The organism is Kutzneria viridogrisea DSM 43870, assembly GCF_000525635.1.
GTDB classification, from domain to species: Bacteria; Actinomycetota; Actinomycetes; order Mycobacteriales; family Pseudonocardiaceae; genus Kutzneria; species Kutzneria viridogrisea.
The window spans coordinates 910,213-1,135,000 of sequence record NZ_CP007155.1 but is presented as its reverse complement, the minus strand read 5'-3'; the positions used below and the strand labels follow the sequence as shown (position 1 = coordinate 1,135,000).

201 protein-coding genes, 1 other RNA gene and 1 riboswitch are annotated in these 224,788 nt (G+C 71.2%); of the genes, 85 read left to right on the top strand and 117 right to left on the bottom strand.

Annotation, left to right across the window (positions count from 1 at the left end; genetic code table 11):
- Positions 1 to 298 precede the first annotated feature (298 nt).
- The 3 genes from KALB_RS05345 to glnA form a co-directional block, all read right to left on the bottom strand.
- Positions 299 to 4,150, bottom strand: coding sequence for an FkbM family methyltransferase (locus tag KALB_RS05345; protein ID WP_148309356.1), 3,852 nt, complete (start codon positions 4,148 to 4,150; stop codon positions 299 to 301).
- A 72-nt stretch (positions 4,151 to 4,222) separates the two neighbouring features.
- Entirely contained in the window at positions 4,223 to 5,791 is a 1,569-nt protein-coding gene (locus KALB_RS05340) for an amidase (protein WP_025354697.1), read from the bottom strand.
- Between the two features lie 46 nt (positions 5,792 to 5,837).
- Positions 5,838 to 7,181, bottom strand: a complete 1,344-nt coding sequence (glnA, locus tag KALB_RS05335) for a type I glutamate--ammonia ligase (protein ID WP_025354696.1) — start codon at positions 7,179 to 7,181, stop codon at positions 5,838 to 5,840.
- A 136-nt stretch (positions 7,182 to 7,317) separates the two neighbouring features.
- On the opposite strand from glnA, the gene KALB_RS05330 reads away from it, so the two are divergent.
- From KALB_RS05330 to KALB_RS05320, 4 genes are all read left to right on the top strand, one after another.
- Positions 7,318 to 8,592: an MFS transporter gene (locus KALB_RS05330; RefSeq protein ID WP_025354695.1), complete on the top strand. Its 1,275-nt coding sequence runs from the start codon at positions 7,318 to 7,320 to the stop codon at positions 8,590 to 8,592.
- A gap of 104 nt (positions 8,593 to 8,696) precedes the next feature.
- On the top strand, positions 8,697 to 9,695 hold the full coding sequence (locus KALB_RS46290) for a DUF222 domain-containing protein (protein ID WP_148309355.1): 999 nt from the start codon (positions 8,697 to 8,699) through the stop codon (positions 9,693 to 9,695).
- Positions 9,696 to 9,828: 133 nt separating this feature from the next.
- On the top strand, positions 9,829 to 10,509 hold the full coding sequence (locus KALB_RS05325; RefSeq protein WP_025354694.1) for an LppX_LprAFG lipoprotein: 681 nt from the start codon (positions 9,829 to 9,831) through the stop codon (positions 10,507 to 10,509).
- A gap of 5 nt (positions 10,510 to 10,514) precedes the next feature.
- The gene (locus KALB_RS05320) at positions 10,515 to 12,005 is read left to right on the top strand and encodes an MFS transporter (protein WP_338033849.1); all 1,491 of its coding nucleotides are present in this window, start codon (positions 10,515 to 10,517) and stop codon (positions 12,003 to 12,005) included.
- Here the strand turns inward: KALB_RS05320 and KALB_RS05315 are convergent.
- Complete coding sequence (locus tag KALB_RS05315) at positions 11,973 to 13,538, bottom strand: alpha/beta hydrolase (RefSeq protein WP_162483063.1); 1,566 nt, start codon at positions 13,536 to 13,538, stop codon at positions 11,973 to 11,975. The two genes, KALB_RS05320 and KALB_RS05315, sit on opposite strands and share 33 nt — an antisense overlap.
- 164 nt (positions 13,539 to 13,702) lie before the next feature.
- Here KALB_RS05315 and KALB_RS05310 point away from each other — a divergent pair, with 164 nt between their 5' ends.
- On the top strand, positions 13,703 to 15,433 hold the full coding sequence (locus KALB_RS05310) for an NAD+ synthase (RefSeq protein ID WP_025354691.1): 1,731 nt from the start codon (positions 13,703 to 13,705) through the stop codon (positions 15,431 to 15,433).
- 1 nt (position 15,434) lies between these two features.
- Here the strand turns inward: KALB_RS05310 and lysX are convergent, their stop codons facing one another.
- The gene (gene lysX / locus KALB_RS05305) at positions 15,435 to 18,776 is read right to left on the bottom strand and encodes a bifunctional lysylphosphatidylglycerol synthetase/lysine--tRNA ligase LysX (protein WP_030110808.1); all 3,342 of its coding nucleotides are present in this window, start codon (positions 18,774 to 18,776) and stop codon (positions 15,435 to 15,437) included.
- A gap of 257 nt (positions 18,777 to 19,033) precedes the next feature.
- On the opposite strand from lysX, the gene panB reads away from it, so the two are divergent.
- Complete coding sequence (gene panB / locus KALB_RS05300; protein ID WP_025354689.1) at positions 19,034 to 19,927, top strand: 3-methyl-2-oxobutanoate hydroxymethyltransferase; 894 nt, start codon at positions 19,034 to 19,036, stop codon at positions 19,925 to 19,927.
- Positions 19,928 to 19,975: 48 nt separating this feature from the next.
- Here the strand turns inward: panB and KALB_RS05295 are convergent, their stop codons facing one another.
- The 11 genes from KALB_RS05295 to KALB_RS05245 are packed head-to-tail and all read right to left on the bottom strand — an operon-like array spanning position 19,976 to position 31,167.
- Entirely contained in the window at positions 19,976 to 20,896 is a 921-nt protein-coding gene (locus KALB_RS05295; RefSeq protein ID WP_025354688.1) for a glutathione S-transferase family protein, read from the bottom strand.
- Between the two features lie 12 nt (positions 20,897 to 20,908).
- Positions 20,909 to 21,577 (bottom strand): NADPH-dependent F420 reductase, encoded by a 669-nt coding sequence (gene npdG, locus KALB_RS05290; protein WP_025354687.1) that lies wholly within the window; start codon positions 21,575 to 21,577, stop codon positions 20,909 to 20,911.
- A complete protein-coding gene (locus KALB_RS05285; RefSeq protein WP_042221687.1) occupies positions 21,574 to 23,001 on the bottom strand; it encodes an RNB domain-containing ribonuclease in 1,428 nt (475 codons plus the stop codon). The genes npdG and KALB_RS05285 overlap by 4 nt, the downstream gene beginning before the upstream one ends.
- Before the next feature lie 49 nt (positions 23,002 to 23,050).
- On the bottom strand, positions 23,051 to 23,239 hold the full coding sequence (locus KALB_RS05280; protein ID WP_025354685.1) for a hypothetical protein: 189 nt from the start codon (positions 23,237 to 23,239) through the stop codon (positions 23,051 to 23,053).
- 31 nt (positions 23,240 to 23,270) lie between these two features.
- A complete protein-coding gene (locus KALB_RS05275; RefSeq protein ID WP_025354684.1) occupies positions 23,271 to 23,888 on the bottom strand; it encodes a hypothetical protein in 618 nt (205 codons plus the stop codon).
- Between the two features lie 12 nt (positions 23,889 to 23,900).
- Positions 23,901 to 24,899 (bottom strand): C40 family peptidase, encoded by a 999-nt coding sequence (locus tag KALB_RS05270; RefSeq protein WP_025354683.1) that lies wholly within the window; start codon positions 24,897 to 24,899, stop codon positions 23,901 to 23,903.
- A 1-nt stretch (position 24,900) separates the two neighbouring features.
- Positions 24,901 to 25,503 (bottom strand): hypothetical protein, encoded by a 603-nt coding sequence (locus KALB_RS05265; RefSeq protein WP_025354682.1) that lies wholly within the window; start codon positions 25,501 to 25,503, stop codon positions 24,901 to 24,903.
- Between the two features lie 3 nt (positions 25,504 to 25,506).
- On the bottom strand, positions 25,507 to 27,420 hold the full coding sequence (locus KALB_RS05260) for a hypothetical protein (RefSeq protein ID WP_025354681.1): 1,914 nt from the start codon (positions 27,418 to 27,420) through the stop codon (positions 25,507 to 25,509).
- Positions 27,417 to 30,365: an ATP-binding protein gene (locus KALB_RS05255; RefSeq protein ID WP_148309353.1), complete on the bottom strand. Its 2,949-nt coding sequence runs from the start codon at positions 30,363 to 30,365 to the stop codon at positions 27,417 to 27,419. The genes KALB_RS05260 and KALB_RS05255 overlap by 4 nt, the downstream gene beginning before the upstream one ends.
- A 19-nt stretch (positions 30,366 to 30,384) precedes the next feature.
- Positions 30,385 to 30,894 (bottom strand): hypothetical protein, encoded by a 510-nt coding sequence (locus tag KALB_RS05250; protein WP_025354679.1) that lies wholly within the window; start codon positions 30,892 to 30,894, stop codon positions 30,385 to 30,387.
- Positions 30,895 to 30,900: 6 nt separating this feature from the next.
- Positions 30,901 to 31,167: a hypothetical protein gene (locus KALB_RS05245; protein ID WP_025354678.1), complete on the bottom strand. Its 267-nt coding sequence runs from the start codon at positions 31,165 to 31,167 to the stop codon at positions 30,901 to 30,903.
- A gap of 505 nt (positions 31,168 to 31,672) precedes the next feature.
- Here KALB_RS05245 and KALB_RS05240 point away from each other — a divergent pair.
- Positions 31,673 to 31,882, top strand: a complete 210-nt coding sequence (locus KALB_RS05240; RefSeq protein WP_236650177.1) for a ParB family protein — start codon at positions 31,673 to 31,675, stop codon at positions 31,880 to 31,882.
- 326 nt (positions 31,883 to 32,208) lie between these two features.
- Here the strand turns inward: KALB_RS05240 and rnpB are convergent.
- Positions 32,209 to 32,614: RNase P RNA component class A (gene rnpB, locus KALB_RS44750), an RNA gene on the bottom strand.
- A 287-nt stretch (positions 32,615 to 32,901) separates the two neighbouring features.
- Between rnpB and sfnG the strand changes: the two genes are divergently transcribed.
- The 3 genes from sfnG to ssuE all read left to right on the top strand — a co-directional run bounded on the left by sfnG (position 32,902) and on the right by ssuE (position 35,864).
- Positions 32,902 to 34,008, top strand: a complete 1,107-nt coding sequence (sfnG, locus tag KALB_RS05235) for a dimethylsulfone monooxygenase SfnG (protein WP_236650176.1) — start codon at positions 32,902 to 32,904, stop codon at positions 34,006 to 34,008.
- A gap of 11 nt (positions 34,009 to 34,019) precedes the next feature.
- Entirely contained in the window at positions 34,020 to 35,243 is a 1,224-nt protein-coding gene (locus KALB_RS05230; RefSeq protein WP_025354675.1) for an acyl-CoA dehydrogenase family protein, read from the top strand.
- A 78-nt stretch (positions 35,244 to 35,321) separates the two neighbouring features.
- Positions 35,322 to 35,864: an NADPH-dependent FMN reductase gene (ssuE, locus tag KALB_RS05225; RefSeq protein ID WP_236650321.1), complete on the top strand. Its 543-nt coding sequence runs from the start codon at positions 35,322 to 35,324 to the stop codon at positions 35,862 to 35,864.
- 135 nt (positions 35,865 to 35,999) lie between these two features.
- Here ssuE and KALB_RS05220 read toward each other — a convergent pair whose 3' ends face one another.
- Genes KALB_RS05220 through cobC form a run of 4 tightly spaced genes read right to left on the bottom strand, consistent with a single transcriptional unit; the run spans position 36,000 to position 39,698 of the window.
- A complete protein-coding gene (locus KALB_RS05220; RefSeq protein ID WP_025354673.1) occupies positions 36,000 to 37,085 on the bottom strand; it encodes a bifunctional RNase H/acid phosphatase in 1,086 nt (361 codons plus the stop codon).
- Entirely contained in the window at positions 37,082 to 37,819 is a 738-nt protein-coding gene (locus tag KALB_RS05215) for a zinc ribbon domain-containing protein (RefSeq protein ID WP_025354672.1), read from the bottom strand. The genes KALB_RS05220 and KALB_RS05215 overlap by 4 nt, the downstream gene beginning before the upstream one ends.
- Positions 37,816 to 38,655, bottom strand: a complete 840-nt coding sequence (locus tag KALB_RS05210) for a Nif3-like dinuclear metal center hexameric protein (protein WP_025354671.1) — start codon at positions 38,653 to 38,655, stop codon at positions 37,816 to 37,818. Before KALB_RS05210 ends, KALB_RS05215 begins: the two co-directional genes overlap by 4 nt.
- A complete protein-coding gene (gene cobC, locus KALB_RS05205; protein WP_025354670.1) occupies positions 38,652 to 39,698 on the bottom strand; it encodes an Rv2231c family histidinol phosphate aminotransferase CobC in 1,047 nt (348 codons plus the stop codon). Before cobC ends, KALB_RS05210 begins: the two co-directional genes overlap by 4 nt.
- A 19-nt stretch (positions 39,699 to 39,717) precedes the next feature.
- On the opposite strand from cobC, the gene KALB_RS05200 reads away from it, so the two are divergent.
- From KALB_RS05200 to KALB_RS05185, 4 genes are read left to right on the top strand one after another with little or no spacing between them, the layout of a single operon-like run.
- A complete protein-coding gene (locus KALB_RS05200; RefSeq protein ID WP_025354669.1) occupies positions 39,718 to 40,176 on the top strand; it encodes a low molecular weight protein-tyrosine-phosphatase in 459 nt (152 codons plus the stop codon).
- The gene (locus KALB_RS05195) at positions 40,173 to 41,030 is read left to right on the top strand and encodes a fructosamine kinase family protein (RefSeq protein ID WP_025354668.1); all 858 of its coding nucleotides are present in this window, start codon (positions 40,173 to 40,175) and stop codon (positions 41,028 to 41,030) included. Before KALB_RS05200 ends, KALB_RS05195 begins: the two co-directional genes overlap by 4 nt.
- Positions 41,031 to 41,040: 10 nt before the next feature.
- A complete protein-coding gene (locus tag KALB_RS05190; protein ID WP_025354667.1) occupies positions 41,041 to 41,601 on the top strand; it encodes a DUF1349 domain-containing protein in 561 nt (186 codons plus the stop codon).
- 16 nt (positions 41,602 to 41,617) lie between these two features.
- Complete coding sequence (locus KALB_RS05185; RefSeq protein ID WP_025354666.1) at positions 41,618 to 42,442, top strand: SURF1 family cytochrome oxidase biogenesis protein; 825 nt, start codon at positions 41,618 to 41,620, stop codon at positions 42,440 to 42,442.
- A 130-nt stretch (positions 42,443 to 42,572) separates the two neighbouring features.
- On the opposite strand, the gene KALB_RS05180 is transcribed toward KALB_RS05185, so the two are convergent.
- The gene (locus tag KALB_RS05180) at positions 42,573 to 43,517 is read right to left on the bottom strand and encodes a cobalamin biosynthesis protein (protein WP_025354665.1); all 945 of its coding nucleotides are present in this window, start codon (positions 43,515 to 43,517) and stop codon (positions 42,573 to 42,575) included.
- 115 nt (positions 43,518 to 43,632) lie between these two features.
- On the opposite strand from KALB_RS05180, the gene KALB_RS05175 reads away from it, so the two are divergent.
- The 5 genes from KALB_RS05175 (at position 43,633) to KALB_RS05155 (ending at position 52,467) form a co-directional block, all read left to right on the top strand.
- A complete protein-coding gene (locus KALB_RS05175) occupies positions 43,633 to 45,162 on the top strand; it encodes a DUF2397 domain-containing protein (RefSeq protein ID WP_236650175.1) in 1,530 nt (509 codons plus the stop codon).
- A complete protein-coding gene (locus KALB_RS05170) occupies positions 45,159 to 46,400 on the top strand; it encodes a TIGR02678 family protein (RefSeq protein WP_025354663.1) in 1,242 nt (413 codons plus the stop codon). Before KALB_RS05175 ends, KALB_RS05170 begins: the two co-directional genes overlap by 4 nt.
- A complete protein-coding gene (locus KALB_RS05165; RefSeq protein ID WP_025354662.1) occupies positions 46,397 to 50,476 on the top strand; it encodes a TIGR02680 family protein in 4,080 nt (1,359 codons plus the stop codon). Before KALB_RS05170 ends, KALB_RS05165 begins: the two co-directional genes overlap by 4 nt.
- Before the next feature lie 267 nt (positions 50,477 to 50,743).
- The gene (locus KALB_RS05160) at positions 50,744 to 51,703 is read left to right on the top strand and encodes a daunorubicin resistance protein DrrA family ABC transporter ATP-binding protein (RefSeq protein ID WP_025354661.1); all 960 of its coding nucleotides are present in this window, start codon (positions 50,744 to 50,746) and stop codon (positions 51,701 to 51,703) included.
- Complete coding sequence (locus tag KALB_RS05155) at positions 51,700 to 52,467, top strand: ABC transporter permease (protein ID WP_025354660.1); 768 nt, start codon at positions 51,700 to 51,702, stop codon at positions 52,465 to 52,467. The genes KALB_RS05160 and KALB_RS05155 overlap by 4 nt, the downstream gene beginning before the upstream one ends.
- Here KALB_RS05155 and KALB_RS05150 read toward each other — a convergent pair.
- The 3 genes from KALB_RS05150 to KALB_RS05140 all read right to left on the bottom strand — a co-directional run bounded on the left by KALB_RS05150 (position 52,445) and on the right by KALB_RS05140 (position 57,774).
- Complete coding sequence (locus KALB_RS05150) at positions 52,445 to 55,558, bottom strand: ATP-binding protein (protein WP_025354659.1); 3,114 nt, start codon at positions 55,556 to 55,558, stop codon at positions 52,445 to 52,447. The genes KALB_RS05155 and KALB_RS05150 overlap by 23 nt on opposite strands.
- A gap of 135 nt (positions 55,559 to 55,693) precedes the next feature.
- Positions 55,694 to 57,094, bottom strand: coding sequence for a sensor histidine kinase (locus KALB_RS05145; protein ID WP_025354658.1), 1,401 nt, complete (start codon positions 57,092 to 57,094; stop codon positions 55,694 to 55,696).
- Complete coding sequence (locus KALB_RS05140; RefSeq protein ID WP_025354657.1) at positions 57,091 to 57,774, bottom strand: response regulator transcription factor; 684 nt, start codon at positions 57,772 to 57,774, stop codon at positions 57,091 to 57,093. The genes KALB_RS05145 and KALB_RS05140 overlap by 4 nt, the downstream gene beginning before the upstream one ends.
- A 109-nt stretch (positions 57,775 to 57,883) precedes the next feature.
- On the opposite strand from KALB_RS05140, the gene KALB_RS05135 reads away from it, so the two are divergent.
- Both KALB_RS05135 and KALB_RS05130 read left to right on the top strand, forming a co-directional pair.
- Positions 57,884 to 58,267, top strand: coding sequence for a hypothetical protein (locus tag KALB_RS05135; RefSeq protein WP_148309352.1), 384 nt, complete (start codon positions 57,884 to 57,886; stop codon positions 58,265 to 58,267).
- Between the two features lie 41 nt (positions 58,268 to 58,308).
- Positions 58,309 to 58,851, top strand: coding sequence for a hypothetical protein (locus KALB_RS05130; RefSeq protein WP_148309351.1), 543 nt, complete (start codon positions 58,309 to 58,311; stop codon positions 58,849 to 58,851).
- Here the strand turns inward: KALB_RS05130 and KALB_RS47470 are convergent.
- Entirely contained in the window at positions 58,846 to 59,550 is a 705-nt protein-coding gene (locus KALB_RS47470) for a neutral zinc metallopeptidase (RefSeq protein WP_051913183.1), read from the bottom strand. The genes KALB_RS05130 and KALB_RS47470 overlap by 6 nt on opposite strands.
- On the opposite strand from KALB_RS47470, the gene KALB_RS49050 reads away from it, so the two are divergent.
- Positions 59,531 to 59,881 (top strand): hypothetical protein, encoded by a 351-nt coding sequence (locus tag KALB_RS49050; protein WP_051913184.1) that lies wholly within the window; start codon positions 59,531 to 59,533, stop codon positions 59,879 to 59,881. The two genes, KALB_RS47470 and KALB_RS49050, sit on opposite strands and share 20 nt — an antisense overlap.
- Before the next feature lie 153 nt (positions 59,882 to 60,034).
- Here the strand turns inward: KALB_RS49050 and KALB_RS05120 are convergent, their stop codons facing one another.
- Complete coding sequence (locus KALB_RS05120; RefSeq protein ID WP_025354653.1) at positions 60,035 to 61,195, bottom strand: neutral zinc metallopeptidase; 1,161 nt, start codon at positions 61,193 to 61,195, stop codon at positions 60,035 to 60,037.
- Between the two features lie 94 nt (positions 61,196 to 61,289).
- The gene (locus KALB_RS05115; protein ID WP_025354652.1) at positions 61,290 to 62,384 is read right to left on the bottom strand and encodes a neutral zinc metallopeptidase; all 1,095 of its coding nucleotides are present in this window, start codon (positions 62,382 to 62,384) and stop codon (positions 61,290 to 61,292) included.
- A gap of 110 nt (positions 62,385 to 62,494) precedes the next feature.
- Here KALB_RS05115 and KALB_RS05110 point away from each other — a divergent pair, with 110 nt between their 5' ends.
- A complete protein-coding gene (locus KALB_RS05110) occupies positions 62,495 to 64,156 on the top strand; it encodes a DUF2207 domain-containing protein (protein WP_025354651.1) in 1,662 nt (553 codons plus the stop codon).
- Here KALB_RS05110 and KALB_RS05105 read toward each other — a convergent pair.
- On the bottom strand, positions 64,142 to 65,518 hold the full coding sequence (locus KALB_RS05105; protein WP_025354650.1) for a M1 family metallopeptidase: 1,377 nt from the start codon (positions 65,516 to 65,518) through the stop codon (positions 64,142 to 64,144). The two genes, KALB_RS05110 and KALB_RS05105, sit on opposite strands and share 15 nt — an antisense overlap.
- A 101-nt stretch (positions 65,519 to 65,619) precedes the next feature.
- Here KALB_RS05105 and KALB_RS05100 point away from each other — a divergent pair, with 101 nt between their 5' ends.
- From KALB_RS05100 to nudC, 3 genes are read left to right on the top strand one after another with little or no spacing between them, the layout of a single operon-like run.
- Positions 65,620 to 66,906 (top strand): M16 family metallopeptidase, encoded by a 1,287-nt coding sequence (locus tag KALB_RS05100; RefSeq protein WP_025354649.1) that lies wholly within the window; start codon positions 65,620 to 65,622, stop codon positions 66,904 to 66,906.
- Complete coding sequence (locus tag KALB_RS05095) at positions 66,903 to 68,273, top strand: M16 family metallopeptidase (protein ID WP_025354648.1); 1,371 nt, start codon at positions 66,903 to 66,905, stop codon at positions 68,271 to 68,273. The genes KALB_RS05100 and KALB_RS05095 overlap by 4 nt, the downstream gene beginning before the upstream one ends.
- A complete protein-coding gene (gene nudC / locus KALB_RS05090) occupies positions 68,270 to 69,232 on the top strand; it encodes an NAD(+) diphosphatase (RefSeq protein WP_030109416.1) in 963 nt (320 codons plus the stop codon). Before KALB_RS05095 ends, nudC begins: the two co-directional genes overlap by 4 nt.
- Before the next feature lie 118 nt (positions 69,233 to 69,350).
- Here nudC and KALB_RS05085 read toward each other — a convergent pair whose 3' ends face one another.
- The 4 genes from KALB_RS05085 to KALB_RS05070 form a co-directional block, all read right to left on the bottom strand.
- The gene (locus KALB_RS05085; RefSeq protein WP_025354646.1) at positions 69,351 to 70,844 is read right to left on the bottom strand and encodes a trypsin-like serine protease; all 1,494 of its coding nucleotides are present in this window, start codon (positions 70,842 to 70,844) and stop codon (positions 69,351 to 69,353) included.
- An 89-nt stretch (positions 70,845 to 70,933) separates the two neighbouring features.
- Positions 70,934 to 73,528, bottom strand: coding sequence for a helix-turn-helix transcriptional regulator (locus KALB_RS05080; protein ID WP_025354645.1), 2,595 nt, complete (start codon positions 73,526 to 73,528; stop codon positions 70,934 to 70,936).
- A 54-nt stretch (positions 73,529 to 73,582) separates the two neighbouring features.
- Positions 73,583 to 74,989 (bottom strand): M14 family zinc carboxypeptidase, encoded by a 1,407-nt coding sequence (locus KALB_RS05075; RefSeq protein ID WP_025354644.1) that lies wholly within the window; start codon positions 74,987 to 74,989, stop codon positions 73,583 to 73,585.
- Between the two features lie 85 nt (positions 74,990 to 75,074).
- A complete protein-coding gene (locus tag KALB_RS05070; RefSeq protein WP_025354643.1) occupies positions 75,075 to 76,145 on the bottom strand; it encodes a potassium channel family protein in 1,071 nt (356 codons plus the stop codon).
- A gap of 175 nt (positions 76,146 to 76,320) precedes the next feature.
- Between KALB_RS05070 and KALB_RS05065 the strand changes: the two genes are divergently transcribed.
- Together KALB_RS05065 and KALB_RS05060 are read left to right on the top strand one after the other, a co-directional pair.
- Complete coding sequence (locus KALB_RS05065) at positions 76,321 to 76,731, top strand: DoxX family protein (protein ID WP_042220258.1); 411 nt, start codon at positions 76,321 to 76,323, stop codon at positions 76,729 to 76,731.
- A 72-nt stretch (positions 76,732 to 76,803) separates the two neighbouring features.
- Entirely contained in the window at positions 76,804 to 77,379 is a 576-nt protein-coding gene (locus KALB_RS05060) for a hypothetical protein (RefSeq protein WP_025354641.1), read from the top strand.
- Here the strand turns inward: KALB_RS05060 and KALB_RS05055 are convergent.
- A complete protein-coding gene (locus tag KALB_RS05055; protein WP_025354640.1) occupies positions 77,344 to 80,871 on the bottom strand; it encodes an ATP-dependent helicase in 3,528 nt (1,175 codons plus the stop codon). The genes KALB_RS05060 and KALB_RS05055 overlap by 36 nt on opposite strands.
- Before the next feature lie 64 nt (positions 80,872 to 80,935).
- Entirely contained in the window at positions 80,936 to 84,115 is a 3,180-nt protein-coding gene (locus KALB_RS05050; protein WP_025354639.1) for an ATP-dependent helicase, read from the bottom strand.
- 109 nt (positions 84,116 to 84,224) lie between these two features.
- Here KALB_RS05050 and KALB_RS05045 point away from each other — a divergent pair, with 109 nt between their 5' ends.
- On the top strand, positions 84,225 to 85,013 hold the full coding sequence (locus tag KALB_RS05045) for a VOC family protein (RefSeq protein ID WP_025354638.1): 789 nt from the start codon (positions 84,225 to 84,227) through the stop codon (positions 85,011 to 85,013).
- Positions 85,014 to 85,102: 89 nt separating this feature from the next.
- Here the strand turns inward: KALB_RS05045 and KALB_RS05040 are convergent, their stop codons facing one another.
- Together KALB_RS05040 and KALB_RS05035 are read right to left on the bottom strand one after the other, a co-directional pair.
- On the bottom strand, positions 85,103 to 86,113 hold the full coding sequence (locus KALB_RS05040; RefSeq protein ID WP_051913081.1) for a chitinase: 1,011 nt from the start codon (positions 86,111 to 86,113) through the stop codon (positions 85,103 to 85,105).
- Positions 86,114 to 86,229: 116 nt separating this feature from the next.
- Positions 86,230 to 87,192 carry a chitinase gene (locus tag KALB_RS05035; RefSeq protein WP_025354637.1) on the bottom strand — a complete coding sequence of 321 codons (963 nt, stop codon included), beginning with the start codon at positions 87,190 to 87,192 and terminating at the stop codon, positions 86,230 to 86,232.
- Positions 87,193 to 87,420: 228 nt separating this feature from the next.
- Here KALB_RS05035 and KALB_RS05030 point away from each other — a divergent pair, with 228 nt between their 5' ends.
- The 3 genes from KALB_RS05030 to KALB_RS05020 all read left to right on the top strand — a co-directional run bounded on the left by KALB_RS05030 (position 87,421) and on the right by KALB_RS05020 (position 89,581).
- Positions 87,421 to 88,398 (top strand): chitinase, encoded by a 978-nt coding sequence (locus KALB_RS05030; RefSeq protein ID WP_025354636.1) that lies wholly within the window; start codon positions 87,421 to 87,423, stop codon positions 88,396 to 88,398.
- A gap of 70 nt (positions 88,399 to 88,468) precedes the next feature.
- On the top strand, positions 88,469 to 89,236 hold the full coding sequence (locus KALB_RS05025; RefSeq protein WP_025354635.1) for an alpha/beta fold hydrolase: 768 nt from the start codon (positions 88,469 to 88,471) through the stop codon (positions 89,234 to 89,236).
- A 12-nt stretch (positions 89,237 to 89,248) separates the two neighbouring features.
- Complete coding sequence (locus tag KALB_RS05020; protein ID WP_025354634.1) at positions 89,249 to 89,581, top strand: MGMT family protein; 333 nt, start codon at positions 89,249 to 89,251, stop codon at positions 89,579 to 89,581.
- A gap of 213 nt (positions 89,582 to 89,794) precedes the next feature.
- On the opposite strand, the gene KALB_RS05015 is transcribed toward KALB_RS05020, so the two are convergent.
- From KALB_RS05015 to KALB_RS04970, 10 genes are all read right to left on the bottom strand, one after another.
- Complete coding sequence (locus KALB_RS05015; RefSeq protein ID WP_025354633.1) at positions 89,795 to 90,475, bottom strand: sirohydrochlorin chelatase; 681 nt, start codon at positions 90,473 to 90,475, stop codon at positions 89,795 to 89,797.
- Positions 90,472 to 91,596, bottom strand: a complete 1,125-nt coding sequence (locus KALB_RS05010) for a uroporphyrinogen-III synthase (RefSeq protein ID WP_025354632.1) — start codon at positions 91,594 to 91,596, stop codon at positions 90,472 to 90,474. Before KALB_RS05010 ends, KALB_RS05015 begins: the two co-directional genes overlap by 4 nt.
- Positions 91,593 to 91,937 carry a nitrite reductase small subunit NirD gene (gene nirD, locus KALB_RS05005; RefSeq protein ID WP_025354631.1) on the bottom strand — a complete coding sequence of 115 codons (345 nt, stop codon included), beginning with the start codon at positions 91,935 to 91,937 and terminating at the stop codon, positions 91,593 to 91,595. Before nirD ends, KALB_RS05010 begins: the two co-directional genes overlap by 4 nt.
- Positions 91,934 to 94,411, bottom strand: coding sequence for a nitrite reductase large subunit NirB (gene nirB / locus KALB_RS05000; RefSeq protein WP_025354630.1), 2,478 nt, complete (start codon positions 94,409 to 94,411; stop codon positions 91,934 to 91,936). The genes nirD and nirB overlap by 4 nt, the downstream gene beginning before the upstream one ends.
- A 95-nt stretch (positions 94,412 to 94,506) precedes the next feature.
- Positions 94,507 to 95,826 carry a nitrate/nitrite transporter gene (locus tag KALB_RS04995; protein ID WP_025354629.1) on the bottom strand — a complete coding sequence of 440 codons (1,320 nt, stop codon included), beginning with the start codon at positions 95,824 to 95,826 and terminating at the stop codon, positions 94,507 to 94,509.
- A 15-nt stretch (positions 95,827 to 95,841) separates the two neighbouring features.
- Positions 95,842 to 97,296, bottom strand: a complete 1,455-nt coding sequence (locus KALB_RS04990; protein WP_025354628.1) for an FAD-dependent oxidoreductase — start codon at positions 97,294 to 97,296, stop codon at positions 95,842 to 95,844.
- Positions 97,297 to 97,414: 118 nt separating this feature from the next.
- On the bottom strand, positions 97,415 to 98,212 hold the full coding sequence (locus tag KALB_RS04985) for a TIGR02569 family protein (protein WP_236650174.1): 798 nt from the start codon (positions 98,210 to 98,212) through the stop codon (positions 97,415 to 97,417).
- Between the two features lie 122 nt (positions 98,213 to 98,334).
- Positions 98,335 to 99,495 (bottom strand): adenylyltransferase/sulfurtransferase MoeZ, encoded by a 1,161-nt coding sequence (gene moeZ, locus KALB_RS04980; protein ID WP_025354626.1) that lies wholly within the window; start codon positions 99,493 to 99,495, stop codon positions 98,335 to 98,337.
- An 82-nt stretch (positions 99,496 to 99,577) separates the two neighbouring features.
- Positions 99,578 to 100,687 (bottom strand): DUF3152 domain-containing protein, encoded by a 1,110-nt coding sequence (locus tag KALB_RS04975; RefSeq protein WP_025354625.1) that lies wholly within the window; start codon positions 100,685 to 100,687, stop codon positions 99,578 to 99,580.
- A 58-nt stretch (positions 100,688 to 100,745) separates the two neighbouring features.
- Positions 100,746 to 101,768 (bottom strand): alpha/beta fold hydrolase, encoded by a 1,023-nt coding sequence (locus tag KALB_RS04970; RefSeq protein ID WP_025354624.1) that lies wholly within the window; start codon positions 101,766 to 101,768, stop codon positions 100,746 to 100,748.
- Positions 101,769 to 101,948: 180 nt separating this feature from the next.
- On the opposite strand from KALB_RS04970, the gene KALB_RS04965 reads away from it, so the two are divergent.
- Positions 101,949 to 102,581: a TetR/AcrR family transcriptional regulator gene (locus tag KALB_RS04965; RefSeq protein WP_025354623.1), complete on the top strand. Its 633-nt coding sequence runs from the start codon at positions 101,949 to 101,951 to the stop codon at positions 102,579 to 102,581.
- A gap of 242 nt (positions 102,582 to 102,823) precedes the next feature.
- On the opposite strand, the gene KALB_RS04960 is transcribed toward KALB_RS04965, so the two are convergent.
- Genes KALB_RS04960 through KALB_RS04950 form a run of 3 tightly spaced genes read right to left on the bottom strand, consistent with a single transcriptional unit; the run spans position 102,824 to position 105,503 of the window.
- Positions 102,824 to 103,711, bottom strand: a complete 888-nt coding sequence (locus tag KALB_RS04960; protein ID WP_025354622.1) for an AurF N-oxygenase family protein — start codon at positions 103,709 to 103,711, stop codon at positions 102,824 to 102,826.
- On the bottom strand, positions 103,708 to 104,607 hold the full coding sequence (locus KALB_RS04955; protein WP_042220253.1) for an alpha/beta fold hydrolase: 900 nt from the start codon (positions 104,605 to 104,607) through the stop codon (positions 103,708 to 103,710). Before KALB_RS04955 ends, KALB_RS04960 begins: the two co-directional genes overlap by 4 nt.
- Positions 104,604 to 105,503 carry an AurF N-oxygenase family protein gene (locus KALB_RS04950; RefSeq protein ID WP_025354620.1) on the bottom strand — a complete coding sequence of 300 codons (900 nt, stop codon included), beginning with the start codon at positions 105,501 to 105,503 and terminating at the stop codon, positions 104,604 to 104,606. Before KALB_RS04950 ends, KALB_RS04955 begins: the two co-directional genes overlap by 4 nt.
- Positions 105,504 to 105,563: 60 nt before the next feature.
- On the opposite strand from KALB_RS04950, the gene KALB_RS04945 reads away from it, so the two are divergent.
- Complete coding sequence (locus KALB_RS04945; protein ID WP_042220251.1) at positions 105,564 to 106,295, top strand: TetR/AcrR family transcriptional regulator; 732 nt, start codon at positions 105,564 to 105,566, stop codon at positions 106,293 to 106,295.
- 19 nt (positions 106,296 to 106,314) lie between these two features.
- Positions 106,315 to 106,638 carry a DUF4873 domain-containing protein gene (locus KALB_RS04940; protein ID WP_025354618.1) on the top strand — a complete coding sequence of 108 codons (324 nt, stop codon included), beginning with the start codon at positions 106,315 to 106,317 and terminating at the stop codon, positions 106,636 to 106,638.
- A 58-nt stretch (positions 106,639 to 106,696) separates the two neighbouring features.
- Here the strand turns inward: KALB_RS04940 and KALB_RS04935 are convergent, their stop codons facing one another.
- Positions 106,697 to 106,927, bottom strand: a complete 231-nt coding sequence (locus KALB_RS04935; RefSeq protein WP_025354617.1) for a DUF3107 domain-containing protein — start codon at positions 106,925 to 106,927, stop codon at positions 106,697 to 106,699.
- A gap of 197 nt (positions 106,928 to 107,124) precedes the next feature.
- Positions 107,125 to 107,808: a ferritin-like fold-containing protein gene (locus KALB_RS04930; RefSeq protein WP_025354616.1), complete on the bottom strand. Its 684-nt coding sequence runs from the start codon at positions 107,806 to 107,808 to the stop codon at positions 107,125 to 107,127.
- Between the two features lie 277 nt (positions 107,809 to 108,085).
- Here KALB_RS04930 and KALB_RS04925 point away from each other — a divergent pair, with 277 nt between their 5' ends.
- From KALB_RS04925 to KALB_RS04915, 3 genes are read left to right on the top strand one after another with little or no spacing between them, the layout of a single operon-like run.
- The gene (locus KALB_RS04925) at positions 108,086 to 109,783 is read left to right on the top strand and encodes a DEAD/DEAH box helicase (protein ID WP_081789193.1); all 1,698 of its coding nucleotides are present in this window, start codon (positions 108,086 to 108,088) and stop codon (positions 109,781 to 109,783) included.
- Positions 109,784 to 109,787: 4 nt separating this feature from the next.
- Complete coding sequence (locus KALB_RS04920; protein ID WP_025354614.1) at positions 109,788 to 111,173, top strand: Rv3212 family protein; 1,386 nt, start codon at positions 109,788 to 109,790, stop codon at positions 111,171 to 111,173.
- A 28-nt stretch (positions 111,174 to 111,201) separates the two neighbouring features.
- Complete coding sequence (locus KALB_RS04915) at positions 111,202 to 112,092, top strand: alpha/beta fold hydrolase (RefSeq protein WP_025354613.1); 891 nt, start codon at positions 111,202 to 111,204, stop codon at positions 112,090 to 112,092.
- 321 nt (positions 112,093 to 112,413) lie between these two features.
- On the opposite strand, the gene KALB_RS04910 is transcribed toward KALB_RS04915, so the two are convergent.
- The 8 genes from KALB_RS04910 to KALB_RS04880 form a co-directional block, all read right to left on the bottom strand.
- Positions 112,414 to 112,740, bottom strand: a complete 327-nt coding sequence (locus KALB_RS04910; protein WP_148309347.1) for a hypothetical protein — start codon at positions 112,738 to 112,740, stop codon at positions 112,414 to 112,416.
- Positions 112,741 to 112,761: 21 nt separating this feature from the next.
- On the bottom strand, positions 112,762 to 113,595 hold the full coding sequence (locus tag KALB_RS04905) for a RecB family exonuclease (RefSeq protein ID WP_025354611.1): 834 nt from the start codon (positions 113,593 to 113,595) through the stop codon (positions 112,762 to 112,764).
- Positions 113,596 to 113,626: 31 nt separating this feature from the next.
- A complete protein-coding gene (locus tag KALB_RS04900; protein ID WP_025354610.1) occupies positions 113,627 to 114,244 on the bottom strand; it encodes a MarC family protein in 618 nt (205 codons plus the stop codon).
- Positions 114,241 to 115,101, bottom strand: coding sequence for a PHP domain-containing protein (locus KALB_RS04895; RefSeq protein WP_025354609.1), 861 nt, complete (start codon positions 115,099 to 115,101; stop codon positions 114,241 to 114,243). Before KALB_RS04895 ends, KALB_RS04900 begins: the two co-directional genes overlap by 4 nt.
- A gap of 47 nt (positions 115,102 to 115,148) precedes the next feature.
- Positions 115,149 to 115,709, bottom strand: coding sequence for a PH domain-containing protein (locus KALB_RS04890; RefSeq protein ID WP_025354608.1), 561 nt, complete (start codon positions 115,707 to 115,709; stop codon positions 115,149 to 115,151).
- Positions 115,710 to 115,734: 25 nt separating this feature from the next.
- Positions 115,735 to 115,893: a hypothetical protein gene (locus KALB_RS47460; protein WP_162483054.1), complete on the bottom strand. Its 159-nt coding sequence runs from the start codon at positions 115,891 to 115,893 to the stop codon at positions 115,735 to 115,737.
- Between the two features lie 664 nt (positions 115,894 to 116,557).
- Positions 116,558 to 117,673, bottom strand: a complete 1,116-nt coding sequence (locus tag KALB_RS04885; RefSeq protein WP_025354607.1) for a DUF2332 domain-containing protein — start codon at positions 117,671 to 117,673, stop codon at positions 116,558 to 116,560.
- 3 nt (positions 117,674 to 117,676) lie between these two features.
- Complete coding sequence (locus tag KALB_RS04880) at positions 117,677 to 118,180, bottom strand: MaoC family dehydratase (RefSeq protein WP_025354606.1); 504 nt, start codon at positions 118,178 to 118,180, stop codon at positions 117,677 to 117,679.
- Between the two features lie 277 nt (positions 118,181 to 118,457).
- On the opposite strand from KALB_RS04880, the gene corA reads away from it, so the two are divergent.
- Positions 118,458 to 119,537, top strand: a complete 1,080-nt coding sequence (gene corA, locus KALB_RS04875) for a magnesium/cobalt transporter CorA (RefSeq protein ID WP_025354605.1) — start codon at positions 118,458 to 118,460, stop codon at positions 119,535 to 119,537.
- A 263-nt stretch (positions 119,538 to 119,800) separates the two neighbouring features.
- Entirely contained in the window at positions 119,801 to 121,198 is a 1,398-nt protein-coding gene (locus tag KALB_RS04870) for an alpha/beta hydrolase (RefSeq protein ID WP_025354604.1), read from the top strand.
- A gap of 3 nt (positions 121,199 to 121,201) precedes the next feature.
- Here the strand turns inward: KALB_RS04870 and KALB_RS04865 are convergent, their stop codons facing one another.
- On the bottom strand, positions 121,202 to 122,293 hold the full coding sequence (locus tag KALB_RS04865; protein WP_236650173.1) for a DUF2332 domain-containing protein: 1,092 nt from the start codon (positions 122,291 to 122,293) through the stop codon (positions 121,202 to 121,204).
- Positions 122,294 to 122,370: 77 nt separating this feature from the next.
- On the opposite strand from KALB_RS04865, the gene KALB_RS04860 reads away from it, so the two are divergent.
- The 6 genes from KALB_RS04860 to KALB_RS04835 all read left to right on the top strand — a co-directional run bounded on the left by KALB_RS04860 (position 122,371) and on the right by KALB_RS04835 (position 127,135).
- Complete coding sequence (locus KALB_RS04860; protein WP_025354602.1) at positions 122,371 to 123,108, top strand: aspartate/glutamate racemase family protein; 738 nt, start codon at positions 122,371 to 122,373, stop codon at positions 123,106 to 123,108.
- 237 nt (positions 123,109 to 123,345) lie between these two features.
- Positions 123,346 to 124,032 (top strand): metallophosphoesterase family protein, encoded by a 687-nt coding sequence (locus tag KALB_RS04855; RefSeq protein ID WP_025354601.1) that lies wholly within the window; start codon positions 123,346 to 123,348, stop codon positions 124,030 to 124,032.
- Positions 124,022 to 124,873 carry a hypothetical protein gene (locus KALB_RS04850; protein ID WP_025354600.1) on the top strand — a complete coding sequence of 284 codons (852 nt, stop codon included), beginning with the start codon at positions 124,022 to 124,024 and terminating at the stop codon, positions 124,871 to 124,873. The genes KALB_RS04855 and KALB_RS04850 overlap by 11 nt, the downstream gene beginning before the upstream one ends.
- A 90-nt stretch (positions 124,874 to 124,963) precedes the next feature.
- A complete protein-coding gene (locus KALB_RS43635; RefSeq protein WP_025354599.1) occupies positions 124,964 to 125,653 on the top strand; it encodes an MmpS family transport accessory protein in 690 nt (229 codons plus the stop codon).
- Between the two features lie 220 nt (positions 125,654 to 125,873).
- Positions 125,874 to 126,158 (top strand): STAS domain-containing protein, encoded by a 285-nt coding sequence (locus KALB_RS04840; RefSeq protein WP_158510711.1) that lies wholly within the window; start codon positions 125,874 to 125,876, stop codon positions 126,156 to 126,158.
- The gene (locus KALB_RS04835) at positions 126,155 to 127,135 is read left to right on the top strand and encodes a sensor histidine kinase (protein ID WP_025354597.1); all 981 of its coding nucleotides are present in this window, start codon (positions 126,155 to 126,157) and stop codon (positions 127,133 to 127,135) included. Before KALB_RS04840 ends, KALB_RS04835 begins: the two co-directional genes overlap by 4 nt.
- A 47-nt stretch (positions 127,136 to 127,182) precedes the next feature.
- Here the strand turns inward: KALB_RS04835 and KALB_RS04830 are convergent, their stop codons facing one another.
- From KALB_RS04830 to KALB_RS47455, 8 genes are all read right to left on the bottom strand, one after another.
- Positions 127,183 to 128,169 (bottom strand): hypothetical protein, encoded by a 987-nt coding sequence (locus KALB_RS04830; RefSeq protein WP_030108049.1) that lies wholly within the window; start codon positions 128,167 to 128,169, stop codon positions 127,183 to 127,185.
- A 111-nt stretch (positions 128,170 to 128,280) separates the two neighbouring features.
- The gene (locus tag KALB_RS04825) at positions 128,281 to 129,465 is read right to left on the bottom strand and encodes an ABC transporter ATP-binding protein (protein ID WP_025354595.1); all 1,185 of its coding nucleotides are present in this window, start codon (positions 129,463 to 129,465) and stop codon (positions 128,281 to 128,283) included.
- Between the two features lie 7 nt (positions 129,466 to 129,472).
- Positions 129,473 to 130,318, bottom strand: coding sequence for a carbohydrate ABC transporter permease (locus tag KALB_RS04820; RefSeq protein WP_025354594.1), 846 nt, complete (start codon positions 130,316 to 130,318; stop codon positions 129,473 to 129,475).
- The gene (locus KALB_RS04815; protein ID WP_025354593.1) at positions 130,318 to 131,211 is read right to left on the bottom strand and encodes a carbohydrate ABC transporter permease; all 894 of its coding nucleotides are present in this window, start codon (positions 131,209 to 131,211) and stop codon (positions 130,318 to 130,320) included. Before KALB_RS04815 ends, KALB_RS04820 begins: the two co-directional genes overlap by 1 nt.
- A 43-nt stretch (positions 131,212 to 131,254) precedes the next feature.
- A complete protein-coding gene (locus tag KALB_RS04810) occupies positions 131,255 to 132,532 on the bottom strand; it encodes an ABC transporter substrate-binding protein (protein WP_030108047.1) in 1,278 nt (425 codons plus the stop codon).
- Positions 132,533 to 132,739: 207 nt separating this feature from the next.
- Positions 132,740 to 133,264: a YflT domain-containing protein gene (locus KALB_RS04805; protein WP_025354591.1), complete on the bottom strand. Its 525-nt coding sequence runs from the start codon at positions 133,262 to 133,264 to the stop codon at positions 132,740 to 132,742.
- Between the two features lie 113 nt (positions 133,265 to 133,377).
- Positions 133,378 to 134,574, bottom strand: a complete 1,197-nt coding sequence (locus KALB_RS04800) for an acyl-CoA dehydrogenase family protein (protein WP_025354590.1) — start codon at positions 134,572 to 134,574, stop codon at positions 133,378 to 133,380.
- 109 nt (positions 134,575 to 134,683) lie between these two features.
- Positions 134,684 to 134,845 carry a hypothetical protein gene (locus tag KALB_RS47455; protein WP_158510710.1) on the bottom strand — a complete coding sequence of 54 codons (162 nt, stop codon included), beginning with the start codon at positions 134,843 to 134,845 and terminating at the stop codon, positions 134,684 to 134,686.
- A 341-nt stretch (positions 134,846 to 135,186) separates the two neighbouring features.
- On the opposite strand from KALB_RS47455, the gene KALB_RS04795 reads away from it, so the two are divergent.
- The 4 genes from KALB_RS04795 to KALB_RS04780 all read left to right on the top strand — a co-directional run bounded on the left by KALB_RS04795 (position 135,187) and on the right by KALB_RS04780 (position 138,379).
- A complete protein-coding gene (locus KALB_RS04795) occupies positions 135,187 to 135,525 on the top strand; it encodes a hypothetical protein (RefSeq protein WP_236650172.1) in 339 nt (112 codons plus the stop codon).
- Positions 135,522 to 136,382, top strand: coding sequence for an aminoglycoside phosphotransferase family protein (locus KALB_RS04790; RefSeq protein WP_025354588.1), 861 nt, complete (start codon positions 135,522 to 135,524; stop codon positions 136,380 to 136,382). Before KALB_RS04795 ends, KALB_RS04790 begins: the two co-directional genes overlap by 4 nt.
- A 142-nt stretch (positions 136,383 to 136,524) precedes the next feature.
- On the top strand, positions 136,525 to 137,802 hold the full coding sequence (locus KALB_RS04785) for a magnesium transporter MgtE N-terminal domain-containing protein (protein ID WP_025354587.1): 1,278 nt from the start codon (positions 136,525 to 136,527) through the stop codon (positions 137,800 to 137,802).
- Positions 137,795 to 138,379, top strand: coding sequence for a DUF1003 domain-containing protein (locus tag KALB_RS04780; protein WP_025354586.1), 585 nt, complete (start codon positions 137,795 to 137,797; stop codon positions 138,377 to 138,379). Before KALB_RS04785 ends, KALB_RS04780 begins: the two co-directional genes overlap by 8 nt.
- Positions 138,380 to 138,448: 69 nt before the next feature.
- Here KALB_RS04780 and KALB_RS04775 read toward each other — a convergent pair whose 3' ends face one another.
- Positions 138,449 to 139,594, bottom strand: a complete 1,146-nt coding sequence (locus KALB_RS04775; protein ID WP_025354585.1) for an Mrp/NBP35 family ATP-binding protein — start codon at positions 139,592 to 139,594, stop codon at positions 138,449 to 138,451.
- Between the two features lie 153 nt (positions 139,595 to 139,747).
- Here KALB_RS04775 and KALB_RS04770 point away from each other — a divergent pair, with 153 nt between their 5' ends.
- The gene (locus KALB_RS04770; protein WP_236650171.1) at positions 139,748 to 140,179 is read left to right on the top strand and encodes a MarR family winged helix-turn-helix transcriptional regulator; all 432 of its coding nucleotides are present in this window, start codon (positions 139,748 to 139,750) and stop codon (positions 140,177 to 140,179) included.
- Positions 140,180 to 140,182: 3 nt separating this feature from the next.
- Here the strand turns inward: KALB_RS04770 and tatB are convergent, their stop codons facing one another.
- Genes tatB through sigE form a run of 4 tightly spaced genes read right to left on the bottom strand, consistent with a single transcriptional unit; the run spans position 140,183 to position 143,456 of the window.
- Complete coding sequence (gene tatB / locus KALB_RS04765; RefSeq protein ID WP_025354583.1) at positions 140,183 to 140,599, bottom strand: Sec-independent protein translocase protein TatB; 417 nt, start codon at positions 140,597 to 140,599, stop codon at positions 140,183 to 140,185.
- 9 nt (positions 140,600 to 140,608) lie between these two features.
- Positions 140,609 to 142,171 (bottom strand): S1C family serine protease, encoded by a 1,563-nt coding sequence (locus KALB_RS04760; RefSeq protein ID WP_025354582.1) that lies wholly within the window; start codon positions 142,169 to 142,171, stop codon positions 140,609 to 140,611.
- A 44-nt stretch (positions 142,172 to 142,215) separates the two neighbouring features.
- Positions 142,216 to 142,872, bottom strand: a complete 657-nt coding sequence (locus tag KALB_RS04755; protein ID WP_025354581.1) for an anti-sigma factor family protein — start codon at positions 142,870 to 142,872, stop codon at positions 142,216 to 142,218.
- On the bottom strand, positions 142,869 to 143,456 hold the full coding sequence (sigE, locus tag KALB_RS04750) for an RNA polymerase sigma factor SigE (RefSeq protein ID WP_025354580.1): 588 nt from the start codon (positions 143,454 to 143,456) through the stop codon (positions 142,869 to 142,871). Before sigE ends, KALB_RS04755 begins: the two co-directional genes overlap by 4 nt.
- A 203-nt stretch (positions 143,457 to 143,659) precedes the next feature.
- On the opposite strand from sigE, the gene KALB_RS04745 reads away from it, so the two are divergent.
- Positions 143,660 to 144,298, top strand: a complete 639-nt coding sequence (locus tag KALB_RS04745) for an O-methyltransferase (RefSeq protein WP_025354579.1) — start codon at positions 143,660 to 143,662, stop codon at positions 144,296 to 144,298.
- 65 nt (positions 144,299 to 144,363) lie between these two features.
- On the opposite strand, the gene glgC is transcribed toward KALB_RS04745, so the two are convergent.
- Complete coding sequence (gene glgC, locus KALB_RS04740) at positions 144,364 to 145,581, bottom strand: glucose-1-phosphate adenylyltransferase (RefSeq protein WP_025354578.1); 1,218 nt, start codon at positions 145,579 to 145,581, stop codon at positions 144,364 to 144,366.
- A 39-nt stretch (positions 145,582 to 145,620) separates the two neighbouring features.
- Between glgC and glgA the strand changes: the two genes are divergently transcribed.
- From glgA to KALB_RS04725, 3 genes are all read left to right on the top strand, one after another.
- Positions 145,621 to 146,772 carry a glycogen synthase gene (gene glgA, locus KALB_RS04735; RefSeq protein WP_025354577.1) on the top strand — a complete coding sequence of 384 codons (1,152 nt, stop codon included), beginning with the start codon at positions 145,621 to 145,623 and terminating at the stop codon, positions 146,770 to 146,772.
- 83 nt (positions 146,773 to 146,855) lie between these two features.
- The gene (locus KALB_RS04730) at positions 146,856 to 148,319 is read left to right on the top strand and encodes a hypothetical protein (protein WP_148309346.1); all 1,464 of its coding nucleotides are present in this window, start codon (positions 146,856 to 146,858) and stop codon (positions 148,317 to 148,319) included.
- A 14-nt stretch (positions 148,320 to 148,333) separates the two neighbouring features.
- On the top strand, positions 148,334 to 149,239 hold the full coding sequence (locus KALB_RS04725) for a LysR family transcriptional regulator (protein WP_025354575.1): 906 nt from the start codon (positions 148,334 to 148,336) through the stop codon (positions 149,237 to 149,239).
- A 222-nt stretch (positions 149,240 to 149,461) separates the two neighbouring features.
- On the opposite strand, the gene KALB_RS04720 is transcribed toward KALB_RS04725, so the two are convergent.
- On the bottom strand, positions 149,462 to 150,949 hold the full coding sequence (locus KALB_RS04720) for a leucyl aminopeptidase family protein (protein WP_025354574.1): 1,488 nt from the start codon (positions 150,947 to 150,949) through the stop codon (positions 149,462 to 149,464).
- A gap of 80 nt (positions 150,950 to 151,029) precedes the next feature.
- Positions 151,030 to 151,197: a DUF3117 domain-containing protein gene (locus KALB_RS04715; protein WP_081789815.1), complete on the bottom strand. Its 168-nt coding sequence runs from the start codon at positions 151,195 to 151,197 to the stop codon at positions 151,030 to 151,032.
- A gap of 253 nt (positions 151,198 to 151,450) precedes the next feature.
- Here KALB_RS04715 and KALB_RS04710 point away from each other — a divergent pair, with 253 nt between their 5' ends.
- Entirely contained in the window at positions 151,451 to 152,224 is a 774-nt protein-coding gene (locus KALB_RS04710; RefSeq protein ID WP_042220239.1) for a PaaX family transcriptional regulator, read from the top strand.
- Between the two features lie 3 nt (positions 152,225 to 152,227).
- Here the strand turns inward: KALB_RS04710 and KALB_RS04705 are convergent, their stop codons facing one another.
- From KALB_RS04705 to folP, 4 genes are read right to left on the bottom strand one after another with little or no spacing between them, the layout of a single operon-like run.
- A complete protein-coding gene (locus KALB_RS04705) occupies positions 152,228 to 152,782 on the bottom strand; it encodes a DNA-3-methyladenine glycosylase I (RefSeq protein ID WP_025354573.1) in 555 nt (184 codons plus the stop codon).
- Positions 152,779 to 153,090 (bottom strand): DivIVA domain-containing protein, encoded by a 312-nt coding sequence (locus KALB_RS04700; RefSeq protein WP_025354572.1) that lies wholly within the window; start codon positions 153,088 to 153,090, stop codon positions 152,779 to 152,781. Before KALB_RS04700 ends, KALB_RS04705 begins: the two co-directional genes overlap by 4 nt.
- Positions 153,075 to 154,061, bottom strand: a complete 987-nt coding sequence (locus KALB_RS04695) for a glucosyl-3-phosphoglycerate synthase (protein WP_025354571.1) — start codon at positions 154,059 to 154,061, stop codon at positions 153,075 to 153,077. The genes KALB_RS04700 and KALB_RS04695 overlap by 16 nt, the downstream gene beginning before the upstream one ends.
- Positions 154,061 to 154,930: a dihydropteroate synthase gene (gene folP, locus KALB_RS04690; RefSeq protein ID WP_025354570.1), complete on the bottom strand. Its 870-nt coding sequence runs from the start codon at positions 154,928 to 154,930 to the stop codon at positions 154,061 to 154,063. The genes KALB_RS04695 and folP overlap by 1 nt, the downstream gene beginning before the upstream one ends.
- A 426-nt stretch (positions 154,931 to 155,356) precedes the next feature.
- Here folP and KALB_RS04685 point away from each other — a divergent pair, with 426 nt between their 5' ends.
- Together KALB_RS04685 and KALB_RS04680 are read left to right on the top strand one after the other, a co-directional pair.
- Positions 155,357 to 156,415, top strand: coding sequence for a hypothetical protein (locus tag KALB_RS04685; RefSeq protein WP_025354569.1), 1,059 nt, complete (start codon positions 155,357 to 155,359; stop codon positions 156,413 to 156,415).
- 192 nt (positions 156,416 to 156,607) lie between these two features.
- Positions 156,608 to 158,110 carry a CocE/NonD family hydrolase gene (locus tag KALB_RS04680; RefSeq protein WP_025354568.1) on the top strand — a complete coding sequence of 501 codons (1,503 nt, stop codon included), beginning with the start codon at positions 156,608 to 156,610 and terminating at the stop codon, positions 158,108 to 158,110.
- Between the two features lie 58 nt (positions 158,111 to 158,168).
- Here KALB_RS04680 and KALB_RS04675 read toward each other — a convergent pair whose 3' ends face one another.
- From KALB_RS04675 to dapE, 4 genes are all read right to left on the bottom strand, one after another.
- On the bottom strand, positions 158,169 to 159,440 hold the full coding sequence (locus tag KALB_RS04675) for a S53 family peptidase (RefSeq protein WP_025354567.1): 1,272 nt from the start codon (positions 159,438 to 159,440) through the stop codon (positions 158,169 to 158,171).
- Positions 159,441 to 159,516: 76 nt separating this feature from the next.
- Positions 159,517 to 160,758 carry a S53 family peptidase gene (locus KALB_RS04670; protein ID WP_042220237.1) on the bottom strand — a complete coding sequence of 414 codons (1,242 nt, stop codon included), beginning with the start codon at positions 160,756 to 160,758 and terminating at the stop codon, positions 159,517 to 159,519.
- A gap of 97 nt (positions 160,759 to 160,855) precedes the next feature.
- Positions 160,856 to 161,620 carry an LOG family protein gene (locus KALB_RS04665; RefSeq protein ID WP_025354565.1) on the bottom strand — a complete coding sequence of 255 codons (765 nt, stop codon included), beginning with the start codon at positions 161,618 to 161,620 and terminating at the stop codon, positions 160,856 to 160,858.
- A 60-nt stretch (positions 161,621 to 161,680) separates the two neighbouring features.
- Positions 161,681 to 162,760 carry a succinyl-diaminopimelate desuccinylase gene (gene dapE, locus KALB_RS04660; RefSeq protein WP_025354564.1) on the bottom strand — a complete coding sequence of 360 codons (1,080 nt, stop codon included), beginning with the start codon at positions 162,758 to 162,760 and terminating at the stop codon, positions 161,681 to 161,683.
- Between the two features lie 16 nt (positions 162,761 to 162,776).
- On the opposite strand from dapE, the gene dapD reads away from it, so the two are divergent.
- Entirely contained in the window at positions 162,777 to 163,742 is a 966-nt protein-coding gene (gene dapD, locus KALB_RS04655; protein WP_030111282.1) for a 2,3,4,5-tetrahydropyridine-2,6-dicarboxylate N-succinyltransferase, read from the top strand.
- Between the two features lie 110 nt (positions 163,743 to 163,852).
- On the opposite strand, the gene KALB_RS04650 is transcribed toward dapD, so the two are convergent.
- Entirely contained in the window at positions 163,853 to 164,812 is a 960-nt protein-coding gene (locus KALB_RS04650; protein WP_025354562.1) for an isopenicillin N synthase family dioxygenase, read from the bottom strand.
- A 13-nt stretch (positions 164,813 to 164,825) separates the two neighbouring features.
- On the bottom strand, positions 164,826 to 165,266 hold the full coding sequence (locus tag KALB_RS04645) for a nucleoside deaminase (RefSeq protein WP_030111281.1): 441 nt from the start codon (positions 165,264 to 165,266) through the stop codon (positions 164,826 to 164,828).
- 113 nt (positions 165,267 to 165,379) lie between these two features.
- Between KALB_RS04645 and KALB_RS04640 the strand changes: the two genes are divergently transcribed.
- The gene (locus tag KALB_RS04640) at positions 165,380 to 166,324 is read left to right on the top strand and encodes a CHAD domain-containing protein (RefSeq protein WP_236650170.1); all 945 of its coding nucleotides are present in this window, start codon (positions 165,380 to 165,382) and stop codon (positions 166,322 to 166,324) included.
- A 139-nt stretch (positions 166,325 to 166,463) separates the two neighbouring features.
- Here KALB_RS04640 and dapC read toward each other — a convergent pair whose 3' ends face one another.
- Positions 166,464 to 167,543, bottom strand: coding sequence for a succinyldiaminopimelate transaminase (gene dapC, locus KALB_RS04635; protein ID WP_025354559.1), 1,080 nt, complete (start codon positions 167,541 to 167,543; stop codon positions 166,464 to 166,466).
- Complete coding sequence (gene fdxA, locus KALB_RS04630; RefSeq protein WP_025354558.1) at positions 167,543 to 167,869, bottom strand: ferredoxin; 327 nt, start codon at positions 167,867 to 167,869, stop codon at positions 167,543 to 167,545. Before fdxA ends, dapC begins: the two co-directional genes overlap by 1 nt.
- Positions 167,870 to 168,051: 182 nt before the next feature.
- On the opposite strand from fdxA, the gene KALB_RS04625 reads away from it, so the two are divergent.
- On the top strand, positions 168,052 to 168,774 hold the full coding sequence (locus KALB_RS04625; protein ID WP_025354557.1) for a GNAT family N-acetyltransferase: 723 nt from the start codon (positions 168,052 to 168,054) through the stop codon (positions 168,772 to 168,774).
- 164 nt (positions 168,775 to 168,938) lie between these two features.
- On the opposite strand, the gene KALB_RS47450 is transcribed toward KALB_RS04625, so the two are convergent.
- The 12 genes from KALB_RS47450 to KALB_RS04570 all read right to left on the bottom strand — a co-directional run bounded on the left by KALB_RS47450 (position 168,939) and on the right by KALB_RS04570 (position 182,400).
- A complete protein-coding gene (locus KALB_RS47450; RefSeq protein WP_158510709.1) occupies positions 168,939 to 169,109 on the bottom strand; it encodes a hypothetical protein in 171 nt (56 codons plus the stop codon).
- Positions 169,106 to 169,732, bottom strand: coding sequence for a hypothetical protein (locus KALB_RS04620; RefSeq protein ID WP_025354556.1), 627 nt, complete (start codon positions 169,730 to 169,732; stop codon positions 169,106 to 169,108). The genes KALB_RS47450 and KALB_RS04620 overlap by 4 nt, the downstream gene beginning before the upstream one ends.
- Positions 169,725 to 170,129: a hypothetical protein gene (locus KALB_RS04615; protein ID WP_025354555.1), complete on the bottom strand. Its 405-nt coding sequence runs from the start codon at positions 170,127 to 170,129 to the stop codon at positions 169,725 to 169,727. Before KALB_RS04615 ends, KALB_RS04620 begins: the two co-directional genes overlap by 8 nt.
- Entirely contained in the window at positions 170,126 to 170,992 is an 867-nt protein-coding gene (gene mshB / locus KALB_RS04610) for an N-acetyl-1-D-myo-inositol-2-amino-2-deoxy-alpha-D-glucopyranoside deacetylase (protein WP_025354554.1), read from the bottom strand. The genes KALB_RS04615 and mshB overlap by 4 nt, the downstream gene beginning before the upstream one ends.
- Positions 170,993 to 171,396: 404 nt before the next feature.
- Positions 171,397 to 172,449: an ABC transporter ATP-binding protein gene (locus KALB_RS04605; RefSeq protein ID WP_025354553.1), complete on the bottom strand. Its 1,053-nt coding sequence runs from the start codon at positions 172,447 to 172,449 to the stop codon at positions 171,397 to 171,399.
- Complete coding sequence (locus KALB_RS04600; RefSeq protein ID WP_025354552.1) at positions 172,446 to 173,597, bottom strand: ABC transporter ATP-binding protein; 1,152 nt, start codon at positions 173,595 to 173,597, stop codon at positions 172,446 to 172,448. Before KALB_RS04600 ends, KALB_RS04605 begins: the two co-directional genes overlap by 4 nt.
- Before the next feature lie 73 nt (positions 173,598 to 173,670).
- Positions 173,671 to 174,630, bottom strand: a complete 960-nt coding sequence (locus KALB_RS04595; protein WP_025354551.1) for an ABC transporter permease — start codon at positions 174,628 to 174,630, stop codon at positions 173,671 to 173,673.
- Positions 174,623 to 175,621, bottom strand: coding sequence for an ABC transporter permease (locus KALB_RS04590; RefSeq protein ID WP_025354550.1), 999 nt, complete (start codon positions 175,619 to 175,621; stop codon positions 174,623 to 174,625). Before KALB_RS04590 ends, KALB_RS04595 begins: the two co-directional genes overlap by 8 nt.
- Positions 175,622 to 175,709: 88 nt before the next feature.
- Positions 175,710 to 177,536, bottom strand: a complete 1,827-nt coding sequence (locus tag KALB_RS04585; protein ID WP_025354549.1) for an ABC transporter family substrate-binding protein — start codon at positions 177,534 to 177,536, stop codon at positions 175,710 to 175,712.
- A gap of 322 nt (positions 177,537 to 177,858) precedes the next feature.
- Complete coding sequence (locus KALB_RS04580; RefSeq protein ID WP_420811816.1) at positions 177,859 to 179,598, bottom strand: ABC transporter family substrate-binding protein; 1,740 nt, start codon at positions 179,596 to 179,598, stop codon at positions 177,859 to 177,861.
- A gap of 214 nt (positions 179,599 to 179,812) precedes the next feature.
- Complete coding sequence (gene typA / locus KALB_RS04575; RefSeq protein ID WP_025354547.1) at positions 179,813 to 181,720, bottom strand: translational GTPase TypA; 1,908 nt, start codon at positions 181,718 to 181,720, stop codon at positions 179,813 to 179,815.
- 377 nt (positions 181,721 to 182,097) lie between these two features.
- Positions 182,098 to 182,400 carry a YciI family protein gene (locus KALB_RS04570; protein WP_025354546.1) on the bottom strand — a complete coding sequence of 101 codons (303 nt, stop codon included), beginning with the start codon at positions 182,398 to 182,400 and terminating at the stop codon, positions 182,098 to 182,100.
- Positions 182,401 to 182,593: 193 nt separating this feature from the next.
- On the opposite strand from KALB_RS04570, the gene trpS reads away from it, so the two are divergent.
- Positions 182,594 to 183,559 carry a tryptophan--tRNA ligase gene (gene trpS / locus KALB_RS04565; protein WP_025354545.1) on the top strand — a complete coding sequence of 322 codons (966 nt, stop codon included), beginning with the start codon at positions 182,594 to 182,596 and terminating at the stop codon, positions 183,557 to 183,559.
- A 51-nt stretch (positions 183,560 to 183,610) separates the two neighbouring features.
- Here the strand turns inward: trpS and KALB_RS04560 are convergent, their stop codons facing one another.
- From KALB_RS04560 to KALB_RS04550, 3 genes are read right to left on the bottom strand one after another with little or no spacing between them, the layout of a single operon-like run.
- Positions 183,611 to 184,000 (bottom strand): (deoxy)nucleoside triphosphate pyrophosphohydrolase, encoded by a 390-nt coding sequence (locus KALB_RS04560; RefSeq protein WP_025354544.1) that lies wholly within the window; start codon positions 183,998 to 184,000, stop codon positions 183,611 to 183,613.
- Between the two features lie 3 nt (positions 184,001 to 184,003).
- Entirely contained in the window at positions 184,004 to 185,350 is a 1,347-nt protein-coding gene (locus tag KALB_RS04555; protein ID WP_025354543.1) for a sensor histidine kinase, read from the bottom strand.
- Positions 185,347 to 186,063, bottom strand: a complete 717-nt coding sequence (locus KALB_RS04550) for a response regulator transcription factor (protein WP_025354542.1) — start codon at positions 186,061 to 186,063, stop codon at positions 185,347 to 185,349. The genes KALB_RS04555 and KALB_RS04550 overlap by 4 nt, the downstream gene beginning before the upstream one ends.
- Before the next feature lie 121 nt (positions 186,064 to 186,184).
- Between KALB_RS04550 and KALB_RS04545 the strand changes: the two genes are divergently transcribed.
- From KALB_RS04545 to KALB_RS04535, 3 genes are read left to right on the top strand one after another with little or no spacing between them, the layout of a single operon-like run.
- Positions 186,185 to 187,249 (top strand): LolA family protein, encoded by a 1,065-nt coding sequence (locus KALB_RS04545; RefSeq protein ID WP_025354541.1) that lies wholly within the window; start codon positions 186,185 to 186,187, stop codon positions 187,247 to 187,249.
- Positions 187,246 to 188,226: an ABC transporter ATP-binding protein gene (locus KALB_RS04540; protein ID WP_025354540.1), complete on the top strand. Its 981-nt coding sequence runs from the start codon at positions 187,246 to 187,248 to the stop codon at positions 188,224 to 188,226. The genes KALB_RS04545 and KALB_RS04540 overlap by 4 nt, the downstream gene beginning before the upstream one ends.
- Positions 188,223 to 189,065, top strand: a complete 843-nt coding sequence (locus KALB_RS04535) for a DUF2705 family protein (protein WP_025354539.1) — start codon at positions 188,223 to 188,225, stop codon at positions 189,063 to 189,065. The genes KALB_RS04540 and KALB_RS04535 overlap by 4 nt, the downstream gene beginning before the upstream one ends.
- Here the strand turns inward: KALB_RS04535 and KALB_RS04530 are convergent.
- From KALB_RS04530 to KALB_RS04520, 3 genes are all read right to left on the bottom strand, one after another.
- Positions 189,035 to 190,075 (bottom strand): ABC transporter ATP-binding protein, encoded by a 1,041-nt coding sequence (locus KALB_RS04530; RefSeq protein ID WP_025354538.1) that lies wholly within the window; start codon positions 190,073 to 190,075, stop codon positions 189,035 to 189,037. The two genes, KALB_RS04535 and KALB_RS04530, sit on opposite strands and share 31 nt — an antisense overlap.
- Positions 190,075 to 191,631, bottom strand: coding sequence for an ABC transporter permease (locus KALB_RS04525; protein WP_025354537.1), 1,557 nt, complete (start codon positions 191,629 to 191,631; stop codon positions 190,075 to 190,077). The genes KALB_RS04530 and KALB_RS04525 overlap by 1 nt, the downstream gene beginning before the upstream one ends.
- A gap of 133 nt (positions 191,632 to 191,764) precedes the next feature.
- Positions 191,765 to 192,829, bottom strand: a complete 1,065-nt coding sequence (locus KALB_RS04520; protein WP_081789190.1) for a thiamine ABC transporter substrate-binding protein — start codon at positions 192,827 to 192,829, stop codon at positions 191,765 to 191,767.
- A riboswitch (TPP riboswitch) is annotated at positions 192,824 to 192,936 on the bottom strand. Its footprint overlaps the gene before it by 6 nt.
- Before the next feature lie 44 nt (positions 192,937 to 192,980).
- Between KALB_RS04520 and KALB_RS04515 the strand changes: the two genes are divergently transcribed.
- On the top strand, positions 192,981 to 193,286 hold the full coding sequence (locus tag KALB_RS04515) for a 4a-hydroxytetrahydrobiopterin dehydratase (protein WP_025354535.1): 306 nt from the start codon (positions 192,981 to 192,983) through the stop codon (positions 193,284 to 193,286).
- On the opposite strand, the gene KALB_RS04510 is transcribed toward KALB_RS04515, so the two are convergent.
- Positions 193,271 to 193,756 (bottom strand): YflT domain-containing protein, encoded by a 486-nt coding sequence (locus tag KALB_RS04510; protein ID WP_030111553.1) that lies wholly within the window; start codon positions 193,754 to 193,756, stop codon positions 193,271 to 193,273. The two genes, KALB_RS04515 and KALB_RS04510, sit on opposite strands and share 16 nt — an antisense overlap.
- A 175-nt stretch (positions 193,757 to 193,931) precedes the next feature.
- On the opposite strand from KALB_RS04510, the gene KALB_RS04505 reads away from it, so the two are divergent.
- Genes KALB_RS04505 through KALB_RS43630 form a run of 3 tightly spaced genes read left to right on the top strand, consistent with a single transcriptional unit; the run spans position 193,932 to position 195,183 of the window.
- Positions 193,932 to 194,150, top strand: coding sequence for a hypothetical protein (locus tag KALB_RS04505; protein WP_148309345.1), 219 nt, complete (start codon positions 193,932 to 193,934; stop codon positions 194,148 to 194,150).
- 38 nt (positions 194,151 to 194,188) lie between these two features.
- Complete coding sequence (locus KALB_RS04500) at positions 194,189 to 194,758, top strand: Uma2 family endonuclease (protein ID WP_025354533.1); 570 nt, start codon at positions 194,189 to 194,191, stop codon at positions 194,756 to 194,758.
- 32 nt (positions 194,759 to 194,790) lie between these two features.
- Complete coding sequence (locus KALB_RS43630; protein ID WP_025354532.1) at positions 194,791 to 195,183, top strand: hypothetical protein; 393 nt, start codon at positions 194,791 to 194,793, stop codon at positions 195,181 to 195,183.
- Between the two features lie 441 nt (positions 195,184 to 195,624).
- Here the strand turns inward: KALB_RS43630 and KALB_RS45070 are convergent, their stop codons facing one another.
- Entirely contained in the window at positions 195,625 to 197,439 is a 1,815-nt protein-coding gene (locus KALB_RS45070) for a DUF262 domain-containing protein (RefSeq protein WP_081789189.1), read from the bottom strand.
- A 235-nt stretch (positions 197,440 to 197,674) separates the two neighbouring features.
- On the bottom strand, positions 197,675 to 198,754 hold the full coding sequence (gene ychF / locus KALB_RS04490; RefSeq protein WP_025354531.1) for a redox-regulated ATPase YchF: 1,080 nt from the start codon (positions 198,752 to 198,754) through the stop codon (positions 197,675 to 197,677).
- Positions 198,755 to 198,783: 29 nt separating this feature from the next.
- Here ychF and KALB_RS04485 point away from each other — a divergent pair, with 29 nt between their 5' ends.
- Together KALB_RS04485 and KALB_RS04480 are read left to right on the top strand one after the other, a co-directional pair.
- Positions 198,784 to 200,313, top strand: coding sequence for a DNA-3-methyladenine glycosylase 2 (locus tag KALB_RS04485; protein ID WP_025354530.1), 1,530 nt, complete (start codon positions 198,784 to 198,786; stop codon positions 200,311 to 200,313).
- Positions 200,310 to 200,813: a methylated-DNA--[protein]-cysteine S-methyltransferase gene (locus KALB_RS04480; protein WP_025354529.1), complete on the top strand. Its 504-nt coding sequence runs from the start codon at positions 200,310 to 200,312 to the stop codon at positions 200,811 to 200,813. The genes KALB_RS04485 and KALB_RS04480 overlap by 4 nt, the downstream gene beginning before the upstream one ends.
- Here the strand turns inward: KALB_RS04480 and KALB_RS04475 are convergent, their stop codons facing one another.
- Together KALB_RS04475 and KALB_RS04470 are read right to left on the bottom strand one after the other, a co-directional pair.
- The gene (locus tag KALB_RS04475) at positions 200,814 to 203,741 is read right to left on the bottom strand and encodes an AAA family ATPase (RefSeq protein WP_025354528.1); all 2,928 of its coding nucleotides are present in this window, start codon (positions 203,739 to 203,741) and stop codon (positions 200,814 to 200,816) included.
- A complete protein-coding gene (locus KALB_RS04470) occupies positions 203,738 to 204,865 on the bottom strand; it encodes an exonuclease SbcCD subunit D (protein WP_025354527.1) in 1,128 nt (375 codons plus the stop codon). Before KALB_RS04470 ends, KALB_RS04475 begins: the two co-directional genes overlap by 4 nt.
- Positions 204,866 to 204,926: 61 nt before the next feature.
- On the opposite strand from KALB_RS04470, the gene KALB_RS04465 reads away from it, so the two are divergent.
- Together KALB_RS04465 and KALB_RS04460 are read left to right on the top strand one after the other, a co-directional pair.
- Complete coding sequence (locus KALB_RS04465; protein WP_042220224.1) at positions 204,927 to 205,898, top strand: DNA recombination protein RmuC; 972 nt, start codon at positions 204,927 to 204,929, stop codon at positions 205,896 to 205,898.
- A 147-nt stretch (positions 205,899 to 206,045) separates the two neighbouring features.
- Positions 206,046 to 206,891: a DUF6542 domain-containing protein gene (locus KALB_RS04460; protein ID WP_025354525.1), complete on the top strand. Its 846-nt coding sequence runs from the start codon at positions 206,046 to 206,048 to the stop codon at positions 206,889 to 206,891.
- A 61-nt stretch (positions 206,892 to 206,952) separates the two neighbouring features.
- On the opposite strand, the gene KALB_RS04455 is transcribed toward KALB_RS04460, so the two are convergent.
- Positions 206,953 to 207,951, bottom strand: coding sequence for a 4-hydroxy-3-methylbut-2-enyl diphosphate reductase (locus tag KALB_RS04455; protein WP_025354524.1), 999 nt, complete (start codon positions 207,949 to 207,951; stop codon positions 206,953 to 206,955).
- 128 nt (positions 207,952 to 208,079) lie between these two features.
- On the opposite strand from KALB_RS04455, the gene KALB_RS04450 reads away from it, so the two are divergent.
- The 4 genes from KALB_RS04450 to KALB_RS04435 are packed head-to-tail and all read left to right on the top strand — an operon-like array spanning position 208,080 to position 210,569.
- Positions 208,080 to 208,628 carry a lipid droplet-associated protein gene (locus KALB_RS04450; RefSeq protein ID WP_025354523.1) on the top strand — a complete coding sequence of 183 codons (549 nt, stop codon included), beginning with the start codon at positions 208,080 to 208,082 and terminating at the stop codon, positions 208,626 to 208,628.
- A 26-nt stretch (positions 208,629 to 208,654) separates the two neighbouring features.
- Positions 208,655 to 209,905 (top strand): exodeoxyribonuclease VII large subunit, encoded by a 1,251-nt coding sequence (xseA, locus tag KALB_RS04445; protein WP_025354522.1) that lies wholly within the window; start codon positions 208,655 to 208,657, stop codon positions 209,903 to 209,905.
- Positions 209,906 to 209,907: 2 nt separating this feature from the next.
- Positions 209,908 to 210,342, top strand: a complete 435-nt coding sequence (locus KALB_RS04440; RefSeq protein WP_025354521.1) for a hypothetical protein — start codon at positions 209,908 to 209,910, stop codon at positions 210,340 to 210,342.
- Positions 210,339 to 210,569 (top strand): exodeoxyribonuclease VII small subunit, encoded by a 231-nt coding sequence (locus KALB_RS04435; protein WP_025354520.1) that lies wholly within the window; start codon positions 210,339 to 210,341, stop codon positions 210,567 to 210,569. Before KALB_RS04440 ends, KALB_RS04435 begins: the two co-directional genes overlap by 4 nt.
- A gap of 1 nt (position 210,570) precedes the next feature.
- On the opposite strand, the gene KALB_RS04430 is transcribed toward KALB_RS04435, so the two are convergent.
- On the bottom strand, positions 210,571 to 211,176 hold the full coding sequence (locus KALB_RS04430; protein ID WP_025354519.1) for a DUF4245 domain-containing protein: 606 nt from the start codon (positions 211,174 to 211,176) through the stop codon (positions 210,571 to 210,573).
- Between the two features lie 181 nt (positions 211,177 to 211,357).
- On the opposite strand from KALB_RS04430, the gene glpX reads away from it, so the two are divergent.
- Both glpX and KALB_RS04420 read left to right on the top strand, forming a co-directional pair.
- A complete protein-coding gene (glpX, locus tag KALB_RS04425; RefSeq protein WP_025354518.1) occupies positions 211,358 to 212,419 on the top strand; it encodes a class II fructose-bisphosphatase in 1,062 nt (353 codons plus the stop codon).
- A 112-nt stretch (positions 212,420 to 212,531) separates the two neighbouring features.
- Complete coding sequence (locus tag KALB_RS04420) at positions 212,532 to 213,143, top strand: L,D-transpeptidase (RefSeq protein WP_030107811.1); 612 nt, start codon at positions 212,532 to 212,534, stop codon at positions 213,141 to 213,143.
- Between the two features lie 40 nt (positions 213,144 to 213,183).
- Here the strand turns inward: KALB_RS04420 and KALB_RS04415 are convergent, their stop codons facing one another.
- The gene (locus KALB_RS04415) at positions 213,184 to 214,167 is read right to left on the bottom strand and encodes an NAD(P)/FAD-dependent oxidoreductase (RefSeq protein ID WP_025354516.1); all 984 of its coding nucleotides are present in this window, start codon (positions 214,165 to 214,167) and stop codon (positions 213,184 to 213,186) included.
- A gap of 110 nt (positions 214,168 to 214,277) precedes the next feature.
- Between KALB_RS04415 and KALB_RS04410 the strand changes: the two genes are divergently transcribed.
- Entirely contained in the window at positions 214,278 to 215,675 is a 1,398-nt protein-coding gene (locus KALB_RS04410) for a class II fumarate hydratase (RefSeq protein WP_025354515.1), read from the top strand.
- Here the strand turns inward: KALB_RS04410 and KALB_RS04405 are convergent.
- Positions 215,614 to 216,546 (bottom strand): DMT family transporter, encoded by a 933-nt coding sequence (locus KALB_RS04405; RefSeq protein ID WP_051912869.1) that lies wholly within the window; start codon positions 216,544 to 216,546, stop codon positions 215,614 to 215,616. The two genes, KALB_RS04410 and KALB_RS04405, sit on opposite strands and share 62 nt — an antisense overlap.
- A 46-nt stretch (positions 216,547 to 216,592) precedes the next feature.
- Here KALB_RS04405 and pdxR point away from each other — a divergent pair, with 46 nt between their 5' ends.
- From pdxR to KALB_RS04380, 5 genes are all read left to right on the top strand, one after another.
- Positions 216,593 to 217,993, top strand: a complete 1,401-nt coding sequence (gene pdxR, locus KALB_RS04400; RefSeq protein WP_025354513.1) for a MocR-like pyridoxine biosynthesis transcription factor PdxR — start codon at positions 216,593 to 216,595, stop codon at positions 217,991 to 217,993.
- A gap of 126 nt (positions 217,994 to 218,119) precedes the next feature.
- Positions 218,120 to 219,661, top strand: coding sequence for an ATP-dependent DNA ligase (locus tag KALB_RS04395; protein WP_025354512.1), 1,542 nt, complete (start codon positions 218,120 to 218,122; stop codon positions 219,659 to 219,661).
- A gap of 27 nt (positions 219,662 to 219,688) precedes the next feature.
- Positions 219,689 to 221,131 carry a GuaB1 family IMP dehydrogenase-related protein gene (locus KALB_RS04390; RefSeq protein WP_025354511.1) on the top strand — a complete coding sequence of 481 codons (1,443 nt, stop codon included), beginning with the start codon at positions 219,689 to 219,691 and terminating at the stop codon, positions 221,129 to 221,131.
- A gap of 64 nt (positions 221,132 to 221,195) precedes the next feature.
- Positions 221,196 to 222,176, top strand: coding sequence for an ABC transporter ATP-binding protein (locus tag KALB_RS04385; RefSeq protein WP_025354510.1), 981 nt, complete (start codon positions 221,196 to 221,198; stop codon positions 222,174 to 222,176).
- Positions 222,173 to 222,940: an ABC transporter permease gene (locus tag KALB_RS04380; protein ID WP_025354509.1), complete on the top strand. Its 768-nt coding sequence runs from the start codon at positions 222,173 to 222,175 to the stop codon at positions 222,938 to 222,940. The genes KALB_RS04385 and KALB_RS04380 overlap by 4 nt, the downstream gene beginning before the upstream one ends.
- A gap of 298 nt (positions 222,941 to 223,238) precedes the next feature.
- Here the strand turns inward: KALB_RS04380 and KALB_RS04375 are convergent, their stop codons facing one another.
- Positions 223,239 to 224,528, bottom strand: a complete 1,290-nt coding sequence (locus KALB_RS04375; protein ID WP_025354508.1) for an RNA 5'-3' helicase PhoH2 — start codon at positions 224,526 to 224,528, stop codon at positions 223,239 to 223,241.
- Positions 224,529 to 224,788: the final 260 nt, after the last annotated feature.

The window sequence follows — 224,788 nt, the reverse complement described above, 5'->3', positions numbered from 1 at the left end:
GGCTCCGGAGGAGCTTTTCCGACCTGGTCTTACCCGTTCTGGCATTTCCTACCGTAGTCGGTCCGGATTCTCCGAGTCAAATCGGCTCTCAGGAGCTTTTTCGACTTGGTCCAGCCCGTCGGCCGCTGGAGAACTCTACCCGGTCCGGTTCGCAGTGTCAACTGCCTCGACCCGAGGAGCGGCCCGCCCGCTAAGACTTTCGGTCTTAGGAGCGTTCCTCCTCCTTGCGACGAGGGAAAAGTTACTCAGATCGATCACCGAAGTCAAATCGGCTGGTCAGCGGGGTGAACGGCCGGGGTCAGGCCCCTTTGCCCCTGGGCCGGAGCCACAGCGTCATGCCCCGACCGTGCGCAGTCGACTCCAGCACCTGCTCCGGCGTGACCGCCTGCTGGTGGTCCACCGGCACGAGGTCGTACCCCCAGGTGCCGTACTCCCTGAGCACGATCATCGGATCGTCACCCAACTCGGTGATGGCATTCGGTGAGAACGAGCACAGCACGTGCGGCCGGTCCCTGCGCAGGAGGCGCACAAGTCCGCCGAGGGCACGGTGCTCACGTCCGGGGGCGTCCACCTTCACCACCGACAAGCGCAGTCCGGCAAGGCTGGGCATGGCCTCCAGCTCCTTGTCCAGTCGGACAGCGCGCACCAACTCCTGCGGGCTGCCAATCGGCACGCCCTCCTCGACCGGTTCCAGAACCGGAGCCCCGTTCAGCTGACCGGTCCTGGCCGGGAACTGGGCCTGCGCAGCGGACGGGGCGCCCGCGTGCACATGTGCGTCCGCACCAGGGCGGACGCTGACCCCACCGGTCATGGCGGGTTCGGCGACGACTTCGCCGGAGACGTCCCAGGCCGCCCCGTCCACGACGATCAGGCGGTCCCCCACCTGCGGCGGCAGGTTGACCTCGACGTTGTGGCGGAGCAACGACCCAGCCCGTGCGCACGGCTCGACGGCGACCACGGCCCCGCTGGTGCCGAGCATGCTGAGCACCCTGATCGTGTGGTAACCGACGTGGGCACCGATGTCGACGAATACGCCATCGGGCTCGACCAGCGAATCGATCAGCCTGGACAACTCCGGCTCCCACACGCCGTTACTCGACAGCAGCGGGAGCATGAGCGCGTCCTCAGCAGGCAGCCTGAGCAAGCCGACGTCGCACAGCACGAGCGAACTCGGCACGCCGTCGACCGGGTTTCCGTGCCGCTCGTGCTCCCGGACGACGACCCGGCGCAGGGCGTCGGAGGTGTGCTGCGCCTGATGCGCCGCACGCAGACCTGACTCCAGACGACTGTCCCGCTCGCGCAGGCTGTCCCCAACCTTGGCCTCGAGCGCGTCGATCCGGTCGAGAGTGCGGTCCAGCATCATGGTCAGCCGGTCGAGCCGGTCCGCGAGGTTGTCGAGCTTCTTCGTGCGCTTGCCCGCCTCAGCGACCAGGGCGTCCTCCAACTCCCTGATGCGTCGCCCCTGGCCGGCGAGGTCGGCGGTGACCCGGACCACGCTGTCGTCGACACCGGCGAGCTGGTCGTGCAGCTGCGACTGGCGGGCCCCGTGCCGGTCGAGTTCCTCGCGCATGTCGTGCAGCTCGGTGACGCCGCCTGCGTCGCGGATCTCCTCCTGCCTGCGCAGCAGTTCACCAGCAGTGCGCTCCATCCCGTCGAGGACGGTGCCGAGCACGTCCCGCAGGTGGTTGTCGTAGTGGTTGAGCACGCGCAGGACCGCCTTGCGCAGTGCTGGTGCCATGGGCATGCGGCTCGCGACGCCCACGTCCGGCTGCCGCAGCAGCGCGTGCTTGGCCGAGTGCAGCGGGCCCAGCGGATCACTGTCGTGCACGACGCGTGCGGCGCTCCGCCTGGCCCGCCACGCGCGGTACGAGTGCTCGACCCGCTCCTTGAGCTGCTCGGCGACCCTGGTCAGGGCGTAGGCGCGCAGCAGGTGCCACCGGCCGGCCCTGGCCATCCGGTCGGCGATCTCCGGCTCGTCGGCGACTGCGCGCATGAGCTTCGCCGCAGCGTCGACGTCGGGTTCGGAGCCCCCGTGGTGGCACGGCACGAGCACGGCGGTGTCGTTGTCGAACAGTTCGGCGACGGCGCCGTGAGCACTGGCGATGACCGGGACCCCGCGCACGGCTGCCTCGGCGAGCGACCACGCGATGAGGTCGCCGCCAGCCCCGTCGCCTCGGTGCAGCGAGACGAGCCAGTCGGCGCTGTCGAGCAGGAACGGCAGGCTGATGGGTCGTTCGATCAACCGGATCCGGGAGTCGGTCGCGGTGGCGAGCCTGAGCCTCTCGGCGGCCTCCGGGTGCTCGGCTGCTCCGGCGACGGCAAGCAGCAAAACCACGTCGTTACGGTCCGGGAACGCGGCGAGGAACGCCGACACCGCACCGAGGGTGTTGCCGACCCGCTCCGAGGCGTGGTCGACGACCACCGCGAAGACGATCTCGTCACCGAGCTCGTGCGCGGACCGGGAAGCCGCCTTTGCCTTGTCCTCCCTGGTGGGGCGCTCCAGCATCGGCAACGGAAGCGTCCGCACGGTGAGACCGTCCGAACGCTCCAGTGCCGACTTCGTGCTCTCCGAGGTGACCCACAGCTCGTTGACCCCGGTCAGGTCCTCGTCGCTGACCGGCCCAGTGCGCACGGCGACGACGTAGCGCTCGCCGGGGATCCGCATGTTCTGGTCGCAGAGCAACACGACCGGGTAGCCGGGTTCGGTGGCCGTCGGCAGTCCAGAGGCCCTCGCCGTGGTGGCGACCAGGTCGGAGATCCACCCCTTGCCCAGCACCGAAACGCCGAGTTGGTCGAGCAACGCGGCGTCGGCGCCACGCCGCGGTGGCACGACGGCGGCGTGCACGCGCCCACTCGTGACGCCTGGGCCCACGCACCACTCGCGGAACGAGGTCGCGTCGACGGAGAACGGCTCGGGGAACTGTGCCCGCAGCTCGGGGTCGCCCCGCCAGACCGCGGCGACCCACCTGGTGGAGTTCGGCACCCCGTCCGCAGGCGCCCCAGCCCACTGGAGGAACTCGGCCTGGCTCGTGCCGAACGCTGGTGCAGGCGGCTCCGCGCCGGAGCGCCCAGCTTCCAGGCAGGCACGGCGGAACTCACGACGAAGCCCGACCGGGATGACCGTGCCGTCGTCCAGGCGTTCGAACCCGTACGTCGAGTGGTCCTTGCTCAGCCCGTGCCGGACGAGTTCGCCGCGGTAGTTCGTGCACAGTTCGGCAAGCAGCGGGTACTCCGACAGCAGCACCCTGGGGCGCTCGGACACGGTGGCCGCGAGCAGCCAGGGACGCTGCGGATCGAACCCGCTGAAGTGGACGGTCCGCAGCGGAACGCCGCTGACCTGCAGCGATCCCCCGTCAGAGCCAGTGGCCAACTGCCGCTGGCCCGCGTTCCAGACGGACAGGCCGATGCCGGGGTCGCGCAGGACGTGGTGCTCGATCAGCGCGGGTGCACCGTCGAGGAAGCTCGCCGCCGTGTCCGGCGCGTGCCGGATGGCTTCTGCCCAAGACCGCAGGAAGGACTCGGCGCCCGGCGCGACGGCCACGAAGCCTGCGTCGTAGACACCGACGGAGAGCAGTTCCTCCGGTGTCGGCCGCAACCCGTCATCGGGCAGCGGGCGCAGCACCTTGGGCACCAGCACCAGGGGCTTCTGGCGGGTCGCATCGACAACCTGCTCGTACACCGAGCCGAGCACGTGCACCGAGCGGTCCAGGTACAGCACTGGACCGCCCTCAGCGAGCAGACGTTCGAGCAGCCTGGGGCGCAGGGCTGCACAGAGCTGTTCAGCAGTACAGCCGGTCGCCAGTTCCGCGAGCTCACGGTCGCCGACACCGATGTCGGTCGGGCTCAGCAGGCCAGGCCCCGTCGTCCCGGGCTCGGCGTCAACCAGCAGGGCCACGAAGCGGGCGCCAGCGTGATGAGAGAGGAACGAGCTGCCGAGCACGCGGACCGCGGGCAGTTGCGCCCTCGTCGCGACGGTGCACGCGCTGAACACGGCATCGGGGACGACGATCGAGGGCGGAACGCCCGGCCCGTTCGACGTTTCCGGACCGATCCCGACCTTGATCACAGAAGGCCGGGGCGCCGCCGGCTCCCCGGCAGCGGTGACGGTCGGCTCATCGGGCTGTGGGCCTGTGGCGGGGACGTCTGTCACGGGGCACAACCTAGCTCGGTTGGGCTTCGAGTCGAAGCAGCACGGTGATTCAGCCGGTGCATCCAGATGCTGTCATGGGGTCGCGAGGGGCAGGGTCGGCAGGTAGTGGGGAGCCCTGCGCGCCCCGCTGGCCTGCTCGAACGCCGCTGCGAAGGCGAGCACTCGCGCGTCCCGCCACTTGCTAGCCATGAACGACACGCCGATTGGCAGGGCGCCTGCGAACCCCGCCGGTACCGAAACGTTCGGATAGCCGGCAACAGCTGCGGGCGTGGACGAACCGAGGCTGTACGCATCCCCGGCGGCGTAGTCGGTCTTCCAAGCGGCGGAATTCGTCGGCGCGACGATCGCGTCGAGGTGGTTCGCGGCCAGGACCTCGTCGATGGACCTGCGGGCGAGCGAGGTCGCTGCCTCACGTTGCGCCTGGTAGCGCTCGTCGGTGATCGGGGGCGCGGACTGTGCCTGCTCGAACAGTTCCTGGCCGAACTTGCTCAGCTCGACTGGGTCCTTGCTGTTGAAGTCGATCAGCGCGGCGAGAGTCTGCGGGGCGCATCTCCGCGAGCGCAGGTACTGCTCCAGGTCGTGTCGGAACTCGGTCAGCAGAGCAGGTGATTCGGCTGCGGCGATCTGATCCTGGTAGGGCAGTTCGACGTCGACAACCGTCACGCCGGCAGCCGTCAACGCGTCCACAACGGAGCGCATCACCTTGTCCACGTCGGCATCCTGGCCAGCCATGCGCCAGATGCCCAAGCGCGCTCCCCTCAGGGCTCCGGGGTTGAGCAGCGCTGCGTAGTCACGCGGCTGACTCACCGGGTAGGCAGCAGTCGCCGGGTCACGCGGATCTCGTCCCTGTAGGACGGACAGTGCGATCGCCGCGTCAACGACGTGCCGCGCCATCGGACCTGCCGTGTCCTGTTCAGCGGAGATCGGCACAACCCCCGTCCTGCTGACCAGTCCGAGACTCGGCTTGAGGCCGACGACCCCGTTCTGGCCAGCCGGGCAGACGATTGACCCGTCCGTCTCGGTGCCGACCGCGACCTGCGCCAGTGAAGCAGCTACCGCCGCACCTGAACCTGAGGACGAACCGCAGGGGTTGCGGTCGAGGACGTACGGGTTGTTCGTCTGGCCACCCGTTCCCGACCACCCTGACGTCGACTTCGTCGAGCGGAAGTTCGCCCACTCCGACAAGTTGGTCTTGCCCAGGATGACCGCGCCGGCAGCACGGAGCCGCTTGATCAACACGGCATCGTCGATGGGGGGCACGTTGAGTGCTCGCGAGCCCGCGGTACTTGCCAAGCCCTTGGTGTCGACGTTGTCCTTGAGAAGAACCGGGATGCCGTCCAACTGGCCCTTCGTCTGGCCATGTCGTCGTCGAGCGTCGCTGGCATCGGCCTGTTCGAGTGCGTCGGGACTGACGGCGAGCACCGAATTGACCGCGTGGTCGACAGTGCCGATCCGGTGCAGGTACGCCTTCGTAAGCGCATGCGCGGTCAGCGATCCTTGGTCGAACCGGTGCTGCAGTTCGGGGATCGTTGCCAGATCCAGGTCGAAGCCAAGCCCAGCCTGACGAGGCTCGGCGGCAGCGCCTGGAGTCATAGCGGTTGAGCAGAGCGCAGCAGCCAGCAGTGTCCAGACCAGACGCATGGCGACATGCCACCGTGATCGCTGCAACGCGTCAACACTTCACCGATCACAGAACCGGCAGGTAGGTGCTGAGCTCGTACGGAGTGACCTTGCTCCGATAGGCGTCCCACTCGGAGCGCTTGTTCCGCAGGAAGAACTCGTAGACGTGCTCCCCCAATGTCTCGGCGAGCAGTTCAGAGTGCTCCATCTCCCGCAGGGCCTCGCCCAGGTTCTGTGGAAGGCTGGCGTACCCGGCGGCGCGACGTTCTGCCTCGGTCAACGACCAGACGTCATCCTCAGCTGCTGGCGGCAGCTCGTATCCCTCCTGCACCCCCTTCAATCCTGCGGCGATGATCACTGCGTACGCGAGGTACGGGTTGCACGCCGAGTCGAGGCTGCGCACCTCAACTCGCCTCGACGACGCCTTGCCCGGAGAGTACATAGGCACCCTGACAAGCGCGGATCGGTTCGCGTGCCCCCAGCACACCGCAGTCGGCGCCTCTCCGCCGACGATCAGCCTCTTGTACGAGTTCACGAACTGGTTGGTCACGCCGGTGATCTCGCGAGCGTGACGCAGCAGTCCTGCCACGAACGCCTTGCCCGTAGCGGACAACTCGTACGGGTCCTCGGCGTCGTAGAAAGCGTTGCGGTCGCCCTCGAACAGGCTGACGTGCGTGTGCATCCCCGAACCGGGTTGATGCGTGAACGGCTTCGGCATGAAGGAAGCCCGCACACCCTGAGTGATGGCCACCTCCTTCACGACATACCGGAAGGTCATGACGTTGTCGGCCATGGTCAGCGCGTCGGCGTAGCGCAGGTCGATCTCCTGTTGGCCGGGTGCGCCCTCGTGGTGGCTGAACTCGACCGAGATGCCCATCGCCTCGAGCGCCTCGATGGCGTGGCGCCGGAAGTGGGGTGCGGTGTCGTGGCTGGCTTGATCGAAGAAGCCCCCGTTGTCCGCGGGCACCGGTTCCCGGCCATCGTCGTTGAGCTCACGAAGCAGAAAGAACTCGATCTCGGGGTGGACATAGCAGGTGAACCCGGCCTCGCTTGCCCGGGAGAGCGTCCTGCGCAGCACGTGGCGAGGATCTGCCCAGGAGGGTGAGCCGTCAGGCATCGCGATATCGCAAAACATCCGCGCCGAGTAGTGGCCACCGTCCGCCGACTCCCAGGGAAGCACCTGGAAGGTCGACGGATCTGGCTTCGCGACCATGTCCGACTCGTACACCCTGGCGAAGCCCTCGATCGCCGAGCCGTCGAACCCGATCCCCTCGGAGAAGGCGCCCTCCAGCTCGGCGGGGGCAACAGCCACCGACTTGAGATAGCCGAGTACGTCGGTGAACCACAACCGGACAAACCGGATGTCGCGTTCCTCCAAAGTACGCAGCACGAACTCCTGCTGGCGGTCCATGAGCGCAGGGTATGCAGCTCGCGTTAACAACATGTTTCGCAGCCGGACTTACCACCCGCTGGGCTGGACAGCGGTTGCCAGCACGCAGGGCGACGTGTAGCAGGTAGCGACGCTGACCAGCGAGGGAGGAACCGGGATGGGCAGCAGCCCTGCACCGACTGTCACGAGGTTGACCGACGACCAACGCAACTCGTTCACCGCGGCGCTGCTCGGCTGGACGATGGACGCCTTCGACTACTTCCTGGTCGTGCTGGTGTACGCCGACATCGGCAACGACTTCGGTGTGTCGCTCACTGACATGGCCTTCCTCACCACGGTCACCCTGGTGATGCGCCCGGTGGGTGCGCTGATCTTCGGCCTGTGGGCAGATCGGATCGGCAGGCGAGTGCCACTAATGGTTGACGTCGTCTTCTACTCAGTGGTCGGCTTTCTCTGTGCCTTTGCGCCGAACTACACGGTGCTACTCGTTCTGCGGCTGCTGTACGGCATCGGAATGGGGGGCGAGTGGGGGCTCGGGGCAGCGCTTGCCATGGAGAAGATCCCCAGCAGTCGGCGAGGATTCTTCTCAGGAGTACTGCAACAGGGCTACTCAATGGGATATCTACTCGCATCAGTGGCCTATCTAGGTCTCCATGCAGGTCTCGGCCTGTCGTGGCGATGGTTGTTCGCCCTGAGCATCATTCCCGCCCTGATTACCCTACTCATCAGAGCACACGTTGGCGAATCCGAGGCCTGGCAGTCAACGCGCATCAAAATGCAAACCCAAAGGACCTCAATCACGTCTGTGATCTTCAACGGCAAGGTGTTGAAGCGATTCGCTTACCTGATCGTGCTCATGACAGCGTTCAACTGGATGAGCCACGGCACGCAGGACGTCTACCCGACCTTCCTCAAGGCGACTGAGCACGGCGGAGCAGGCTTGTCCGCCCCAACAGCGACGGTCATCGCCATCGTCTACAACATGGGCGCGATGGTCGGGGGCATGATCTTCGGCGCACTGTCGGAACGCTTTGGCCGTCGCAGAACCATCGTATTCTGCACAATCATTGGGCTGCCCATTATCCCGTTGTTCGCATACTCCACCACAGCGGGCTTGTTGTGCCTCGGAGCTTTCCTGATGCAGGTCGCGGTACAGGGCGCCTGGGGAGTGATCCCAGCACACCTCACAGAGATGTCTCCAGACGCCATCAGAGGCTTCTACCCAGGCGTCACTTATCAGCTCGGCAACTGCCTCGCCGCGTTCAACCTCCCAATCCAGGAAGCGCTAGCAGCCGACCATGGCTACCCCTTCGCGCTGACGGCCACGGTGGCACCCGCGCTTGCCTTGCTCGCGGTGCTGACCTGGTTCGGCAAGGAAGCGAAGGGGGTTCAGTTCGGTGACGCCTTCGAGACTGCAACACTGACCCGCTAGCCGTCAAACATGATATTCGCTCACTTCTTCCCGCGCGCTTCGCTGTCACGCTAGTTGTCAGACCCCTTGGCTAGCTTGGCGACACGAGGCAAGGAGAGGTGATCATGACCGCGATCGAACGGCTCGTCACGGCAGTCGACGACGTCCTGAGCATTGCAGTGCATGCTGCGTCATGCGACGAGGTTGAGAACAATCTGGCAGTCATCGCTCGGCAGGTAAACCGGCTGCAAGCGGCGATCTGCGAGCATGCGGCAGCCATGACCACAGCACGGGAGCGCGACAAGGCACAACGCACAAGGCCGGTCGACTTCCTGAAGAGCCAGTGCCACATGTCCGGAGCTCAGGCTCGAGACGTGATGAAGTGCAGCGAGATCTTGAATGAGAACGGCCTGAGCGGTACTGCTCTGGCGCTCAGGACAGGATCAATCACCTGGCCACATGCCACCACCGTGGTCCGTGGCGTCAACAAGCTAGGGCTGGCCGAGGTCAAGGCGCGGGAGCAGGTGTGGATCGACAATGTTGCGACCGCCACCGGCCCCGAGCGGCTGCAGCGAGTGGTCCAGGCGAGGGTCCACGAAGTCGCGGCAACGCCACCGCGTTCGATTTCTCGCCCTGCGGAACGTCGCCCGATTGCACTTCATCCCAGCTCCTCGAAGGCATACCAGGTGAGCGGCGTGGTGACCCGAGAGGAGGGTGCGAGAATTCTTCGGGCAATAGATCTTGCCCACGCAAGTGCAACTTCCAAACCACAGGATGATCCCGTCGTCTGGATCATCTCGGACTGGCTTGCAGGTCACGACGCAGCCGAAGCGTCCGCCGGGCCAGAATGGGGGACGACATCCGAACGGAAAGAGATGAGCGAGACGACCGTCGATCGTGCGGCAATCATGAAGGTGGCAACACGGCCAGTACAGGCCTCAGACGTTCAACGAGGTGATTCTGGACTGCGTTTCAGCGTTGCACTCACTGTAGGTACGGAGTTGCCGCAAGCGATACCCGGCTACAACGGGTGTGCGTCCCCTGGGTGCCTGTACGACCCGCAATGGTGTGATCAGCACAGCGCAAGCCGCCTGCCACACACCCGCGAGCCCCATGCGGCGTGACGTTCATCTGGGAGCAGCGAAGGCTGGCCTCGACTCACATGATCAAGTTCCGTCTCGGGTCGGCTGCTGTCACTGACCAGCTACTTCGATGCGACCATGCGTCGAAGACCGTTGCCCAAACTAGGATCTCGACATGGCACATCGCCGCGCCACATTGAGCGCTGTTCTGATCGCCGCCACGTTCACCGCTGGGTGCACGAGCGGAACCGGTTCCTCAGTCGGTCCCCTGCCTGACGGCAAGACCGAGTTGGCCAAAGCCGCGGAGTCCATGCGGTCCGTGCAGAGCACGCACTTCACCATCACTGTCGACGGAGAGCTCCCTGGCGTGCCGGTTCGCAACGCGGATGGGGATCTGACCAGTTCCGGAACAGCGAAGGGCAATGCGAAGGTGAGCGAGTTCGGACAGCTTGTCCAGCTCGACTTCGTCTTGGTGGACGGGACGGCATTCATCAAAGGCCCGACGGGCGGGTACCAGAAGATGTCCGCCACGCTGGCAACCGCCATCTACGATCCAGCCACAATCCTGAACGCAGACAAGGGGGTCTCAAAGGTACTGAGCAGCGTAGAGAGCCCGGAGGCCGAGGCGCAGGAGGACGACGCGTACCGCATCTCAGGAAAAGTTTCGAAGGCTGTGGTCTCGTCCCTCGTCCCGGGAATCGCCTCTGATGTGACCGGCAAGTTCTGGATCTCCTCGTCTGGGCAGCCCTACCTGAAGCAGGCGAAGTTCGACGTACCGAACGGCCAGGGCAAGGCGATGGTGACCGTGGTGCTGTCGAACATCAACGCGCCCGTGACGATCACGGCACCGGCGTAGCAGTGGTGGCACGACGTCTTGCTGTCAGTGCCGGGGCAGCGGCGGTTCTGCTGGCTGCGCTCGACGCCTACGTGGTTGTCGGCGTGCTGGTCGACATCGTCCGCAGTATCGGTATCCCGGTCAATCACCTCGAGCTCGCTACCCCGGTCGTCACTGGCTACCTGCTCGGCTACGTCGCCGCTATGCCGTTGCTGGGTCAGCTGTCTGATCGTCTGGGACGGCGGGTACTGCTGCATGCCTGCTTGGCTGGCTTCGCCGTGAGCTCCGCATTGACCGCGCTTGCGAACGACCTTTCCATTCTCGTGGCGGGCCGCGCGCTACAAGGCATTGCCGGTGGTGCGCTGCTGCCAGTGACGATGGCGATGGCGGCCGACTTCTGGGCTGAGCGCCGGAGGGTGTCGGTTCTCGGCGCGGTGGGTGCTGCACAGGAGTTGGGTTCGGTGCTCGGCCCGCTCTACGGCGTCGGGCTTGCTGCACTCGTCGGTTGGCGTGGGATGTTCTGGGTCAACGTCCCGCTTGCACTGTTGGCGATGTTGGTGGTCCAACTGACCGTTCCGAGCGGTAGGCAGAGCAGTAAGAACCCAGCAAAGGTGGACCTGGTCGGCGGCGGGCTGCTGGCGATCGTGCTCGGGCTGTTGGCCGTCGGACTGTACAACCCAGATCCCGAAGCAGCGGTGCTTCCGCCCTGGGGACTCGCAGTCCTGGCTGCGGCGGGCATTGTTCTCCTGCTCTTTGTGGCTTGGGAGATCAAAGCAAAAACGAAACTGCTGGACACGTCGCATCTACGCAAACGACAGTTCTTCGCTGCCTTGTTCGCAAGCCTGGCAGCCGGCTCAGCGCTCATGGTGACACTGGTAGACGTCGAACTGTTCGCTCAAACGCTCCTTGGCAAGGACACAGCGGACAGTGCGGTCCTGCTCACCAGGTTCCTGCTCGCGCTACCAGTGGGCGCAGTGGTGGGTGGTCTCCTCGCCAGGAGGATCGGCGACCGGTGGACAGCGTCGATCGGCCTCGCGGTCGCGGCGACGGGCTACTTGCTCGTTTCGCAATGGCCAACAGACATCGCGACAGCGACAACGGTGCTCGGCCTACCGCGGCTGGACTTCGACCTGGCGGTCGCTGGCGTTGGACTGGGACTGACGATCGCACCGCTGTCGTCAAGCGCCCTGCGAGCAGCTGCCAGCACGCAGCACGGCGTTGCTTCCGCAGCGGTCGTGGTTGCCCGCATGACCGGCATGTTGATCGGCGTCGCGGCGCTGTCAGCTTGGGGTTTGCACCGTTTCCGCTCGCTCACGGCAACACTGGACACGCCGCTGCCGCTAGGCAATCCACAGGAGTTCCAGCGGCAGATGGTGGCTTACAAGCAGGCGCTCGGCAACGCGCTACTCACCGAATACCGCGAGATCTTCCTGTTCACCTCGGGGATCTGCGTTGCCGGAGCGCTCGTCGCGCTGCTCCTGTCGTCAAGGCGAGCAACGGGGGTCGGCGCTGGGTAGCTGGAGGCCGACCAGGTACTGCACCCCGACCTGGTCGATGCAGTCGTTGCCCTGCAGGAAGGCGGTGTGTTGGGTGCTCTGGTAGGTCAGCAGGAAGCCACCGAGCGCTTTTGCGAGGTTGACTCCGGCTTGGTAAGGCGTTGCGGGATCGTTGGTCGTGGACACAACGAGAGTCCTGGGCAATCCGTCTGCCTTGGGCAGGTGCGGCTGACTGGTGTTCGGCACTGGCCAGTACGTGCACGCATCACCCGGCGCCTCGCTCGGCACGGGCTGGCCGTTGTCCAGGAAAGGCGCGGCAGCGGTGGACCTGCGGGTTGCTTCGAGCAGCGCGGCCTGGTCGGTCTGACGGGGGTTGTCGACACACTGGATGGCGGTGAAGGCGTCCTGCACGTTGGTGTACTTGCCATCCTGGCCGCGGCCGTCGTACAGGTCGGCCATGGTCATCAGCGTGAGCCCAATCTGCCGCTTGAGCTGCACCAAGCCGCTGTTCAGCATCTCCCACAGGTCCTCGGTGTACAGCGCCTGGATGGTGGCGGTTGTCGCGTCCCCATAGCTGAGCTTGCGGCCGTCACCGGTGTCCACCGGGTTCTTGATCAGCGGCAGGACGAGGTCGCGATACGCCTGGACAGCCTTGCTCGGATCAGAACCCAGCGCGCAGTCCTGCCGCTTCGCGCACCAGGCAGCGAACTGGTCGAATGCCTTCTGGAACCCGGCTGCCTGGGCCACGCTGGCGTCGACCGAGTTCTGGCTGGGGTCGACGGCACCGTCGAGAATCATGGCGCGCACGTTCGCCGGGAATTGTTCCGCGTAGACGCTGCCGATGAAGGTCCCGTAGGAGAACCCCAGGTAGGTGAGCTTCTTGTCGCCCAGTGCGGACCGCATCACGTCAAGGTCCTTGACGACATCACGCGTGCCGACGTTCGCCAGCATCTCGGTGCTGGTCCGTTGCGCGCACTTGTTCGCGTAGTCCTTCAGCCGTTCCTCGTCCTTTGCCACACCGGACGGCGAACTGTCCTCGATATCGTCGATGCGCTGGGCGTCCCGCTCCTGATCAGTCAGGCACCGCACAGCCGGCTCGCTCGCGCCGATACCCCGCGGGTCGAAGCCGACGAGGTCGAACTGCTTACCGAGGTCGTTGTTCGCAACAGCGCTGGCGAGTGATGCGGCGGCCTCCATACCCGATGCGCCTGGTCCGCCGGGATTGACCAGCAGTGAGCCGATTCGCCGCCCCGCGTCGGTGGCCTTGCGGCGCAGCAGGCCGAGCGTGATCGTCTTGCCCTCCGGCTTGGCGTAGTCGAGCGGGACCACCAGTCGCGCGCAGTCCAGCCTGGTCGACTTGTCGGTGTACAGCTTCCGGTCGGTGTCGCTCGTGGCGTAGGCCTCGCAACTGCCCCAGCCGAGTTGCTGTCCGTAGAAGCGTTCGAGCCCGGCAGGCACCACGCCAGCCGGTCCGGGCTTCTCCAGAGTCACTCCGGCCGCCGGTTCGCCACCGAGGACCGAGGTGCACCCTGCGGCCAAGGCGGTGACGCTCAGTAGGAGCGGGAGAAGCACTGCGTGAAAGCGACGTGGGGCCACACTGCGATCGTGCCATCAGATGACTCCGATTGAGGGATGGCCGACCCACGAACACTGCTCAGGGGTGATCCTTGCGCCACAGAAACCGCTCCGTTGTCGGTGCGGTGGGAGAGGATAGGACCATGCCGCAACTGCGCATCGCACTCGCCCAGGTCAATCCCTGCGTCGGGGATCTCACCGGCAACGCCGACGTGGTCGTGGAATGGACCCGCAAGGCGGTGCAGGCGGGCGCGCACGTCGTCGCCCTGCCCGAGATGGTGCTGACCGGTTACCCGGTCGAGGACCTCTCACTGCGGGAGTCTTTCGCGAAGGCGTCCCGGGCAGCGCTGGACGAGTTGGCCGAACGGCTCGCCGACGTGGGGTGCGGCGACGCACTGGTCGCGCTGGGCTACCTCGACCGTGACGAGGCCGGTCCCCGCAACGCGGCGGCACTGATCCACAAGGGTCAGGTGGTGGCCCGCTACGCCAAGCACCACCTGCCCAACTACGGGGTCTTCGACGAGTTCCGCTACTTCGTCCCCGGGGACAAACTGCCCATCGTGCGCTGGCACGGCGTCGACCTCGGCCTGGTGATCTGCGAGGACATCTGGCAGGACGGCGGACCGATCGCGGGGCTCGGACAGGCAGGTGTGGACCTGGTGCTGTGCCTGAACGGATCCCCCTACGAGCGCAACAAGGACGACACCCGGGCCCAACTCGTAGCCCGCCGCGCGGCAGAGGCCGGGGCGCCCATCGCGTACGTCAACCTGGTCGGCGGCCAGGACGAGTTGGTCTTCGACGGTGACTCCCTGGTCATGAACCCCGACGGCACCCTGCTGGCCAGGGCTCCGCAGTTCGTCGAGCACCTGCTCGTACTCGATCTCGATCTGAACGCGGGCGGCCACACCTCGGTGGAGCCTGTGGAAGGCTTCGAGGTGACGAGGACGGTGATCAGCGCCGAGCCAGTTCCCGCGTATGAGCCGCAGCCGGCGCCAGAGGCCCCCGACGCCCTGTCCGACTGCGCCGAGGTGTGGTCCGCGCTGGTCACGGGCTTGCGGGACTACGTACACAAGAACGGTTTCCGCTCGGTGGTGCTGGGCCTGTCGGGTGGCATCGACTCAGCGGTCGTGGCGGCGCTGGCGGTCGACGCGCTCGGCGCGGACGCCGTCTACGGCGTGTCCATGCCCTCGTCCTACTCCTCCGACCACTCTCGATCGGACGCAGCGGGCATGGCCGAGCGCACAGGGCTGCACTTCCAGACCCAGCCGATCGCCGCGATGGTGGAGGCCTTCGTCGGCCAGCTCGGGCTGACCGGCCTCGCAGAGGAGAACGTGCAGGCCAGGTGTCGTGGCGTGACCTTGATGGGGCTGTCCAACCAACACGGCCACCTGGTGCTGGCCACGGGCAACAAGACGGAGCTGGCTGTCGGCTACTCGACGATCTACGGCGATGCCGTCGGCGGGTTCGCACCGATCAAGGACGTGCCGAAGACGTTGGTGTGGGAGTTGGCCCGGTGGCGCAACGACCAGGCCGAACTCAACGGTGAGGTGCCGCCGATCCCGGAGAACTCGATCACGAAGCCGCCCTCGGCCGAGTTGCGCCCTGGCCAGTTGGACACCGACTCGCTCCCCGACTACGAGCTGCTGGACAAGGTGCTCGACCAGTACGTCGAGGGCGACCTGGGGTACACGGCCCTGCTGGCCGCCGGCTTCGCCCCCGAACTGGTTGAGCGGGTTCTGGTGATGGTGGACCGTGCCGAGTACAAGCGCAGGCAGTACCCACCGGGCACCAAGATCACGTTGAAGGCGTTCGGCAGGGACCGCAGGCTGCCCATCACCAGCAGCTGGCGGGAGCAGTCCGCGGCCCTGGTCTGAGTCAGGTGGTCGGGCGCACGAAGGGGAACAGCACCGTCTGCCGGATCGAGGCGCCGGTCAGCATCATGAGCAACCGGTCGACGCCCATGCCGAGGCCGCCGGTGGGCGGCATGCCGTGCTCCAGCGCGCGCAGGAAGTCCTCGTCGAGTTCCATGGCCTCGACGTCACCGCTGGCCGCCCGCAAGGACTGGGCTTCCAACCTGCGGCGCTGTTCGACGGGATCGGTCAGCTCGGAGTAGGCCGTGCCGATCTCGGCACCGAAGGCGACGAGGTCCCAGCGTTCGGCGAGCCTCGGATCGACGCGGTGCTGGCGGGTCAGCGGGGAGACATCGGTCGGGAAGTCGGTGTAGAAGGTCGGTGCCGTGGTGAAGGGCTCGACCAGGTGCTCGTACGCCTCCAGCACCATGTCGCCGACCCCCGCCTCCTCGCGGACCGGCACCCCGGCTCGCTGGCACTGCTTGCGCAGCACCTCGGCGGAAGTGTCGGCGGTGACCTCCTCGCCGAAGGCGGCGGACACGGCCTCGTGCACACGTACGATCGGCCACTCACCGGAGATGTCGTGCTCGACGGGTTTTCCATCGGGCGCAATTCCCTTGGCCACGATTTCACCGTGCGCTGCCATCGCGGCGTGCTGGATGAGGCCGCGGGCCAGGTGCAGCATCGTGGTGTAGTCGGCGTACGCCTGGTACGCCTCCAGCATGGTGAATTCGGGGTTGTGGGTGGCGTCGGCGCCCTCGTTGCGGAAGTTCCGGTTGAGTTCGAAGACCTTGTCCACCCCGGCCACGCACAGCCGCTTCAGGTAGAGCTCGGGCGCGATCCGCAGGTACATGCGCATGTCGTAGGCGTTGATGTGGGTCACGAACGGCCGGGCGGTCGCGCCACCGTGCACGGACTGCAGCATCGGCGTCTCGACTTCGAGGTAGCCGTGGTCGTGCAGGTAGTCCCTGGCCGAGCGGACGACATCGCTGCGGACGCGCAGCATGCGAGCCGCGTCGGGGTTGACGACGAGGTCGAGGTAGCGCTGGCGGACGCGCGCCTCAGGGTCGGCAAGTCCCTTGCGCTTGTCGGGCAAGGGGTGCAGGCACTTGGCGGTGATGGTCCACGACTCGGCCTGGACGGACAGTTCACCGGTTCGCGAGGTCATGACCTCGCCGTGCACTCCCACGTGGTCGCCGAGGTCGACAGCGGACTTCCAGGATGCGAGCCGTTCGGGGCCGAGTTCGTCCACGCGGAGCAGCACCTGCAGCTCCCCGGTGAAGTCACGCAACTGCGCGAAGCAGAGCCTCCCGACCTCGCGGAGGGCGATGACGCGGCCCGCGACGGTCACGCGATGGCCGGTGAACGAGTCAGCGGGCAACTCGGCGAACCGCTCGCGGATCTCGCCGAGCACGCAGTCGCGGTGGAAACCGGCGGGGTAGGCCTCGACGCCCTCCTCGCGCAGGCGTTCCAACTTCGCCATGCGCACACGGACCTGTTCAGGCAGACGTGCCCGGTGCACACCGGCAGTACGGGCGGATTCCTCGATCTGGTGAATCCGGGCGACGAACTCGCTGTCGACCACCGCAGTGGACAACACACCGCGACCGCCGCGGCGGCGCAGCGTGCCGACGAAGCCCTCGGCGACTCCCGCGACCAGGCTGATCCGGGGTAGCTGGCGAGACCGCTGGTAGCAGATGAACCGCGGCAACCAGTTCGGGCCGTACTTGGCGTTGGACCGATAGAGCGATTCCAGCTGGAAGAAGCGGGACGCGATGCCGAGGATTCCTCGCCACAGACGCAGCACCGGCCCGGCGCCGATGCGCGAGCCCTCCTCGAAGACAGCACGGAACATCGCGAAGTTCAGCGAGACCCGGTGAATGCCGAGTTGGCCGCTCGCGGCGACCAGCTCGGACACCATGTACTCGTTGAGCCCGTTCTCCGCGTCGCGGTCACGACGCATCAGGTCGAGGGACAGACCAGCACGCCCCCACGGCACGAATGAGAGGAGTCCTCGCAATTGCCCCTCGGCGTCGTAGGCCTCGACCATCACGCAGCGCCCGTCGGTCGGGTCACCGAGCCTGCCCAGCGCCATGGAAAAACCGCGTTCGGTCTGCGCACCGCGCCACTGCTCGGCGCGTCGCAGCATCTCGCCCATCTCGTCGGGCGGGATGTCGCGGTGCCTCCGGACCACTGTGCTGTAACCGGCTCGGGCCACGCGGCTCACAGCCTGCCGAACACCACGTCGTTCCGGGCCGGCGAGGCTGAACTCGCGGACGTCGAGCACGGCCTCGTCACCGATCTCCAGCGCGCGCAGCCCGGCCTTGTCGTACCACTGCGCGCCGGTCTCGCTCGCGCCGAGCACCGCGGGCACCCAACCGTGGCGCCCGGCCTCGGCCAGCCACGCCTGGATGGCAGCCGACCATCCCTCGCGGTCGCCGATGGGGTCCCCGCTGGCAAGGCTGGTACCGCCCAGCACTCGGTAGGTGACGGCGGCTCGCCGCTCCGGGTCGAACACGACGCTCTTGTCGCGTCGGGTGGCGAAGTAGCCGAGTGAGTCATCCTCACCGAATTCGGCGAGCAGCTCGCGCAGCCGGATCTCCTCGTCGGCGCTGAGCAGTTGACGGCTGCGCACGGCGCGGAAGAACTCGACGAGGGCGTAGGCGCCGACAAGCGCGCCGAGCAGGCCGAGCAGCACGCTGAGCCAGTTCGGGCCGTCGGCGACCCCGGTCCTGGGCAGGTCGACGATCTGACCGGTCACCTGGTTGGCAGCCCAGGCCAGGCGGGCGGCGGTGTCGCGCAGGTTGCCGGGGAACAGCTCGGTCAGGCCCCAACCGAGCAGCCAGGTGACGAGCAGGCCGCCGACGAGACTGCCGAGTGCACGCCAGGCCGACCCGGAGGCGAGCCGGGCGGGAAACGCGGGCCGCAGCACCAGCAGCAAGCCGATCAGGCACAGGTTGACCAGCACGTGCCAGCCCAGGTCCCAGGCGAGACTGGCGGGCAGCGGCGGGTCGTCGGGGTCGACCAGCGCCTCCTGGCCGAGCAGCACGAGCGCGGCCAGCAGCAACCCGCTCAGCAGGGCGTACAGGCCCTGGATCGCGATCAGCGTGTTCACGGCGGCCCGCTTGCGGCGGCGCAGCGCGGCACCGAGCACGAACAGCATCAGCGCGGCGAAGATGTTCGCGTCGACCGGGACGCCGATCTCGTCGAACAGCCAGGTCACGGCCACGTAGAACCCGGGGTGGCCGTCCACGACCGGTATCAGCAGCAGCGACATGAGCGCGCCGAGCTGCACGACTGTGGCGACCAGGCCGCCAGCTCGCCTCTTCCAGTGTGCGACCGGGCTAGGGGCGCCGTTCGCCGTCATCGAGCTGCTCCCGGGGTGTCGTTCGATCGTCGAGCCCGACCCGGCGCGGCAACGGTGCGTACTCCCCCGGTGACGACGCGGTCGCAGCGGGTCGGCGTGACCAATCTAGCGAGGGGACCTCACAGCACCTGTCAGCGGGTGTGAAGCTGCTCGCAGCCACTGCCACCCGGCGCGCGACGGTGTCACCCTGGTCGGCGTACACCCTCCACATGACCCAGGGACCCGCACCGCGGGCCTTGAGGGAAGGACGGTCGACAATGACGTCTGCCACCGAGCCGGTGCACGGCTCAGCGAGCGGCGGCCCCGAGTCCGCCCCGTACGGCAACGGCGCGAACCCCGGCGGCCGGGCTCCGGCACGCCGCGTGCGCATCCACCACCTGCAGGAGCTCAAGGACCGCGGCGAGCCGTGGCCGATGCTCACCACCTACGACATGTACACCGCGGAACTGTTCGACGAGGCGGGCATCCCGGTGCTGCTGGTCGGCGACTCGGCGGCCAACAACGTGTACGGCTACGACACCTCGCTGCCGGTGACGGTGGACGAGCTGTTGTTCCTGACCAGGGCCGTGACCAGGGCGGTGCGGCGCTCGCTGGTCGTGGCCGACCTACCGTTCGGCTCGTACCAGGTCTCGCCCGAGCAGGCGGTGGCCACCGCGGTCCGGTTCATGAAGGAGGGCCGGGCCCACGCGGTGAAGCTGGAGGGCGGCAGGCGGTTCGCTCAGCACGTGGAGGCGATCGTGGCCGCGGGCATCCCGGTGATGGGCCACATCGGTTTCACCCCACAGAGTGAACACCAGCTGGGCGGCTACCGGGTGCAGGGCCGCGAGGACGCGGCCGACGGGGTGCTCGCCGACGCCGTGGCGCTGGAGCAGGCGGGGGCGTTCGCCGTGGTGCTGGAGATGGTCACCGCCGAGGTCGCCAAGCGGGTGACGCACGAGCTGCGCATCCCGACCGTGGGCATCGGCGCGGGACCGGACACCGACGCCCAGGTACTGGTCTGGCAGGACATGATGGGGCTGCGCCGGGGCAAGGCGCCGCGCTTCGTCAAGCGCTACGCGGACGTGGCCTCGGTGATGTCCGACGCGGCGAGCAGGTTCGCCGCGGAGGTGCGGGGCAAGGCGTTCCCCGCCCCGGAGCACTCGTTCCACTGAGCACCGACCACACCCGTGGGCGGCTCCCAGGAGCCGCCCACGGGCGGGTCAGGACAGCACTTCCCGGTCGTGCGGCGTGAGCCAGGCCCGGGGGTCCGGTCCGAGCGGCACGATGCCGGTCGGGTTGATGGACCTGTGCACCTGGTAGTAGTGCCGCTTGATGTGGTCGAAGTCGACCGTCTCGCCGAAGCCCTCGGTCTGGTAGAGGTCCCTGGCGTACGCCCAGAGCACCGGCATCTCGCTGAGCTTGTGCCGGTTGCACTTGAAGTGCCCGTGGTAGACCGCGTCGAACCGGACCAGGGTGGTGAACAGCCTGATGTCGGCCTCGGTGATCGAGTCACCGACCAGGTAGCGCTGCCCGGCCAGCCGCTCGGACAGCCGGTCCAACTCGGCGAACAGCCCCTCGTACGCCTGCTCGTAGCGCTGCTGCGAGGTGGCGAACCCACACCGGTACACCCCGTTGTTGACGTACCGGAAGATCGGCTCCACCACGGCGTCGATCTCCGCGCGCAGCGGCTCCGGGTACAGGTCGGGCGCACCGGGCCGGTGATACTCGCGCCACTGGGTGGACAGGTCCAGGGTGATCTGCGGGTAGTCGTTGCTGACCAGCTTGCCGCTGGGCACGTCGACGACCGCGGGCACCGAGACCCCGCCGGTGTAGCCGGGGTCGGCCTTGAGGTAGGCCTCGGACAGGAAGCCGATGCCCAGCACCGGGTCCCGGCCGTCCTCGTCCAAAGTGAACCGCCAGCTACGCTCGTCCTGGATCGGGTCGACCACCGCGAGCGAGATCGCCTGCTCCAGTCCGAGCAGCCCGCGCACGATGACCGCGCGGTGCGCCCAGGGGCAGGCGAGGCTGACCACCAGCCGGTAGCGGCCCGGCTCGACGGGCCAGCGCGAGGAGCCGTCCGAGGTGATCCGGTCCGCGAAGTGGTTGGGCGAGCGCACGAACTCGCCGCTGCTGTCAGCCATGTCGAGCCCGCCTCAGATGTCGGTGACCCGCAGGCCGGCGTGCGCCTTGTAGCGCCGGTTGATCGCGATCAGGTTGGCGGTCAGCGCCTCCACCTGCCCGGCGTTGCGCAGCCTGCCGCCGAACACGCCGCGCACGCCCGGGATGGCGTCGGCCAGCGCGCGGACCAGGTCGGTGGCCTCGCGGTCGTCACCGAGCACGAGCACGTCGGTCTGCACCTCGGCCACCTCGGGGTCGACCAGGTGCACGGCGGAGACGTGGTGGAAGGCAGCGGTCACCCGGGACTCCGGCAGCAGCGCCTCGGCCTGCTGGGCGGCGCTGCCCTCCTCGACCGGCAGCGCGAACGGGCCCTGCTTGTCGAAGCCGAGCGGGTTCACGCAGTCGATCACGATCTTGCCCGCCAGCGCCTCGCGCAGGGACTCCAGCAGGGCACCGTGCCCGTCCCACGGCACGGCGACCAGCACCACGTCGGCCTGCCGGGCGCACTCCAGGTTGTCCGCGCCCGCGATGTGGCCGACCCCGGCCAGCTCGCGCAGCTCACCCGCGGTGGCCTCCGCGCGCTCGGCGGCCCGCGAGCCGATCACGACCTTGAGCCCCGCCTTGGCCCAGCGGTACGCCAGCCCCTTGCCCTGCGGGCCGGTGCCACCGAGCACGCCGACGGTCAGCTCACCGATCTCAGTCACTTCTGTTCCTTCCCACCAACACGGTCGAAGGACACCTTGCGGCGCCCCACGTCTGCCTCGACGAGCCGGACCCTGATCCGCTCGCCCTCGGGCAGCCCTTCCCCAGCGCACCGGGCCATCACCGGCGGCTGGGCGACGAACACCTCACCGCCGGTGGCCTCGGCCCGCAGCACCACGGCGTCGAACTCCTCGCCGACCCGGTCCGCCAGCACCCACGCCTCCGCCTGGTCCAGGCAGGCACGCTCCACCTTGCCCGCGAGCAGGTCGGAGGCGGACATCAGGCCGGGCAGTTCGGGCAGGGCCGCGCGCACCCACTCGGGTACCTCGGCGCCCCCGGTCACGGCGAGGCAGCACTCGGTGCCGAACCGGTCCACCAGTCGCCGCAGCGGGGCCGTGACGTGCGCGTAGGGCGCGCCGACCCCGGCGTGCGAGGTGACCGCCGGCTCGGTGCCGTCGAATGCGGTGTACCCGGCGCCGCGCAGCAACCTGGTCGCGGCCACGTACAGCGCGAGCGACTCGGGCCGGTCCGGGTCCAGGCCGGCCAGCACGTGCGCGGGGCTCGCGTCCCGCGGCCAGTCCACCCCGGTCGCGCTGGCGACCCGGTGCAGGTTCGCCACGGCCTCGGGGTCGGCCGTGGGCAGGGTCCGCAGCACGCCGACCCGCGCGGAGATCATGATCTGCGCCGCGCACATGCCGGTGAGCAGGGACACCTCGGCGTTCCACGCCTCCACGTCGGCCCGCAGCCGCACGGTGAGCGTCCACTCCCCGTCCCCGAACGGGGTGATCTGCTGTTCGGGCAGTTGCAGCTCGACGGCGCCGCGCTCGGCAGCCATGGCCCTGCGCAACCGGCCCAGCTCGGGCAGTTGCTCGATCGACGGGTGCGGGGTGCCCGCGAGCAGGCTGGCCTGCACGGACTCGTAGTCCAGGCGCGCGGTGGAGCGGACCAGTGCCCGGCCCAGCTCGTACCGCTCGACCTCACCCTGGGCATCGCAGTCCACGGTCCACAGCACGGCGGGCCGCACCTGCTCGGGCAGCAGGCTCGCGGCTCCCTCGGACAGCACGGTCGGGTGCAGCGGCACGGTGCCGTCGGGCAGGTACATCGTCTGCCCTCGGCGGCGGACCTCCTGGTCCAGCGCGCCGCCGGGCAGCACGAAGGCGCCGAGGTCGGCGATCGCGTAGTGCACGCGGAAGCCGGTGCCGCGGCGCTGGACCAGCACAGCCTGGTCGAGGTCCTTGGAGCCGGGCGGGTCGATCGTGACCAGTGGCAGGTCGGTGGCGTCCCGGCGGGGTCCGCCGCGCACCTGCTCCAGTGCCTGCTCGGCCTCCACCAGTGCGGCGGACGGGAAGTCCTCGGGCAGCCCGAACTCGGTCCGGATCGGCGCGAAGTCCCGCCCCGGACCACCGGTCGTGCAGCCCGCAGACACCACAACCGAACCTTAGTTGTCGCGGCCGCCCGGCGCCGTGACCCGGCTCTCAGTCCTCGTCACCACTCCAGCGGCGATCGGCCTCGTCGGCGGACTTCGTGCGCTCCGCGGCGATCTCCAGCGCGCGGGCCGCGGTCTCCCGGTCCGGGTAGGGCCCGAGCCGGTCCACCGCACGGCACCCGGCCGCAGGTTCGACCTCGTTGTGCTTGGTGCAGAAGTACCAACCGTCCTCAGCCATGGTCAAAGCCTGACATGCGCCCGCACGCATGTCACCACGACTGGCGCTCCGGGGTGGGCGGATAACCCTGATAGCCCTGCGGTCCGAAGCCCCCCGGCGGGGTGCTCGGGCCCGGCGGGAAGCCGCCCGGCGGGGTGGGCGGCAGCGGCAGGCCGCTGGGCGGGGTCGGCGCCTGGTCGCCCAGTGCCCTGCCCGCCGGGTCGTGCATGGGCGAGGCCGAGGGCTCCACCCTGCCCTGGTCCCCGCGCGGGATCGGGTCCAGGCAGGACACCAGCACGGTGGTCTCCTCCGGGTTGTCGATCCGCTTGCCGTCGCGGTGCCGGTAGACGATCTCCCCGTCGGCGTCGATCTCCATCAGGCAGCCGACCTCGGCGAGCTGGTCCTCGTCCAGGTCGACCAGCCGCTCGTAGCGGGAGGGCACGACCCGGTAGACCGGCCAGGACAGGTGGTCGAAGGCGGAGTGGAACTCGGCGAGCAGGTGCGCCATCTGCTGCTGCCAGGGCAGCGGCATGGACTCGACCAGCGACCGGGGCAGCACGGCGTACCCGGAGTCGACCCCGTGACTGGCCGCCTCCAAGTAGTCCCGCAGCGGGGTGCTGGAGGCCGGTCGGCCGGCAGGCCGGGGGATCGGTTCGGGGGTGTACTTCAAGTTCGCCTCCTGCTACACGCCTGGCCGGACAGCCTGCGGGACGACCTCTGCCTCGGTGAAGCTGAACGGCCTGATGTGGATCGGGATCCCGAAGTCCTGTGCCTCGATGATCTTGTTCTCGCCCAGGTACATCGCCACGTGGTGAATGGTGGCGGGGTTGCTCGGGTCGTTGGCCAGGAACACCAGGTCACCGGGCTGCGCCTGGCGGATCGGCAGCAGGGCCCCCGCCTTGTACTGCTGGTCGGCCACCCGCGGCAGCGAGATGCCCGCGGACAGGTAGGCCTGCTGGACCAGCCCGGAGCAGTCGTAGCCCACCGGCCCGTTGCCGCCCCAGATGTAGGGCTTGCCCAGCTGCTGCATGGCGTAGGCGATGGCCTTGGCCGAGGCGGCGTTGCCGGGCAGGCTCAGGCCCGCGCTCTGCCCGCAGCCGGTCGGGTCGGCCACGTCCCCGACGTTCTTGATCAGCTCGGCGGCCATCGGCGCCCACTTGTCGTAGGCGTCGGGGAAGGCCGAGCGCTCCACGGCCTGCGCGGCCTGGCCGGGGGGCATCTTGTCCCAGCCCCCGACCTTGAGCAGCACGTCGTAGAACTTGTTGATCTCGTAGTCCAGGTTGAGGATCTGCTCGGGGGTGCCCCAGTTCATCGAGGGGCGCATCTGGAACAGGCCCAGCGAGTCCCGGTCGCCGTAGTTGATGTTGCGCAGCCCGGACTCCTGGGAGGCCGCCTGGAGGGCCACCTGCCAGGCCTGCGGGGACAGGTTGCGCTGCTTGCCCACCGAGATGATCTTGGCGGCGTTGGACTTCTGCTCCTCGGTCAGGCGAGCGACCATGCCCGCACCGCCGGAGGCCGAGACCGAGCCGTCCCAGGGCCCGATCGCGGCGTTGCAGTTGACCATCCGGTACCGGGTGATGGCCTGCTCCTGGGTGGACACCACGGACGCCACCACGGTGGTGACCACCACGAGGGTGACCACCACGGCGGCGGTGATGCCGAAGACGATCCACAGGCGCACGTCAGCTCGCCTTGTCGTAGTGCGAGACCCGCCACCCCTGCGACGGCGTGGAGATCACGCTGATCCGCAGCGTGCCGCCGTCGGTGGGCACCTCGGCGATCACCGAACTGGTCGTGGACTCCTTGGACACCGGCTGCCCGGTGACCTTGTTGGCCGGGATGTTGGCCAGGTCGATCGACTCCAGCTGGGGCAGGTACTCGTCGGTGGTGTACGGCTTGAGCCCGGCCAGCCACTGCTGCTTGCTGATGCCGTTGGGGTGGTTGGCCCACGCCTTGGCGAAGTTCGTCGCGGTGGTCAGCGCCTGCGGTGCGGGCGGCGCGGAGGTCGCCGTGCTCAGCGGCGCGGTCAGCCGGGTCTCGGTCGTGGTCGGGGTGGTCGTCGCACCGCTCGAGCCGCCCTGCGTGGGCTGCTGCTCGCTGGTCGAGGTGGCACCCGGCTGCGCGTTCCCCGTGGACTGCGCGATCACCGGGATCAGGGTCGCCACCAGCACGCCCACCGCGATCAGCACGATGGCGAACGCGATCAGGTGCTTGGGTGAGCGCAGGGGCCAGCCCCACAGCCTGCGGTAGACCGCCGAGCGCCCGCGGTTGGTCCGGATCGGCATCGGCTACCCCCTCCTCTCGCCCCAGCCGTAGGAGGGGCCCTCGTTCTCGGCCACCTCCAGTCCCCTCGACGGCCGGAAGATCACGTGCACCTGGCGGCCCGCGACCACCTCGGTCTCGGCCCGGCGCGGTTCCTGCACCGGCCGGTCGGCCTGGGAGGGCACGATCACCGCGTCCTCTCCCCTGCGGTCCCAGCTCCGGTCGATCACCGACGGGGAGTCCACCAGCCGCGAGGTCTCGCCGGCGACCAGGGCCATCTGCCTGCCGCTGGCGGCGGGCAGTGCGGCGACCCCGCCGCCGGACTCCAGCGCGCCCGCGGTGCGGTCCAGCCGCTGGGAGGTCGCCAGCACGGGGGTGTGCGCCTCGGGCCGGTACCTGCGCCCGCCGCGCTGGGCGGCGGCGATCTCCGGCGGGGTGTGGTCGCCCTCGCGCACGTGCTCCCAGAAGGCGTCCTGCGCGGTCGGCCCCTGCTGCTTGCGCCCGCGCAGGCGGTCCAGGAAGCCGTTGCGCACCCCACCCGCGGCGCCGACCGACAGCTGCACCATCTGCACCATGCGCTGCACCGGCTTGCCGACCATGAACAGAGCGACGGTCACCAGCCCCGCCAGCAGCATCTGGGTCAGCAGCGGCAGCGAGTGCGCCGGGTCGAAGATCCAGCTCAGCACCAGGGTGTGCAGGCCAGCCAGGCAGGAGATGATCACCACGTTGAGCAGCGAGGCCCCGGCGGCACGACCGATCTTGCGCAGCAGGTCGTGGTAGAGCAGCGCGGCCAACCCGATGATCGGACCGGCCAGGATCATCACCCGCAGCAGCACCTGCGCGAGCAGGATCGTGACCTTGGCCAGCAGTTGGAACAGCGCGAAGACCAGCGCCTGGAACAGCGCGAGGAAGCCGTCACCGGTGCGGCTGCCGTCGCTGCCGTCGAAGTAGCCGGTGGCGTTGCCCAGTTTGCCGCGCAGGTCCACGTACGCCTGCTTCTTGGCGTTGGTGTTGTTCGGGTCGCTGTCCTTGCCCTCGGTGATCTCCTGCTTGGAGAACGCCTGGGCGCGGACCAGGTCCCGGCCGAACTGCTGGGACTGCGGCGCGTCGGGCGAGCCGAACTCACCCCGCAGCCAGTTCCGGTAGATCACGTTGTCGTACAGCATGGTCGGCAGCGCGTTGCGCTCGTCGACCTTGACCTCCTTGAGGAAGCCCGCCTGCAACTGCGAGGTCCCGAAGATCAGGATCTTGTCCAGGATCTGGGTGTAGATCAGCGGGGTCAGGTAGGTGGCCGAGGCCAGCCACAGCGCGGCCAGCGCCCACATGGACTTCTTGCTGATCGCGGCCATGTCCCCGCGCCAGATCTGGCGGAACAACATGATCGCCAGGCCCAGCGCGGCCAGCCCCAGGAAGGGCGCGAACACGCTGTTGTACAGCGCCGAGGTCCCGGTGGCCACCAGGTCGTCCAGGGGTTTGACCAGGTCGCTGTGCCCGTCACCGCCGGGGCCGAGCAGGGCGTAGTGCAGCCCGTTGGTCGCACCGACGATGACCTTGGTGATGTTGAACAGCTCGTTGCCCAGCCAGGTGTCGATCACCGAGCTGGGGCTGGACATGGAGCTGATCGCCCCGCAGTTGGGGTCGTACAGGTGCCAGGTCAGGCCCGCGTAGGCGACCTCGTCGTAGACGCTGCCCGCCTGGCCGGTGCCCAGCGGCGCCGGGTCCAGCGCGCCGACCATGCCCGAACCGGGCCGCTCCGGGTTGGGCGCGCAGTCGGTCGGCGCCGCGAACGCGGGCGTGCCGATCAGCGCCTGCATACCCAGCAGGGCCGCGACCACGGCCAGCGCGGGGCCGCGGCGCAGTGGCTTGCGGTCGCCGCGCCGAAGCCGCCGCCACGCCAGCACAGCCAGCGTGACGACGGCGAGCAGCAGCACGGCTGTCATCCGAACGAACTCCCGCCCGAGTAGCCGCCACGCTGGGCCCCACCGTGCTGGTTCTCCCGGTCGGCGCCGTTGCCGACCGGCTCCTGCGGGGCGTAGGCGTCGTGGTAGCCGTTGCCGGGGCGCGGGGGCACGTTGATCAGCGGTTCCTTGGCGGCCTCCAGCGCCTCGGCCTCGTCGACCAGGCCGACCTCCAGTTCGGCGGCCAGTTCGTCGTCGTACTCCTCGTAACCGGACTCCAGTGCTGGCCGTTCGTCGGGTAGCCCGCTGTCCAGGCCCTCCGGCGAGGACACCGCGGGCAACTCGGCGGGCCGGGTGTCCCGCTTGGCGTCCGGGGTGGTGTCCATGGCCTTGCGCAGGTGCTCCAGGTGCGGTCCGGAGAAGTCGATCCGGATCCGCTCCACCCCACCCGCGCCGTCACCGAAGACGAACTGGCGCGGGGCGGTGTCCCGCTCGGTGCCGGTCCGGTGCGAACCGGGCCGCCTGCCGAGGCTGGCGATGACCTGCTCGTAGCCCGCGCCGACCGGCACCTTGAGCAGCCGCAGGGCGTCGGCCTGCGCGTCCTCGTCGTCCAGGCGCCCGACGAACACCGAGTCCAGCAGCGCCACGAAGCCCTGGATCTTCAGGAAGTCGGCCGGGATCTGGCTGGACAGCAGTACGCGCACGTTCCACTTGCGGGAGTCGCGGGCGAACCGGTTCATCAGCACGCGGCCGGTGGGCACCTCGGACAGGAAGAACGCCTCGTCGATCCAGACGCCCTTGCGGGTGTCCTTGGGCCGTTCGTACACCGAGCGCTGGGTGAGCCAGGCGGCCAGGTTGAGCATCTCCACGCCCAGGGCCTCGGCGTCGGTCCAGTGCTCGCGGCCCACGCTCTCCTTGGGCAGGGTCAGCCCCGCCATGGTCAGCACGGTGAACCGGTCGTCGCGGATCTGCGAGTACGGGTCGGCGTCGGCCTCGGGGATGAGCAGCGACATGCGCTCGCGCATCTCGTCGAGGAAGTCGGCGACCACCATCGCGTGCTCGTGGTGCTCGCTGGCGTCGCGGCGCAGCGCGTCGAACACCAGCCCGGGGTGCGCGTCCGGACGGCCGCCGACCATGCGGACCGCGCGCAGCAGCACGATCCTGGTCTGCGGCAGCCGGGCGACCTCGTAGGGCAGCAGCCCGGTGAGCACGTCCAGGGCCAGGCGCCTGCGGGTGGCCGCGGCCAGGGCCTTCTCCCGGCGCCAGGCCCGCTCGGGGTCCTCCTCGTCCAGGAAGTGCTCCAGCATCGGCTCGGCCACCACCCGGTACGGGTTGAGGATGCCGGGCTGGGCGTTGAGCAGGTTGATCGGCCGGGCGTAGGGCTTGAGCTCGGGCAACTCGCACAGCGCGGCCAGCGGCCCGGATGGGTCGAGCACCGTCCAGTACGCCCCGGAGCGCAGCGTCTTGTAGACGATGCCGCCACCGAGGAAGGACTTGCCGCCACCCAGCCCGGCGACCATCGCGGTCAGCCCCGAGCCGTCCCGGACCTCCTGGGCCATCCACGGGTCCCAGGCCACCGGGCGCCGGGTCGCGGTGCAGGTCTCACCGAGCAGGATGCCGCGCCGGTCACCGACCTCGGCGGTGGCGGTGGGCACCGCGGAGGCGGCCCACACCACCGAGCCGCGGCGCAGGTAGGCGGCCGAGGCCAGCGGTTCGCCGGGGATGAACTCCCTGGCCATCGCGTACTGGGCCTCGGGGTGCTCGATGGCGACCTTCGGCTTGTACAGGTCCAGCAGGGTCTGGGCCAGGCGCAGCGCGTCGCGCTGGCTGGATCCGGACACCGCCAGCCGCCACCACGAGCGCACGCGGGTGCCCAGCGCGGTGAAGCCGGAGGTCATCTCGTCGTCGATCTCCAGCACCCGGCCCGCCTGGCGGACCAGGGACTGGGGCGGCTCCAGGTCGTGCTCGTCGGTGTAGTGCCGCACCTGGGAGCGCACCTTGTTCATCTGGCGCTGGAGTTCGCCGCCGACCTCCTCGGGGCGGCGCACGTAGATCCGCGCGGACCACTCCACCGAGGCGGGCAGCCGGTCGGAGCGCTGCACCCACGGGTCGTCGATCTCCGGGATCTGCAGGCCGTGCATCGGCCCGACGGTCAGCACGCACACGTGCCTGCCCACGCCCGCGTTGGACCCGGTGCGCCCACGCACGGTCACCGTCGGCGAGTACGGCTCCTGGTAGAAGTCGGCCGCGTCGGTGAAGCTGGCCAGGTCCTCGGGCTCCCAGGTGTCGCTGGGCACCGCGGGCATGTTGCGCGGCGCGGGCAGCCCCAGCGAGCAGGACCGGTGCATCAGCCAGGACATCTCCTCGGCCGTCACCGGGCGGCCCTCCAGCCCCGCCGAGCCGAGCACCTGGTCGAGGTGCTCGACCTCGCTGTCCAGCGCGACCAGCTCGGCGTCCACTGCCTCGGGGAAGACCCGGCGCAGCACCGGTGCGGCCCGCTCCACGGCCCGGTCGACCACGTTGCGGGTCTGCACCTGGACGCCGAGGTAGACCTCCTTCTCGGCCATGGACCGGCCCATCAGCTGCTGCTGTTCGCCGACCATGTAGTCGTCGAAGGACAGCGCGCCCCGGGAGTCCGGCAGCCTGCCCACGGCGTTGTGCACGTGCGCCTCGGCCCACATCCGGATCGGGTAGGGCCTGGTGGTCACCCGCAGGTGCATCCAGCGGCCCTGCAGCTCGGCGTACTGCCCCGCGATCGCGGCGATCAGGTCCTGGCGCTGCGAGTCGGAGCGGAACGACCAGCGCTGCGGCGCGAGCCGGTACCAGGCGTAGACGTCCTGGCTGGTGCGCAGCAGGTGGCCGTCGATGCTGCGCGCGGAGATGGTCGGCGTGTAGCTGGGGATGGCCTGCTCGCCGGGCAGCCTGCGCCCGCGTGTGCTGTACGCCCGCTTGTCGACCGGTACCTCCGCGGCAGCGTGCTGAGCCACGTGCCGGGCTGAACGTTGGTCACGGTCTCGCCGGCGTCCGAACACCGCGAACCTCCCTGGTGCGAGTGCGTGCCTGCCGACGCTGTTGTTGCTGGTTGACTCTGGAGCGTTGGGCGCCCGCGGCGGGTGGGAGTGCGCGCTTGCCGCGTCCCTTGCCGTCCTGCGGGCGCGGGCGTTGCCGGTTTACTCTGATCCGCGAGGCGGTGACCGCCCCGCCCTGCCCCGAGGAGCGCTGGCGGGGCGCGGTCAGCTCACGCAGCCACATGACCGATACGGCGCCCAGCGGGCGCTCGTGGTTGATCCGCGAGGAGATGAGCCTGGTCACCACCACGGTGATGACCAGTGCCCAGGCCACGCTGAAGAAGCCGAACCCGATGCCGATCCGTCGTTCGACGGTGAGGGTGAGGAAGAAGACGGCGAGTCCGATGCCCCAGGCCACGTAGCGGGCACGCCACGGGAAGGTGGCCTTGGGTGGGCCGAGCCAGACGGCGTCCACCCGGTAGACCTCGTCGTCAGTGCGGATCCGCACGCCCCGTCACCCGGTGAACAGGCCGGCGAGCCACTTGCCGATGTCCACGCCGGCGCCTGTCAGGGCGATACCGATGATCGCCAGCGCCACGATGACACCGCCAAGGCGGCGCATGACTCCGGCGTTGTCGCCCTTGCCGCCGCCCAGCCAGAGCAGCAACAGCGCGACCGCGAGCAGCAGCAGCGGGATGAGGTTGCCGGTGATCCAGGTCTGGATGTTGTTCGTCGACGGCGTGCCTGCCGCGGTGTAGTGGATCAGGCTGCTGGCGGTCATGTCCTACTCCGGGGTGCTTGGAGCGTGTCGAGCCGGGGAACGCCCCCGGCAGGCGCAGACGAGTACAGCACGGGCGCAGCGCCCGTGGTGGGCGACGCCGGTGCCCGGTACCGCATCGGGACGGGGTTGATCCAAAACGTTCCCCTCGACCGCGTATTACGTCTAATCTGGCTACACCCATCATCGGTGGGAAGGGCCTGGTGGAGAACACGTGACACGAGATTCTCCTGCTTGCCGTAGCGTTTCACCCGCTTGCGAGAAACCCGGTCACGCTGAGTGTGTAGGGAACGGTAACACCGTGCCTGGCGTGACCTGTTCGGCCGACGCGACCCACACAGGGAGCCGCGTGTTGGCGGACGTCGGTAACAGTCGGCTCACCCCCTCCTCAGACAGGGATGTTCGCATGGCCGGGCAACCAGAGCCAGACCACGTCGAGGGCACTCAGTTGTGTAACGAAGAGGCTACCGGCAGAACGCTCCCCGCAGGGCGGCGGGTCCAGCGGACCGTGAACTTCGACCAGGGGGTCCTCGAGCGCGCCAGGGCCGCCGCGGCGCACCTGTCCGCGCACGAGCCGGGCGCCGGGGTGCGCAGCCTCGCCGACATCGTCAACCCCGCCGTCGCCGAGCGGGTCGCCGAGTTGGAAGAGCGCTTCAACGCGGGCCGCCCCTTCGACCCGGTCTACCGCCTGCCACCCGGCCGCCCCGCCAAGAGCTGACCCGCCGCCAGGCCTGCCGCTACGCGGACCGCTGAGCTGCCCCCTGCCAGGCCGGCACCTTCGGGCACCGCTGAGCGGGACTCGCGCCCCCCTCAGCCCGGGACACGCCGCCCTCCGCCTCCGCGCGCCCTCCCCCGGCCGCCCCTGCCCGCCGCCCTCTCCCCCACCAGAACCGCCAGCTCCAGGGACCGCGTCTTCGCGCCGGTCTCTGGACCGCGGGCCCATGATGATCACATCTGTCCAGTGATCATCCTGAGACAAGGGAAGAGACCGGACCTCAGCGAAGACGCCGCGCTCCGGAGGAGCGCCAAGAGCGCAGCGGGAAGGAGACGAGTCGGCGTGTAAGCCGGATCCTGTTCCCGGCGCCCCTCGCGGGGTGCCGGGTGGCGGCCATCCATCTCGGCCTGCCGTTGCCGACAGGCTCCAGCGGCCTACCCGCGGACATCGGGCGGGCAGCCCTCGATCGTCCGCGCAGGCGCCGCACGCGGCGCCCTCTTGGCCTTGCTCCGGGTGGGGTTTACCGAGCCACCTCGGTCACCCGAGGTGCTGGTGGTCTCTTACACCACCGTTTCACCCTTACCCGGTCGCTGTCGCGACCGGGCGGTCTGTTCTCTGTGGCACTGTCCCGCGGGTCGCCCCGGGTTGCCGTTAACAACCACCCTGCCCTGTGGAGTCCGGACTTTCCTCGGCGGCGGGAGTAGCTCCCGCCGACGCGGCCGCCCCGCCGACTCGTCCACCGGACAGCCTAGTACCCCGTGTCCCAGTGTCTGGAATCGACACCAGGGGTTGGTTGACCGCCTTTGGGGACCGTGCTCTACTCGGCTCATGGTCGCGTTTCGCCGACTCACTCGCCGCCGCCACGTGGATTTCCTTCGCGTGGTGTCGAGCGCCTGTCAGTTCTGACGATCTTCTCCTTTCCTCATGCCCCGCCCTCTCGGGGTACTCCCCTGCCTTTCCGGCATTCCTCACCTCGTGGAGAAGTCTTGTCCGAACACGATGGGAAGCATCGGCTCGAGCCGGTGAAATTCGCGTACTGGGTGCCCAACGTCAGCGGCGGCCTGGTGGTCAGCAAGATCGAGCAGCGCACCGACTGGGGCTACGACTACAACCGCCGGCTCGCGGTGCTGGCGGAGAACAACGGCTTCGAGTACGCGCTGAGCCAGGTGCGCTACATCGCCAGCTACGGTGCCGCCTACCAGCACGAATCGACCAGTTTCAGTCTGGCTCTGCTGCTGGCGACCCAGCGGCTGAAGGTCATCGCGGCGGTGCACCCGGGGCTGTGGCAGCCGGGCGTGCTCGCCAAGCTGCTCGCCACGGCCGACCACCTGTCGGGTGGGCGCGCGGCGGTGAACGTGGTGAGCGGGTGGTTCAAGGACGAGTTCACCAAACTGGGTGAGCCGTGGCTGGAGCACGACGAGCGGTACCGCCGTTCCGAGGAATTCATCCGCGTGCTGCGCGAGATCTGGACCTCCGACCACGCCGAGTTCCGGGGCGACTTCTACCGGCTGCACGATTTCGACCTCAAGCCCAAACCAGTCGTCACGGAAAAAAGGTCGCACCCCGAGATATTCCAGGGCGGCAACTCCACTGCGGCGCGGGCGATGGCCGGTCGCGTTTCGGACTGGTATTTCAGCAACGGCAAGGACTTCGAGGGCGCCAGCGAGCAGCTCGCCGAGGTCAACGCGAACGCCCGTCAGCACGGGCGCGGCGTCAGGTTCGGGCTCAACGGCTTCCTGATCGCCAGGGACACCGAGGCGGAGGCCCGTGAGGTGCTGCGGGAGATCGTGGCCAAGGCCGACCACGAGGCGGTGCGGGGCTTCGGCTCGGCGGTGCAGCAGGCCGGGCAGTCCACCGGCAACCGGACCGGCATGTGGCAGGACTCCTCGTTCGAGGACCTCGTGCAGTACAACGACGGGTTCCGCACCGGGCTGATCGGCACACCCGAGCAGGTGGCGACCCGGATCGTGGAGTACCGCAGGCGCGGGGTCGACCTGCTGCTGCTGGGTTTCCTGCACTACCTGGAGGAGGTCGAGTACTTCGGCCGCGAGGTGCTGCCGATCGTCCGCGAGCTGGAGGCCCGGGCCGACCGCTCCGCCGGTGTCCCCGAACCCGTTCTCGCCAACTGAGGAGCCCCGAGATGACCAAGAGCGTGGACGCCCAGGTGAGCTGGGACGACAAGCAGGCGCCGAGCACGGCGGAGCAGTGGGTGCAGCGGGCCAGCGAGGTGGCCGCGGTGCTGGCGGTGGACGCGGTGCGCCGCGACCGCGACGCCAACACCCCGTACGCCGAGGTGCAGCTGCTGAAGGACTCGGGCCTGGTGACCTTGCTGGCACCGGCCGAGCACGGGGGCGGCGGCCAGCCGTGGACCACGGCGTACCGGGTGATCAGGGAGGTGGCCAAGGCGGACGGCTCGATCGGGCAGCTGCTGGGCTACCACTACCTGTGGGCCTGGGCGGCGCGGCTGGTCGGCACGCCCGAGCAGATCGCCGCCGTGGAGGAGGCCGCCGCCAAGCAGCGCTGGTTCTTCGGCGGGGCCGTCAACCCGCGTGACCAGGACCTGACGATCACCGACCACGGGTCGCACCTGTCGTACAACGGGCGCAAGTCCTTCTCCACCGGCAGCAAGGTCTCCGACGTGACCGTGCTGGAGGGTGTGCTGGAGGGCACCGAGACGCACGTCTTCGCGATCGTGCCCTCGCGCCAGGACGGCATCGTGTTCAACGACGACTGGGACAACATCGGGCAGCGGGTCACCGAGAGCGGCAGCGTGGTGATCACCGACGTGCGGGTGGACTGGGCCAGCGCTGCGGGCTTCGTGGACAAGGTGTTCCAGCCGCGGGTCTACAACACGCTGAACGTGCCCGCGATCCAGCTGGTGTTCGTCAACTTCTACCTGGGCATCGCGGGCGGGGCGCTGGCCACCGCGAGCACCTACACCAGGGACAAGGCGCGGTCCTGGTTGTACTCGCCCTACGAGCGGGCCGTGGACGAACCGCACGTGCTCGACACCTACGGCGACCTGACCGCCAAGCTGTGGGCGGTCGAGGCACTGGCCGACAAGGTCGCCGAGGAGGCGCAGGTCATCCACGACAACGCCGAGGCGGTGACCGAGCGCCAGCGCGGCGAGCACGAGGTGCGGGTGGCCGCCGTGAAGGCCAGGGCCACCGACGTGGCCTTGGAGGTCACGAGCCGGATCTTCGAGGTGACCGGGGCCAGGTCCACGGCTTCCTCGGAGGGCCTGGACCGGTTCTGGCGCAACGTGCGCACGCACACCCTGCACGACCCGGTCGCGTACAAGCGGCAGGAGGTCGGCGTGTACGTGCTGCGCGACGAGATCCCCGAGCCCACCTGGTACTCCTGATCCACTTCCCCGCCCCGGTGAGGTCTGGTGGCCCGGCCTCACCGGGGCCCTCACTCTGGGAGGCAGTCCTTGTCCACCGTGCTCACGCTCTCCGGCAGCCCGTCCCCCGACTCGCGCACCAGTGTGCTGCTGCGGCACACGCAGGAGTGGCTCGTCGACCAGGAGCACGAGGTGCTGACCCTGCACGTGCGCGACCTGCCGACCTCCGCGCTGCTGGTCGCCAACACCGAGCACCCCGCGATCCGGCACGCGCTCGGCCTGGTGCGCAGGGCCGACGGGCTGATCGTGGCCAGTCCCGTCTACCGGGCCGCCTACAGCGGACTGGTCAAGGCGTTCCTGGACCTGCTGCCCGACGGCGCGCTGGCGGGCAAGGTCGTGGCCCCGCTGGCCACCGGCGGCACGCAGGGGCACCTGGTCGCCATGGACTACTCGCTGCGCCCGATGCTCAGCGCGATGGGCGCCGACAACCTGGTGCCCGGCTGCTTCGTGCTGGACCGGTTGATCCAACTGGCCGGTGAGGGCGGCGCCATGGACTCGTCCGCACTGGCCGCCGTGCACGTCGCACTGTCCCAGTTCGGTGCCGCGCTCGGCGCCCGGCACCGACTGCCGGTCGTGGCGTGAGCCGCCGCCCTACCCATGTGCGTCCCCCGCCACTCCCTGGGGGGCGACCCCGATCCCAGTCTACCGCCCGCCGCCCCTAGTTGATCTTGCCGAAGATCCACGTGTGGACAACTTGGCGGCTGTGCACAACTCGGGTCAGCTCAGGTGCGAGGTGTCGTTGACCAACCGGACCGAGGCGTTGCCGTCGGGGTAGAACTCCGCCGTGGACAGGGAAGCCGGGTCCAGGTGCAGGCGATAGAGCAGCGACGGGCCGGTGTCAAGGGCCATCCTCAGCAGGCTCTTGATCGGGGTGACGTGGCTGACCACGACCAGGGTGGCGCCGCCGTAGCGGCTGATCAGCGAATCGCGGCCGCGGCGCACCCTGCGGTGCACCGCGTCGAAGCTCTCGCCGCCCGGCGGGGTCAGTGAGGTGTCGGACAGCCACTTGCGGTGCAGCTCGGGGTCGCGCTCGGCGGCCTCGGCGAAGCTGAGGCCCTCCCAGTCGCCGAAATCGGTCTCGGTGAACCCGTCCTCGGTGATCACCTCGAGGCCGAGCGCCTCGCCGACGGCGCTCGCGGTCTGCACCGCGCGCCTCAGCGGGGACGAGATGACCGCGGCCACCTCGGGCATCGAGCCGAGCCGCTTGGCGGCGGCAGCGGCCTGGCGCTGGCCGAGCTCGGTGAGTTCGATGTCGCCGCGGCCGGAGTAGCGCCGGTCCACGGTCAGCGGGGTCTGGCCGTGCCGCAGCAGGATCAGCCGGGTCGGCGTGCCGGTGGCACCGGTCCACCCGGGCTGGCTGACCGGCTTCTCGGCGGCGGCGACGCGCTTCGGCGCGATGCCTGCCTGCTCGTCCATGGCCTCGTTGGCGAGCCGGTCGGCGTGCTTGTTGCGCTCGCGCGGGATCCACTCGAACTCGACCGAGTCGAACCCGGCGACCAGCTGCTTGGCCTCACGGGCCAGCGGCTGCATCGCCGGGTGCTTGACCTGCCAGCGCCCGGACATCTGCTCGACGACGAGCTTGGAGTCCATGCGCACCTCGACGGCGTCGGCGCCCAGCTCGGCGGCGGCCTTCAGCCCGGCGATGAGCCCCTGGTACTCGGCGACGTTGTTGGTGGTGACGCCGAGCGCGTCCTTGCGCTCGGCGAGCACCTCGCGGGTCTCGGCGTCCAGCACGACCGAGCCGTACCCGGCGGGGCCGGGGTTGCCGCGCGAGCCGCCGTCGGCCTCGACGATGACCCTCACAGACCGGACTCCGCGGTGCGCACCAGGATCGCGCCGCACTCCTCGCAGCGCAGCACCTCGTCAGCGGCGGCGGCCTTGATGGCGGACATGGCGGTGCGGTCGATCTCGATGCGGCACGCCCCGCAGCGGCGCGCGTGCAGCAGGGCCGCGCCGATGCCGCGCTGGGCGCGGACCCGCTCGTACAGGGCGAGCAGGTCGGCCGGGAACTGCTTGACCATCAGCTCACGGTCGGCGCTGCGCTTGGCATCGGTGCTGTCCAGGTCGGCCAGTGCGGAGTCGCGACGGCGCTGGGCGTCGGACAGGGCCCCCAGGGCCTTGTCCAGCTCGGCGCGGGCGTGGTTGGTGTCCGCCTCGACGGCCTCGCGGCGCTCCATCAGTTCGAGCTGGTCGTCCTCCAGCACGCCCTGCCTGCGTTGCAGGGTGGCCAGCTCGTGCTCCAGGTCGGCCAACTGCTTGGCGCCGACCGAACCGCCCGCCATCAGCTTGCGGTCGCGGTCCTCACGAGCCCGGACCTGCTCGATCTCGGTCTCCTGACGCCGGATGTCGCGGTCCAGGTCACCCAGCGTGGTCTCCACGGCGACCAGCGCGTCCCGCTTGGCCTGCGTCGTCTGCTCGGCCGCGCTGATCTCGGCGAGCTCGGGCAGCGTGCGGCGACGGTGGTTCACGCGCCCCAGCTCGGCGTCGACCTCGGCGAGGTCGAGCAGGCGGCGCTGCACCGCGGACTCGGCTTTCACTCAGTGGCTCCTCGGGATTCTGGCTGGGCGTGCAAGGTCCAGGGATCGGTCCGGCGGGTGGAAACGAAGACCTCGACGGTACCCGCAAGCGCGGAGCGGACCACCTCCGCCGCCTGCTGGCACCAGGGCCACTCGCTGGCCCAGTGCGCCACGTCGACCAGCGCGGGCAGCCCGGCACCGCGCTCGACGTGCTCGCCAGCCGGGTGGTGGCGCAGGTCCGCGGTGACGTAGGCGTCGACCCCGGCGCGCGCGGCGTGCCCGAGGTAGGAGTCACCGGCCCCACCGGAGACGGCGACCCTGCGGATCGGGCGGTCCGGGTCCCCGGCCCCGCGCACGCCCCACGCGGTGGCGGGCAGCGCGTCGGCGACCCTGCGCAGGAACACGGAGAACGGCTCGGTCGCGGGCAGTTCACCGATCCGGCCGATGCCGGTGCGCGAGCCGGGTTCGTGCGGGTCCAGCGGTCCGTGCACGGTGAGCCCGAGCGCCTGGGCCAGCGCGTCGGACACGCCGGGGTCGGCGGAGTCGGCGTTGGTGTGCGCGCACAGCAGACCCACGCCGTTGCGGATCATCCGGTGCACGAGGCGGCCCTTGGGCTCGTCGGCGGGCACCCCGTGCACCCCGCGCAGCAGCAACGGGTGGTGCGCCACGACGAGTTGGGCGCCGATCTCCAGCGCCTCCTCGATCGTGGCCTCGACCGGGTCCACGCAGAACAGCACCTTGTCCACCGGTTCGGCGCGGTCGCCGCAGACCAGACCGACCGCGTCCCAGGACTCGGCCAGCGCGGGCGGGTAGGCCTGCTCGATCGCGTCGACCACGGCGCCCAGGGTGGCGGTCATGCCAGCACCTCGCGCAGGGCGACGATCAGCGGGGCGCAGCGCTGCGGGGAGCGGACCGCCACCCGCAGGTGGTCGGCGCCCAGCCCGGGGAAGGTGTCGCCGCGCCGGACCGCGAAGCCGCGGTCGCGCAGGGCTCGTCGCACGTGTTCTCCATCCTTGACCCGGAGCAGCAGGAACGGCGCGGAGGCGGGGTCGTGCACCTCGACACCGGGCAGCGCGGCCAGCGCGGCGGCCAGCTCGACGCGGTGCGTCACGAGTTCGATCGCGGCGGCCTCGGCCTCGGCCACGGCGGCGGGCTCGCTGCACGCGCGCACGGCCTCCAGCGCGAGCGTGCCGACCGGCCACTGCGGTCGCCGCCGCCCCAGCCTGGCGAGCAGGTCGGGTTCCGCGATCGCGTACCCCGCACGCAGCCCGGGCAGCGCCCAGGTCTTGGTGAGGCTGCGCAGCACGATCAGCCCGGGCACGCGGGTGGCCGCGAGCGACTCGGGTTCGCCGGGCACCGCGTCCATGAACGCCTCGTCCACCACGAGGACACGGCCCGGCCTGGCCAGTTCGGTGAGCACGCGCGCGGGGTGCAGCACGGAGGTCGGGTTCGTGGGGTTGCCGACGACGACCAGGTCCGCCTCGTCGGGGACCAGGCCGGGGCGCAGCTGGTAGCCGTCCTCGGCGGCGAGCTGCACGCGGTGCACGGGCACACCGGCGTCGGCCAGCGCGACCTCGGGTTCGGTGAACGACGGGTGCACGACAGCGCTGAGCTCCGACGCCAGTTCGGGCAGCAGCGCGAAGCCCTCGGCGGCGCCGTTGAGCACGAGCACCTCGTCCGGCTCACGGCCGTGACGTGTGGCGACAGCTCGGCGCGCGGCCAGGTCCTCGGCTTCGGACGGATAGCCGCCCAGGCGGTCCAACGCGGCGGCGAGCCGGTCCCGCAGCCAGCCGGGCGGACGGTCCAGGCGCACGTTGACGGCGAAATCAGCCAGTCCGGGGATGGCGTCAACGTCGCCGTGGTGGCGCAATTGCGCACGCTGGATCTGCTGCCTGGTCATCGCGTGGAAGTCTAAGAGGATGCACATCAGCTTCGTCTGCTCGGGCAACATCTGCCGATCACCGATGGCCGCGCTGGTCTTCGGGGAGCAGCTGCGAACAGCTGGGCTGGCCGATGTCGTGGACGTGAGCAGTGCCGGGACCGGTGGCTGGCACGCGGGTGAGGCGGCGGACGAGCGCGCCACGCGGACCCTGGCCGAGCACGGCTACCCGACCGAGCACGTCGCGGCCCAGGTGGACGGCCGGCACCTGGATGCCGACCTGCTCGTGGCCCTGGACTCGGGGCACGCGCGCACGCTGCGGCGCATCGCGGACGACCCCGAACGGGTGCGGTTGCTGCGCTCGTTCGACCCCGCCGCGGGCGAGGACCTGGACGTGCCCGACCCGTACTACGGCGGGCCCGAGGGGTTCGAGGACGTGCTGGCGATGATCGAGGCGGCCATGCCGGGGCTGCTCGACTGGGTGCGCGAGAACCTGTGACCGAGCCGGTACTGGCGGCCGTCGCCGAGATCGTCGGCGGCGAGCCGGTGTCCGCCCACGGCCTCGGTGCCGGGGTCTACGAGGTGGAGTTCGCCGACGGGGACCTGGTGGTCGCCAAGCAGGGCTGTGGGCCGGGCGCCGCGCGGGCCGAGGCGGCGTCCCTGGAGTGGCTGGCCGAGTCCGGGGCGGTGCCCATGCCGGGGCTACGGGGCCACGACGACCGCTGGCTGGTGATGGAGCAGGTCGAGCCGGGGCCGTCGAGCACGGCGGCGGCCGAGCAGTTGGGACGCGCGCTGGCGGCTCTGCACCGGGCGGGCGCAAACGCTTTCGGGGCGCCCCCACCTGGTGCTCCGCAGCGCGGGTGGATCGGCCGTGCACCGATGAGCTACGCCCCTGCGGAGCACTGGCCGCGCTGGTACGCCGAGCAGCGGATCGAGCCGTACCTGCGTGACGCCGTGGACTCGGCGAGCCTGTCCGGCGCGCAGGCCGCGGTGATCGCGCAGGTGTGCGAGCGCGTCGAGGACCTGGCCGGTCCGGCTGAGCCGCCCGCGCGGCTGCACGGGGACCTGTGGTCGGGCAACGTGCACTGGGCCGCCGACGGCCGCGCCTGGTTGATCGACCCGGCGGCGCACGGCGGCCACCGTGAGACCGATCTCGCGATGCTGTACCTGTTCGGCTGCCCGCATCTGGAGCACGTGCTCGGCGGCTACCTGGAGGTGGCCCCGCTCGCTGAGGGCTGGCAGCGGCGGATCTCGCTGCACCAGTTGTTCCCGCTGCTGGTGCACGTCGTGCTGTTCGGCGGGTCGTACGCCGAACAGGCGGCGGCAGCGGCCCGCGCCGCGCTCATGGGGTAGTAGTCGGCTGGTGATCGAAGCATTCGGGTTCGCGGACTGGCAGTGGTTGAACGAGCCGGGGCGGTGGTCGGTCGATTCCGGGCTGACGGTGCACACCGATCCGGACACCGACTTCTGGCGGGTCACCCACTACGGGTTCGTCCGGGACACCGGGCACCTGTTCGCACGGCGGATCGCGGGCGACTTCCGGCTGGTCACGACGTTCACCGGGGCGTACACGCACCAGTACGACCAGGCGGGCGCGATGGTGCGGACCGATCCGGAGAACTGGCTGAAGACCGGGATCGAGCTGGTCGACGGCCACCAGCAGGCCAGTGCCGTGCTGACCAGGGGCGTTTCGGACTGGTCGGTGACGCCGATCCGGGACGCCGAGCAGGTCACGATCGAGGTGCGGCGCACCGGGGACACGCTGACCGTGCGGTACGGGCTGGACGGGGCCGAGCCGCTGACGATGCTGCGGCTGGCCTGGTTCGCGCCCGATGAGCAGGTGTGGGCGGGTGTGATGTGCGCTTCCCCGGACGGCCCTGGCTGCGCTGTGCGGTTCGACCGGTTGGAGCTCACCGAGGGCTGAGGCATACCGTGGGGTGGTGCGGTTCCGGTTCCTGTTCCAGCCCGGCTGGGTGGCGTTGACGTTGGTGGTGTTCGTCTTCGCCGGATCCTGCTACGCCGTGCTCGCCCCGTGGCAGTTCGGTCGCAACAGCGACCAGGAGGCGCAGAACTCCGCGTTGCAGAACTCGTTCAGCAGCTCGGCCGTGCCGCTGGAGCAGCTCGTTCCCGCTGGTGGCGAGCCCGCGGGCAAGATCGAGTGGCGGCTGGTCTCGCTGACCGGCGGCTACCTGCCCGAGGGTGAGGCCGTGGCCCGGCTGCGCACCGTGCAGGGCAAGCCCGCCTCCGAGGTGCTCACCCCGTTCCGGCTGCGTGACGGCCGGATCGTGCTGGTCGACCGCGGCTACCAGGAGCTGCAACCCGGCAAGGAGATCCCCGACTACCCGGCCGCGCCCGGCGGGGAGATCACCCTGGTCGCGCGGGTGCGGGCCGACGAGCCGCTGGACAGCCGCGCCCCGATCCTGACCGCGAGCAGGCCGCAGGTGTACCCGGTGAGCGCAGCCGCCGTCGCGCAGACCTCCAAGTTGACGATCACCCCCGGCTACTTCCAGCTGGAACCGAACCAGCCCGGGGTGGTCAACGCGCTGCCCCTGCCGCAGTTGGACTCCGGCCCGTTCTTCTCCTACGCCGTGCAGTGGATCATCTTCGGCACCATGGCCCTGTTCGGCTGGGCCTACTTCAGCTGGCGGGAGGCCCGGCCCGGCGGGGCACTGGACAAGGAGGTCACGCAGCGCCCCAAGCGCAAGTCGGTGGCCGAGATCCTGGCCGAGGACGAGGCCCGCGAACAGGCCAGCACGAGCAGCTGAATCGCCCGCCTACCTGGTGACAATCCCCCGCCACTCCCAGGGGGGCGACCCCGTCACCAGTCTACCGCCCACCCCCGACACCCAACCTTCACCAAGATCCACATGTGCACAACTCGCCGCCTGTGGACAGCTAGCGTTTCCGCAGGCCCAGGGCGGTGGCGAGCACGGCGGAGGCGGCTGCGGACAGGGCGCCGACGACTCGTGACAACTCGACCGCGCGCGTGACGTGACCGGCGTCGGGGCTGCGGCCGTGGCCGAGCACGGGGCGCTCCTCGGCGCCGTGCGAGTACACGGTGCGACCCCCGAGCCGGATCTCCAGGGCACCGGCGAAGGCCGATTCGATCTGGCCCGCGTTGGGGCTGGGGTGCGCGGAGGCGTCGCGGCGCCAGGTCTGCCACGCACCGCGCGCGGAGCCGCCGACCACGGGCGCGGACACGGCGGTCAGCATCGCGGCGACGCGGGAGGGCACGAGGTTGAGCACGTCGTCGAGCCGGGCCGAGGCCCAGCCGAACCTCGCGTAGCGCGGGGAGCGGTGGCCGACCATCGCGTCGAGCGTGTTGGCGGCGCGGTAGACGAGCAGACCGGGCACCCCGGCCACGGCGCCCCACAGCAGCGGGGCGACCACGGCGTCGGAGGTGTTCTCGGCCACGGACTCCACGGTGGCCCTGGCCAGGCCCGCGGCGTCCAGGCTCTTCGGGTCGCGGCCGCACAGGTTGGGCAGCCGCGCGCGGGCGTCCTCGATCTCGCTGGCGCCCAGTGACCGGCCCATGGCGGTGCCCTCGTCGGCCAGGGAGGCGCCGCCGAGCACGACCCAGGTGGCCGCGGCCGTGCTGACCACGCGGATCAGCGGGTGCCTGCGACCGGCGCGTTCCACGGCGAGACCGAGCAGGGCGGCGCCGCCGGTGAGCGCCCCGGTGTAGAGCACACCCGCGACCTTGCTGTCCCGGTAGGCGAGCTGCTCCAGCGCGGATGCCGCCCGGCCGAACGCCGCGACCGGGTGGCAGCGACGGGGATCGCCGAACACCGCGTCCGCCGCCGCACCGAGCACCAGGCCCACTGCCCGCGCCAAACTCACCCGTGCCACCCCCACCTCGCCGAGTCCGATACTCCGAACGGTATCGCCCCAGGTGTCACCCGTTTGGCGACAGGTGGCCCAGGCGTGGGGCGCGGGCCCATTAGTGTGGCCGACCGTGGAGCAGGAGCAGTTGTACGACCAGACGACCGACCGGCGGCTGCTGCTGTACGCCTACCTCCAGCCGCGCGAGCACCACCGCACCTACCTGACCACGATGCGGCTGTTCGCCTCGACCCTGCTGGCCGACCTGTCGGCGGGCGAGGTCGCGGCGAAGCTGGCCGCCGCCGAGCGGGACGGCCTGGTCGAACCGGGCGAGTCCCGGATCGAGAACGTGATCGCCCGGCTCAAGCAGCTGGTGGAGTGGGGCAACCTGGTGCCGGGGCGGCGCGAGGTGATCGCGTCGAGCATCGCCGAGTTCCAGCACGGCAGCGTGCGCTACCAGGTCAGCAAGCTCGCCGTGCGGGTGCAGCGGGACGTGGACGAGCTGCTGCGCGTGCCCGAGGGCGCCCGCGAGGTGTCCCGCGAGCTGCTGCCCGCGATCGAGCGCGGGCTGGGCCAGCTGGGCCGGTCACTGTCCGACGCGGTGTTCACCGAGGGCGGGCCGGGGGCCAGGCGGGCCAGGGAGGCGCTGGCCGAGCAGGTCACCACCCTGTTCCTGCAACACGCCGAGCTGGCCGTGACGGTCCGCGACTTCTACGCCTACCTGGGGCAGATCGTCACCCGGCACCACCTGGCCCCGGACGAGATCTCCGGGTTCCGCAACCTGCTCGTGGAGTACATCCAGATGGTGGTCGAGGACGTGCTGCGGCACACCCCGGCCATCGCCGACTCACTGGCGCAGCTGGCCAGGGGCCGTACCGAACTGCTGCGGCTGCTCGGCCCGGCCGACGGACTGGGCGCGGAGATCGAGCGGTCCCGCGGCCGCACCACGGCGGACTGGCAGGAGCTGACCGACTGGTTCGTGGACCGGCCGGGACGGCCCAGCCAGGTCACCGCGCTGCGGGAGGCCACCGGCCGCGCGATCGGCTCGCTGCTGGCCAGCGTCAAGCGCGCGACCTCGGGCGGCGGCCTGCTGCCGGGTCGGCGGGCGGAGCTGCTCAAGCTGGCGTCCTGGTTCGACTCCGCCGAGCCGGACCAGGCGCACTGCCTGTACGCGGCGGCGTTCGGCCTGTACTCGGCGCGCAACCTGCTGCCCGCGCCGGAGCACGACGGTGACGACGAGCACACACCCTGGCGGGACGGTCCGGTGCTGGACGTGACGGTGAGCGTGCGCAGCCGGGGCGATCGCGGTGCGCGCGGCCGCACCTCGCGGATCATGGACGACCCGATCACCGAGCACGCGCTGCTCAACGAGGCCCGCCAGGTGGACCAGCAGCGGGCCGAGGCGGTCTCCGAGCTGGTCGGGGCCGCGCCCAAGATCGAGGACGCGGAGCTGTCCAGCGGGGCGCTGGACGTGTTCTGCGAGCTGTTGACGATGGCGATGGCCCAGCGCGAGCGGGCCGAGGACACCGGCAGCGCCGCCGACCCGGTGCGTGGGCTGCGGCTGACGGTGACCCCGGAGCAGGGGCGCACGACGAGGATCGCGACCGCGGGCGGCACGCTGACCCTGCACAACGCTTCGGTGGTTCTGGAGGCCGGGCAGTGAAAGACGTGCTGGACGGCATGTCCGACATCGACGCCGCCAACGTGGTCCGCTGCGCGCGGGTGCTGCTGAGGCGGCCACTGCTGCGCGCCGAGGGCCCGGACGGCGATCTGCTGCCGCTGGTCTACCGGCACCGCGCCGCACTACAGGACCTGTTCTCGGGGCTGCTGGGCTACCGGCTGGTGGTGGAGCGCCGCTTCGCCCGCCTGTACAAGCCGGGTCCGGGCAACGACCCCAGCCGCGGCGAGTCCTCGCTGTCCCCGCGCGGCTACGCCTACCTGGCGCTGACCATGGCCGCGCTGACCGGTGTCGGCCGACAGGTGCTGCTGTCCAGGCTGGTCACCGACGTGCGTTCGGCGGCGGTGGAGGCCGGGGTCAGGGTCACCGACGACCTGCCGGACCGGCGCGCGCTGACCGCGGCCCTGCGGCACCTGCTGTCCCTCGGCGTGATCAGCGAGACCGAGGGCACGGTGGCCCCGTGGGGCAGTGACGGCCCGGCCGAGGCGCTGATCACCATCGACACCGACCTGCTGGGCCAACTGCTGTCCGGCCCGCTGCTGGAGGCCGAGGACCCCGCGCACCTGGTGGAACTGGCCGCCCGGCCCGGCCCGCGTGGAGCCGAGCACTCGGTGCGCCGCAAGCTGGTGGAGAATCCCGTTGTGCTGCGCTCCGACCTGCCCCAGGAGCAGTCGGAGTGGCTGCTGCGCCACCAGCGGCGCGAGTCGGCCCTGCTGGAGCGCAGCTTCGGGCTGATCACCGAGACCAGGTTGGAGGGCGTGGCCGTCACCGACCCGGAGGACTACCTGACCGACGTGCTGTTCCCCGGTTCGGGCACGGTGTCCCGGATCGCCCTGCTGGCACTGCCCGAGCTGATCGCCGACCCCGACCCGGAGCTGTTCGCCGAGGACGACCTGCCGCCGCAGCCGCGTGCGGACGGGCGGCACCCGATCCGCCTGGCACAGCTGCGCTCGATCTGCGCCCGGCTGGTCGAGGACTACCCGGCCGCGTGGTCGCGGCAGGCCACCGAGGACCCCGACCGACTTACCGCCGAGGTGCTGGACCTGTTGGCGCGCATGGGTTTGGCCACCGAGCATCCCGAGGACGGCTGGCTGGTCGCGCCGACCGCGCACCGCTGGGTGCCCGTGCCCGACGACACACCGGCCCGCACCGCACCGCCCGCACCGCCGCCTCCCCAGGAGGAACCCGGTTGGTCCCTGTTCGATGAGGAAGGTCAGTCGTGACTACGAGTCCGCGGTGGACGTTGAGCCGGGGCGGCATCGTCAACATCTGGCAGTACGCCGAGCAGGTCTTCGACTTCTCCGGCGGCCGGGCGATCTTCCAGGGCACCAACGGTTCCGGCAAGTCGCGCACCCTGGAGCTGCTGCTCCCGCTGTGCCTGGACGGGGACCTGCGCCAGTTGGGCTCCAAGGGCTTCGACACGGTGAGCATCCGGCGCCTGATGCTCGACGACTACGACGGCGGCCCGAACCGGATCGGCTACGCCTGGGTGGAGCTGCACCGCGCACCGGGTGAGTACCTGACCTGTGGTATCGGCGTGAAGGCCTCGAAGACCTCGCAGCAGATCACCGACTCCTGGCGGTTCGTCACACCGGCGAGGGTGGGCCAGGACCTGCGGCTGGCCGGTCCGGACCGGGTGCCGGTCGGCCCGGCGCAGCTGCGTGAGCTGATCGGCGCGGACTGCGTGTTCGAGGACGCCGCGTTCCGCGCCAAGGTCGCCGAGACGGTGTACGGGGTGCCCGCGGCGCGCTACGCGGACCTGCTGCACTTGCAGCGCACGCTACGCAACCCCGACGTGGGGTTGAAGGTGTTGGAAGGCCAGCTGGAGCAGATCCTCTCGGATGCCCTGCCCCCGTTGGACTCCTCGATGGTGGAGCAGCTGGCGACCTCGTTCGACGACCTGGAGTCGATCCGCGAGAACATCATCCGACTGTCCACTGCGGACACCGCGCTGGGCGCCTTCCTGGGCACGTACTCGGGTTACGCCCTGTCCGGCCTGCGGTCCGCGGGTGACCGGGTGCTCGCGGGCCGCAAGAGCCTGAAGTCCCTGCGCAGCGAACTGGACTCCTTGGAACGCAAGCTGATCGCAGCCCGCGAGGAGCGGGTCACCGCGGAAGAGGCTGTGGCGCAACAGGAATCCCAGGACAGCCAACTCGAAGCGCGGATCGAGGCACTCAAGGAGCTGCCCGCGTACCGGGGGCTGCGCGACCTACAGGACCGCGAGCAGCTCGTGGCGCGGTCCAGGTCGGCGGCCGAGGCCGCGCTGGACACCGCGGGCAGGCAGCGCGCGCAGGAGGACCGGGCGGTCGACGCGGTGCTGGCCGTGCTGCGCCGACTGGGCCAGGACATCGACGCCGCCGACGAACTCGCCGGTCAGGCAAGGGAAAGGCTCGCCACCGCGGGCCTGGACGCCGAGTTGTGCCCGCAGGTGCCGAAGATGCCCTCGGCGGAGGCGAGCAGCACCACGGACAAGGTGCGGGCCAAGCCCGACCCGGAGTCGGAGCCGCTGGCCATCGACCGGCGCACGCTGCCCCCGGTGCAGCCGCAGACGCTGCTGGACGCGCTCAGCGACGCGGGCCGCCAGGCCGAGCAGGCCGCCTCGGAAGCCAGGCGCCGCAACGCCTTGACCCTGTCCCTGCACGAGCGTGCGCTCAAGTCGGACCGGCAGTTGCGCGATGTCGAGGAACTGCGACGCGCCGCGCGCCAGGCCCAGCTGACCGCGACCGAGTCGGCGGGCCGCCGCAACGAGGCGGGCCAGCAACTGGCCACGGCCGTGGACGTGTGGCGTGAGCAGGCGTCCCGCTGGACCGCTGGCGGCCCGGATTCCTCCGTGCAGTACCCGATGATGCCGACCGCCGAGCTGCTCGCCGAGGAGCGGGGTGCGGCGCGGACCGCGCGCGACAACATCAGGCAGTGGGCCGCGCCGAAGGTGCACGAGCTACGCCAGCAGGTGGTGTCGGCCGAGCAGCGGCTGACCGAGCTGCGCGCGACGATCACCGAGCACGAGGCCGAGGTGGTGTCGCTGCGTTCCGGCGGCACGAACACAGCTGGCGATGGTGCGGCGTTCTTCCGGCTGGTGGACTTCGTGCCCACGCTGGCCGAGGCGGACCAGGCCGGGCTGGAGGCCGCGTTGCAGGCCAGCGGTCTGCTCACCGCGCTGGTGTCCGCGGACGGCAAGGTGTCCGACCCGGAGCTGGCCGAGGTGCTCGCCGTGGCCGGTCCGGCCGCCGAGGGCCGCAGCCTCGCCGAGGTGCTGGTGCCCGCCGCCGAGCCGGGCAGCCCGGTGTCGGCCGAGGTCGTGGCGAAGCTGCTCGCGGCCGTCGGTGTCGCCGAGGACCCTGCTGCCACAACGGTTCCCGGGCTGGTCGTGGCCACCTCCGGCGCGTGGCGTGCCGGTGTGCTGTGCGGCGCGCGGGCCAAGTCGGTGGCCGAGTTCGTCGGCGCCGGGGCCCGGGAGGCGGCGCGGCTGCGGCGGATCGCCGAGCTGAGCGAGGCCGTGGAGCGGCTGCACACCGAACTGGCCGAGTCGGAGCGGCGCTGCGACGAGGCGCGTGAGCGGACCACCGAGTGGGAGCGGCATGTCGAGGCGTTCCCGGACGACGGGGAGCTGATCGCCGCGCACGCCCGGCTGACCAGCGCGCGGGAGTCGGCCGAGGAGTCGGAGGCCCGTTCGCAGCAGCTGCGCGAGGAGCACGGCGCCGCCGAGGACCGCTGGCACGCCTCGCGCGCCGAGCTGGTGCAGGCCGCGGCCGAGTCGGGCATCGCGGTTGCCGACCCCGAGACGTCCACTGTGGACACTGAGGCGCTGGAGCGGGCCAACCGCGCGGCCTCGGAGGCGCGGGCGGCGGCCGAGCAGCTGGCCGAGGGCCTGGCCGGGCGGTGCGCGCGCACCGTGGCCGACCTGATGGACGCGATGAACCACCACCACGCCGCGGTGACCGACCGGACCGAGGCCGAGTCCGCGGCCAACGCGCTGTGCACCGAGTACGCCGACCGCGCACACGCACTGGACGATCTCAGCTCGGCGATCGGCAGCGAGGCCCAGGAAGTCTCCTCGCAACTGTCTACTTTGGAGGAAGAACGGCGCAGGGTCCGCCGTGAGCTGCCGCGCACCCGCGAGCACGTGGTGGAGGTGCGCGAGCAGGCGACCAAGGTGGAGACCCTGCTGGAGACCAAGCGGTCCCAGCTGGACTCGCGCGGGGCCGAGGAGTCGTCCGCGAGCACCGCGTTCGAGGAAGCCCTTGCGGCGCCGGGCATCTGGACCGCGGCCTTCCCCGAGCAGGAGCCGCCCGCCGACCTGGACGCGGCGCTGGGCGTGCTGGCCGGGGCCGCCGAGCGCAAGGGTGCGGGCGAGGGTTCGGTCATCACCAAGTTGCAGGTGTTGCAGACCTCGCTGGCCGGTACGCACGACATCGGCGCGGAGACCACCGGCGGGGTGCTCACGGTGACCGTGACCGGGGAGGACGGCCCGCGCCCGGTGGCCGAGGCCGCCAAGCGGGTCCGCGAGCGGCTCGCCGAGCAGCGCGGTTTCCTCGGCGAGCGCTACCAGTCGATCTTCGCGGACTACCTGATCCGGGACCTGGCCGAGCGGCTGCGCGGTCAGATCGAGGTGGCCGAGGACCTGTGCCGCCGCATGAACGACGTGCTCGACCAGGCCCGTTCCAGCCAGGGCGTGCACGTGCAACTGGAGTGGCGGCCCTCGGCGGCCCTGGACGAGCGCACCAAGCAGGCGCTGGAGCTGGTGCGCACCCCGCTGGCCGAGCGCAGCGAGGACCAGGACGACCTGCTGCGCCAGGTGATCACCGAGCGGATCGAGGCCGAGCGGGACGCGCACTCCAGCGGCTACGCCGAGATCCTGGCCAGGGCCCTGGACTACCGCACCTGGTACTCGTTCACCGTGCGGGTGCGCGACTCCGGCCCGGACGGCAAGCCGCGCGTGCGGCGGCTGCGCCAGCTGTCCTCCGGTGAGACCCGGCTGGTGTCCTACGTGACCCTGTTCGCCGCCGCCGCCTCGTTCTACGACGCGGTCAGCAGCACCGAGGACGAACTCGCCCCGCTGCGGCTGGTGCTGCTCGACGAGGCGTTCGAGCGGCTCGACGACCCGACCATCGCCCGCATGCTCGGGCTGCTGGTCGACCTGGACATGGACTGGGTCATCACCTGGCCCAGCGGCTGGGGCGTGTCCTCGAAGATCCCGCGCATGCACATCTACGACGTGCTGCGCCCCAAGAACGGCCGCGGAGTCGCCTGCACCCACACCACCTGGGACGGCGCCGGACTCGACCGCGACGACCCCTGATCGCGCGGACCTGTCAGACCCCCGCGGTAACGTCGAACCAGGGGACCTCGCGCCCCCTTGGGGCCCCGGGGGTCCCCCCGGTTTTGACGTTACGCCGGGGGTCTGACAGGCGTGTCCTGTGAGGCACTGCGCGAAGCCCCACGTCGACTCTTCGCGAACGCGCGCTCAGCGCGAGCGGCGACACCGCGATGAAGCCGTGGTGAAACCCGCTGCCCGCACCATCCTCCTGGGCGTGGCCGCCAGCGCCACGGTACTGGGAGGAGGGACATGACCAGCGCTCCATCACGATCGGCGATCGCGGTGACCGGGCTGCGCAAGTCGTTCGGTGACAAGGTGGTGCTCGACGGCATCGACCTGGATGTCCGCGAGGGGACGACGTTCTCCCTGTTGGGCCCGAACGGGGCGGGCAAGACCACCGCGGTGCGGATCCTGTCCACCTTGATCGGCTTCGACGGCGGCCAGGCACGGATCGCCGGGCACGATCTCGCCGAGGAACCCGACGCGGTGCGTGCCGCGATCGGGGTCACCGGCCAGTTCTCGGCGGTGGACGACCTGCTCACCGGCGAGGAGAACCTCGTCCTCATGGCCGACCTGCACCACCTCGGCCGTGCCGAGGGCGGGCGACGGGCCGCGGAGCTGCTCGACCGGTTCGATCTCACGGAGGCGGCCACAAAACTGGCGTCGACCTACTCCGGCGGCATGCGGCGCCGGCTGGACCTGGCGATGACGCTGGTCGGCGACCCGCGAGTGATCTTCCTCGACGAGCCGACCACCGGGCTGGACCCGCGCAGCCGCCGCATGATGTGGCAGACCATCCGCGAGCTGGTGGCCAGCGGGGTCACGATCTTCCTGACCACGCAGTACCTGGAGGAGGCCGACGAGCTCGCCGACCGGATCGCCGTCCTCGACCGGGGCAAGCTGGTCGCGGTGGGCACCCCGGAGGAGCTCAAGCGCGGCGTTCCCGGTGGTCATGTACGGCTGCGGTTCGGCGACGCCGCCGGCCTCGACGCGGCTGCGCGCGCCCTTGGCGATGTGTCCCGGGATGACGAGGCGCTCACCCTGCAGGTGCCCAGCGATGGCGGCGTCCCGGCGTTGCGCGCGCTGCTGGACCGGCTGGAGCGGGCGGCGATCGAGGTCGACGAGTTGTCCGTGCACACCCCGGACCTCGACGACGTCTTCTTCGCCCTCACCGGCCACCCGAGCGCGGCGAAGGAGGCAGTCCGATGAGCGATGCGGTGACCATGCTGCGGCGCAACTTCCGGCACACGCTGCGCAATCCCGGGTCGGTGATCATGACCATCGGGATGCCGGTGGTCCTCCTGCTGCTGTTCGTCGGCGTGCTCGGTGGCGCGCTGAACGCCGGCCTCGGGACGGCGGCGCACGGCGGCGACTACATCGACTACGTGGTGGCCGGGGTCCTCCTGATGACTGTGGGCTATGGGGCCTCCACAACGGCCATGGCGGTCAACCGGGACATGACCTCGGGCATCATCGCCCGGTTCCGCACCATGGCGATCTCCCGCGCCTCGGTGCTGACCGGGCATGTCATCGGGTCCACCGCCCGGACGGTGTTCAGCACGGCCCTGGTCGTCGGCGTCGCCCTGCTCCTGGGCTTCCGGCCGGCGGCCGACCCGGTGCGGTGGCTGGCGGCGGTCGGCCTGGTCGCGCTGCTCGCGCTCGCCCTGTCCTGGCTTGCGGTCGCGGTCGGGCTGCTCGCCAGGACCGCCGAGGGCACGAGCCCGTTCGTCCTCGTCGTCCAGTTGCTGCCGTTCCTCAGCAGCGCGTTCGTCTCGCCGGATTCGATGTCCGCACCGGTGCGCTGGTTCGCCGCGTACGAGCCGTTCACGCCGATCATCGACACGTTGCGGGGGCTGCTGTTGGGCACGCCCATCAACGACAGCGGCGTCGCCGCCCTCGCCTGGTGCGTCGTCCTCGCGCTGGCCGGCTACCTGTGGGCGCGGGCGCTGTTCAGGCGGGATCCGAGCCGGTGAGCTGATTCCTCGCGCGCAGCACCGCCACAGCCGCGGCTCGCAGGCCGTCCTGGTCGAGGTCGGCGTACGACGACACCGCGTCGGCGTACGCCGGCCGGTCGGCCTGCTGGGCGATGCCCCTGATCCGCTCGGGGGACATCGTCGGCTGGAATCCGCGCAGCAGCCCGAAACGCTCCGCCAGGGCGATCATCCGGACGCCCGCTGTGATGGCTCCGCCGTCAAGGTCCGCCACGGCCAGTGCCAGCAGGAGCGAACCGCACACCGGGAACTCCACCATCGACGCCGAGGTGACCACGGTGGACAGGATGCCGGGCAGCGCGTCGATGATCTCCCTGACCAGATCGAGCCGGCCATGGCGCGCATGCGTGATGACCGCGACGGCCTCGACCTCGAAAGGCCACAGCCCGCCGCCGGACAGATCGCCGCCGGTGTTGCTCAGGCGGTCGGCGGCCCGTCGCCACAGGCGCAGGCCACCCTCGACGTCACCCCGGCCGAGCAGGATCTCCGCGCGAGCGCAGACCTCGAACATCGCCACGCCACCCGGTTCGTCCCCGCCCCGCGCCGCCTCGTCCAGCCCGCGTTCCGCCTCGTCGAACCTGCCACGCTGCAGGTTGGCCAGCACCAATGCCCACGTCCCCCGAGACCCGGTGGACCACCCGAGTTCCGCCGCGATCGACAACGCCGCATCCAGGTGGCGAAACGCCGCCTCCCCGGGGTCGACCAGCAGGCACAGTTCGCCGACCCGGCCGTGGGCCACGGCCCGGATCAACGGTAGGTCGTCGCCCTCGAAGCACGCGAGCATCCGCCTGGCCGCCCGCAGCGCGCTGTCCAGGTCGTTGACGTTCTCCCACACGTAGCTGAGCACGTAGTTGGCGATCCCGGCCAGCAGCGGCTTGTCGCTGGCGGACAGCTCGTGCAGCGCAGGGACATCCGGCGCGCACAGCGCGATGTGGGCGGCTCGGACGAGGGTGTCCGGCGGGGCCAGCGGTAGCCGGCGCAGGGTGACCAGGGCGCGCAGCGGGCGGAGATCCGGCATGACGAACCCGATCAGCGCGCCCAGCACCGCGGCCGTCCTGGTGGCCTCGACGAGGGCAGGCTCGGGCCGCACGTGGGACAGCACCCAGGCGGTGTCCTTGGCCAGCGCCGCCAGGCGGGTGAAGTTCGATTCGGTGACCCACAGGCTGCCCAGCAGGGCCGCGGTCACCGCGACGGTCGCGCCGTCCTGCCGGTCGAGCCCGTACCTCAGGGCCTGCACCAGGTTGTCCTGCTCGGCGCGAATCACGTCCACGGCCACGAAGAAGCCGGCGGCGAGGTCCGGCTCCGGCCACCGCACCCCGAAGTCGCGAGCCCACCCGAGGAAGCGGGCGATGACGCGGTCGGTCTCACCGGCCTCCTCCCGGCGTGCGGTACTGAACTCGCGCACGGTCTCCAGCATCCGGAACCGCGTGCCCGATCCGCTGTCGGCCACCCGCAGCAGCGACTGGTCGACCAGCTGCTCCAGGACGAGGTCGTCACCGAGCAGGTGGCGCGCGGCGGCCGCGGTGAACCCGCCGGGGAACACCGACAGCGCGCGCATCGCCGCCTGCCCAGCGGGCTCCAGGAGGTGCCAGCTCCAGTCGATGACGGCGTGCAGCGTGCGGTGCCGCCGCGGCGCGTCCCGCAAGCTGCCCCGCAGCAAGGCGAACCGGTCGTCCAGCCGACCGGCGATCTCGGCGACCGACATCACCCGCACTCGCGCCGCTGCCAGCTCCACGGCGAGCGGCAACCCGTCCAGGCGGCCACACAGCTCCCGCACCACCCTCGGCGGCAGGTCGATGTCGGGGCGGGTCGCCCTCGCACGCTGGCCGAACAGCTCGATCATCGTCGGCAGGTCCAGCTCGGGCAGCGGGTACACCGATTCCGAGGAAAGGCCGAGCGGGGCGCGGCTGGTGGTGAGCACCCGCAGCTCCCTGCTCATGGACACCAGGGCCTGCACCAGCTCGGCCGCTTCGCGCACCACGTGCTCGCAGTTGTCCAGCACCAGCAAGGCGGGGCCAGGTCCGAGGGCGTCGACGATGCCGGTGAGCGCGTCCGCCCGCATGGCGAGCCGACCGGTCGGGGTGGGCCCGGCCTCCCGTACGCCGAGGGCAGACGCGACCTCACCGACCACGACACTGTCAGCGGTGACACCGGCAAGCCCCACGAAGTGCACCACCCGCTGCTCCGCCGCACGGGCGACCGCGTGCGCGAGCCGGGTCTTGCCCAGGCCACCGGCCCCGACGATCGAGGTCACCCGCGAGGCACGCACCAGGTCGGCCACCGCGGCGACGTCCTTGTCGCGGCCGAGCATTGGGTTGGGCTCCTGCCGCACCCCGTGCCGGACCTTGGGCGCGTCACTGAGCAGCAACTCGCGATGCACGCTTCCCAGTGCGGGGCCGGGGTCGCTGCCCAGTTCCTCGCACAACGCCCGCCGGTAGGCGTCGTACCTGGCCAATGCCGTGGCCGGGCCCACCGTGGCGGCCTCGCAGCGCAGCAGCTCCACCAGGACCTCCTCGTCCCGGGGTCGTTGCAGGGCCAGCTCGCTGAGCGGTTCGACCGCTTCGGCGGGGCGGCCCAGCCGGGCCAACGCCAGCGCGCGGGCACGCGCCAGTGACCGATACGTCGACGCCCGCGCCGCGCGCAACACCGACAGCGGGTCTTCGAGCGCGTTGTCCCAGCTCGCGGCCCCTTCGCACAGCGCGAGACCGGCCTCGGCGTGCTGCAGCGCCGACGCGTGGTCGGCGACACGGGCGCACTGCTCGCTCGCGGACGCGCTGAGCAGCACAGCGGAGGCATCGACCTGGTCCTCACCCAGCGAGAGGCGATAGCCGGTGGGTGTGCTGAGGATGACGTCAGGGCCAAGCCGCGTGCGGGCGCGGAACACCAGGAGTTGCAGCGCCTTCGTGGGATGCTCGGGTCGCTCGTCCGGCCACAGCGCGTCCACCAGCCGGGCGGTACTGCAGCCCGCGCGCAGTTCGCCGGCCAAGAGCGCAAGCAGGCTGCGCGGCCCGGAGCCGGTGATCTCCAGGCCGCGGTAGGACACCCGCGACAGCAGAACCAGCTCGATGGTCACTGGCGTCAGGGTAGCCGGACCGCCAAGCGGCCACCCCGAAAAGTGAGGACCCCTGACTGTCGGACCCCCACGGTAACGTCGAACCAGGGGACCTCGCACCCCCTTGGGGCCCCGGGGGTCCCCCCGGTTCTGACGTTACGCCGGGGGTCTGACAACCGGTGGGGGCACGGCCAGTGGGGTGGTGGCCGGGGCGAAGGCGACGGTGGGGGCGTCCAGGGCGGCGGGCAGCGGCAGCAGGATGCGGAAGACGGCGCCGGGCTGGCCGGGGGCGGGGGCCTCGCAGCGCAGGTCGCCGCCGTGTACGCGGCAGATGCCCCGCGCGATGGGCAGGCCGAGGCCGGAGCCGCCGGAGCGGCCAGCGCGCGATTCGTCCAGCCGCACGAGGCGGTCGAAGATGCGTTCGCGTTCGGCGGGCGGCACGCCGGGTCCGTCGTCGGCGACGATCAGTTCGGCGAACCGCCCGTGGGCGCCGAGGTCGGCGGTGCCGACCGTGACGGTGATCCGGCCGGTGCCCTGCACGGCCTGGCGGGCGTTGTTCATCAGGTTGGCGAGCACCTGGGCGAGGCGGTGCGGGTCGCCTTGCACGGTGACCTGCGTGCCGGAGACCTGGACGGTGAGCTCGGGGGCGAGCACCCGCGTGCGGTCGGCCTCGGCCTCGGCCAGCGCGTGCAGGTCAACGGGCTTGCGCTGGAGGTCGATGCCCGCCTCGATGCGGGCCAGTGCGACCAGGTCGTCGACGAGCCGCCCGGCCCGCCGCGACTCGCGCACCAGCAGCAGCATCATGCGCTCGCGCTCCTCGGGCTCCACGTCGGCGCCCTGCTGGAGCACGGACTCGGCCACGGCCTGCACCCCGGCGATCGGGGTGCGCAGCTCGTGCGCGGCGTCGGCCACGAACTGCCGGGTCCGCTCCTCGGAGCCGCGGGCCTGGGCCTCGGCGCCCTCCAGCGCGTCGAGCATGTCGTCGAAGGCGGCGGCGGTGCGCCCGATGTCGGTGTTGCGCCGGTCCGGTGCCAGCCGCCGGCCGCGGTTGCCGTTGGCGATGGAGCGGGCCAGCCTGCCCATGGCCTCCAGCGGGCCGACGGCGAACCGCACGGTCAGCACCACGACCAGGGCGCCGACCGCGAGGGTGACCAGCGAGACGATCACCAGCAGTCGGCGCAGTCGGGCCTGCGGCTTGGACTCCGCGTCGGCGAAGATGGTGATGCGGGTGCCGTTGCGGTAGGTGAGGGTCTGCGGGGCCGGGGTCTCGGCGGCCCGGTTGTCCGGCTTGGGGCCGCGGGCCTGCCCGCTGGGGTCGGTGATCCGGACCAGCAGCAGCCCGCCCGAGGACAACCGCTCGTAGAGCAGCTCGGTGGTCAGCCGCTTGCCCTCCAACTGCCTGGCCAGCTGCACGCGGTCCCGCAGCACGTTGGCCTGGTCCTGCACGGTCTGCTGGCCGAACAGCGCGTCGACCACGACGGCCAGCGCGAGGATGACCACCGCGAGCACGCCGATGACCGCGAGGGTCACCCGCAGCCGCAGCGAACCGCTTCTCACGAGGTGCCCGGGCGCAGCACGTACCCCAGCCCGCGCACGGTGTGCAGCAGGCGCGGGCCGTGGGCCTCCAGCTTGCGGCGCAGCGAGCTGACGTGCACCTCGACCAGGTTGGGGTCGTAGTCCTCGTAGCCCCACACGCTGGTCAGGATCTGGGTCTTGCTGACCACCCGGCCGCGCTGGGCCGCCAGGTAGCACAGCAGGCGCAGCTCGGTGGCGGTCACATCCACCGGGCTGCCCGCGTGCAGGACCACCCCGGAGTCGGCGTCCACCACGAGCTCGCCGACCTGCACCGTGGACGGGGTGCGGCCGAGCCTGCGCAGCACGGCGCCGACCCTGGCGACCAGTTCGGCCAGCACGAAGGGCTTGAGCACGTAGTCGTCGGCACCGGCCTGCAGGCCGCGCAGCCGGTCGGGCACGCCGTCGCGGGCGGTGAGCATGACCACCCCGGCGTTGCTGGTCCGCCGGATGACGTCGAGCAGCTGGAAGCCGTCCCTGCCGGGCAGCATCACGTCCAGCACGACCAGGTCCGGCCGGAACTGGGCGAGATCCACCTCCAGTTCACGGCCGTCCGCGCGGGCCAGCACCTCGTAACCGCCGTCGCGCAGCGCCGAGCGCACGGCGGCGCAGATGGCCTCCGTGTCCTCGACGACCAGGATCCTCGCCACTGACACGGCGCCCATTCTGCTGCCCCCGGTGCTGAACGCGCGCTGAAACCCGCCGTGACTTCAGGCTCCGCTCAGGCGCCGCCGGGAACGTGGGTACCAACCGACGTCGAGACGAGGAGCGAAAGTGCGTTCAGCGACTGTTCTGGTGACGGGTGCGGTACTGGTGGCCGGGGTGTTGACCGGGTGCTCCGCCGCGGCGGCCGACCAGCCCGCACAACCGACGGCGACCAGCACCGCCAAGCCCTCGCACAGCCGCAAGCCGCTGCCCGACGGGGAGACCAGGGTGCTGGGGGTGGTGGCCTCGACCAGTGCCGGGCAGCTGGTGGTGACCACGAAGGACGGCGGCTCGCAGACGGTGACCACCGACTCGGCCACGAAGGTGACCGGCGGTCCGGTGCAGCAGGGGCAGCGGGTCGCGGTGATCGTGAAGGACGGCAAGGCGCTGAGCGTGCGGGTCGGTACGGGCAACGCGGCGACTACCACGGCCACCCCGCAGCCGACTTCCTGACCGCGAGTGCTTTCCGGGCGGCCGTCTGGAAGCATGGTGGCGTGGCGGTTCGGCAAGGCCCGATCAGATGGGTGCTGATCCTGCTGGTCATCGGGCTGGTCGGGGTCGGTGCGGCGGCGGTCGTCTGGTGGCCGACGCTGGGCTTCTCCAGCACGGCCGATGCCACCGATCCCCCGGTGCAGGCCACCGTGGTGAACTCGGCGCAGTGCGGGGGGCCCGACGCCCACGACACGGTCGAGGCCCAGGTGAACGGTCAGCGCAAGCAGGTGCCGCTCAGCGGCTGCGGGCAGGCCAAGGGCACCACCCTGAACGTGGTGATCGGCACCGGGTCCAACGGGCAGCCGCTGGCCCAGGCCACTGACGCGGCGCAGGTCGGCGGCAACCGCAATGGCAGGCTCACCGCGCTGCTGATGTGTCTGAGCGGCGGGGCGGGCGCCCTCTACGCGTACCTGATCCGGCGCAGGCCCAGGCCCGCCGCCGAGGCCCCCGTCCCGGAGCCGCCCGCCGTGGTGGGCGCGGGCCCGCCGGTCATCGGCGAGCAGGAGAACTCCGACGCCCCGGTGTCGCGAACGGCACTTTCATGACACGTCGGCGGCCGAGGAGCGCCACGTGTTGCACTGGGCGGGGCTGTTCTTCTGGTAGCCCTGCCGCCACCAGGCGATCGTGTGGTCGTCGGTGCCGTGGTCGCGCGGCGGCCCGTTGTGGTCCCCGCGGTCCTGGCTGGTGTTGGCCTCGGTGACGAGGTTGGCGTCCACGTCCCCGCGCCCGCCGGTCGCGGCCAGGAACATGCCGGAGAAGCACTGGGCCTGCAACTCCAGTCGCCGGGACAGCTCCAGGCCCGCGTCGCTGTCCTGGCCCGCGTCGTAGCGCTGGTCCACGTAGGCGTCCATGACCCCGGACAGCTGCTGCACGTGGTGGCCGTACTCGTGGGCGAACAGCGCGAGGTAGACCCCGGGGTGCGCGCCGTACTGGGCGGTCTGCAACCCGGAGAACGGCATGTACAGCGTGTTGTTGGTCCCGCAGTAGTAGGCGACCATGCGGCCGACCTGCATGGCCCCGCACGGGCTGGCGAAGTTCGCGCCCTCGGGGAAGGCCAGCTTCGGGGTGAAGAACGGCAGCTTGGCGGCCCTGAGCACCGGGGCCCAGGCGGCGTCCAGGCAGGGCAGCGCGCTGCGGAAGAACCGCTCCGCCCCGGCGGGGTCGGTGGTCCACCGGCTGAGCGCGCAGTTCGTGCCGGGCAGCCCGTTCACGCCGAACAGCGGGTTGTCCGCGGTCCGCGGCACCGGCTGCGGCCCGCTGGGCGTGCTGCTGGCCGGCGGCTTCGTGGTGGTCCGGGGCGTGCTGGTGGTCGTGCGCGTGGTGGTGGTCGTCGTGGTCGTGCTGCGGCTCGTCGGGTACGTGCTGGTGGTGGAGGTCGGGGAGCCGGCACCGCCCGAGGAGGAGTTCTGGCTGGACCTGGTGAACGCGAGCACACCGACGGTGGCGATCCCGAGCAGCGCGACCCCGACCAGTACGACGGCCAGGACCGGACCGGCCGAGGACCGTCGCGGCGGCGGCAGGCCGGGTCCGGAGTACGGCGGGGGCATCACCGGTATCGGCGGCGGGGCGGGATAGCCGGGCGGGCCCGTCGGGGGGCGCATCACCGGCGGCGGCATCGGCGGCACGGGTCCCGCACTCGGGTACTGGCTGGGCACTGGCGGCGGCAACGGCCCACCGCCGCCATACCCACTGTTCCAGCCCGGCGGCTGCGTCACGTCTCCCCCTGGTTCAGGCCACGTCGGCGCTACTCGCGCGCCAGGTGTTGCACTGGCTTACGACGTTCTTCTGGAAGCCCTGGTTCCACCAGCCCGCGGCGTGCTCGTCGGTGCCGTGGTCGCGACGGCCACCGCTGCGGTCACCGCGCTGCTGGGTGCTGGCGGCGTCCTTGACCACGGTCTTGTCCACCGAGCCCCGACCGGAGGTCGCCGCCAGGAACAGCCCGGAGAAGCACTGCGCCTGCAACTCCAGCCGCCGGGAGATCTCCAGGCTGGCCGGGCTGTCCGAGCCGCCGTCGTACATCTTCTCGTCGGCGACCTTCATCATGCCGGTCAGCTCCTGCACGTGGTGGCCGTACTCGTGGGCGAACACCGCCAGGTACACCCCGGGCCGGGCGCCGAAGTCCTCGGTCTGCAAACCGGAGAACGGCATGTACATGGTGTTGTCGGTGGAGCAGTAGAAGGCGGCGGCCTCCCCGTTGGACACCGAGCCGCACGGGCTGGACCAGCTCGTGCCGGAGGGGAACGCGAGCCGGGGCGGCTTGAACGGCAGCTTGGCCGCGCGCAGCACCGGCTCCCACATCTGGTTCAGGCAGGGCAGGGCCGCGGTCAGGTACGCCTGGGACCCGGCGGGGGTGGTCTGCCAGCGGGGCAGGGGGCAGGTCACCGGGGACGGGCCGGGCGCGGCGAACAGCGGGTTGTCGGCCAGCGAGTACGCGGGCGAGCCGCCGCCGGGTGCGGGGCTGGTGGAACTGGCCGGGGTCCGGCTCGCCGGGGAGGTGGTGGTCGGCCGGTAGTCGTAGCCGGCGTCCGAGCGCCGCTGGGACCTGTTCAGCGCGATCAGGCCGATCGCGGCCACGCCCAGCACGGCGACCGCGACCAGCACGATGGCCAGCAGCGGTCCACGGGAGGGCTTGCGCGGCGGGGGCGGGGGCGGCTGCCAGCCGGGCGGCGGGGGCCCGGGCAGCGCGGCCTGCACCGGCGGGGGCATGACCGGCCGGGCGGGCGGCACGCCGTAGGGCGGCGGGGCCTGCTGCTGGCCGGGGCGCGGGTACTGGGGTGGCGGCGGGCCGGGCTGCCGGTAGCCGGTGCCCGGGGCGGGGTACGGGCTGGGCACCGGCGGGGGCAGCGGCGCCCGCCCGTAACCGGGCTGCCAGCCGGGCGGCTGGGTCACCGCCGCACCTCGCTGAGGCTCGGCGCGGCGCTTCGCGCGGGCACTGCGCCTGATGATCCGCTCGCCCGCTCGCTCACTGGCACGACCTTCAAGATCAGCTCACGTCTCCCGGTGGCGCGACCCAGGTGTTGCACGATGCCGTGTTGTTGTCCTTGTACCCGACCTCGGCCCACCTGCCCTGGTGGGCCGGGGAGCCGTGGGTCTGCTCCGCGCCGCCCTCCGCGAAGGAGGCGGCACCGTTGGTGGCCGTGGCCTTGGTGATCGACCCGCGGCCCGCCACGCTGGCGAGGAACATACCGGCGAAGCAGTTGGCCTGCAGTTCCAGCCTCCGGGACAGCTCGTTGCCCGCCGCGCTGTCCCGCCCGGCCTGGAACTCGCGCCGGGACTCGGCGGCCAGCACCCCGCTGAGGTCCTGCACGTGGTGGCCGTACTCGTGGGCCAGCACGCCGATCATCACCGAGGGGATGCCGCCGGTGTCCTCCAGCACGCTGTCCACCGGCATGTGCAGCCGGTTGTCCGCCCCGCAGTAGAAGGCCGTGGGCCGCTCGCTGGTGTCGGTGCCCGCCTTGCAGCCGCCCGCCTCCCCGTCCATCGTCAGCCGGGTCGGTTCGAACGGCAGGTTCACCGACTGCAGCACCGGCCGCCACGCCTCGTCCAGGCAGCGGATCTCGGCGGCGAAGTAGGCCTCCAGCTGTGCGGTCGAGCGGCCGAACTGGGGCAGCGTGCAGGTGCTCGCCGCCAGGGACTTGCCCGGCTTGAGCAGCGGGTTGTCCTCCAGCTTGAGGGAGCGCCTCGGGGCGGCCGGGGCGCTGGAGGTGGTGCTGGTCGCGGTGGCCGGTGCCGCCGAGGCCACGCCCTCGACCTCGGTGGTCAGGGTGCCGACCATGCCGACGCCGAGCACCAGGAGCAACACCAGGGCGAGCACGCCGACCACCACGAACGGGTTGTTCTCGCGGGACTGCTTGCGGGGCAGCGGGGCCCAGGTCAGCGTCGGCGGGTAGGGCGGTGACGGCCAGCCGGGCGGGTTCGGGGCGGCCAACGGGTCGTCGGTGCGCGGCACCGCGGGGAGTTGGGCCACCGGAGGTGCCTGCGGCGGTTCGGGCACACCGGCCAGGGCCACCGGCGGCGCCGCGGACGGCTCCGGGGTGTCCGCCTGTCTGCCGGGTGTGGGTTCCTCGGAACTGTCCAACGGTCGACCTCATTCCCCTGGGCGACCGAGAACAGCCGTCCCCCCTTGGTGGATACCGTGCAAAGGATAGGACCCCGGGTGACCGTGCACCTGCACTATCCTCCGCGAGCGTGTTCACGAACTGGGGCCTTGCCGCCGCCGCGGTGACCATGGCCGCGAGCGGGCTGCTGCCCATCCACGCGCAGGCGCCCGCCCAGCAGAGCGGGGTGCAGAGCCAGGTCGCGCTGAAAGTCGAGCGGGACGGCAGGCTCTCGGTCACCGAGAAGGTCACCGTGCCGGAGGGCCGCACGGTCACCCGCAAGGCCCCGCTGCGGGTGGCCGCGGGCGACGACCAGGAGCGGGTCTTCACGGTCAGCGACCCGAAGGTCAACGGCAGCGGCACGGCCTCGGCCGACGACCAGCAGCTGCTGGTGCGGCTGGACGCGGGCGAGTCCACGGTGACCTACTCGGTGGACGGGGCGGTGGCCGACCAGGGCGACCACCAGGACGTGCGCTGGCAGGTGGCCAGCGGCTGGGACGTGCGGATCGACCGGTTGACGGTGTCGGTGGTGGCCCCCGGCCGGGCGCAGTCGATCACCTGCCTGGCTGGTCCGCCCGGATCGGCCCAGGCGTGCGGGCTGTCCCAGATCGGCGAGGGCGGGGTGCCCACCGCGGAGCAGGCCGACCTGCTGCCCGGTGAGCGGGTGGACTTCTCCATCGGGCTGCCCACCGGCACGGTCCCGGTGAACGCGCGGTTCGCGCCGACCTCCTCGCTGGGCGCGGCCTTCGCGCTGACCCCGGCCACCGGCATCGGCCTGATCGGGCTCACGGTGCTGCTGCTCGCCGGGTTCGGCCTGCTCTGGTTCGCCCGGGGCCGCGACGCCAAGGCGCTGGCCAGCGACGTGGGTCAGGTGCGGGTGCTGGCCGACGGCCCGGACGGTCGGGTGGCCTTCGCCTCGCCCGACGGGGTGCTGCCCGGCCAGGTGGGCACGGTGATCGACGAGCACGTGGACGTGGTGGACGTGACGGCCACGGTGATCGATCTCGCGGTGCGCAACTACCTGTGGATCGACGAGGTGGCCGGTGAGCAGGGCGTGGTGGACTGGCGCTTCGTGCGGCGCAACCCGGCCGACGCCGCGCTGACCGACTACGAGCGGGCGGTGTACGACTCGCTGCTGCCCGCGGGCGCCGAGCAGGTGCTGCTCTCGGAGCTGCGCGGCAACGGCGTGGACCTGCTCGCGGTGCGTGACGCGCTGTACTCCGACGTGGTGGACAAGCAGTGGTTCGCCCGCCGCCCCGACACCGAGCGCAGCCGCTGGTGGTGGATCGGCATCGGGGTGGCGGCGCTGGGTGTGGTGCTGACCGTGCTGCTGGCCTTCACCGTGGGCCACGCCCTGCTCGGCCTGGCCGTGGTGATCGGCGGGGCCGCGCTGGCCGCGGGCGCCAGGTCCATGCCCGCGCGGACCCGGCGTGGCAGTGCCCTGTTGGAGCAGGTGCGCGGGCTGCTGAACTACCTCAGCTCGGTGCGGCCCGCCGACATCCCGGAGGGCGACCGGGAGATGGTCTTCTCCCGGTCGCTGCCCTACGCGGTGGTGCTGGGTCAGACCGACCGCTGGCTGGACACCTTCCGCAGGCTGGACCCGGACGCGGACGGTACTCCCGGCCTGTACTGGTTCGGCGAGGCCGAGCAGGCCCGCGACCTCAACCGGTTCGCCTCGCGCTTCCCGGCGTTCCTCAGCTCACTGGACGGGGTGCTGGCGCAGGCCGGGCACCTGAGGTCACTGCGCTCCTGAGGTCCAGTCCGGGTGGCCGGGCATCGGCGGGGTCTTCTTGCCGTACAGCCAGTCCCGCAGGAACCCGTCCTGCGCGGGCCCGGCCACCCCGATGAAGTCCGCGCTGCTGGCCGAACCGTCCCGGTAGCGGGCCAGGTAGTCGCGCAGGACACGGCCGAACTCCTGCTCCCCCACCTGCTGCCGCAGGGCGTACACCACCAGCGCGCCCTCGCCGCGGGCGAGACCGAACATGATGTCGGGCCGCTTGGGGTCGCCCGGGGTGACGCCCTGGGCCCGGACCTGGCCGTCGAACTGGTAGGCCTTGCGCAGCTGCTCGTCCACGGCGGGCCCGCCGTGCTCGGCGGCCCAGGTCAGGTCCAGGTAGCTGGCGAAGCCCTCGCTGAGCCAGAGATCGCTCCAGGTGCGCACGCCCACCGAGTCGCCGAACCACTGGTGTGCCAGCTCGTGCACCACTTCCTGCGCGTTGGTCAGGCTGTTCGCATGGAAGACCGGCAGGGTCTGCGTCTCCAGCGCGAACGTTTGCTGCGCGCCGGGGCCGTCCACGCCGAGCACGCCCGCCACCTCGAACGGGTAGCGCCGACCGATCTTGGCCTCAAGCCACGACAGGTACTCCGGCAGCCGGTCCAGCGCGGGCCTGAACTCGGCGGCACGACCGGCAGGTACCGCACTGCGCAGCGGCAGACCGTGCGGGCCCACGCCGGTCACGATGTCGAACTTGCCGACGGCGAGCTGTGCCAACTGTGTCGCCATGGGGTGCTCGGTGGCGTAGACGAACGTCGTGGAACCGTCGGCCGACTCCTCGGCGCGCTTCGTGCCGTTGGCGATGGCGGTCCACCCGTCCGGCACGGTCACCCGGTAGGTGAACTGGGCCTTGTCGGTGAGGTCGTCGTTGCACGGGAAGAACAGGTGCGCCCGGTCGGGTTGCCCCCACCAGACGAAGCCGCCGTCGGAGTTGTTGCCCCAGCCCGCGGTGTCGTCCACCTTGGAGGGGATCTTGGCGTCCCGGTCGGCGGTGTAGTCCACCGTCACCCGGAACCGCCCGGACGGCTGCCGCGAGGGCACGATCACCAGCTTCTCGCCCCGGGTGTGGAACTGCGCGGGACGGCCGTCCACGGTGACCTGCCGCACGGTCCCGCCGGCGTGGTCCAGGGCCAGTTCGGTCAACCGCCGGTCCGCCGTGCCGGTCATCGTGGCGGTGCCGTCCACGAGCCGGGACTCCGGCCGGAACCGGAAGGACAGGTCGTAGGCGGTGGCGTGGTAGCCGGGATTGCCCAGGTCCGGCAGCAACGGGTCCGGGACGAATGTGATACCGGCCACAACCGCTGCGGCGGCCACGGCCGCGGTGATGGGGAGCAGTGCCATGCGGCAACGTTCAGGTACTTCCCTGTAGGCGAACAACATCCCTCGGAATGACGCTCACCTACGCCCCAGGTCGCACCCGCCCAGGCCGTAGGCTTGCGGCCATGGCCGCACCAGAACTGCACAGGTTCACCCTCCCCAACGGCCTGCGCGTGGTGCTCGCCCCGGACCGCACGGCCCCGGTCGTCGGCGTGAGCGTGCACTACGACGTGGGCTTCCGATCCGAGCCGGAGGGCAGGACGGGCTTCGCCCACCTCTTCGAGCACCTGATGTTCCAGGGCAGCGAGAGCCTGGAGAAGCTGGCGCACTTCCGGCTCGTGCAGTCCTCCGGCGGCACCTTCAACGGGTCCACCCACCCGGACTACACCGACTACTACGAGGTGCTGCCCTCGGCCGCACTGGAGCGCGCGCTGTTCCTGGAGGCCGACCGCATGCGGGCGCCCAGGATCACCGAGGAGAACCTGCGCAACCAGGTCGACGTGGTCAAGGAGGAGATCCGCCTGCGGGTGCTGAACACCCCGTACGGCGGCTTCCCGTGGATCTGGCTGCCGCCGGTGCTGTACGGCACCTTCCCCAACGCGCACAACGGTTACGGTGACTTCAGCGAGCTGGAGCAGGCCAACCTGGACGACTGCGCCGCGTTCTTCGACACCTACTACGCCCCGGGCAACGCGGTGCTCACCGTGGCCGGGGACTTCACCGTCGAGCGGGCCACCGAACTGGTGCACCAGCACTTCGAGGACGTGCCCGCGCGGCCCACCCCGCAGCGGCCCTCCTTCGCCGAGCCGCACCCGCGGTCCGAGCTGCGCGGCACGCACACCGACCCGCACGCCCCGCTGCCCGCGCTGGCGGTGGGCTACCGGCTGCCCGACCCGAGCACCGAGCTGGACGCCTACCTGGCGCACGTGGTGCTGACCGGGGTGCTCTCCGACGGCGACTCCTCGCGGTTGCAGGAGCGCATGGTGCACCGGGAGGCGCTGGTCACCGACATCTCGGTGAGCTGCGGTCTGTTCGGTGCCCCGCTGGACGCCCGCGACCCGGACACGCTGAACGTGACGGCGATGCACTCGCCGGAGGTGTCGGTGGACCGGGTGCTCGGCGTGCTGGACGAGGAGGTCGAGAAGCTGGCGGTCAGCGGCCCGCAGCCCGAGGAGCTGGCCCGCGTGGCCGCGCGCTGGGCGGCCAGTCTGCACCGCGAGCAGGACCGGATCGTCTCGCGCACCCTGGCCTTCGGCGCCGCCGAGCTGCTGCACGGCCGCGCGGAGCTCGCCGCCGAGCTGCCCGAGCTGCTCAGCGCGGTGACCACCGAGCAGGTGGCCGCCGCCGCCAAGTCCCTGCGGCCGGATGCCCGCGCCGTTCTCGTCGTTCCCGCCGCAGGAGGCGCCCAGTGACCGCAGTGACCCACCGCACCGCCGAGCAGATCGGCCACACCGAGCGCGGCCCTCGCCCGCTGCCCGAGCTGGGTGCGCAGGCCGAGGCCGCCCAGCCGTCCATTGTGGACACTATGATCGACAATGGGCTGCACGTGATCGTCGTGCGCCGCCCCGCGGTGCCCATGGTGGAGCTGCGGCTGCGCATCCCGTTCGCGGGCACCGACCCGATGCACTCGGCCCGCGCCGAGGTGCTGGCCAACGCCCTGCTCACCGGCACGAAGCGGCGCAACCGCACGCAGGTGGACACCGACCTGGCCGCGGTCGGCGGCGATCTGGCCGCCGTGGTCGACCCGGAGCGCCTGTCCGTGGGCGGCAGCGCGTTGGCCGACGGCCTGCCGGTGCTGCTGGACGTGCTGGCCGACGCGCTGACCGAGGCGGCCTACCGCGAGGAGGAGGTCGGCCGGGAGAAGGAGCGGCTGACCGAGCGGATCCAGCTGGCCCGCTCGCAGCCCAGCGTGATCGCGCGCGAGGCCCTGCAACGGTACCGCTACGGCGACCACCCCTTCGCCAAGGAGATGCCCGAGGCCGAGGAGGTCGCGCGGGTCGAGCCCGCCGACGCGCGGGCGCTGCACCAGGCCGCGGTACTGCCCAAGGGCTCGCTGCTGGTGCTGGTCGGCGACATCGACCCGGACTCCACTGTGGACGCCGTGCGCGCGGCACTGGCCGGCTGGGGCTCGGCGGCCAGCGCCTCGGTGCTGCCCGTGCTGCCCACGGTGACCGGTGGGGACGCGCTGCTGGTGCACCGGCCCGGTGCCGTGCAGTCGCAGATCAGGCTGTCCGCGCAGGCGATCCCGCGCACCGACCCGCGCTACCCCGCGCTACAGATCGCGAACCTGGTCTACGGCGGCTACTTCTCCTCCCGGCTGGTGGAGAACATCCGCGAGGACAAGGGCTACACCTACAGCGCGCACTCGTACTTCGAGTTCACGCCCAGCGGGGCCACGCTGATGGTGGACGCGGACACGGCCAGCTCGGTGACCCCGGCCGCGCTCTGGGAGGCCCGCTACGAGCTGGGCCGTCTCGGGCTGGTGCCGCCGACCGAGGCCGAGGTGAACGCGGCCCGCAGCTACGCGATCGGCTCGCTGCTGACCTCCACCGCCTCCCAGTCCGGGCTGGCGGGCACCGTGGCGGCGCTGGCCACCGTGGGCCTGACCTTCGACTGGCTGCGGGAGCACCCGCTGCGGCTGGCCGCGGTGACCGGTGAGCAGATCGCCGCCGCGGCGCTGGAGTTCCTCGCCCCGGTCAACTTCACCGGCGTGGTCGTCGGCGATGCCGAGCAGCTGGCCCCCCAGCTGCGCGCGATCGGTGGCGTGGTGCTGCCGTGACCAGTTGCGCTCAACGGTTCCAGCTCGACGAGCTGCCCGCGTTGTCCCGCACCGCGATCGACCGCAACGACCTGCTGCGGGACAAGGCGGAGCGGCTGGTGGAGCTGTGGCCCACGGCCAAGGTGCTGCCGCTGGACAAGCACGGCCGCGCGCCGATGGCCCGTGGCCAGGACGGCCTGCGGCTGGACCTGCGGCCGACCCAGTCGTACGGCTCGGCCCCGCCAGCGGGTTCGGTGCTGCTCGGTGCGCAGGACGGCACCTGCTACTGGGGTCTGCGCGCCGAACCGGACGGCCCCGTGCAGGAGGGATTCGGTTGGGAAGCCACCATTCCCGAGGGTGACGGGATCATCTGGCAGGACCTGCGCATGGCCGGTGGCGTGCTGTCCGATGTGGACGCCGGGCTGCTGACCACGGCGGTGGCGGTGCTCAGCTGGCACGGCCACTCCGGGTTCTGCGCGCGCTGCGGCAGCGCCACCGAGCCGAAGCGGGCGGGCTGGGCGCGGCACTGCACGGGCTGCGGGCACGAGGAGTACCCGCGGACCGACCCGGCCGTGATCTGCCTGGTGCACGACGGGGCCGACCAGGTCCTGTTGGCACGTCAGCCGACCTGGCCCGCGGACCGCTACTCGGTGCTGGCCGGGTTCGTGGAGGGCGGGGAGTCGCTGGAGGCGTGCGTGGCCCGGGAGGTCGAGGAGGAGGTGGGCGTGCGCGTGCGCGACATCCACTACCTCGGCAGCCAGCCCTGGCCCTTCCCGCGCTCGCTGATGGTCGGCTTCGCCGCGGTCGCCGACCCCTCGGTGCCGCTGGTGCCCGCCGACGGCGAGATCGAGTCGGCCTTCTGGGTCGGCAGGGACAAGCTGCGCGAGGCCCTGGCCGCGGGCGGCAGCGCGCCGGGACTGATCCTGCCCGGGATCACCTCGATCGCCCGCCGCATGTTGGAGTCCTGGGCCAGTTCCTGAGAGCGGGACTCACGTGCAGGAGAGCGGGACTCGCGGCTAACACCGCGAGTCCCGCTCTCAGTAGCACGAGTCCCGCTCTCAGGGCCGCGAGTCCCGGTCTGGGGAGCGCGAGTCCCGGCTAGAAGCCGTAGACCTGGTACGTGAAGCTGGTCGTTCCGCTGACGCCGGTGGACTCGGTGGCCCTCGCGGTGACCGGGAACGTGCCCGAACTGCTCGGCGTGCCGCTGATCCGGCCGCTGGCGCTGATCACCAGGCCGGGCGGCAGGCCGGTGGCGGAGTAGGTGAGCGCCCCGCCGTCACTGGCGGTTGCCTTGAGCTGCAAGGGGAACACGCTGCTGCCCCGGAAGCCCCACTGGTTGCCGGGGTTGCTGAAGGTCACCTTGCCGGTGGGCGGGTTCGGGGTGGTGGTCGTCGTGGTTGGCGGATTGCCGCCACCGGTGACCAGGGTCAGGCCCCACTTGCTCAGGGCCTCGTTCACCGGCTGGAAGATCGTGTCCGGGTTGGCCTGACCGCAGACCGCGCCGCCACCGGAGTGGATGCCCACGGCCTTGTCCCCGCTGACGTAGGAACCGCCCGAGTCCCCGCCGTTGGAGCAGGCGTTGGTCTCCGACAGGCCGTCGATGATCAGCCCGTTGCCGTAGTCCACCGACTCGTTGACCTTGGTGATGGTGCCGCACTGCCAGTGCGTGGTGTTGCCGGAGTGGCAGATGCTCTGTCCCACAACGCCTTCGGCGGACCCGCTGACGGTGACGTCCCCACTGCCCCAGGCGTTGACGGTGGCGCTGAGGTTCCAGCCGGACTGGTCCACGTCCACCAGGCCGAAGTCGCCCTCGCGGGCGTTGACGCTGTGGTTGCCGCCCACGTTGGAGGTGCCGATCCGGTTCTGCTGGCCGCTGGCCCCGTAGGCGGGCTGGTTGGCGTCGTTGGTGCAGTGGCCCGCGGTGAGGAAGTGCCTGGCACCATCGGAAGTCGTTGCGGCGAAGGCGATCGAGCAGTTGCTCTCGCTGCCGGGCCACCACGGGTTGCCCCCGGTGACGGTGCCGCTCTGCTGGCGTGGCGCGGAGTTCTGCCGCACCACGCGCACGCCCTCGCCCAGCGCACCGAGCTCGCCGAGCACGGACTGGGTGACGGTCGCCGAGTTCACGCTGACCACCAGGGTGTTGCTCGCCGGGTCCACGCCCCAGCTGGTGATCCCGCTGCCGGTCAGGGCCGACACCGAGCTCGCGAGCCGGTCCAGTTCGGCCTTGCCGCGCTTGACCAGTTTCGGCGTGGCCCCGAGCGCGGCGGCCCGGTCGGCGCTGGCCTGGTCGGTGACGGCCACCGCGAGCTTGCCGCTGGCGGCGTCGAACCAGTACCCGGCCTGCACGGCGCCGAGCTCCTGGCGGACCTGCCTTGCCACGGCCTGGGCGGCGTCCTCCTGGGTGAGCCGGGAACTGGCCTGCTCGGCGGTCAGGCCGAGGTCGCGCCGCATCGCCGCGAGCATGCCGGGCGAGGCCACGGGGTGTTCGGAAGTACTGGCTGCGCTGAACGCCGGGATCAGCGCGGCAGCAGCGGCCAGCGCGGTCACCAGGCCGCCAGCGGCGAGGAGGTGAGCACGTGAGGGTGTCTTCACCGGTCGATCTCCTTGTGGGGCAGGGAGCAGGGGCATCCAGCCTCTGCCCGGCGCCCCTGCCGGAGCATCGGGGGAAACCCTTGCGAGCCCTATCCGCGGCGCAGGTTGCCCAGCTGCGCGCGGGAGGAGACGCCCAGCTTGCGGTAGATCCGGGTCAGCATGGACTCGACGGTCTTCACGCTCAGGAACAGCTTGTCGGCGGCTTCCTGGTTGCTGGCGCCCTGCACCACCAGCTCGGCGAGCCGCTCCTCGGCGGCGGTCAGCGCGGAGTCGGCACCGCTGGGCCTGGGGCTCATCGAGGCCAGCGCGAGCTCCCGCCACGGCCGTGCGGCGCTGGCCTCGAACAGCTCGACGGCGGTCTCCAGCGCGGCGCGGGCCGCCGCCCAGTGCCGCCGTCGGCGCTCCACCTTGGCCACCGCGAGCAGGGTCCGCCCGCGCTCCAGCGGCAGCGACTCGAACGCACACTCCACAGTGGACAGAATTGTCAGCGCACCGGCCGGATCGCCTTGTGCCACCAGGCAGGCGGCCTGCGCGCGGTCCAGGCAGGCCTGTACGGCAGGGGTGCGGGGACCCACCCGCTCGATGAGGTCGGCGGCGAGGTCGGGTGAGCCGGTCGCGGCCAGCGCCTCGGCCAGGTCCCCGTGCCAGCGCAGCAGGGACGGGTCGGCCACGTGCTGCCCGGCCTCCAGCTCGCCGACCTGGCGGAGCACCTCCAGGGCGCGGGCGGGGTCCCCGGTGACGAGTTCGACCAGACCCAGCGCGTGCAGGTTGCGGGACAGGAAGACCACGTCGTGCTCCTCGCGGGAGGCCTGCACCCCGCGACGCGCGTAGTCGGCGGCACGGGCGAAGCTGCCGCCCGCCGTCTCGGCCACCGCGGCCGTGTAGAGGGAGGGCCCCGGCGACAGCCCGAGCCGCCGGGTGGCGGCCACCGCACGGCGCGCGTGCTCCAGCGCGTCCGCGCACCGACCGGCCCGCGCCTCGACCTCGGCCAGGCTGCGGGAGATCTCCACGTACTCGGTGGCACCGGCCAATTGGGCGGCGGGCAGCAATTCCAGCAACCTCGTGCGGGCCTCGACGAGCCGGTCGTCGAACAGCGCGTGCCGTGCGGCCAGGAAACGCGGCGAGTTGCCCAGTTCCCTCGGCTCGGGCTGGCCGGGCACGCCCAGCGCGAACTCCAGGGTCTGCCGTGCGGCCGGATCACCCAGCACGCGCTCCATCCTGGCCTGCATCGTCAGCGCCATGACCTCGGTGGCCGGATCACCGCCCTGCGCCGCGAGGACGGCTGCGCGACGGGCCTCGGCACGGGCACGGACCGGGTCGCCCTCGGCGAGGTTGGCCTTGATGGCCTGGCGCACAACAACTCCCGCCAGCAGTGCCGGGTCCTCCCCCGCGGCGGCAGCGGCTTCGGCGAGCAGTTCGTCGCAGTCGTCGATGGCCTGCCCCGCAGCGTCCACAATGGCCAGTCGCACGCGAACCCCGTTGTCTGGCGAGTCATCCCGGGCCAGGGCCTGGTCCGCGGCCCGGCGCGCGAGCTCCACCCGGCCCGCCCTGCCCGCCGCCGCGGCGGCCTCGACCAGTCGGCGCAGCACCAGTTCCGGCTCCTGCGGCGGCGTGCGCTCGGCCGCCAGCAGGCCCAGTTCGGCGGCGGTCGACCAGTCGCCGCGGCGGACCGAGGCGCTGGCCCCGGCGGCGAGTTCGGCCGCCAGCCCGGCATCCGGCCCGTCGGTGGCCCGCGCCCGGTGACCGGCCGCCTCGACGCGGCTGTGCACGGCCCCGGCCAACAGGGTGTGCGCGGCGGCGCGCTCGGTCCAGTCGCTGTCCGCGATCACGGTGTCGGGCAGGATGCCCGCGGTGAAACGGATCCGGTCCTCGGTCACGGTGAGCAGACCGGCCGCGGTGGCCGCCCTGAGCTCCCGCTCGACCCGCGGCCCGCAGGCCCGGCGCAGCAGGCTGGGCGTCGGCCTGGCGGCCAGTGCCGCGACGAGCAGCGCTGGTGCCGGGGCCTCGGCGAGCCAGGCGCGGGCCAACTCGGCCGCCGCGTGCTGGCGGCCACGGCCCAGTTCCCTTGCCAGGTGGGGGAATCCGCCGCTGAGCCGGTGGATGGACCAGGCCAGCCGGTAGGGCACACCGTCCGCCGCGAGCAGTTCGGCGACCTCGTCGAAGTCCAGCGGCGGCACGGTCAGCTCAACCCGGTCGGGCCCGCACAGCTCACCGCCGGGACCGGCCGCCAGCACGTGCACCTCGGCGTGCCTGCGCAGGGCGTGGTCCAGGGCGCGGGCGCTGTCGGGGTCCAGGTGCGGCAGTTCGTCGATCACCAGCAGCACCGGCGCCGCCCGGCCGAGCAGCGTGCTCAGCGCGAGCCGCACCGCGAGCGGGTCCACCTCGCGGCCGTCGCGGCTGGTGTGCCGCAGCACGGCGTGCACCGCGGCGGCCTGTCCCTCGGGCAGGTCCTCGGCGGGCAGCGCGCAGAACAGGTCGGCCACCGCGCCGAAGGGCAGGTCCCGGTCCGAGCGCGCCGGGTTGAGCGCCAGCACCGGCTCACCGGCCCTGGCGGCGACGGCGGCCAGCACCGCGGACTTGCCGATGCCGCGCGGCCCGGTCAGGACCACCCGCCCGGACGCGCGCAGCCCCTCGGTGACGGCCGTCAGCAGCTCGGTGCGCCCGACCAGGTCAACGGGCCTCATGGCGGACAAGGGTGCCGCGTGCCCGGCTGGTTCGCCAGGGCACGCGGCAACACCTCAGTGATTCGCGTACGGCGCCGCGGCCTGCTGCGCCGCGTACACCAGTGCGGGCTTCATCTTCGGCCAGAAGAAGCTGGCCTGGCAGGAGAACTCGGGCAGGAAGCCGCCGCAGCCCCGGCCGGTGTTGTCCCCGACCTCGACGGTGAAGCTGGCGACGCCCAGCTTGTCGTAGGCCCAGTCGTCGGTGCTGCCCGAGGCGTTGTAGAGCACCTGACCGGCCTGGCCGTACTGGTAGCCGGTGATCGAGCCCAGCTGGCGGCCGATGGCGCGCAGCGAGGCGTCGTTGCCGGTGTGCACGGTGGCGCTGTAGTCCCAGGGGAAGATGACCACGCTGGCGTCGCTGTGCATCGTCATCATGATGCCCTTGGTGTCGGCGGGCGCCGGGTCGGTGGTGCCGGTGCCGCGCCGCGCGGGCCACAGGTTGCGGAACAGCTTCTCCATGGCGGTGTTCTCCACCTCGGAGTCCTGGCTCGGTCCCTTGTAGACCTCGTTGCACGGGCTGCTGGAGGTGCTGGCGCCGCCCCAGTGCGTGCCGTAGTTGCGGTTGAGGTCGACGCCGATCTGGCCGCTGAACCCGCAGTTGCTGCCGTTGCTGTTGTTGGCGTTCTTGCGTTGCAGATTGGGCGAGTCCCCGCCCTGCTGCACGATGTCCACCCCGTCCGGGTTGGCGATCGGCACCACCCACATCTCGGTGGTGTCCAACAGCTTCTTGATGGTGGCGTCGGTGGAGTAGCTGCTGGACAGGTAGTCGATCCAGCGCCAGGCCACGTCCCCGGTGGTGATCTCGCGGGCGTGGATCTGGCCCATCAGGAAGAAGCGCGGCTTGGTCGAGTTCGGGTTGAGCTGGCAGTCCCCGGTCTGCTTCTTGGTGATGCAGATGGCGCGCAGGTCGTAGCCGCCGCGGCCCTTGCTCTTGAGCCAGGACTGCCCGTAGGTGACGGTGCTGGCCAGGTCGGGGTGCTGCTGGGCGACCTGGTCCAGGTGCGCGTACTGCGCGTTGACCGTGTGGTAGCCGCCGTAGTAGGTCTCGCCCTCGTCGGACGGGCTGAGCTGGTCGTTGCTGGCCCGCTGCTTGGGCGGGGTCCACGCGGGCGGGGCCATCGCCGACTCCGGGGTGGCGGTGAACCCGGCCGCGCGCAGGCGGTCGCCCTCGGCAGCGGTGCCGAGCACGAACAGGTCTTCGCCGTCACGCTGTTCGAGCACGTCGAACCCGTGGCTGAACAGCTTCTCGACGGTGTCCACCGAGTGCGACACCCGGTAGACGTAGGTGGGCTGGGCCTTGGCCGTGCTGTCGGTGGCCGCGACCGTGCTGGTGGCCGCCGCCTGGGGCAGCAGCACGACCGCGGTGGCGGCCAGTGCGGCCACGATCCCGCTCAATGGCAGGGGAATACGTCGAACTGACATGGTTGGCTCCCGCAGGGTAAGAGGACCAACCGATCACGCTAGAGCTGTGGCGGGGTGCGCATAACCCCACGAAAGTGGGGCCTGTTCAACGGTTCACCGTGGCGGGTGGGGTCACCTTGCGCACGTAGAGCAGCCGGTCGCCCGCCTCGATGGCGTCGGCCTCCGGGGCGTCCACCCGGAACAGCACCCCGCCGCGCACCACGCCCAGCACGATGTCGGACAGGTGCCGGGGCGAGCCGCCGATCTCCCCGGTCTCCACCTCGCGCTCGGCGATGGCCAGCCCGGCGTCCGGGGTGAGCAGGTCCTCCACCATGTCCACCACCGAGGGCGTGCTGGTGGCCATGCCCAGCAGGCGGCCCGCGGTCTCGCTGGACACCACCACCGAGTTGGCCCCGGACTGGCGCAGCAGGTGCACGTTCTCCGCCTCGCGCACGGCCGCGACCACCTGGGCCTTGGGCGCCAGCTCGCGTGCGGTCAGCGTGACCAGCACGGCGGTGTCGTCCCGGTTGGCGGCCACCACCACGGCCCGCGCCCTGGGCACACCGGCCACCCGCAGCACGTCCGAGCGGGTACCCGAGCCGTGCACGGTGACCAGGCCCTGCGCGGAGGCCGCCTCCAGGCTGGCCCGCTCGGTGTCCACCACCACGATGCTGGCCGGGTCGGTGCCCTCGCCCAGCAGCGCGCTGACCGCCGAGCGGCCCTTGGTGCCGTACCCGACGACGACCACGTGGTCCCGCACCTTGCGCCTCCACCGTTGGATCTTGAACGTCTGACGGGACCGCTCGGTCAGCACCTCGAGTGTGGTGCCGACCAGCACGATCAGGAACAGCACGCGCAGCGGGGTGATGACCAGGACGTTCACCAGCCGCGCGGTCTCGGTGACCGGGGTGATGTCCCCGTAGCCCGTGGTGGACAGCGACACCGTGGAGTAGTAGATGCAGTCGAGCAGGCTCAGCGGCTGGCCGTTGCCGTTGGCGTCGCGGTAGCCGGTCCGGTCGGCGTAGACGATCGCCACGGTCGCCGCCAGTGCGAGCAGCGCCCAGATGACCCTGCGCACGATGGAGCGAACCGGGCTGCCGACGGTCACCGGCATCTGGATCACCCCGACGAGGGAGTGCCCCGGCCGCTCGGCCAGTCCGTCACCGCTGGAGCTCATGGTGCGGGAGGGTAACCACCCGCCCGATCCGAGCGGAGCGTGCCTCCCGGTTTCACCCTAGGTAACTTTTCAACTGATCACACATTCACTGTGGTAACTTCTCACACCCGGCGGCGACGCCCGCGTCGACCAGCAACCCTCGCCTCGGAGGGACCCGTCATGTCATCGTCTGGCAATGAGCGAGCTTGCGAGCGAATCATTGAGTACAGGGACCGCACTGAGCTCCAATCGTCCCGCGGTCGCGCTGGCGGCCCTGCTCGGCGGCATGGGTGTGCTGCACTTCGTGGCCCCCAAGCCCTTCGACTCGATCGTGCCCAAGGCCCTGCCCGGCAAGCCCCGGACCTGGACTTACCTGTCGGGGGTCGCGGAGCTGGGCTGCGCGGTGGCCGTCGCGGCCCCGAAGACCAGGCGCCTGGGCGCGCTGGCCAGTGCCGGGCTGTTCCTCGCGGTGTTCCCCGCCAACATCAAGATGGCCGCCGACTACCGGGACAAGCCGCTGGCGCAGCGGCTGGCGGTGTACGCACGGCTACCACTTCAGCTACCGCTCGTGGCCTGGGCGCTGCGAGTGCGCCGTTCCGCCATGTGAGTTACATCCAGAATGCAATTTTCCTTCTGCAAGCCACTGTCGCCGGCCCGGCGACGACCATAGGATGATCGCGTGCAGTCGCGAGCCAAGCACGCTGTGTCCGCCCTCGGTTGGCAGGGCACAGTCATCTCGGAGGTGGCCGTACTCGGACAACGAGTGTCGGCGGTGGTTCGGCTGCGTGCCGACGTGCACCAGTGGCGGACCGCGAACGGGTGGCCGCCAGCCCCGGATCCCTCGTGGTTCCACTCCTGGTTCGAGCCGACCTTCCACGACGTGGTCCCGGTCCCGGCCGTGGACCTCGTCGGCATCCTGATCAGCGAGTCCGACGCCGACCAGGCCCTGGAGGCCTGCGGCACGCTGATGACCCTGGCGCCCTGCGCCGTGGTGGTGCCCGAGCGCGGCGAGTACGACCCGTGGCCGCTGATCGAGCTGGACTACTACGGGGTGGGCCTCGTGACCTGCGCCGGAGACGACAGCGCCAGCGTGCAGGTCCAGCCGGAGAACCGGGCGGAGGAGTTCGGGCCGTCCCCGTTCAGCCGGTGGCTGCTCGAGGTGCTCTACGACCGGCTGGTCAACCAGGACGAGCCCGCCGTGGTCGACCCGACCGCGGTGCTAGCCCCGCGCAACGGAGCGGAGCAGCTCCCGTAGCCCCGCACCGTCGAGCAGGTCCGTCGGCCGCAGCGTGTGGTCGTGCCGCACGTAGTGGAACGCCGCGCGGACCTGCTCCAGCGGCACGTCCTTGAGCGCGGCCCAGGCCAGCCGGTAGGCGGCCAGCTGCACCGACAGCGCGGGCAGCCGCGCCGCGTCCGGCACCGCACCGGTCTTCCAGTCCACCACCGTCCAGCCCCCGTCGGCGTCGCGGAACACCGCGTCCATCCGGCCGCGCACGGACACGCCGTCCACCTCGGTCTCGAACGGCACCTCCACCTCGTGCGGCACCCGGTCCGCCCACTGGCTGGCCAGGAACGCCGCGCACAGCTGCTCCAGGTCGGCGTCCGGGCGGGCCGTCTCGTCCGCGGCACCGGGCAACTCGTCCAGGTCCAGCAGCGTGGTCGCACCGAAGCGACGCTCCAGCCAGGCGTGGAAGGCGGTACCCCGGCGGGCCAGCGCGTTGGGCGGGAACGGCAGCGGCCGTCGCAGCCTGCGGGCCAGCTCGTCGGGATCGGCCGCCAGCTCCACGAGCTGGCTCACCGTGAGCTGGTCGGGCAGCGCGACCAGTTCGCGACGGCTGCGCGCGGCCTCCCGCTCGGCGAGCAGCACCTCCACGTCTGCGGCCCACCCCTCCGGGTCCTCCTCCCCCACCCGCGAGTCCCGCTCTGGCGAGCGCGAGTCCCGGCCTGACGCGTTGTGCTCGGCGGGACTCACGTGCAGGTCAACGGGACTCGCCAGCGGCTCAGCGGGACTCGCGAACGGGTTGGCGGGACTCGCGAACGGGTCAGCGGGACTCGCGGGGTGGTCGGGGGGAGGTGGGTCCTCGGCGTAGGGGTCCTGCTCGTAGTAGTCCTCGTACTCGGGCGGGAACTCCTCGTCCTCGGGCGGTGGCTCGGGCAGCGGCACCTCCTCCTCGACCGGAACCGCGGTCAGGACGGGCACTGGCGCGGGCGCCGCACCGTTGAGCGCGGCCAGGACCATCGCGGCGCCCGCGGCCACCGGCTCACGGCGGGCCCCGAGCGGGTCGATCGGCCAGGTCGCGGTGCGCACGGCGGCGGCGAGCGGGTTCTTCTCGTCCTCGGCGGGCGGCGGGGCCCACTCGTCCACCATCCCGGGCGGGCGGTCGCCCTGCTCCACGGCGGCCCGCACCTCGTCCAGGAACTCCGAGGGCCCGCGCGGCTTCTCCCCCGTCTCGCCCCACCAGTGGCCCGAGACGAGCAGCACGCGTTCGGAACGGGTCAGCGCCACGTAGCACAGGCGGCGCTCCTCGATCAGCCGTCGCTCCTCGAACTCCTCGGAGTGGATCGCGAGCGCCTCCTCGACCTCCTTGCGGTTGCTCGCACCGGCCAGGTTGAGCTTCGGCAGGTCCTGGGCGTCACCGCGCAGGTCGGCGGGCAGCTCGGTGATCGACTTCAGCCAGGAGGCCGACTTGCGCCTGCCGGGGAACACATCGCGCACCACGTGCGGCACCACGACGATCTCCCACTCCAGGCCCTTCGCGGCGTGCATGGTGAGCACCTGCACCCGGTCCTCGGCCACCTCGACCTCGCCGGGTTCCAGCCCGTCCTCGGCGTTCTCGGCGGTGCGCAGGTAGTCCAGCAGCGAGGCCAGCGAGGCCGACGGGCTGGCCGCGGCATAGTCGGCGACGACCCCGGCGAAGGCGTCCAGGTGCGCGCGGCCCACCCGGCCGGGCCTGGCCACGGCCTCGATGTCCAGCAGCAGCGTGCGTTCCACGTCGGCCACCAGCTCGGGCAACGGCTGGTCCAGGCGCCTGCGCAGGGCCATCAGCTCACCACGCAGCCGCCGGATCCGCCGCACGCCCTGTTCCGAGTACTGCTCGGGATCGCCAGGATCGTCCAGGGCGTCGACCAGCCCGGCTTGTTCGGCGTGCTCCCCCGGCGTGGCCTCGGCGATCGCCGACAGCGGGTCGTCCGAGGGCACGGGGGTGCGCCGCCCGGCGATCTCGCCCGCGCGCTTCCACAGCGCGGCGAGGTCGGCGGCGCCCAGCCGCCAGCGGGACCCGGTGAGCAGCCGCGCGGCGGCCGTGCCCGCCAGCGGGTCGACCAGCACCCGCAGGGCGCTGTACAGGTCGCGGACCTCGGGCTCGTCGAGCAGCCCGCCCAGGCCCACGACCTCGACCGGCAGCCCGCGCTCGCGCAGCGCGGTGGCGATCGCGGCCATGTCGGCCCGCCGCCGCACCAGCACCGCCGAGGTGGGCGGCTTGCCCTCGGCGTCCAGCTGCGCCTCCCACCGGGCCGCGAGCTCGTCGGCCAGCCACGCCACCTCGCTGCGCACGTCGGGCAGCAGCGCGCACCGCACGTCCCCCTCGCCCGCGCCCGGCTTGGCGCGCAGCTCGTCCACGTCCAGACCCGCCGCCCGCAGCGGGCCGGACAGCTCGTTGGCGATCGCCAGCACCTCGGGCGGGTTGCGGAAGCTGGTCAGCAGCCCGTACTTGGCGGCGGGCCGCAGGTCGGCGCGCGGGAAGTCGGTGGTGAACCTGGGCAGGTTCGCGGCGCTGGCCCCGCGCCAGCCGTAGATCGCCTGCGCCGGGTCGCCCACGGCCGTCACCGGGATCGGCGCCCCCATGCCGAACAGGGAGCGCAGCAGCACGCGCTGGGCGTGCCCGGTGTCCTGGTACTCGTCCAGCAGCACCGCCCCGTAGCGGGCCCGCTCCCCCTCGACCACCTCCGGGTGCTCGGCGGCCAGCTTCGCCGCCAGCGACATCTGGTCCGCGAAGTCCAGCGCCGCCTCCCTGCGCTTGCGCACGCCGTACTCCGCCAGCAGCGGCATGAGCGCCACCCGCAGGCGTTGTGCCTCAACGATCTCGCGCAGGGCCACCGGCAGGTCGGCGCGCTGCCTCGGGGCGCGCGGCGCCGACTCGATGGCCTGCCGCAGCCGCTCGGCGTGTTCGGTGAGCTGCTCGGGGCTGACCAGGTGCTCGGCCAGCTCACCGGCCAGCCGGAGCAGGTAGCCGGTGATCGTCACCGGCACCTTGTCGGTGTCCAGGTCCTCGGTCCAGGTGGACACCACGCGGTGCGCCAGCTGCCACGCGGCGGTCTCGGTGAGCAGCCGCGCACCGGGTTCCACCGGCAGCCGCAGGCCGTGCTCGCCGACCAGCCGCCCGGCGTAGGCGTGGTAGGTCAGCACCGTGGGCTCGGTGGACAGCACTACGGCGCGCCGGTCCCCGCTGGGGTCGACCCGGTCCAGCAGTGGCGATCCGGCCAGCCTGCGCAGCCGGGACTTGACCCGGTCGGCGAGCTGCCGCGCGGCCTTGCGCGTGAAGGTCAGCCCGAGCACCCGGTCCGGGGTGACCAGCCCGTTGGCGACCAGCCAGACCACGCGGGCGGCCATCGTCTCGGTCTTGCCCGCACCGGCCCCGGCCACGACGAGCGCGGGCTCGGCGGGGGCGGCGACCACGGCGGCCTGCTCCGCGGTGGGCGGCGGCAGGCCCAGCGCCTCCGCCACCTCCTGCGGGCTGACCTGATGCACAGGCACCACGGTAGGTCGTACTGGGCCGATCACCCGAACCGGGCGGGGTGGGTCGAGTCGGCGATCACTCCCCCAACTGCCGTCCCGACTCGTGCAGCGGGCAGCACGGCCGGGCGGGGCAGCGCGGGCAGTCGCTGCTCTCGGTGGCGGTGTAGTCGGGTCCGACGCAGGAGGCCGCGGCCTTCTGCACCACATCCAGCCAGACCTTGCTGCCCTCCTCGTCCAGGGCCTGCTGGCCGCGTTCGGCGGCGCCGCTGGTCTTGTCCTGCTTGGCGACGTAGAGCAGCCGCGCCCCACCCGGGTCCTCGGCCACGCCCAGCTTCTCGAAGGCGCCGAGCTGGGTGGCGAGCTGGTAGATGGCCAGCTGCGGGTGCTGCTCGGCCTCGTTCTTGGTGACCGGGGTCTTGCCGGTCTTGATGTCCACCACCACCGGCCTGCCCTCGGCGTCCACCTCCAGCCGGTCCACCCGGCCGCGCACGCGCAGCCAGGGCCCACCCGGCTGCGGGGGCACGTCCACGCTGAGGTCCTGTTCCACGGCCACCTGGGTCAGTTCGGTGCGACTGCGGTCGAACCAGGCCATGAACGTGTCCAGCATGCGCTCCACCCGGACGCGCTCCTTGCGGGAGAACCACGGGGCGCCCGCGTCCACCGAGGCCCAGGCCTGTTCGAGCTTCTCCCGCACCTGGGCCAGGTCCGCGCCCGTCGCGGCGGCCTGGGCCAGCGCGTGCACCAGCGTGCCGGTGATCGAGGCCAGCTGCGCGGGGTCCTCACCGCCGTGCCGCTCCACCATCCACCGCAGCGGGCACTTGGTGAGCACCTCGATGGTGGAGGGCGAGACGGTGATCAGCTCACCATCGGTCCAGAGTGGACTGGTGGTGGACACCGGGGCCAGGCCGTACCAGGAGTCAGGGTGCGCCCCGGGCACCCCGGCGGCGGCCAGCCTGGCCAACTGGGCGGCGGCCCGCTGGCGGCGGTCGAGCGGCTCCTCGTCCTGGCACACCACGCGGCGCAGCTCACCGACCAGCTCGGCCAGCACCAGCCCGCGCGGCGGGGTGAACACCGGGCGGGCGGCCGCGTCGGGGTCCGTGGCGGTGCCGTCGAGCTCGTCCAGGAAGCGGGAGGGCTGCTCGTCCTCCCCGCGCACCGCGCTGACCAGCAGGGTGCGCTTGGCCCGGCTCACCGCGACGAGCAGCAGCCTGCGCTCCTCGGCCAGCAGCGGGGCCGTGGCCGACACGACGTCCTCCGGCGCGACCCCGGACAGCAGGTCGGTCATCCGCTCCACGCCGAGCAGGGTGCCGCGGCTGCGCAGGTTCGGCCAGGAGCCCTCCTGCACCCCGGGCACCGCGACGACCGTCCACTCGCGACCCGTGGCGGCGTGCGCCGTGAGCACCTCCACGGCCTCGCCCAGCGGTGCCGTGGGCGCCAGCGAGTCGCCGACGATCTGCTGTGCGGCCAGGTAGTCGGCGAAGCCGGAGATGCTCGCCCCCGGCAGCCGGTCCACGTAGCGGGCCGCCGCGTCGAACACGCCCACGATCGCGTCCAGGTCCCGGTCGGCCTGGGCGCCGGTCTGCCCACCGCGACCGGACAGGGCGAGCCAACGGTCCTGTAGGCCGCTGTCCTGCCAGAGCTGCCAGAGCACCTGCTCCAGGCCCTGGCCTGCCCGCACGGCCCTGGTCGCGGTCCGCAGCAGGCGGGCGACTCTGCGCACCGGCGCGGCCTCGGCGTCCTCCAGCGCGGCCAGCGCGTCGTTGGACAGCAGCACCTCGACGAGCAGCTCACCGCTGGACCGCTCGCCACCGGCGGCGAGCTCCAGCCTGCGCAGGCCGCGGCGCAATCGGCGCAGCGCCAACGCATCCGCGCCGCCGAGCTGCGATTCGAGCAGGAACGCGGCGGTCTCCGGGTCCACTGAGGACGGATCGGCCGCACAGCGCAGCAGCACCAGGAACTGGCGCACCGCGGGCAACTGCGCCAGCGGCAGCTCGTCGACCGGCACGGCCAGCGGCACACCGGCGGCGAGCAGTGCGCGGCGCAGCACCGGCAGCGAGTGCGCGGTGGACCGCACCAGCACCGCCATCTCTGACCAGGGCACCTCGTCCAGCAGGTGCGCCCGGCGCAACTGGTCGGCGATCCAGGTGGCCTCCTGCGCGGCCGTGGCCAGCAGGCGGACCTGGACCGACCCGCGCTGTTCTTGCTCGGGGCCGAGCAGTTCGCGCTGCGGGCCGGTGCCGGGCAGTCGGCCGCTCAGGCGCTGCACGGCCTTGCGCACCTCCGGGGCCATGCGGCGGTCCAGGGCGAGGGTCTGCACGGGCCCGTCCCCGTGCTCGGTGAACAGGGTGGGATCCGCGCCGCGGAAGGAGAACACGGCCTGGTCCGGGTCACCGGCCACGATCATCTCCGCGGCGGAGGCGCCCAGCGCGCGGATCAGCCGGTGCTGCTGGTGGTCCAGGTGCTGGGCGTCGTCCACCAGCAGGTGGCGCACCCTGGCCTGCTCCTCGGCGAGCAGCCCCCGGTCCACGTCGAAGGCCAGCAGGGCCTGGGCGACCAGCTCCGCGGCGTCCATGGCGGGGGCGGCGGCCTCCTGCGCCTCGGCGCCGGCCAGCAGGGTCACCTGCTCGTACTGCTGCCAGAACGTGCCCGCGGCGACCCACTCCGGGTGCTCCTGCTCGCGGCCGAACCGGATCAGGTCCTCGGGGCCCATGCCGCGCTCGGCGGCGCGCAGGACCAGGTCGCGCAGCTCGGCGGCGAACCCGGGCAGCGGCAGGGCGGGGCGGATCCTGGGCGGCCAGTAGTCGGCGCCCAGCTCGATGTCACCGGCCAGCAGGTCGCGGACCACCGCGTCCTGGTCGGGTCCGGCGAGCAGCCGGGGCGGGGGCAGGCCGTCGCGGGCGGATTGCAGGCGCAGCACGGCGAAGGCGTAGGAGTGCACCGTGCGCACCAGCGGCTCGCGGGCGGTGCGGGTGGGCCCCTGACCGGTGAGCAGTGCGGTGATCCTCGAGCGCATGGCCACGGCGGCACGCCTGTTGGCGGTGAGCACCAGCACGTTCTCCGGGTCCACCCCGGCGCGCAGCACGCGGTCGGCGGCCACCGCGGCGAGCAGGGTGGTCTTGCCGGTGCCCGGACCGCCCAGCACGCGCAGCGGCCCGCCGGGGTGTTCCAGCACGCGTTCGGCGCGCGCGTCCCAGCGCGGCGGGCGCCGCGGGTTCGCGGGCCGCCGGACCAGGCTCGGTGCGGTGCTGGGTGCCACGGGTGCGATGGAACCACGGGACACCGACAAGTGGCGGTCGGGGTCGAAAGTAAAGGGTTGGTCATGAGATACTCAAAGCGGCACCTCTGGACCCGAAGGAGGCGACCCCATGTCACCGATCGGCATGACGACCACGGCCACCGGCACCCCGTGCTGGCTGGAGATCTCGACCCCGGACCCGGCCGCTACCAAGCGGTTCTACTCGGCACTGTTCGGCTGGGAGTTCGAGGGAGCGGTGGCCACCCTGTTCGGCGATCCCGTGGCCGGTGTGCGGCACGAACCCGAGGCCGCGCTCGGCTGGACCCCGTACCTGTCCATTTCGGACTTCGCGGAGACGGCGGCTCGCGCGAAGCGCTACGGCGGCAAGCTGATCGGCGAACCGGACCCCGAGGGCAGGTCGCTGCTGCGCGACCCGGCGGGCACGCGGGTCGGCCTGTGCGTGCCGAGCCAGGCGTGGCGGTTCACCGCGGGCGTGCCGGGCTCACTGGTGTGGGCGGAGCTGGTCACCGCGCGGGCCACGCTGGCGGATCGCTTCTACGGCGCGGTGTTCGGTCACGAGCAGCGGCAGTTCGGCGACGGGCGCAAGTTCGACTACGTGGTGTGGTACTCGGGCGGTGAGTCGGTGCTGGCCCGCGTCCGCATGGCGCTGGACACCCCGCCGGACGTGCCCGCGCGCTGGATCGCGCAGTTCGCGGTCGACCCCGACCTGGGCTTCGAGGCGACCCTGGGCCGGGCGCGGCGGCTGGGCGCCCGGCTGCGGTTCAAGCCGTACACCTCGGCGCTGGGCCGGGTCGCGGTGCTGTCCGACCCGCTGGGTACCCGGTTCGCGATCATCGACCCGGAGGCCGCGGACGAGTCGGCCTGGGGCGCGGGCTCGGACGACCCGTACGACGACTGAGTCCAGCGCGTCCGGCCCGATCTGCCTGGGCACGCCGCGGTGGCGGCTTTCGGGGCACCCGCTGTCCCGAAAGCCGCCACCGCGACACCTCAGCCGGTGAACCCGGCGAAGATCTTGGCGAACTCGAAGGGCTGCTGGGCGATGTTGGTGCACTGGAACAGCGCACCCGTGCAGGCGTTGGCGTCGCGGGTCTGCTCCCAGTAGCCGAGGTAGCCCACGTGCTGGGCGTTGGCGAAGGCCACCACGGCCTTGGCGTTGGCCTGACTGAACACCTCGGTCTGCGTGTCGTTGACGCCCAGCATCGGCGTGATGCCCAGCTTCTTGAACGCCTGCGCGTCCGACAGCTCGGGGTAGACCTGCTTGAGCTGCTTCTGCGTGCTGCGCGCGGACTCGATCACCCGCGCGCCCATGTCGCTCTCCGGGGTGCCGAAGTCCATGGACATGATGTTGACCAGGTCCACGTCCACCCCGGCGTCCTTGGCCGCCTTGACCACGTTGACCCCGTCCTGGGTCAGCCCGCTGGGCAGCACCGGCAGGGTCAGCGAGACCTTCAGCCCGGGATTGGCCTTCTGCACCTGGGAAAGCGCCTGCGAGCGGCGCTGGACCGAACCGGGGTCGGCCACGGCCGCGCCCTCGATGTCCAGGTCGATGTGGGTGAGCGAGTACTTCTTGACCACCGAGTCGTACTCCGCGGCCAGGGCCTTGACGTCGGTGCAGGCCTGGGCCAGCTCGATGCCGGTTGCCCCACCGAAGGAGACCTTCACGTCCCCGCCCGCGGCGCGGATCCTGCCGATCTGGTCCAGGCCGAAGCCGGAGGCGATGTCGTGCGCGTTGAACCAGCTCGCCTTGCACCCCGCCGAGGTGACGAAGGCCAGGCTGAACGACTTGATGCCACCGGAACTGGCGAACTGCGCCAGCTTGTCGGCGGACAGGCCCATGTCCACGTACGGGGCCACGGTGATCGTGCTGCCCGCGGCGGCAGGGCGCTGCTGGGCGGCGTGCGCGGGGTCGGTGCCCGCCTGGAACGCGGCGGCCATGCCGACCGCCACGGCGGCGGTGAGCACCCCACCGACCAGCAGGGCGCGGTTGCGAGAGGTCATCGCACTCCTCCTCGAGTGATCCGATGAGGATTGGTACGAACCAATCACCGATTCGGTTCATCCGGGCCGCGGCCCCTGTCCGGCAGGGGGTGGACAGGGGCCGCCGCGCCCGCGGATCAGCCGGCGTACCCGGCGAAGATCTTGGAGAACTCGTAGGGCTGCTGCGCGATGTTGGTGCACTTGTAGAGCGGGCCGTTGCAGGCGTTGGCGTCGCGGCCCTGCTCCCAGAACGAGAGCATGCCCAGGTGCACGGACTTCGCGAAGGCGACCACCGCACCGGCGTTGGCCTGCGTGAAGATCTCGTTGCCCGAGTCGTTGACCCCGATCATCGGGGTGAGGCCGACCTTCCGCCATGCCGCGGCGTCGGACAGGCCGTACAGGGACTTCAACTGCGCCTGGGTGGCCTTGGCCGCCGAGATCGCCTTGGCGCCCTGGTCGCCAGGGCCCTGGTAGTAGTCCATCGCCATGATGTTGACCATGTCCAGGTCCACACCCGCGGACTTGGCCGCCTTGACCACGTTCAGCCCGTCGGTGGTCAGCCCGCTGGGCAGCACCGGCAGGGTGAGCGAGACCTTCAGCCCGGGATGGGCCTTCTGCACCTGGGAAAGCGCCTGCGAGCGGCGCTGGATGGAGGTCGGGTCGGCCACCGCCGCGCCCTCGATGTCCAGGTCGATGTACTTGAGCCCGTACGCCTTGACCACGGCGCTGTACTCGGCGGCCAATGCGTTGACGTCAGTGCAGGCCTGGGCCAGCTCGATGCCGCTGGCCCCGCCGAAGGCGACCTTCACGTCCCCACCGGCCGAGCGGATCTTGGCGATCTCGTCGGCCTGCCACCCGGCACGCGGGTCGTAGGCGTTGAACCAGCTCGCCTTGCAGCCCGCCGAGGTGACGAAGCCGAGCGTGAAACCCTTGAGGCCACCAGCCTTGGCCATCGCGGACAGGCTCGGGGTCGGCCAGGCGCCCATGTCCACGTACGGGGCGACGGGCAGCGCGGATCCGGCGGCGGCATCGCCGACACCGGGGGTCAGCAGGGTGGCCGTGGCGGCGGCCCCGATCACGATCAGGGTGCGCAAGCGCATCGCGAACCTCCTGGTTACGTGCTGGACCTCGCGGCGGCCAGAGGTGCGTCCCTAAGTGGTATAGACCAAAATCGAGCGGGGGCGCCATCGCCCACCTGGCGGCCACCCCCTGCCGCCATTCGTACCCTTGACCGATTCCGACCGGCTACCTTCTTGACGACCCCAACTGGTCTAGTCCACTGTGAGTCACCGCCGTCGGTTCCGACTCCCACCCTGCAGGAGGACCCGATGAAGACGACGCGGCGCCGCATCGCCACGGCGCTCACCGCCGGACTGCTCGGCGCGGGCGCGCTCGCTCTGGCCGTGCCCTCGGCGCAGGCCGCCCCGCAGGCGGTCAACCCGGTCACCGCCTCGCCCTACATCTACCTCGGCGCCGGGTACCAGCCCAACGTCGCGTCCACCATGTCCGCCACCGGTCTCAAGGCGTTCACGATCGCCTTCGTGCTGTCCAACGGCGGGTGCAGCCCGACCTGGGACGGTGGGGCGAGCGCCGCCACCAACACGATCAACGCCGTGCGCAACGCGGGCGGGGACGTGATCGTGTCCTTCGGCGGCTGGGCGGGCAACAAGCTGGGCGAGCACTGCTCCAGTGCCAGCGCGCTGGCCGGGGCGTACCAGAAGGTGATCGACCAGTTCAAGCTCAAGGCGATCGACATCGACATCGAGAACACCGAGATGTCCACGCCCGCCGTGCAGGACCGCGTGCTGGGCGCGCTGAAGCTGGTGAAGCAGAAGAACCCTGGCATCAAGGTCGTGGTGACCATGGGCACCGAGACCTCCGGCCCCAACGGGGACGGGGCCCGGCTGATCAAGCAGGGCAAGGCGCTGGACGCGGGCGTGGACGTCTGGTCGATCATGCCCTTCGACTTCAGCAACGGCGGGGACATGTGGGCACACACGAAGTCCGCCGCCGAGGGCCTGAAGAACCTGCTGAAGAGCAGCTTCGGCTGGTCGGACGCAACGGCCTACAGCCACATGGGCATCTCCTCGATGAACGGCAAGACCGACAACGCCGGTGAGACGGTGACCCTGGCCAACTTCAACTCGATCCTGTCCTACGCGCAGACCAACCACCTGGCCCGGCTGACCTACTGGTCGGCCAACCGGGACCGGGCCTGCGGCTCGGGCGGTGACGGGGACACCTGCAGCGGGGTCAACCAGAAGGCGAACGACTTCAGCAAGGTGATCGGCAAGTTCACCGGCTGAACCAGGTTTGCGGGCCCGAGGCCGAGCTGGCGGCGGACCGACCTCGGGCCCGCATCCCTATCCTGCTGGCATGACACCGTTGCAGCTGCACCAGTTCGGTCCCGCGGACGGCAAGCCCCTGCTGGCCCTGCACGGCTTGTCCGGCCACGGCGCGCGCTGGCGCCGGTTCGCCGCCGAGCAGCTGCCCGGCCACCGGGTGATCGCCCCCGACCTGCGCGGGCACGGCCGGTCCACGGCACTGCCCCCGTGGCACCTTGGCCAGCACGTGGCCGACGTGCTCGGCGTGCTCGACTCGCTCGGACTGGACCAGATCCCGGTCATGGGCCACTCCTACGGCGGCACGATCTCCTTGCACCTGGCCGATTCCGCCCCGGAGCGGGTGAGCAGGCTGGTGCTTGTCGACCCGTCCACCGGCCTGCCGCCCGCCGCCACGCGGGAGATCGCCGAGTCCGAGCTGTGGCCGGAGCGGTTCGACTCCTTCGAGCAGGTGCGCGCCGCCCAGCACGAGCGCTGGCCCGCCGCCACCGAGGACCTCGTGGCCGAGGAACTCGCCGACAACGCCGTGCAGGAGGCCGACGGCCGCTGGCGGCTGCGGTACAACCCGGCCATGGCCGTCGTGGCCTGGAGCGAGATGGCCCGCCCCGCGGTGCTGCCGCCCGCCGACCTGCCGACCCTGCTGATCCGCGCCCTGCGGGCGGACTTCGTGCAGCCCGAGTTCGTCCGGGCCTGTCAGCGGCGCCTGGGCGACAAGCTCGCGCTGCACGAGTTGGACTGCGGCCACGTGGTGTACGTCGACCGCCCGGGCGAACTCGGTGCACTGGTCGCGGAGTTCGTCTGACAGGCTTGTCCGATGGACGAGGAACTCGTTGAGCTGATCCGCTCAGTGATCACCCGCATCCCGGAGGGGCGGGTCGCGACCTACGGGGACATCGCCGACATCGCGCGGGCCCCGTCGCCGCGGATGGTCGGCAAGGTCCTCCAGGAGGACGGGCACGACCTGCCGTGGCAGCGGGTGTTGCGCGCCAACGGCACCTGCGCGCCACACATCGCACACGAGCAGCTGGACCGCCTGCGCGCCGAGGGCGTGCTGGCCGTGGACGGCAAGGTGGACCTGCGCAAGTACCGCTGGGAGGAAGCCGTCACCGAACCCGCCGACGAGCCCCAGCTCGGCCTGTTCGAGTGAGCCGGTGACGACCCGCTCCGGTGACGGCGAGTCCCGGCCTGAGGCGCGCGAGTCCCGTCCTGGGGTGCGCGAGTCCCGCTCGGCGGACGGCGAGTCCCGCTCGGCGGTTAGGCCGGGCTCGCGGCTCAGCGGGACTCACGCACCCATGGGCGGGACTCGCGCGCCCGTGGACGGGACTCGCGTGCGGCTGAGCGGGACTCGCCGGAGGGTGGGTCAGGCGGCGCGCATCAGGCCGCGGGCGGTGAGGTAGCGCCAGGCCAGCAGCTCGACCAGCCGGGGGTGTGCGCCGATCGGTTCGGCCACGAGGTCGGCGCCCGACTCGGCCAGCCGCCGGTGGAACAGGCCCGGGGCCAGCAGCCACGAGGCGACGGCCACCCGCCCACCGCGCAGCCGCTCGGCGGCCACCGCCTCGGCCACCGACGGGCCGGTGCTGACGTAGCCGACCCGCACCTCGGTCCCGGTCCCGGCGCTGAGCAGGTCGGCGGCCCGGCGCACGTCGGCCAGGGCCCGGCGGTCCGTGGACCCCGCGGCGGCCAGCACCACGGCGTCACCGGGCCGCCACCCCGCAGCCGCCAGCCTGTCCTGGACGGCGGACACGACAGGCTGGGCGGGTCCGAGCGGGTCGGTGATCGTCACGACCCCGCGGCCGCTGCGGCGCACCTGCTCCGGCACGTCCACGCGCACGTGGTAGCCGCTGGCCAGGAACGCTGGCACGACAACGGAAGGACCGCCGACCGCGCGGACCACCTCGGTCACCGAGGGGCCGTGCACGTCGACGTAGGCGACCTCGACCCGCACGTGGGCGAGCCTGGTGCGCAGGGCGTCGGCGATGGCGTTGACGGTCACCGCGCCCGAGGGCTCGCGGGTGCCGTGTGCGACGAGTACGAGTGTCATACCTGCTCCAGGGCAAGCCGGTAGCCGCGCTTCACCACGGTCTGCACCAGCCGCGGCACGCCCAGCGCGGTGCGCAGGCGGCCGACCGCGGTCTCCACGGCGTGCTCCTCGACCCCGCGTGACGGGCTGGAGTTGCGGCGCAGCACGGCAATCAGGTCCTGACGGGACACGACGTGCCCCGGTCGATCGGCCAGGGCGCGCAGCACGGCCATCGGCGCGGGGGCCACCGGCCTCAGCTGGCCGTCCACGACAACGGCCTGGCCGCGCAGTTCCACATCGCTTGCGGCGACACGAAGTCGTTGCGCGCGTGCGGGCAGTTCCACCGAGAGCTCACGGACCAGTGAGCCGATCCGCGCGCGTTCCGGCTGCACGCAAGGGATTCCCGCCGCGGTGAGCGGACCGGCGCAGATCGGGCCCACGCAGGCCACCAGCACGTCCCCAGCCAGCGCGGAGCGCAGAGCCCGCCCGCGCCCGGTCCGCTCGGCACGGGCCAGCGTGCTGGCCGCCGCGGGCGCGCTGGTGAAGGTCACGGCGTCGACCTGGCGGGCCACCACCGCGTCCACCAGCCGGTCCAGCGGGGCGGGGTCGGCGGGCCCGGTCCAGCGGTAGACCGGCACCTCGACCACCTCGGCACCGGCCGAGCGCAGGCTGTTCACGAAGTCGGGCAACGGTTCCCCGTGCAACTGCACCGCGATCCGTTGCCCGGCAACGCCGTTGTCGAGCAGGTACTGCAACAGCTCGGCGTTGCTCTCCGAGGCCGGGGCCCACGCCTCCACCAGCCCGGCGGCACGCACCGCGCCGCGCGCCTTGGGTCCGCGCGCGAGCACCGTGGCCGATCCCAGGTGGCGCAACAACTCCGTGCCCAGTCCCCAGCCCTCGGCGGCCTCAACCCAGCCGCGGAACCCGATGCCCGTGGTCGCCACCACCTGGTCCAGCCGCTCGTCCAGCAGGCGCTGGGTGGCGTGCCGCAACTGGGTGTCGTCGGGCACCGGCACGATCTGGATCGCCGGGGCGTGCTGCACCACGGCGCCCCGCCGGGACAGCAGCGCGCCGAGTTCGTCGGCCCGCCGCGCAGCGGTGACACCGACCGTGAACCCGGCGAGCGGACCGACTTCGGTCATGGCGACCCCACTCGCACGAATCCGTCCCACACGACGACAGGATACGTCCGCACGCGCACATCCGGCTCGTCCAGGCACTGCCCGGTGGTCAGGTCGAACGCCTGCTTGTAGACCGGGGAGCTGACCACCGGCATACCCGATCTGTCGCCGACGATGCCCCGCGAGAGCACCGCGGCACCACTGAAAGGATCCACATTGGACAGTGCGTGCAGCGTGCCCGCGTAGGTCAGGAACAACGCGACCTGCTCGCCGCCGGGCAGCAGCGCGGCCACTCCCCGTTCCGGCTCCAGGTCACCGAACTCGCACACGGCGGTCCAGGTGAGCTCGTCAACAGCTGTCATCGTGCTGCCACCTCCGGCATACCGAGTTGGACGGTCGGAACGCGCTGCCCGCGTTCCTCGCGGAAGGAGATCGTCGGGTCGGGAACGCCCGGCGCGTTGACGAAGGAACTGAACCGGGCCAGCTTCTCCGGGTCCTCCAGCACACCCCGCCACTCGTCCTGGTACGAGTCGATGTGCTCGGCCATCGCGGACTCCAGGTCGGCGCAGATGCCCAGGCTGTCGTCCACGATCACCTCGCGCAGGTGGTCCAGGCCGCCGTCCATGGCCTCGATCCACGCGGCGGTGCGCTGCAACCGGTCGGCCGTGCGCACGTAGAACATGAGGAACCGGTCGATGACCCGCACCAGGGTCTCGGTGTCCACATCGGACACGAGCAGGTCGGCGTGCCGGGGCTTGAAACCCCCGTTGCCGCCTACGTAGAGGTTCCAGCCCAACTCGGTGGCGATCACGCCGAAGTCCTTGCCGCGAGCCTCCGCGCACTCGCGGGCACAGCCCGAGACCCCGGCCTTGATCTTGTGCGGGGCACGCAGCCCCCGGTAGCGCAGTTCCAGGTCGATGGCCAGCGCCACCGAGTCCTGCACCCCGTACCGGCACCAGGTGGTGCCCACGCAGGACTTCACCGTGCGCAGCGCCTTGCCGTAGGCGTGTCCGGACTCGAATCCGGCGTCCACCAGCCGGCGCCAGATCGGCGGCAACTGGTCCACGGTGGCGCCGAACAGGTCGATGCGCTGCCCGCCGGTGATCTTGGTGTAGAGCCCGAAGTCCCTGGCCACCTCGGCGATGACCAACAGCTTCTCCGGGGTGATCTCCCCGCCGGGGATGCGCGGCACCACCGAGTACGTGCCGTTGCGCTGGAGGTTGGCCAGGAACCGGTCGTTGGTGTCCTGTAGGCCCGCCTGCTCCCCGTCGAGCACGTGCCCGGTGGCCAGCGAGGCCAGGATCGAGGCGACCACCGGCTTGCAGATGTCGCAGCCGCGGCCCTTGCCGTACCCGGCGATCAGCTGGGAGAAGGTCCTGATCCCGGTGGCCCGCACGACCTCGAACAGTTCGGCGCGCGACTGCTCGAAGTGCTCGCACAGGGCCTTGGACTGCACCACACCGCACTCGTCGAGCAGCTGCTTGAGCATGGGCACGCACGAACCGCAGCCGGTGCCCGCCTTCGTACACGACTTGACCGAAGCCACGTCGGTGCAGCCGCTTTCGTTGATGGCACAGGTGATCTGTCCCTTGGTCACGGCGTGGCAGGAGCACACCTGCGCCTCGTCGGGCAGCGCCAGGTCGACACCGCCCGCAGGCGCCACAAGGGATCCCGGGTCGGCGGGCAGCGGCCTGCCGACGAGCGGGCGCAGGGTCGCGTACTGGCTCGCGTCCCCGACCAGCACACCGCCGAGCAGGACGTGCGCGTCGTCGGAGACCACGAGCTTGCGGTACGAGCCGGAGACCGGGTCGTTGTGCACGACCTCCAGCGCACCGGGTGAGGCCGCGTGCGCGTCGCCGAAGCTGGCCACGTCCACGCCCAGGAGTTTGAGCTTGGTGGAGGTGTCCGCCCCGGGGAAGACGGCACCTCCACCGAGCAGCCGGTCCGCGACGACTTCCGCCATGGCGTAGCCGGGGCCGACCAGGCCGTAGACCCTGCCCTCCAGGCAGGCGCACTCGCCGACCGCGTAGATCGACTCGTCCGAGGTGCGGCAGCTCTCGTCGACGAGGATGCCGCCACGCTCGCCCACAGCGAGCCCCGACTCACGGGCGAGTTCGTCGCGGGGCCGGATTCCCGCGGAGAACACCACCACGTCGGCGTCCAGCCTCGTGCCATCCGCCAGCGAAACCCCAGCCGCAGCGCCGTTCCCGCCGGCTTTCACGGCCACAGTGGACACTCCACAGTGGATCTCCAGACCGAGGCGTTCGACCTGGCGACGCAGCAGGGCGCCACCACCCTCGTCCACCTGGAGGGGCATCAACCTCGGTGCGAGCTCGACCACTTTCGGCGCCATGCCCATCAGCCGCACGGCGTTGGCCGCCTCCAGGCCGAGCAGGCCACCGCCGATGACCACCGCGGACCGCCCGCCGCTGGCGCGGATCAGGTCCAGGTCCTCGATCGTGCGGTACACGTGGCAGCCCGGCAGGTCGTGGCCGGGCACCGGCGGCACGAACGGGCGGGATCCGGTGGCCAGCACCAGCGCGTCGTAGCCCTGCTCGTGCCCGCTAGCGGTGGTCACGACCTTGGCCGCACGGTCGATGTGCCGCACCGGATCGCCCAACCGCACCTGCACCGACTCGTCGTGCTCGGGCAGGCTCAGCGTCCCCGCGTCCCAGGTGTCCACATAGGACGACAGCGCGACCCGGTCGTAGGCGGGACGGGATTCCTCGGCCAGCACGACAACACGCCAGGTGCCCTCCGCGTCGCGGTCCCGAAGTGCCTGCACCGCGCGGTGGCCCACCATGCCGTTGCCGACCACGACCAGTGTGCGCGTCATCAGCCGTCCTCCTCGTCCGTCCATGCTGTGCCGGGACCGTGTCGCCCCGGTGCCGCCGTCATTTCGCCGCTGTTACAGAACACTCCCGCCGCAGGTCACAGGGCGGTGCGGGCACCGGGCCTCAGGTAGACCAGCCAGGTCACCGCGAAGCACACCGCGTAGAAGGCCAGGAAGGACACGAAGGCGGGCACCCCGTTGTTGACCGCGGCGAAGGAAGCGCGGAACGCCAGGTTGATGAACAGCCCGCCCAGCGCGCCGATCGCACCCGCGATGCCGATCAGCGCACCGGAGAGCCTGCGCGCCTGTACCGGCTCGGCGCACTTGGCGCGGAAGATCGCCGGGATCATCTTGTACGTGGAACCGTTGCCCACTCCGGAGAAGACGAACAGGGCGATGAACCCGATCACGAACATCGGCAGGGAACCGGCCTGTGAGGCCAGGATGGTGATCACCGTGCCCGCTGCCATCAGCGCGAAGTTGACCAGCGTGATCCTGGCGCCGCCCCACCGGTCGGCCAGCCAGCCACCCACCGGCCGGGAGATCGACCCGAGCAGCGGGCCCAGGAAGGTCAGCGCGGCGGCCTGCAACGGGGTCTGCTTGAACTGGTTCTGCAGCACCAGGCCGAAGGCGAAGCCGTAGCCGATGAACGAGCCGAAGGTGCCGACGTAGAGCAGGGACATCACCCAGCAGTGCAAGTCGCGGACCACCTCGCGCATCGCCCCGGTGTCCCCGCGCACGCTGGAGATGTTGTCCATGAACAGCGCCGAGCAGGTGGCCGCGAGGACGATCAGCGGGATGTAGATCCACAGCACCAGCAGCGGCTGGGTGGCGCCGACCGTGCCCAGTACCAGCAGGCCGACCAGTTGCACGGCGGCCACGCCGAGGTTGCCGCCGCCCGCGTTCAGGCCCAGCGCCCAGCCCTTGAGCCGTTCCGGGAAGAACGAGTTGATGTTCGTCATGGAGCTGGCGAAGTTGCCGCCGCCCACCCCGGTGAGCGCGGCCACGACCAGGAAGGTGCCCAGCGGGGTTCCCGGGTGCAGCACGAAGCCCGCGGCCACGGTGGGCACCAGCAGCAGCGCGGCGCTGAAGATCGTCCAGTTGCGACCGCCGAACCGGGCCACCGCCAAGGTGTAGGGCAGCCGCAGCACGGCGCCGACCAGGGTGGGCGTGGACACCAGCAGGAACTTGTCCGCGGCCGAGAACCCGTAGGCGGGGCCCATGAACAGCACCATCACCGACCACAGGCTCCAGATCGAGAAGCCAACGTGCTCGGACAGGATGGAGAACCACAGGTTCCGGTTGGCCACGCGCCGCCCGGTGGCCGCCCAGAAGCCCTCGTCCTCCGGGTCCCACTGGTCGATCCAGTACCGGCGCGGCCGCGGGGTGGTGCGCCCGGCTTCGAGGGTGGTGCTCATGAGCTGGTTCCTCCGTTAGGTGAGCTGCGCCGGTTCCTGGGTGTTGAGCCAGTCGAGGACCCCGCAGACCTGGTCCGAGCAGCCCCCGCAGCCGGTGGTGGCGCGGGTCCGCTCGGCCAGCGCGGACATGCTGCGGGCGCCCTCGCGCCACGCGCTGACCAACTGGCCCTTGCTGACGGTGTTGCACTTGCAGATGACCGCCGCGGCCGGGATGTCCCCGGCGCCGGAGGCCGCGACCGGCAGCGCGCGGCCCAGCAGCAGCGCGAGCCGGTCCGAGGGCGCGGGCGCACCCCGGTCGAACAGCTGGGTGACGGCCGCCGCCGCGTCCGGCGCGCCCAGCAGGATCGCGCCGGTGACGCGCTCGTCGCGCAGCACCAACTTCGCGTAGCGACCGCGTGCCGGGTCCGCGACGCACAGCACCTCGGCCTCCGCGCAGTCCACGTCCACGTGCACCTCGCCGAGCGCGGCCAGGTCCACGTCCCGCGCCTTGAGCCGGGTCACCACGGGTGTGCCCCGGTAGCGCGCGGCCGGGTCGGTGCCGGTGAGCAGGTCGGCCAGCACGGCGGCCTGCTCCCAGGCGGGCTGCACCAGCCCGGAGACCGTGCCCGGGTGCTGCGCGCAGTCGCCCAGCGCGTGCACCCTCGGGTCGCTGGTCCGCAGCGCGTCGTCCACCAGCACACCACGGTCCACCGACAACCCGGCGTCCGCCGCCAGCATCGTCTCCGCGCGCACCCCCGCCGACACCACGACCAGGTCGGCGGGCACGTGGCTGCCGTCGGCGAGCTTGAGCCCGTCACCGGGCAGGTAGTTGGTGGCCGCCTGGCCGATCCGGAACTCGATGCCCAGGCCACTGAGTGTGCGGGCCAGCACCCGGCCCGCGCCGCCGTCCAACTGGCGCTCCATCAGGTGGCCCGCCGGGTGCACGACGGTGACCAGGTTGCCCCGCCCGGCCAGCCCGCGCGCGGCCTCCAGCCCTAGCAGTCCCCCGCCGAGCACGGCCACCGGCGCCCCGGCCCGCGCCGACTCCAGGATCCGCTCGCAGTCGGCCATCGTCCGGAACGCCACGACGCCCTCTGCCAGCTCGCCGTCCTCGGCGACCAGGCCCGGTGTCGGTGGGATCCACGCGCTGCTGCCCGTCGCCAGCACGAGCGCGTCGTAGCCGACCTGCTCGCCGCTGGCCAGCACGACCTGCCGCCGGGACCGGTCGATCCGCACCGCCGTCGCCGCCAGCCGCAGGTCCACGTGGTGGTGCTGTGCCCAGTCGTGCTCGTGCAGCCGCACCGCGTCCTGGCTCATCGTGCCCGCCACCACACTGGACAGCAGCACCCTGTTGTAGGCGGCCATCGGCTCGGCGCCCAGCACGGTCAGCTCGACCCGGTCGCCTGCCGGGTCACGTCGTCTGATCTCCTCGGCGAGCCGGGCACCGGCCATGCCGTACCCGATCACCACCACCCTGCGGGGAGCGTGCACTGGGGCCTCCCGTCGCTGTTTGCGCACGACGGTAGGCAGCGCTTGTTGCCCATCGGTGCCGCGAGGTTTCGGCGGCGGCAACTTGCCCGCTCAGCCGCTCACGGCGGGCTGTGAGGTGTCAGACCAACTCGGTGATCTGGTGGGTCGCCTTCTCCAGCCCGCGCAGGGACTGCGCGGTGGAGCGCGGGTGCATCGCGTGCACGGCGAGCCGGAACAACAGGGCGCGCACCAGCGCCTGCGGCCACTCGGGCAGGTGCGCCCAGCGCCTGGCCAGGCCCGGATCGGCGCCGCCCCAGGCGAGGGCGTCCACCACGACCACGGCGGCGGCCCACTCGGCGGGCCGCCAGAACGGGGCGAAGTCGATCAGCGCGGGCGGCGCGTTGCCCGCGAACAGCACGTTGCCGAACAGGTCCCCGTGCACGACCTGCTGGGTCAGTCCGACCGGGCGGCGCAGGGCGGCGACGAGCTCGAACAGCCTGCCGCCCTTGTCCTGGTCCAGTTCGACCAGTTCCTCGCCCCACGCACAGCGGTCGGCGACGGCGAACACGTCCCTGCGGGCGTCCAGGAAACGGGGCCGCGGCAGGGGCCTGGTCGCCTCGTGCAGGCGCATCGAGACGGCGACGACCTCGTCGTGCCTGGGTTCGGCGCGGCCGGACAGGTAGCGGGTGGCCGCCCAGCCGCCGACGACCCAGCGGCCGTCGGTGGACCGCAGCGGGCGGCCCAGCCTCAGGTTCTCCACGTGCAGGGCGTCCAGGGTCTGCGCGACCCACGCGGCCTCGGCCGGGTTCGGGGCCGGCCGGATCGCGGTCTCCGCGCAGCGCCACACCGGGCCGCCGTCGATCAGTTCCGGCTCACTCCCCCGCGCGCCGAAAGCCGCGCACACGTGTGGCGGGGGCGGCTCGAGGGAAGTCGTCACAGCTGGCGACGCTACCGGGTGCGGCGCCGGAATTGGGGGACCGCGCCGACCGCAGTGCCGTGTCATGAAAGTGCCGTATGCGACATCTGATGTCGCATACGGCACTTTCATGACATCACGGGCTAGTAGGTCGGCAGGCTCGGGTCCACCTCGCGGGCCCAGGCGAGCACCCCGCCGCCCACGTGCACGGCGTCGCGGAATCCGGCCTGGTGCAAGGCCGCGAGGGCCTCGGCGGACCGCGCACCCGACTTGCAGTGCAGCACCACCGGCCTGTCCTGCGGCAGTTCGGACAGGGCCTCACCGGAGAGGATCTTGTCCTTGGGGATCAGCACCGAGCCCGGGATCTTCACGATCTCGTACTCGTGCGGCTCCCTGACGTCCACCAGCACGAAGTTCTCGCCCGCGTCGATCTTCTGCTTGAGCTCCAACGGGGTGATGGTGTGCCCGGCGGCGGCGCTGCGCGCGTCGTCGGAGACCACCCCGCAGAACGCCTCGTAGTCGATCAGCTCGGTGATCTTGTCGGCGTTGGGGTCCTTACGGATCTTGATGGTCCGGTAGGTCATCTCCAGCGCGTCGTAGACCATCAGCCTGCCCAGCAGGGTCTCGCCGATGCCGGTGATGAGCTTGATCGCCTCGGTGACCATGATCGAACCGATCGAGGCGCACAGCACACCCAGCACCCCGCCCTCCGCGCAGGAGGGCACCATGCCCGGCGGCGGCGGCTCGGGGTAGAGGTCGCGGTACTGCGGCCCGTGCTCGGCCCAGAACACGCTGGCCTGGCCCTCGAACCGGAAGATCGAACCCCACACGTACGGCTTGCCGAGCAGCACGGCGGCGTCGTTGACCAGGTAGCGGGTGGCGAAGTTGTCGGTGCCGTCCAGGATCAGGTCGTAGTCGGCGAACACGTCCAGCGCGTTGGAGGAGTCCAGGCGCAGCTGGTGCAGGTTGACCTTGACGAACGGGTTGATCTCGGCGACGGCGTCGCGCGCGGACTCGGCCTTGGGCCGGCCCACGTCGGACTGGCCGTGCAGCACCTGGCGCTGCAGGTTGGACTCGTCGACCACGTCGAACTCGACGATGCCCAGCGTGCCGACACCGGCCGCGGCCAGGTAGAGCAGCGCGGGGCTGCCCAGCCCACCCGCTCCCACGACCAGCACCTTGGCGTTCTTCAGCCGCTTCTGCCCGTCCACCCCGACGTCCGGGATGATCAGGTGGCGGCTGTAGCGCGCGACCTCTTCCTTGGTCAGCTCCGCGGCTGGCTCGACGAGCGGCGGAAGCGGCATCTGTCCTCCTCGGTGCAAGGGGTAACCCTCCCCTGGCAGCAACGCCAGCCTGCCCGAATGTCTTCCCGGTGGGAAAGTCGTCTCACTGGGTGGGCTGCTGCGCGCCGGGCACGCTCTGCGGGTTCGGCCAGGCGTTGGGCTTGCAGGTCTTGCCGTCCTTGGGCACGGCCGACTTGTTGAACGGGTCCACCTGGTTGAGCTGCCAGACGTAGTCGTCGGAGACCCCGAAGGTCTGCTGCATCATCACCGGGGCCAGCCCGTCCTGGGTCTCGCAGCCCCGGTGGTTGTTGCCGAACACGTGACCGACCTCGTGGTTGATCGCGTACTGGCGGTACAGCCCCATGTCCCCGTTGAACGCCGCCGCACCGCGCACCCAGCGGGCCAGGTTGATCACGACCCGGCCCTGGCTGGGGTTCCAGCAGGAGGCCTCGAACTGGATCTGGAACCCGCACATGTCCGGCCGGTGGTCGGTGTTGGGCGTGGTCAGGCTGACGATGAAGTCCGGGTCCTTGAACTCCGGCCCCACCCGCTGCAGCGAGATCGTGCCCTGGCCCACCCAGCTGCGCGAGTCGGACAGGATGCTCTCCACGGTCTTGGCGAACGCGTCGTCCCCGCCGTAGGCGGCCGGGTCGATGCCGTCCTCCACGGCGATGCCGTAGTGGTAGAGCTTCGGCCCGGTGCCGACCTTCTTGCCGTCCCCGACCACCCCGTGCCAGGTCCCGGTCCCCGCCTGCGGGAACGCGTCGCCGGGGGGCAGCACGGCCGTGCCGGTCTTCGGGTCCACCGGCTGCACCTTGCCCTCGGTGGCCACCGGCGGGCCCGCGGTCGTCGTGCCCGCCGCCTCGGTGCCCGTCGTGGAGTCCGAGGGCGCGCGGGCCACGTTGAACACCACCAGCGCCGTCACCACCACGAGCACCGGCAGGGCGTAGACCCGCCACCCGTAGGTGGCCGCGAACCGGGCGACCCCGCGCTTGCCGCCCGCCCTGGCCGGCTTGCCCGCGCTCGGGCGCTCGCCCTGGCTGGAGGGCCGCCACGAGGCGGCCAGCGGCTGGGCGGAGGTCCGCCTGCTGCCGGAGCGGTAGCGGTCCTCGGGCGGCCTGCGGGTCACGGCGGGGCGGATCGGCGACACCTTGGCCGGGGGCTTGGGCTGCTCGCCCTCACCATCACGGCCTTCCTGCGTCGTCCGGGTCACGGTGTCCAGGGTGCCACATGCCCGGTCACCCATCGTGCAGGCCATGTGGCGGAACCGGTCACCACTGGCCCCGGTCCACCGCCTCCCACATGCCCAGCGCGGCCCTGGCCACGGTCACCGGCCGCTCGATCTGCGCGCAGTGCCCGGTGTACGGCAGGACCAGCAGCCGACCCCGTCGCAGCAGGCCAGCGGTGCGCGGGGCCTTGCGCACGCTCACCAGGCGGTCCTGCGCGCCCCACACCACCAGGGTCGGCGCCTGCACCTTCGGCACCACCCGCCACAGGGACCCGGACCTCGGCCGCAGCCATGCCTTGATCAACCCGATCGTGCTGCCCGCCAGCGCCGAGCGGTAGTACGGCAGGCCGTTGCGCTCGATGGTCTCCAGCACCCCCTCGCGCACCCGGTGCTCGGGCACCAGCCAGGGTCGCGCGAAGCAGAGCCTGAGCACCTGCTCGGACTGCTCGCGCGGGGTCATCGCGGCCAGGCTGGCCCGCACCTTCTCACCGACCACCGGCAGGAAGGCCAGCGGCAGCCTCGGGTCGGCGACCCGCCGGGGGTCCAGGCGCAGGTCGGGCATGGCGGGCGAGATCAGCGTCACCGAGCGGACCAGCTCGGGGTGCTCGGCGGCCAGTGCCAGGGCGATCGCCCCGCCCATGGAGTTGCCGAACAGGTGCACCGGCCGGTCCAGCCCGCCCAGGAAGGCGGCCACGGTCTCGGTGTGCCGGGCCAGGCTGAAGTCGTAGCCCTCCGGCGGCGGGGTGCGGCCGAAACCCGGCAGGTCCAGCGCGAGGCAGTTCACCGAGGCTGACAGTTGACCCATCAGATCGGTCCAGTTGGTGGCGGAGCCGCCCAACCCGTGCACGAACACCGCCAGCGGCGCGTCCGGGTCCACGCAGGGCGCCTGGCGCACGTGCAGCCGCACCCCGCCCGATTCGAGCATCTGCCCAGGCCAGGGCGGTATGGACAGGTCGAGCGGGGGAAGTTGCCCGGTGGACAGCGGCACCGCGGTCAGTGAGGGGCGCGTGGGTGCGGTCGGTGGCAGACCGGCTCCTCGGAGCACGGCCGAGGACGCGGTCGTCATACCGACAGGATGCCCCAGGTTCAACTTCCGTGACCACTTCCGTCACCTGGTGTACATGTCTGGGAGGGGAGAGTTCGCACGGGACTTCCCGAAAGGGGACTACCGGCGAGTAAGGTTCTGCTACCCGGCGACCAGGCAGACCTCTGGCGCGCGGGCGGTTGCGAGGCTGGTGGAGGCGAGATGACTGAGACCGCGCAGGGCGTGGGACAGGCTGGGCGCGGCGTTCGGCTGCCCAGGACGGCCCGGCGCGCGCAGCTGCTCGCCGCCGCGCAGGACGTGTTCGTGGCCAACGGCTACCACGCCGCGGCCATGGACGAGATCGCCGAGCGCGCCGGTGTCAGCAAGCCCGTGCTCTACCAGCACTTCCCCGGCAAGCTGGAGCTCTACCTCGCGCTGCTGGAGACGCACGTGGACGAGCTGGTGGGCAGCGTTCGCACCGCGATGAGCTCCACCACCGACAACAAGCAGCGCGTGCGCGCCACCGTCGGCGCCTTCTACGACTTCGTGGCCAACGAGGGTCAGGCCTACCGGATGGTGTTCGAGTCCGACCTGCGCGGCGAGCCCGCCGTGCGGCAGGCCATCGAGCGGGCCACCTCGGCCTGCGTGGACGCCATCACCGAGACGATCACCGCCGACGCGGGCCTGGACCACGACCGGGCGCGCCTGCTCGCGGTCGGCCTGACCGGCGCGAGCCAGGTCACCGCCCGGTTCTGGCTGGAAATGGAAGGCGCTATCACCAAGGACGAGGCGGTCGCCCTGATCTCCACCCTGGCCTGGCGCGGCATCGGCGGCGGCTTCCCACTCCAGCACTGACCCCCCGGCTCACCGCGTGTCGGCGCTACCGGCACCGCGTGTCGGCGCTACCGGCACCGCGTGTTCGCGCTTCCGGCGCGGAATCCCACGAGCTGGGAGCCTGCTCGGTAAGCCGAAACACACCGTCCGCCAAGCGCCGACACACCGTCCGCGAAGCGCCGACACGCGCAGGAATCGCGCGCGGGGCGGGCCAGCACCCGGGTGGATCGGGGCGGATCCACCCGGGTTGTCAGGTGGACGGCCTAGGACACCAGCCCGGTGGCCCGCCAGAGCCGGGTGCCCGAGCCGCCGATGAGCCGGTGCTCGTCCAGGAAGGCGATCAGCTTGGTGCCCGCCCAGCGCAGGGTCTCGCGGTGGTGCGGGTTGGCCCGTGCGATCCCGCGAGCCCGCACGGGGTCGAGCCCGACGGATCGGTACACGTCCGGGTGTATCAGGCTGCGGACCACCACGTAGGCCAGGCGGGCGAGCATGCCGCGGTGCCAGGCCAGCGCGGTGCGGGACAGCCGCGGGACGCGCCGCCGCACCTCCTCGCGGGCGTAGCGGACGTGCCGGGCCTCCTCGATCACGTGGATCCGGTTCACCATGCGCACCAGGGGCTGCACCGACTCGTCGTTCATCCACGCCCGCTGGAACGCGTCGGGGATCTCCTCGCCGACCAGGATCCCGGCGAACATGGCCGGGCCGGACGCGGTGGCCTTGAAGAAGGACCCGAGCCTGCGCGCGGTCGGCTCGGGGCCGTAGGCGGGGGCGCCGATCTTCTCGATCATCCGGGCGAACATCACCGAGTGGCGGCACTCGTCGGCGACCTCGGTCAGCGCGTACTGCACGTGCCGGGACAGCGGGTCGTCGGTGTAGGACTGCCGGACGAGCAGTTCCATCAGGATGACCTCGAACCAGATGCCCACGCTGGCGATGCTGGCCAGTTCGTGCTTGGACAGCTCGATGCGCTGCGCCAGGTCCATGCGCTGCCACAGTTCGGTGCCGTACAGCGAGCAGTGCTGCGGGGACAGGTAGTACTTGCCCGGCGCCAACGGGGCGTCCCAGTCGATGTCGACCTCGGGGTCGTAGGAGTTGCGCGCCGAGGAGTTCAGCAGCCGCTCGGCGGTGCGCTCGCGGTCCTGGACGATCATCGCTTCGCCACCCGTTCCACCAGTGCGGCCAGTCGTGCGGTCACCTCGGTGCCGCGCTCCACCGGCACCATGTGCCCGGCGCCCGGGTAGATCACCAGCTCCGCGTCGGGCAGTTCGCGGGCGATGACCTTGGCGTGCGGCACGGTCGTCAGCCGGTCAGCGCCGCCGGCGAGCACCAGCACCGGCACGTCCCGGTACGCGGCCAGCGCCTGCCTGCGCTCGTGCTCGGCCAGCGAGGTGCGCAGTCCCACCAGGGTCTGCGGGTGGCAGCGGCCGAACTGCTCGGCGGCCGAGGCCACGTCCCGCCAGTCCGGGTCGGCGCCGAACAGCAGCCAGCGCACGCCCGGCCGGATGCCCGCGGTGCGCCGCAGCATCACCTTGTGCGGCAGCTTGGCCAGCTTGCGGTTGACCACCTGCTCGCCGCGCATCACCAGCGCGGCGACCGGCCTGGGCAGCCCCAGCCGGAGGGTCCTGAGGTCCCCGCAGGAGGTGGCCACGAAGGCCACGGCGGAGACCCGGTCGGCGACCAGCTCGGGGTGCCGCTCGGCCAGCGCCATGATCGTCATGCCGCCGATGGAGTGCCCGGCGAGCACGACGCGCCCGGTGGGCACGCGGTCGGCGAGCAGCTCGGCCAGGTCGTCGGCGAGCTGCTCGATCCTGGCGGTGCCCTCCGGGGACGGGGCCGAGCCGCCGTGCCCTCGGTGGTCGTAGCGCAGCACGCGCACGCTGCCGCCGAGCCCGTCGGCGACCCGGTCCCAGGTGGTGTGGTCCAGGGTCCAGGCGTGCACCAGGACGAGGGTGACCGGCGCGTCGGCCGGCCCCTCGTCGACCACGTGCAGAACGGTGCCGTCCTCGGTGGTGAACCGGCTGCGGGCAGCCTGGTCCCAGGGACTCACCTGACGAGGAACGACTTGCGCCACAGCGACATCCAGGGCTTGCCGACCAGTCCGACCTCGTTCAGGAAGCCCATGATCCGCTCGCCGGACCAGTGCAGGGTGTCCTGGAAGTGCGGGTTGTTCAGCGCGACCTGACGGGTGCTCTTCGGGTCCAGCCCGACCGCCGCGTAGACCCTCGGGTTGATGATGCTGCGCACCACGAACATCGATACGGTGGCGATCAGCCAGTGCTGGTAGGCCAGCTCTGCCTTGCCCATGTTCTCCATGCCGCGCACGACCTCCTCACGCGCGAAGCGCACGTGGCGGGCCTCCTCCAGCACGTGGATCCGGTTGACCATGCGCACCAGCGGCTGCACGGTGTCGTCGGCCATGGCCTCGCGCTGCATCCGGTCGAGGATCTCCTCGGCGACCAGGATCGAGCCGTACATGGCGGGCCCGTAGCCGATCGTCGGCAGCAGCTTGGCCAGGTGGTAGACCCCGCGCGGCGGCCCGTACGCGGGGCAGCCGATGCGCTCGACCATGCGCGCGAACATCGTGGAGTGGCGGCACTCGTCGGCCACCTCGGTCAGCGCGTACTGGGCGTGCCGGGTGGTCGGGTCGGTGCGGTACACGGTCTTGATCAGCATCTGCATCAGCAGCACCTCGAACCACAGCCCGACGCTGGCCACGCTGGCCACCTCGTGCTTGGTGAGCTCGATGCGCTGCTCCTCGCTGAGCCGCTGCCACACCTCGGTGCCGTACAGCGAGGACCGGTGCTCCGGGATGTAGTACTTGCCCTCCGCCAGCGGGGCCGCCCAGTCGATGTCCACCTCGGGGTCGTAGAACTTGTCGGCCGAGGAGTTCAGCAACCGCTCCGCGGTCTTCTCCCGGTCGGCGACCTTCAACGATCGAGTCATCGCTCCTCCGTCGGATTACTGTTACCGGAAGTAACGGTAACTTCTGGTAGCGTGCGTCACATGGGCCGAGCTGTCAAGGGGTCGAGAGAAGGCGGTGACGCACGCCGGGAGCGCTGGCGGGCACACCGGGAAGCGCGCAGGGAGGAGTTCGTCGACGCCACCATCAGGGCGCTGACCAAGCACGGTCCCGAAGTGGGCATGGACGAGATCGCGGCGGAGGCGGGGGTCACCAAGCCGGTGCTCTACCGGCACTTCGCCGACAAGTCCGACCTGTACCTCGCGGTGGGCCACCGCGGCACCGAGATGCTGCTGGAACGGATGCGGCCCGCGCTGGTCGACGACGGCACCCCCTACGAGCGCATCCACCGCGCCGTGGACGCCTACCTGTCCACGATCGAGGAACACCCGGCCCTCTACCACTTCGTGGTGCGCCGGTCCTTCGCCGACAAGCCGGTCGAGCAGGACGTGGTCAGCCAGGACAAGCAGCTGATCGCCAACACGCTGGCGAGGCTGCTCGGCGACTACCTGCGCGCGTTCGAGCTGGACTCCGGTGGCGCCGAGCCCTGGGCCTACGCCGTGGTCGGCATGGTGCAGAGCGCGGGCGACTGGTGGCTGGAGCGCCAGTCGATGACCAGGCAGAGCCTGACCGAGTACCTCACGAAGATCATCTGGTTCGCGATCGAGGGCCTGCTGCGCTCCGGCGGCATCGCCATCGACCCGGACCTGCCGCTGTCCCTCGGACCGGCGCTGCGCCTGGTCCCCGACCCCGAGAGTCCGGCCAGCGCCGGCTGAGCACGAGGAGGAACCGGCGATGACTGAACAGGACCACGAGCACGAGGAGGAGGGCTACACCGGGCCCGCCGCGCTCGTCGTCGACGAGGCGGAGGTGCCGGTGCGCGCGGTGCTGCGCGGCTACTTCCAGCCCATCGACGGCCGCTACCACTGGTACGGCCGCCTGGACGCCGACGAGGCGGTCACCAAGCTGGTCGAGGGCGGGCGGCGTGAGCTGGTGCTGCGCACCCCCGGCGGGGAGGCCACGGCCACCCTGTCCGACCCGGACCCGTGGCAGCGCTACCGGGTGACCGGCACCAGCCGCCCGCCGTTCGAGGTGGACGCGGTGCCCGCCGCCGACTGAGCCGGGTACGACTGTGGCCCGGCAGCGGTGTGCTGCCGGGCCACAGTCGTGTTGCGAGCTACTTGCCGACCGCGAAGCCGACGCGGCGCGCGTCCGGGGCGCCGATCTCCACGTAGGCCACCCGCGAGGAGGGGATGACGAAGCGGCGCCCCTTCTCGTCGACCAGGGTCAGCAGGCCGGTCTTGCCGGTCAGGGAGTCGGAGACGAGCGCCTCGACCTCGTCCGGCGACAGGTCGCTGGCCACCACGAGCTCGCGCGGGCTCTCCACGACGCCGATCTTGATCTCCACCGCTGACCTCCGGATCACGACTTGCTTGCTGATCGTCAGGCTAGTGCAGGCCACAGCCGCGGCACGCACCACCCGCGTACGCCGACCGCGAACACCACCCCCGCGAGTCCCGCCCTCCCGCACGCGAGTCCCGCTCAGCCGCCGACGAGTCCCGTCCACACACCGGCGAGTCCCGCTCTCCGGCGCGCGAGTCCCGCTCAGCCCAGGCCGAGTGCCGCCATGCGCTTGGTGTGACTCTGCTGCAACCGCTTGAACAGGGCACCGATGCCCGCCAGGTCCCCCGAGCCGCGGATCAGCAGCTCGGCCAGCCCGTCCCGCTCGGCAACCACGTACTGGGCCTGGGTCAGCGCCTCACCCAGCAGCCGCCTGCCCCACAGGGTGAGCCGGTCGCGCAGGGTGCGATCCCCCTCACACGCCGCCTTGACCTCGCGCTCGGCGAAGGCGGAGTGGCCGGTGTCGGCGAGCACGTCGAGCACCAGCGAGCGGGTGGGCTCGTCCAGCCAGCCCGCGACCTCGCGGTAGAAGTCGGCGGCCAGCCCGTCGCCCACGTACGCCTTGACCAGCGATTCGTGCCAGGACCGCGGGGCGGTGGAGGCGTTGAACGCGTCGAAGGCCGCCACGAAGGGGCTCATCGCATTCTCCACGGCCACGCCGTGGTCGGCGAGGTAGCGCTCCAGCAACTGGTAGTGGCCCATCTCGGCGGCCGCCATGCAGGCCAGCGCGGCCCGCCCGGTCAGCGTGGGCGCGCTGCGGGCGTCCTCCGCGAGCCGGTCGAAGGCGGAGAGCTCGCCGTAGGCCAGCACCCCCAACAGGTCGGCGACTCCCTCGGCCACTGTGCTGGTGGCGGCTCCGGGCCGCTGGTCAGCCTCGCTCGCGCTCATGTCGGCAGAGCGTAGCCGCCGCGGTCCGCGCCGAAACAGCGCCAGCGGTACGGCGTAGGGCCAGGTAGACTCCCCTCCCGAAGCCTGGTAGTGAGCGGCGACGCGACCGGGAGCGACGTGGCGGTCCTCCCTGTGTCCCACCGCACGACCAGGCGCGACAGCACGGCGGCGCGGCCGCCATGTGGAAAGGGTGCGCGCACAACTCCTCGCTGGCCCTCCCGCACCTCGCCGGACCCGACGGTCCCGAGGTCGTGGTCGAGAGGCCCATCCAGGGCCCGTGCGTGCTGGATTGAGAGAGGCGATCACTCTGACCGTCAGCAACAACACACATCTGGACCCGGTCACGCTGGACCACAGCGACTCCGGGCTGCCGGAGGTCGACACCTCCCACCCGCTGCAGGCGGGCGCTCCGGTGCGGGGCAACTCGCCCACGTTCGGCGAATTGGGTGTGCGCGAGGAAATCGTGCGCGCCCTTGCTTCCGCCGGGATCGAACGCACGTTCGCCATCCAGGAGCTGACCCTGCCGATCGCGCTCGCCGGTGACGACGTCATCGGCCAGGCGCGCACCGGCACCGGCAAGACCCTGGGCTTCGGCGTGCCGCTGCTGCACCGCATCACCACCCCCGGTGACGGCGTGCCGCAGGCCCTGGTGGTCGTGCCGACCCGCGAGCTGTGCCTTCAGGTCACGCACGACCTGACCGACGCGGGCAAGCACCTGGGCATCCGGGTGCTGGCCATCTACGGTGGGCGCCCCTACGAGCCGCAGATCGAGGCGCTACGCAAGGGCGTCGACGTGGTCATCGGCACGCCCGGTCGGCTGCTCGACCTGGCCGAGCAGCGCCACCTGGTGCTCGGCAAGATCAAGGGCCTGGTGCTCGACGAGGCCGACGAGATGCTCGACCTGGGCTTCCTGCCCGACATCGAGCGCATCCTGCGCATGGTGCCCGAGAAGCGGCAGACGATGCTGTTCTCCGCGACCATGCCCGGCCCGATCATCAAGCTGGCCAGGACCTTCCTCACCCAGCCAACGCACATCCGGGCCGAGGAGAACGACGCGGGCGCCATCCACGAGCGCACCAGGCAGTTCGTCTACCGGGCGCACGCCCTGGACAAGAGCGAGCTGATCGCCCGCGCGCTGCAGGCCCGCGAGCGCGGTCTCACGATGATCTTCACCAAGACCAAGCGCACCGCGCAGAAGATCTCCGACGAGCTGGCCGAGCGCGGTTTCGCCAGCGCCGCCGTGCACGGTGACCTGGGCCAGGGCGCCCGCGAGCAGGCACTGCGCGCGTTCCGCTCCGGCAAGGTCGACGTGCTGGTCGCCACCGACGTGGCCGCCCGGGGCATCGACGTCGAGGGTGTGACGCACGTCATCAACTACCAGTGTCCCGAGGACGAGAAGACCTACGTGCACCGGATCGGCCGCACCGGCCGGGCCGGGCGCGAGGGCGTGGCCATCACCCTGGTCGACTGGGACGAGGAGCCGCGCTGGAAGCTCATCTCCGACACGCTCGGACTGGGCATCCCGGAGCCGGTGGAGACCTACTCGACCTCCGAGCACCTGTTCACCGACCTGGACATCCCGCAGGAGACCACCGGCAGGCTGCCGCTGAGCCAGCGCACCAGGGCCGGGCTGTCCGCCGAGGCCGAGGAGGACCTGGGCGGCAAGAAGACGCGCAGCCGCCGCACCAGGGGCGGCACCAAGTCCAGCGGCAAGGCGAGCACCGGCAGCCGCCCCGCGAGCCAGGAGAGCAGCACCGAGGACGGCGAGGCCAAGCCGCGTCGCCAGCGCCGCCGCCGCAGGGCCGGGGTCGAGGTGACCGAGCAGTCCGGTGGCGGCGAGCAGCCGCAGGCCAAGGGTGAGGGCGAGGCCGCTTCGGCGGAGCGCCCGGCCCGGCGCAGGCGCCGCCGCCGCAGCGGTGTCGAGGTCGCGGGCGGCGAGGCGGGTGCCGCCGAGCAGAACTCTTCGGCAGACTAGTCACGTGGAACACGATCAGGTGGGGTCGGCCGTGGCCGCGGACGCGCTGCGGGAACCCGTCGAGACGACGCTCGACCAGCAGCCGCCCCCACCTGACGGGCCACGCACGCGGTTCACCCGCAGGCGTGATCTCCTCGCGGTGCTGGTGATCGTGCTCGTGCTGGTCGCGGCCACCGGCACCTGGTGGTGGTTCAGCGACGCCAGGGCGACCACCTCGGTCACCGGCCCCGCGACCGCGACCGCCCCGCCGCGTGCCACCGCGGTGCCCGCGACGATGAAGCAGCTGTGGCAGGCCGCCAGCGGGGCGACCACCGATCCCGTGGTGGTCGGCCCGACCGTGGTCACGGCCGAGGGCCACCAGGTCATCGGCCACGACCCGGTCACCGGGGCCACCCGCTGGAGCTACACGCGGGACAACCTGGACCTGTGCAGGGTGGCCGCGGCCTGGGGCAAGGCCGTCGTGGTCTACCACAAGGAGCACAACTGCAGCGAGGTCACCGAGCTGGACGGGGTGACCGGCGCGCGGGGTGCGCAGCGCAACGGCGACGCCGAGCTGGGCACCCAGTTGCTCTACGACGGCACCTACCTCACCACGACCGGCAAGAAGCTGATCGACACCTGGCGCTCCGACCTGGTGCAGACCCAGCAGTACGGCACGGTCACCGCGGTGGTGAACCACGACAAGCAGCCCAGGACCGGCTGCACCTACAGCTCACAGGCGGCCACGGCCGGCTCGGTGGCGGTCATCGAGCAGTGCGCGGGTGAGTCCTTCCAGCGGCTCACGGTGATCAAGCCCGAGGGCACCCAGAACGACGGCGAGAAGCCGAACGTGGCGTTCAGCGTGGAGGTGCCCGGCGGCAACGCCAGGATCGTCGCGGTGACCGACCAGCGGGTCGCGGTGGCGGTGGCCAACCCGAACCGGCTCGTGGTGTGGGACAACGCGGGCTCCCAGGTGGGCGCGGCCCCGCTGCCGGTGCCCGACGCCGACCTGGCAGGGGCGCCGAAGTCCGCGGTGGAGCCGAGCACCGCGATCACCTGCACCCAGCAGCTCGACCCCGGCGGCAAGTGCGAGGCGGGCAGCTTCGCGGTGAGCTACGCGGGCGGAGCGAAGATCATCACCTGGTACTCCGGCTCGAAGCTGGTCGCACTGGACCCGAGCGGCATGAGCCCGACCTGGACCCTGGACGGCGCACTCGGGTCCGGCACGGTCTACGCGGACAAGCTGCTGGTACCGGTCGCCGAGGGCCTGGCCGTGCTGGACCCGCTCACCGGGGCCCGCTCGGGCACGATCACCGTGGACCGCAAGGGCTACACGGGTCCCGTCCGGCTGTCGACCCTGGGTGACGTCCTGCTCGAACAGCGTGGCGGCACGGTGGTGGCGCTGCGTTGACGCACCGCTGTACGGCACACTCGTCGGTGTGAACGCCGCGCCTGCCTCACCGTTGACCCCGAACCGCGCCGCCCGGATCGAGCTGCCGGGGCGTTATGGGCCGATCGCGGGGCTGCGCGCCCCGGCGCACGGCACGGACCTTGGCGCGACCGCGCTGCTCGTGCCGGGCTACACCGGGTCCAAGGAGGACTTCGCCCCGCTGATCGATCCGATCTCCGACGCGGGCATCGAGGTCATCGCGATCGACCTGCCCGGGCAGTACGAGTCCCCCGGCCCGGACGTGGAGTCCGCGTACCGCCCGGCCGCGCTGGGCGCCGTGCTCGCCGAGTTGGTCGCGAAGCTGACCGCCGACGGCAGGCGCGTGCTGCTGCTCGGCCACTCCTATGGCGGGCTCGTGGTGCGCGGCGCCGTGCTGGCCAACGCCCCCGTGCACGGCCTGACCCTGCTCGACTCCGGTCCCGCCGAACTGCCGCCCGGCGACCGGCGCGTGGCGCTGGACTTCTGCGAGTCCACGCTGCGTGCCCGCGGGGTGGAGGCCACCTACCAGGTGCTGGAACAGGTGTCCGCCGCCAGCCCGGACTGGGTGGCGCTGCCCGAACCGGTCAAGCAGTTCCGGCGTACCCGGTTCGTGCGTTCCACTGCCGCCGGCCTGCTCGGCATGGGCGACGGCCTGCGCTACGAGCCCGACCTCGTGACCAAGCTGGCCGCCGGGCTGCGCTCGGCCAGCGCCCCGGCACTGGTGATCTGCGGGGAACAGGACAACGCCTGGTCGGTGGCCTCCCAGCGGGACATGGCCGACCGGTTGGACGCCGACTTCGCCGTGGTGACCGGAGCCGCGCACTCACCGAACACCGAGAACCCCGCAGGCCTGCTGGCGACCCTGCTGCCGACCTGGCGGGCCTGGCTCAGCGCGGACTAGTGGCGCGTCGCGCATCGTTGACCTGGTATCCGGTCCGAGCCGAGGCTGCGGTGTCATGAAGGTGCCGTTCAGGACACTGGGTGTCCTGAACGGCACCTTCAGGACACGACCTGCGTCGGCGGGCGTGGCTGGGTGGTCGCCGGCGAGACACGGTCAAGGTTCCGAGGCGAGCCACTAACCAGGAGTCCGACAGGCAGGACGGGACTCGCGTGCCGCAGAACGGGACTCACCCACCGCAAGGCGGGACTCGCCCACGCCAGGGCGGGACTCGCCTGCCGCACAGCGGGACCCGGTCACGGGTCAGCGGGACTCGCGGGGGGGTCAGGCCCACCAGAAGATCCACAGTACGGCGGCCACGGTGGCCAGCACGCCGAGTGAGGCCAGCGCCGAGGTGAACCCGCCGCGCCGGTCGGCGACGCGTTGCAGCATCACGGCGAGCAGTGCGGCCACGGCGTGCACACCGACGCTGCCCCAGCCGATACCGGGGTAGCCGCGCAGCTGGAAGTAGACCTGCGCGGCCAGCACCAGCAGGACGAGCAGCACAGCGCAGACCGTGACCGCCCCGCTCAGCCCGCGCAGCACGGACCGGCGCGGGCGCTCGGGCCCGAGGTCGTCGGCCGACTCGGATCTGGTCATCGTCTCAGTCATCCACACACCCGTCCGGGTCCGTCACGGCGCCAGCATCGACCAGGGCTCCAGCTCCGGGGCGGCAGCCTGTCCCTCGGCGCAGACGCGCCGGAAGTCGCACCACGAGCAGTGCCGCCCGGTGCTCGGTGGGAACAGCAACTCGGCGTCGCCACCGGCTGCCAGGGTATCCGCTGCGGCCGACAGCTCGTCGGCCGTCTGCTCGGCGCGGGCAAGGTGGCGCGCCAGCGAGTCCTCGGAGTGCTCCCAGACGGCGACCGTCCTGGACGGCAGGTGGTGCAGCTCCACGCGGCGGCACGGGCGGCGCAGGGTGCGCTGGGCGGCCAGCGCGTACAGGGCCAGTGCCTGCGAGCCGCGCGCGTCGTCCACGGTGAGCACGTGCCTGCCGGTCTTGTAGTCCACGATCACCAGTTCGCCCTCGCGCTGGTCGATCCGGTCCACCCGGCCCTCGGCGATGATCCGGCCGACCGGGGCGGAGACCCAGCGCTCCAGCCCGACCGGGTCCTGGCCGACCTCGGTGTCCTCCACGTACTGCGCCGCCCAGTTCTGGGCCCGGTCCCGGTACTCGGCCACCTGCTCGCCGTCGCGGAACCCGTCGGACTTCCAGTGCTTGGCCACCAGTGCCGCGGCCTGCTCCGGGGTGCGCCGGGCCACCGGCAGGTCGAAGAAGGCGCGCAGGGCGTTGTGCACGACCGCGCCCAGGGTGTAGTTCGCCCACGCCTGCCCCCTGGCCGGGGTGGGCCGGTCCAGGTAGGCCATCCGGTAGCGGCGGCGGCAGTCCTGCCACGTGGCCAGCTTGGCCGGTGTCACCTTGACCAGTTTCGGCGGCATGAAGTCGAACCCGAGCTGTCCCTGCACGGCCACCACGGTACGCACCGGGTCCGACACCTCAGGCGACCCCGGTGACGAAGCCCTTCACCGAGTTGGCGATCAGCTGCACGGCGATCGCGGCCAGCAGCAGACCGGCGATCTTGGCGACCAGCACGATCCCGCTGTCCTTGATCACCCGGATGACCAGGCCGGAGTAGCGCAGCACAAGGTACTCCACCAGGTGCACGGTCAGGATCGCGGCGGCCAGCGCCAGGTAGGAGGGCACGTGCCCGTCGGCCTGCCGGACGAACACGATGGTGGCGGCGATGGCGCCGGGTCCGGCAAGCAGCGGGGTGCCCAGCGGCACCAGCGCCACGTTGACGTCCTCCATCGCCTCGGGCTCGGTGGCGCCCTTGCCGGTGAGCAGGTCCAGGGCGATCAGCAGCAACAGCAGGCCGCCCGCGCCCTGCAACGCCGGGATGCCGATGCCCAGGTAGGACAGGATCGCCTCGCCGCCGACGGCGAAGGCCGAGATCACCGCCAGCGAGACCAGCACGGCCTGCCGGGCGGCCCGGTTGCGCGCCTCCTTGCTGCGGCGGCCGACCAGGCTGAGGAACACCGGGATGTTGCCGGGCGGGTCCATGATCACGACCAGGGTGATGGTCGCGGAGAGGTACAGCGTCAGGTTGAAGATCATCCGATCACGACCTGCGCGCCGCTGGCCTTGTCCACCAGCGCGTCGAACATGTCGGGCGCGGTCGTCTCCTGCCCGAGCCGGACCACCTTGTTCGTGCCGTGGTAGTCGCTGGAGCCGGTGACCAGCAGGGACAGTTCCCCGGCGAGGTCGCGCAGCCGCTCACGGGTGGCCGGGTCGTGGTCGGGGTGGTCCACCTCGACCCCGGACAGCCCGCGCGCGGCGAGGTCGACGACCACGCCCTCGGTGACGATCGGTCCGCGCGAGCGGGCGAAGGGGTGAGCCAGCACGGTGACCCCGCCCGCCGCGGCGATCATGTCGATCGCGGTGGTCACGGGGGTGTCGGTGCGCGAGACGTTGTAGGCACCGTTGGTGGCCAGGTAGCGGGCGAACGCCTCGTCCACGGTGGACACCACACCCGCCCGGATCAGCGCTCGTGCCAGGTGGGGCCGACCGGCCGGGGAGTCCTCGGGCAGTCTGCCCATCACCTCGTCGGCGTCGATCGGGAGGCCGTCGGCGGCCATCCGTTCGGCCATCCGCCGAAGCCGGATCCTGCGCTCGGCGCGCAGCCTGGACTGCTCGGCGGCCAGCGCGGGCGATGCGGGGTCGAACAGGTAGGCCAGCAGGTGCACGGTGACCGTGCCGCCACGACCGTCCTCACTGCTGCACGAGAGCTCCGCGCCGGGCACCAGGCGCAGCCCCGGCGGTACCGCCGAGGTCGCCTCGGCCCAGCCCGCGGTGGTGTCGTGGTCGGTCAACGCCACCACGTCCAGCCCCGCGGCGGACGCGGCGGCCAGGAGTTCGGCCGGGCTGTCGGTGCCGTCGGAGCGGTTCGAGTGGGCGTGCAGGTCGATGCGCACGGTGTCCAGTGTGGAGGACGTGGGCCGTTCGGACGAAACGGCCGGGGCTAGGGCACCATCTTCTTGCCGCGGGCCGCGCGCTGGGCCTTGATCATCGAGAACCGCTCGGCCTGCGCCTTCTTGTCCCCGAAGACCAGCTCGGAGATGGCGTCGTAGACCTCTTCCGGCCGAGGCAGGTACTCGATCTTGTTGAGTGCCTGGATCTGACCCGCGGACTCCACGACCAGCGTGCCGTACCCGAGCATGCGCCCGTTCATGCTGCGCTCGTAGGTCAGGTCGGTGACCTTGGTGACCGGCATCATCGCGACCTTGGTCACGAACACCCCGCTGGTCATCATGAACCGCTTGTCTGTCACCACGATCCGCTCCACCCACCACTCGATCACGAAGTAGGCGAAGCGGAGCAGGATGATCAGGGCGGCGTACCAGAGGATGTTCTGCACGATCGCCACGTCACCGGGCACCAACTGGGAGAGGAGCACGGCCGCCGTGAGCAGCGCGGCCGCCTCGAAGATGTCCCACAGCAGGCATGCCCAGTGCCGGCGCACCCGGATGACCCGACGTTCCGTGCCGAGCAGGTACTCGTCTGGATCCCTGGGTGCGAACACGCGGACGTCCCTCCCGATCGAGCGGCTAGAACAAGTTCCGCACGAAGGTGATCAGAGCCTCCGCGCCGCCCCGAAGAGACCCGAGGAGGTTGTGGACGAGGCCCGCGGCCCCGTTCGGCTGGCTGATCACATAGAAGAGTACCAATGCCAGCCCGGCCCAGATAAGGATCTTCTTCAGGTTCACGACGACCAACCCCATCCAGTACCTACAACGCCTTCACATGCTCGCTGAGAAGGTTTTACCGCACCGGGGAGAGCTTCGGGAGGTTTGTACTGCACTCGGGTCAGCGCTGAGCGCGCAGAGGGGCAGCCCGCTACGCTACGTGTTCATTACCGTGAACGAGGTTCACGTTACTCCCTGCGGAGGGGGCAGCGTCTACCACCTGGATGGAGCAATCTCGCCCGGTCGGCGAGCCAATCTCCCAGGTCAGGGCCAGTGGGCCAAACGGGTCGACGGCATGCGCCGGGCCGCGCCCACTGAGGCTGCTGTGACAGGTGAGCCGAAGGGGAAGACGGGACTCTCCGTCACGGTCCGCCGCCCGATCGGGGCCGGCGGGCCGCACCGCCGGGTCAGGCGCAGCCGGGACCGAGGACGGCGCCTGCCAGGCAATAGGCGGTGTGCGCAGCTCAGGGCGGGACCGGGCTGCGACCTTCACCACACCCATGCGGAGCAGCCCGCTCACGCAGGGTAGAACAACGACCCTGAGCTGCACGAACACTCCGTGACCGTGACCGGGGTCACGGCCCCGCCGGGCAGCTCCCGCCGCCCCTGCGCGGCTCGTCCAACTGTGCCTGAACGGACCAGTTCCGGACACCTCGGACACAGACGGTCGTCGCCCGGGCGGTGGTCACCCGACCGGCAGCCACTCCAGCCGCTGCCCGTGCCGCCCCGTCCTGGCCAGCGCCTGCGCCTGGGGACGGCCCTGGACCCACCGCACCAGGCCCAGCGTGCCCACCACGGGATCACCGTCCCGGGGGACGAGGTCCTCGCGGCCGGGCAGCACCAGGTCCAGGCCTGAGAGGTAGGACTCGTGGCTGACCCACCACAGCTGGCGGCGCTGGGAGAGCACGCTGAGCAGCCGCACGTACTCGGCACGCCGGTCGGCGTCCCACTGCCCCGTGGTGTCCGTGTCGAACACCACCAGCGGCAGCTCCGCGGGCACCTTCGCGGCCACCGCGGGCAGGTCTTCCACCGGGTCGCCGGTGACCAGGTCGGGCCGGTCCTTGCGCAACATGCCCGCGGCGATGCCCAGCCAGCGCAGCCGCTCGGGCTGGTCCGCCCAGACACAGGCCTCCAGCCAGGCGAACTCGTCCGGGTCGGTGGCGTCCACCGGGGCCGGGTCCAGTCCGATCCGGGCGGCCACCGGCAGCTTCTTGGGCAGCGCGGGCAGCGGGGCGTCCCCGGCCACGCCCAGCACGCAGTGCAGGCCGAGCGGAGCCTTGGCCGGTCCGACCGCGAGCTGACCAGCCTGCTCGGTCTGGTAGCGCAGCCCGAAGCGGTCCATCAGCAGCAGCAGTCCGGCGCCCGCGCCCACCTGCAACAGCCCCACCGGGGCCTTCGCCTGCTTGGCGGCCAGCGCGACGGCCGGGTACAGCAGGGCCGCCCTGCGGACGTCGTTGCTGGCGGTGCCGCGGGTGGCGATCAGCGCGCGCATCCGGTCGGCCCGGTCCAGCACGAAGGACCGGAACAGCGGCCAGGTGCCCTGGTCGGGACCACAGGCCCCGCCCAGGGACGGGTAGTAGCCGGACAGTTCGTGGAACGGCTCGGATTGCAGCAGCCGGTGCGCCGCGGCCAGCAGCAGCGCCGGGGTGGCGCAGCCCTGCCGCGCCGCGCCCAGCAGGCCGGCGACCTCGTCGTCCCCGGCGGCGCCGAGCGCGAGCAGTTCGTAGAGCGGGGAGACCCCCGCCGCCTCGCGCTCGGCGAACTCGGTGAGTCGCCGCCGCAGGTCAACCAGGTCAGGCATGCGTCACTTCTTCGGCTCGGGGCGGCCGGGCTGCTCGCCACCACGGCTCTCGCCGTAGGACCGCTTGGGCACCATCACCTTGCGACGGTAGACGCAGACGACCGTGCCGTCCTGCTTGTAGCCGCGTGTCTCCACGTACACGATGCCGCGGTCGTCCTTGGACTTCGACGGGGTCTTGTCCAGGACCTCGCTCTCGCCGTAGATGGTGTCGCCGTGGAAGGTCGGCGCGATGTGCCGCAGCGACTCGACCTCCAGGTTGGCGATGGCCTTGCCGGAGATGTCCGGCACCGACATGCCCAGCAGCAACGAGTAGACGTAGTTGCCGACCACCACGTTCTTGCCGAAGTCGGTGGTCTGCTCGGCGTAGTTGGCGTCCATGTGCAGCGGGTGGTGGTTCATCGTGAGCAGGCAGAACAGGTGGTCGTCGTACTCGGTCACGGTCTTGCCAGGCCAGTGCTTGTAGACAGCGCCGACCTCGAACTCCTCGTAGTAACGCCCGAACTGCACGTGGACCTCCGTGATGTGGCCCGGACCTCGGCGGCCGGGGAGGACAGTCTGGCCATGCGGGGAGTACTCTCGGCAACCGGTGTGTGAGCGAATCCACCGCACACAGCCGTCGACCCGAGGAGGTGAGGGACGCCAGATGTCCAGTGCCGATAGCGCGTTGGGATGCAGTAGCACCCGCGTTCCCGCCGGTAGGGTCGTCACCCGTTCCAGGTAGGCCCTTCTCGATCCGGCCGGAGCGCGCTCGCATTTGTTCGAGACGTGGAACCCGGAGGCATCGATGCCAAGCCTGCCCTCGCTCGGTGGCCTGCGCGGCCGCGCCCGCGGCGAACGCCCCACCCCGCCGGTCCCGGTGCCGCTCTCGGCGTACGTCGTGGACTGCGGCGTGTACGTCGAGGGCAGACGGCTGCCCGGCCGGTGGACGCACACCGCTGCCGTGGCCGAGGTGCGCAAGCGCCGTGACGGCTTCGTCTGGATCGGCCTGCACGAGCCCGACGAGCAGCAGATCCAGGGCGTCGCGGAGACCTTCGGCCTGCACGAGCTGGCCGTGGAGGACGCCGTGCACGCGCACCAGCGGCCCAAGCTGGAGCGCTACGACGACACGCTGTTCATGGTGCTCAAGACGGTGCGCTACGTGGCGCACGAGTCGCCGACCACGGCCAACGAGATCGTGGAGACCGGCGAGCTGATGGTCTTCCTCGGCCGCGACTTCGTGGTGACCGTGCGGCACGGCAACCACTCCGGGGTCTCCGAGCTGCGCAGGACCCTGGAGTGCGACCGCGAGCGGCTGGCCATGGGCCCCTCCGCCGTGTTGCACGCGATCGCCGACCAGGTCGTGGACTCCTACCTCGCGGTGACCGAGGCGATCGAGGACGACATCGACGTCATGGAGACCCAGGTCTTCGCGCCGCGCACCGCGGTGGACGCCGAGCAGATCTATCTGATGAAGCGCGAGGTGCTCGAACTGCGGCGCGCGGTGATGCCGCTGGCGCTGCCGCTGCGGCGGCTGGCCGAGGGCTACATCACCCTGGTGCCCGAGCAGGTCCGCTCCTACTTCCGCGACGTCGAGGACCACCTCACCACGGTGTCCGAGCACGTGGCGGGTTTCGACGAGCTGCTGACCACCCTGGTGGACGCGGCGCTGGCCAAGATCACGCTCCAGCAGAACGTGGACATGCGCAAGATCACCGCCTGGGCGGCGATCATCTCGATCCCGACGATGGTGGCCGGGATCTACGGGATGAACTTCGAGGACATGCCCGAATTGCACTGGAAGTTCGGCTACCCGGCGGTGGTCGCCGTGATCGTGGTGGCCTGCCTGCTGGTGTACCGAATACTTCGGCGCAATCGCTGGCTCTGAGTCCTCTCCCCCATCCCCCACCCGTGTAACGGGAGGTTCACCATGTCCCGACTCCTCGCGAACCCGCTGTTCTGGGTCCTCACCGCCATCCTGTGCTGGCTGGCCGCCATCACCTTCACGATCGCCCGCCAGGGCTAGTCCTCCGCTGGGAGGACCCGCTTCTCCTCCGGTCGGCGGTGCGCGCGGTACCGCCGACCGATGTGGCACACAAGTGTTGTGCCGCAAGGTGGACGCCAGCACCGTCCACTGGGGAGTGAGCACGCATGTTCCTGTCCGTCACGGCGAAACTCGCCGCCGCGGCCGTCCTTGCCACCGGGCTGAGCGGCACCGCGCCGGGCCCGGCCTGGCGGCCCTGCACCGACAACGCCCAGGTCGACTGCGCCACCGTCCAGGTGCCAGTCGACTGGGCGCGGCCACAGGGCCCGAAATTCGGCCTGGCGATCGCCAGGCACCGCGCCACCGATCCCGCGCGACGGATCGGCTCGCTGGTGTACTCACCGGCCGGACCGGGCAGCTCCGGGGTCGAGTTCATGACGAACCCGCGCTACTTCTCCTTGCTGATCAGCGATCCCGTGGCGCAGTGGTTCGACGTGATCGGCATCGACCCACGCGGGGTCGGTCGGTCCAACCCGGTGCTGTGCTCGCGCGCGCTCGTCGACCGGCTGCCCACGCCGACACCCCGTGACACGCAGGCACAGTTCGACACCATGCTCGCCGCGAACCGGGCGGTGGCGCGGGACTGCCGGGCGCGCACCGGCCCGGTCTTCGACCACATCGACAGCGCGAGCACAGCCCGGGACATCGACGCCGTGCGAGCAATGCTCGGCGAACGCACGATCAGCCTGTACGGACTGTCGTACGGCACGGTCGCCGGGCAGATGTACGCCGAGCTGTTCCCGCAACGGATCCGCGCCATGGTGCTGGACAGCAACATCAACCACAGCCTGGACTCGCGGCAGGCCATGGCCACCGGCGCGCGGGGCGGCCAGGACTCGTTCGACGAGTTCGTCACCTGGTGTGCCACGGAACCCGCCTGTGCACTGCATGGCAAGGACGTGCGGGCGCTAGTCGGCGACCTCTACGCCAGGGCGGAACGCGGCGACCCGTCGGCCCCCAGCCTCCAGGACCTGACCGAAGGCATCCTCGGCCCGCTCAGCCAGCCGAACAGGTCGGCGACCGCGAACTGGCTCGCCGCGCTGCCCGGCCACCCCGCGGGCCCGCCCGCAGCGGTAGCCGCGGGCGAGGTGATCCCGCTGCCCGTCACCACCTTCTGCGCCGACCACCGCAGCGGGATCACCTCGCAGGAGCGGCTGCTCAGCGACTGGCGGCTCGCCAACTCCGCAGCCCCCGACATCCGGTTCTGGTCCGGCCCCACCCCGTTCCTCTGCTCGGGCTGGCCGCTGCCCGTGAGCAATCCCCAGCACCGCCTCACCACGCGCGGCGCCCCACCGGTGCTCGTCCTCGGCTCGCGGCACGACCCCCGCACGCCGCTGGCGTGGAGCGCGGACGTCGCCACGCAGCTCGACCACGCCGTGCTGCTGACCTACGACGGTGCTGGGCACGGCGTGTACCTGCGCACCGAGTGCACCCGCGGGTTCGTGGAGCGGTACCTCGTCGAGCGCCGGACGCCGCCGGCGGGCACGCACTGCCCGGCGGCGTGAGCCTCAGGACCAGGGTTGCTCGTCCCAGGTGAACGGGATGCCGTGCCCCGAGCCGCCGCCAAGGTGCAGCGACACCCCGGCGGGCCACAGGCGCAGCAGCAGGTCGAACCGCCCACCGCGCGGCTCGAACACCAGCAGGGCCAGCGGGCTGTCCGCGGTGGCGCGGGCCGCCGCGGCGGCGAGCACGGCACGGCCCCGCGCGCGTTCCACCGCCGAGACGTACTGCCAGATCACCGAGTGCCAGACCACGGTGAGCACCTCGGGGCGCGGTTGCGCGAGCCGGCGCGCGAGCCAGTCGGCGCCGGTGGCCCGCTCGACCGGCACCGGGTCCCGCACCGCGAGGTCGATCGCCGCGCGCAGGCGGTTCCAGCGGTCCAGCTGGTCGGCCCAGACGAAGGAGGACAGGTGCAGGCGGCCCTGTTCGCTGGTGACGTCCACCGGGCGCACGTCGCAGGCGGCCCTGTCGTGCAGCACCAGCGGGGCGGTCAGGTCGGCGGCGGGCAATCCGGTCCACTCCGGGTCGAACCGCAGCGGACTGCCCGGGTCGCCGAGCACGGTGCCGTTGGACAGCTGGTAACCGACCAGGTGTGGGCGCAGGTTCAGCCCACCGCTGGCGCCGACCTCCAGCAGCCGCACCGGGAACGGCTGGGCACGTCCCGCCGCGCGCGCCGCGCGTTCGGCGGCAACGAGCAGACCGCCGTACAGGGGGGCGGTCCGGCCGGGCTCGTTCGTCTGCACCGTCGTGCCCCGGATCAGCGAGCGCAGTTCGTCCTCGTGCTCGCACAGCACTGGGTGCACGTCCGACCAGAGGGTGGCCAACCGCGGTGTGCCGCCCACGCCGGGGTAGTGACCAGCCAACGCGGGCGCCTTGCCCTCCAGCACCAGGCGGTGCAGTGCCGCGGCGAAGCGCAGTCCCGGCACGGTGCCCGCCCGGTCCAGTTCCGATCCGGCCATCATGCGCTGCGTGACCCCGCCCGCGTCGAGGTCGTCCGCCGCGCTGGTGAGCAGCGTGTGGGTCAACGGGCTGTGAACCCGGCATCCCCTGGACACGTCGCGGAACAACTTCGCCAGCACAGCAAGGACGGTAGCGCTCACCGGGCGACACCACCGAGCCCCGCGCTGGATAGCCTGCGCGGGTACAGCCGCACCCCTGGGAGATTGGCGGGCCGGACATGACCGCGACGAAGACGATCGGCCTGCTCGGCGGGATGAGCTGGGAGTCCTCCGCGGAGTACTACCGGCTGCTCAACGAGGAGGTGCGCCGCAGGCTGGGCGGCCACCACTGCGCCCGCAGCGTGCTGCTGACCGTGGACTTCGCCGAGGTCGAGGCGATGCAACGGGCCGGGGCCTGGCAGGAGGCTGGCGAACTGCTCGCCTCGGCCGCCAGCTCGGTGCAGCGCGCCGGTGCGGACCTGGTGCTGCTGTGCACCAACACGATGCACAAGGTCGCCGCGCAGATCGAAGCCGCCGTGAACGTCCCGTTCCTGCACATCGTCGACTCCACCGCGGCGCGCATCACCGCGGCCGGGTTCGACCGCGTCGGCCTGCTGGCCACGGGTTACACCATGGAGCAGGACTTCTACCGCGAGCGGATGAGCGCGCACGGGGTGCAGCTGGTCCTGCCCGATCGGGCGGACCGGCAGCTGGTGCACGAGGTCATCTTCACGGAGCTGACCCAGGGCGTGGTCGAGGAACGCTCGCGTCAGGAATATCGCCGGATCATGGCGGCACTGGCCGGGAACGGCGCCCAGGGCGTCATCCTCGGCTGCACGGAGATCACCCTGCTGGTCGGCGCTGCCGACTGCCCGGTGCCCGTGTTCGACTCGACCCGCATCCACGTCGAGCACGCCGTTGAACTCGCGCTCGGCGGTGCACAGGTCACCGAACCCGCTCACACCCGATCGGTCTGACGGCGTCAGGTCACACGCACCACTCCCCTCTGCTGGACTGCGGAGACGGGCTGCCCGCGGTCAACCGGGTGGGCGAGGAGTACGGGCAAGGACCTCCGGGCCCGGCCAGGCCGTGTCGATCGCCGCCCTGATCCGCAGGACGAGGACTGACCGCTGACTGCACTGACGGCAGTCTGCCGGGTACCCCCGACAAGTCGGCGACGCGAACTGTCGGTGCCTGCTCGTAGGCTCGGGGGCGTGACGAGGGTGTTGGCGGTGTCGGACGAGGTGGTCGAGCACCTGTGGACGCAGCAGGTGCGTCAGCTCGACGTGGACCTCGTGCTGGGCGCTGGCGACCTGCCCTTCGACTACCTGGAGTACCTCAGCAGCGCGCTGGACCGGCCGTGCGTGTTCGTACCGGGCAACCACGACGCCGACCTGAGCGGTTACGCGAACGTGCGCGGGCTGTGGACCAAGGCGGGCATGCCCGCGCGCTGGCCCGGTCCGGCGGGCGGGGTGAACGCAGACGGGGCGGTGGTGGACGTGGCCGGTCTGCGCATCGCCGGGCTCGGCGGGTCGATCCGCTACAACCCGGGGCCCAACCAGTGGACGGAGCGCCAGCAGGCGCGCCGGGCCCGCCGCACGACCCGGCTGGCGGGGTGGCGCCGGTTGCGCGACGGTCAGGGCGTGGACGTGCTGCTCACCCACTCGCCGCCCAAGGACTGCGGGGACCGCGAGGACGCCCCGCACCGGGGTTTCGACTGCCTGCACGAGATGGTCCGGCGGCTGCGGCCACGAGTGCTGCTGCACGGCCACATCCACCCGCACGGCGAGCCCACCCCGGACCGGGACCTGGCCGGCACCAGGGTGGTCAACGTGGTCGGCTACAAGGTCTTCGAGTTCGGCTCCACCGGTTCGCCCAGGCAGGTGCGTCATGGCTCGTGACACCGGTTTTCCCCGCGCCGACGCCGAGAACGACTTCCTGCGCGCGCGGCGCGGGCAGGTGTTGTCCCGGCTGGCCGCCTGGCTGCGCAGGGAACCCGACGACGTCAACATCATGCTGCCCTTCGACGAGGTGGTCGCCGCCCTGGGCCGGGCCGGGGAGCGGCGGCTGGGCCTACAGGTGATCCGGCTGGACTCGATCGTCGGCAGCGTGGACCGGACCAGGGACTTCGACCGCAGGTTCCGGCCCACCTCGATCCGGGTGCGCGAGCGCTGGCAGCGGCTGGCCCTGGCGCAGCGGCGCGGGGAGTCGGTGCCACCGATCGAGGTGTACCGGATCGGCGAGCTGCACTTCGTGCAGGACGGGCACCACCGGGTGTCGGTGGCGCACGCGCTGGGCCAGGAGACGATCGAGGCGTACGTGACCCAGGTGCGGACGCGGATCTCCGCGGACGGCATCCGGTACCGGGGCGACCTGATCGTCAAGGACCACCGCAGGCTGTTCCTGGAGCGGGTGCCGCTGACCGGCCAGGCGCGGGCCTCCGTGCTGGTCACCGACCCAGCCGACTACGCCCACCTCGGCGAGCACGTGGAGGCGTGGGGCTTCCGGCTGATGCAGGACGAGGGCGAGTTCTGCGACCGGGCCGCCGTGGCGCGGCGCTGGTACACCGAGGAGTACGAGCCGGTGGTGCGCATGCTGCGCCAGGCCGACCTGGTCGGCAGGCGGACCGAGACCGAGGCGTACCTGTGGGTGGCGGGCGAGCGCTACCGGTTGATCCGCACGCACCGCTGGGACGACGAGGTCATCGCGGCGGTGCGGGAGCGCGGCCGCCGCCCGCAGTGACCAAGGGCTCACCCAAAAGGTGTAATTCGTCCCGCCTCATCCTTCGATGTACTTGAGGCAGGCACGTGTCACCAGGGGGAGTTCCGCAGCATGAGTTTTCCGGCGTACCCGCAGTCGCCCGAGCCACACGCACCGCCGCCGCCCCGCGAGAACGGGTTGGCCCTGGCCGGGTTCGTGATCGGGCTCATCGGAGCACTGCTCGGTTTGGTCCCGCTCGTCCTGGTCTGGCTGAGCCTGTTGCTCGGTGCGCTCGGCATCGTGCTCAGCGCGGTCGGCTACGCGCGCAAGCGGTCCGGGCTGGCCGGTCAGGGCGGGCTGGCGATCGCGGGGCTCGCGCTGGGCATCTGCGCGGTGCTGCTCAGCGTGTTCTGGGTGGTGTGGACGCTGACGAACCTGCGTGACTACGCGACGAGCCTGCCCACGCGGTCCCCCTCGCACACCGAGACGACCCGCTACCGGCCGACCACCACGACCACGCCGCCGCCGGTGCCGCACCACGTGGTGTACCACCTGGAGGGCGGGGACCAGGCGTTCACCATCAGCTACACCCCGGACGGCACCAGCAACCTCAACCACGAGAGCAGTTCGAAGCTGCCGTGGACCTACGAGTTCGACACGCCCGCCACCGACCAGCGGCTGTCGTTGAGCGTCTCGGGGTCGAGCATGAACGAGGGCACGCCGATCAACTGCTCGATCACGGTGGACGGCGTGGTCGTCAACAAGGGCAACGGCAAGGGCCAGTACCCGATGGCGAGCTGCTTCCACTCGCTGGGCCGCTAGAGGACAAGGTCCCGAAAACCAGTCGAATGAGCCCGATCGAGCCGGTCGCACACTCAATGCGACAACGTGGCAACAACTGGCCACTGACTGATGCTTACGGGTGATATCTTTAAGTGAGCCCCGAATGGGAACATAACTGAAGGTAGTGTCGCCCCCCTCGGAATCTACGAGGAATACGGGTATGTGGATTACACCGACAACTGCCCCACCAGGGTTGGTGGTGCGGGGCGAACTCAACCACTGCGCCGCACCCGACCTGCGCACAGCCCTGTCCGACGTCACTCAGGTCACCGCCGGCGACGTGCACATCGACCTTGCCGGGGTGCCCCACCTCAGCCTGGACATCGCGCGCGTGCTCGCCACCACCGCCATCGAACTGTCCACTGACCAGCGTCAACTGGTCGTCCACCAACTCGCTCCGCACCTGGTGGACATGATCCGGCTCCTCGGGTGGGAGCAAACACCGGGACTGCAGGTCCACGAGAAGTCCTGGAGGCTGCGATGAGCGCTCCGTTCCGCCACCAGGGTTGCGTGTACGGCTCGGACGCGGAGTTCCTCGCCATGGCGGTGCCCTTCGTCGAGGAAGGCCTGCGCCGGGCCGAGCCGGTTCTGGTGACCACGACCGCCGCCAATCTCGATCTCCTGCACCGGGAGATGGGCAGCAAGGCCGCGGGCATCGACTACGCCGAATCCGCATACTTCGGCCGCCGTCCGCCACAGCGGGCAACGGCTTTCTACCGCTACTGGGCGCGCAAAATCGCACAGGATTCGACGAAATCCGTTCGAATTCTCGCCGAACCGATCTGGACGGGCCGCTCGCCGCGCGACGTGGCGGCGTGGAAGCGGATGGAGGCAGGGCTCAACGTCATCCTCGCCGACACCAGCATCTGGATGATCTGCCCCTACGACACCAGGATCGTCCCGCCGGACATCATCGCCGACTCGCGTCGCACACATCCGGAGTGCGTGGTCGGCACACAGTCCGCCGTCTCGCCGGACTTCGTGGTACCGGAGCTGTTCGCGGCCTCCTGCGGCCCGGCGATCGACGTCGCGCTGCCCGCCGATCCCGAGGAGGGGCACCGGTTCGACGGGGATCTGGTCGCCCTGCGGCGCTACGTGATCGACCGGGCCGCGCGGTTCGGCCTGCCCGAGGACCGCACCGCGATGTTCACCATCGCGGCGGGCGAGGCGATCACCTACCTGATCAAGATGGGGGTGCGCAAGGCGACGGCGTGGATCCGCCCGGAGGCAGGACAGGTGGTGTGCACCCTGCACACCACCGACCCGCAGCAGGCGCACCCCTTCGCCGGGTTCCGACCACCGCAACTGCGCGAACGGCCCGGTGACGGCCTGTGGCTGACGAACCAGATCTGCGAACGGGTGACCATCCAGACCTCGGACGAGGCCTGCACCATCGAGATGGCGATGCCCGGTCCCGGAGCGGAGGAGTTGCTGCAGAACAACCCGGTCCACCCCCGCTAGTGGTCCCAGTCGCGTGCCCGCCAGGCCCCATCCGCGCTGGCCGGACGCTAGCGCGGGTGGACCGTGGTCTCCGGCAGCGGCCGGACCTGGTCCATCACCCGGTCCGCGTAGTTGTCCAGCAACCGCGTGCCGACCTGCTGCGAGTAGCCGAGCAGCGCGGACCAGAGCAGCAGCGCGGACTGCGAGGTGATGCAGGTCAGCCCCTGGGCGACGCCCGCGCTCAGCGCGAGCACACCGACGACCGCCAGCGCGGACCCGAGCAGCACCTTGATCAGCGCCTGGTAGCCGATGAGCACGTACGGGGACAGGCTCGGCCGTCTGCGGGTGAGCAGCACGACCGCGGCGATGATCGCGCCGAAGGCACCGACCAGCTGTACGAGCCAGATGTCCGCCGGGCCGGGCAGCCGCCCGCCGGAGGCGCACACGGTGAGCTGGCTGCTGTGCTCCCCCGCCTCGGGCAGGTGTGCGCACATGGGGATGAACCCGGCGCGCACGAGGCCCAGCACGCCGAGCGCGGTGTTGATGACGAACAGGATCACCGCGGCGGCGATCAGCTTGTTGCGCAGGGCCCGGGCACCGCCGTGCGCGTCGTCGGTGGCGTCGAACGCGGCCCGCAGCGCGTCCACGACCACGGCGCGGTCAACGGAACTGGCCGGCCGCGAGGGTTGCAGGGACTCCAGCGCGCGGCGGCGGAGGTCGTCCTCGGGCAGGTACGAGGCGACGCGCTGGCGCAGCCCGGGCAACCGGCCCGCCAGATCCGGCTGGGCGGCCTCGACCCGGATCTCCGCCTCGTGCAGTGCACGCCAGGCCCGTTCGATGTGCCAGCCCGACCACCAGGAGGCGATGGCGTGCAGCCAGCGGTCCCTGGCGTGCAACGCGGCGTCCACGACCTCGAGCGACATCAGGGCGGCGGCCCGGTCGCGCTCGGTGCCGGGAACCGTCTCCAGGTCGGTCAGTTCCGCGCGTACCCGCCTGGCCCGTGCCTCCACCGTGAGTTGCCAGTCGGTGGTGCGCGACCGGTTGCTGCTGCTCATGGCGATCACCCCACCTGCGATGGTGACACCGAGCAGTACCGAAAATCAGCGGCCAACCAGGGTGAAGTGGGCGGACCGCCACAGCTGAGAGTGACGGTCCGCCCGGTGGTGCTACTCCGCCGAGTAGGTCAGGTTGCGCCCGTCGGACGGGTCGAACAACTGGACCTTCTCGGTGTCGAACCAGACCTGCACCGAGCCACCCTCGGTTGCCCCGGACGCGGCCGACAGCCGGGTCACCAGCTGGCTGCCGCTGGAGGGCACGTCGGCGGAACCGGAGTCGGCGGCCAGCTCGGCCAGCTCGGCGGAACTGGCCTGCTCGCCGTCCACCGTGAAGTAGGCGTACTTCTCCGAGCCCATCGACTCCAGCACGTCCACCTGTGCGGTGAAGACCGAGCCGCGTGCCTTGGCGGCCTCGTCGAGCACGGCGGCGTCCTCGAAGTGCTCGGGGCGCACACCGAGGATGACCTCGCGCGGGGCGTTGGCCTTCTCCGCCGCACTGCGCACCCTGTCGCCCAGCGCGACCTGGCCCAGCGGCGTGCTCAGCGCGCCGTTCTCCAGGGTCGCGGGCATGAAGTTCATCGACGGGGAGCCGATGAACCCGGCCACGAACAGGTTGGCGGGGTGGTCGTAGAGGAACTGCGGCGCACCGATCTGCTGCACCACACCGCCGCGCATGACCACCACGCGGTCGCCGAGGGTCATCGCCTCGGTCTGGTCGTGCGTGACGTACACCGTGGTGGTGCCCAACTGCTTCTGCAGCCGCGACACCGAGGTGCGCATCTGACCGCGCAGCTTGGCGTCCAAATTGGACAGAGGCTCGTCCATGAGGAACGCCTTGGGGCTGCGCACGATCGCCCGCCCCATGGCCACCCGCTGGCGCTGGCCACCGGAGAGGTTGGACGGCTTGCGGTCCAGGTGCTGGGTCAGGTCGAGGATCTTGGCCGCCTCGGTGACCTTCTTCTCGACCGTCGCGTTGTCCACCTTGGCCAGCCGCAGCGGGAAGGCCATGTTCTCCCGCACGGTCATGTGCGGGTAGAGCGCGTAGGACTGGAACACCATGGCGATGTCACGGTCCTTGGGCGCCCGCTCGTTGACCCGCTGCCCACCGATGCGCAGCTCGCCCTCGGTGATGTCCTCCAGCCCGGCGATCATGTTGAGCGTGGTGGACTTGCCGCACCCGGAGGGCCCGACCAGGATGATGAACTCCCCGTCGGCGATCTCGATGTTCACCTCGTTGACGGCGAGCGCGCCGTCCGGGTAGCGCTTGGTCACCTTGTCCAGAACGATCTCGGCCACAGCGGCCTCACCCCTTCACTGCGCCGGAGGTCAGCCCCGCGACGATGCGGCGCTGGAAGAACAACACGAACAGCACGATCGGAATCGTGATGACCACGGCGGCCGCACAGATCTGCCCGGTCGGGGACTCGAACTGCGATGCGCCGGTGAAGAACTGCAGGGCCGCCGGGACCGTCCGCGACCGGGTGGTCGAGGTCAGCGAGATGGCGAACAGGAAGTCGTTCCAGCAGAAGATGAACACCAGGATGGCCGTGGTGAACACACCCGGCGCGGCCAGCGGGGCGATCACCCTGCGGAAGGCCTGACCGGGCGTGGCCCCGTCCATCTTGGCGGCCTTCTCCAGCTCCCACGGGATCTCGCGGAAGAACGCCGACAGGGTGTAGATCGCCAGCGGCAGCGCGAAGGTGATGTAGGGCAGGATCAGGCCGGGCCAGGTGTCGAACAGGTTGAGCGAGCGCTCGATGTCGAACAGCGGGGACACCAGCGACACCTGCGGGAACATCGCCACCAGCAGCGAGAAGCCGACCAGTGCGCTCTTGCCGGGGAACTCCAGCCGGGCGATGGCGTAGGCGGCCATCGTGCCCAGCACCACGGCGATCGCGGTGGCGATCAGCGCGATGCCGATGGAGTTCACCAGCGCGAGCAGGAACTCGTTGGTGGTGAAGATGTCCGCGTAGTTCTGCAGCGACCACTCGCGCGGGATGAAGTTGCCGTCGCCCAGCGTCGCCTTGGTCTTGAACGACAGCGACAGGATCCACAGCACCGGGACCAGGGCGTAGACGACCACGACCACGTCGATGATCGTCCAGCGCACCTTGCGGCCGGTGTCGACACCGCTTGTGATGACGGCCATCAGCGCCTCCCCGGGTCACTGCCGGGGGCAGCGGTACCGAACACCTTGATGAACACGAACGCGATGATCGCGACCGTGATGAAGATCAGCACCGACATGGTGGACCCGATGCCCAGGTTCAGGCCCTTGATCAGGTTGTCGTAGGCCTGCATGGACACCGAACCGGTGCCCTGCGAGCCCTGGGTCAGCACGAAGATGTTGTCGAACACCCGGAACGCGTCCAGGGTGCGGAACAGCAGCGCGACCAGGATCGCGGGCTTCATCACCGGCACCATGACCTTGGTGAACCGCTGCCACGGACCAGCGCCGTCCATGGCGGCGGCCTTGAGCAGGTCCTCGGGCACCAGCGCCAGCCCGGCCATCAGCAGCAGCGCCATGAACGGCGTGGTCTTCCACACCTCGGCCAGGGTGATCGCGCCCAGGGCGGGCAGCTTCTGGGTGAGGATGGCGGTGTCCGGGCCCAGCATGGCGGCCAGGTAGCCGGTGTCCGGGGTCCAGGCGTACTTCCAGCTGAACGCCGCGACCACGGTGACGATGCCGTACGGGATCAGGGCCACGGTGCGGACCAGGCCCTTGCCCACGATGGTCCGGTGCATGATCAGGGCCAGCGCCATGCCCAGCACCAACTCGATGACCACCGACACCACGGTGATGCCCACGGTCACCCCGAAGGCGTTCCACCAGTAGCCGTTGGTCAGCACGGTGACGTAGTTGTCCAGGCCGACGAACGCCTGCTTCGCCGGGACCCGCAAGTCGTAGCGCTGCAGGGAGAGCCAGATCGAGTAGATGATCGGCCACCCGGTGACCGCGACCATGACGATCGCGGCCGGTGCGCACAACAGGAGCCCGAGCCTGCGCTCGGCCTTCTTGCCCTCGCTCAACGCCTGACTCATGCCCCCACCTCGCTGACGCTCGATGGTGAACTCGCGAGCTCGTTCACGGCAGCACCCCCTTCGAGTCCAGCGCCTCCTGGATCGACTTGCGCATCGCGTCGGCGGTCTGCTGCGGCTGGATCGAGGCAGGCGGCGAGATCGCGTTCTGGATCGCGATCGAGGCGTTCTGGTAGGCCGGGGTGACCGGGCGGGTCACGGCGGTCTCCAGTTCGTCCTTGATGGTGTCCTTCATCGGGTACGCCTTGGCCATCTCCGCGCTGTCGTAGGCGGAGGAGATGGTCGGCGGCACACCGTCGTTGACCGCCGAGTACTCCTGGCTCTTCGCGCTGCGCAGGCACAGTGCGGCGCTGAACGCCTCGGCCTTGTGCGGGGAGAAGGAGCTCACGGCCAGGTTGTAGCCACCGATGGTGACCTTGCTCGGCTGGCCCGCCACCGCGCTCGGGTAGCGCGCCCACTTGAAGTTCTTGGCCAGGTCCGGCTTGTCCTGCTGCATGGAGGCGTAGACGTAGGGCCAGTTGATCTCGAAGGCCGCGTCCCCGTTCTCCATCTGCAGCGCGGCTTCCTGCTCGTGCGCATTGGACATGTTGGCGCTCGTGACGCCCGAGGTGGCGAACTTCTTGAGCGTGCCCAGCGCCTGAACGGCCCCTTCGTCCACAGTGGCCTTGCTGCCGTCAGGGGACACGATCGTGCCGCCCGAGGAGGCGGTCAGCGTGTTGAACGCCACGACGAGGCCCTCGTACTGCGCGCCCTTGAAGGCCACCTGGTACGGCTTGCCCTGCGACTTCAGCTGCTGCGCCTGGGAAATCATCTCGTCCCATGTGGACGGTGGCTGGCTGACCAGGTCAGCGCGGTACCAGAGCAGCTCCACGTTGGTGTTCTTGGTCGCCGCGTAGAGCTGGCCGTCGTACCTGGCCGAGGCCAGCGGCCCGGCGAGCACGTCCTTCTCCGCCTCGGCCTTGTTCTCCCCCGTCCACGGCTCGATCCAGCCCGCGCTGGCGAACTCCGGCGTCCAGGTGACGTCCAGCCCCACCACGTCGATGCTGGGGTCCTTGGCGGCCAGCCTTCGCACCTTCTGCTCGCGCTCGCCGTCGGAGTCGCGCGGAGCCTTGGTGTAGACGATGGTGTACTTGCCGTCCGCCTGCTTGTTGCAGTCGTCGACCACCTGCTGGAAGTGCTGCTCAGGTGCATAGTAGACGTTGATCGTGATGCCCCCGGCGGTGCTCGCCCCGCACGCCGCCAAGGCAGGCGCCGCCACCACCGCGGTCGCCAGCGCAGCCGTGACCCGGTACCGCGATTGTCGACCGCGTCCTGGTCCGTCCATCAGCCTGCCTCCCTTCCCTTGATCACGAAGGGGACCAGACCAATGCACTGCCCGGCACCCCGACGTGCCCGCTGGTCCACGGGCGCGCAGCGCGCTCTGGTGGACCGGTTCAGGTGAACCTAGGACCGGGTAAGGCGGGCCGCAAGCGGTCGAGGCAACGATTCAGACACGCAGCGTGCCTCTTTTGCCCCGCTGTGCCAATCCCGCTCAGACAGCACCGCCCGCGGGCCGCATGGCCAGTTTCGCCAGCAGGTCACGGCCCTGCTCGGCGTGCCGGGGTTGACAGAGCACGTCGTAGCGACCGGCGACCAGTTGACTGGAGGACTGGAAGTCGCGCCTGCCCCGGGTGGAGGCGTAGCCCACGGCGGCGAAGACCACGAAGAACACCACGCCCAGCGCGAGGCAGACGGCGATCTGCACCAGGCCGCCGCCCTGCGAGCCGGAGAACAGGTTGAGCATCACGCCGACGAACAGTCCGAACCAGGCGCCCGACGCGGCGCCCGCGCCGATGACCCTGCCCCAGGACAGCCGCCCCGTCACGCGCTCGACCAGCATCAGGTCCACGCCGACGATCGTGACCTCCTGGACGGGGAACTCGCTCTCGGCGAGGAAGTCGACGGCGCGCTGGGCCTGGCCGTACTCCTCGTAGGTACCGATCGGCCAGCCGGTCGGCTTGGTGGGCAGCCTCGGCGGGCCGCCGGGCCGATCCTGGGCGGAGAACGGAGTCGTCACCGTGGATCACCTCGTTCGCGGACGGTGGCGTCCCATTCTTCCAACCCGCGCGCGAGCACGCGAACCGGGCACACCGAACCCGCGTCAAGACCACCCGGGTGCCCGTCCCCCGTTCAGCCCCGTGACTGGTACTCCCGGAGCAGCCCGCGGCTGATGATCGTCTTCTGGATCTCGCTGGTGCCCTCACCGATCAGCAGGAACGGAGCCTCGCGCATCAGGCGCTCGATCTCGTACTCCTTGGAGTAGCCGTAGCCGCCGTGGATGCGGAAGGACTCCTGGGTCACCTCGGCGCAGTACTCGGAGGCGATCAGCTTGGCCATACCCGCCTCGACGTCGTTGCGCTGCCCCGAGTCCTTGAGCCGGGCGGCGTTGACCATCATCAGGTGCGCGGCCTCGACCTTGGTGGCCATCTCGGCCAGCTTGAAGGCGATCGCCTGGTGGTCGGCGATCTGCCTGCCGAAGGTCTTGCGCTGCTGGGCGTAGTCCACGGCCAACTCGAAGGCGCGCAGCGAGATGCCGCAGGCGCGGGCGGCCACGTTGACCCGGCCGACCTCGACCCCGTCCATCATGTGCCCGAAGCCCTTGCCGGTCTGGCCGCCGAGCACCTGGCCCGCGCCGATCCGGTAGCCGCTGAACACCATTTCCGTGGTGTCCACGCCCTTGTAGCCCATCTTGGCGATCTTGCCGGGGATGGTCAGGCCGGGGGTGACCTCGCCGTAGCCGACGGGCTTGTCCACCAGGAAGGTGGTCAGGTTCTGGTGCGGCTTGGGCGCTCCCTCGTCGGTGCGCACCAGCACGGCGGTCAGGTTCGAGGTGCCGCCGTTGGTCAGCCACATCTTCTGGCCGTCGATGACGAAGTCCTCGCCCTCGCGCACGGCCCTGGTCTTGATCGCGGCCACGTCGGAGCCCAGGTCGGGCTCGGACATGGAGAACGAGCCGCGGACCTCACCGGTGGCCATGCGGGGCAGGTAGTGCTGCTTCTGCTCCGGCGTGCCGTGCTGCTTGAGCATGTGCGCCACGATGAAGTGGGTGTTGATCACACCGGAGACGCTCATCCAGCCGCGGGCGATCTGCTCGACCACCAGGGCGTAGGTCAGCAGGGACTCGCCGAGCCCGCCGAACTCCTCGGGGATGGTGAGGCCGAACAGCCCCATCTCCTTCATGCCCTCGACGATGTCGGTGGGGTACGCGTCCTCGTGCTCCAGCGCCTGGGCGTGCGGGATGATCTCCTTGTTCACGAAGTCGCGGACCGTGGACAGGATCTCCTGCTGCACATCGGTGAGACCGGCGGTCTGGGCGAGACGAGCCATCGCACTCCCCTTGTCGTCGCGGCGGCGCCGGAGTACCCGACGCTGGGTTACCGGTGAGTATCCCGTTCCAACGACGATCGCACCGTGTGAAGGTCCTCACGCGATCGGTTCAGCCCGCGCGCAGCTCCACGGCGTGGCCGCAGCCGCGGCAGGTCTCGGCGAACACGTAAACCGGCTGCGCGCAGTCGGCGCACTCCACGAAACTGCGCTCCAACAGGTCGTCGCGATTGCGGCGACGGAACAGCCGGATACCTCTCTTGCTGTCGGACATGGGCACCAGCGTTGCCCCTGCACCGGGGTGCAAGGCAAACCGAGGTTGCCCGATGTGCGTTATCTCACCGTGATCAGACACAACCGGTAGTCGAGCACCGCGATTGTGGTAGTTCGATCATTGATTGCGGTCACATCCGCTAACGGATCAGCCCAGCTAGCCGGCCTGCGGACAGGGGGCTTGCTCACGTGTTTTTCCATTGCGGGCAGACTGGACGGTGATCGGAAACCCCGTCCATCACGGTATTCGACCCCGCCGCCGGAACACCTGAATTCCCGCCGGGCGACGACTGTTCTCGCCCGCGCCGCCAACACGGGCCACACCCGTGGCAGGCTGGCCTCGTGGAGATCACCCGAGTGCTGGACGCGGCGCTGCGCAAGGCGTGTGCGGTCTGGGTGGCCGCGGACGGGCGGCAGGCGAGGCTGGTGTGGGCGGTGTGGCGGGACGGCGCGCTGTTCGTGGCGACGGGCGGCGCGGAGCAGCAGGTGCCGGGCCTGGCCGACGGGGTGCCGTGCCGGGTGACGGTGCGCTCGCCGACGACCCACTCGCACCTTGCCGAGTTCGCCGCCGCGGCGACCCGCGTGGAACCGGACGAGCTGACCAGTGCCGCGCTGACGGCGGCCCGCCTGAACAGGGCGGCGGAGTGGACCGAGGTGTACCGATTGGAACCCGCGCGATGATCGAGATCCCGGAGGAGTTCGCGAGCTCACTGGTGCGCTGGGAAGGCGAACCGGCACGGCAGTGGCTGAGCCGGGTGCCCGAACTGTTCGCGAAGTACCTGGAAGTCTGGGACCTCCGGCCCGACGGGGCGCCGATGCACGGGGCGGTCGGGCTGGTGCTCCCGGTACGCGGGGCCGATGAAAGCCCCGCGGTGCTGAAGCTCTCGCTGCCCTCGCCCGAGACCGAGCACGAGTGGCTGACACTGTCCACTTGGGACGGACGAGGTGCCGTGCGGCTGCTCGACCACGGCGCGGGCGACTCCGCCCTGCTGCTGGAGCGGCTGGACGCCGACCGGTCCCTGGAGGACATCGAACTGGACGAGGCGGTGCGGATCGCCGGGGAGCTGCTGCGCAGGCAGGCCGTGCCCGCGCCGCCGGAGATCCGGACCCTGGCCGGGCTGGCCGAGCGCTGGGCGGAGGAGTTCGCGGCCGAGACGCGCATCCCGCGACGGCTGCTGGACGCGGGCATCGAGGTGTGCACCCAGCTGGGACCGGTGTCGCGGCGGCTGATCGTCAACCAGGACCTGCACTTCGAGAACGTGCTGGCCGGCGAGCGCGAGCCCTGGCTGGTGATCGACCCGAAGGCCGTGGCCGGTGACCCGGAGTTCGGGCTGACCCCGTTGCTGTGGAACCAGTTCGACGGGCCGGGGGTGGGTCGGCGGCTGGCCGCGCTGGTGGACGCGGCCGGGCTCGACCTGGACCTGGCGCGGGCCTGGACGCTGGTGTCCGCGCTGGAGAACTGGACCTGGGCGCTGGACACCGAAGGTGAACAGGAGATGGCCGACATGGTCGAGGTGATCGCGCACACCGTGTGCTGAGCACGCGGAGTGGACGGCCCGCCCCGACCTGTTGGCGCACAACGATTCCGCCCCCGAACAAGCCCGGCTCGCCCCACCCGTGCGCGGTGCGGCGGGCGAGTTCGGCGGGCTGCGGGGCGCCCGGTAAGGCTAGCCTTGGACCGTGGCAGCCACGAGCAGGGTTTTCGCGGCACAACTGGCCGGTTTGCCGGTATTCGGCCCGGACGGTGAACCGATAGGCAAGGTCAGGGACCTGGTTGCGGGGTTGCGGATCGGCAGGCAGCCACCGAGGGTGCTGGGCGTGGTGGTGGAGATGGTCACCCGGCGGCGGATCTTCGTGCCGATGCTGCGGGTGGCGGCCATCGAGCCGAACGCGGTCACGCTGAGCACCGGCTCGGTGAACCTGCGGCACTTCCACCAGCGCACCAACGAGGTGCTGGTGGTGGGCCAGGTGCTCGACGCACGGGTGGTCGTCGAGTCGACCGGCAGCGCGGCCGTGGTGGTGGACGCCGCCATGGAGCCGACCAGGACCCGCGACTGGGTGATCGGCCGGGTCGCCGTGCGCGAGCGCACCGGGCGGCTGGGGCGGCGCGGACCGGTTCAGGTGCTGCGCTGGGAGGACGTCACCGGGCTGGGGCTGACCGAGCTGGCCTCACAGCCGCAGGGCGCCCAGCAGCTGATCGCGGTGTTCGACACGATGCGCGCCGCCGACGTGGCCAACGCGCTGCGCGAGCTGCCAGCCAAGCGGCGCTACGAGGTGGCCGACGCGCTGGACGACGAGCGGCTGGCCGACGTCATCGAGGAGCTGGGCGAGGAGGACCAGAAGGACCTGCTGGCGCACCTGGACGAGGAGCGGGCCGCCGACGTGCTGGAGGCGATGAACCCCGACGACGCCGCGGACCTGCTGGCCGAGCTGCCCGAACCGGACAAGGACCGGCTGCTGGAGCTGATGGAGCCCGAGGAGTCGGCGCCGGTGCGGCGGCTGCTGGAGTACTCCTTCGACACCGCGGGCGGCCTGATGACCCCCGAGCCGGTGGCGCTGACCCCGGACGCGACGATCGCCGAGGCGCTGGCCAGGGCACGCAACCCGGAACTGACCCCGGCGCTGTCCAGCATGGTGTTCGTGTGCCGCCCGCCCACTGCCACGCCGACCGGGCGCTACCTGGGCTGCGTCCACCTGCAGCGCCTGCTGCGCGAGCCGCCCTCGGACCTGGTCGCGGGGGCGCTGGACACCGACCTGCCCCGGCTGCCGCCGACCGCCACGCTGATGGAGGTCACCAAGTACTTCGCCACGTACAACCTGGTGTGCGCGCCGGTGGTGGACGAGGAGGACCACCTGCTGGGCGCGGTCACCGTGGACGATGTGCTCGACCACCTGCTGCCGCAGGACTGGCGCGACAGCGGGCACCACGAGGTGGAAGAAGAGGTCAGCAATGCCTGAGTTGCCCGGCCGCAGGCGGCTGGACCAGCCGCGCAGACCCCGCCGGTGGGCCATCGAGGTGGACCCGGAGGCGTTCGGCCGCTTCTCCGAACGGCTCGCCCGTTTCCTGGGCACCGGCAAGTTCCTGTTCTGGCAGACCCTGATCGTGGTGGTCTGGATCGGGCTGAACCTGTTCGCGGTGACCCTGCAGTGGGACCCGTACCCGTTCATCCTGCTGAACCTGGCCTTCTCCACGCAGGCCGCCTACGCCGCCCCGCTGATCCTGCTCGCGCAGAACCGGCAGGACGACCGGGACCGGATCTCGCTGGAGGAGGACCGGAGCAGGGCCGCGCAGACCAAGGCGGACACCGAGTTCATGGCCAGGGAGCTGGCCGCGCTGCGGCTGGCCGTTGGCGAGGTGGCCACCAGGGACTACCTGCGCAGCGAGCTGGACCGGCTGCGCGCCGACCTGGCCGGCACCCGCAAGGCGAGCGGCAAGTCCGCCACGAAGGGGCGCAAGTCCAGCCCCTCGGCGGAGGCCATCCGGGACGACCCGCGCTGGGACGACGAGGAGGACCCGGTGGTGCACCGGCGCTGAGTCAGGAAAGTGCCGTTCGAGACATCTAGTGTCTCGAACGGCACTTTCCTGACATCGGGTCGGCGGGGGCTAGCGGCCCGCGGGGCTCACGTTGAGCAGGCGGCCGGCGAGTCCGCGCGAGCGCACCGACAGCTTGGCGGCCACCTCGCGCAGCACCTGGGAGGCCGGGGCCTCGGGCTCGGCCAGCACCAGCGGGGTGCCCGCGTCCCCGCACTCGCGCAGCCGGGGGTCCAGCGGCACCTGGCCCAGCAGCGGCACGTCGGCGCCCACGGCCTTGGACAGCGAGTCGGCCACGGCCTGCCCGCCGCCCGCGCCGAACAGCTCCATCTTGGAGCCGTCGGGCATCTCCAGCCAGGACATGTTCTCCACGACCCCGGCGATGCGCTGGCGGGTCTGCAACGCGATGGCCCCGGCCCGCTCGGCCACCTCGGCGGCGGCCTGCTGCGGGGTGGTCACCACGAGGATCTCCGCGTTGGGGATCAGCTGGGCCACCGAGATCGCGATGTCCCCGGTGCCCGGCGGCAGGTCGAGCAGCAGCACGTCCAGGTCGCCCCAGAACACGTCGGCCAGGAACTGTTGCAGCGCGCGGTGCAGCATGGGCCCGCGCCAGACCACCGGGGCGTTGCCCTGCACGAACATGCCGATCGAGATGACCTTCACCCCGTTGGCCTGCGGGGGCATGATCATCTTCTCGACCTGGGTCGGCCGCCCCTGGGCGCCGAGCATGCGCGGGATCGAGTGCCCGTAGATGTCGGCGTCCACGATGCCCACCGACAGCCCGCGCGCGGCGATGGCGCTGGCCAGGTTGACGGTCATGCTGGACTTGCCGACCCCGCCCTTGCCGGAGGCCACGCAGTACACCCTGGTCATCGATCCGGGCTGGGCGAAGGGGATCACCGGGTCGGCGGAGTCCCCGCGCAGGGTGCGGCGCAGTTCGGTGCGTTGCTCGTCGCTCATGACCTCCAGGGACACGCTGACGCCCCGGACGCCCTCGAGCGCCGACACCGCCGCGGTGACGTCGGCGGTGATCTTGTCGCGCATCGGGCAACCGGCCACGGTCAGGTACACCGTCACGGTGACCTGGCCGTCCGCGCCGACCTGGACGTCCTTCACCATGCCGAGTTCGGTGATCGGGCGGCGGATCTCCGGGTCCTGCACGCGGGACAGCGCGGTGCGCACGTCCTCGGTCGTGGGCAGTGGCTGGGTCGTGGTCACACACCCATGCTACGAGCAGTTGTTACCGGCCGGTCATCCGGCGGCCGATGGGCAGCAACGGGGCGCTGTGCGACGGACTGGACGCACTCCGTAACATGAGGGGTCGTGCTTGACACAGGACGTACTCGATTGCCCACCCGGACCGAGTTAGCCGTGTGGCGATCCTTCCTCCGTGCACACGCCAGGATCACCCGACATCTGGAGACCGAGCTGGTCTCCGAGCAGAGCCTCTCGCTGGCCTCCTACGACGTGCTCGTGCAGCTCGCCGAGGCGCCCGGCAGGCGGATGCGGATGACCGAACTGGCCGACGCAGTCCTGCTCTCCCGCTCCGGGGTCACCCGGCTGGTCGACCGCCTCGAGCGGACCGGCCTGGTCGGCCGGGAGCGGGCGGACGGCGACGGCAGGGGCGTGGTGGCGGTACTCACCCAGGCAGGACTGGACCGGTTGCGCACCGCGTCCGGCACCCACCTGGCCGGCGTCGTTCGACATTTCGTCGAGGTGCTGGAAGAGACGGAGATGGGCGCTTTCGGCAGGACATGTGAGCACCTGGCGGAGGCAGCCCCTCCGCTCGGCGACGGACCCTGACGCTCAGGTCGCGTCAGGGTCGAACGGGGGTCGTTCGCCGGGGGACAGCGGTCGCTGCTCCCGGCTCGACGGCTGTACAGCCGACTGGCCGGAGGGAGACGGCGTGGTCGGCGGTGAGGCTGCGAAGCCGTTGGGCTTGTAGTCGTTGAGGTCGATGTCGTCGAGCAGGTGCCTGCGCAGGGCCTGCTTGGGGTCCAGGTTGCCGCGCAGCTCACGCAGGTCGTCCAGCGGCTTGCGCAGCTCGTCGAACTCCGGCCCGAGCTCCGAGCGCAACTGCTCGCGCGCCCCGCTAGCGTAGTCCTTGACCTGCCGGATGCTCTTGCCCAGCCAGGCGGCCGCGCCGGGCAGTCGTTCGGGGCCGAGGATGAACAGGCCCGCGACGACCAGGACGAGGAATTCTGGCCAGCTGATACCGAACACGTGCCCAGCCTAATCGGACTGCGTGGTGACCTGTAGCGCCATCTGTCGGCCCTGGCGCACCACCTGGACGGGCAGGGTCTCCCCGATGCCCCGCTCGATGACCGCCACGGACAGCTCGTCGGCGTTGCGGATCGGCCGGTCCCCCAGCTTCACGATCACGTCCCCCTCGGCGATGCCCGCCTTGTCCGCGGCCCCGCCCTGCTTGACGTTCTGCACCTGGGCGCCGTCGGTGGAGGTGGAGGACACCGAGCGCGCGTTGAGCCCGATGTCGGCGTGGTGCACCTGGCCGTCGCGGATCAGGGACTCGGCGATGCGTCGGGCGAAGTCGATCGGGATGGCGAAGCCGATGCCGATGGAGCCGGTGTCCTGCGGGGAGGCGATCGCGCTGTTGATGCCGACCAGGGCCCCGGTGGAGTCCAGCAGCGCGCCGCCGGAGTTGCCGTGGTTGATCGCGGCGTCGGTCTGGATGGCGTCGTAGGTGGACGGCGGGTCCTGGCCCTCGCCCGCGGCCTGGAAGGGCCGGTTGAGCGCGCTGACGATGCCGCTGGTGACGCTGCTGGACAGGCCGAGCGGGGAGCCGATCGCGATCACCTGGTCGCCCACGGCCAGCGAGCTGGACTTGCCCAGCTGCACCACGGTCGGGTTGCTCACCGACACCTTGATCACGGCCAGGTCGGTGCGCGCGTCCCTGCCGACGATCTTGGCCTCGGTCTTGGTCCCGTCGGCGAAGACCACCTTCAGCGAGGCGGCGGGGTCCTTGGCCGCGGCGGAGACCACGTGGTTGTTGGTCAGCACGTAGCCCGCGCCGTCGATGACCACCCCGGAGCCCAGGCCGCCGGTCTGCCCGGTGCGGACCTCGATCTGCACCACGGCGCGCTCCACCCGCTTGGTGATCTCCGCGATGGAGCCGGGTGCGCGCTCCTTGCCCGGCTCGACCTCGCTCAGGGTGACGTTGCTGGTCAGCGGGTTGCCCAGCTGGGCGATGCCCCAGCCGACCAGGCCACCGGCCACGCCGAGCAGCAGCGCGACCCCGGCCAGCGCGCCGAGGGCCAGCGGCTTGACCCGCCTGCCGAACAGCAGTTCCGGCACGCTGAGCAGGGCGCCGGAGCCGCCGGGCGCGGACTGGTCGGTGCCGGTCGCGCTCTTGGTGGCGGGGTCAGCGGGCGGCCCCAGCACGGCGCCGGTGCCCGGGTCGCGCCACGGGTCGCGCTCGGCGTCGGCGGCCCAGAAGACCGGTTCCACCGCGGGCTGCTCACCCAGCGGGACCTCCCCGGGCGGGCGCTGCAGGCGCAGCTCGCTGCCGCGATCGGGGCGGCGGAAGGCGGAGACGAGGGCCTCCGGCGGCGGCGGTGCCAGCTGCGCGGAGGAGGAGCCGTTGGTGGCCTGCGACGGGGGCGTGAAGGCCCCGGTGACGCCCTGCGGCCGGGCGAACTCGGCGGCCTGCGCGGGGTCCACGGAGGGGCGGTCCAGCGGGCGCGGGCCAATGCGACGGTGTGCACCGTCGTCGACGCCCGACACCGGGGTCCGGAATGCCTCGGGCCCCTCCGGGGGCGGGCTGGACTGCTCGCTCATTACCGCTCAGCCTGCCGCACGTCCGGTGAAGTCCTGGTGTTGGGTCAGCGGTGCGGCAGCTCGGTGATCGTGGTGGCCACGGTGGTCGTGACGGTGGCGGTGGCGGTGGCGGGCACCGGGCGCTGGGCACGCGGGTCGACGGGCACACCGGCCACCGCCGGGTGCGAGTCCCCGGGGCGGTTGCCCGCCTCGGTGCCGCCGACCGGGGCGTCCCCGTGCATGGTGACGATGGCCAGCGAGGCCAGCACCAGACCGGAGACCACGGCGCCCGCGCCCTGCTTGGCACGGCGGCGGCCCAGCACGTTCGGGCTGCTGCCCAGGGGCTGGGAGGAACCGAAGGGCGTGCCGGAGCCGAAGGGCACGGACTGGGTCTTGCCCGGCCTGAGCACGGTGACCAGCTGGCCGTCCTCGGTCACGGCGAGGTTGTCCGGGCCGCTGGGCAGCTCGACTTCCTGCGGGATGGCCCGCAGCGAGGCGAGCAGGCCCGCGGAGGCGACGGGGGCGGAAGCGGTGCGCATGGCGGCGCGGGCGTGCCGCTGGGTGGCCGCCTCGGCTGCGCAGAACGGGCACCGCGCCAGGTGCGCGGCCGCTCGGTCGTGGGCGGTGGCGGACAGCTCACCGTCCACGAAGGCGACCACGGCGTCCGGCGCGAGGTGCTGCTCCGGCAGGCGCGGCAGACTCCAGCCACGCAGGTCCGTCATGCAAGCCCCTCCCCTGCCATCTGACGACGGCGCTCCAGGCTCGCCCGGAGTGCCTGCCTGCCGCGGTGGATGCGGCTGCGCACGGTGCCCAGCTTCACGCCGAGCGTCGCGCCGATCTCATCGTAGGACAGGCCTTCGACATCGCAGAGGACCACGGCGGCCCGGAATTCCGCGGGCAGCTCGTCCAGCGCGGCCTCCAGGTCCGGGTCCAGGTGGGTGGCCGAGTAGACCTGCTCGGGGCTCGGGTCGTCGCCGACCAGGCGGTCGGTGTCCTCGGGCAGGCCCTCCATGCGCAGCCGGGAGCGGCGCCGCGCCATGTCCAGGAACAGGTTCGTGGTGATGCGGTGCAGCCAGCCCTCGAAGGTGCCCGGCTTGTAGGAGGCCAGCGAGCGGAAGACCCGGATGAAGGTCTCCTGGGTCAGGTCCTCGGCGTCGTGCTGGTTACCGCTGAGGCGGTAGGCCAGCCGGTACACCCGGTCGGCGTGCTCGCGGACGATCTCGTCCCAGGACGGAGGCGTCCAGCCGCCATCAGCCGAGGTGGGAGCGATCTCCACCGGCTTGACTTCGGTCTGCGGCGTGGTCATGTGTGGTACGGCACCTCCTGCGGGCGGCTGCCCTTCTGCTGGCACAACGCCGAGGGCCTCGGAGTTGTTCCCCACCTACTGTGTCGGCAGCGCATGTGCCGACCGTGAGAGTGCCCTGAGAGCAGCCTGAGAAAGTGACTTCACGGTGGGTTCACCCGCGACCGGGGCACTCGCCGCTAACCTCACACCCTGTGACAGCCGAGATGCCGATCTTCGCGGTGCCCGAGGTCCGCGAGTTCGTGGAGGGCTACCCGGCCGAGGACGCGGCGGCCGCCGCGGCCAGGGCCAGGGGACACGAGCTGGGCTGTGTGCCGATCGGCGTGTCCGGCGGGGCCGCGCTGCGCTTCCTCGCGGCGGCGGTGCAGGCCAGGGCCGTGGTGGAGATCGGGACCGGCGCCGGGGTCAGCGGGCTGTGGCTGCTCGGCGGCATGGCCCCCGACGGGGTGCTCACCTCGATCGACGTGGAGCCCGAGCACCACCGCACCGCGCGGCGGGCCTTCGCCGAGGCCGGGATCGCGCCCGGCCGCACCCGGCTGATCATGGGCCAGGCCCTGGACGTGCTGCCCCGGCTCACCGACGGCGGCTACGACCTGGTGTTCGTGGACGCCGCCAAGCCCGAGTACCCGCGCTACCTGGAGCACGGGGTGCGCATGCTGCGGCCGGGCGGGGTCATCGCCTTCGACAACGTGCTGTGGAGCGGGCGGGTGGTGGACCCGAACCACCGGGACTCGGCGACCACGGCCCTGCGCGAGGTCAACCGGGCCGTCCGCGAGGACGAGCGGCTCGTCCCGCTGCTGCTGCCGGTGGGCGACGGGCTGCTGGTGGCCGCCAAACGCCCCTGAGGTGCCATGAAAGTGCCGTTGCTGGCACTGGACGCCAGCAACGGCACTTTCATGGCATCGACCGGCTATTCCGCCCGCGCGCCCTTGCCGAGCACCACGACCCCGCCCGCGCTGACCGTGTAGCGCTCGCGGTCGGCCTCCTGGTCCACGCCGATCACGGCCCCGTCGGCGACGACCACGTTCTTGTCCAGGATCGCCCTGCGCACCACGGCGCCCTTGCCCACGCGCACCCCCGGCAGCAGCACGCTGCCCTCGACCTGGGCACCGGCCTCGACCACCACGTCCGAGCTGACCACCGACTCGCGCACCGCGGCGCCGGAGATGATCGACCCCGGGCCGACGATGGACTCGTGCGCGGCGCCGCCGTTGACGAACTTGGCGGGCGGCAGCGGGGGCGTGGCGGTGCGGATGGGCCAGGCCTGGTTGTAGAGGTTGAACACCGGGTGCACGGAGACCAGGTCCATGTGCGCCTCGTAGTAGGCGTCCAGGGTTCCCACGTCCCGCCAGTAGCCGCGGTCGCGCTCGGTGGCGCCGGGCACCACGTTGTCGTCGAAGTCGTAGACGTTGGCCCCGCCCGCGCCGACCAGCATGGGAATGATGTTGCCGCCCATGTCGTGATCGGAGTCCGGGTCGGCGGCGTCGGCGCGCAGGGCGTCGAGCAGCGCCTCGGTGGTGAACACGTAGTTGCCCATGGACGCGAAGGTCACGTCCGGGTTGTCCGGCACGTGCGGGGGCTCGGCGGGCTTCTCCAGGAACCGGGTGATCCGCCCGTCGGCGCCGGAGTCGATGCAGCCGAAGGCCCGCGCCTCCGCGCGCGGCACGCGGATGCCCGCCACGGTGACGCCCGCCCCGGTGTCGATGTGCTGCTCGACCATCTGGCCCGGGTCCATCCGGTACACGTGGTCGGCGCCGAAGACCACGATGTAGTCCGGCTTCTCGTCGTGCACCAGGTTGAGCGACTGGAAGATCGCGTCGGCGCTGCCGGTGTACCAGCGCGGGCCGAGCCGCTGCTGGGCCGGGACCGGGGTGATGTACTGCCCGAGCACACTGGACAGCCGCCACGTGGTGGAGATGTGCCGGTCCAGGGAGTGCGACTTGTACTGCGTCAGCACGCACAGCTTGGACAGTCCCGCGTTCACCAGGTTGGACAACACGAAGTCGATCAACCGGTAGTTGCCGCCGAACGGCACGGCCGGTTTGGCCCTGTCCGCCGTCAACGGCCACAGGCGCTTGCCCTCGCCGCCCGCGAGAACAATTCCGAGAACGTGCGGCTGGCCCTTCACGATCCGGAACCCTATCTGTGTGGCACTACGTTGTCAGCTGTGCGCATCGGACTGCTTACACGCGAGTACCCACCCGAGGTCTACGGCGGGGCCGGGGTCCACGTCGGTTTCCTGGTCCCGCGACTGCGTGAACTCGCGCAGGTGGACGTGCACTGCTTCGGTGGTCAGCGCGAGGACGCGATCGCGCACAACCCGGCTCCCGGTATGGAGTCGGCCAACCCCGCGCTGAGCACGTTGTCGGTCGACCTGGCCATGACCGCTGCCCTGGCGAACGTCGATTTGGTGCACTCCCACACCTGGTACGCCAATCTCGCGGGCCACCTGTCCAAGGTGCTGCACGGGGTGCCGCACGTGGTGACGGCCCACTCCCTGGAACCGCGCAGGCCGTGGAAGGCCGAGCAGCTGGGCGGCGGCTACCGGCTGTCCTCCTGGGTGGAGCGGGTGTCCTACGAGTCGGCGGACGCGGTGATCGCGGTCAGCGAGGGCATGCGCACCGATGTGCTGGACTGCTACCCGGCACTGGACCCGGCGCGGGTGCACGTGGTGCGCAACGGCATCGACAGCCAGGCGTACCACCCGGTGGACGAGACCGATGTCCTGGAGCGCTTGGGCATCGACCCGACCCGGCCCACGGTGGCCTTCGTCGGGCGGATCACCAGGCAGAAGGGGGTCGGCCACCTGATCGCCGCCGCCCACCGGATCGACCCGGCGGCGCAGATCGTGCTGTGCGCCGGGGCCCCGGACACCCCGGAGATCGCCGCGGAGACCGAGGCCGCGGTTGCCGAGCTGTCGGCGGCGCGGCCGGGCGTGTTCTGGATCCAGCAGATGCTGCCGCAGCCGGAGATCCGCCAGGTGCTCAGCCACGCCACGGCCTTCGTGTGCCCCTCGGTGTACGAGCCGCTGGGCATCGTGAACCTGGAGGCGATGGCCTGCGGCACGGCGGTGGTCGCCTCCGACGTGGGCGGCATCCCCGAGGTCGTGGCCGAGGGCGAGACCGGGCTGCTGGTGCACTACGACGAGCGGGACGTGGCCGCCTACCGGGACGGGCTGGCGCGGGCGATCAACGAGTTGCTCGCCGATCCGGCGCGGGCCAGGGCGATGGGCGCGGCGGGCCGCGAGCGGGCGGTCGCCGAGTTCTCCTGGGCCGGGGTGGCGGAGCAGACCCTGCGGATTTACCAGTCAGTGACCTGAGTCACACTCGTCCGTGACAACCTGAACGGTGAGTCATCGCCCTTATTCGGTAGAGCGTCTGATCGAGCTACCTTGGGGGCAAGGTGTCACTCACCGTGCGCGGGGGCGCGGTCCTACTGTTGGTGCCGCTGCTGGCCGTGGCCGCGGGCTGTTCGGCACCACCGGCCAACAGCGCGGAGTCCGTGGAGTTCACCGTGGACGGTCGGCAGGTGGTCGACCCGCACCAGTTGCAGACCGAGGCCGAACAGCAGCTGTCCTACGCGCTCAGCTTCGGGCTGGTGTCCTCGGCAGGAGCGGGCGCCCCGCTCTGCTGGTTCGCCAGGACCGGCAGCACCACGCAGGTGGACGAGCGGCTGTGGTGCGGGCCGGTGCAGGTGCCGGGCAGCCCGCCGAGCAACGGCTGGGTGCCGGTGCCGATGAAGAAGGTCGGCGAGAACCCGGGCCAGGTCCAGTTGCAGGTGCAGGCCCCGGAGGTGCCGCAGGCGGGCAACCGCAGCACCCCGGTCGGCGACCGGCTGCTGCGCACCGACGGCGCCAGCCTGGACCCGAAGATCCCGGCCGACCGCACGGCGGGCCCGAACTTCGTGGCCGTCATGGCCGACACCGAGCACCGCACCAACGCCGAGCTGGGGCTGGACGGGGCCGATGCGGTGCGCCTGCACGACGATCTGCTCACGGTGACCGGCACCGGCTGGGGGCACCCGGACAGCTTCCAGCTGCCCGACCAGTCCACCCTGCGTGCCGCGCCCGGCATGGGGCTGCGGGTCCTGCGGGTGCACGTGGAGCGGCCCGCCAAGACCGAGGACGCGATGAAGGGCCAGCAGTGGGAGGGCTGGGCCCCGCAGCCCTCCACCGTGTCGTTGCAGGTGGGCGACCGGCGCCAGGAGCTGCCCGCCGAGCGCCTGCCGGACAGCGGGGACGTGTTCGTGCTCTACACCGTGCCCGACGGCCAGTCCTCGCCGGAGAGCCTGGTGCTCAACACGGTGGGCGCGAAGTCCTGGGAACAGCGCCTGGAGATCCCCTCCGGCAACCGGCTCAGCAACGACCCAGCCGCGCTGCGCCGCACCGGCCAGCCCGCGCAGGAGCCGACCGGCGAGCAGCAGGTGAAGATCACCACCGGGCACGGCTACGGGGACTCACCCGGCGGCGAGCACGCGGCGAAGCTCGCGGTGACCGGGGTGCGGGTCGGCCGTCAGCGACCGGTCAAACTGGACAGTGGCCGGTACCAGATGGTCACGACCTCGGCTCCGGACAAGGCACTCGTCGAGGTCCGGATGAAGGTCAGCGGGGACAAGCTGCCCGCGATCACCGCCGGGCCGCTCACCAAGGACTCGATCGAGCTGACCCTGCCGGGCGGGGAAAGGGCCAAGCAGGTCGGCATCCGCTACGACGGGGACCTGTTCCCCTCCGCCGTGGTCGTGGAGGTGCCCGCCGACACCAAGTCGATCAAGGTGGGGCTGCGGCCCGGCAGTGTGAAGCTGCCCGCACTGGGCGAGGTGGCGCTGGCCACCAGCGGCGATCCGGTCCAGCTGAACCTGACGTTCTGAGCCATAGTTCGGCCATGACCGACCACGAGGTGCTCGCCGCGGCGATGGCACCCCGGCTGGCGCTGCTGCGGGTGCTCGCCGCCGAGCAGCACGTCACCAGGGCCGCCGACCGGCTCGGCGTGCCGCAGCCCACGGTCAGCCGCTGGCTGGCCGGGCTCAGCGCGGAACTGGGCACGCCGGTGATCGTGCGCGCGGGCCGGGGCGTGCGGCTGACCCGCGCGGGCAGGCTGCTCGCCGACGCCGCCGAGCAGGCGCTGAGCACGCTGGAGGCGGGCTGCCGCCGGGCCATGGGCGAGGCGGACCCGGAGCGCGGGCAGGTGGTGTTCGCGTTCCTGCACACCATGGGCGGGGTGCGCGTGCCCGAGCTGCTGCGGGACTTCCGGGCGCGCCACCCGCACGTGCGGTTCACCCTGGAGCAGGGCGCGCACGAGGAGATGCTGGCCCGCGTCCGGGCCGGGGACACCGACCTGGCGCTGACCTCCCCGCTGCCGGTGGAGGACCCGGAGTTGTGCAGCGCCCCGGTGTACGAGCAGCCGCTGGCGCTGAACGTCCCGATCGGACACGCACTGGCCGAGCGGCGACGGGTGCGCCTGGCGGAGCTGGCGCACGAGCGGTTCGTCGGCGTGAAGCGGGGTTACGGGCTGCGCCGGACCACCGACGAGCTGTGCGCCGCGGCGGGCTTCGTGCCCGAGCTGGCGTTCGAGGGCGAGGAGGTGGACACGGTGCGCGGACTGGTCGCCGCGGGGCTCGGCGTGGCGCTGCTGCCGCTGGCGGACACGAACCCGGTCGGCGTGCTGGAGCTGCCGATCACGCCGCGGGCGATCCGGCGCATCGGACTGGTCTGGTCGGCGACGGTGCCGCTGGCCCCGGCCGCCGACCTGTTCCGCGCCTCGGTGCTGGCCGAACACGCCGACCGCTGAGCGGGACTCGCACGCCTGTGAGCGGGACACGCGGGTACGGCCGCGAGCCGACCACGGGGCCAAAACCGCGCGTGTCGGCGCTTCCGGTATCGCGTGTCGGCGCTTCCGGTACGTGCTCCCAGAATCCGGGAATCCGCCCGTCAAGTTCCAACACGCCGTACGCGAAGCGCCGACACACCGTCCGCGAAGCGCCGACACGCGCAGCTATGCCGTGAGTCCCGCTCAGGCGTAGTTGGCGGCGAGGCGGACCAGGGTGCGGGCGGCGAACCCGGTCGCACCCGGCACGACCTCGTCGTAGGACTTCTCCGAGCGCGCGGGGCCCGCGATGTCCAGGTGCGCCCAGGGCAGGTCCCCGGTGAACTCGCGCAGGAACTGCGCCGCCGCGATGCTGCCCGGCCCGCCCGGCATCTGCCGCACGTCGGCGATCTCGCTGGGCACGTTCTCGGCGACCTCGGGCAGCAGCGGCATGCGCCACCACGCCTCGCCGACCTCGGCACCGGCCGCACGCACCCGGTCGGCCAGCTCGTCGGTGGAGGCGAACACCCCGCCGGTGCGCACCCCGAGCGAGACCTTCATCGCACCGGTCAGCGTGGCCACGTCCACCAGCGCGTCCGGGGACAGCTTGCGCACGGCGTAGGCCAGCGCGTCGGCCATCACCATGCGGCCCTCGGCGTCGGTGTTGGTCACCTCGGTCGTGGTGCCGCCGTAGTGCCGCACCACGTCCCCGGGCCGGTACGAGCCCGCGCCGAAGTGGTTCTCCGCCGAGGCGATCAGCCCGGTGACCCGCACCGGCAGCTTCAGCTCGGCGATCGCCAGCAGGGCGGCGATCACCGCACCGCCACCGGCCATGTCGGTGCGCATCAGGTGCATGCCGTCCGCGGGCTTGATCGAGATGCCGCCGGTGTCGAAGGTGATGCCCTTGCCGACGAACACCAGGTGCGGGGCCTTGGCCGAACCGCGCGGGCGCCAGGCCAGCTCGATCAGCCGCGGCGGGCTCACCGAGCCCGAGCCCACGGCGAGCACCCCGCCGAAGCCCTGCTCGGCGAGCCAGGACTCCTCGCGCACCTCGGCGGTCAGCCCGGTCAGGCCCGCCGCGAGCCGGGCCGCGTTGTCGGCCAGCCACGCGGGGTTCTTCACGTTGGACGGCGTGTTGGCGAAGTCACGGGCCAGCGCGGTGGCGGTGGCCAGCGCGACCGCCTCGCGCACGGCCTCCGCCAGCTCGGCGCCCTCCGGCGCGACCAGCCGCACGGACTTGGTGCGCGGGGCCTGCTCGGAGTTGCTGACCTTGAACTTGTAGCCGCCCAGCAGCACGCCGGTGGCCAGCGCGGCGGCCTGCTCGGCGGTGACCCCGGCGGGCAGCAGCACCTGCGCGGAGCGGGTCACCGGACGGCCCGCGTCGGAGTCGGCGGCCGCGCGGGCGTCCACGGCGCGCACCAGTGCGGCGCCCGCGCCACGCCAGTCCTTCGGCTCGGACCCGCCAAGGCCGAGCAGCCAGTCGCCGAGCACCGGGAGCACCTCGCCCGCCTTGCCGGTGACGCGCGCCCCGCCGAGCGCGGCGGCGTCCAGGCGGTCGCGGCCGGGACCGAAGCCCGGCTCACCGCCCTGTTCCGCGGGGGTGGTCGTGACCACCAGCGGCGTGCCCCGGCGCGGCGAGGTGGCCACGTCGATCTCGGGCAGGTGGGTGGGCACGGCAGGGACCGGTGAGCGCAAGGAGTACCTCCGGGTGGGGACGAACGCAGGCCCCGGCTCCACCACGGGAACCGGGGCTGGAAAGACGGTGAGGACGCGCGTCAGCTCACGACGACCTTCAGGGCATCGCCCAACTCGCTGGCCTCCTCCGCCGACATCTCGACGACGAGGCGCCCACCACCTTCGAGCGGGACGCGCATCACGATGCCTCGCCCCTCCTTGGTGACCTCAAGGGGACCGTCACCGGTCCTGGGCTTCATGGCCGCCATAGCGTGCTCCCTCCGTCCGTCCAGCACGGCCCGGCCCGCCTCCCAGCCGACCGGGTCGGTGCCCATTCTCCCCCATCCGCGTTCAGCGGTGAAACCGAACCGATCTTTTGCACCGTGGCACGCGTGCCACGGGCTGTGCACATCTTGGCTTGTCACGCCCCGTGCGGTGGTGGCGGCACGCCGATCGGGTTGATCAGACCAATCCGGCGCGGCCTCTGGTCGGCGGCCGGAGCTGCTGCCAGACTCGGCCGTCATGCGCGCTCGCTCGGCCGTGTTCGAGGTCTACGGCGTACACCTGCGCGGGCGCGGGGCGGTGGGCACGATCGCCGCACTGGTCCGGTTGTTGGCCCCGCTGGGCTTCAACGGCCCCACCGTGCGCACCGCCGTGTCGCGGACCGTGCGGCAGGGCTGGCTGGTGCCGGTGCGGCTGGCGCGCGGGCCCGGCTACGCGCTGACCCCGCAGGCCGAGCGGCGGCTGGACGAGACGGCGGCGCGGATCGCCCGCACCCGTCCGTCCACATGGGATGGCCAGTGGCAGGTGGTGGTGCTGGCGGACCTCGCCGCGACCGACCGCGAGCGGCTGCTGTCCTCGCTGCGGCTGCTGGGCTACGGGCAGCTGGGCCCAGTGACGTGGATCACGCCGCGGCCTGTCGTGGAGCTCATCGAACTACTGGCAGGCGAGTCGGTCACGGCCCGGGTGTTCACCGGGCGGCACGAGGGCGCCGACGCGGAGCTGGCCGCCGGCGCCTGGGACCTGGCGCCGCTGGCCGCGGACTACGCCGGGTTCCTCGCGCGGTGGCGGCCCGAGGTGTCCGCTGTGGACGGTTCGTACCCGGCAAGCGCTTTCGCCACCTCGCTGCGGCTGCGGCACGCCTGGCGCAAGGTCCTGGTCCGCGACCCGGGCCTGCCCAGGGAGCTGTTGCCCTCGGGCTGGCCGGGGCACGCGGCGGCGGAGTTCTTCGACCTGCACAGCGAGCGGCTGGCCGCGCCCGCAGTGGAGTTCGTGGACGAGTGCCTGCGCGGTTGAGGGCTACTTCTGCTTTGCCCGCCAACAGGTGCTGATGTGGTCGTCCACCATGCCGGTGGCCTGCATCAGCGCGTACATGGTGGTGGGACCGACGAACGCGAAGCCGCGCCTGCGCAGCTCCTTGGCCATCGCCTTGGACTCCTCGGTGATCGCGGGCACCTCGTCCAGGGTGCGCGGCCGACGCCGCCGGCCGGTCGGGGCGAAGGACCACAGCAGCTCGTCCAGCGGCCGGTCCAGCTCGCCGACGGCCCGCGCGTTGGTGATCGCGGCCAGGATCTTGGCCCGGTTGCGCACGATCCCGGCGTCGGCCATCAGCCGGGCGACGTCGCGCTCGTCGAACTCGGCGACCAGCTTCGGGTCGAACCCGGCGAAGGCGGCGCGGAAGGCGGGACGCTTGCGCAGGATCGTGATCCAGGACAGCCCGGACTGGAAGCCCTCCAGGGTCATCCGCTCGTACAGCTCAGGCTCCCCGTGCAGCTCAACGCCCCACTCCTCGTCGTGGTAGCGCTGGTACTCCTCAGTGGAGTTGCCCCAGGGGCAGCGGGCCAGCTCGGTCATTCCGCGTGCTCCACGGCGGCCAGCTGCTGCTCCAGCTCGACGACCCGGCCGCGCAGGGCCGCCAGCTCCCGGCCGACCCGGTCCAGCGCCCAGTCCACCTCGGACATCTTGTAGCCGCGCAGCACCTGCTGGAAGCGCAGGTCCCGCACGTCCTCGGCGGTGACGTCCTCGGCGGGCAGCCGGGTCGGGGAGGCGCCCGGCGGCAGTGGTGCCAGCTCCTCGCCCCTGCCGAACACCACGGAGGCGAACAGGAACACCACCCCGGCAACCAGGACCATGACGACGAGGTAGATCAGCACGGTGGACACGGGGTCGATCGTGGCACGACCGGCCGGGCGTGTGCACCCTGCCCGGCCGAAAGCCGCCGGTGCTCGGCCATCGGCGGCCGGTCGGCGACCAGCACCTCGGTGCTGTCCGGCAGCCACTCCCCGGCCACCTGCACGAACTGGGTCAGCGAGCCGGGATCGGCCGCCTCGACCCCGCAGCGGTCCAGGGCGGTGGCCAGGATCTGCCGTGCCATCACGCCGAGTTGCAGCAGCGAGCGGTTGCGGTGCTTGCGCACCCCGAGGTTGACCTGCGCCAGCCCGGCCAGCCCCGCGATGCGGTGCGCGTCGAGCAGCAGGCCGATCTCCACCCCGTAGCCGGGCGCGAACGGCACCGACTCCAGCAGTGCCCGGCTGGCCGCGTACTCCCCGCCCAGCGGCTGCACCACCCCGGACAGCTCCGGGCGCAGCGCGGCGAGCACCGGGCGGGCCAGCAGCTCGGTGACCCGGCCGCCGCCGGTGCCCTGCTCGGCGGTCTCCAGCCGCAGCGGCCGCCGGTAGAAGCCCTTCACCAGCTGCACGCCCCCGGCGATGAGCAGCGGCCCAAGCAGTGCGGGCACAAAACCCGGATCGGGGTCGACCAGGTCGGAGTCCAGGAACACCACCAGGTCGCCGGTGGTGGCGGCCAGTGAGCGCCACAGCACCTCGCCCTTGCCCGGCACCGGTTCCAGCTCGGGCAGCACCTCGGTGCGCCGCACTACGCGCGCGCCCGCCGCCCGCGCCACGGCCACCGTGTCGTCGGTTGATCCGGAGTCGAGCACCACCAGCTCGTCCACCAGTCCGCCCAGCAGCGGCAGCACCGCCGCCACGACCCCCGCCACGGTCTCCTGCTCGTTCAGCGCGGGCAGCACCACGCTCACCGTGCGGCCCGCCTTGGCACGCACGAGGTCCGCGACCGCCCACGGCGGCTCCTGCCAGGTCCGCTCGGCGAACCAGCGCTCCACCTCCGCGCGCATCAGGCCAGCGCCCGCAGCACGGCGGCGGGCGGGCGGGTCCCCGCGATGCTGCCCACCATGTCCAGCACTTGCCTGGTCCGCCGCACCTCGTGCGCGCGGAAGACCCGCGCCCCGCCCCAGGCCGCCACGGCCGTGGCCGCCAGCGTGCCGTCCACCCGGTCGGCCAGCCCCACACCCAGGGTCTCGCCCACGAAGTCCTTGTTGGACAGCGCCATCAGCACCGGCCAGCCGGTGCCGACGAGCTCGTCCACCCGCCGCAGCAGCTCCAGGCCGTGCCAGGTGTTCTTGCCGAAGTCGTGGGTCGGGTCGATCAACACGCCCGCCGCGGGCACCCCCGCGGCCACCACGCGCTCGGCCGCCGCCACGAGTTCGGTCACCACCTCGGCGACCACGTCGGTGTAGCGCACCCGGTACGGGTCGGTGCGCGGCGGCAGTCCGCCTGTGTGCGAGCACACGATGCCCACCTGGTGCTCGGCCGCCACCTCCACCAGCCTCGGGTCCGCGCCCGCCCAGGTGTCGTTGATCAGGTCGGCGCCCTCCCGGCACACCTGGTCGGCCACCTCGTGCCGCCAGGTGTCCACGCTGATCACCAGCTCGGGGTGGCGCTGCCGGACCGCCGCCACGAACGGCACCACGCGGCGCGCCTCCTCGGCGGCGTCCACCTGCTCACCCTGCGAGCCCGCGCGCACCCCGCCGATGTCCACGATGTCCGCGCCCTCGGCCACCGCCTGGTCCACCCGGGCCATCGCCGCCTGCTCGCCGAAGGTCGCCCCCCGGTCGTAGAAGGAGTCCCTGGTCCGGTTCACGATCGCCATGACCAGGGCACGATCGCCCGCGACCTGCCTGGTTCCGAACCGCAACGGTCTCACAATGGCATCCTGCCACCCTGGCCGGCCGGGGCCCACGCAACGCGACACGCGGCGGTTTGTCGGTAATCTGTGTCACGCTTGCCACGACAAGCAGCAGTCGCCGCGCCGCAGACCTTCCTGTATGGCACACCGGAGCCCCACGAGGCAAATCCTTGCGGACACACTTTCCGTCACTGGGTCGCCCGGCCGGGTATTCCAGCCATCCCCACGACCGGGGGTTTTACCCATTCGGAGCAGTGAATCTCCACCACTGGGTGATAGCGATTACGGAATTTTGGATCACCCGGTCGAGGGCGTCTTTCGCTTATCGGTCAGACCGCGAGTTAGCCTCGTGTCCGTCGAAGGCCATGCCCAGCCGGGAGGGGGCGCACTTCCTTCTGCGGCAACACCTTCGACGTACAAATCAAGATCAAAAAAGGAGAAACCGTGGTCAAGAAGGCACTCGTCGTGGCTGCCACCGCGACCGGACTGCTGGCCATTGGGGCACCGGCATTCGCCGAGACCAGCCCGACCACCGACCACCCGCTCTTCACCCAGCCGCTCGTTTCGAACGTCAACGTTCTGAACGACAACATCATTCCGACCGCCAACAACAACGGCGGCAACGGCAACAATGCCGGTCACGGCAATGTCGGCGGCAACGGCAACAACATCGGCGACAACAACAACGGCGGCAACAACAGCTCCAACGGTGGCTCGGGCAACACCGTGGGCGCTGGCAACGCGGGCGGCGGCGGCAACGGCCTGGACCGCCTGGTGCAGGCAGCCCCGCTGCCGGACCTGTTCGGCCGCGCGGTGGGCGCCCCCGCGGGCGGACCCGGCAACAACAACGCCGGTGGCGGCAACAACGCCGGAACGGAGAACACCGGAGGCAACGGCAACAACATCGGGTCGGCCAACAACGGCGGCAACGGCAACTCCAACGGCGGTAGCGGCAACACCGTCGGCGGCGGCAACTCCGGCGGCGTGCACAACGGCCGCGAATCGCAGTTCGTGTACCCGCCGTCCACGATGCCGGTCGAGTTCTCCACCCCGGGCCACGCCGAGCGCAGCCTGTCCTCCGGCCCCGGCAACAACAACGCGGGCGGCGGCAACAACGCCGGCCAGGGCAACGTCGGCGGCAACGGCAACAACATCGGCGACAACAACAACGGCGGCAACAGCAACTCCAACGGCGGCCAGGGCAACACCGTCGGCGGCGGCAACGCGGGCGGCGTGGGCAACGCGGGCTGGCACCACGTGAGCGTGCCGCCGCTGGTTGTACCGTTCCTGTCCGGCGCGTGGACCGGGCGCAGCTACCAGGTGCCCACCGACTGGCCGGGCAACAACAACGGCGGCTCGGGCAACAACGCCGGCCAGGGCAACGTCGGCGGCAACGGCAACAACATCGGGAACAACAACAACGGCGGCAACGGGAACTCCAACGGCGGTAGCGGCAACACCGTCGGTGGTGGCAACTCCGGCGGTGTCGGGAACCACTACTGAGCCGTGATCGCCTGAGCCGGGAGGAGCAGCGGCGGCGCTCCGACCGGTGACCCAGTGGGCGGTGCCACCCGGTGCTCGGGGTGGCACCGCCCATGTTCTGTGATCCAGCGCACAGCTCGTTACTACTCGCGAGTAGCTCTCGTTTACCAACCGGCAACGGATGTGACCCAGGTCATCCGATCGGGAGGTAATGTGCGCCGGTTCCTCGCCCTGCTGCTGGTCACAGCGGCAACGACGCTCGGCCTGACGACAACGGCCGCCGCGGCCACGCCGGGCTTCTCCGTCAGCTACACCACGATCCCCGGGGACGGCGGCACCCCGCTCAAGGGCTTCCTCGTGCGGCCGACCGGGCGCGGACCGGGGCCGTTCCCGGTGCTGGTCATGCCCAGCAGCTGGAGCGTGCCGGACATCGAGTACGTGGGCGCGGCGGCCAAGCTGGCCACGGCCTCGGGCTACGAGGTCGTCAGCTACACCTCGCGCGGGTTCTGGGACTCGGCGGGCACCATCGAGGTGGCCGGCCCGCAGGACGTGGCCGACCTGAGCCGGGTCGTGGACTGGGCCCTGGCCAGCACCCCGGCCGACCCGGCCCGCGTCGGCGCGGCGGGCATCTCCTACGGTGCGGGCATCAGCCTGCTGGCGGCCGCCGCAGACAAGCGCATCCGCGCCGTCGTGGCGATGAGCGCCTGGGCCGACCTGGCCAAGTCCCTGTACCCGAACCAGACCGTCAGCGCGCTGGCCGTGGAGGGCCTGATCGACGCGGGCAAGCTCACCGGCCGGCCCGGTCCCGTGTTGCGGCAGGCGGAGAAGGACTACCGGGCGGGTGACTTCGACGCCGTGCTGCCGATCGCCCCGGTGCGGTCCGCGGCGAGCAAGATCGACGCGGTGAACGCGAACGGTGCCGCCATCATGATCGGCAACGCCTGGGAGGACTCGATCTTCCCGCCGAGCCAGGTGCTGGACTTCTACCAGCGGCTGACCGGCCCCAAGCGGATCATGCTCGCCCCCGGGGACCACGGCACCAACGACGGCCCCGGCGCGGTCGGCCTGCCCAACGACATCTGGTCGGCGGCGGGCCGCTGGTTCGACCACTACCTGGGCGGGGCCGCCAACGGGGTGGACCGCGAGCAGCCAGTCCAGCTCAGGCCCGCCAACGGCGGGGCGTGGCACGGCTACCCGAGCCTGTCCGCGGGCAGGCAGGACAGCATCGGCCTGGGCCAGGCCAAGATCATCGCCGGGGTGGACACCATCGCGGGCAGCGGCATCCCGCTGCTCAGCGGGGCGTTGCAGGGCTACCTGAACCTGCCGACCGGGGTCGCCACCCCGTTGGTGAACCGGCTCAACGCCGGTGTGTGGTCGGGCAGCACCTACTCCGCTGGCGTCACCGTGCAGGGCACCCCGCAGGTGCACGCCACGGTCACCACCAGTGCGGCCGACACCTCGCTGTTCGCCTACCTGTACGACGTGAACGCGCTCGGCGTCGGCTCGCTGATCACGCACAAGCCGTACACGATCCGCGGGGCCAAGCCGGGTTCGACCACCACGCTGGACTTCGGCCTGGAGCCGGTGCAGTGGAACGTGCCCGCCGGGCACCACCTGACCCTGGTGGTGGACACCGTGGACCCGCGCTACCGCAGCGAGAGCACGCTCGGCAGCACCGTCACGATCTCCGGCTCGCTGGCGATCCCCCTGGCATGACATGAAAGTGCCGTATGAGACATCTGACGTCTCATACGGCACTTTCATGACAACGGGACTAGCGCAGCGCGTGCACCAGGGCGGGCACGAACTTGGCGGCGTCCAGGGTGCCCCAGCCGCTCACCACGTCGAAGCCCTTGTCGGCCTTGTAGCCGGTGACCCCGCCGTAGGTGTTGTCGCCGACCGTCACGTCCACGATGCCGGACTCGGCGGCACGCGGGCCGAGCTTGGTGTACAGCGCCGGGTTGATCTGCCCGAGGCGGCCGTGGTGGGCCTGCACGGCCAGTGCCAGCACGCCCGCGAACAGCGGGGCGGACTCGGAGGTGCCGTGGATGCCCTCCATGGTGATGTCCGGGAAGGACCGGTTGCGGCTCTGCGTCACGCCGGCGACCCCGCGCTGCCAGCTCGGCCGGGCGTAGGTCTTGGAGATGCCGCCACCCGAGCGCGGCCAGAGGGTGTCCGGACCGGTGCGGTTGCCGTCGGCGTCCAGGTGCAGCACGGTCCCGCCCAGCGAGGTGACGTTCGGGTCGGAGGCGGGCCAGCTGGCCGTGCGGTACGGGAACAGGTCGGGGCCGGTCAGCTGCCCGTTGGTGGCCCCGTCGTCACCGGCGGAGGCGACCAGGGTGACGCCCGCCCTGCTGGCCCGCTCCAGCGCCGGGTCCAGGGACTTCACCGAGTCCAGGCTGGGGAAGGTGTCCTCGGCGGTGCCGAAGCTCATCGAGATGACGTCGGCGATGCGGTGCTCGGTCATGTAGTCGACCGCGTGCATCATCTCCGGCAGCCCGGTGAAGCCCTGGGTCTCGGCCACCGGGGTCGCCGCGATCACGATGTGCGCGGCGGGCGCCATCGTGTGGATCATCATGACGTCCAGGTCGGTCTCCCCGCCCCAGCCCTGGCAGGTGCTGGTGTCCACCCCGGGGTCGGTGCAGCCGGGCACCGGGCCGGAGGGCGCGATCACCGAGATGTCCGCGGGCGGCAGCCCGTTGGCCTTGTCGTAGGCGTCGATGACCTTCTTGATGTCGGCGTCCCCATAGGACACCAGCGTGGCGACGGTGGCGCCCGCGCCGACGATGCCCTGGTTCCACAGCGCGGGGGTGTTGTAGGCCTGGGAAAGCCGCGGGAGCTTCGCGGCGGCGGCCTGCAGGCGCTGCACCTTCTGCTCCACGGTGTTCGCGCCGATGAACGAGCGCGCGGCCTCGCTGAACACGTGCTTGGACTGCTGGGCCTGCGCGGCCTGCGGCACCGGTGCGGCGCTCGCCGGGACGGCCACGAGCACGCTCGCCGCCAACGCGGTGCCGACGGCCAGTGCCGCGGTGGTTCTGCCGGTCATCTGTTCTCCCTCTAGTGCTGACACACCACGAGGTCGCCGGGGCTCGCAAGCCACGGCGACCTCGGGTCCCTGCTCGCTAGCGAACGGCCTTGACCAGCGCGGGCACGAACTTGGACGCGTCGAGCGTGCCCCAGCCGCTGACGATGTCGTAGCCCTTGGCGGCCTTGTAGCCCACCACGCTGCCGTAGTTGTTGTTGCCGATGGTCACGTCGACGATGCCCGAGGTGCTCGACGTGCCGAGCTTGTTGTACAGGGCCGGGTTGATCTGGCCCAGCCTGCCGCCCTTGCTCTGCACGGCCAGTGCCAGCACACCCGCGAACAGCGGGGCGGACTCGGAGGTGCCCTGGATGCCCTCCATGGCGATGTCCGGGAAGGCGCGGAACTTGCCACCGGTGGTGCCCGCGACACCGTTCTGGTAGTCCGGCTTGGCGTAGACCTTGGACAGGCCGCCGCCGGAGTCCTGCCACACCTTGTCCGCCGTCCGGTCGGCCTGCTGGCCCAGCACGGTGCCGCCGAGGGCGGTGACCCTCGGGTCGGAGGCGGGCCAGCTGGCGACGCGGAAGTCGTAGGTGCCGCCGTCCTTGGTGTTGCCACTGGCGCCCTGGTCACCGGAGGAGGCGACCAGCGTGATCCCGGCGGCGCTGGCCCGGTCGAAGGCCGGGTCCAGACTGCGGATCTGGTCGAAGTTGTCGAAGGTCTCCTCGGTGGTGCCGAAGCTCATGGAGATCACGTCCACCAACTTGTTGGTGGTCATGTAGTCCACGGCCTTCATCATCTCCGGCAGGCCCTGCATGCCCTGGGTCTCGGCCACCGGGGTCGCCGCCACGATGATCTTCGCACCGGGCGCCATGGTGTGGATCATCTCCACGTCCAGGTCGGTCTCCCCGCCCCAGGAGCGGCAGGCCGAGGGGTCACTGGACTCGTCGCAGCTGGGCACCGGGCCCGCGGGCTCGATGACCTGGACGTCGGCGGGCGGCAGCCCGTTGCGCTTGCTGTAGGCGTCGATGACGGCCTTGATGTCCTTGTCACCGAAGGACACCAGCGTGGCGACGGTGGTGCCCTTGCCGTCGATCTTGTTGTCCCACAACGGCTTCACGTTGTAGGCCTTGGACAGCCTGGGCAGCCCCGCCGTCGCGGCCTCCAGGCGCTGGACCTTCTGGTCCACGGTCTTCGCATCGGCGAAGGACGCGGCGGCCTTGCTGAACACGTGGTGCCCGCTGACCGGCGCGGCCGTGGCCGGGACCACCGCCAGCCCTCCGAGAGCCAGCGTGGCACCGACCGACAGCACCACCGCGGACCTGACAGATCCTCGACCCATCTGCGCCCCTCCTCCACCTCGCACGGCAACGATCCCGTGCCATTCAAGGCCGTGGGGACATCGAGTCGGCAGGGTCGAAAGTATGGGCCTGTTCCACCTAATGGACGTCCTCCCACGCCCGGTAGGCGTCCTGCACCACGCGCACCGCGTCGTCGATGTCGTCGGTCAGGTGTAGCAGGTCCAGGTCCTTCTCGCCGATCTTGCCGCCGACCAGCACCGACTCGCGCAGCCAGTCGTACAGGCCCTGCCAGTAAGAACGTCCAAAAAGGACAACCGGGAACTTCGTGACCTTCTTCGTCTGCACCAGGGTCAGCGCCTCGAACAGCTCGTCGAAGGTGCCGAAACCACCCGGCAGGCAGATGAAGGCCTGCGCGTACTTGATGAACATGGTCTTGCGGGCGAAGAAGTAGCGGAAGTTCACCCCGAGGTCCACCCAGGGGTTCAGGCCCTGCTCGAAGGGCAGCTCGATGCCCAGGCCCACCGACATGCCCCCGGCCTCCGAGCAGCCCCGGTTGACCGCCTCCATCGCACCGGGTCCGCCGCCGGTGATCACCGCGAAGCCCGCGTCGGCCAGCGCGCCGCCCAGCTTGCGGCCCAGCTCGTACTCGGGGTGCTCGGGCTTGGTGCGCGCGGAGCCGAACACGGTGACGGCCTTGGGCAGTTCGGCCAGCGCGCCGAAGCCCTCCACGAACTCCGCCTGGATGCGCATCACCCGCCACGGGTCGGTGTGCACCCAGTCGGAGGGGCCGCGCGAGTCGAGCAGGCGCTGGTCGGTGGTGCCCGCGTCGGTGGTGCGGTCACGGCGCAGCACGACCGGTCCGCGCTGGCGCTCCGGCGTCCTACCGGTGTGGTTCTCAGTCATCGAAACACTTTAGTGCCGAGAACCGACCATGATCCACCACGACCAGGTGAACCAGAGGCGTCAGTCGGTGAGGAACCGTCGCAGCACCTCGGCGCAGCGGCTGATCTGCGCCACCGGCACGTTCTCCTGCTGGGTGTGCGCCAGCGTGGGGTCGCCGGGGCCGAAGTTGACCGCCGGGATGCCCAGTGCGCCGAACCGCGCCACGTCGGTCCAGCCCAGCTTCGCCTTGGCCGTGCCGCCCGCGGCGGCCAGCAGGTCCTGGGCCGCGGGTGCGCCCAGGCCCGGCAGCGCGCCACCGGCCGAGTCGGTCAGCACCACCTCGTACCCGGCGAAGACCTCCCGCACGTGCTCCAGCGCCTGCGCCACGGAGCGGTCCGGGGCGAAGCGGTGGTTGACCGTCAGCACGCACTCGTCGGGCACCACGTTGCCCGCGACCCCGCCGCTGATCTTCACTGCCTGCAGGCCCTCGCGGTACCGGCAGCCGTCGATCTCCACCTGGCGCGCCTGGTAGGACTCCAGCCTGCGCAGCACCTCGCCGATCCCGTGGATGGCGTTGGCCCCCATCCAGGCCCGCGCCGTGTGCGCCCGCGTGCCGGTGGTCCGCACCTCCACGCGCAGCGTGCCCTGGCAGCCCGCCTCGATCACCGCCGAGGAGGGCTCGGCCACGATCGCCAGGTCCCCGGCCAGCCAGTCGGGCAGCTCCCGCTCGATACGGCCCAGGCCGTTGCGGGCGGCGTCGACCTCCTCGCAGTCGTAGAACACGAAGGTCAGGTCGTGGCGTGGCCGCGGCAGGGTCGCCGCCAGGTGCAGCAGCACCGCGTCCCCGCCCTTCATGTCCACGGTTCCGCAGCCGTGCAGCACCTGCTCGGCCCCGGTTCCGGTGCGGCGCAGCGGCAGGTTGTCGTTGATCGGCACGGTGTCCAGGTGACCGGCCAGCACCACCCGCGCGGCCCGGCCGAGGTTGGTCCTGGCCAGCACGGTGTTGCCGGAGCGGATCACCTCCAGGTGCGGGGCCTGGTCGGCCAGCGCCGCCTGCACGGCGTCGGCGAGCTCCTGCTCCTCGCCGGAGACGCTGGGCACGTCGACCAGCGCCGCGGTCAGCTCGATGGGGTCCGAGGTCAGGTCCAGCTTCACCGTCACACCCCGCACGTTACCGTTGGTACCCGTGAGCACCGAGAACACCAGCGCGTACGGCATCGGCATCGCGACCATCGCGGCGGACGGGACGGTGTTGGACACCTGGTACCCCTCGCCGAAGCTCGGCGTGGGCGACGAGTCCGGTCGGCTGACCGCCGAGCAGGCCGCCGCCGAACTGGGCACCGAGGTGGCCCTGGGCGTGGACCAGGCGCGGGGCGTCGAGGTGGTCGCCGTGCGCACCGCCATCGAGCGGCTGGCCGACAAGCCGGTGGACGCGCATGACGTCTACCTGCGCCTGCACCTGCTGTCGCACCGGCTCGTGCCGCCGCATGGCCTGAACCTGGACGGGATCTTCGGCCTGCTGGCCAACGTCGTGTGGACCAACCACGGCCCGTGTGCCGTCACCGACTTCGAGCAGACCCGCCTGCGCCTGCGCGCGAGGGGGCCGGTCACCGTCTACGGGGTGGACAAGTTCCCGCGGATGGTCGACTACGTGCTGCCCGCGGGCGTGCGCATCGCCGACGCGGACCGGGTGCGGCTGGGCGCGCACCTGGCCAGCGGCACCACGGTCATGCACGAGGGCTTCGTCAACTACAACGCGGGCACCCTGGGCAGTTCCATGGTGGAGGGCCGGATCTCGGCGGGCGTGGTGGTCGGTGACGGCTCCGACGTCGGCGGCGGCGCCTCGATCATGGGCACCCTGTCCGGCGGCGGCAAGGAGGTCATCTCCCTGGGCGAGCGCTGCCTGCTCGGGGCCAACGCGGGCATCGGCGTCTCGCTGGGCGACGACTGCGTGGTCGAGGCCGGGCTGTACGTCACCGCGGGCACCAAGGTCGCGCTGCCCGACGGCTCGGTGGTCAAGGCCCGCGAGCTGTCCGGCCAGTCCGGGCTGCTGTTCATCCGCAACTCGGGCACCGGCGCCGTCGAGGTGCGCCCCCGCAAGGGCCAGGGCATCGAGCTGAACGCCGCCCTGCACGCCAACTAGGCGTACCGGAAGCGCCGACACACCGTATGGGAACGTCCGACACGCGCTGAACCCCGCGTGTCGGCGCTTCCGGTACCGCGTGTCGGCGCTTCCCGTACGGTGTGTTGCGCTCAGCCCACGGAGATCTGGGCGAGCTTCTCCTTCAGGTAGTCGCCCCAGGTCACCGGCGGGTAGCTGCGGTGCCCGATCGGCGGCGGGAAGGACTCCACCACGGCGTCGTGGTTGACCTCGTAGAAGAACACCAGCGAGACCAGGTCCTCCTCGGGCGCGTCGGCCTGCGGCGGCAGCACGCGGTGCCGGGTGGAGCGCCAGCGGTCCCCGGTCCACCGCGCCATCAGGTCACCGATGTTGATCGTGAACGCGGCCGGGTCGTACGGGGCGTCCACCCACCGCCCGTCCAGGGTGTAGACCTGCAACCCGCCCAGGCCCGCCTCCCGGTCGAGCACCGTCACCGTGCCGAAGTCGGTGTGCGGGCCGATCCGGTACTGGCCCGGTTCGGGAGGCCCCACGCGGGTCATCGGCGGGTACCAGTTGAGGTTGAAGCCGTAGGTGGGCCGGGTCAGGTACGGCGCGAAGTGGTCCTCCGGCAGGCCGAGGGCCAGCGCGGAGATGGTCATCAGCTCGTCGGAGAGCCGGTGCATGCGCGCCAGGTACTCGCCGACGACCGGGCGCAGGGCGGGCACCTCCGCGTCCGGCCACACGTTGGGCGCGAACCACTCCGCATCGGCCTGCGCGTCCCCGGTGGGCGTGTCGCAGGCGAGGGTGTACGACTCCTTGAGATCCGGCGGGGTCGGCGTGCCTTCGGCCAGCCCGTTGGCCTCCGCCCCAGGTGGCAGCCAGCCCCGGCCGCCGACCACGGTGGTGTAGCGGGCCTTGGCCTCCGGCGGCAGCGCGAAGAACTCGCGGGCCGCCGCGCGGGTGGCCGCGCGCAGTTCGTCCCCGACCTCGTGCCCGGTGATCAGCAGGAAGCCCGACTCCCGCAGCGCGGTGTCCACCTGGGCGGCGACCCGAGCCCGGTCGGCGCCGTCCCCGTGGAACCACGGCTGGAGGTCGATGATCGGAACGGTCACGTGGGGTCCCCCTTCACTTGCCGATGTCCTCGAACCACAACTGGGGGCGGGCGGCGATGAACTCGGTCATCATCGCCACGCAGCCGGGGTCGTCCAGGATCGTCACCTCGACACCGTGTTCGGCTAGCCAGTCGTGCCCGCCCTGGAAGGTGCGGGCCTCGCCAACAAGCACCCGGCCGATGCCGAACTGGCGCACCAGTCCGGAGCAGTACCAGCAGGGCGACAGCGTGGTCACCATGGTCGTGCCCCGGTAGTTGGCGCGGCGCCCGGCGTTGCGGAAGGCCGAGGTCTCGGCGTGCATCGCGGGGTCGTCGTCCTGAACACGGCGGTTGTGCCCGCGGCCGAGCAGGGTGCCGTCGGAGTCGAACAGCGCGGCGCCGATCGGGATGCCGCCCTCGGCAAGGCCCGCCTGCGCTTCCTCGACGGCGATCCGCAGCAGGTCTGTGTCCACCATCACCACACTGTGCGGCCCCGGCCGGTTCGCGGCAATCGTCAACCCCGGGTAATTGCCGCTGAGCTGCAAGATCATCCGGCCGATTCACTCTGTGGTCACCTACTATTCATCCGGTGAGCCCAACAACGGCAGCACCCCGTCGCCCTGCGCGTCGGCCGCTGCGGCCGGAGGAACTCGGGCTGGGCCTTGAGCCGGTCACCGCAGGCGCGAAGGACCCGGTGCCCCGGCACGTCCGCGCGGCGGTGCACGGCAACCTGCTCGCGATGCTGCACCACGAGGCAGGTAGCCGGACCGGTGAGGACCCCGAGGACCTGCACCAGTTGCGGGTCGCGGTGCGCCGGCTGCGCGCGGTGCTCAAGACGGTTCCGGGCTGCGTGCCCGGCTGCCCCGAACTGCGGGCCGAGCTCGGCTGGCTCGGCGGGGCGCTGGGCCCGGTGCGTGACCTGGACGTGCTGATCGACCGGTTGCGCGAGGAGGCCGAGGACTTCCCCGAGGAGGAGCGCGCGGCCGTCGAGGCACTGATCGCCGGACTGGTGACGGACCGGCTCGCCGCGCGGCGCCTGCTGGTCGCGGCGCTGAACTCCGCCCGCTACCGGGCGCTGCTGCACGCGCTGGCCGAGGCGTCCCGCTCACCGTTGCCCGCGGATCCGGGGCCGGACCTGATGCACCTGGTGCGCAAGCCGTACCGGAAGCTGCACAAGGCCGTGCTGGCGCTGGCCGAGGACCCGCCGGACGAGGACCTGCACCGGCTGCGCATCATGGGCAAACGCTTGCGCTACGCAGCCGAACTGGCCGCGCCGATCGCGGGGCGCAAGGTGAAGGCGCTGCTCAAGGCCACCAAGGAGCTTCAGGAAGTACTCGGCGAGCACCAGGACGCCTGCGTGGCCGAGCAGGAGGTGCGACGGCTGCTGGCCGCTCAGGGCGAGGTCATCGACTGGGACCTGGTGTTCGCCGCCGGACGACTCGTCGAACGTGAGCACGTGCGGCGGACCAGGTACCGAGCGCTGTGGCAGGGTACCTGGCTCACCGTCGAACGGGCCGCCCAGCCGCTGATCTGAGCCGGGTTGTCCACAGGCGGCGAGTTGTCCACATGTGGATCTTCAGCAAGATCAAGTAGGGGTTGCGGGCGGTAGGCTGGACTTGGGGTCGCCCCCCAGGGAGTGGCGGGGGACGTTCATGGGTGGAGCGTAGATCCACTCACAACCGGGCGGCTGCCGCGGCGACCCGCTCGTCCGTTGCCGTCAGCGCGACCCGCACGTGCTTGTGCCCGTTCGGACCGTAGAACGTGCCCGGGGCGACCAGGATGCCGCGTTCGGCGAGCCAGGCGACGGTGGTCCAGGCGTCCTCCCCGCGGGTGGCCCACAGGTACAGGCCCGCCTCGGAGTGGTCCACGGTGAACCCGGCGCCCAGCAGGGCCTCCAGCAGCACCTTGCGGCGTGCGCCGTAGCGGGCGCGCTGCTCGACCACGTGCTGGTCCTCCGACAGGGCGGCGGTGATCGCGGACTGCACCGGCCGGGGCACGATCATCCCGGCGTGCTTGCGCACCTGGAGCAGGCGGTCCACCAGCACGGGGTCACCGGTCACGAACCCGGCGCGGTACCCGGCGAGGCTGGAGGACTTGGACAGCGAGTGCACCGCGAGCAGCCCGTCCAGGCTGCCGCCGTTGACGCGCGGGTCCAGTACCGACACCGGCTCTGCGTCCCAGTGCAGGGACAGGTAGCACTCGTCGGAGGCCACCACCGTGCCGCGCTCGCGGGCCCACTCCACGACCTTGCGCAGGTGCTCGACGGGCAGCACCTTGCCGGTCGGGTTGGACGGGGAGTTCAGCCACAGCAGCTTGGGGCGCTGCGGGCCGAGAGCGATCAGCGAGTCGGCGCGCAGGAACTCGGCACCGGCCAGCCGGGCGCCCACCTCGTAGGTCGGGTACGCCAGCTCGGGAATGGCCACCAGGTCGCCGGCGCCCACACCGAGCAGCGTCGGCAGCCAGGCGACCAGCTCCTTGGAGCCGATCGTCGGCAGCACGGCGACCGGGTCCAGCCCGGTGATGCCGAACCGCCTGGCCAGCGCGTCCACCGCGGACTGGCGCAGCTCGGCGGTGCCGTGCGTGGTCGGGTAGCCGGGCTGGTCGGCGACGGCGGCCAGCGCCTCGCGGATCGGCTCGGCCACCGGATCGACCGGAGTGCCCACGGACAGGTCGACCACGCCACCGGGGTGGCTGCGCGCCCTGGCGGCGTGGTCGGCCAGCGTGTCCCAGGGAAAGTCCGGGAGTTGCCCGATCACTCGTGCGCGGCCTGCTGCGGCAGGGCCTTGACGAACTGCGGGTCGTTGGCCACCTTGCCGACCTTGGCGGCACCGCCCGGCGAGCCCAGCTCGTCGAAGAAGTCCGCGTTGGCCTTGGTGTAGTCCTTCCACTGGTCGGGGACGTCGTCCTCGTAGTAGATGGCCTCCACCGGGCACACCGGCTCACAGGCACCGCAGTCGACACACTCGTCGGGGTGGATGTAGAGCATCCGGTCGCCCTCGTAGATGCAGTCGACGGGGCACTCTTCGATGCACGCCTTGTCGAGCACGTCGACGCAGGGCTCGGCGATCACGTAGGTCACTGCGGTCTCCTGCTCCCTCTTCCTCATCCGGCCGAGAACGTTCATGAGGGGTTCACGGCGCACCGTCAGTATCCCCTGGCCCGCCCCGGCCACGGGAACCCGCCTCCCCTAGTGCCACGGTACGTCTCGGTGGCCGGGAACACAGGTGCATCCGGCATGTGGCAAGAGGCACAGTTCAGGACGTGGACGAAGTGCTGAGCCTGGAGAACCTGTGCGCCGACGCCTGGCCCGCCGTGGCCGAGGAGCGGGTCGGGCAGTGGCGGATGCGCGCGGCGGGCGGCTTCACCGGCCGGGCCAATTCGACGCTGACGGCCGGGGACCCCGGCGTGGAGCTGGGGCAGGCGCTGGGCAGTGCGGCGGAGTTCGCGCGGCGGCACGGCATCGACCCGAAGCTGCACGTCACGGTGGGCGCCGAGCTGGAACGGGCACTGCCTGGCCAGGGCTGGGAGTTGGACCTGGACCACCCCGGCGGGGTGGAGTCGCTGGTGATGACCGGCCGGGTCGCCGACCTGGCCGGACCGGCGCGGGCGGCGGTGGTGCTGGACGAGGCGAGGGCCGACTGGTGGCGGCTGGCCACCGGGGTCGAGGACCCGCCCTCGCCCGTGCGGCACGTGCTGTCCTCGGCGAAGACCACCGGGTTCGGCATGATCGACGGGGTGGGTTCGGTGCGCGGGGCTGTCGTCGAGGACCTGCTGCACATCGCGCGACTGTCGGTGCGGCCCGAGTTCCGCAGGCGGGGGCTGGCCAGGGACCTGATCGCCGCGCTGGCGAACTGGGCGCTGGAACTGGGCGCCACGCGGTGCGCGTTGCAGGTGGCCGAGCACAACACCGCCGCGATCAGCCTGTACGCGGGCCTGGGCTGCACGGAGCACCACCGCTACCAGTACTGGACGACGACCCGGTAGGGCCGCGGCACGCCGACTCGGTGACGTGCTGGCCGCCGGTCCGGGCGGGAGCTCACCGGCTCGTGGTGATACTCCAGTCTCAGTTCTGCCGCGCCGAGTTCACCGACGTGCACATGCTGGACGCGCCGAGGTTCGCCGCGACCGCGCGGACCTAGCTCGGCTGATCAGCGCCGCTTCTTGCCCGTGTCGCGCAGGTCGCCGAGGATGCGCATCTGCGGAGCCTTGGGCTTGTCGCCCTCGGGCTCACCGGCCTCCTGCGCCCGCTCGTCGAACAGGCTCTTGATCGAGTCGACCGGGTCGGTGGTGTGCCGGTGGTCGTTGCGCTGCACGGTCACTGCTGCCTCCTGGGATCCCACTGGACCTGGCGGTTGGCCACGATCCACTGCTGCGCCGCGGCACGGGTCCGCCGCAGCAGCAGTCGCTGCGGCAGCGGCACGCGCGGTTCCGCCACCATCGTCCCCACTCGGCGGCCCAGCCGCCAGAGCGTGCCCGCCACGGCGCGCACCGTGTAGCGGCCGTGCCTGCGCAGCGAGTCCGGCAGCGCCTCGGTCAGCTCGGCGGTGACCCGGTCCTCCTCGGCGTCCGCGCGCGTGGGGTCCACATCGCGCCCGGCCAGCACCCCGGCCAGCACGCGGACCCGGAACTCCGTGCTGGGCGCGCCCTGTTCGGCGGCGATCGAGCAGACCAGCAGGCCACGGGCGGCGGCGCTCAGCGCGGCACGGTCCACCCCGGGCACGGCCGTCAGCAGGCCGGTGAGCCTGCTCAGCCTGCCGTCCAGGGAGTCCGGCAGCCCGCCCAGCCGGACCAGGAAGCTCGGGTCGACCCCGTCGATGTTGGACACCGCCCCCAGCGAACGGCCGCGCAGCCCGAACGGGTCCCCCTCGGCGAGCACGGCGAGCACCGGCACCGAGGCGCGGGCGAAGGGCCTCAGCAGCGCGGTGAGCTGCTGGTCATCCACGGAACCCGGCCGCCCGCTGCGCGCGGCCCAGCACGCCGCCGAGCACGACGGCGCTGGGCAGCGAGCCCGCGCCGAGCAGCACCAGGACGCGCCAGTCCGGGTAGACGCCGAAGCCCCCGCCCGGCCCGCCGAGCATCAGCCACAGGGTGACCAGCAGCCAGGCGAAGCCCGGGGCGGCGGCCACCGGCAGCTTCGGCGAGAGCCGGGCGGCGGCCAGCACCAGCAGCGGGGTGCTGACCGCGGCCAGCAGCACGGTCACCGGGAACGGGAAGCCGCCCAGGTCGGGCAGCAGCACCCCGTCGAAGCGCAGCGGCAGGTACACCAGCTCGACGACAGCCAGCAGCACCGCGTCGAGCACCAACGCGGCCAGCACCAACCAGTCGCCGAAGCCCCTCACCGGATCGGCCCCAGGTCGGCCAGCCCGCCGAACAGGTCGGTGTCGGCGCCCTCGCCGGGGCCCTTGGCCAGCACGTAGTACTCGCTGCCGACCACGGGCTGGGCGATGCCGTTGGACAGGGCGTAGGAGTCGGCGCCCTCCCCGTTCTGCCACACGCTGACCTGGGTGGCGTGCGCGCGCAGGGCGCTGAGCTTGGCCGGGTTGTGGTCGCGCACCTCGACCACGGTGGTGATCTCGGCGTCGTCGGTGACGGGCAGCTCACCGGGCTCGGGCAGCCGGAACGGCACACCGGGCACGGAGGCCAGCTTCTCGCTGCCCGCCTCGGTGGCGTCCCGGGAGGTCACGGCGTAGAAGACCCTGGCCACCTCGGACACCTGTGCCGTGGCCGCCATGGTGATCTCGTGCGCCCGGATGTGGTCCGGGTGGCCGTAGCCCCCGTTCGGGTCGTAGCTGACCACCACCTGCGGGCGCACCTCGCGCAGCACCTGCACCAGCTGTTCGGTCTGCTCCGCGAGGTCGCCGGAGACGAAGGAACGCGGGTGGTTGTTCGCCGCGGTGCCGACCATGCCGGAGTCCCGCCAGCGGCCGATGCCGCCCAGGAAGCGGTGGTCGTTGACGCCCAGTGCGGCGCAAGCCGAGCGCAGCTCGCCCACCCGGTAGCCGCCGAGCTGGTCGGCGGCCTCGGCGCGCAGTTCGGCCAGGCTGTTCGGGATGATCTCACCCTCTTCGCCCAGGGTGCAGGTCACGACGGTGACGTGCACTCCCTGCGAGGCGTACCGGGCGATCGTTCCTCCGGTCCACAGGCTCTCGTCGTCGGGGTGTGCGTGCACCAGCAACAGCCGTGGCGGAGCGGTCAGGGTCACCGGTCGAGTTTAGTGGCCGGGACCGACAGGCCCGCGATGGGAGGCGGAGACCGCGTTCGGAGACTGGGGAATCATCGAACGCGGCCTCACTCCCCCTCGAAGATCACCGGCTTCGGCGTGCCGAGTTCCCCCCTGCCGCATGTCGGCAGCGACTCGGTTCGCCGTCCCCCGGGTGACCAGAACAAGCTTGGCAGGAGGGCGTGACGTCTCCGTGACGCCGTGGTGTCGCGCGTGACGGGGGCCTCGACGGGCCCCGATGACTGTCATTTGTCCCTCACCCGAACGGACCTGTCAACCCCGCATCGGTACTGCTAGCACAGTCGCGGCCAGGTAGGCACCCCGTACAACGCGGTGGGGCCCCGCCCGTCGAGGAGTGACAGGCGGGGCCCCGGTCAGCGGGCGGCTCAGCCGACCACCGAGTGCTCCTCGGCGAAGTGGCAGGCCGACAGCAACTGGCTCTCGCCGCGGCGCTTCAGCTCGGGCTCCTCGGTGGCGCAGATGTCCTGCGCCTTCCAGCAGCGCGTGCGGAAGCGGCACCCCGACGGCGGGTTGACCGGGCTGGGCACGTCACCGGTGAGCACGATCCGGTTGCGCTGGCGTTCCCGCTCCTGCTTGGGATTGGGCACCGGGACCGCCGAGAGCAGCGCCTGGGTGTACGGGTGCATCGGGGCCGCGTAGATCTGTTCGCGCGGCCCGATCTCCACGATCTTGCCCAGGTACATCACGGCCACCCGGTCGGAGATGTGCCGGACCACCGACAGGTCGTGCGCCACGAACAGGTAGGACAGCCCCAGCTGGTCCTGCAACTCCTCCAGCAGGTTGACCACACCGGCCTGCACGGAGACGTCCAGCGCGGACACCGGCTCGTCGAGCACCACCAGCTTCGGGTTGAGCGCGAGCGCGCGGGCGATGCCGATGCGCTGGCGCTGGCCGCCGGAGAACTCGTGGGCGTAGCGGTTGCGGTGCTCGGGGTTGAGCCCGACCAGTTGCAGCAGCTCGTTGACCCGGTGCTGGGCCTGCCTGACCCCGCCCGCCGAGCCGTGGATCTTGAACGGCTCGCTGACGATGTCGTTGACGGTCCAGCGCGGGTTCAGCGAGGCGTACGGGTCCTGGAACACGATCTGCATGTCCCTGCGGACCTCGCGCATGCCCGAGGAGCCCAGCCTGGTCAGTTCCTTGCCCTGGAACCTGACCGACCCGGAGGTGGGCTTGTGCAACTGGAGGATGGCCCGCCCGGTGGTGGACTTGCCGCAGCCGGACTCGCCGACCAGGCCCAGGGTCTCGCCGGGGACCAGGTCGAAGCTGATGCCCGACACGGCGTGCACCTGGCCCACGACGCGCGGGATGATGCCGCCGCCGCGCACCGGGAAGGTCTTGACCAGGTCGCGGACCTCCAGCAACGGGGCCTGCTGGGTGGCCGCGCCCTCGCTGGGGCTGGTCTGTGCGGTGGTGGTCATGACGCTGCGTTCTCCTCAGCCTCACCGAGGTTGGTGGCCAGCACGTGCTCGGGGTCGGCGACGAGCAGCGAAGCCGGGTCCTCGATCACGCCGATCTCCTCGTGGGCGAACAACTTCTGCGGCTGGTCGATCTCGGCCAGCGCCTGCCAGCGGTGGCAGCGCGAGTGGTGACCGCCGCTGCCGGTGTCGGCCAGCGGGGGCTCCACCTCGTGGCACTGCGCGACCACCAGCGGGCAGCGCGGGCTGAACGCGCAGCCCGAGGGCAGGTTCATCAGCGAGGGCGGCGCCCCGGAGATCGGGGTGAGCCGCTTGCCCAGCATGGTCGGGTTGGGCATGGAGCCCAGCAGGCCGACCGTGTAGGGCATGCGCGGGGTCTCGAACACCTCGTCCACCGGCCCGGACTCCACCACCGTGCCGCCGTACATCACCTGCACCCGGTCGACCATGCCCGCCACGACACCCAGGTCGTGAGTGATCATCATGATCGCCGCGCCCGTCTCGTCCCGGATGCGCAGCAGCGTGTCCAGGATCTGCGCCTGCACGGTGACGTCCAGCGCCGTGGTCGGCTCGTCGGCGATGATCACGTCCGGGTCGTTGATGATCGACATCGCGATCATCGCCCGCTGCCGCATGCCGCCGGAGAACTCGTGCGGGTACTGCGCCGCCCGCCGGTCCGGCTGCGGGATGTTGACCAGTTCCAGGGTCTCCACGGCCTTGGCCCACGCGGCCTTCTTGGACACCTCGTGGTGCGCCCGGTACGCCTCGGCCAGCTGCCAGCCCACCGTGTAGACCGGGTTCAGCGAGGTCATCGGGTCCTGGAAGATCATGGAGATCCCGTTGCCCCGGTAGGGCTGCATCTCCTTGAAGTTCAGGCCGACCAGTTCGTTGTCCCGGAACCGGATGGAGCCGGTCACCTCGGCGGTGCGGGGCAGCAGCCCCATGATCGCCATGGAGGACACCGACTTGCCCGAGCCGGACTCGCCGACGATGCCCAGTACCTCTCCGGAGCCCAGCGAGAAGGACACGTCGCGCACCGCGTGCACCACGCCGTCCTCGGTGCCGAAGTCCACTGAGAGGTTCTCCACGACCAGCAGCTTCTCCGACGTCGGCGCGCCGGGCTCACCAAGCACCTGCTCGCTGACGCTCATCGCCGCACCTCGCTAACGCTCGGCGCGACGCTTCGCGTCGGCCCTGTGCCCAATGGTTCGCTCGCAAGCTCGCTCACGCCTTAACCCTCCTCTGCCTGGGGTCGAACGCGTCGCGCATGCCGTCACCGATGAAGTTGACCGACAGCGAGATCGCCACGATGAACGCGAACGGGATGAAGAACAGCCACGGGTGCTGGGTCAGCTCGTTCTTGTTCTGGTTGATCAGCAGGCCGAGCGAGGTGTCCGGCGACTGCACGCCGAGACCGATGAACGACAGCGCCGCCTCCAGCAACACCGCCTGGGCGATGGTCACCGTGGTGTTCACGATGATCACGTCGATGGTGTTGGGCAGGATGTGCCGGAACACGATGCGCGGGGTGGACCCGCCCAGCGCGCGGGCGGCCTCCACGAACTCCTTCTCCCGCAGGGAGAGCACCATGGCGCGCACGGTGCGGGCGATGGACATCCAGCTGATGAGGCTGATGAAGATGGCCACCAGCAACCAGTTGCTGGACTGGCTGCCGGTCTTGGTGGCCTCCAGCAGGAAGGTGCTGCGGGTCATCGCCGCGGCGATGACGAACGGCGGCAGCACCAGCACCAGATCGATGCCCCGGTTGATCAGGCTGTCCACCCAGCCCCTGCGGTAGCCCGACACGGCGCCGAGGATCACGCCGATGAACGTGGCGACCACCGCCACGATGATGGCGATCTGCAAGGAGAACTGGGTGCCCCGGATGATCTGGGAGAGCATGTCCTCGCCCAGGTGCCCGGTGCCGAACGGGTGATCGGCGCTGGGCGGCAGGTACCGGCCGAGGTTGAGCTGCTGGTAGCTGTACTTCCAGACGTAGCTGCCGAAGAAGGCGAACAGCACCAGCAGGATGAACAGCGCGGACCCGGCGACGGCCGCGCGGTGGCGCATGAAGCGCTTGAGCACGACCTTCCACTGGCTGCGCGCCGAGTCCGAGTCGAACTGGCTGGTGCCCGAGTTCGGCGCTGGGGTCGCGCCCGTGGTGGCGATGGTGGCGTCAGTCAAGGCGGATCCTCGGGTCAAGGAAGGCGTACACGATGTCCGCGACGAGGTTGAAGGCCACGATGAAGAAGGCGGCCATCATCATCAGGCCCAGCACCATGTACGGCTCGATCTGCGTGATGGCGTCCACGAGCAGCTTGCCCATGCCCGACCAGCCGAACACCGTCTCGGTGATCACCGCGCCACCGACCAGCCCGCCGAAGTTCAGCGCCGCCACCGTGGCGATCGGGATCAGCGCGTTGCGGAAGGCGTGCCGGAACACCACGCGGGCCTGGGAGATGCCCTTGGCCTGAGCGGTGCGCACGTAGTCGGCGTTGAGCACCTCCAGCATGGAGGCGCGCTGGAACCGGCTGTAGAGCGCGAACTGGATGACCACAAGGCAGATCGTGGGCAGCACGTAGGCCCCGGTGTACTGGTATATCTGGGTGCCGAGGCTGCCGGAGAACCCGGCGCCCGGTGGTCCGGCTGTGATGATCCATCTGCCGAGACCGACCTTCTCCAGCCAGTCGTTGAGCTGGATGCCACCGCTCTTGATCACCAGTGCCACGCAGAACAGCGGCATGGAGAACATGGTGAAGGCCAGTCCGGTCGCCGTGTAGTCGAACAGCGAGTACTGCCGGACCGCGCCGATGACGCCCACGGCCATGCCCAGCACCAGCGCGATGATCTCGGCGCCGATGACCAGCTTGGCGGTGGTGCCCATGGCCTGCATGACGGCGGGCTCCACCTGCAGGCCGGTGCTGCCCGGCACGACCTGCTTGCCCCAGTCGCCCTGCACGAAGTTGACGACCCAGTTGCCGTACCGCTCCAGGAACGGCTTGTTGGTGCCCGCTGCGGCCTCGGCGTTGGCGATCTCGCCGGGGCTGCGGGGCTTCTGCAGCTTCCACTCACCAAGGGGATCACCCATGGCCGTGGTCAGCGCGAAGCAGAGGAACGACGCCAGGACGAGCATCGGTATCGAGATCAGCACCCGGCGGATGATGAAACGGAACACGGGGGTCCTCCTTGACCGGGTGCGGGGCCGACGCTGTTCACGTCGACCCCGCACCCGGTGACGGCCTTGTCAAGGCCCTGACTGGGAGCTACTTCTTCTGCCAGGTCTCGGCATTCCACAGCACGCCGCCGGAGACGCCGACGTAGCTGATCGGGCCGATGGAGGAGATCGACGCGGCGAAGTCGGGCAGCTGGAACAGCGGCACGCTCGCGTAGTCGTCGTGGATGGCCTTGTCCACGGCGTTGAGCTTGTCGATGCGCTTCTTGTAGTCCAGCTCCTGGTTGGCGTCCTTGAACAGCTTGTCCATCGCCTTGTCGTTCAGGTTCTGGTAGTTCGCCGAGCCACCGTCGTCCTTGGCGGCGTAGTTGCCGTACAGGCCGGCCTTGTTGGGCTGGCCGATCCAGGCGAACAGCGCGGACTGGAACTCGCTGGCGGGCAGCCGCTTGGAGTTGAAGTCGGCGGCCTGGTCGTCCTGGATGTCCACGCCGGCCTGGTGGCAGGCGGCCTGGATCAGGCGCACGGTGTCGGCACGACGCTGGACGATCTTGTGGCCGATCTTCACGGTCAGCTTCTTGCCGTCCTTGGCGTAGATGCCGTCGCCGCCCAGCTTCCAGCCAGCGGCCTCCAGCGTCTTCTTGGCCTCGGCGATACCGGCGTCACCGGACTGGCCGCTGGTGCCCTTGAGGTCGCTGTAGTTGTCCTTGTAGCCGACCTCGTTCGGCATGAAGATCAGGTTGCCCAGCGCGACCGCGGACGGGGTCACGTCCTTGACCAGGTTGTCCACGATGCCCTGGCGCGGCACGCACTGCGCGATCGCCTTGCGGACCTCGATGTCCTTGAGGATCGGGTCGGCGAGGTTGAAGTCCAGGTGCTCGAAGGTCTGACCGGAGGCGGCGTAGACGGTGTACGAGCTGGAGTCCTGGCGCAGCGTCTGGGCGACGTTGTTGTCCGCCTGGGGCGCGATGACCTGGACTTCCTTGTTCTGCAGCTGCTGGGCGGCAGAGGCGGCGTCGGTGTTGGTCTTGATGACGATCTTCGCCGGACCACCCTGCGGACCCCACCACTTGGGGTTGCGCTCCAGCACCGTGAGGTTGGTCAGGTCGCTCTGGGTGATGACGTACGGCCCGGCCGACAGGTCCACGGCCTTGTCGAAGTTCAGCCAGCCCTTGGTCCAGAACTCGGCCGCCTTCTTCACGGAGTCCTTGTCCGCGTCGGTGACCTTGGTGATGTCCGGGATGCCGGTCTTGGCCTCGAGCACGTGCGCGGGCAGCAGGCCGTCGCTGCCGCCGCTGGAGAACAGCGAGCGCCAGTCGGCGAACGGGGTGGAGAAGGTCGTGGTGACGGTCTTGCCGTCCGCGGAGCACTCCAGCTTGGAGATGTTCTCGTAGCCGGTGGGCGAGGTGTCCCAGATCGAGCCGCCGTTGGCGTCCTGGGCCTTGCTGGAGCTGGCCAGCCAGCGCAGGTAGAAGTCCTTGCAGGCGAAGGGCTGGCCGTCCGACCACACGGCCTTCTGGTTGATCTTCCACTCGACCACCTGCGGGGCGGTGGAGGTGACCTTGACCGAGTCCATCAGGTCGCCGTCGATCTTGACGACCAGCTTGCCGTTGTCGAGGTCGGTGAAGAAGGGCGAGGGCAGGGTCTGGGTGGTGCCCAGCGTGTTCGCGAAGTTGTTGGTGGCGCCGATGAAGTTGTTGTAGTTGTGGAAGTTCTCCTCCACAGCCACGTTGACCTCACCGATGTCCTTGACCTGCGGCCGGTGGTAGACCTGGTCCGCCCCACCGATCGAACCCGGGTCGGCGTTCTGCGTGACGTCGCCGCCACCAGCGGAGTCGCCACCGCCGCTGCCGCAGGCGGTCAGCACGAGTGCCGCGCCCGCGATCGCCGCGACCGCGGAGATTGCCTTGGATCTCCTCATTGACACGTGCCCTCCTAGCACGGGGCGGCCGTGACCGGATCAGGTCTACGTACACACCCGGGAACCATCGACGCATCACAAGCTCGACCTTCAGCGCCGTGTCAGGCACCGTAAGAAGCCGAATACCCGTGGGTCACTGGTCGGACGATGATCGTGACCAAAGGGTGACACGGTGACAGCGCGTAGCAATGGGTCCGTTACCGGCCGGGTTCGTCACGCCGCCAAACGGCCTGATAACTGTCAAGAGTTGAAATTGACGGAACGCGGGTAAGGGCACCCTGATTAACAGTTTCTCAACAGTACTATCAGATCACGCGAAGCCTCAGCGGCGCACTGATCGCTGCCACTCCGGCGCACCGGCGAACGGACCGACCAGAGGCGGGCCCACGCTCACCCCGGACAGCTCCGGCCGCACCGCGAGCACGTCGGCGAGCTGGAACAGCGGGATGGCGATGTTCTGCTTCCACAGCGCGGGTTCGATGGTTGCCAGCGCGTCGGACAGGGGCATGGCACCGGTCAGTGCGGCCTCGATCGCGGGCTGCAGTTCTCGATCACAGAATCCCGCGGCATTGGCCGGAGAACTCGTGCCATCGGGAAGTCCGGTGCGACAACCGAACGCGGATGCCAAATCCGTCGCCGGATCACCACTGACCGGTTGGGGGGCAATAACGATGTCCACGAGACTGTCGGAATCACCGGTCGCGGCGGCGTTCGTGGTGCTCGTCGGGGTCGGGGTCGCGGTGATGACCTTGCTGAAGAGTTGGTCACCGTTGGTGTTCAACACCCGGCTGCCGATACCGGCCGCGGTGAGTTGTTGTTGCACCAGCCGCGCCAGTCCGGAATAGGGCTCGCGGTCCCCGGGAACACCGATCACCAGGTTCAGCGGCTGGCCGTCCCGGAGCCAGGCCCCACCGGTCTTGGCGTACCCGGCCTCGGTCAGCGACTGCTCCACCTTGGCCGGGTCCGGCTTGGCGGGCGAGCCCCCGCCGGGGATGGTCGGGACGAAGCCGGGCCGCGAGGGCGCCAGCACGAGCGAGTCCGCGCGCAGCTGCCCGGCCGGTCCGCCGCCGGTGCCCAGCGAGATCAGCGAATCCCGGTCGAAGGCGGCGGCCACGGCGGCCCGGATCTTCGGGTTGGCCATCAGCGGGGTGCTCGGCCGCAGCAGCAGCTGGACCAGCACCGGGTTGGGCACGGTGGACACGGCCAGTGTGTGGTTCCCGCCCGCCAGCGCGTCGCTGGTGGACTTCGTCGCCGGGAAGAGCCCCAGCTGGTCGTCGCCGCCGGTCAGCGCCTTGACCAGCCCGGAGGGGTCGGCCTTGCGCAGGATGATCTGCTGGAGCTTGGTCGAGGGGCCCCAGTACCGGTCGTTGCGCTGCAGGATGATCTCGCCGCGCTCGGGGTCCAGCCGCTTGATGGAGAACGGTCCGCCCGCGGCGGGGAAGGTCTCGGTCAGCGCGGCGGCCCAGCCGCCCGGGGCGTCCTTGAGCACGTGCGAGGGCAGCAGGTCGTGGAACAGGGTGCGCCAGCCCGGGTAGGGCTTGCTGAACACCACCTCCACCGTGCGCCCGCCGTCCCGCCCGGACACGCTGGTGATCAGCTTGTAGCCCGAGGCGTCGGCGACACCCGGCTGGCTGCGCATGTTGTCCCGCAGGTACGCGAAGTCCTCCGCGGCGATGGGCGGGCCGTCGCCCCAGGCCGCGTCCTTGCGGATCGTGTAGGTCACCGTGTACGGCTCGGCCGAGGTCACCTCGGCGGAGTTCATCAGCGTCTGGTCCAGCTGCGGGGTGCCGTCCGGGGCGGAGCGGAACACCGAGGGCAGCACCAGCTCGCCCAGGGTCCTGGCCACCGTGGTCTGGTTGGCCAGCAGGTGCGGGTTGTAGCCGCCCGCCACGCTGTCCACCCCGACCACGACCTGGGTCGGGTCGGCGGGCTGGCTGGGCTGGGTGCTCGCCACCGGGGAGTTGACCAGCGGGGGCGGCGGGGAGTTGGTGCAGGCGGCGAGCAGCACGCCGAGCAGCACGAGCAGCCAGACCGGCCGCACTCGTGACGCCAACGCCGACACCTCCCGAAACTCCCCTGCTGACCAGCACGATCGAGGGTGCCAGAGACCCCTGACACCGCGCCCGCGGATAAACCGGAGCCGGGCGCACCGAGGGTGAGACGTTCGGCGGGCGGTCCAGGTTCACTGCCAGCGGGTGCTGGGACGGTATCGCGTGTCACCCGATTGCGCCGATGGGCCCCTCGGTGAGGGGCCCATCGGCGTATCAGCGCAGGTGTCAGGCCCTATCGCGGGCCTTGGCGCGGGAGCGCTCGCGGCCGCGGGTGGTGCTGTCCAGGATCAGCTTGCGCACCCGGACCACCTTCGGGGCCACCTCCACGCACTCGTCGCTGGCGCAGAACTCCAGCGCCTCCTCCAGCGAGAGCTTGCGCGGGCGGGCCAGGGTCTCCATCACGTCGGCGGAGGACTGCCGCATGTTGGTGAGCTTCTTCTCCCGGCACACGTTGACGTCCAGGTCCTCGGCACGCGGGTTCTCGCCGACGACCATGCCCTCGTAGGCGTCCGCGCCGGGCTCCACGAAGAAGGTGCCGCGGTCGGCCAGCTGCAACATCGCGTAGCTGGTGACCGAGCCGGTGCGGTCGCACACCAACGAACCGCTGTGCCGGGTGCGGATCTCGCCCGCCCACGGGAAGTAGCCCTCGAACACGTGGTTGGCGATGCCGGTGCCACGGGTCTCGGTGAGGAACTCGGTGCGGAAGCCGATCAGGCCGCGCGCGGGCACCACGTAGTCCAGCTTGATGCGCCCGGTGCCGTGGCCGTCCATGTTCTCCATGCGGCCCTTGCGGTTGGCCAGCAGCTGGGTCACCGCGCCGAGGTGCTCCTCGGGGGTGTCCACGGTCAGCCGCTCGTAGGGCTCGCAGAGCTTGCCGTCGATCTCCCTGGTGACCACCTGGGGCTTGCCCACGGTCAGTTCGAAGCCCTCGCGACGCATCTGCTCGACCAGGATGGCCAGCGCCAGCTCACCACGGCCCTGCACCTCCCAGGTGTCGGGGCGCTCGGTGGGCAGCACGCGCACGCTGACGTTGCCGACCAGTTCGGCGTCCAGCCGGGCCTTGACCAGGCGGGCGGTCAGCTTGGTGCCGCCGTTGCGACCGGCCAGCGGGGAGGTGTTCACACCGATGGTCATGGAGATGGCCGGCTCGTCCACCGTGATCCGGGGCAGCGGCTCCGGGGTGTCCGCGTCGGCCAGGGTGTCGCCGATGGTGATCTCGTCGATGCCCGCGATGGCGACCAGGTCGCCCGCGCTGGCCACCTCGGCGGGCACGCGGTCCAGCGCCTCGGTGATCAGCAGCTCGGTGATCTTCACCCGCTGGGTGCTGCCGTCCTCGCGACACCAGGCGACGAACTCGCCCTTGCGCATCTTGCCCGCGTGGATGCGGCACAGCGCGATGCGGCCGAGGAAGGCGCTGGCGTCCAGGTTGGTCACCAGGGCGCGCAGCGGGGCCTCGGCGTCGCCGCGCGGGGCGGGCACGTGGCCCAGCAGCACGTCGAACAGCGGGTCCAGGCTGTCGCTGTCGGGCAGGCCGCCGTCCTCGGGCTGGGTCAGGCTGGCCTTGCCCGCGCGGGCGGAGGCGTAGATGACCGGCACGTCCAGCACGGAGTCGTCCGCGCCGACCTCGGTGGCCAGGTCCAGCAGCAGGTCGTGGGTCTCCTCGACGACCTCGGCGATGCGCGCGTCGGGGCGGTCCACCTTGTTGACCACCAGCACGACGGGCAGGCCCGCGGCCAGGGTCTTGCGCAGCACGAAGCGGGTCTGCGGCAGCGGGCCCTCGCTGGCGTCGACCAGCAGCAGCACGCCGTCGACCATGGACAGCGCGCGCTCCACCTCGCCGCCGAAGTCGGCGTGACCGGGGGTGTCGACCACGTTGATGGTGATGTCCCCGTCCGGCGTGTGCCTGCGCACCGCCGTGTTCTTCGCGAGGATGGTGATGCCCTTCTCGCGCTCGAGCTCGCCGGAGTCCATGACCCTGTCGACCAGCTCGGCACGGGCCGAGAAAGCACCGGACTGCCGCAGCATGGCGTCGACCAGGGTGGTCTTGCCGTGGTCGACGTGCGCGATGATCGCGACGTTGCGGAGATCGGTCCGGATGTGCTGACTCGCGTGGGGGGCGGTTGCCGTGGGCACGCGGGACTCCTAGAGCTTTGCGAGTGGGTGGTGGGCACCGGCGGAGCGGACAGCTGACCCGCGCGCGTGACCCTTCCCAGCGTACCGGTTGGGCGGCGGTTCCCCGCAGCGCACACGGAGTGAGGTCAGCCTCACCTATCCTGGCGTCACTCGACGGCGGGAGCGACCAGGTGGGCAAAAAGAAAGTCAAGAAGAAGTGCTGCCGGTCCACACCGCGTTGCAAGCGGTGTCCAGTTCTCGCCTTGCTCAAGGAAAAGAAAAAGAAAGAACACGAAAAGCGCTAGTGTTCTCAGGGAACCGGCCGGGGCGGTCCAGGCGGCAACACCCAGCCGTACCTCACGCCGTCGGTTCGTCGACGACCGGTTCCCGTACCCGCGTCAGCCGGCCCGCAGCGCCTCGTTGTGGATGATCAGATCAGGTGCCGTCCTGGTCGCCTCGAACTCCACCACCTCGTGGCTGGCCAGGCGTTTTAGCACGAAAGGGTCGGTGGCCAGCACGGCGAGGAGCTTCTCTCTGGTCATCGGCCGCGCGATGAACACGTCACCGGTGCGCCCGGCCCTGCGGCCCGAGGCGAGGAAGTAGCCCAGCGCGTACTGGCGGTCCAGCCAGGCACAGTGGTCGGGCAGCACGTAGTCGATTTCTTCCAACGGGGCTTTGTAGTTGAGCAGCACGATGTACATAGCCCGAAGATAAACCCGGAATGGTGGTTCCGGGTCTGCTAGAATAGTGACGTGCGCAGTACTTCAGCCTTCTGGCGGGTCGCCGACCGGCGGCCCTGACTGCGCGCGCTCCACTACCGCAGGCCGCCCGCGAGGCGGCCTGGCGGTGACCGGCCTCACAGCTCGCGGGTGACCCCACTCACGAGGAGGACCGATGACCAGGCTGTCCGGCATCACGCCGTCGGGTGACATCCACTTGGGCAACTACCTGGGTGCCGTGCGCCGCTGGGCCGCCGAAGCGGGTCCCGGGGACCTGTACTTCGTCAGCGACCTGCACGCGATGACCCTGGCGCACGAGCCGAAGCGGCTGCGCTCGGGAACCCGCCAACTGCTGGCCGTCATGCTCGCCGCGGGCGTGCCGGCCGACTCGCTGTTCGTGCAGTCCGACCTGGTGCGCGAGCACATGGCGCTGACCTGGCTGCTGGAGTGCACCTGCACCTTCGGCGAGGCCCAGCGCATGATCCAGTTCAAGGAGAAGGGCGCGGGCCGGGAGTCGGTGCGGCTGAGCCTGCTGACCTACCCGGTGCTGATGGCCGCCGACATCCTGCTGCACGGCACGGAGGAGGTGCCGGTCGGCGAGGACCAGCGCCAGCACGTGGAGCTGGCGCGCACCCTGGCGCAGCGGTTCAACAGCACGTACGGCGAGGTGTTCGTGGTGCCCCGCGGGGTGCTGCCCGCCGCGGCGGCACGGGTGCGCGACCTGGCCGACCCGACGCGCAAGATGTCCAAGTCCTCCGCCGAGGGCAACGGGGTGGTCTACCTGCTCGACCCGCCCGAGGTGGTGCGGCGCAAGTTCCGGCGCGCGGTCACCGACAACCTCGGCGAGGTCCGCTACGACCCCGAGGGCCAGCCGGGTGTCGCCAACCTGCTGGAGATCCTCGCCGCCTGCACCGGTGTCACGCCGGAGCGGGCCGCCGCCGGGCTCGGGTCGTACCGGGAGCTGAAGGAGGCCACCGCCGAGGCGGTGCTGGCCGAGCTGGGGCCGGTTCGGGAGCGGACCGCCGAGCTGCTGGCCGACCCGGCCGAGCTGGACGCGGTGCGCGCGGCGGGGGCGGAGCTGGCGCGGGAACGGTGCGGCAAGCGCCTGGACGCGGCGCTGGCGGCCGCCGGTCTGGGCTGAGGCATGTCATGAAAGTGCCGTATGCGACATCTGATGTCGCATACGGCACTTTCATGACAACAGCGCTCGCAGGTCCGGCAGCAACGCCAGGTCGGCGTCCAACCAGGGCAGCTCGTCGAGTTCGGACGCGGCCACCCAGCGCACGGCCCGGTGTTCGACGGCGGCGGGCTCGCTGGCGGGGTCGTCCAGGCTCGCGGTGTAGACCCGCAGCACCATGCCGTTGGCCAGCGGCAGGTCACCACCGATGAGGCGGCCCGGCGACACCGCGACGCCCAGCTCCTCGTGGCACTCTCGCACCACGGCGGCCCGCTCGGACTCACCGGGCTCGACACGTCCGCCGGGGAACTCCCAGCGGCCCGCGCACTCGCTCGGGAAGGAGCGCTGCTGGGCGAGCACGCGCCCGGCACGGATGATGGCGGCACCGACGACGACTCCGGTCACGGCTCAGATCCTGCCCGACAGCACACCGGCCGCCCGCCACCGCGCCTCGAACCGCGCGCCACCCTGCGGGGAGTCGATCACCCGGACCGTGCCGCCGCGCCGCCGCACGGCCTCGGCCACCAGCGCCAGCCCGAGCCCGGCGCCGCCGGTATCCCGCCCGCGGTCGTCGTCCACCCGGTAGAACCGATCGAACACCCGGGCCCGATGCTCCACGGGCACGCCGGGGCCGTCGTCGTCCACCAGCAGCCGCACACTCGTGCCCGCGGGCAGCACCAGCACCCTGACCTGCGCGCGGGCGTAGCGCACGGCGTTGCGCAACAGGTTGTCCAGCACGAGGTCGACCTCGCCGGGCGCGGCGTGCACCGACACCCCGGCGCGCGGAGTCGCCAGCACCACGGCGGGCCCGCCCCTGGGCAGCCGGTCGATCGCCGACGCGACGGCCTCGGCCAGGTCCACGCGCTGGCCGGGACGGACCTCGCCCGCGTCCGTGCGGGCCAGCGACAACAGGTCGTCGACCAGCGTGGACATCCGCTCCGACTCGGCGGTGACGGCCGCCAGCACCTCCTGGGCGAACTCGGGGTCGGGGTGCGCCACGGCGACCTCGGCCTGCGCGCGGATCGAGGCCACCGGCGAGCGCAGCTCGTGCGCGGCGTCCCCGGTGAACCGCCGCAGCCGCTCGTTGGCCTCGTCGCGGCGGGCGAGCAGGTCGTTGAGCGACTCGGCGAGGGTGCGCAGCTCGTCGCGGGCCTCCGGCACGGGCAGCCGCTGGCCCGCGGGCAGGGCACCGGCCACCTCGCGCATCCGCCGCACCGGGTACATCGACCAGCCGACGACCACCCAGGTCGCCCCGCCGACCAGCACTGATGCCACCAGCCCGGCGATGGTCAGCCACCGGCCGCCGGTCTGGCGGGCGTGCGCGTAGCCGACGAGGTCGGCACCGGCCGCCACCAGCCGGGGCGTGCCCCGCGGGTCGTAGACGACCCGTCCCAGCCAGCGGTGTGGCGGGTCGTCGTTCTCCCGGAACAGGCTCCGGCCGGACTTGAGCTGCTCGATCTCGGCCGCGTCCAACTGCGGGGCCGGGCGGCCGTCCACCGGTGCCCCGGCGCTGTCCAGCACACGCAGCTGCACGTCGATCGGCGTGCTGTGCAGTTGCTGACCAGCCACGACCTCGGGCACGGCCTGGTCCAGTGCGGAGCTCAGCTCGGTGTCGGCGGCGTTGATCAGCAGCGTGCCGATCGCCCACGAGGCCGTCCTGGCCAGCAGGAACAGGAAGACCATGGCCGCGACGGTCGCCGCGAGCGCGATCCTCGTGCGCAGTGCGCGGTGCCGCCACCACAGGCGTGGGTTCATGTGCTGAAGACGGTGTCCAGGTCGGCGCTGCTGGCCATGTAGCCGTGCCCGCGCACGGTGCGCACCACGTCACCGGCCCCCACCGAGTCCAGCTTGCGCCGCAGGTAGCCCACGTAGACCTCCACGGCGTTGCGCGTGGCGGCCAGCTCGTCGCCCCACACCGCGCGCAGCAGCTCGTCCTTGGTCACCACCGAGCCCGCCCGGCTGGCCAGCACCTCCAGCACCGCGAACTCGCGCGGGCTCAGCGGCACCGGCTCCCCCGCCCAGAGCACCTGCCTGGTCGGCCGGTCGATCAGCAGCTCGCCGACCCGCAGCTGGTGCGTCGCCTGCTCCCCCGAGCCGCGGCGCAGCAGCGCGCGCACCTGGGCCACCAGCACCACGAAGGAGAACGGCTTCACCAGGTAGCCGTCCGCGCCCAGGTCCAGCCCGTCGGCCTGGTCCACCTCGCCGTCCTTTGCGGAGACCATCAGCACCGGGGTGTCCACGCCCTCGGCGCGCATCCGCTCCAGCACCCGGTAGCCGGACAGGCCGGGCACCATGATGTCCAGCAGCACCACGTCGAACGCCCCGGTGAGGGCGGCCCGCAGCGCGGTCGGCCCGTCCGCGGCGCAGACCACGTCCATGCCCTCGGCGGTCAGGCCGCGTTCCAGCGCCCGACGCACCCCAATCTCGTCGTCCACGACGAGTACCCGTGGCTTCACGCTGCACAGCATGACGGCAGCCCGCCCGTCCGCGCTCGCCGTCTCAGTGCTCTCTCAGCTCCTCAGCGCGGTCTCAGGTGGCCCCGAGCAGGCTCAGAGGCGTTCACTTGAACACGGGTGACGAGGAGGGGTCTTGAACAGGAAGCGAGCAAGTGTGACCGCCGCGGTCGCGGGCACCGTGGTGGGGGTCGCGGGGCTGGCCGTGCTGGCGATGCCCGCCAGCGCGGGGTCCGCACCGGTGCTACCAGCGGTCAGCGCCGAGCAGCTGGTGCAGTCGGTGCTGACCACCAAGTCGGTACCGGCCTTCGCGGGCACCGTGCGCGGCACGAACAACCTGGGGCTGCCCAGCGTGCCGGGGCTGGGTGAGGCGGGCAAGTTCCTCGCCAACAGCTCCGCCGAGGTGCGGATCTGGTCCGACGGCGAGGGCCGGGGCAAGCTGGAGCTGCCCAGCAACAGCGGCAGCGAGTCGATCGTCTACGACGGCAAGACGCTGTGGGACTGGAAGTCCTCCGACCACACGGTACGCAAGAGCGAGCAGTCCCCCGCCGAGCACCGGGAGCACCCGCAGGCGGCCAGCGACCCGGCCACCGCCGCGAAGCAGATCATCGAGCTGATCAGCAAGGACAGCACGGTGAAGGTGGACGGCACGGCCACCGTCGCGGGCCGTTCGGTGTACCAGCTGGTGCTGGCGCCCAAGCCCAGCGAGCGCACCATGCTGCGTGAGGTGCGCATCTCGGTGGACGCCGAGACCAAGCTGCCGTTGCAGCTGAGCGTGTACGGCAACGGCTCGGCCGACCCGGTGCTGCAGATCGGCTTCTCCGAGCTGACCATCGGCGCGCAGGACGCGTCGCTGTTCCAGTTCACGCCGCCCGCCAACGCCACGGTCACCACCGCGGAGCCCAAGCAGGACAAGGCCAAGGACTTCCCTGGGGACGCGGCGAGCAAGACCGTCGGCGAGGGCTGGGACACCGTGCTGGTCGGCAAGCTGCCCACCACCGGCGCGACTGACAAGTCCGGCCGCAGCCAGGACCCGATGGCGCTGCTCAAGCAGATCGCCAAGCCGGTCAGCGGGGCCTGGGGCTCGGGCTACACGATCGGCGCCAGCATCGGCAACGCCGTGGTCACCCAGGACGGCCGCTACGCCGTGGGCGCCGTGCCGCTGCAGGTGCTGACGAACGCGCTGGAGCAGTCGAAGTGACCAGTGCCTCCCTCGTGGAGCAGGAGGTGGGGGCGGCCGCGGCCGCTCCCACCCCCGCGGCGCGGACTCGGGGCCTGCGCAAGGTTTACGGCAGCACCGTGGCGGTGGACCGGGTGGACCTGGAGGTCCCCGAGGGCGCGGTGCTGGGCATGCTCGGCCCGAACGGCTCGGGCAAGACCACCACCATCCGGATGCTGCTGGGGCTGGTGCGGCCGACCTCGGGGGAGGTCGAACTGCTGGGCAGGCCGATGCCGGAGTCCGCGGGCATCACCCTGCCGCACGTGGGAGCCCTGGTGGAGGGGCCGGGCTTCCACCCGTTCCTGTCCGGGCGGGAGAACCTGCGGCGCTGCGCCAGCGCGGAACCGCTGATGGCCAGCGGTTCCATCCGCGGTGCCGTGTCCGAGGCCCTGGAGCGGGTCGGCCTCTCGCACGCCGCCGACCGGCGGTACCGGGGCTACTCGCTGGGCATGAAGCAGCGCATGGGCCTGGCGGCGGCGTTGTTGTTGCCGCGCAAGCTGGTCGTGCTGGACGAGCCGACCAACGGCCTCGACCCCGCAGGTACCCGCGAGGTGCGCAAGGTGATCGGCGAGCTGCACGCGGCGGGCACCACGGTGATCGTGTCCTCGCACCTGCTCGCCGAGGTGGAGGCCACCTGCACGCACGTCGCCGTGCTGCACAGGGGTTCCGTGGTGGCCCAGGGCGAGCTGGACGAGCTGCTCGAAGCGGGCAGCCCCGCCGTCGTGGTGTCCACACCGGACGTTCAGCTCGCACTGGACTCGTTGCGGGACAACGGTATCGGCGCCCGGTCCGAACAGGACGGCCTGGTCGTCGACCTGGTCGGCACCACCGCGCCGTACGTGGTGCGGGTGCTGGTGGAGTCGGGCGTGGCCGTGCACGAGGTGCACCGCCGCCGCGCCGGGCTGGAGGACCTGTTCGCGCAGCTCACCGAGTCCGAGGAAAGTGGTGACCAGGAATGACCGCCGCCGTGCTGGACCGGCCCCTGCGGGCCCCGCTGGGCAGGCTACTGGCCGCCGAGGTGCGGTGGACCCTGCGCAGGCCGAGGACGATCATCGCGCTGGCCGCGCTCGCGCTCGCGCCGGTGCTGATGGGCATCGGCATCGCCATCGCCGGTGAGGGTAGCCGGGGCGGCCCCGGCGGCCTGTTCGGTGCCTTGGCGGGCAACGGGTTCGTGCTGCCGATCGTGGCGATGTACATGCTGCTGCCGGTGTTGCTGCCGCTGCTGGGCTCGATGGCCGCCGCCGACGCGCTGGCCGGTGAGTCTGCGCACGGCACGCTGCGCGGGCTGCTGCTCGCCCCGGTGAGCCGGGGCAGGCTGCTGGCGGTCAAGGCGTTCGGGGTGGCCGTCGTGGTCTGGCTGGGCGTGCTCGTGGTCGCCCTGTCCGGCGTGGTCACCGGGCTGGTGCTGGTCGGCAGCAACGGCCTGATCACCCTGTCCGGCACGACCCTGTCAGTGGCCGACGCGCTGCTGCGCATCGGACTTGCCGTGCTGTGGGTGGGCTTCCAGGTGTTCGCCGTGGCCTCGATCGCGCTGGCGGTGTCCGCGTGGACCGAGCACCCGCTGGTGGTGCTGGCCGTGGCCCTGGCCTTCGTGCTGGTGTCCGCCGTGGTGAGCGCACTGCCCAACACCGAGTGGATCCAGCCCTACCTGCTGCCCACCGGCTGGATGTCACTCACCGACGTGCTGCGTGACCCGGTGCCCGGCACCGAGTTGCTGCGGTCCACCGTGAAGGCGCTGTGCTACTCGGTGATCGGCCTGTCGTTGGCCTACGGGCGACTGTCCACAAAGGACGGCTGAATCACCGCCACCCCGTCGGGGTCCAGCACGAGGTGCACGTGGTCGCCGGTACCGGGGGGACCGACGACCGGTGCCACGGCCTCGACCGGTGACGCGACCACGTCCAGGCGCACCAGCAGCCGGGCGTGGTCGCGGCGGTGCAGCCGCTGCACGACCTCACCGCGCACGGAACCTTCCGTGTCCGCGCGCAAGGCGTTGGCGCGCAGACCGAGTCGCACCGAGCCGTCAGCCGTGCCCGGCAGGTCCACGGCGCCGAGCACGCTGGACACCACGCCGTCGGAGGCCGTGCCCGGCACGAACGTCGTGCAGCCCAGGAACCCGGCCACCTCCTCGTCGGCGGGCCTGCGCCACACCTCGTCGGGCGGGCCGACCTGCCTGATCCGTCCCGCCTGCATCAGCGCGACCCGGTCGGCCAGGGTGAACGCCTCGTCGTGGTCGTGGGTGACCACCAGGGCCGTGGTGCCGGTCTGCCGCAGCAAGCCCGCGAGGTCCACCGCCAACTGCTCGCGCAGCACCCGGTCCAGCGCCGACAGCGGCTCGTCCAGCAGGAGCAGGCGTGGCGCCGGGGCCAGTGCCCTGGCCAGCGCGACCCGCTGCTGCTCCCCGCCGGACAGCTCGGTGACCCGGCGCTGCTGGTAGCCATCGAGACCGACCAGTTCCAGCAACTCGTCCACGCGGCGCGAGCGCGCGGCGCGGTCCACCCCGTGCATGCGCAGCCCGAAGGCCACGTTGGCCGCCACGTCGCGGTGCGGGAACAACTGGCCGTCCTGGAACACCAGGCCGAACCCCCGCCGGTGCACCGCCACCCCGGACAGGTCGGTGCCGTCCCAGCGCACCTGCCCGGCGTTCGGCCGCTCCAGCCCGGCAACCGCCCGCAACAGGGTGGACTTGCCACACCCCGAGGGGCCCAGCAGGGCGAGCACCTCGCCGTCGGCCACCGACAGGTCCACTTCGGACACTGCCTCCGTCGCGCCGTAGCGCACGGTCACACCACTGAGTTCGAGGCCCATCAGAACTCCCCCACAGCCGTCGTGCGCAGCCGTTCGATCACGACCACGGCAGCCACCGTGACGAGCATCAGCAGCACGCAGGCCGCGTACGCCATCTGGTTGTTCAGCACACCGGGTCGCGAGATGAGCCTGCCGATGGCCACCGGCAGGGTCGGCGCGTCCGGTCGCGCCAGGAAGCTCGTCGCCCCGAACTCGCCAAGGGCCACGACGTAACCGAAGCCCGCCGCGGCCACCAGCGAGCGCCCGGCCAGCGCGAGGTCGACCTCCCGCCACACCCGCAGCGGGTTCGCGCCGAGCGTGCCCGCGGCCTGGCGCAGCCGTTCGTCGATCGCGCGCAGCACCGGCAGCACCGTGCGCACGATCAGCGGGGTGATCACCAGCGCCTGGGCCAGCGGCACCAGGACCGGCAGGTCGCCCAGCGTGATCAGGTAGCCGAAGCCGACCGTCACCGCCGAGACGCCCAGCGGCACCATCAGCGCCACGTCCAGCGCCTCACCCAGCACCCTGCGGCCCCTGCGCACCTGGGAGAGCACCACCGCCGAGGTCACCCCCAGCGCCATCGCCAGCAGGGTCGCGTCCGTGGCCGCGCGCAGCGAGTTCTGCACCGTTTCCAGGGCGGGCACCTGGAGCGTGTTCGAGTCGCCCTGACCGGCCAGCGCCAGGTAGCCGTCCACCCCACCGGACAGCGAGCGCGCCACCAGTCCGATCACCGGGACCATCAGCCCCACCAGCACCAGACAGGCCGCCGCCACGACCGCCCACTCCCCGCCCACCGGCCGGCGCGCCGTCTCCACGCTGCGGCGCAGCGCCAGCGCCGTCTCACGCCGCCTGCGCGCCACCGCGCCGATCACCAGCACCGCGAGCACGGCGGCCACCTGGAGCACCGACAGCGCCGCGGCACCCGGCAGGTCGAACAGCTCCACCGTGCGCAGGTAGATCTCCGTCTCCAGGGTGCGGAACCGGGCCCCGCCGAGCATCAGCACCACGCCGAAGCTCGTCGCGCAGAACAGGAACACCACGGCCGCCGCGGAGCCGATCGCGGGCGCGATGGCGGGCAGCACCACGGAGGTGAACGCCCGCCAGCGCGAGGCGCCCAGCGCGCGGGCCGCCTCCTCCGCCCGGCGGTCGGTGTGCGCCCACAGGCCGCCCACCGTCCTGGCCACCACCGCCACGTTGAAGAAGGCGTTCGCCAGCACGATCGACAGCACCCCGCCGTCGGGCAGCAGGGCGCGGAACGCCAGGCCGACGACCACCGTGGGCAGCACGAACGGCACGACGATCAGCACCCGCAGCAGGCCCATGCCCGGCAGTGCGCAGCGCGCCAGCACGTAGGCCAGCGGCATGCCAGCCAGCACCGCGACGGCCGTCGCCGCTGCCGCCTGCCCCACCGTGAACCCGACGAGCCGCCAGGTGTCGGCGCTGGTCAGCACGTCCAGCACCCCGCCGTCCCGCAGGCCGAGGCCCAGGATGGAGGCCACCGGCCAGGCGAAGAACAGGCCGAGGAAGACCAGCGGCAGCAGGGCCAGCCCCAGCAGCCCTAGCGCGCGGGCCGACACGGGTTGTCCACAGCCGCCGAGTTGTCCACATGTGGATCTTCAGCAAGATCAGGTGTCGGGGTGGGGCGGTAGACTGGTGCTGGGGACGCCCCCCTGGGAGTGGCGGGGGACGCACACCAGTAGGGGGAGTTGATCACCCCTGCACCAGCTTGCGCCACTGCTGCACCCACTGCTCGCGGTTGGCCTGCACCTGGTCGGCGGGCAGCTGAGCGGGCTTGTCCGGCAGCGGGGCGGCGGTCTTCCAGCTGTCCGGCAGGGCGACACCGGCGCGGGCCGGGTAGACGTACATCTGCTCGGCGACCTGCGACTGGAACTTCTGCGACAGCAGGAAGTCGAGCACCTTCCTGGCGTCCTCGGGGTTCTTGGCCCCGGCGAGCACCCCCGCGTACTCCACCTGGCGGTAGCAGGTGTCCAGCAGGGCCTTGGTCCGCCCCTGCTCGGACGGCGGCGAGGACGCGTAGCTCACCACGATCGGCCGGTGCCCCTTGCCGCTGGACCCGGAGAAGTCCTGGCTGTACGCCTCGGTCCAGCCCGCGTCCACCTTCACGCCGTTGGCCTTGAGCCTGGTCCAGTAGTCCTGCCAGCCGTTCTGGCCGTTCGCGGCGATCGTGCCGAGCAGGAACGCCAGCCCCGGCGAGGAGGTCGCGGGGTCCTCGACCACCAGCAGGTCCTTGTACCGCGGGTCGATCAGGTCGGCGTAGCTGGCCGGCGCGGGCAGGCCCTTCTGGGTGAACCAGCCGGTGTCCACGTTGAGGCACACGTCACCCACGTCCACGGCGGTCAGCCGACCCGTGTCGTCCAGCTTGTAGCGCTGCGGGCCCTGCTCCGCCTCGGGGCTCCGGTACTCCGCGAACACGCCCTCGCCCAGCGCCCGCGAGGCGAAGGTGCTGTCCACCCCGTAGGCGAGATCCCCGATCGGGTTGGACTTGGTCAGCACCAGCTTCGTGGTCAGCGCCCCGGCATCCCCGTTCGGGCTGACCGTGACCTTGATGCCGGAGGTCTTCTGGAACTCCTCGAACGTGGCCTTGTCCACCTGCCACGAGTCGTGCGTGACCAGGGTGACCGCGTGTGACTGGTTCTGCGACTGCCCGCCGGACAGTGAGCACCCGGCGGCCAGTGCCGCGACGAGCAGCGCGGCGCCCAGTCTTGCCTGCTTGGCCAAGTCTCCTCCAGGTGACCTGCTCGCGCGCGAACACATCACCCGTGGCCTCCCTACACCGGCATGACCCGGATCAGGTGCATACGGTCGAGAGCTCGCGCGCTCTCCTCTCAGCCCGGCGGTACCGGACTCCCGTGGCTGATGGGCAGCCTACGCGGCGGCGGGCGGTGCGGAGGACCACCATGGGGTCATGGCCGAATTGCTCAGTGACGATCAGGTGGCCCAGGCGCTGACGAAGCTGGAGAGCTGGCAGCAGAACGGCGCCGCGCTCACGCGCAGCGCCGAACTGGCCAGCTTCCCGCAGGCGATCGCGGTGGTGAACCGCATCGCCGAGATCGCCGAGAACAACAACCACCACCCCGACATGCAGATCAGCTGGCGGACCGTGGTGTTCCGGTGCAGCACCCACTCGGCGGGTGGCATCACCGCACTGGACGTGTCCCTGGCCGAGGAGATCGACGGCGTGCTGGAGGTGTTCGCTCAGACCAGCGAGTAGAGCAGCTGCCTGCCCTGCTCGGCGTTGCGGGGCAGGCACAGCACGTCATAGCGGCGTGCCACCAACTGGCTGTGCGAGACGAAGTCGCGCTTGCCCCGGGTGGCGGCGTAGCTGATCGCCGCGAAGATCATGCTGGAGCCCACACCGGCGACCAGTCCGATCAGGATCGGCAGCAGGCCAGCGCCCGGGGTGAACATCGTCAGCAGCAGGCCGACGAACAGACCGAACCAGGCACCCGAGGCGGCCGCCGCACCGAGCACGCGGCCCCAGGTCAGCCGGGCCGCGACACGCTCGACCACCATCGGCTCCACGCCGACGATCGTCACGTCCTGCACCGGGAAGTCGTTGTCCGCCAAGTGGTCCACGGCGCGCTGCGCCTGCTCGTAGGTGTCGTAGGAGGCGATCGGCCAGCCAGAGGGCAACGTCGGCAGGCCGGAAGTCGTGGGGTTGGCTGCGAATGCGGTGGTCATCGTGGTAGCTCCTTCCAGCTCTACACCCGTTCCAACGCGTGGCGGTGCCGGATTCGTGCCGGGCTGGGCGAAGTCCACAGGAGACTCTCAGATGTGAGGTGCACTACTGCCGCAACATGGGTACCCCCTCGTGCGTCTCAAGAAGTGGGGAGAGCGCGACTAGGGGATGTTGAAGATGATCAAGACTGTTCGGGGAGCCGCCGCCGGTGCGGTGGCGCTGGTGTTGACCGTTCTGTTCGCGGCGCAGGCTCAGGCCGCGCCGGGCAAGGCCGCTGCCGTGACGCAACAGGGCGACTGGGACGTGGTGTTCGCGGGCGTGGTCGGCCTGGCCATGCTCGGCCTGGCCTGCGGCGTGATCTTCTACGCCGCCCGCCACCGCGACGCGGAGCGCTGAACTACGCCGGTCATGGCGCCGACACCACGGTCGGCGTCATGACTGTTCGGCCGAACTGGATGAGCCCTCCACGTGCCGAGGGCTGGCACGCGGACGACCTCGATGAACTGGACGAAGCGCCCCGGCACACGGAACTCATCGATGGGGCGCTCGTCTTCAGGCTGGTGCCGCAGCGAACCTGGCACGGCCGCCTGGTCACCGCACTGACCGCTCAGGCGCCGAGCGGAATCGGGGTGGAACGCGAGATGACGCTCCGCCTCGACAAGCACAACCGGCCCGAACCGGACGTGATCGTCACCTCGGCCGCCTTCGACCCGGACCGCACCTGGTTCTCACCAGCAGACGTGCTGCTCGTGGTTGAAGTCGTGTCGCCCGAGTCCACTCACCGTGACCGCACGGTCAAGCTGCGCAAGTACGCAGAGGCGGGCATCCCGCACTACTGGCTTGTCGACGAAGAAGACATCAGCACCACCGTGCACACCTACGAGCTCGACGCGCCCACCAGGACTTATGTCGCAGCTGGCATCTTCCGGGACACGCTTGAGCGTCCAGTACCGTTCCCGATCAGCCTGGACCTCGGGGCGCTCGTCCGCCCGAAATCCAGCTGACCCACCTCACCTGTCCGCGCGACCATCGGGGCGTGTCAGTCCAGGTCAGGTCCACCACCCAGCACGTCGACCTCGTGGTCAGCGCCGTGCACCGGGTGCTGCGCGACTACGCGCCGGAGGCGGTGCACGTGGTCATCGGAGACTTGGAGCCCAAACACAGCAGCTTCACGCTCACCGCGAGCTTCGAGGGTGGCATGACGATCGGCCACGCGGTGCTTGCCACCGAGGACGCCGAGGACGTGTGCGTGGCGGTCGCCGACCAGCTCCAGGACATGGCGATCGAGAACCGGTTCGGGGCCTGGCCGAGGTGCCCAGGCCACACCCACCCACTGTGGCCGAGTCGCACCGGGGACGTTGCCAGCTGGGTGTGCCCGACCGAACCGGCGCACTGCACCAGGCCGATCGGGCGACTGCTCACACGTTGAGCTCTGGGCGGCCACCTAAAAATGCTGTAGTTGGCAGAAATGTATAGAAGATCAACCATTGCAGACCCATTGATGGTGACCATCGCTGACGCGCTCGCGGGGCAAGTGGCGATCGGCGCACGTGACCAGCACACGGAGTTGGAACAGCACGTCCGGGAGAAGGACGTCCTGGTCTCCGTGTTGGACGAGGCCCAGCAGGCGCCCAGCGATGTCGTGCGAATCGAGCTGCTGGCCACTAAGCTCGTCCAGGCCGCTCAGACGACAGCGACTGGGCAGGGATCCTCAACCACTGAAGTCATCTTGGAGGATCTTCCAGAATATTTATGGACGCCAGGTTCTCCATTACTTCCATCGTTTTCTACACGACAGCAAGGTCGAGCTTGGTGAGCCCAAGCTCGACAATGACGCCAATCCTACAATCTTTTCGCCACGCTGAGAAAATTAGAGACTCCACACCCGACTCAGCGCCTCCTCGGCCAATAGATTTGAGCGTGCCGCTATCTGCTCATCCGAAGGAATCTTCGTTTCGCTGCGCACCCAGGACTCCAATTTGGAGTCAAAGTAAGCACTCCCACTTCGGAGAGCCTCAATTTTCTCAGGAAAAGAGACGTCACCCAATGAGCTATTGAGCGCACCCGTAAGTAGCGTTAGATTGCCGATCGAATAGACGAGATCTCGATAGTCGGTCGTACCCAGCACCTGCGGCTTAATGTGCTCGATCGACCACGACGCAAGGTTCTGCCCAGGTGGAATTAGGTTTTTAGACTTCGCGAACGCCATGAGGACGTACGCCATAAATACCTTCCGCGCGCGGGCCTTTTGCGCCTGTTTCAGTTGCAGTGAAGGTGCGTAAAACAATTCACGGAACTCCTTGAGAGCTAGATCGCGCTGAGGCAGACTTGCACTAAGCTTAGTTTTGAGATCCTCAATCGCCTCCGCCACTTCTTTGCCGGACTTTGCCGCCTCAAGGCGTACCGCAAATCGGTTGTACCGCGCGCGGGTACCACCCGTAGATCCGCTATTCGTCAATGCAGTGAACTGGAAGTGGAAGTTCTCTACAAGGCGCATCACCTCGATGAGCTGCCCCCGCTTAACAAGTCGAGCCTTCTCTTGATAATTACGCGCAATGGCCAACACCGTGGAGTTTGCTACTGATACATTAAAAATCGCCAATGCTCGTACGCTGTCGACGAACTCGGGCACCGCAAAAGCACTGCGACCTTTCGACTGAACTTGCACGTATTCATCCTCTAGCCATTGATATGTAGAGGAGTCCACCTCAAGTTCCTCTAGATAAGAAATATGTTTCGCGGGATTTGCGCCAACCAAGCGGCTAACTTCCTTGAACAGCTCCGGCTCTTTAACTGCGGTACGGCGAGAGTTCCATGATTGCCAGATAAAACGGTCGACAACGTCAGGACTAACACCACCACCCTGGATAGTATCGACAACGCGATCCCATCTCTTGGCGATTGCCTCACGATCTGCGCCATCTGTCGCGCCGCCCCTGATCAACAGATTTTTGACTAGATCAGCTAGGCGCAGATCGGCGCCACGAGTATTCAGCGTCTCAAAGATGAGGAATCCATCTTCTTCCGATGCCAATTCGACCTGAATAACGCGCGCTTTAAGTACGTTTGCCCGCATGGCCTTCAAACGCTCAACTTGATCCCCCAAGGAAAGGTCTTCCAGTTCTTTGATCACGTGACTTTCAAAGAAGTTTCGCGCCTCTCCGATTTGCCTAGCGCTACCATTCCACTTAACACCTGACGGGATTGCGCCCGGATTCTGAATCTTCTCGTAGAACATCTCCTCCGAGCGCTTCAAAACTGGGTACTTCTTACCGTCATCATCAGCCGCAATTAGATACCTTTGCGTCGCGTCAGCTTGATTCTTCGCCGCAACCGGATCGAATCCCTCAACTCCTTCAGCCCGCTTGACAACCTCACGAAAGGCATCTCGAATAACCGAGAGAATGATCGCACTAGTCGTAAGACGCTGTTGGCCGTCAATGATCGAGTAGGTGTCGTTGAAAAGATCCCTCTTCTCGCTCACCCACGTCACAGTCGATCCGAAGAAAAAGTCCCCCTGAGCCAGGACAACGTCATCCCAGAAGTCCTCCAGCTGGTCTGAAGACCAACTATATGGTCGCTGAAAGTTCGGAACTTCGTAGAGACACTGCTGGAAACAGGTCTGAATAGTCCTAGTCTGACTCTCGATGGGAATCAGCTCAACGGCGGCAACTGGTTCAGACACTCTTCGCTCCAGGATGTCGCGAACGATTTCGGTTGAGAGAACTATAGCGGAGATCTCTGACTATCCCCACCGAAGACGGAATTTGTATAAACAACGACCTTGCTCAACGCGAATCCGCTCAGCGCCTTGTGAGCGCTAATCCGACAAGCCCGTGACACACCCTGCACGGAGGCTTCTGAGCACGAACGCCCCGGCACCCCGCAAGGGGCACCGGGGCGTTCTGCTGTCCTGCGGGCTACACGTTGAAGCGGAACTCCACCACGTCGCCGTCGGCCATGACGTAGTCCTTGCCCTCCATGCGCGCCTTGCCCGCGGACCGGGCGGCGGCGACGGAGCCCGCAGCGACCAGGTCCTCGTAGGAGATGACCTCGGCCTTGATGAAGCCGCGCTCGAAGTCGGTGTGGATCACACCGGCGGCCTGCGGGGCGGTCCAGCCGCGGTGGATGGTCCACGCCCTGGCCTCCTTGGGCCCGGCGGTCAGGTAGGTCTGCAGGCCCAGGGTGTGGAACCCGGCGCGGGCCAGCGCGTCCAACCCGGCCTCCTGCTGGCCGATGGACTCCAGCAGCTCACGGGCCGACTCGGCGTCCAGCTCGATCAGCTCGGCCTCGACCTTGGCGTCCAGGAACACGGCGTCGGCGGGCGCGACCAGCTCGCGCAGCTCCTTGACCCGCGCCTCGTCGGTGAGCACGCCCTCGTCGGCGTTGAACACGTACAGGAACGGCTTGGTGGTGAGCAGGCTCAGCTCGCGCAGCAGCTCCAGGTCCACCTCGTTCTGGGCCTGGAACAGGGTGCGCCCGGCGTCGAGGATCTCCTTGGCGGCCTTGGCGGCGTCGAGCACGGGCCGCTTGTCCTTGTGCGTGCGGCCCTCCTTGTCCAGCCTGGGCAGCGCCTTCTCCAGGGTCTGCAGGTCGGCGAGGATCAGCTCGGTGTTGATCGTCTCGATGTCCGAGGACGGGTCCACCCTGCCGTCCACGTGCACCACGTCGGGGTCGTCGAACACCCGGATGACCTGGCAGATCGCGTTGGCCTCGCGGATGTTGGCCAGGAACTTGTTGCCGAGGCCCGCACCCTCGGAAGCGCCCTTCACGATGCCCGCGATGTCGACGAAGGACACCGTGGCGGGCACGGTCCGCTCCGAGGAGAACACCTCGGCGAGCTTGTCCAGCCGCGGGTCGGGCAGCGCGACCACGCCGACGTTGGGCTCGATCGTCGCGAACGGGTAGTTCGCGGCGAGCACGTCGTTGCGGGTCAGCGCGTTGAACAGGGTGGACTTGCCGACGTTGGGCAGACCGACGATGCCGAGGGTGAGGCTCACGACCAGCCAGTTTAGCGGTCGTCACGGCCATGGCCGATTTCCGCCAGCCGGAGCCCGTCGGCGCTGGCAGCATCAGGTACGTGCCCATCGACTCCGAAGCCGCCTACCGGGCCGTCGCCTCGCGCGACGCCCGGTTCGACGGCCACTTCATCACCGCGGTGCGCACCACCGGCATCTACTGCCGACCGTCCTGCCCCGCGGTCCGCCCCAAGCGGGAGAACGTCGACTTCTACCCCACGGCCGCGGCCGCCCAGTCGGCCGGTTTCCGCGCCTGCCGCCGCTGCCTGCCCGACGCCGTGCCCGGCTCACCGGAGTGGAACCTGCGCGCCGACCTGGCCGCCCGCTCCATGCGGCTGATCTCCGACGGGGTCGTCGAACGCGACGGCATCCCGGGCCTTGCCAGGCGGCTGGGCTACTCCGAACGGCACCTGGCCAGGGTGCTCACCGCCGAGTTGGGCGCCGCCCCGCTCGCGCTGGCCAGGGCGCACCGCGCGCACTCCGCGCGACTGCTCATCGAGAGCACCGACCTGCCGTTCTCCGACATCGCCTTCGCCTCGGGCTTCGCCAGCATCCGCCAGTTCAACGACACGGTGCGCGCGGTGTTCGCCACCACCCCGTCCCAGCTGCGCACGGCGGCGGCCCGGCACAAGCGCCCGGCCCCGACCCCGGGCCGGATCACGCTGCGGTTGCCGTTCCGCCCGCCGATGGACTCCGCCGGGCTGCTCACCTTCCTCGCAGCCAGGGCGGTGCCCGGGGTGGAGGAGGTCACCGAGGGCGGCTACGCCAGGACGCTGCGGCTCGCGCACGGCCCGGCCACCGCCCGGCTGACCCCCAACCCGGAACATGTGGAGTGCTCGCTCTGGCTCGCCGACCTGCGTGACCTGGGCAGTGCGGTGAGCCGGCTGCGGCGGCTGCTGGACCTGGACGCCGACCCCGCGGCCTGCGACGAGCTGCTGGCCGGTGATCCGGCGCTGGCCGCCTCCGTGGCGGCGACCCCGGGCATCCGGTTGCCGGGTGCCGTGGACGGGTCGGAGGTCGTGCTGCGCGCGCTGCTGGGCCAGCAGGTGTCGGTGGCCGCGGCACGCACGGCGCTGACCCGGCTGGTGACCGAGCTCGGCGAGCCGCTCCAGACCCCGGACGGCTCACTGACCAGGCTTTTCCCCACTCCGGAGGCGATCGCCGCACACGCGGGCGAGTTGCTCACCGGGCCCAGGCGGCGCACCGATACCGTGCTGTCCGTCAGTGCCGCACTGGCGAACGGCTCGCTCACCGTCGACGTGGGTCGCGACCCCGAGGAGCTGCGCGCCGAACTGGAGGCGCTGCCCGGTGTGGGACCGTGGACCGCGGGCTACGTGGTGATGCGCGTGCTGGGCATGACTGATGTGCTGCTGACCGGCGACCTGGCACTGCGCAAGGGCGCGGCGGCACTGGGACTACCGTCCGATGTGGACGGACTGACTGAGCGTGCGGCAGCGTGGCGGCCCTGGCGGTCCTACGCGGGCATGCACCTGTGGCGGGCGGCGGCCATCGCCCCGCCCCTGACGAGGAGGACCACGTGAGCACCGCCTTTTCATCCACTGTGGACACCCCGGCCGGGCCGTTCAGCACGGTCGTCGACGCCGACGAGGTGGTGCTCGCCAGCGGCTGGACGGCCGATGTCGGCCAGCTCGTGCCGCTGATCTCCGCCAAGCTGCGGCCCGCCCAGCTCACCGAGCGCGCCGAACTGGGCCGCGTCACCAAGGCCGTGCTGGCCTACCACGAGGGTCAGCTCGACGTGGTGGACGAGATCGAGGTGACGCAGCGCTCCGGTGAGTTCCGCGAGCACGCCTGGCAGGTGCTGCGCACGGTACGCGCGGGCCACCCGGTGTCCTACGCCGTGTACGCCGAGCTGACCGGACGCCCGGCGGCGGTGCGTGCGGCGGCCTCGGCCTGCGCCCGCAACGCGGCTGCCCTGTTCGTGCCCTGCCACCGAGTGCTGCGCACCGACGGCTCGCTGGGCGGCTTCCGCTGGGGGCTGGAGGTCAAGCGCTGGCTGCTCGACCACGAGAACGCCGCCTGATCACAGTTGCGTGGTGGCCTCCAGGGTGGACCCGGTGCGGGCCTTGCGCACCCGCAACCGCACCGGGATCCGTTGCCGCAGCTCCTCCACGTGCGAGACCAGCCCGACCACCCGGCCGCCCGCGCGCAGCTCGTCCAGGGTGTCCATGACCAGGTCGAGGGTGTCCGGGTCGAGGGTGCCGAAACCCTCGTCCACGAACAGCGTGTCCAGCACTGCTCCGCCCGTCTCGCCCGCGACCACGTCGGCCAGGCCCAGCGCGAGGGAGAGCGAGGCGAGGAAGGACTCGCCGCCGGAGAGCGTCTTCGCCGGGCGGATCCGGCCGGTGTAGTCGTCGATCACGTCCAGGCCCAGCCCACCGCGGGTGCCACGCGGACCGGCCGCGTCGGAGTGCACGAACTCGTAGCGCTCGTGGCTCATCCTGCGCAGCCGCAGCGAGGCCGCGACGGCGACCTCCTCCAACCGCGCGGCCAGCACGTACGAACGCAGCGACATGCCGCGCGCGTTCTGGCCGCGGCCGATCACCACGTCGGTGAGCGCGTCCAGCTCGGCGTACTTGGCCTGCACCGGGGCCAGCGCGGACCAGGCCGCCCGCAACTGCTCGCCCAGCGTGGCCAGCTCGGACCGCCGGCGTTCGGCGTTGCGCAGCGCGGCGACCCCGGCTTCGAGCCCGGCCCGCACCTGCCTGGCCAGCTCCTCGGCCGCGGCAAGGTCCACCTCGGTGTCCGGTGCGATCCCGGCGAGTTCCGGCTCGTCCAGCACGGCCCGGGCCGCGTTCTCGACCTGCTGTGCCTGCTCCAGCCGCCGTTCCAGCTCGGTGACCGCCTGCTGGGAACGGACCGCCGCCAGGGCCTCGGCCACGGAGTCGAACCCGGCCTCGGCCGCCGCCTCGGTGACCGCCCGGCGCTGCGCGGTGAGCCTGTCCTGGGCACCGGCCGCCGCACCGCGTGCCTGGGCCAGCGCGTCGAGCCCGTCGGCCACGGAGATCAGGTGCTCGCGGCGCGTCGCCACGTCGGCGAACTCACCGCGCGCCCGCGCCACCGACTCGGCCCGCTCCGCGATCGACCCGGCCAGCGTGGTCCGCTCCGCGCCGACCACGGCCAGCCGCCGCTCCGACTCCGCGTGCTGCTCACTGTGCCCGGCCAGCTCCGACTCGCGCGTGTGCACCCGCGCGGCGATGTGCTCCACCCGCGCCGCGCTGGCGGCCAACTCGGCGTGCTCGGCGGTGACCTGGGCCAACTCGGCCCGCAGCGCCTCGGCGTCCCGCCCGGCGAGCCGTTCGGTCAGCGCGGCGAACTCCTGCTCGGCGGCCTGTAGCTTGCTGGCCGCCTCCTCGCGGCGGGCCTGCGCCTGCTGCTCGGCTCGCTGCGCCGCGGCGTCCTGCTCGCGGGTGACCGAGCCGTCCGCGGGGTGTGCTGGCGCCGGGTGCTCGGCGGCGCCGCACACCGGGCAGGGCGAGCCGTCCACGAGCCCGGCGGCCAACTCGGCCGCCATGCCGTCCAGGCGGCGTTGCCGTAGGTCGAGGAAGTGCTCGCGGGCGGCCTGGTGTTCGTCCACGGCACCCCGCGCGGCCTCGCGCGCCGCCGCCAGCGCCCGCTGCACCACGGGCAGCCGGTCGGCCTCGCGCACGGCGGCCACGAGCTGTTCGCGACGAGCCGTCACTCCGTCCAGGCGCGACTGGGCGTCCCGCGCGGCAGCCAGTTCCTCCCGTGCCGCGACCAGTAAGGCCGACACCTCAACCTGTTGTGTGGCAAGCTTTTCCAGTACGCGGGTCAGTTCGTCATGCTGCGTGCCGAGCCGCGTCAGCCGAGCCTGGTCCTGGCTCAGTTGTTCGGCCTCGGCCACGAACTGGCGCAGGGACCCGGCCTCGTCCCGGAACCGCCCGGCCTGCGCGCGCAGGTCCTGCTCGGACTCGACCGCGCCGAGCCGGTGCAGCGCAGCCCGCTCCTGGGCCTGCGCCTGGCCGAGTTCGGCCTCGATCTGCTGTGCGGACCGCTGCGCCGCGGCGACGCCCACGACCCTGCGCGCCGCGGCGACCTCGGCCCGCCACGCGACGCGGTCCTGCTCGGGCAGTTGCGCCAACTGCGCCCGCGCCCGCCGCACCCGGCGCACCTTCTCCGCCAGCTCACGCCTGCGCGCCAGCTCGGTCTCCGCCCGCTGGCACTCGGCACGGACCTGCGCCTCGGCCACCTTCGCCCGCTCCACGGCGGTTTCCCCGCGCCGCGTCAGCTCGTCCAGCCAAGCCGGGTCGGCGTCCTCCGGCATGTCCTCGCCCGCGGCCTGCGCGGTGCGGGCCACCTGCTCGCGCACCCGCTGCCGGTGCTGCTCGGTCTGCCGCCCCGCCTCCGTGCGCCGCTCCCGGAACCACTGCTCCACCTCGTGGAACCGGTGCGTGCCGAACAACTTCTCCAGCAGCTTCTCCCGCTCGGCCGTGTCGGCCCGCAGGAAGCGCGCGAACTCCCCCTGCGGCAGCAGCACGACCTGGAAGAACTGCTCGGCGCTCATGCCCAGCAGCCGCTCCACCGTGCGGGCCACCTCGTCGTTGCGGGTGACCCCCTGGGCCTCGGTGTTCAGCCAGGTCAGCGAGGCCGTGGCCTTCTGCGTGGTGAGGCCGTCGCCGCGCTTCTTGGGCCGGTCGTACTCGGGGCTGCGGGCCAGCAGCAGCCGGTGGCCCTGCACGGTCAGCTCCAGCTTGACCTCGGTGGGCAGGTCCGGGTCGGCGTTGTCGTAGCGCAGCCGCTTCACGTCCCCGCGGGCGCCGGGCACCCGGCCGAACAGCGCGAAGGCCACGGCGTCCAGCAGCGAGGTCTTGCCCGCACCGGTGTCGCCGTGCAGCAGGAACAGGCCGTCGGAGCCCAGGGCGTCGAAGTCCACCGACTCACGGCGCGGGTAGGGGCCGAACGCGCACAGTTCCAGGCGGTGCAACCTCATTCCCGGCCCACCTCCTGGAATGCCTTGTCCAGCAAGGCCTGTTCGGAACCGGTCGGGGTGCTGCCCCGGCAGTCGGCGACGAAGCCCGCCGCGATCTGCTGGTCGGTGCGACCGCGCACGGCCTCGGCGTAGCGCATCTCCCCGCGCGCACGACCGCCCTCGGGCCGCCAGTCGGCGTGCACGGCGTGTGGGAACCGTTCCTGCAGACGGCGTTGCAGGTCCAGTGGCCGCACCTCGTCGGTGACCGTGACCGAGAGGAAGCAGTCCTCCAGCTCGGTGTGCGCGGGGTCGGCGAGCACCTCGTGCAGCCGCCCGGTGATCGTGGCCAGCCTGCGCGGCACCGGCAACTCGTGCCGCCGCACCTGGCGCAGCCCCGAGTCGTCCAGGTCCACCAGCCACACCGATTTGCGGTGCTGCGCCTCGGAGAACGAGTACGCGATCGGGCTGCCCGAGTAGCGCAGGTGCTCGGCGAGGACCTGCGGGCCGTGCAGGTGCCCGAGCGCCACGTAGTCCACCCCGTCGAACACCGAGGCTGGCACGTGTTCCACCCCGCCGACCCGGATGGACCGCTCCGAGTCACTGGTCTGGCCGCCCACCACGAAGGCGTGCGCCAGCACCACCGAGCGCGTGCCGGGCCGCTGCTCGAGGTCCGCGCGCACCCGGCGCATCGCCTCGGCCAGCACCACGGCGTGCCCGCGCCCCGCGGTGATGCCCAGGCTGTGCCGGGCCGGTTCCGGGTCCAGGTAGGGCAGCCCGTAGAACGCGACCCCGTCGATCAGCACCGGGCTGGCCAGCCCGGAGATCCGCGTGAGCAGGTGCAGGCCGCCCGCGGCGGCGAACTCCCCGAACACGCCGATCCGCTGCGCCGAGTCGTGGTTGCCCGGGGTGATGACGATCCGCGCGCCCGCCTCGCGGATCCGTGTCAGCACGCGGGCGCAGATCTCCACCGACTCGGCCGAGGGCACGGCCCGGTCGTACAGGTCGCCCGCGACGACCACCACGTCCACGCCTTCTGCCCGCACGAGGTCGGCCAGCCCACCCAGGACGGACTCCTGGTCGGCCAGCAGGTCCCTGCCGTGGAAGGTTCGTCCCACGTGCCAGTCGGAGGTGTGCAGCACCCGCATGCGACCCAAGTTAGGCGGTCGGTCCGACAGTCTTGTCGGGGGTGTGGGTAATCATCGGGGTGTGACGGGAGAAGTGATCAGCACCGCGGCCATCGTCCTCGCCCTGTTGTTGGGCCTGGGCCTGGTGCTGCTGTGGCGGATGTACCAGGAAAGCGTGCGGCGCAGCGACGCGGCCTTCGCCGCCGTGCAGGCCGAGCGGGACCGGTACGACCAGCAGCAGACCGCGCTCCGGCGGTACGAGGTGGCCTTCGCCTCGATCACTGGAAGGGGTGAACTTGGCGAGCAGGTGCTGGTCGAGACGGCGCGGGCGCTCGGGCTGCGCGAGGGCCTGCACTTCACCCTGCAGACCGATCTGGCCGGTGGCGGCACGGTGCGGCCGGACATGGTGCTGATGGTCGGCGGCGGCCGCCGGGTGCCGGTGGACGCCAAGATGAGCATGGCCTGCTGGGCCGAGGCGGTGGAGACCGACAACCCCGAGGAACGTGCCGACGCGCTGCGCGTACACGTGCGCAACATCCGGTCCAGGGCGGCGGAGCTGGCGGGCAAGGGCTACGCCCGCTGGGCCGACGCGATCTACGGGACGATCATGTTCGTGCCCTCCGACACCGCTGTGGTCGCGGCCATGGACACCGATCCGGAACTGTTGCGCTGGGTACTGGACCGCCGGGTTTTCCTCTGCGGGCCAACGGGTTTCGCCGTGCTGGCCTCGGCCGCGCTGTTCGCGGCGACCGAGCGGGCCATCGCCGAGGACGTGGACCAGGTGCGCACCCAGGCCGCCGGGGCGCACCGGGCCGCCAGTACCGCCGTGGACGCGGTGAACCTGTCCAGCACGCACCTGCAGCGGTTCCTGTCCGCGCGCCGACGCGAGCTCGACGCGCTGGAGAGCTTCCGCTCGGCGGTGCAGCCGCTGACCGACGCCGCGGCGAGCCCGACCCCGATCGCCGGGGTGCGTCGGGCCGACGAGCTGTCCGCGACCCCGGGCGGGCAGCGCACGGCGGGCGAGGAGACGGAGGTGATCGGCGAGAGCAGCTAACAGCGCACAAACACCGGACAAACGGCACCTCGCGCACTGGTTTTGCCCGGTCATACGCGTAGTGGCCACCGCTCGGAGGAGTGACTGGAGCGGTCCTGGACCCGGCTTTGACGAGGTTCAGCACACAAACGGGCTACCGTGTCGTTCGTGACCGCCACGCGCGATCGCCGAAGCGATCTTGACAACGACCCGGTGCACCCCTCCTGGGGCGAGCGTCCCGCCCTCGGTTCCAGGGCCGTGCCCTGGTGGGGAGCCGTGCTGCTGGCGTTCGTGCTGACGCTCGCGGGCACCGTCATCGACCTGAAGACCAGCGGCTCGCTGAACTGGGTCTTCAAGGTGGCCTACGTGCTGGGTTGTGTGCTGGCTGTGACCCTGGTCAAACGCAGGAGCCTGTTCGGGCCGATGGTGCAGCCGCCGCTGATCATGGCGGTGGTGGCCGCGCCCACCCTGGCCCTGTTCACCGGTGGCTCCTCGGGCGGCCTGATGGGCAAGGCGATCGCGGTCGGTCCGCCGCTGATCGGCAACTTCCCGGTGATGGCGGTCGCCACCGTGCTGACGCTGGTGATCGGCGGCATCCGCATGGTGCTGCAGCGCAAGCCCGCGCTGGACTCGGAGGAGGACTCCGCCGAGGAGCGCCCGCGCCCCCGAAGGCCCGAGCCCGCCGCGAAGGGCACCGCGGCCCGTCCCCGGCCGAACGCGCAGCCGCCCGCCCGTGAGCGGGAGCGCCCGCCGGGACCGGCCCGTGACCGCGCGGAGCGTCCCGAGCGCGCGGACCGCCCGGACCGCGGCGACCGCCCGCCGCCGCCCCGTGGTGGGGCCGGTGGCCGGGGTGTGCCGCCCGGTGGACGCCCGGCCCCCGGTGCCGGTGGCCCCGTGCGCGGCGCGGGTGGACAGGGGCGGCCCGCACCCGGTCGCGGCAGGCCCGCGGCTGGTGGCCGCCCACCGCAGCCGCCGCCGAGGCGACCGCGCCGTCCCGAGGACGACGAGTACTGACAAGACGAGTGAGGGGCCGCGTCCACATCGGACGCGGCCCCTCACTCGTCGGTGGCCTGGGTCAGCGAACCAGGTCCCTGCGCAGTTCCTTGGGCAGCGAGAAGGCGATCTTCTCGTTGGCGGTGGTGATCTCCTCGACCTGGCCCCAGCCGCGCTCGGCCAGGTAGTCCAGCACCTGCATGACCAGCACGTCGGGCACCGAGGCCCCGCTGGTCACGCCGACGGTGCGCACACCGTCCAGCCAGGTCTCGTCGATCTCGCGGGCGTAGTCGATCAGGTACGAGGCGCGGGCGCCCGCCTGCAACGCGACCTCGACCAGCCGCTTGGAGTTGGAGGAGTTGGTCGAGCCGACGACCAGCACCAGGTCGCACTCCGGGGCCATGGTCTTCACCGCGACCTGGCGGTTCTGCGTGGCGTAGCAGATGTCGTCGCTGGGCGGGGCCTGCAGCAGCGGGAAGCGCTGCTTGAGCTGGTCCACCCGCTCCAGGGTCTCGTCCACGCTCAAGGTGGTCTGCGACAGCCAGATCACCTTGCTCGGGTCGCGCACCACGACCTTGTCCACGTCCTCGGCGGTGTCCACGAGCTGGATGTGCTCGGGCGCCTCACCGGCGGTGCCCTCGACCTCCTCGTGGCCCTCGTGGCCGATCAGCAGGATGTCGTAGTCGTCACGGGCGAACCGCTGCGCCTCCTTGTGCACCTTGGTGACCAGCGGGCAGGTCGCGTCGATCGTGCGCAGCTTGCGCTCGGCGGCCTGCTCGTGCACGGCGGGCGAGACCCCGTGCGCCGAGAACACCACGAGCGCGCCCTCGGGCACCTCGTCGGTCTCGTCCACGAAGATCGCGCCGCGCTCCTGCAGGGTTTCCACGACGTGCCGGTTGTGCACGATCTCCTTGCGCACGTACACCGGGGCGCCGTAGGTCTCCAGCGCGCGTTCCACCGTCTCCACCGCGCGGTCCACGCCCGCGCAGTAGCCGCGCGGCTTGGCCAGCAGCACACGCTTGGGCGGCAGTGCGCCGTCCTGGTCACGGTGTTGGTCGGTACCGGGGCTTGACGGGGTCATGACCCAAGGGTACTGGGGTCGCCGGGGCTCTCACCGGGACGGCGGGTTGCCTGCGTCACGCCGCCTCCGCGTCACCCGGTGGACTACACCGCTGGGCAGGAGGCCCCGACTCAGGCAGGCTAGTGGCCATGAAGTCGTCACTGCCGTTGCCGGTCCGCGTCGCGGCGGGCCTGGCGGTCCTCGCTGTCGAACAGGCCCGCAAGCTGCCCGAGCAGTTGACGGGCCTGCCTGTGACGGTGGTCAGCCAGGCACTTCAGCTGTCCATGCGGGTCCAGCAGCGGGTGACCGAACTGGCCATCAAGGGCGATGACGCGCTGGCCTCGCTGCGTCCCGCGGAGGAGACCCCGGAGTGGGCCACCTTCGACGAGGACGAACCGGAGGACACCTCCGCCGACGCCGAGGTCACCGACCTGTGGGCGCAGGAGGAGCAGGCCTTCGCCGAGCAGTCGGAGGGCACCGAGGAGTTCGGCGAGCCCGAGTACACCGGTGCGGGCGACGGCCCGGCCGTGCTGCCCGAGTACGACGGGCTCACCGTGCCGCAGCTGCGCGCGCGGCTGCGCCGCTTCACCGTGGACGACCTCCAACAGTTGCTGGACTACGAGCGCGCGCACTCCGCGCGGCCCGCCTTCGTCGGCATGTTGACCAGACGCATCTCGACGGTGCGTGCCCAGGAGTGAGCAGCGAGCGAGGAGAACGACAGCCCGTGACGACGCCCGGCCCCACCACCGCCGAGCAGCCGTGGCCGGTGCGCACGGTCACCCGCAAGATCGCCGACTGGATCAGCAGGCTCGGCGCGGTGTGGGTGGAGGGTCAGATCACCCAGATCTCCGCGCGGCCGGGCACCTCGACGGCCTTCATCGTGCTGCGCGACCCGACCGCCGACGTGTCGATCAACCTGACCTGTGCCACGAACCTGGTGCGCTCCATGGAGCCGCCACTGACCGAGGGCAGCCGGGTCGTCGTGCACGGCAAGCCCAGCTTCTACGCGGGCCGCGGCACGCTGAGTCTGCGCGTGGACGAGATCCGCGCGATGGGCATCGGCGAGCTGCTCGCCCGTATCGAGCGGCTGCGCAAGCTGCTGGCCGCCGAGGGACTGTTCGACCCCAGGCGCAAGCGACCGCTGCCGTTCCTGCCCGGCACGATCGGGCTGGTCACCGGCCGGGCCTCGGCCGCTGAGCGCGACGTGCTCACCAATGCCCGCGGACGCTGGCCCGCCGCCCGGTTCCGGGTGGTCAACGTGGCGGTGCAGGGGGTGTCCGCCGTCCCGCAGGTGATCACCGCCCTGGGCACGCTGGACGCCGACCCCGAGGTGGACGTGATCATCGTGGCCCGCGGCGGCGGCAGCGTGGAGGACCTGCTGCCGTTCTCCGACGAGGCGCTGTGCCGTGCCGTGGCCGCGTGCCGCACGCCGGTGATCAGCGCGATCGGGCACGAACCGGACACACCGCTGCTCGACCACGTCGCCGACCTGCGCTGCTCCACGCCCACGGACGCGGGCAAGCGGGTGGTGCCCGACGTGGCCGAGGAGACCCAGCGCATCGGCCAGCTGCGCGACCGCGCGCGGCGGGCCCTGCGCGGCTGGGTGGACCGCGAGTGCCGCCTGCTCGACGCGCTGCGCAGCAGGCCGGCGCTGGCCGACCCGCACAGCCCGCTGCGCAGGCGTGCCGAGGACGTCGAGGCGCTGCGGGAACGCGGGCGCCGTGCGGTGCGCGCCAGCCTGGGCACGGAGGAGGCTGCCCTTTCGGGCATCCGAGCCAGGTTGACCACCTTGGGCCCGGCCGCGACCCTGGCCCGGGGCTACGCCGTGGTGCAGGGTGTCGCCCAGGACGGCGGCACCTCGGTGCTGCGTTCGGTCGCCGACGCGCCCCCGGGAACGCGATTGCGGGTACGGCTCGTTGACGGGGCGGTACGTGCCGTCGTGTCCGACGACGACACCCAGGGCGAGCGGAGGTAGGGGTGACCAGCCCGGCACGGGAACCCACGTTCCTCCCGCTCACGGTCTCGGCCGCGCGCTCGGCGGCGGCCACGCTCGGCCCCTCGTTGCGCACCCGTGCCGCCGAGGTCGTGCAGCACCGCGCGGAGGCCGCCGACTCGGCCGCGGCCGAGTGCTGGATCTCGCTGCTCGCCGGGTGCGACTACCCCGGACGGCACGCGTTACCCTCGCGTCTTCGCGAACTGACCGAGGCGACCTCGGTGTATGCGGGGACGCAGTGGTGGCACGGGGACGGATCGGTGCACCGCAGGCGTGTCGCCGCCGCCGAGGGCCGCATCGACGAGGCGGTGCGCGAACTCGACGGCGAGGAGTTCGCCGAGGCGTTCGTCGGGTACGACCAGGCGCTGGCCACCGTGGTGGTCGGCGTGCAGAGCCGGATGGGGACCACAGCCACATGACCGAGTCAGCACCCGAGTCACTCGGGTACGAGGCCGCCCGCGACGAACTTGCCGAGGTGGTCCGCAGGCTGGAGGCAGGCGGTCTGTCCCTGGAGGACTCGCTGTCCCTGTGGGAGCGCGGCGAGGCGCTGGCCAAGGCCTGCGAGCAGCACCTGGCCGGCGCCCGGCAGCGGGTGGACGCCGCGCTGGCCGTGGTCGAGGAGGACGTGGCCGAGCCCGGCTCCTGAGCTACCCGCGTGCCACCAGCGGGGCGGTCTGGGTCGCCTCGGCGAGCACGCGGAACTCCGCCTCCTGCGCGCTGCCCGAGATCAGCAACCGCACCCCGTCCCGCTCGGTCAGCCAGGACCTCTCCTGGCGCCGGGCCGGGTAGACGGTCCACCGCACGCCCTTGACCTCGACGGTGCCGGTGGCGCTCGGCGCGGTCGTGCCCTCGGTCTCCGACTTGGCCAGGTCGGCGGCGTCCGCCTGCGACTGGGACAGCCGCAGGTAGGCCCCGCCCGCGGTGAGCCAGCCGATCTGGATCGCGGGCCGGGACCTGTCGCCCAGCCCGACCGGCACGGTGGCCGCCGAGTTGGCCCGCCAGCCCGTGGGCAGCGCGGGCTCGCGCACCGGGAAGTCCACGCCCGCGGCGGCACCCTTGAGCTGCGCGGCCTCGTCCACGGTCGGCGCCGCCCCGGAGTCCACGGTGGGCCCGCCGGGGCTGAACGAGCAGCCGCGCCCGAGGCCCAGGATCGCGAAGATCACCACGAGCAGCGCGGCGAGGGACAGCAGCATGTCGCGGGCGCCCTGCGCGCCACGTCCGGTGGGGCGCTGCGGGGCCGGGGTCTCAGGCACGCCCCCATCGTCTCAAGCCAGTCCGCGGGCGGCAGCACCGCGTCACGGACCGTTAGTTGTGTCACGCGGAATCGATCACGGTCGGTGAACAACGGCGGGTTCTGGGAGGATTCCGGGGTAATCCCCACGTGCACCGCAGGTCCGGTCAACGGCGACCGGCCGCGTCGACCAGGGAGGCCGAATGACCACCTCTGGACCGTCCACCAGCAGCTCGCGGCGCACCCCCGAAGCGCCTGACCGCAACCTCGCGATGGAACTGGTCAGGGTGACCGAGGCCGCCGCGATGGCGGCCGGGCGCTGGGTCGGCCGCGGCGACAAGAACGGTGGCGACGGTGCCGCCGTGGACGCCATGCGCAAACTGATCGGCACCGTGTCCATGCGCGGGACCGTCGTGATCGGCGAGGGCGAGAAGGACGAGGCGCCCATGCTCTACAACGGCGAGCAGGTCGGCAACGGGGACGGCCCGGAGTGCGACGTGGCCGTGGACCCCGTGGACGGCACCACCCTGATGAGCAAGGGCATGCCCAACGCGGTCGCCGTGCTCGCGGTCGCCGAGCGCGGCTCCATGTACGACCCGTCCGCCGTGTTCTACATGGAGAAGATCGCCACCGGGCCGGAGGCGGCCGAGGTCATCGACCTGACCGCGCCGATCTCGGAGAACATCCGCCGGGTGGCCAAGGCCAAGCAGCTCGACGTCAGCGACGTCACCGTGTGCATCCTGGACCGGCCCCGGCACGAGCAGCTGGTCAAGGAGGTCCGCGAGGCGGGCGCCCGGATCCAGTTCATCGCCGACGGGGACGTGGCGGGCGCGATCGCCGCGGCCCGCCCGGACACCGGTGTGGACCTGCTGCTGGGCATCGGCGGCACACCCGAGGGCATCATCACCGCCTGCGCCATGAAGTGCATGGGCGGCGCGATCCAGGGCAGGCTCTGGCCGCAGGACGACGCCGAGCGGGCCAAGGCGCTCGACGCCGGTCACGACCTGGACCGGGTGCTGACCACCGACGACCTGGTGCGCGGGGACAACGTGTTCTTCTGCGCCACCGGGGTCACCGACGGCGGCCTGGTGCGCGGGGTGCACTACACCGCGGGCGGCTGCACCACGCAGTCGATCGTCATGCGCTCCAAGTCGGGCACCGTCCGAGTGATCGACGGCTTCCACCGGCTGACCAAGCTGCGCAAGTACTCCTCTGTGGACTTCGACCGGTTGGAGGCCGAGGGCGCGCTGCCCCCGCTGCCCTGATCGCGGAGGAGGCCAAACCGTTACCCGAACCGGGAACCCGCCACACAACCCGGTGCCACCCTGCCACGTCGTAGGTGGTGTTAGAGGTCGTGAGTCCTGAGGGGTGTTCCCGGTGCGGGTGAACAAGATCGTGTTAGCGGCGGTGGCCGCGCTCGCCACGCTGACCGCGTGTTCCAGCCAGGTCAGCCTGGCGTCCAACGCCTCGCCCGCGAGCGCGACCACCACGGCGAGCAGCACTGCCCCGACGACCACGACCACAACGGTCGCGCCGACCACGACCACGACGACCACCAAGGTCACCACGACCACACCCCCACCGCCGCCGCCCACGACGACCACCACCAAGCCCAGGCCGGTCGGCAACGCGCCGGGCACGCCGTGCAAGGCGACCGTGGCCGCCTGCGTGAGCAAGTCGCAGGGCAAGGCGTGGCTGATCTACAACGGCCAGGTGCTCTACGGGCCGGTGCCGATGATGCCCGGCAAGGCGAGCGCGCCGACCCCGGTGGGCATGTTCCAGGTGCTGTGGAAGGTGCAGCACGACAAGAGCAAGGAATTCAACAACGCGCCGATGGAGAACTCCGTCTACTTCACCTCCGGCGGCGTGGCCTTCCACGAGGGCAGCCTGAGCGTGCCCTCGGCCGGGTGCGTGCACCTGACCATGGCCGCCTCGGCCAAGTTCTTCGCCAACCTCGACCAGGGGGACCCGGTCCAGGTCGTTGCCTGAGCGACAGGGCCCCGCGCGGTGCGGGGCCCTGTTCTCGTGCTCAGCCCGCGTTGCTGGAATGCCCCGGGAACAGGTGCGCCTGCGGGTCCAGTTCGACGGCCAGGTTGTTGACCGCCGTCGCCGCCTCGCCGAACCCCGTGGCGATCAGCTTCACCTTGCCGGGATAGGTCGCCACGTCGCCCGCGGCGTAGATCCGCTGCCGCGCGGTCCGCATGGTCGAGTCGACCAGCACCGCGCGGTGGTCCAGTTCCAGGCCCCAGGACTCGATCGGCCCCAGGTCGGCGGTGAAGCCCAGCGCGGCGACCACGGCCTGCGCGGGCAGCACCTTGCGGTCGCCCGACTTGAGCTTGATCTCCAGCTCGGACAGCTCCGGATCGCCGCGCAGCTCGGCGACCTCCGCGTCGGTGATGATCGGCACGCCGAGCTCGCGCACCTTGGTGACCGTTGCCTGGTGGGCGCGGAACGCCGCCCTGCGGTGCACCAGCGTCACGCTGCGGGCGATCGGGTGCAGGGCCAGCGCCCAGTCGAAGGCCGAGTCCCCGCCGCCGACCACGACCACGTCCTGGTCCCGGTGGGCGTCCAGCGCGGGCACGAAGTAGACCACCCCGCGCCCGACCCAGTCCCCGCCCGCGGGCAGCGGCCTCGGCCGGAACTCACCCATGCCCGCGGTGATCAGCACCGCCTTGGTGCGCACGGTCTGCCCGTCGGCCAGGCCCACGGCGAGCCCGTCGGCGGTCTGCTCGATCGTTCTGGCCTGACGGCCCAGCAGGTAGCGGGGCTTCCACTGGTCGGTCTGCTCGACCAGTGCGGCCACCAGGTCCCGTCCGCGCACGGCGGGGAACCCGGCCACATCGAAGATCATCTTCTCCGGGTACATCGCGGTGACCTGCCCGCCGGGTTCGGGCAGCGCGTCGACCAGGGCGACCGACAGCTCGCGGAACCCGGCGTAGTAGGCGGCGAACAGGCCCGTGGGGCCCGCGCCGACGATGAGCAGATCAACTTCGACGTCCTCGACAGGAGTCATGGATCCCCAGCTTTCCGCCTGTGGTGGGAGGCAGCGCTCAGTCCTATTCCACGACTCTAGGTGCTGCACGCCACGCTGCCCAGGGAGCGCGCGGGGGCCAGACTCAGGACATGGCTGAGCAGTCCTACCGAATCGAACACGACACCATGGGCGAGGTGCGCGTCCCCGCCGACGCGCTGTGGCGGGCACAGACCCAACGGGCCGTGGAGAACTTCCCGATCTCCGGCCGCGGGCTGGAACGCGCCCAGATCCGCGCGCTGGGACTGCTCAAGGCCGCCGCCGCCAAGGTCAACGAGCGGCTGGGCGTGCTGGAGCCGGATCTGGTCGCCGCCATCGTCGAGGCCGCGCAGGAGGTCGCCGACGGACAGCACGACGAGCACTTCCCGATCGACGTGTTCCAGACCGGGTCCGGCACCTCCTCGAACATGAACGCCAACGAGGTGATCGCCACGCTGGCCACCCGCAAGCTCGGGCGCGAGGTGCACCCGAACGACCACGTGAACGCCTCGCAGTCCTCCAACGACACGTTCCCGACCACGATCCACCTCGCCGCGACCGAGGCGATCGTCGCCGACGTGGTGCCGGCGCTGGAGCACCTGGCCACGGTGCTGGAGACCCGCGCCGAGCAGTGGCGCGACGTGGTCAAGTCCGGGCGTACGCACCTGATGGACGCCGTGCCGATCACGCTGGGCCAGGAGGCGGGCGGCTGGGCCTCGCAGGTCCGCTACGGCGTGGAGCGACTGCGGTCCAGCCTGCCGCGACTGGGCGAGCTGCCCATCGGCGGCACGGCGGTGGGCACCGGCCTGAACGCCCCCGAGGGCTTCGGCGCCGCCGTGTCCTCGGAGCTGGCGGAGCTGACCGGCCTGCCGGTGACCGAGGCGCGCGACCACATCGAGGCCCAGGCCAGCCGGGACGGCGTGGTCGAGGCCTCCGGCCAGCTGCGCACCGTGGCGGTCTCCCTGTTCAAGATCGCAAACGACCTGCGCTGGCTGGGCTCCGGCCCGCGCACCGGCCTCGCCGAGCTGGCCCTGCCCGACCTGCAACCCGGGTCCTCGATCATGCCGGGCAAGGTCAACCCGGTGATCTCCGAGGCGACGATGATGGTGGTCGCCCAGGTGATCGGCAACGACGCGGCCGTGGCCTTCGCGGGCACGCAGGGCAACTTCGAGCTCAACGTGATGCTGCCGGTCATCGCCCGCAACGTGCTGGAGTCCGCCAGGCTGCTGGCCGCCGTGGCGCGGCTGCTCGCCGACAAGGTGATCGCCGGGGCCGAACCCGATGTGGAGCGCATGCGCGAGTACGCCGAGTCCTCACCCTCGGTGGTGACCCCGCTCAACCGCTACCTCGGCTACGAGGAGGCGGCGGCCATCGCCAAGCAGTCGCTCAAGGAGCGCAGGACTATCCGCGAGGTCGTGCTCGCCCGCGGGCACGTGGACCAGGGGCGGATCACCCTCGAACAGCTGGACGAGGCGCTGGACGTGCTTCGGATGGCACGCGGCGGCCGCTGAGCTCACGCCTGCGGCGCAGGCCCAGCACGCAGCCACCGGCGACCGCGAGGGCGCCGACCACCCCGGCCAGGCTCATCGGCTGGAGTCCGAGCAGCACCGACACCACCAGCCCGGACACCGGCATCAGGCCGATGAGCACCCCGGCCCGGTCGGCGCCGATCGCGGCCACGCAGGTGTACCAGCAGGTGAACGCCACCGCGGTGACGAGCACCGACAGCACGCCGAGCGCCACGGCCTCGCCCTGGGTCGGCAGCCGCCAGGCAGCGGCTCCGTCCACGGCCGTGGCCACCACCGCGCCGCCGACCGCCGCGATCAGGCAGGCCCAGGTGGACACCTCCAGCGCGCCGAGCCGGTTGACCGTGCCGACCGCGCACAGGGTGAACAGCACCTCGCCGACCATGCACAGCAGGGCCAGCACCAGCCCAGGCCCGTGCCAGGACCCGCCGCCGGTCAGCACGGCGACGCCGAGCACCACCAGCGCCGCGCCCAGCAGGGCGGCCACGGCGGGGCGCCGCCCGCCGAGCAGCGGCACGGCGACGGCCAGCACCAGGGGTGAGACCCCGACCACCGCCGACACGAAGCCCGGCGTGGCGTACTGCTCGGCGGCCAGGATCGCGGCGTTGAACCCCAACATGCCCGCGATCACCATGCCGGCCATGCCCGCGAGATCGCGCAGCCCCGGCTTGGGCAGGCGCCGACCGCGCGCGAGCAGCACACCCAGCAGCACCAGTCCGCCCACCGCGTAGCGGATCGCCTGCCCGGCAAGCACCGGGTAGCCGCCCAGCAGTGCCGTGACGGGGAACGAGGCGCCGACGATGAGGATGCCGGTGGCACCGCTGGCCACGGCCCGGTAGGTGTTCTGTGCGCTCACGGACGCAGTCTGCCTCGGAAGTGGACCAGCAATATGCTCCACTTCCATGGCTGAGTCTTGGACCACTTTTCGCGAGCTGCTGCTCCCACCCGGTGTCGGCGGCCAGCTCTGCAACCGGGGCCGCAGCCTGGAGCTCGCCCTGCGCGAGGCGATCCGGACCGGGCGGCTGCACCCCGGCAGCAGGTTGCCCTCCAGCCGGGACCTGGCCAGCCAGCTCGGACTGGCCCGGGGCACCGTCACCGCCGCCTACGGCCAGCTCGTCGCCGAGGGCTACCTGGTCGCCAGGCACGGCTCGGGCACGGTGGTCGCCAGCACGGTCTGTACGGCCATGTCCGCGCCAGCCCCGCCGGACCAGCCCGAACGCTGGCGGTTGGACCTGCGTCCCGGGCTGCCCGCACTCGGCGCCTTCCCCAGGGCCGAGTGGCTAGCCGCCACCCGCGCGGGTCTCGCCGCGCTCCCCGACGAGGCGCTGGGCTACCCCGACTACGCGGGCCTGCCGGACCTGCGTGCGGAGCTCGCGGGCTACCTGGGACGAGTCCGGGCCGTGCTCGCCATACCGCAGGACGTGGTGATCACCCACGGCGTCGCGGAGGGGCTCGGGCTGCTGGCGCGTGTGCTGCGGGGCACCGGCCACCGGACCATCGCGGTGGAGAACCCCAGCCACCGCGGTCAGGCCGACCTGTTCCGAGCACACGGCCTCACCCCGGTGCCGATCACCGTCGACGACCACGGCCTCCGCGTGGACGAGCTGGCCGCCAGCGGCGCGCGGGCGGTGCTGGTCACCGCCGCCCACCAGTTCCCGCTGGGCGTGGTGCTGCACCAGGAGCGCAGGCGCGCCCTGCTGGCCTGGGCCCGTGACCACGACGGGCTGGTGATCGAGGACGACTACGACGCCGAGCACCGCTACGACCGGCACGCCATGGGTGCGGTGCAAGCGCTGGACCCGACCCGCACCGCCTACCTCGGCAGCGTGAGCAAGGTGCTCGCCCCCGCCCTGCGCATCGGCTGGCTGATCGCCCCGCCGTCGCTGCGCGAGGCCGTGGTGACGGCCAAGCACTACAACGACCTGGGCTGCGGGCCACTGCCCCAGGCCGCGCTCACCCACCTGCTGCGGACCGGTGGGTATGAGCGCCACCTGCGACGGACCAGGAGCCTGTACCGGCGCAGGCGGGACGCCCTGCTCACCGCCGTCGGCGAGCACCTGCCCGGCTGGCGTCCCGTCGGTGTGGCGGCGGGGCTGCACCTGGTGCTGAGGCTGCCGGACGGTGCCGACGACCTGGCGCTGCAACGGTCTTTGGCGGCGAACGGGGTGAACGCCCTCGCACTGTCCAACTACGTGCCGGACGGCGCGGCCCCACCCTTTCCCGGGCTCGTGGTCGGCTACGCCTGGCTGACTCCTGATCGGCTGCGATCCGCGGTCGAGCTCATGGCCGCCGTCTGGTCATGAACCACCTCCTCCCACTCGGTCCACCGCGTGGGGCCCAGTGTGCGACCGACCACCGACAAGTTGACGTAATCGCAGGTCAGAGGTGCTGAACCAGAAATTGTCGGTGCCCGGGTCCACCATGGACACATGCTCTTCGCCGACGTCGTCACCACCTCAGCGGCCGTGGCCTCAACCAGGTCCCGGCTGGCGAAGGTGGCCGCCCTCGCTGAGTTGCTCGCGCAGCTGCCCGAGGCCGAGGTGGAGCCCGCGACCGCGTTCCTGGTGGGGCTGCCTCGCCAGGGCAAGCTGGGTGCGGGCTGGCGCACCCTGTTCCGCATCCAGGTCGACCCGGCCGACCGGGCTTCGCTCACCCTGAGCGAGGTCGACCAGTCGCTGACCACGCTCGCGGCCACCAATGGCAAGGGATCCACGCAGCGCAGGACCGAGTTGCTGACCGGTCTGCTGAGCCGTGCCACCGCCGAGGAGCAGGACTTCCTGCGCAGGCTGCTGACCGGGGAGTTGCGGCAGGGCGCGCTGGAAGGCGTGATGACCGACGCCGTCGCTGCCGCGTTCGAGGTACCGGCGGATTCGGTGCGCAGGGCCTTCATGCTCTCCGGCCGGCTGCACACCACCGCGGTCGCCGCACGAACCGGCGGCGTGACCGCACTGGCCGATTTCGGGCTGGAGGTTGGTCGCCCGGTGCGGCCGATGCTGGCCTCCCCCGCGGAGTCCCTGGACGGGGCGCTGGCCGAACTGGGCCAGGTCTCGGTGGAGTACAAGTTGGACGGTGCCCGCATCCAGGTGCACAAGCAGGGCGACGAGGTCCTCGTCTACACCAGGACACTGCGGGAGATCACCGCGAGCGTGCCGGAACTGGTCGAGCACGTCCGAGGACTGCCGTGCGAGTCGGTTGTGCTGGACGGCGAGACGCTGGCGCTGACCGAGGACGGTCGCCCGCGCCCCTTCCAGGAGACGATGAGCCGCTTCGGTGCCAGCAGCTCCAGGGAGTTGCTGTTGCACCCCTACTACTTCGACTGCCTGCACCTCGACGGCCGGGACCTGCTCGACCTGCCGCTGCGCGAGCGGCTGTCGGCGCTGGACTCGGTGGCCGGGGCCTTCCGCATCCCGGGTGCGGTCGAACCGAGCGCCGAGCAGGCCCTGCGGGTGCAGGAGGCGGCCGCGGCCGCCGGACACGAGGGGGTGATGGTCAAGGCACTGGATTCGCCCTACGCGGCGGGTCGCAGGGGACGGTCCTGGCAGAAGGTCAAACCCGTGCACACGCTCGACCTGGTGGTGCTGGCCGCCGAGTGGGGGCACGGTCGCCGCAAGGGCCTGCTGTCCAACCTGCACCTGGGCGCGAGGGACCCGGACGGCGGTCCGCCGGTGATGGTGGGCAAGACCTTCAAGGGGCTCACCGACGAGTTGCTGCGCTGGCAGACCGAGGCTCTGTCGGCGATAGCGACGGAGCGGAGCGACTTGGCCGAAGAACCGCTTGCAGGGTCGAGCTTCGGCGTCGTGCACGTGCGGCCGGAACTGGTGGTGGAGATCGAGTTGGACGGGGTGCAGGTCAGCCCGCGCTACCCGGGTGGTGTGGCGCTGCGGTTCGCGCGGGTCCTGCGGTACCGGCCGGACAAGGAGGTGCCCGAGGCCGACACCATCGACCAGGTCAGGGCGTTGCTGCCCGGCTGAGGCCACGAGCACGTAGCCTCGGATGTCGTGCGCTTCCTCGACGGGCATGAACCCCGCTACGACCTGACCTACGACGACGTGTTCGTCGTGCCCGGGCGATCGACCGTGGAGTCGCGGTTCGACGTCGACCTGTCCACCGCCGACGGCACCGGCGCGACGATCCCGATCGTGGTGGCCAACATGACCGCGGTCGCCGGTCGCCGGATGGCCGAGACGGTGGCCAGGCGGGGTGGGCTGGTCGTGCTGCCGCAGGACGTGGCCCCCGACGCCGTCGCGGAGATCACGGCCTGGGTGAAGGACCGCCACCCGGTCTGGGACACGCCGCTGGTGCTGCGTGCCGGTGACGCGGTGGCCGACGCGATCAACCTGCTGCCCAAGCGGGCACACGGTGCGGTCGTGGTGGTCGACGCGGACAACAGGCCGCTGGGCGTGGTGGACGAGGCCGCCTGTGCCGGGGTGGACAGGTTCACCCGCGTCGGCGAGGTCGCCAACCCGGACGTGGTGACGGTGCCGCTGGACACCGCCCCGCGCGAGGTGTTCGACCGGCTGCACGGGCGTACCGCGCGCATCGCGCTGGGCGTGGACACCGAGGGCAGGCTGGTCGGGGTGCTCACGGAGGTCGCGGCGCTGCGGGCCGAGATCTACGCCCCGGCCCTGGACGCGAACGGCAGGCTGCGGGTGGCCGCCGCTACCGGGGTCAACGGGGACGTGGCCGCACGGGCCGCCGAACTGGTCGACGCCGGGGTGGACGTGCTCGTGGTGGACACCGCGCACGGGCACCAGGAGAAGATGCTCACCGCGCTGCGGGCGGTGAGCAAGCTCGACCTGGGCTCGGTGCCGGTGGCCGCGGGCAACGTGGTGACCGCGGCCGGGGTACGCGACCTGGTCGAGGCGGGCGCGGACGTGATCAAGGTCGGCGTCGGCCCCGGCGCCATGTGCACCACGCGCATGATGACCGGGGTCGGCAGGCCGCAGTTCTCGGCGGTGGCCGAGTGCGCGGCGCAGGCCAGGGCGCTGGGCAAGCACGTCTGGGCGGACGGCGGCGTGCGGCACCCGCGCGACGTGGCACTCGCGCTGGCCGCGGGCGCGTCCAGCGTGATGGTGGGCTCGTGGTTCGCCGGCACCTACGAGTCCCCCGGCGACCTGTTGCGCGACGAGGCGGGCCGGGCGTACAAGGAGTCCTTCGGCATGGCCTCCAAGCGGGCGGTCACCGCGCGCACCCGGTCGGACAACGCCTTCGACCGGGCGCGCAAGGGCCTGTTCGAGGAGGGCATCTCGACCTCGCGGATGCGTCTGGACCCGACACGTCCCGGGGTGGAGGACCTGATCGACTCGATCTGCTCGGGGGTGCGCTCGGCCTGTACCTATGCCGGGGCGCACGACCTCACCGAGTTCCATGAGCAGGTGGTGCTGGGCATGCAGTCCGCAGCCGGGTTCGCCGAGGGCCGCCCGCTGCCGGGCGGGTGGTGAGCAGATCGACGAGGCAGCCAAGACATGGGTTGCCCCCATTAATCACCGCTCGTATCGTTGACCCGTGACTGACACCGTCGTCGTGGAGGACCTGGTCAAGGTCTATCCGCGCAACCCGAAACCGGCCGTGGACGGCCTGGGCTTCACCGTCCACGCCGGTGAGGTGTTCGGCCTGCTGGGCCCCAACGGTGCGGGCAAGACCACCACCGTGGGCGTGCTGACCACCCGGGTGCTCCCTACCTCGGGCCGGGCACTGGTGCACGGCGTGGACGTGGTGGCCGACTCCCGGCGGGCCAGGCAACTGCTCGCCGTGGTGCCGCAGCGCAACAACCTGGACCGCTCGCTGACGGTGCGGCAGAACCTGCTCTGGCACGCCGCCTACCACGGGGTGGCCAGGGCCGAGCGCAACCGTCGCGCTGACGAGATCATCGAGCGGATGGGGCTGGCCGACCACCGGGACGCGGCGATCGACAAGCTCTCCGGCGGCCAGGCGCAGCGGGTGATGATCGCCCGCGCGCTGATGCACCACCCCAAGGTGATGTTCCTGGACGAGCCGTCCACCGGCCTGGACCCGCAGGCGCGGCTGTTCGTGCACGACCGGGTTGCCCAACTGCGCGAGGACGGGGTCACCGTCGTGCTCACCACGCACGACATGGACGAGGCCACGAAGTTGTGCGACCGGGTCGGCATCGTGGACCACGGCAAGCTGCTGGCGCTGGACACGCCGAGCGAGCTCACCAAGTCGCTGCCCGGCAGCACCACGGTCACCCTCACCGTCCAACTGGGCGCCACCGGGCAGCAGGCCGTCGCGGACCGGCTGTCCGCCTTGGACAAGGTGCAGCGCGTGGAGCAGATCTCCGCAGCCGCCAACGGTTCCGCGCCGGGCGGCCAGTTCCGGGTCTACACCGACATCGAGCCCGCTGTGGTGCTGCCCTCGGCGCTGAACGCGGTCGCCGACCTGGGGTGCGAGGTCACCGACCTGGCCATCGGCAAGCCGAGCCTCGAGGACGTGTTCATCCACCTGACCGGCAGGGAGCTGCGATGACCTCGCTGCGCACGTTCACCGCCGTGCTGGGGCGGGACATCTTCGTCACTGGCAGGGAGCTGCCCAGTTTCCTGGCGCAGGTGGTGATCCAGCCCTTCTTCACCCTGTTCATCTTCGGCAAGGTGCTCGGCGACATCGGCTACGTGCAGGGCAACTTCGCCCAGGTGCTGCTGCCCGGTGTGGTCGCGCTGACCGGATTCCTCGGCGGGTTGCAGAACACGACCCTGCCGCTGGTGCTGGACTTCTCCTGGACCCGCGAGATCGAGGACCGGCTGCTCGCGCCGATGCCGATCAGCCTGGTCGCGGTGGAGAAGATGGTGTTCGGCGCGCTGCGGGGCGTGGTCTCGGCGCTGCTGATGGTGCCCATCGGCTTCGTGGTGCTCGACGTGAACTGGCCGCTGTCCAGTCTGCCGCTGGTGGTGCTCGTGCTGGTGCTCGGCTCGCTCGCGGGCGCGGCCGTGGGCATGGTGGTCGGCACCTCCGTGCCGCAGCGCCGGATCAACATCATGTTCGCGGTGATCCTCACCCCGCTGATGTTCACCGGCGCCACGCAGTTCCCGTGGCCCCAACTGGACCACCTGCGCTGGTTCCAGGTGATCTGCGCGCTGAACCCGCTCACCTACGTCAGCGAGAGCATGCGCGCTGCGCTACTGCCCGAGGTTCCACACATGGAGTTGTGGGTGACGCTCCCGGTCATGGTCCTGGCCATCGTGGCCTTCGGCCTGCTCGGCATCCGCGGCTTCATGCGCCGCGCGCTGGACTGAACCTCAGCTCCGGCACACGGGATTGCCGATATCGGCGGAGGCCTGGAACACATCGCCCGAGTACAGCTCGGCACGGGGACCGATCCGTTGGCACGCGGCGGAATCCGCCAGTTCGGCAAGGGCCGACCGCGCGTCGCCAGCAGCGGTCTCGCCGCCGTTGGCCTCGGGGAGCTCCTTGCACAGCCCGGGAAACCAGTCCTGGCCGACGGCGCACAGCGCTCACTGGAAACGCCAGCAGCCCAGGAGCAGCCGTGGGCCGCCCGCGGGGAAATTCGCGGACAGCCCACGGCCGGTGTGCTCAGCTGGCGTAGTCCTCCAACATCTCGGTGACCAGCGCCGCGATCGGCGAGCGCTCCGAGCGGGTCAGCGTGATGTGCGCGAACAGCGGGTGACCCTTGAGCTTCTCGATCACCGCCGCCACGCCATCGTGCCTGCCGACGCGGAGGTTGTCCCGCTGGGCGACGTCGTGGGTCAGCACGACCCGCGAGCCGGAACCGAGCCGGGACAACACGGTCAGCAGCACGTTGCGCTCCAGTGACTGCGCCTCGTCCACGATGACGAACGAGTCGTGCAGCGAACGTCCCCGGATGTGGGTCAGGGGCAGCACTTCGAGCATGCCGCGGTCCTGCACCTCGTCCAGCACGTCCTGGCTCACCAGGCCGCCGAGGGTGTCGAACACCGCCTGCGCCCAGGGCTGCATCTTCTCGCTCTCGGAACCGGGCAGGTAGCCCAGTTCCTGCCCGCCGACGGCGTAGACCGGCCGGAACACCACGACCTTGCGGTGCTGGCGGCGTTCCATCACCGCCTCCAGCCCGGCGCACAGCGCCAGCGCCGACTTGCCGGTGCCCGCCCGGCCGCCCAGCGAGACGATGCCGACCTCGGAGTCCAGCAGCAGGTCCAGCGCGATGCGCTGCTCGGCGGAGCGGCCGTGCAGGCCGAACGCCTCGCGATCCCCGCGCACCAGCCGGATCTGCTTGTCCGCGGTGACCCGCCCCAGCGCGCTCGCCGTGCCCGAGAGCAGCCGCAACCCGGTGTGACAGGGCATCTCCGCGACATCGGCCAGGTCGAACAGTGCGGGTTCCACGACGGAGTTGCGGTACAACTCGTCGATCACCGCGGGTTCGACCTCGACATCGGTCATCCCGGTCCAGCCCGAGGGCGTGACGTCCTGGGCCCGGTACTCGTCGGCGGCCAGACCGCAGGCGGCGGCCTTGACCCGCAGCGGCATGTCCTTGGTCACCAGCGTGACCGACCGTCCCTCGGCGGCGAGGTTGAGCGCGCACGCGAGGATCCGGGCGTCGTTGGAGTCGGTGCGGAACCCGGCAGGCAGCACCTCGGGGTCGGTGTGGTTGAGCTCTACGTGCAGGGTGCCGCCGTCCTCACCGATCGGGATCGGTGAGTCCAGCCTGCCGTGCCGCAACCGCAGCTCGTCGAGCAGGCGGAGGGATTCCCTGGCGAACCAACCCAGTTCGGGGTGATGACGCTTGCCCTCCAATTCGCTGATGACGACGAGCGGCAGCACCACCGAGTGCTCGGCGAACCTGCTGACCGCCCAGGGGTCGGAGAGCAGCACCGAGGTATCCAGCACATAGGTACATGTGGTGGGGGTGGAGCGACGCTTGGCCCGAGCAGGGCCTGAGGAACGGCTGGCGGGACGTCGTGCAGTCACGGCAACTCCCTCGCGAACGCGGCACCCGCGCCCGCTTCCCTCGATGGGCCAGGCACACCACCCGGTTGGTCCGCTCGCCTCACGCCGCCTGCGGCGTCAGGCCCACGTCCCAAAGGGGCCGGGTGCCGGCCCCCTCGCGCTCGTCACCGACACGACCAGGGCCTCCCGGGTCGGATCGC

What these genes read in the sequence shown, in the direction of transcription:
- nirD (WP_025354631.1), bottom strand. Translation starts at nt 91,937, where the DNA reads ATGACAGCTGTTGACGAGCTCACCTGGACCGCCGTGTGCGAGTTCGGT.
- KALB_RS05280 (WP_025354685.1), bottom strand. Translation starts at nt 23,239, where the DNA reads ATGGCTGAGGACGGTTGGTACTTCTGCACCAAGCACAACGAGGTCGAA.
- KALB_RS04455 (WP_025354524.1), bottom strand. Translation starts at nt 207,951, where the DNA reads ATGACCCCGTCAAGCCCCGGTACCGACCAACACCGTGACCAGGACGGC.
- KALB_RS04835 (WP_025354597.1), top strand. Translation starts at nt 126,155, where the DNA reads ATGAGCGCTCCGTTCCGCCACCAGGGTTGCGTGTACGGCTCGGACGCG.
- KALB_RS05025 (WP_025354635.1), top strand. Translation starts at nt 88,469, where the DNA reads ATGACACCGTTGCAGCTGCACCAGTTCGGTCCCGCGGACGGCAAGCCC.
- KALB_RS04475 (WP_025354528.1), bottom strand. Translation starts at nt 203,741, where the DNA reads ATGAGGTTGCACCGCCTGGAACTGTGCGCGTTCGGCCCCTACCCGCGC.
- glpX (WP_025354518.1), top strand. Translation starts at nt 211,358, where the DNA reads ATGACCACCTCTGGACCGTCCACCAGCAGCTCGCGGCGCACCCCCGAA.
- KALB_RS05230 (WP_025354675.1), top strand. Translation starts at nt 34,020, where the DNA reads ATGACCAAGAGCGTGGACGCCCAGGTGAGCTGGGACGACAAGCAGGCG.
- KALB_RS04900 (WP_025354610.1), bottom strand. Translation starts at nt 114,244, where the DNA reads ATGATCTTCAACCTGACGCTGTACCTCTCCGCGACCATCACCCTGGTC.
- KALB_RS04500 (WP_025354533.1), top strand. Translation starts at nt 194,189, where the DNA reads ATGACTGTTCGGCCGAACTGGATGAGCCCTCCACGTGCCGAGGGCTGG.
- KALB_RS05260 (WP_025354681.1), bottom strand. Translation starts at nt 27,420, where the DNA reads ATGACAGCCGTGCTGCTGCTCGCCGTCGTCACGCTGGCTGTGCTGGCG.
- KALB_RS05070 (WP_025354643.1), bottom strand. Translation starts at nt 76,145, where the DNA reads ATGAGCTCCAGCGGTGACGGACTGGCCGAGCGGCCGGGGCACTCCCTC.
- KALB_RS04600 (WP_025354552.1), bottom strand. Translation starts at nt 173,597, where the DNA reads ATGAGCGTCAGCGAGCAGGTGCTTGGTGAGCCCGGCGCGCCGACGTCG.
- KALB_RS04820 (WP_025354594.1), bottom strand. Translation starts at nt 130,318, where the DNA reads ATGGCCGTCATCACAAGCGGTGTCGACACCGGCCGCAAGGTGCGCTGG.
- KALB_RS04725 (WP_025354575.1), top strand. Translation starts at nt 148,334, where the DNA reads ATGACCGACCACGAGGTGCTCGCCGCGGCGATGGCACCCCGGCTGGCG.
- KALB_RS04995 (WP_025354629.1), bottom strand. Translation starts at nt 95,826, where the DNA reads ATGAGCACCACCCTCGAAGCCGGGCGCACCACCCCGCGGCCGCGCCGG.
- KALB_RS04670 (WP_042220237.1), bottom strand. Translation starts at nt 160,758, where the DNA reads ATGGGTCGAGGATCTGTCAGGTCCGCGGTGGTGCTGTCGGTCGGTGCC.
- KALB_RS04665 (WP_025354565.1), bottom strand. Translation starts at nt 161,620, where the DNA reads ATGACTGAGAACCACACCGGTAGGACGCCGGAGCGCCAGCGCGGACCG.
- KALB_RS04410 (WP_025354515.1), top strand. Translation starts at nt 214,278, where the DNA reads ATGGCTGAGCAGTCCTACCGAATCGAACACGACACCATGGGCGAGGTG.
- KALB_RS04970 (WP_025354624.1), bottom strand. Translation starts at nt 101,768, where the DNA reads ATGACGACCGCGTCCTCGGCCGTGCTCCGAGGAGCCGGTCTGCCACCG.
- KALB_RS47455 (WP_158510710.1), bottom strand. Translation starts at nt 134,845, where the DNA reads ATGTCCGACAGCAAGAGAGGTATCCGGCTGTTCCGTCGCCGCAATCGC.
- KALB_RS05045 (WP_025354638.1), top strand. Translation starts at nt 84,225, where the DNA reads ATGTCACCGATCGGCATGACGACCACGGCCACCGGCACCCCGTGCTGG.
- KALB_RS04645 (WP_030111281.1), bottom strand. Translation starts at nt 165,266, where the DNA reads ATGGTGGACACAGACCTGCTGCGGATCGCCGTCGAGGAAGCGCAGGCG.
- KALB_RS04605 (WP_025354553.1), bottom strand. Translation starts at nt 172,449, where the DNA reads ATGACCACCACCGCACAGACCAGCCCCAGCGAGGGCGCGGCCACCCAG.
- KALB_RS46290 (WP_148309355.1), top strand. Translation starts at nt 8,697, where the DNA reads ATGACCGCGATCGAACGGCTCGTCACGGCAGTCGACGACGTCCTGAGC.
- KALB_RS04505 (WP_148309345.1), top strand. Translation starts at nt 193,932, where the DNA reads ATGATCAAGACTGTTCGGGGAGCCGCCGCCGGTGCGGTGGCGCTGGTG.
- KALB_RS04675 (WP_025354567.1), bottom strand. Translation starts at nt 159,440, where the DNA reads ATGACCGGCAGAACCACCGCGGCACTGGCCGTCGGCACCGCGTTGGCG.
- KALB_RS05340 (WP_025354697.1), bottom strand. Translation starts at nt 5,791, where the DNA reads ATGCGTCTGGTCTGGACACTGCTGGCTGCTGCGCTCTGCTCAACCGCT.
- KALB_RS05210 (WP_025354671.1), bottom strand. Translation starts at nt 38,655, where the DNA reads ATGACCGCCACCCTGGGCGCCGTGGTCGACGCGATCGAGCAGGCCTAC.
- KALB_RS04450 (WP_025354523.1), top strand. Translation starts at nt 208,080, where the DNA reads ATGAAGTCGTCACTGCCGTTGCCGGTCCGCGTCGCGGCGGGCCTGGCG.
- KALB_RS04585 (WP_025354549.1), bottom strand. Translation starts at nt 177,536, where the DNA reads ATGAGGAGATCCAAGGCAATCTCCGCGGTCGCGGCGATCGCGGGCGCG.
- KALB_RS04380 (WP_025354509.1), top strand. Translation starts at nt 222,173, where the DNA reads ATGACCTCGCTGCGCACGTTCACCGCCGTGCTGGGGCGGGACATCTTC.
- KALB_RS04780 (WP_025354586.1), top strand. Translation starts at nt 137,795, where the DNA reads ATGCCTGAGTTGCCCGGCCGCAGGCGGCTGGACCAGCCGCGCAGACCC.
- KALB_RS04830 (WP_030108049.1), bottom strand. Translation starts at nt 128,169, where the DNA reads ATGAGCAGCAGCAACCGGTCGCGCACCACCGACTGGCAACTCACGGTG.
- KALB_RS04395 (WP_025354512.1), top strand. Translation starts at nt 218,120, where the DNA reads ATGCTCTTCGCCGACGTCGTCACCACCTCAGCGGCCGTGGCCTCAACC.
- KALB_RS04950 (WP_025354620.1), bottom strand. Translation starts at nt 105,503, where the DNA reads ATGACTCGATCGTTGAAGGTCGCCGACCGGGAGAAGACCGCGGAGCGG.
- KALB_RS04550 (WP_025354542.1), bottom strand. Translation starts at nt 186,063, where the DNA reads ATGCTGTGCAGCGTGAAGCCACGGGTACTCGTCGTGGACGACGAGATT.
- KALB_RS05035 (WP_025354637.1), bottom strand. Translation starts at nt 87,192, where the DNA reads ATGCGCTTGCGCACCCTGATCGTGATCGGGGCCGCCGCCACGGCCACC.
- KALB_RS04485 (WP_025354530.1), top strand. Translation starts at nt 198,784, where the DNA reads ATGGCCGATTTCCGCCAGCCGGAGCCCGTCGGCGCTGGCAGCATCAGG.
- KALB_RS04415 (WP_025354516.1), bottom strand. Translation starts at nt 214,167, where the DNA reads ATGACTCCTGTCGAGGACGTCGAAGTTGATCTGCTCATCGTCGGCGCG.
- KALB_RS04530 (WP_025354538.1), bottom strand. Translation starts at nt 190,075, where the DNA reads ATGGGCCTCGAACTCAGTGGTGTGACCGTGCGCTACGGCGCGACGGAG.
- KALB_RS04520 (WP_081789190.1), bottom strand. Translation starts at nt 192,829, where the DNA reads ATGTGTTCGCGCGCGAGCAGGTCACCTGGAGGAGACTTGGCCAAGCAG.
- KALB_RS05325 (WP_025354694.1), top strand. Translation starts at nt 9,829, where the DNA reads ATGGCACATCGCCGCGCCACATTGAGCGCTGTTCTGATCGCCGCCACG.
- KALB_RS04850 (WP_025354600.1), top strand. Translation starts at nt 124,022, where the DNA reads ATGGCTCGTGACACCGGTTTTCCCCGCGCCGACGCCGAGAACGACTTC.
- KALB_RS05200 (WP_025354669.1), top strand. Translation starts at nt 39,718, where the DNA reads ATGCACATCAGCTTCGTCTGCTCGGGCAACATCTGCCGATCACCGATG.
- KALB_RS04435 (WP_025354520.1), top strand. Translation starts at nt 210,339, where the DNA reads ATGACCGAGTCAGCACCCGAGTCACTCGGGTACGAGGCCGCCCGCGAC.
- glnA (WP_025354696.1), bottom strand. Translation starts at nt 7,181, where the DNA reads ATGGACCGCCAGCAGGAGTTCGTGCTGCGTACTTTGGAGGAACGCGAC.
- lysX (WP_030110808.1), bottom strand. Translation starts at nt 18,776, where the DNA reads ATGACGGCGAACGGCGCCCCTAGCCCGGTCGCACACTGGAAGAGGCGA.
- KALB_RS04960 (WP_025354622.1), bottom strand. Translation starts at nt 103,711, where the DNA reads ATGATCGTCCAGGACCGCGAGCGCACCGCCGAGCGGCTGCTGAACTCC.
- KALB_RS05040 (WP_051913081.1), bottom strand. Translation starts at nt 86,113, where the DNA reads ATGACCTCTCGCAACCGCGCCCTGCTGGTCGGTGGGGTGCTCACCGCC.
- KALB_RS05010 (WP_025354632.1), bottom strand. Translation starts at nt 91,596, where the DNA reads ATGACCGAAGTCGGTCCGCTCGCCGGGTTCACGGTCGGTGTCACCGCT.
- KALB_RS05160 (WP_025354661.1), top strand. Translation starts at nt 50,744, where the DNA reads ATGACCAGCGCTCCATCACGATCGGCGATCGCGGTGACCGGGCTGCGC.
- KALB_RS05330 (WP_025354695.1), top strand. Translation starts at nt 7,318, where the DNA reads ATGGGCAGCAGCCCTGCACCGACTGTCACGAGGTTGACCGACGACCAA.
- panB (WP_025354689.1), top strand. Translation starts at nt 19,034, where the DNA reads ATGACGTCTGCCACCGAGCCGGTGCACGGCTCAGCGAGCGGCGGCCCC.
- KALB_RS05265 (WP_025354682.1), bottom strand. Translation starts at nt 25,503, where the DNA reads ATGCCGATCCGGACCAACCGCGGGCGCTCGGCGGTCTACCGCAGGCTG.
- KALB_RS04945 (WP_042220251.1), top strand. Translation starts at nt 105,564, where the DNA reads ATGGGCCGAGCTGTCAAGGGGTCGAGAGAAGGCGGTGACGCACGCCGG.
- KALB_RS05155 (WP_025354660.1), top strand. Translation starts at nt 51,700, where the DNA reads ATGAGCGATGCGGTGACCATGCTGCGGCGCAACTTCCGGCACACGCTG.
- KALB_RS04800 (WP_025354590.1), bottom strand. Translation starts at nt 134,574, where the DNA reads ATGGCTCGTCTCGCCCAGACCGCCGGTCTCACCGATGTGCAGCAGGAG.
- sigE (WP_025354580.1), bottom strand. Translation starts at nt 143,456, where the DNA reads ATGACCACGCCGCAGACCGAAGTCAAGCCGGTGGAGATCGCTCCCACC.
- KALB_RS05105 (WP_025354650.1), bottom strand. Translation starts at nt 65,518, where the DNA reads ATGGCACTGCTCCCCATCACCGCGGCCGTGGCCGCCGCAGCGGTTGTG.
- cobC (WP_025354670.1), bottom strand. Translation starts at nt 39,698, where the DNA reads ATGACCAGGCAGCAGATCCAGCGTGCGCAATTGCGCCACCACGGCGAC.
- KALB_RS05140 (WP_025354657.1), bottom strand. Translation starts at nt 57,774, where the DNA reads ATGGGCGCCGTGTCAGTGGCGAGGATCCTGGTCGTCGAGGACACGGAG.
- KALB_RS04860 (WP_025354602.1), top strand. Translation starts at nt 122,371, where the DNA reads ATGACCGCGACGAAGACGATCGGCCTGCTCGGCGGGATGAGCTGGGAG.
- KALB_RS04815 (WP_025354593.1), bottom strand. Translation starts at nt 131,211, where the DNA reads ATGAGTCAGGCGTTGAGCGAGGGCAAGAAGGCCGAGCGCAGGCTCGGG.
- corA (WP_025354605.1), top strand. Translation starts at nt 118,458, where the DNA reads ATGCCAAGCCTGCCCTCGCTCGGTGGCCTGCGCGGCCGCGCCCGCGGC.
- KALB_RS04870 (WP_025354604.1), top strand. Translation starts at nt 119,801, where the DNA reads ATGTTCCTGTCCGTCACGGCGAAACTCGCCGCCGCGGCCGTCCTTGCC.
- KALB_RS04515 (WP_025354535.1), top strand. Translation starts at nt 192,981, where the DNA reads ATGGCCGAATTGCTCAGTGACGATCAGGTGGCCCAGGCGCTGACGAAG.
- KALB_RS04745 (WP_025354579.1), top strand. Translation starts at nt 143,660, where the DNA reads ATGCCGATCTTCGCGGTGCCCGAGGTCCGCGAGTTCGTGGAGGGCTAC.
- pdxR (WP_025354513.1), top strand. Translation starts at nt 216,593, where the DNA reads ATGGCTGAGTCTTGGACCACTTTTCGCGAGCTGCTGCTCCCACCCGGT.
- KALB_RS04695 (WP_025354571.1), bottom strand. Translation starts at nt 154,061, where the DNA reads ATGCGCGCGGAGGTGGAGCGCTGGTTCGCCGAGCGGACCTGGCAGGAG.
- KALB_RS04510 (WP_030111553.1), bottom strand. Translation starts at nt 193,756, where the DNA reads ATGACCACCGCATTCGCAGCCAACCCCACGACTTCCGGCCTGCCGACG.
- KALB_RS04760 (WP_025354582.1), bottom strand. Translation starts at nt 142,171, where the DNA reads ATGAGCGAGCAGTCCAGCCCGCCCCCGGAGGGGCCCGAGGCATTCCGG.
- KALB_RS04555 (WP_025354543.1), bottom strand. Translation starts at nt 185,350, where the DNA reads ATGAACCCACGCCTGTGGTGGCGGCACCGCGCACTGCGCACGAGGATC.
- KALB_RS05030 (WP_025354636.1), top strand. Translation starts at nt 87,421, where the DNA reads ATGAAGACGACGCGGCGCCGCATCGCCACGGCGCTCACCGCCGGACTG.
- KALB_RS04705 (WP_025354573.1), bottom strand. Translation starts at nt 152,782, where the DNA reads ATGACCGAGCTGGCCCGCTGCCCCTGGGGCAACTCCACTGAGGAGTAC.
- KALB_RS04930 (WP_025354616.1), bottom strand. Translation starts at nt 107,808, where the DNA reads ATGAGCGCGAGCGAGGCTGACCAGCGGCCCGGAGCCGCCACCAGCACA.
- trpS (WP_025354545.1), top strand. Translation starts at nt 182,594, where the DNA reads ATGACCAGGCTGTCCGGCATCACGCCGTCGGGTGACATCCACTTGGGC.
- KALB_RS05245 (WP_025354678.1), bottom strand. Translation starts at nt 31,167, where the DNA reads ATGACCGCCAGCAGCCTGATCCACTACACCGCGGCAGGCACGCCGTCG.
- KALB_RS04885 (WP_025354607.1), bottom strand. Translation starts at nt 117,673, where the DNA reads ATGCCTGACCTGGTTGACCTGCGGCGGCGACTCACCGAGTTCGCCGAG.
- moeZ (WP_025354626.1), bottom strand. Translation starts at nt 99,495, where the DNA reads ATGCCGCTTCCGCCGCTCGTCGAGCCAGCCGCGGAGCTGACCAAGGAA.
- KALB_RS04810 (WP_030108047.1), bottom strand. Translation starts at nt 132,532, where the DNA reads ATGGACGGACCAGGACGCGGTCGACAATCGCGGTACCGGGTCACGGCT.
- KALB_RS04790 (WP_025354588.1), top strand. Translation starts at nt 135,522, where the DNA reads ATGATCGAGATCCCGGAGGAGTTCGCGAGCTCACTGGTGCGCTGGGAA.
- KALB_RS05065 (WP_042220258.1), top strand. Translation starts at nt 76,321, where the DNA reads ATGAGCGAGCTTGCGAGCGAATCATTGAGTACAGGGACCGCACTGAGC.
- KALB_RS04470 (WP_025354527.1), bottom strand. Translation starts at nt 204,865, where the DNA reads ATGCGGGTGCTGCACACCTCCGACTGGCACGTGGGACGAACCTTCCAC.
- KALB_RS04755 (WP_025354581.1), bottom strand. Translation starts at nt 142,872, where the DNA reads ATGACGGACCTGCGTGGCTGGAGTCTGCCGCGCCTGCCGGAGCAGCAC.
- KALB_RS04910 (WP_148309347.1), bottom strand. Translation starts at nt 112,740, where the DNA reads ATGACTGAGACGATGACCAGATCCGAGTCGGCCGACGACCTCGGGCCC.
- KALB_RS05020 (WP_025354634.1), top strand. Translation starts at nt 89,249, where the DNA reads ATGGACGAGGAACTCGTTGAGCTGATCCGCTCAGTGATCACCCGCATC.
- KALB_RS05295 (WP_025354688.1), bottom strand. Translation starts at nt 20,896, where the DNA reads ATGGCTGACAGCAGCGGCGAGTTCGTGCGCTCGCCCAACCACTTCGCG.
- KALB_RS04715 (WP_081789815.1), bottom strand. Translation starts at nt 151,197, where the DNA reads ATGGCGGCCATGAAGCCCAGGACCGGTGACGGTCCCCTTGAGGTCACC.
- KALB_RS04570 (WP_025354546.1), bottom strand. Translation starts at nt 182,400, where the DNA reads ATGTACATCGTGCTGCTCAACTACAAAGCCCCGTTGGAAGAAATCGAC.
- KALB_RS43635 (WP_025354599.1), top strand. Translation starts at nt 124,964, where the DNA reads ATGAGTTTTCCGGCGTACCCGCAGTCGCCCGAGCCACACGCACCGCCG.
- nirB (WP_025354630.1), bottom strand. Translation starts at nt 94,411, where the DNA reads ATGACGCGCACACTGGTCGTGGTCGGCAACGGCATGGTGGGCCACCGC.
- KALB_RS04965 (WP_025354623.1), top strand. Translation starts at nt 101,949, where the DNA reads ATGACTGAGACCGCGCAGGGCGTGGGACAGGCTGGGCGCGGCGTTCGG.
- KALB_RS04535 (WP_025354539.1), top strand. Translation starts at nt 188,223, where the DNA reads ATGACCGCCGCCGTGCTGGACCGGCCCCTGCGGGCCCCGCTGGGCAGG.
- KALB_RS05080 (WP_025354645.1), bottom strand. Translation starts at nt 73,528, where the DNA reads ATGAGGCCCGTTGACCTGGTCGGGCGCACCGAGCTGCTGACGGCCGTC.
- KALB_RS05100 (WP_025354649.1), top strand. Translation starts at nt 65,620, where the DNA reads ATGGCCGCACCAGAACTGCACAGGTTCACCCTCCCCAACGGCCTGCGC.
- KALB_RS05075 (WP_025354644.1), bottom strand. Translation starts at nt 74,989, where the DNA reads ATGTCAGTTCGACGTATTCCCCTGCCATTGAGCGGGATCGTGGCCGCA.
- KALB_RS04940 (WP_025354618.1), top strand. Translation starts at nt 106,315, where the DNA reads ATGACTGAACAGGACCACGAGCACGAGGAGGAGGGCTACACCGGGCCC.
- KALB_RS04710 (WP_042220239.1), top strand. Translation starts at nt 151,451, where the DNA reads ATGCGCGCTCGCTCGGCCGTGTTCGAGGTCTACGGCGTACACCTGCGC.
- KALB_RS05015 (WP_025354633.1), bottom strand. Translation starts at nt 90,475, where the DNA reads ATGACACTCGTACTCGTCGCACACGGCACCCGCGAGCCCTCGGGCGCG.
- KALB_RS05310 (WP_025354691.1), top strand. Translation starts at nt 13,703, where the DNA reads ATGCCGCAACTGCGCATCGCACTCGCCCAGGTCAATCCCTGCGTCGGG.